At 65.6% G+C, this 224,132-nt stretch carries 219 protein-coding genes, 8 tRNA genes and 3 pseudogenes (2 of these 230 only partly in view); 137 read left to right on the top strand and 93 right to left on the bottom strand.

Annotated elements, in window-relative coordinates; translation table 11 throughout:
• The 4 genes in view from QZL87_RS10485 to QZL87_RS10470 are tightly spaced (at most 2 nt apart) and all read right to left on the bottom strand, a layout consistent with a single transcriptional unit that may run on beyond the window.
• Positions 1-1,236: the 5' portion of a tetratricopeptide repeat protein gene (locus tag QZL87_RS10485; RefSeq protein WP_295319032.1), read on the bottom strand. 612 nt of this gene lie to the left of the window's left edge; the window shows 1,236 of its 1,848 coding nt (coding positions 1-1,236); it begins with the start codon at positions 1,234-1,236; the stop codon falls past the left edge of the window.
• Complete coding sequence (prsR, locus tag QZL87_RS10480; RefSeq protein WP_295319029.1) at positions 1,237-2,613, bottom strand: PEP-CTERM-box response regulator transcription factor; 1,377 nt, start codon at positions 2,611-2,613, stop codon at positions 1,237-1,239.
• On the bottom strand, positions 2,610-4,712 hold the full coding sequence (gene prsK, locus QZL87_RS10475; protein ID WP_295319026.1) for an XrtA/PEP-CTERM system histidine kinase PrsK: 2,103 nt from the start codon (positions 4,710-4,712) through the stop codon (positions 2,610-2,612). The genes prsR and prsK overlap by 4 nt, the downstream gene beginning before the upstream one ends.
• 2 nt (positions 4,713-4,714) lie before the next feature.
• Positions 4,715-6,103 (bottom strand): TIGR03013 family XrtA/PEP-CTERM system glycosyltransferase, encoded by a 1,389-nt coding sequence (locus QZL87_RS10470; RefSeq protein ID WP_295319024.1) that lies wholly within the window; start codon positions 6,101-6,103, stop codon positions 4,715-4,717.
• A gap of 135 nt (positions 6,104-6,238) precedes the next feature.
• Between QZL87_RS10470 and QZL87_RS10465 the strand changes: the two genes are divergently transcribed.
• The gene (locus tag QZL87_RS10465) at positions 6,239-7,264 is read left to right on the top strand and encodes a sugar phosphate nucleotidyltransferase (RefSeq protein WP_295319021.1); all 1,026 of its coding nucleotides are present in this window, start codon (positions 6,239-6,241) and stop codon (positions 7,262-7,264) included.
• A gap of 18 nt (positions 7,265-7,282) precedes the next feature.
• On the opposite strand, the gene QZL87_RS10460 is transcribed toward QZL87_RS10465, so the two are convergent.
• Positions 7,283-8,278 carry an aldo/keto reductase gene (locus QZL87_RS10460; protein ID WP_295319020.1) on the bottom strand — a complete coding sequence of 332 codons (996 nt, stop codon included), beginning with the start codon at positions 8,276-8,278 and terminating at the stop codon, positions 7,283-7,285.
• Positions 8,275-9,522, bottom strand: a complete 1,248-nt coding sequence (locus tag QZL87_RS10455; RefSeq protein ID WP_295319017.1) for a dicarboxylate/amino acid:cation symporter — start codon at positions 9,520-9,522, stop codon at positions 8,275-8,277. Before QZL87_RS10455 ends, QZL87_RS10460 begins: the two co-directional genes overlap by 4 nt.
• Positions 9,523-9,694: 172 nt before the next feature.
• On the opposite strand from QZL87_RS10455, the gene glmM reads away from it, so the two are divergent.
• From glmM to folP, 7 genes are all read left to right on the top strand, one after another.
• On the top strand, positions 9,695-11,032 hold the full coding sequence (gene glmM, locus QZL87_RS10450; RefSeq protein WP_295319015.1) for a phosphoglucosamine mutase: 1,338 nt from the start codon (positions 9,695-9,697) through the stop codon (positions 11,030-11,032).
• A 118-nt stretch (positions 11,033-11,150) separates the two neighbouring features.
• A complete protein-coding gene (locus QZL87_RS10445; RefSeq protein ID WP_295319013.1) occupies positions 11,151-11,384 on the top strand; it encodes a DUF1272 domain-containing protein in 234 nt (77 codons plus the stop codon).
• Between the two features lie 113 nt (positions 11,385-11,497).
• Complete coding sequence (gene thiD, locus QZL87_RS10440; protein WP_295319011.1) at positions 11,498-12,640, top strand: bifunctional hydroxymethylpyrimidine kinase/phosphomethylpyrimidine kinase; 1,143 nt, start codon at positions 11,498-11,500, stop codon at positions 12,638-12,640.
• Between the two features lie 103 nt (positions 12,641-12,743).
• On the top strand, positions 12,744-13,298 hold the full coding sequence (locus QZL87_RS10435; protein WP_295319009.1) for a ribonuclease HII: 555 nt from the start codon (positions 12,744-12,746) through the stop codon (positions 13,296-13,298).
• A 16-nt stretch (positions 13,299-13,314) separates the two neighbouring features.
• On the top strand, positions 13,315-14,211 hold the full coding sequence (locus QZL87_RS10430) for an oxidoreductase (protein WP_295319006.1): 897 nt from the start codon (positions 13,315-13,317) through the stop codon (positions 14,209-14,211).
• 360 nt (positions 14,212-14,571) lie between these two features.
• Positions 14,572-15,711, top strand: a complete 1,140-nt coding sequence (locus QZL87_RS10425) for a site-specific DNA-methyltransferase (protein WP_295319003.1) — start codon at positions 14,572-14,574, stop codon at positions 15,709-15,711.
• Between the two features lie 153 nt (positions 15,712-15,864).
• The gene (gene folP, locus QZL87_RS10420) at positions 15,865-16,995 is read left to right on the top strand and encodes a dihydropteroate synthase (protein WP_295319002.1); all 1,131 of its coding nucleotides are present in this window, start codon (positions 15,865-15,867) and stop codon (positions 16,993-16,995) included.
• Positions 16,996-17,128: 133 nt separating this feature from the next.
• Here the strand turns inward: folP and QZL87_RS10415 are convergent, their stop codons facing one another.
• Entirely contained in the window at positions 17,129-18,556 is a 1,428-nt protein-coding gene (locus QZL87_RS10415; RefSeq protein WP_295318999.1) for a sigma-54 dependent transcriptional regulator, read from the bottom strand.
• 224 nt (positions 18,557-18,780) lie between these two features.
• Here QZL87_RS10415 and QZL87_RS10410 point away from each other — a divergent pair, with 224 nt between their 5' ends.
• The 7 genes from QZL87_RS10410 (at position 18,781) to QZL87_RS10380 (ending at position 24,050) form a co-directional block, all read left to right on the top strand.
• Positions 18,781-18,903 (top strand): aa3-type cytochrome c oxidase subunit IV, encoded by a 123-nt coding sequence (locus QZL87_RS10410; RefSeq protein WP_295318997.1) that lies wholly within the window; start codon positions 18,781-18,783, stop codon positions 18,901-18,903.
• Between the two features lie 10 nt (positions 18,904-18,913).
• On the top strand, positions 18,914-20,035 hold the full coding sequence (locus tag QZL87_RS10405; protein WP_295318995.1) for an NAD(P) transhydrogenase subunit alpha: 1,122 nt from the start codon (positions 18,914-18,916) through the stop codon (positions 20,033-20,035).
• A 7-nt stretch (positions 20,036-20,042) separates the two neighbouring features.
• Positions 20,043-20,408, top strand: coding sequence for a PH domain-containing protein (locus tag QZL87_RS10400; RefSeq protein ID WP_295318993.1), 366 nt, complete (start codon positions 20,043-20,045; stop codon positions 20,406-20,408).
• A 114-nt stretch (positions 20,409-20,522) separates the two neighbouring features.
• Complete coding sequence (locus QZL87_RS10395; RefSeq protein WP_295318991.1) at positions 20,523-21,113, top strand: fasciclin domain-containing protein; 591 nt, start codon at positions 20,523-20,525, stop codon at positions 21,111-21,113.
• Positions 21,114-21,461: 348 nt separating this feature from the next.
• The gene (locus QZL87_RS10390) at positions 21,462-21,743 is read left to right on the top strand and encodes a proton-translocating transhydrogenase family protein (protein ID WP_037556765.1); all 282 of its coding nucleotides are present in this window, start codon (positions 21,462-21,464) and stop codon (positions 21,741-21,743) included.
• 1 nt (position 21,744) lies between these two features.
• The gene (locus QZL87_RS10385; protein WP_295318989.1) at positions 21,745-23,247 is read left to right on the top strand and encodes an NAD(P)(+) transhydrogenase (Re/Si-specific) subunit beta; all 1,503 of its coding nucleotides are present in this window, start codon (positions 21,745-21,747) and stop codon (positions 23,245-23,247) included.
• 107 nt (positions 23,248-23,354) lie between these two features.
• A complete protein-coding gene (locus QZL87_RS10380) occupies positions 23,355-24,050 on the top strand; it encodes an amino acid racemase (protein WP_295318986.1) in 696 nt (231 codons plus the stop codon).
• A gap of 108 nt (positions 24,051-24,158) precedes the next feature.
• Here the strand turns inward: QZL87_RS10380 and QZL87_RS10375 are convergent, their stop codons facing one another.
• A complete protein-coding gene (locus QZL87_RS10375; RefSeq protein ID WP_295318984.1) occupies positions 24,159-24,572 on the bottom strand; it encodes a DUF2147 domain-containing protein in 414 nt (137 codons plus the stop codon).
• Between the two features lie 96 nt (positions 24,573-24,668).
• Here QZL87_RS10375 and QZL87_RS10370 point away from each other — a divergent pair, with 96 nt between their 5' ends.
• From QZL87_RS10370 to QZL87_RS10335, 8 genes are all read left to right on the top strand, one after another.
• Entirely contained in the window at positions 24,669-25,886 is a 1,218-nt protein-coding gene (locus tag QZL87_RS10370) for a parallel beta-helix domain-containing protein (RefSeq protein ID WP_295318981.1), read from the top strand.
• Positions 25,883-26,908, top strand: coding sequence for an SO2930 family diheme c-type cytochrome (locus tag QZL87_RS10365; RefSeq protein WP_295318979.1), 1,026 nt, complete (start codon positions 25,883-25,885; stop codon positions 26,906-26,908). The genes QZL87_RS10370 and QZL87_RS10365 overlap by 4 nt, the downstream gene beginning before the upstream one ends.
• Before the next feature lie 145 nt (positions 26,909-27,053).
• Positions 27,054-27,686, top strand: a complete 633-nt coding sequence (maiA, locus tag QZL87_RS10360; RefSeq protein ID WP_295318976.1) for a maleylacetoacetate isomerase — start codon at positions 27,054-27,056, stop codon at positions 27,684-27,686.
• Positions 27,683-29,746, top strand: a complete 2,064-nt coding sequence (locus QZL87_RS10355) for a TonB-dependent receptor (protein WP_295318974.1) — start codon at positions 27,683-27,685, stop codon at positions 29,744-29,746. Before maiA ends, QZL87_RS10355 begins: the two co-directional genes overlap by 4 nt.
• A 349-nt stretch (positions 29,747-30,095) precedes the next feature.
• Positions 30,096-30,542: a MarR family winged helix-turn-helix transcriptional regulator gene (locus QZL87_RS10350; protein WP_295318972.1), complete on the top strand. Its 447-nt coding sequence runs from the start codon at positions 30,096-30,098 to the stop codon at positions 30,540-30,542.
• The gene (locus QZL87_RS10345) at positions 30,535-30,816 is read left to right on the top strand and encodes an HPr-rel-A system PqqD family peptide chaperone (RefSeq protein WP_295318970.1); all 282 of its coding nucleotides are present in this window, start codon (positions 30,535-30,537) and stop codon (positions 30,814-30,816) included. Before QZL87_RS10350 ends, QZL87_RS10345 begins: the two co-directional genes overlap by 8 nt.
• Positions 30,813-31,679 (top strand): HprK-related kinase A, encoded by an 867-nt coding sequence (locus QZL87_RS10340; RefSeq protein ID WP_295318968.1) that lies wholly within the window; start codon positions 30,813-30,815, stop codon positions 31,677-31,679. Before QZL87_RS10345 ends, QZL87_RS10340 begins: the two co-directional genes overlap by 4 nt.
• Entirely contained in the window at positions 31,676-32,707 is a 1,032-nt protein-coding gene (locus QZL87_RS10335; protein WP_295318966.1) for a nucleotidyltransferase family protein, read from the top strand. The genes QZL87_RS10340 and QZL87_RS10335 overlap by 4 nt, the downstream gene beginning before the upstream one ends.
• Positions 32,708-32,758: 51 nt before the next feature.
• Here the strand turns inward: QZL87_RS10335 and QZL87_RS10330 are convergent, their stop codons facing one another.
• Positions 32,759-33,421 carry an HAD family hydrolase gene (locus QZL87_RS10330; RefSeq protein WP_295318964.1) on the bottom strand — a complete coding sequence of 221 codons (663 nt, stop codon included), beginning with the start codon at positions 33,419-33,421 and terminating at the stop codon, positions 32,759-32,761.
• 47 nt (positions 33,422-33,468) lie between these two features.
• On the opposite strand from QZL87_RS10330, the gene glmU reads away from it, so the two are divergent.
• The 7 genes from glmU to QZL87_RS10295 all read left to right on the top strand — a co-directional run bounded on the left by glmU (position 33,469) and on the right by QZL87_RS10295 (position 39,493).
• Entirely contained in the window at positions 33,469-34,833 is a 1,365-nt protein-coding gene (glmU, locus tag QZL87_RS10325) for a bifunctional UDP-N-acetylglucosamine diphosphorylase/glucosamine-1-phosphate N-acetyltransferase GlmU (protein ID WP_295318962.1), read from the top strand.
• Positions 34,830-35,144: a hypothetical protein gene (locus tag QZL87_RS10320; protein ID WP_295318960.1), complete on the top strand. Its 315-nt coding sequence runs from the start codon at positions 34,830-34,832 to the stop codon at positions 35,142-35,144. Before glmU ends, QZL87_RS10320 begins: the two co-directional genes overlap by 4 nt.
• A 31-nt stretch (positions 35,145-35,175) precedes the next feature.
• Positions 35,176-35,421 (top strand): ribbon-helix-helix domain-containing protein, encoded by a 246-nt coding sequence (locus tag QZL87_RS10315; RefSeq protein WP_295318958.1) that lies wholly within the window; start codon positions 35,176-35,178, stop codon positions 35,419-35,421.
• Positions 35,422-35,424: 3 nt separating this feature from the next.
• Positions 35,425-35,790 carry a type II toxin-antitoxin system VapC family toxin gene (locus tag QZL87_RS10310; RefSeq protein ID WP_295318956.1) on the top strand — a complete coding sequence of 122 codons (366 nt, stop codon included), beginning with the start codon at positions 35,425-35,427 and terminating at the stop codon, positions 35,788-35,790.
• Between the two features lie 18 nt (positions 35,791-35,808).
• Positions 35,809-37,632 (top strand): glutamine--fructose-6-phosphate transaminase (isomerizing), encoded by a 1,824-nt coding sequence (gene glmS, locus QZL87_RS10305; protein WP_295318954.1) that lies wholly within the window; start codon positions 35,809-35,811, stop codon positions 37,630-37,632.
• A 97-nt stretch (positions 37,633-37,729) separates the two neighbouring features.
• Entirely contained in the window at positions 37,730-38,392 is a 663-nt protein-coding gene (locus tag QZL87_RS10300) for an HAD family phosphatase (RefSeq protein ID WP_295318950.1), read from the top strand.
• Positions 38,393-38,623: 231 nt separating this feature from the next.
• Complete coding sequence (locus tag QZL87_RS10295) at positions 38,624-39,493, top strand: dienelactone hydrolase family protein (RefSeq protein ID WP_295318948.1); 870 nt, start codon at positions 38,624-38,626, stop codon at positions 39,491-39,493.
• A 118-nt stretch (positions 39,494-39,611) separates the two neighbouring features.
• On the opposite strand, the gene QZL87_RS10290 is transcribed toward QZL87_RS10295, so the two are convergent.
• Positions 39,612-40,079: a DUF411 domain-containing protein gene (locus QZL87_RS10290; protein WP_295318947.1), complete on the bottom strand. Its 468-nt coding sequence runs from the start codon at positions 40,077-40,079 to the stop codon at positions 39,612-39,614.
• A 47-nt stretch (positions 40,080-40,126) separates the two neighbouring features.
• On the opposite strand from QZL87_RS10290, the gene QZL87_RS10285 reads away from it, so the two are divergent.
• A complete protein-coding gene (locus QZL87_RS10285; protein ID WP_295318944.1) occupies positions 40,127-40,693 on the top strand; it encodes a hypothetical protein in 567 nt (188 codons plus the stop codon).
• 95 nt (positions 40,694-40,788) lie between these two features.
• Here the strand turns inward: QZL87_RS10285 and QZL87_RS10280 are convergent, their stop codons facing one another.
• Together QZL87_RS10280 and QZL87_RS10275 are read right to left on the bottom strand one after the other, a co-directional pair.
• Positions 40,789-41,805, bottom strand: a complete 1,017-nt coding sequence (locus QZL87_RS10280) for an aldo/keto reductase (protein ID WP_295318942.1) — start codon at positions 41,803-41,805, stop codon at positions 40,789-40,791.
• Between the two features lie 63 nt (positions 41,806-41,868).
• Positions 41,869-42,459, bottom strand: coding sequence for a LysE family translocator (locus tag QZL87_RS10275; protein ID WP_295318939.1), 591 nt, complete (start codon positions 42,457-42,459; stop codon positions 41,869-41,871).
• A gap of 64 nt (positions 42,460-42,523) precedes the next feature.
• Between QZL87_RS10275 and QZL87_RS10270 the strand changes: the two genes are divergently transcribed.
• From QZL87_RS10270 to queE, 8 genes are all read left to right on the top strand, one after another.
• On the top strand, positions 42,524-42,985 hold the full coding sequence (locus QZL87_RS10270) for an Lrp/AsnC family transcriptional regulator (RefSeq protein WP_295318937.1): 462 nt from the start codon (positions 42,524-42,526) through the stop codon (positions 42,983-42,985).
• A gap of 142 nt (positions 42,986-43,127) precedes the next feature.
• Positions 43,128-44,114, top strand: a complete 987-nt coding sequence (locus QZL87_RS10265; RefSeq protein ID WP_295318934.1) for an LLM class flavin-dependent oxidoreductase — start codon at positions 43,128-43,130, stop codon at positions 44,112-44,114.
• Between the two features lie 103 nt (positions 44,115-44,217).
• Entirely contained in the window at positions 44,218-45,405 is a 1,188-nt protein-coding gene (locus tag QZL87_RS10260; RefSeq protein WP_295318932.1) for an aspartate aminotransferase family protein, read from the top strand.
• A gap of 28 nt (positions 45,406-45,433) precedes the next feature.
• Positions 45,434-46,360 (top strand): ornithine carbamoyltransferase, encoded by a 927-nt coding sequence (gene argF / locus QZL87_RS10255; protein ID WP_295318931.1) that lies wholly within the window; start codon positions 45,434-45,436, stop codon positions 46,358-46,360.
• A gap of 10 nt (positions 46,361-46,370) precedes the next feature.
• Complete coding sequence (locus QZL87_RS10250; RefSeq protein WP_295318927.1) at positions 46,371-47,294, top strand: Hsp33 family molecular chaperone HslO; 924 nt, start codon at positions 46,371-46,373, stop codon at positions 47,292-47,294.
• Between the two features lie 159 nt (positions 47,295-47,453).
• The gene (locus tag QZL87_RS10245; RefSeq protein ID WP_362987087.1) at positions 47,454-47,840 is read left to right on the top strand and encodes a hypothetical protein; all 387 of its coding nucleotides are present in this window, start codon (positions 47,454-47,456) and stop codon (positions 47,838-47,840) included.
• Positions 47,841-48,243: 403 nt separating this feature from the next.
• Positions 48,244-48,942: a 7-cyano-7-deazaguanine synthase QueC gene (gene queC, locus QZL87_RS10240; protein WP_295318922.1), complete on the top strand. Its 699-nt coding sequence runs from the start codon at positions 48,244-48,246 to the stop codon at positions 48,940-48,942.
• A gap of 4 nt (positions 48,943-48,946) precedes the next feature.
• Positions 48,947-49,579 (top strand): 7-carboxy-7-deazaguanine synthase, encoded by a 633-nt coding sequence (gene queE / locus QZL87_RS10235; protein ID WP_295318920.1) that lies wholly within the window; start codon positions 48,947-48,949, stop codon positions 49,577-49,579.
• 150 nt (positions 49,580-49,729) lie between these two features.
• Here the strand turns inward: queE and QZL87_RS10230 are convergent, their stop codons facing one another.
• Together QZL87_RS10230 and lipB are read right to left on the bottom strand one after the other, a co-directional pair.
• Positions 49,730-50,068, bottom strand: coding sequence for a hypothetical protein (locus QZL87_RS10230; RefSeq protein ID WP_295318918.1), 339 nt, complete (start codon positions 50,066-50,068; stop codon positions 49,730-49,732).
• Between the two features lie 9 nt (positions 50,069-50,077).
• On the bottom strand, positions 50,078-50,731 hold the full coding sequence (gene lipB, locus QZL87_RS10225) for a lipoyl(octanoyl) transferase LipB (RefSeq protein ID WP_295318916.1): 654 nt from the start codon (positions 50,729-50,731) through the stop codon (positions 50,078-50,080).
• Between lipB and QZL87_RS10220 the strand changes: the two genes are divergently transcribed.
• Both QZL87_RS10220 and QZL87_RS10215 read left to right on the top strand, forming a co-directional pair.
• Positions 50,730-51,605: a hypothetical protein gene (locus QZL87_RS10220; protein ID WP_295318912.1), complete on the top strand. Its 876-nt coding sequence runs from the start codon at positions 50,730-50,732 to the stop codon at positions 51,603-51,605. The genes lipB and QZL87_RS10220 overlap by 2 nt on opposite strands.
• Positions 51,606-51,665: 60 nt before the next feature.
• On the top strand, positions 51,666-52,547 hold the full coding sequence (locus tag QZL87_RS10215) for a hypothetical protein (RefSeq protein ID WP_295318910.1): 882 nt from the start codon (positions 51,666-51,668) through the stop codon (positions 52,545-52,547).
• A gap of 55 nt (positions 52,548-52,602) precedes the next feature.
• On the opposite strand, the gene hemF is transcribed toward QZL87_RS10215, so the two are convergent.
• Both hemF and QZL87_RS10205 read right to left on the bottom strand, forming a co-directional pair.
• Positions 52,603-53,463: an oxygen-dependent coproporphyrinogen oxidase gene (gene hemF, locus QZL87_RS10210; protein ID WP_295318908.1), complete on the bottom strand. Its 861-nt coding sequence runs from the start codon at positions 53,461-53,463 to the stop codon at positions 52,603-52,605.
• Complete coding sequence (locus QZL87_RS10205; protein WP_295318906.1) at positions 53,460-53,918, bottom strand: tRNA (cytidine(34)-2'-O)-methyltransferase; 459 nt, start codon at positions 53,916-53,918, stop codon at positions 53,460-53,462. The genes hemF and QZL87_RS10205 overlap by 4 nt, the downstream gene beginning before the upstream one ends.
• Positions 53,919-54,140: 222 nt before the next feature.
• Here QZL87_RS10205 and petA point away from each other — a divergent pair, with 222 nt between their 5' ends.
• From petA to QZL87_RS10185, 4 genes are read left to right on the top strand one after another with little or no spacing between them, the layout of a single operon-like run.
• Complete coding sequence (petA, locus tag QZL87_RS10200; protein ID WP_295318904.1) at positions 54,141-54,698, top strand: ubiquinol-cytochrome c reductase iron-sulfur subunit; 558 nt, start codon at positions 54,141-54,143, stop codon at positions 54,696-54,698.
• Positions 54,699-54,711: 13 nt separating this feature from the next.
• Complete coding sequence (locus QZL87_RS10195; RefSeq protein ID WP_295318901.1) at positions 54,712-55,992, top strand: cytochrome b/b6; 1,281 nt, start codon at positions 54,712-54,714, stop codon at positions 55,990-55,992.
• Between the two features lie 31 nt (positions 55,993-56,023).
• The gene (locus QZL87_RS10190; protein WP_295318899.1) at positions 56,024-56,833 is read left to right on the top strand and encodes a cytochrome c1; all 810 of its coding nucleotides are present in this window, start codon (positions 56,024-56,026) and stop codon (positions 56,831-56,833) included.
• A gap of 22 nt (positions 56,834-56,855) precedes the next feature.
• Positions 56,856-57,410: an adenine phosphoribosyltransferase gene (locus tag QZL87_RS10185; protein WP_295318897.1), complete on the top strand. Its 555-nt coding sequence runs from the start codon at positions 56,856-56,858 to the stop codon at positions 57,408-57,410.
• Between the two features lie 241 nt (positions 57,411-57,651).
• Here QZL87_RS10185 and QZL87_RS10180 read toward each other — a convergent pair whose 3' ends face one another.
• Positions 57,652-58,434, bottom strand: coding sequence for a DUF1134 domain-containing protein (locus QZL87_RS10180; RefSeq protein WP_295318894.1), 783 nt, complete (start codon positions 58,432-58,434; stop codon positions 57,652-57,654).
• A gap of 243 nt (positions 58,435-58,677) precedes the next feature.
• Here QZL87_RS10180 and QZL87_RS10175 point away from each other — a divergent pair.
• The 10 genes from QZL87_RS10175 to QZL87_RS10130 all read left to right on the top strand — a co-directional run bounded on the left by QZL87_RS10175 (position 58,678) and on the right by QZL87_RS10130 (position 70,513).
• A tRNA-Ser gene (locus QZL87_RS10175) sits at positions 58,678-58,770 on the top strand.
• Positions 58,771-58,840: 70 nt separating this feature from the next.
• Positions 58,841-60,553, top strand: a complete 1,713-nt coding sequence (locus tag QZL87_RS10170) for a site-specific integrase (protein ID WP_295318891.1) — start codon at positions 58,841-58,843, stop codon at positions 60,551-60,553.
• A 131-nt stretch (positions 60,554-60,684) separates the two neighbouring features.
• Complete coding sequence (locus QZL87_RS10165) at positions 60,685-61,521, top strand: GIY-YIG nuclease family protein (RefSeq protein WP_295318889.1); 837 nt, start codon at positions 60,685-60,687, stop codon at positions 61,519-61,521.
• A gap of 11 nt (positions 61,522-61,532) precedes the next feature.
• The gene (locus QZL87_RS10160; RefSeq protein WP_295318887.1) at positions 61,533-61,895 is read left to right on the top strand and encodes a winged helix-turn-helix domain-containing protein; all 363 of its coding nucleotides are present in this window, start codon (positions 61,533-61,535) and stop codon (positions 61,893-61,895) included.
• A gap of 49 nt (positions 61,896-61,944) precedes the next feature.
• On the top strand, positions 61,945-63,444 hold the full coding sequence (locus QZL87_RS10155; RefSeq protein WP_295318884.1) for a class I SAM-dependent DNA methyltransferase: 1,500 nt from the start codon (positions 61,945-61,947) through the stop codon (positions 63,442-63,444).
• Between the two features lies 1 nt (position 63,445).
• Positions 63,446-64,672, top strand: coding sequence for a restriction endonuclease subunit S (locus QZL87_RS10150; protein ID WP_295318881.1), 1,227 nt, complete (start codon positions 63,446-63,448; stop codon positions 64,670-64,672).
• A complete protein-coding gene (locus tag QZL87_RS10145) occupies positions 64,669-67,713 on the top strand; it encodes an HsdR family type I site-specific deoxyribonuclease (RefSeq protein ID WP_295318880.1) in 3,045 nt (1,014 codons plus the stop codon). Before QZL87_RS10150 ends, QZL87_RS10145 begins: the two co-directional genes overlap by 4 nt.
• The gene (locus QZL87_RS10140) at positions 67,713-68,450 is read left to right on the top strand and encodes a SprT family zinc-dependent metalloprotease (RefSeq protein ID WP_295318878.1); all 738 of its coding nucleotides are present in this window, start codon (positions 67,713-67,715) and stop codon (positions 68,448-68,450) included. Before QZL87_RS10145 ends, QZL87_RS10140 begins: the two co-directional genes overlap by 1 nt.
• Positions 68,450-69,721 carry a hypothetical protein gene (locus QZL87_RS10135; RefSeq protein WP_295318875.1) on the top strand — a complete coding sequence of 424 codons (1,272 nt, stop codon included), beginning with the start codon at positions 68,450-68,452 and terminating at the stop codon, positions 69,719-69,721. Before QZL87_RS10140 ends, QZL87_RS10135 begins: the two co-directional genes overlap by 1 nt.
• 213 nt (positions 69,722-69,934) lie before the next feature.
• Positions 69,935-70,513 carry a recombinase family protein gene (locus QZL87_RS10130; protein ID WP_295318873.1) on the top strand — a complete coding sequence of 193 codons (579 nt, stop codon included), beginning with the start codon at positions 69,935-69,937 and terminating at the stop codon, positions 70,511-70,513.
• On the opposite strand, the gene QZL87_RS10125 is transcribed toward QZL87_RS10130, so the two are convergent.
• The 6 genes from QZL87_RS10125 to QZL87_RS10100 form a co-directional block, all read right to left on the bottom strand.
• Positions 70,475-70,975: a hypothetical protein gene (locus QZL87_RS10125; protein WP_295318870.1), complete on the bottom strand. Its 501-nt coding sequence runs from the start codon at positions 70,973-70,975 to the stop codon at positions 70,475-70,477. The two genes, QZL87_RS10130 and QZL87_RS10125, sit on opposite strands and share 39 nt — an antisense overlap.
• 37 nt (positions 70,976-71,012) lie before the next feature.
• A protein-coding gene (locus tag QZL87_RS10120) for an IS3 family transposase (RefSeq protein ID WP_295318867.1) occupies positions 71,013-72,184 on the bottom strand; the annotation gives its coding sequence in 2 pieces (ribosomal slippage) (positions 71,013-71,920 and positions 71,920-72,184; 1,173 coding nt in all).
• Complete coding sequence (locus tag QZL87_RS10115) at positions 72,135-73,202, bottom strand: reverse transcriptase domain-containing protein (protein ID WP_295318864.1); 1,068 nt, start codon at positions 73,200-73,202, stop codon at positions 72,135-72,137. The genes QZL87_RS10120 and QZL87_RS10115 overlap by 50 nt, the downstream gene beginning before the upstream one ends.
• Positions 73,203-73,821: 619 nt before the next feature.
• The gene (locus QZL87_RS10110) at positions 73,822-74,478 is read right to left on the bottom strand and encodes an SOS response-associated peptidase family protein (protein WP_295318861.1); all 657 of its coding nucleotides are present in this window, start codon (positions 74,476-74,478) and stop codon (positions 73,822-73,824) included.
• Between the two features lie 12 nt (positions 74,479-74,490).
• On the bottom strand, positions 74,491-75,000 hold the full coding sequence (locus QZL87_RS10105) for a hypothetical protein (RefSeq protein ID WP_295318859.1): 510 nt from the start codon (positions 74,998-75,000) through the stop codon (positions 74,491-74,493).
• A gap of 342 nt (positions 75,001-75,342) precedes the next feature.
• The gene (locus QZL87_RS10100; RefSeq protein WP_295318857.1) at positions 75,343-75,534 is read right to left on the bottom strand and encodes a DUF6771 family protein; all 192 of its coding nucleotides are present in this window, start codon (positions 75,532-75,534) and stop codon (positions 75,343-75,345) included.
• A 338-nt stretch (positions 75,535-75,872) separates the two neighbouring features.
• Here QZL87_RS10100 and QZL87_RS10095 point away from each other — a divergent pair, with 338 nt between their 5' ends.
• From QZL87_RS10095 to QZL87_RS10080, 4 genes are all read left to right on the top strand, one after another.
• Positions 75,873-76,517: a PepSY-associated TM helix domain-containing protein gene (locus QZL87_RS10095; RefSeq protein ID WP_295318854.1), complete on the top strand. Its 645-nt coding sequence runs from the start codon at positions 75,873-75,875 to the stop codon at positions 76,515-76,517.
• A 64-nt stretch (positions 76,518-76,581) separates the two neighbouring features.
• On the top strand, positions 76,582-77,058 hold the full coding sequence (locus tag QZL87_RS10090) for a DUF2271 domain-containing protein (protein WP_295326840.1): 477 nt from the start codon (positions 76,582-76,584) through the stop codon (positions 77,056-77,058).
• An 18-nt stretch (positions 77,059-77,076) separates the two neighbouring features.
• Entirely contained in the window at positions 77,077-77,910 is an 834-nt protein-coding gene (locus QZL87_RS10085; RefSeq protein WP_295318851.1) for a DUF4198 domain-containing protein, read from the top strand.
• Positions 77,911-77,936: 26 nt separating this feature from the next.
• The gene (locus QZL87_RS10080; RefSeq protein WP_295318848.1) at positions 77,937-78,869 is read left to right on the top strand and encodes an FAD:protein FMN transferase; all 933 of its coding nucleotides are present in this window, start codon (positions 77,937-77,939) and stop codon (positions 78,867-78,869) included.
• A 96-nt stretch (positions 78,870-78,965) separates the two neighbouring features.
• Here the strand turns inward: QZL87_RS10080 and QZL87_RS10075 are convergent, their stop codons facing one another.
• The 4 genes from QZL87_RS10075 to QZL87_RS10060 all read right to left on the bottom strand — a co-directional run bounded on the left by QZL87_RS10075 (position 78,966) and on the right by QZL87_RS10060 (position 84,003).
• Positions 78,966-79,649, bottom strand: coding sequence for a Fe2+-dependent dioxygenase (locus QZL87_RS10075; protein ID WP_295318845.1), 684 nt, complete (start codon positions 79,647-79,649; stop codon positions 78,966-78,968).
• Positions 79,650-79,746: 97 nt separating this feature from the next.
• A complete protein-coding gene (locus QZL87_RS10070) occupies positions 79,747-82,125 on the bottom strand; it encodes a TonB-dependent receptor (protein ID WP_362987064.1) in 2,379 nt (792 codons plus the stop codon).
• 125 nt (positions 82,126-82,250) lie between these two features.
• Positions 82,251-82,973, bottom strand: coding sequence for an energy transducer TonB (locus QZL87_RS10065; RefSeq protein ID WP_295318842.1), 723 nt, complete (start codon positions 82,971-82,973; stop codon positions 82,251-82,253).
• Between the two features lie 160 nt (positions 82,974-83,133).
• The gene (locus tag QZL87_RS10060; RefSeq protein WP_295318838.1) at positions 83,134-84,003 is read right to left on the bottom strand and encodes an alpha/beta hydrolase; all 870 of its coding nucleotides are present in this window, start codon (positions 84,001-84,003) and stop codon (positions 83,134-83,136) included.
• A gap of 106 nt (positions 84,004-84,109) precedes the next feature.
• Here QZL87_RS10060 and QZL87_RS10055 point away from each other — a divergent pair, with 106 nt between their 5' ends.
• Positions 84,110-84,901 (top strand): SDR family oxidoreductase, encoded by a 792-nt coding sequence (locus QZL87_RS10055; protein ID WP_295318836.1) that lies wholly within the window; start codon positions 84,110-84,112, stop codon positions 84,899-84,901.
• 114 nt (positions 84,902-85,015) lie between these two features.
• Here the strand turns inward: QZL87_RS10055 and QZL87_RS10050 are convergent.
• From QZL87_RS10050 to QZL87_RS10040, 3 genes are all read right to left on the bottom strand, one after another.
• Positions 85,016-85,090, bottom strand: a tRNA-Val gene (locus QZL87_RS10050).
• 125 nt (positions 85,091-85,215) lie between these two features.
• A complete protein-coding gene (cpdR, locus tag QZL87_RS10045; protein WP_295318833.1) occupies positions 85,216-85,593 on the bottom strand; it encodes a cell cycle two-component system response regulator CpdR in 378 nt (125 codons plus the stop codon).
• Positions 85,590-85,751, bottom strand: coding sequence for a hypothetical protein (locus QZL87_RS10040; RefSeq protein WP_295318831.1), 162 nt, complete (start codon positions 85,749-85,751; stop codon positions 85,590-85,592). The genes cpdR and QZL87_RS10040 overlap by 4 nt, the downstream gene beginning before the upstream one ends.
• On the opposite strand from QZL87_RS10040, the gene QZL87_RS10035 reads away from it, so the two are divergent.
• On the top strand, positions 85,735-86,610 hold the full coding sequence (locus QZL87_RS10035) for an N-formylglutamate amidohydrolase (RefSeq protein ID WP_295318829.1): 876 nt from the start codon (positions 85,735-85,737) through the stop codon (positions 86,608-86,610). The two genes, QZL87_RS10040 and QZL87_RS10035, sit on opposite strands and share 17 nt — an antisense overlap.
• Positions 86,611-87,264: 654 nt before the next feature.
• Here QZL87_RS10035 and QZL87_RS10030 read toward each other — a convergent pair.
• Together QZL87_RS10030 and QZL87_RS10025 are read right to left on the bottom strand one after the other, a co-directional pair.
• A tRNA-Pro gene (locus QZL87_RS10030) sits at positions 87,265-87,341 on the bottom strand.
• 107 nt (positions 87,342-87,448) lie between these two features.
• Positions 87,449-87,796 carry a JAB domain-containing protein gene (locus QZL87_RS10025; protein WP_295318827.1) on the bottom strand — a complete coding sequence of 116 codons (348 nt, stop codon included), beginning with the start codon at positions 87,794-87,796 and terminating at the stop codon, positions 87,449-87,451.
• A gap of 196 nt (positions 87,797-87,992) precedes the next feature.
• Between QZL87_RS10025 and thyA the strand changes: the two genes are divergently transcribed.
• From thyA to QZL87_RS09995, 5 genes and pseudogenes are all read left to right on the top strand, one after another.
• Positions 87,993-88,955, top strand: coding sequence for a thymidylate synthase (gene thyA / locus QZL87_RS10020; protein ID WP_295318824.1), 963 nt, complete (start codon positions 87,993-87,995; stop codon positions 88,953-88,955).
• Positions 88,956-89,048: 93 nt separating this feature from the next.
• Positions 89,049-90,359 carry a 3-methyl-2-oxobutanoate dehydrogenase (2-methylpropanoyl-transferring) subunit alpha gene (locus QZL87_RS10015; protein WP_295318822.1) on the top strand — a complete coding sequence of 437 codons (1,311 nt, stop codon included), beginning with the start codon at positions 89,049-89,051 and terminating at the stop codon, positions 90,357-90,359.
• Positions 90,356-91,384: an alpha-ketoacid dehydrogenase subunit beta gene (locus QZL87_RS10010; protein ID WP_295318819.1), complete on the top strand. Its 1,029-nt coding sequence runs from the start codon at positions 90,356-90,358 to the stop codon at positions 91,382-91,384. Before QZL87_RS10015 ends, QZL87_RS10010 begins: the two co-directional genes overlap by 4 nt.
• Before the next feature lie 4 nt (positions 91,385-91,388).
• Positions 91,389-91,882: pseudogene (locus QZL87_RS10005) on the top strand (biotin/lipoyl-containing protein); the annotation flags it as partial.
• Positions 91,883-91,966: 84 nt separating this feature from the next.
• Positions 91,967-92,830 (top strand): annotated as a pseudogene (locus QZL87_RS09995) (dihydrolipoamide acetyltransferase family protein); the annotation flags it as partial.
• A 122-nt stretch (positions 92,831-92,952) separates the two neighbouring features.
• On the opposite strand, the gene QZL87_RS09990 reads toward QZL87_RS09995, so the two are convergent.
• From QZL87_RS09990 to QZL87_RS09975, 4 genes are all read right to left on the bottom strand, one after another.
• Positions 92,953-98,040, bottom strand: a complete 5,088-nt coding sequence (locus QZL87_RS09990) for a hypothetical protein (RefSeq protein ID WP_295318817.1) — start codon at positions 98,038-98,040, stop codon at positions 92,953-92,955.
• A 67-nt stretch (positions 98,041-98,107) separates the two neighbouring features.
• On the bottom strand, positions 98,108-99,175 hold the full coding sequence (locus tag QZL87_RS09985; protein WP_295318815.1) for a hypothetical protein: 1,068 nt from the start codon (positions 99,173-99,175) through the stop codon (positions 98,108-98,110).
• Between the two features lie 74 nt (positions 99,176-99,249).
• Positions 99,250-99,714, bottom strand: a complete 465-nt coding sequence (locus QZL87_RS09980) for a hypothetical protein (protein ID WP_295318812.1) — start codon at positions 99,712-99,714, stop codon at positions 99,250-99,252.
• Positions 99,715-99,725: 11 nt separating this feature from the next.
• Complete coding sequence (locus tag QZL87_RS09975) at positions 99,726-100,727, bottom strand: hypothetical protein (RefSeq protein ID WP_295318810.1); 1,002 nt, start codon at positions 100,725-100,727, stop codon at positions 99,726-99,728.
• Between the two features lie 168 nt (positions 100,728-100,895).
• Between QZL87_RS09975 and QZL87_RS09970 the strand changes: the two genes are divergently transcribed.
• Both QZL87_RS09970 and QZL87_RS09965 read left to right on the top strand, forming a co-directional pair.
• Positions 100,896-102,122 (top strand): AI-2E family transporter, encoded by a 1,227-nt coding sequence (locus tag QZL87_RS09970; protein WP_295318807.1) that lies wholly within the window; start codon positions 100,896-100,898, stop codon positions 102,120-102,122.
• Positions 102,123-102,165: 43 nt separating this feature from the next.
• A tRNA-Asp gene (locus QZL87_RS09965) sits at positions 102,166-102,242 on the top strand.
• A 78-nt stretch (positions 102,243-102,320) separates the two neighbouring features.
• Here the strand turns inward: QZL87_RS09965 and QZL87_RS09960 are convergent.
• From QZL87_RS09960 to QZL87_RS09945, 4 genes are all read right to left on the bottom strand, one after another.
• Entirely contained in the window at positions 102,321-102,566 is a 246-nt protein-coding gene (locus QZL87_RS09960) for a DUF2842 domain-containing protein (protein ID WP_295318805.1), read from the bottom strand.
• Complete coding sequence (locus QZL87_RS09955) at positions 102,563-103,156, bottom strand: 5-formyltetrahydrofolate cyclo-ligase (protein WP_295318802.1); 594 nt, start codon at positions 103,154-103,156, stop codon at positions 102,563-102,565. The genes QZL87_RS09960 and QZL87_RS09955 overlap by 4 nt, the downstream gene beginning before the upstream one ends.
• 218 nt (positions 103,157-103,374) lie before the next feature.
• The gene (locus QZL87_RS09950; protein ID WP_295318800.1) at positions 103,375-103,821 is read right to left on the bottom strand and encodes a cell division protein ZapA; all 447 of its coding nucleotides are present in this window, start codon (positions 103,819-103,821) and stop codon (positions 103,375-103,377) included.
• Positions 103,814-104,020, bottom strand: coding sequence for a hypothetical protein (locus QZL87_RS09945; protein ID WP_295318799.1), 207 nt, complete (start codon positions 104,018-104,020; stop codon positions 103,814-103,816). Before QZL87_RS09945 ends, QZL87_RS09950 begins: the two co-directional genes overlap by 8 nt.
• A 157-nt stretch (positions 104,021-104,177) precedes the next feature.
• Here QZL87_RS09945 and tkt point away from each other — a divergent pair, with 157 nt between their 5' ends.
• From tkt to QZL87_RS09920, 5 genes are all read left to right on the top strand, one after another.
• A complete protein-coding gene (tkt, locus tag QZL87_RS09940) occupies positions 104,178-106,202 on the top strand; it encodes a transketolase (RefSeq protein ID WP_295318797.1) in 2,025 nt (674 codons plus the stop codon).
• 36 nt (positions 106,203-106,238) lie between these two features.
• Positions 106,239-107,246, top strand: coding sequence for a type I glyceraldehyde-3-phosphate dehydrogenase (gene gap, locus QZL87_RS09935; RefSeq protein WP_295318794.1), 1,008 nt, complete (start codon positions 106,239-106,241; stop codon positions 107,244-107,246).
• A 141-nt stretch (positions 107,247-107,387) separates the two neighbouring features.
• Complete coding sequence (locus tag QZL87_RS09930; protein ID WP_295318791.1) at positions 107,388-108,584, top strand: phosphoglycerate kinase; 1,197 nt, start codon at positions 107,388-107,390, stop codon at positions 108,582-108,584.
• Between the two features lie 100 nt (positions 108,585-108,684).
• The gene (locus tag QZL87_RS09925; protein WP_295326836.1) at positions 108,685-109,554 is read left to right on the top strand and encodes a fructose bisphosphate aldolase; all 870 of its coding nucleotides are present in this window, start codon (positions 108,685-108,687) and stop codon (positions 109,552-109,554) included.
• A gap of 3 nt (positions 109,555-109,557) precedes the next feature.
• Complete coding sequence (locus QZL87_RS09920) at positions 109,558-110,214, top strand: O-methyltransferase (RefSeq protein WP_295318789.1); 657 nt, start codon at positions 109,558-109,560, stop codon at positions 110,212-110,214.
• A gap of 53 nt (positions 110,215-110,267) precedes the next feature.
• Here the strand turns inward: QZL87_RS09920 and QZL87_RS09915 are convergent, their stop codons facing one another.
• On the bottom strand, positions 110,268-110,666 hold the full coding sequence (locus QZL87_RS09915; RefSeq protein ID WP_295318787.1) for a hypothetical protein: 399 nt from the start codon (positions 110,664-110,666) through the stop codon (positions 110,268-110,270).
• Positions 110,667-110,701: 35 nt separating this feature from the next.
• Between QZL87_RS09915 and thiE the strand changes: the two genes are divergently transcribed.
• From thiE to QZL87_RS09895, 4 genes are all read left to right on the top strand, one after another.
• Positions 110,702-111,352 (top strand): thiamine phosphate synthase, encoded by a 651-nt coding sequence (gene thiE / locus QZL87_RS09910; protein ID WP_295318784.1) that lies wholly within the window; start codon positions 110,702-110,704, stop codon positions 111,350-111,352.
• Between the two features lie 320 nt (positions 111,353-111,672).
• Positions 111,673-113,718 (top strand): oligopeptide transporter, OPT family, encoded by a 2,046-nt coding sequence (locus tag QZL87_RS09905; protein ID WP_295318782.1) that lies wholly within the window; start codon positions 111,673-111,675, stop codon positions 113,716-113,718.
• 113 nt (positions 113,719-113,831) lie between these two features.
• Positions 113,832-114,395 (top strand): elongation factor P, encoded by a 564-nt coding sequence (efp, locus tag QZL87_RS09900; RefSeq protein ID WP_295318780.1) that lies wholly within the window; start codon positions 113,832-113,834, stop codon positions 114,393-114,395.
• A 121-nt stretch (positions 114,396-114,516) separates the two neighbouring features.
• Complete coding sequence (locus tag QZL87_RS09895) at positions 114,517-115,335, top strand: inositol monophosphatase family protein (RefSeq protein ID WP_295318777.1); 819 nt, start codon at positions 114,517-114,519, stop codon at positions 115,333-115,335.
• 40 nt (positions 115,336-115,375) lie between these two features.
• On the opposite strand, the gene QZL87_RS09890 is transcribed toward QZL87_RS09895, so the two are convergent.
• Positions 115,376-115,858: a YbjN domain-containing protein gene (locus tag QZL87_RS09890; RefSeq protein ID WP_295318775.1), complete on the bottom strand. Its 483-nt coding sequence runs from the start codon at positions 115,856-115,858 to the stop codon at positions 115,376-115,378.
• Positions 115,859-116,092: 234 nt separating this feature from the next.
• On the opposite strand from QZL87_RS09890, the gene QZL87_RS09885 reads away from it, so the two are divergent.
• The 19 genes from QZL87_RS09885 (at position 116,093) to QZL87_RS09795 (ending at position 134,535) form a co-directional block, all read left to right on the top strand.
• Positions 116,093-116,467, top strand: coding sequence for an NADH-quinone oxidoreductase subunit A (locus QZL87_RS09885; protein WP_167921043.1), 375 nt, complete (start codon positions 116,093-116,095; stop codon positions 116,465-116,467).
• A gap of 17 nt (positions 116,468-116,484) precedes the next feature.
• Positions 116,485-117,018 carry an NADH-quinone oxidoreductase subunit B gene (locus QZL87_RS09880; RefSeq protein ID WP_295326834.1) on the top strand — a complete coding sequence of 178 codons (534 nt, stop codon included), beginning with the start codon at positions 116,485-116,487 and terminating at the stop codon, positions 117,016-117,018.
• Positions 117,018-117,929 (top strand): NADH-quinone oxidoreductase subunit C, encoded by a 912-nt coding sequence (locus QZL87_RS09875; RefSeq protein ID WP_295318773.1) that lies wholly within the window; start codon positions 117,018-117,020, stop codon positions 117,927-117,929. Before QZL87_RS09880 ends, QZL87_RS09875 begins: the two co-directional genes overlap by 1 nt.
• A 154-nt stretch (positions 117,930-118,083) precedes the next feature.
• Positions 118,084-119,301: an NADH-quinone oxidoreductase subunit D gene (locus QZL87_RS09870; RefSeq protein WP_295326832.1), complete on the top strand. Its 1,218-nt coding sequence runs from the start codon at positions 118,084-118,086 to the stop codon at positions 119,299-119,301.
• Positions 119,298-119,543, top strand: a complete 246-nt coding sequence (locus QZL87_RS09865) for a hypothetical protein (RefSeq protein ID WP_295318770.1) — start codon at positions 119,298-119,300, stop codon at positions 119,541-119,543. The genes QZL87_RS09870 and QZL87_RS09865 overlap by 4 nt, the downstream gene beginning before the upstream one ends.
• Positions 119,536-120,204 carry an NAD(P)H-dependent oxidoreductase subunit E gene (locus QZL87_RS09860; protein ID WP_295318766.1) on the top strand — a complete coding sequence of 223 codons (669 nt, stop codon included), beginning with the start codon at positions 119,536-119,538 and terminating at the stop codon, positions 120,202-120,204. Before QZL87_RS09865 ends, QZL87_RS09860 begins: the two co-directional genes overlap by 8 nt.
• Positions 120,205-120,207: 3 nt before the next feature.
• Complete coding sequence (nuoF, locus tag QZL87_RS09855) at positions 120,208-121,497, top strand: NADH-quinone oxidoreductase subunit NuoF (RefSeq protein ID WP_295318762.1); 1,290 nt, start codon at positions 120,208-120,210, stop codon at positions 121,495-121,497.
• Positions 121,497-123,509: an NADH-quinone oxidoreductase subunit NuoG gene (gene nuoG, locus QZL87_RS09850; RefSeq protein WP_295318759.1), complete on the top strand. Its 2,013-nt coding sequence runs from the start codon at positions 121,497-121,499 to the stop codon at positions 123,507-123,509. The genes nuoF and nuoG overlap by 1 nt, the downstream gene beginning before the upstream one ends.
• Positions 123,510-123,642: 133 nt before the next feature.
• Positions 123,643-124,686 (top strand): NADH-quinone oxidoreductase subunit NuoH, encoded by a 1,044-nt coding sequence (nuoH, locus tag QZL87_RS09845; protein ID WP_295318757.1) that lies wholly within the window; start codon positions 123,643-123,645, stop codon positions 124,684-124,686.
• Positions 124,683-125,171, top strand: a complete 489-nt coding sequence (gene nuoI / locus QZL87_RS09840; protein WP_295318755.1) for an NADH-quinone oxidoreductase subunit NuoI — start codon at positions 124,683-124,685, stop codon at positions 125,169-125,171. Before nuoH ends, nuoI begins: the two co-directional genes overlap by 4 nt.
• A 12-nt stretch (positions 125,172-125,183) precedes the next feature.
• The gene (locus QZL87_RS09835) at positions 125,184-125,795 is read left to right on the top strand and encodes an NADH-quinone oxidoreductase subunit J (protein WP_295318753.1); all 612 of its coding nucleotides are present in this window, start codon (positions 125,184-125,186) and stop codon (positions 125,793-125,795) included.
• Complete coding sequence (gene nuoK, locus QZL87_RS09830) at positions 125,792-126,097, top strand: NADH-quinone oxidoreductase subunit NuoK (protein ID WP_003051614.1); 306 nt, start codon at positions 125,792-125,794, stop codon at positions 126,095-126,097. The genes QZL87_RS09835 and nuoK overlap by 4 nt, the downstream gene beginning before the upstream one ends.
• 4 nt (positions 126,098-126,101) lie before the next feature.
• Entirely contained in the window at positions 126,102-128,135 is a 2,034-nt protein-coding gene (nuoL, locus tag QZL87_RS09825; protein WP_295318749.1) for an NADH-quinone oxidoreductase subunit L, read from the top strand.
• On the top strand, positions 128,132-129,685 hold the full coding sequence (locus QZL87_RS09820; protein WP_295318747.1) for an NADH-quinone oxidoreductase subunit M: 1,554 nt from the start codon (positions 128,132-128,134) through the stop codon (positions 129,683-129,685). The genes nuoL and QZL87_RS09820 overlap by 4 nt, the downstream gene beginning before the upstream one ends.
• Positions 129,682-131,115: an NADH-quinone oxidoreductase subunit NuoN gene (gene nuoN / locus QZL87_RS09815; protein WP_295318745.1), complete on the top strand. Its 1,434-nt coding sequence runs from the start codon at positions 129,682-129,684 to the stop codon at positions 131,113-131,115. Before QZL87_RS09820 ends, nuoN begins: the two co-directional genes overlap by 4 nt.
• Positions 131,037-131,840 (top strand): biotin--[acetyl-CoA-carboxylase] ligase, encoded by an 804-nt coding sequence (locus QZL87_RS09810; protein ID WP_295326829.1) that lies wholly within the window; start codon positions 131,037-131,039, stop codon positions 131,838-131,840. The genes nuoN and QZL87_RS09810 overlap by 79 nt, the downstream gene beginning before the upstream one ends.
• A 2-nt stretch (positions 131,841-131,842) precedes the next feature.
• A complete protein-coding gene (locus QZL87_RS09805) occupies positions 131,843-132,628 on the top strand; it encodes a type III pantothenate kinase (RefSeq protein WP_295318744.1) in 786 nt (261 codons plus the stop codon).
• Positions 132,625-134,259, top strand: coding sequence for a ribonuclease J (locus tag QZL87_RS09800; RefSeq protein WP_295318741.1), 1,635 nt, complete (start codon positions 132,625-132,627; stop codon positions 134,257-134,259). Before QZL87_RS09805 ends, QZL87_RS09800 begins: the two co-directional genes overlap by 4 nt.
• A 15-nt stretch (positions 134,260-134,274) precedes the next feature.
• Complete coding sequence (locus tag QZL87_RS09795) at positions 134,275-134,535, top strand: DUF1467 family protein (protein WP_295318738.1); 261 nt, start codon at positions 134,275-134,277, stop codon at positions 134,533-134,535.
• Positions 134,536-134,848: 313 nt separating this feature from the next.
• Here QZL87_RS09795 and QZL87_RS09790 read toward each other — a convergent pair whose 3' ends face one another.
• Positions 134,849-137,203, bottom strand: coding sequence for a hypothetical protein (locus tag QZL87_RS09790; RefSeq protein ID WP_295318736.1), 2,355 nt, complete (start codon positions 137,201-137,203; stop codon positions 134,849-134,851).
• A 68-nt stretch (positions 137,204-137,271) separates the two neighbouring features.
• Between QZL87_RS09790 and QZL87_RS09785 the strand changes: the two genes are divergently transcribed.
• Both QZL87_RS09785 and QZL87_RS09780 read left to right on the top strand, forming a co-directional pair.
• Positions 137,272-137,568, top strand: a complete 297-nt coding sequence (locus QZL87_RS09785; protein WP_295318734.1) for an Hpt domain-containing protein — start codon at positions 137,272-137,274, stop codon at positions 137,566-137,568.
• 61 nt (positions 137,569-137,629) lie between these two features.
• Positions 137,630-139,054 carry a tetratricopeptide repeat protein gene (locus tag QZL87_RS09780; RefSeq protein WP_295318732.1) on the top strand — a complete coding sequence of 475 codons (1,425 nt, stop codon included), beginning with the start codon at positions 137,630-137,632 and terminating at the stop codon, positions 139,052-139,054.
• Positions 139,055-139,120: 66 nt separating this feature from the next.
• Here the strand turns inward: QZL87_RS09780 and QZL87_RS09775 are convergent, their stop codons facing one another.
• Positions 139,121-139,594: an Lrp/AsnC family transcriptional regulator gene (locus QZL87_RS09775; protein ID WP_295318730.1), complete on the bottom strand. Its 474-nt coding sequence runs from the start codon at positions 139,592-139,594 to the stop codon at positions 139,121-139,123.
• Between the two features lie 184 nt (positions 139,595-139,778).
• Here QZL87_RS09775 and QZL87_RS09770 point away from each other — a divergent pair, with 184 nt between their 5' ends.
• The 5 genes from QZL87_RS09770 to QZL87_RS09750 all read left to right on the top strand — a co-directional run bounded on the left by QZL87_RS09770 (position 139,779) and on the right by QZL87_RS09750 (position 144,264).
• A complete protein-coding gene (locus QZL87_RS09770) occupies positions 139,779-141,404 on the top strand; it encodes a histidine kinase dimerization/phospho-acceptor domain-containing protein (RefSeq protein ID WP_295318726.1) in 1,626 nt (541 codons plus the stop codon).
• A gap of 34 nt (positions 141,405-141,438) precedes the next feature.
• Positions 141,439-142,464, top strand: a complete 1,026-nt coding sequence (locus tag QZL87_RS09765; RefSeq protein ID WP_295318724.1) for a polysaccharide deacetylase family protein — start codon at positions 141,439-141,441, stop codon at positions 142,462-142,464.
• A gap of 65 nt (positions 142,465-142,529) precedes the next feature.
• Positions 142,530-142,605, top strand: a tRNA-Ile gene (locus QZL87_RS09760).
• Positions 142,606-142,674: 69 nt separating this feature from the next.
• Positions 142,675-144,150 carry a M20 family peptidase gene (locus QZL87_RS09755; protein WP_295318721.1) on the top strand — a complete coding sequence of 492 codons (1,476 nt, stop codon included), beginning with the start codon at positions 142,675-142,677 and terminating at the stop codon, positions 144,148-144,150.
• A 37-nt stretch (positions 144,151-144,187) separates the two neighbouring features.
• A tRNA-Pro gene (locus QZL87_RS09750) sits at positions 144,188-144,264 on the top strand.
• Here the strand turns inward: QZL87_RS09750 and QZL87_RS09745 are convergent.
• The 3 genes from QZL87_RS09745 to QZL87_RS09735 all read right to left on the bottom strand — a co-directional run bounded on the left by QZL87_RS09745 (position 144,265) and on the right by QZL87_RS09735 (position 147,469).
• Positions 144,265-145,473 carry an erythromycin esterase family protein gene (locus tag QZL87_RS09745; protein WP_295318719.1) on the bottom strand — a complete coding sequence of 403 codons (1,209 nt, stop codon included), beginning with the start codon at positions 145,471-145,473 and terminating at the stop codon, positions 144,265-144,267.
• A 175-nt stretch (positions 145,474-145,648) separates the two neighbouring features.
• On the bottom strand, positions 145,649-145,924 hold the full coding sequence (locus tag QZL87_RS09740; protein WP_295318715.1) for a hypothetical protein: 276 nt from the start codon (positions 145,922-145,924) through the stop codon (positions 145,649-145,651).
• Between the two features lie 147 nt (positions 145,925-146,071).
• A complete protein-coding gene (locus QZL87_RS09735; RefSeq protein ID WP_295318714.1) occupies positions 146,072-147,469 on the bottom strand; it encodes a M28 family peptidase in 1,398 nt (465 codons plus the stop codon).
• Between the two features lie 132 nt (positions 147,470-147,601).
• On the opposite strand from QZL87_RS09735, the gene ettA reads away from it, so the two are divergent.
• Positions 147,602-149,281: an energy-dependent translational throttle protein EttA gene (ettA, locus tag QZL87_RS09730; protein WP_295318711.1), complete on the top strand. Its 1,680-nt coding sequence runs from the start codon at positions 147,602-147,604 to the stop codon at positions 149,279-149,281.
• Between the two features lie 58 nt (positions 149,282-149,339).
• The gene (locus QZL87_RS09725) at positions 149,340-149,732 is read left to right on the top strand and encodes a PaaI family thioesterase (protein WP_295318709.1); all 393 of its coding nucleotides are present in this window, start codon (positions 149,340-149,342) and stop codon (positions 149,730-149,732) included.
• 346 nt (positions 149,733-150,078) lie between these two features.
• On the opposite strand, the gene QZL87_RS09720 is transcribed toward QZL87_RS09725, so the two are convergent.
• From QZL87_RS09720 to QZL87_RS09705, 4 genes are all read right to left on the bottom strand, one after another.
• Positions 150,079-151,227 (bottom strand): cell wall hydrolase, encoded by a 1,149-nt coding sequence (locus QZL87_RS09720; RefSeq protein WP_295318706.1) that lies wholly within the window; start codon positions 151,225-151,227, stop codon positions 150,079-150,081.
• A 9-nt stretch (positions 151,228-151,236) separates the two neighbouring features.
• Complete coding sequence (cysK, locus tag QZL87_RS09715) at positions 151,237-152,157, bottom strand: cysteine synthase A (RefSeq protein ID WP_295318704.1); 921 nt, start codon at positions 152,155-152,157, stop codon at positions 151,237-151,239.
• Positions 152,154-152,822, bottom strand: a complete 669-nt coding sequence (locus QZL87_RS09710; protein ID WP_295318702.1) for an alpha/beta hydrolase — start codon at positions 152,820-152,822, stop codon at positions 152,154-152,156. Before QZL87_RS09710 ends, cysK begins: the two co-directional genes overlap by 4 nt.
• 125 nt (positions 152,823-152,947) lie before the next feature.
• Positions 152,948-154,261, bottom strand: a complete 1,314-nt coding sequence (locus tag QZL87_RS09705) for an MFS transporter (RefSeq protein ID WP_295318699.1) — start codon at positions 154,259-154,261, stop codon at positions 152,948-152,950.
• 276 nt (positions 154,262-154,537) lie between these two features.
• Between QZL87_RS09705 and QZL87_RS09700 the strand changes: the two genes are divergently transcribed.
• Entirely contained in the window at positions 154,538-156,259 is a 1,722-nt protein-coding gene (locus QZL87_RS09700; RefSeq protein ID WP_295318697.1) for a DUF885 domain-containing protein, read from the top strand.
• Positions 156,260-156,417: 158 nt separating this feature from the next.
• Here QZL87_RS09700 and QZL87_RS09695 read toward each other — a convergent pair whose 3' ends face one another.
• Positions 156,418-157,719 (bottom strand): transcription antitermination factor NusB, encoded by a 1,302-nt coding sequence (locus QZL87_RS09695; protein ID WP_295318695.1) that lies wholly within the window; start codon positions 157,717-157,719, stop codon positions 156,418-156,420.
• Between QZL87_RS09695 and QZL87_RS09690 the strand changes: the two genes are divergently transcribed.
• Complete coding sequence (locus QZL87_RS09690; protein WP_325030285.1) at positions 157,718-157,984, top strand: DUF1674 domain-containing protein; 267 nt, start codon at positions 157,718-157,720, stop codon at positions 157,982-157,984. The two genes, QZL87_RS09695 and QZL87_RS09690, sit on opposite strands and share 2 nt — an antisense overlap.
• A 90-nt stretch (positions 157,985-158,074) precedes the next feature.
• Here the strand turns inward: QZL87_RS09690 and QZL87_RS09685 are convergent, their stop codons facing one another.
• Together QZL87_RS09685 and QZL87_RS09680 are read right to left on the bottom strand one after the other, a co-directional pair.
• The gene (locus tag QZL87_RS09685) at positions 158,075-158,854 is read right to left on the bottom strand and encodes a SapC family protein (RefSeq protein ID WP_295318694.1); all 780 of its coding nucleotides are present in this window, start codon (positions 158,852-158,854) and stop codon (positions 158,075-158,077) included.
• Positions 158,855-158,942: 88 nt separating this feature from the next.
• Positions 158,943-160,367, bottom strand: coding sequence for an FAD-binding oxidoreductase (locus tag QZL87_RS09680; protein WP_295326824.1), 1,425 nt, complete (start codon positions 160,365-160,367; stop codon positions 158,943-158,945).
• A gap of 189 nt (positions 160,368-160,556) precedes the next feature.
• Here QZL87_RS09680 and QZL87_RS09675 point away from each other — a divergent pair, with 189 nt between their 5' ends.
• Together QZL87_RS09675 and QZL87_RS09670 are read left to right on the top strand one after the other, a co-directional pair.
• Positions 160,557-161,081 carry a hypothetical protein gene (locus QZL87_RS09675; RefSeq protein WP_295318692.1) on the top strand — a complete coding sequence of 175 codons (525 nt, stop codon included), beginning with the start codon at positions 160,557-160,559 and terminating at the stop codon, positions 161,079-161,081.
• Between the two features lie 129 nt (positions 161,082-161,210).
• Positions 161,211-162,566 carry a DEAD/DEAH box helicase gene (locus tag QZL87_RS09670; protein WP_295318690.1) on the top strand — a complete coding sequence of 452 codons (1,356 nt, stop codon included), beginning with the start codon at positions 161,211-161,213 and terminating at the stop codon, positions 162,564-162,566.
• Positions 162,567-162,692: 126 nt separating this feature from the next.
• Here the strand turns inward: QZL87_RS09670 and QZL87_RS09665 are convergent, their stop codons facing one another.
• Positions 162,693-163,709 (bottom strand): NADP-dependent oxidoreductase, encoded by a 1,017-nt coding sequence (locus tag QZL87_RS09665; RefSeq protein WP_295318686.1) that lies wholly within the window; start codon positions 163,707-163,709, stop codon positions 162,693-162,695.
• 99 nt (positions 163,710-163,808) lie between these two features.
• Between QZL87_RS09665 and QZL87_RS09660 the strand changes: the two genes are divergently transcribed.
• Positions 163,809-163,884: transfer RNA gene (locus QZL87_RS09660), tRNA-Ala, on the top strand.
• Between the two features lie 137 nt (positions 163,885-164,021).
• On the opposite strand, the gene QZL87_RS09655 is transcribed toward QZL87_RS09660, so the two are convergent.
• The 5 genes from QZL87_RS09655 to QZL87_RS09635 all read right to left on the bottom strand — a co-directional run bounded on the left by QZL87_RS09655 (position 164,022) and on the right by QZL87_RS09635 (position 170,477).
• Positions 164,022-165,185 carry an acyl-CoA dehydrogenase family protein gene (locus QZL87_RS09655; RefSeq protein WP_295318682.1) on the bottom strand — a complete coding sequence of 388 codons (1,164 nt, stop codon included), beginning with the start codon at positions 165,183-165,185 and terminating at the stop codon, positions 164,022-164,024.
• Positions 165,186-165,203: 18 nt separating this feature from the next.
• Positions 165,204-166,253, bottom strand: a complete 1,050-nt coding sequence (locus QZL87_RS09650; RefSeq protein WP_295318680.1) for an aspartyl/asparaginyl beta-hydroxylase domain-containing protein — start codon at positions 166,251-166,253, stop codon at positions 165,204-165,206.
• A gap of 51 nt (positions 166,254-166,304) precedes the next feature.
• Positions 166,305-167,198 carry a DUF4349 domain-containing protein gene (locus QZL87_RS09645; RefSeq protein ID WP_295318677.1) on the bottom strand — a complete coding sequence of 298 codons (894 nt, stop codon included), beginning with the start codon at positions 167,196-167,198 and terminating at the stop codon, positions 166,305-166,307.
• A gap of 74 nt (positions 167,199-167,272) precedes the next feature.
• Complete coding sequence (locus QZL87_RS09640) at positions 167,273-169,579, bottom strand: UvrD-helicase domain-containing protein (RefSeq protein ID WP_295326821.1); 2,307 nt, start codon at positions 169,577-169,579, stop codon at positions 167,273-167,275.
• A gap of 16 nt (positions 169,580-169,595) precedes the next feature.
• Positions 169,596-170,477: a DUF2520 domain-containing protein gene (locus tag QZL87_RS09635; protein ID WP_295318674.1), complete on the bottom strand. Its 882-nt coding sequence runs from the start codon at positions 170,475-170,477 to the stop codon at positions 169,596-169,598.
• A gap of 358 nt (positions 170,478-170,835) precedes the next feature.
• Between QZL87_RS09635 and QZL87_RS09630 the strand changes: the two genes are divergently transcribed.
• Together QZL87_RS09630 and QZL87_RS09625 are read left to right on the top strand one after the other, a co-directional pair.
• Positions 170,836-171,402: a septal ring lytic transglycosylase RlpA family protein gene (locus QZL87_RS09630; protein WP_295318672.1), complete on the top strand. Its 567-nt coding sequence runs from the start codon at positions 170,836-170,838 to the stop codon at positions 171,400-171,402.
• 83 nt (positions 171,403-171,485) lie between these two features.
• Complete coding sequence (locus tag QZL87_RS09625; RefSeq protein WP_295326818.1) at positions 171,486-172,745, top strand: MFS transporter; 1,260 nt, start codon at positions 171,486-171,488, stop codon at positions 172,743-172,745.
• 85 nt (positions 172,746-172,830) lie between these two features.
• On the opposite strand, the gene rsmD is transcribed toward QZL87_RS09625, so the two are convergent.
• Positions 172,831-173,373: a 16S rRNA (guanine(966)-N(2))-methyltransferase RsmD gene (gene rsmD / locus QZL87_RS09620; RefSeq protein WP_295318669.1), complete on the bottom strand. Its 543-nt coding sequence runs from the start codon at positions 173,371-173,373 to the stop codon at positions 172,831-172,833.
• Entirely contained in the window at positions 173,373-174,218 is an 846-nt protein-coding gene (locus QZL87_RS09615) for a pseudouridine synthase (RefSeq protein WP_295318666.1), read from the bottom strand. Before QZL87_RS09615 ends, rsmD begins: the two co-directional genes overlap by 1 nt.
• A 155-nt stretch (positions 174,219-174,373) precedes the next feature.
• Here QZL87_RS09615 and QZL87_RS09610 point away from each other — a divergent pair, with 155 nt between their 5' ends.
• Positions 174,374-174,811, top strand: a complete 438-nt coding sequence (locus QZL87_RS09610; RefSeq protein WP_295318663.1) for a response regulator — start codon at positions 174,374-174,376, stop codon at positions 174,809-174,811.
• A 7-nt stretch (positions 174,812-174,818) separates the two neighbouring features.
• Here the strand turns inward: QZL87_RS09610 and QZL87_RS09605 are convergent, their stop codons facing one another.
• A complete protein-coding gene (locus tag QZL87_RS09605; protein ID WP_295318661.1) occupies positions 174,819-175,601 on the bottom strand; it encodes a hypothetical protein in 783 nt (260 codons plus the stop codon).
• A 223-nt stretch (positions 175,602-175,824) separates the two neighbouring features.
• Between QZL87_RS09605 and QZL87_RS09600 the strand changes: the two genes are divergently transcribed.
• The gene (locus QZL87_RS09600) at positions 175,825-177,255 is read left to right on the top strand and encodes an MFS transporter (RefSeq protein WP_295318659.1); all 1,431 of its coding nucleotides are present in this window, start codon (positions 175,825-175,827) and stop codon (positions 177,253-177,255) included.
• On the opposite strand, the gene QZL87_RS09595 is transcribed toward QZL87_RS09600, so the two are convergent.
• From QZL87_RS09595 to purB, 9 genes are all read right to left on the bottom strand, one after another.
• Positions 177,227-178,543, bottom strand: a complete 1,317-nt coding sequence (locus QZL87_RS09595) for a bifunctional folylpolyglutamate synthase/dihydrofolate synthase (RefSeq protein ID WP_295318657.1) — start codon at positions 178,541-178,543, stop codon at positions 177,227-177,229. The two genes, QZL87_RS09600 and QZL87_RS09595, sit on opposite strands and share 29 nt — an antisense overlap.
• 124 nt (positions 178,544-178,667) lie before the next feature.
• Positions 178,668-179,519, bottom strand: a complete 852-nt coding sequence (gene accD, locus QZL87_RS09590; RefSeq protein WP_295318655.1) for an acetyl-CoA carboxylase, carboxyltransferase subunit beta — start codon at positions 179,517-179,519, stop codon at positions 178,668-178,670.
• Positions 179,516-180,307 (bottom strand): tryptophan synthase subunit alpha, encoded by a 792-nt coding sequence (trpA, locus tag QZL87_RS09585; RefSeq protein WP_295318653.1) that lies wholly within the window; start codon positions 180,305-180,307, stop codon positions 179,516-179,518. Before trpA ends, accD begins: the two co-directional genes overlap by 4 nt.
• Complete coding sequence (locus QZL87_RS09580) at positions 180,304-180,510, bottom strand: hypothetical protein (protein ID WP_295318650.1); 207 nt, start codon at positions 180,508-180,510, stop codon at positions 180,304-180,306. The genes trpA and QZL87_RS09580 overlap by 4 nt, the downstream gene beginning before the upstream one ends.
• Positions 180,507-181,718 (bottom strand): tryptophan synthase subunit beta, encoded by a 1,212-nt coding sequence (gene trpB / locus QZL87_RS09575; protein ID WP_295318648.1) that lies wholly within the window; start codon positions 181,716-181,718, stop codon positions 180,507-180,509. The genes QZL87_RS09580 and trpB overlap by 4 nt, the downstream gene beginning before the upstream one ends.
• Positions 181,715-182,344 carry a phosphoribosylanthranilate isomerase gene (locus tag QZL87_RS09570; protein ID WP_295318646.1) on the bottom strand — a complete coding sequence of 210 codons (630 nt, stop codon included), beginning with the start codon at positions 182,342-182,344 and terminating at the stop codon, positions 181,715-181,717. Before QZL87_RS09570 ends, trpB begins: the two co-directional genes overlap by 4 nt.
• 135 nt (positions 182,345-182,479) lie before the next feature.
• Positions 182,480-183,154, bottom strand: a complete 675-nt coding sequence (gene pyrF / locus QZL87_RS09565) for an orotidine-5'-phosphate decarboxylase (RefSeq protein WP_295318644.1) — start codon at positions 183,152-183,154, stop codon at positions 182,480-182,482.
• A complete protein-coding gene (locus QZL87_RS09560; RefSeq protein ID WP_295326816.1) occupies positions 183,151-183,489 on the bottom strand; it encodes a LapA family protein in 339 nt (112 codons plus the stop codon). Before QZL87_RS09560 ends, pyrF begins: the two co-directional genes overlap by 4 nt.
• 74 nt (positions 183,490-183,563) lie before the next feature.
• Complete coding sequence (purB, locus tag QZL87_RS09555; RefSeq protein WP_295318641.1) at positions 183,564-184,880, bottom strand: adenylosuccinate lyase; 1,317 nt, start codon at positions 184,878-184,880, stop codon at positions 183,564-183,566.
• A gap of 191 nt (positions 184,881-185,071) precedes the next feature.
• On the opposite strand from purB, the gene QZL87_RS09550 reads away from it, so the two are divergent.
• Positions 185,072-185,359, top strand: a complete 288-nt coding sequence (locus tag QZL87_RS09550) for a hypothetical protein (protein ID WP_295318640.1) — start codon at positions 185,072-185,074, stop codon at positions 185,357-185,359.
• Positions 185,360-185,381: 22 nt separating this feature from the next.
• A complete protein-coding gene (locus tag QZL87_RS09545) occupies positions 185,382-185,858 on the top strand; it encodes a calcium-binding protein (protein WP_295318637.1) in 477 nt (158 codons plus the stop codon).
• Positions 185,859-185,930: 72 nt separating this feature from the next.
• Here the strand turns inward: QZL87_RS09545 and rnk are convergent, their stop codons facing one another.
• Both rnk and radC read right to left on the bottom strand, forming a co-directional pair.
• Complete coding sequence (gene rnk / locus QZL87_RS09540) at positions 185,931-186,347, bottom strand: nucleoside diphosphate kinase regulator (protein ID WP_295318635.1); 417 nt, start codon at positions 186,345-186,347, stop codon at positions 185,931-185,933.
• Positions 186,348-186,630: 283 nt separating this feature from the next.
• Positions 186,631-187,314, bottom strand: a complete 684-nt coding sequence (gene radC / locus QZL87_RS09535; protein ID WP_295318633.1) for a DNA repair protein RadC — start codon at positions 187,312-187,314, stop codon at positions 186,631-186,633.
• Between the two features lie 171 nt (positions 187,315-187,485).
• Here radC and QZL87_RS09530 point away from each other — a divergent pair, with 171 nt between their 5' ends.
• From QZL87_RS09530 to QZL87_RS09495, 8 genes are all read left to right on the top strand, one after another.
• Positions 187,486-190,650, top strand: coding sequence for a YdbH domain-containing protein (locus tag QZL87_RS09530; RefSeq protein WP_295318629.1), 3,165 nt, complete (start codon positions 187,486-187,488; stop codon positions 190,648-190,650).
• Positions 190,647-190,862, top strand: coding sequence for a YnbE family lipoprotein (locus QZL87_RS09525; protein WP_362987021.1), 216 nt, complete (start codon positions 190,647-190,649; stop codon positions 190,860-190,862). Before QZL87_RS09530 ends, QZL87_RS09525 begins: the two co-directional genes overlap by 4 nt.
• Before the next feature lie 11 nt (positions 190,863-190,873).
• Positions 190,874-191,278, top strand: a complete 405-nt coding sequence (locus tag QZL87_RS09520; RefSeq protein ID WP_295318625.1) for a YdbL family protein — start codon at positions 190,874-190,876, stop codon at positions 191,276-191,278.
• Positions 191,279-191,485: 207 nt separating this feature from the next.
• Positions 191,486-191,815 carry an AtpZ/AtpI family protein gene (locus tag QZL87_RS09515; RefSeq protein ID WP_295318623.1) on the top strand — a complete coding sequence of 110 codons (330 nt, stop codon included), beginning with the start codon at positions 191,486-191,488 and terminating at the stop codon, positions 191,813-191,815.
• Between the two features lie 49 nt (positions 191,816-191,864).
• Positions 191,865-192,617: a F0F1 ATP synthase subunit A gene (locus QZL87_RS09510; RefSeq protein WP_295326813.1), complete on the top strand. Its 753-nt coding sequence runs from the start codon at positions 191,865-191,867 to the stop codon at positions 192,615-192,617.
• A gap of 42 nt (positions 192,618-192,659) precedes the next feature.
• Entirely contained in the window at positions 192,660-192,890 is a 231-nt protein-coding gene (locus QZL87_RS09505) for a F0F1 ATP synthase subunit C (protein ID WP_037515205.1), read from the top strand.
• Positions 192,891-192,961: 71 nt separating this feature from the next.
• The gene (locus tag QZL87_RS09500) at positions 192,962-193,459 is read left to right on the top strand and encodes an ATPase (protein WP_295318621.1); all 498 of its coding nucleotides are present in this window, start codon (positions 192,962-192,964) and stop codon (positions 193,457-193,459) included.
• A complete protein-coding gene (locus QZL87_RS09495) occupies positions 193,452-193,997 on the top strand; it encodes a F0F1 ATP synthase subunit B (protein WP_295318618.1) in 546 nt (181 codons plus the stop codon). The genes QZL87_RS09500 and QZL87_RS09495 overlap by 8 nt, the downstream gene beginning before the upstream one ends.
• 329 nt (positions 193,998-194,326) lie before the next feature.
• Here the strand turns inward: QZL87_RS09495 and QZL87_RS09490 are convergent, their stop codons facing one another.
• Both QZL87_RS09490 and QZL87_RS09485 read right to left on the bottom strand, forming a co-directional pair.
• On the bottom strand, positions 194,327-194,905 hold the full coding sequence (locus QZL87_RS09490) for a hypothetical protein (protein WP_295318617.1): 579 nt from the start codon (positions 194,903-194,905) through the stop codon (positions 194,327-194,329).
• A 13-nt stretch (positions 194,906-194,918) separates the two neighbouring features.
• A pseudogene (locus tag QZL87_RS09485) lies at positions 194,919-195,625 on the bottom strand (carbonic anhydrase).
• A gap of 62 nt (positions 195,626-195,687) precedes the next feature.
• Here QZL87_RS09485 and lipA point away from each other — a divergent pair.
• On the top strand, positions 195,688-196,635 hold the full coding sequence (gene lipA / locus QZL87_RS09480) for a lipoyl synthase (protein WP_295318615.1): 948 nt from the start codon (positions 195,688-195,690) through the stop codon (positions 196,633-196,635).
• A complete protein-coding gene (locus tag QZL87_RS09475; RefSeq protein ID WP_295318614.1) occupies positions 196,636-197,115 on the top strand; it encodes a type II toxin-antitoxin system RatA family toxin in 480 nt (159 codons plus the stop codon).
• Here the strand turns inward: QZL87_RS09475 and QZL87_RS09470 are convergent.
• Positions 197,058-197,615, bottom strand: coding sequence for a CinA family protein (locus tag QZL87_RS09470; protein WP_295318612.1), 558 nt, complete (start codon positions 197,613-197,615; stop codon positions 197,058-197,060). The two genes, QZL87_RS09475 and QZL87_RS09470, sit on opposite strands and share 58 nt — an antisense overlap.
• Positions 197,616-197,617: 2 nt before the next feature.
• Complete coding sequence (locus tag QZL87_RS09465) at positions 197,618-198,796, bottom strand: bifunctional 2-C-methyl-D-erythritol 4-phosphate cytidylyltransferase/2-C-methyl-D-erythritol 2,4-cyclodiphosphate synthase (protein WP_295318611.1); 1,179 nt, start codon at positions 198,794-198,796, stop codon at positions 197,618-197,620.
• 97 nt (positions 198,797-198,893) lie between these two features.
• Between QZL87_RS09465 and dusB the strand changes: the two genes are divergently transcribed.
• From dusB to hflX, 7 genes are all read left to right on the top strand, one after another.
• Entirely contained in the window at positions 198,894-199,892 is a 999-nt protein-coding gene (gene dusB / locus QZL87_RS09460; protein WP_295326811.1) for a tRNA dihydrouridine synthase DusB, read from the top strand.
• The gene (locus tag QZL87_RS09455; protein WP_295318609.1) at positions 199,889-200,980 is read left to right on the top strand and encodes an ATP-binding protein; all 1,092 of its coding nucleotides are present in this window, start codon (positions 199,889-199,891) and stop codon (positions 200,978-200,980) included. The genes dusB and QZL87_RS09455 overlap by 4 nt, the downstream gene beginning before the upstream one ends.
• Before the next feature lie 8 nt (positions 200,981-200,988).
• A complete protein-coding gene (locus tag QZL87_RS09450; RefSeq protein ID WP_295326809.1) occupies positions 200,989-202,407 on the top strand; it encodes a sigma-54 dependent transcriptional regulator in 1,419 nt (472 codons plus the stop codon).
• A gap of 122 nt (positions 202,408-202,529) precedes the next feature.
• Positions 202,530-204,791 carry an ATP-binding protein gene (locus QZL87_RS09445; RefSeq protein WP_295318606.1) on the top strand — a complete coding sequence of 754 codons (2,262 nt, stop codon included), beginning with the start codon at positions 202,530-202,532 and terminating at the stop codon, positions 204,789-204,791.
• The gene (locus tag QZL87_RS09440) at positions 204,781-206,160 is read left to right on the top strand and encodes a sigma-54 dependent transcriptional regulator (RefSeq protein WP_295326738.1); all 1,380 of its coding nucleotides are present in this window, start codon (positions 204,781-204,783) and stop codon (positions 206,158-206,160) included. Before QZL87_RS09445 ends, QZL87_RS09440 begins: the two co-directional genes overlap by 11 nt.
• 33 nt (positions 206,161-206,193) lie before the next feature.
• Entirely contained in the window at positions 206,194-206,784 is a 591-nt protein-coding gene (gene hfq, locus QZL87_RS09435) for an RNA chaperone Hfq (RefSeq protein WP_295326807.1), read from the top strand.
• A gap of 20 nt (positions 206,785-206,804) precedes the next feature.
• Positions 206,805-208,157, top strand: coding sequence for a GTPase HflX (gene hflX, locus QZL87_RS09430; protein WP_295326736.1), 1,353 nt, complete (start codon positions 206,805-206,807; stop codon positions 208,155-208,157).
• Here hflX and mazG read toward each other — a convergent pair.
• The 3 genes from mazG to QZL87_RS09415 all read right to left on the bottom strand — a co-directional run bounded on the left by mazG (position 208,135) and on the right by QZL87_RS09415 (position 210,277).
• Complete coding sequence (gene mazG, locus QZL87_RS09425) at positions 208,135-208,908, bottom strand: nucleoside triphosphate pyrophosphohydrolase (protein WP_295326734.1); 774 nt, start codon at positions 208,906-208,908, stop codon at positions 208,135-208,137. The two genes, hflX and mazG, sit on opposite strands and share 23 nt — an antisense overlap.
• Before the next feature lie 179 nt (positions 208,909-209,087).
• The gene (locus QZL87_RS09420; protein ID WP_295326732.1) at positions 209,088-209,792 is read right to left on the bottom strand and encodes an anti-sigma factor; all 705 of its coding nucleotides are present in this window, start codon (positions 209,790-209,792) and stop codon (positions 209,088-209,090) included.
• Positions 209,789-210,277 carry an RNA polymerase sigma factor gene (locus QZL87_RS09415; protein WP_295326730.1) on the bottom strand — a complete coding sequence of 163 codons (489 nt, stop codon included), beginning with the start codon at positions 210,275-210,277 and terminating at the stop codon, positions 209,789-209,791. Before QZL87_RS09415 ends, QZL87_RS09420 begins: the two co-directional genes overlap by 4 nt.
• A 125-nt stretch (positions 210,278-210,402) precedes the next feature.
• Here QZL87_RS09415 and QZL87_RS09410 point away from each other — a divergent pair, with 125 nt between their 5' ends.
• Positions 210,403-211,671, top strand: coding sequence for a S8 family serine peptidase (locus tag QZL87_RS09410; protein WP_295326728.1), 1,269 nt, complete (start codon positions 210,403-210,405; stop codon positions 211,669-211,671).
• A gap of 93 nt (positions 211,672-211,764) precedes the next feature.
• On the top strand, positions 211,765-212,613 hold the full coding sequence (locus QZL87_RS09405) for a hypothetical protein (protein WP_295326726.1): 849 nt from the start codon (positions 211,765-211,767) through the stop codon (positions 212,611-212,613).
• 98 nt (positions 212,614-212,711) lie between these two features.
• Here QZL87_RS09405 and QZL87_RS09400 read toward each other — a convergent pair whose 3' ends face one another.
• From QZL87_RS09400 to QZL87_RS09355, 10 genes are all read right to left on the bottom strand, one after another.
• Positions 212,712-213,050: a transcription initiation protein gene (locus QZL87_RS09400; protein ID WP_295326724.1), complete on the bottom strand. Its 339-nt coding sequence runs from the start codon at positions 213,048-213,050 to the stop codon at positions 212,712-212,714.
• Positions 213,047-213,223, bottom strand: coding sequence for a hypothetical protein (locus QZL87_RS09395; RefSeq protein WP_295326722.1), 177 nt, complete (start codon positions 213,221-213,223; stop codon positions 213,047-213,049). Before QZL87_RS09395 ends, QZL87_RS09400 begins: the two co-directional genes overlap by 4 nt.
• Positions 213,220-213,984, bottom strand: a complete 765-nt coding sequence (locus QZL87_RS09390; protein WP_295326720.1) for an MBL fold metallo-hydrolase — start codon at positions 213,982-213,984, stop codon at positions 213,220-213,222. The genes QZL87_RS09395 and QZL87_RS09390 overlap by 4 nt, the downstream gene beginning before the upstream one ends.
• 13 nt (positions 213,985-213,997) lie before the next feature.
• Entirely contained in the window at positions 213,998-214,774 is a 777-nt protein-coding gene (locus QZL87_RS09385) for a TatD family hydrolase (RefSeq protein WP_295326718.1), read from the bottom strand.
• The gene (metG, locus tag QZL87_RS09380; RefSeq protein WP_295326715.1) at positions 214,774-216,357 is read right to left on the bottom strand and encodes a methionine--tRNA ligase; all 1,584 of its coding nucleotides are present in this window, start codon (positions 216,355-216,357) and stop codon (positions 214,774-214,776) included. Before metG ends, QZL87_RS09385 begins: the two co-directional genes overlap by 1 nt.
• A 118-nt stretch (positions 216,358-216,475) precedes the next feature.
• Entirely contained in the window at positions 216,476-217,453 is a 978-nt protein-coding gene (locus QZL87_RS09375) for a DNA polymerase III subunit delta' (protein ID WP_295326712.1), read from the bottom strand.
• On the bottom strand, positions 217,441-218,064 hold the full coding sequence (gene tmk / locus QZL87_RS09370; protein ID WP_295326709.1) for a dTMP kinase: 624 nt from the start codon (positions 218,062-218,064) through the stop codon (positions 217,441-217,443). Before tmk ends, QZL87_RS09375 begins: the two co-directional genes overlap by 13 nt.
• Positions 218,065-218,139: 75 nt before the next feature.
• Positions 218,140-219,090, bottom strand: a complete 951-nt coding sequence (locus QZL87_RS09365) for a D-alanyl-D-alanine carboxypeptidase family protein (RefSeq protein ID WP_295326706.1) — start codon at positions 219,088-219,090, stop codon at positions 218,140-218,142.
• 9 nt (positions 219,091-219,099) lie between these two features.
• Positions 219,100-220,083: a septal ring lytic transglycosylase RlpA family protein gene (locus tag QZL87_RS09360; RefSeq protein ID WP_295326704.1), complete on the bottom strand. Its 984-nt coding sequence runs from the start codon at positions 220,081-220,083 to the stop codon at positions 219,100-219,102.
• The gene (locus QZL87_RS09355; RefSeq protein ID WP_295326805.1) at positions 220,067-221,062 is read right to left on the bottom strand and encodes a lytic murein transglycosylase; all 996 of its coding nucleotides are present in this window, start codon (positions 221,060-221,062) and stop codon (positions 220,067-220,069) included. Before QZL87_RS09355 ends, QZL87_RS09360 begins: the two co-directional genes overlap by 17 nt.
• Before the next feature lie 212 nt (positions 221,063-221,274).
• On the opposite strand from QZL87_RS09355, the gene QZL87_RS09350 reads away from it, so the two are divergent.
• Positions 221,275-221,364, top strand: a tRNA-Ser gene (locus QZL87_RS09350).
• Here QZL87_RS09350 and QZL87_RS09345 read toward each other — a convergent pair.
• Both QZL87_RS09345 and QZL87_RS09340 read right to left on the bottom strand, forming a co-directional pair.
• Entirely contained in the window at positions 221,365-222,447 is a 1,083-nt protein-coding gene (locus QZL87_RS09345) for a flavin reductase (RefSeq protein ID WP_295326701.1), read from the bottom strand.
• Between the two features lie 121 nt (positions 222,448-222,568).
• The gene (locus QZL87_RS09340) at positions 222,569-223,549 is read right to left on the bottom strand and encodes a nitronate monooxygenase family protein (protein WP_295326699.1); all 981 of its coding nucleotides are present in this window, start codon (positions 223,547-223,549) and stop codon (positions 222,569-222,571) included.
• 121 nt (positions 223,550-223,670) lie between these two features.
• On the opposite strand from QZL87_RS09340, the gene QZL87_RS09335 reads away from it, so the two are divergent.
• A protein-coding gene (locus QZL87_RS09335) for an acyl-CoA dehydrogenase family protein (protein ID WP_295326696.1) crosses the window boundary here: on the top strand, positions 223,671-224,132 show its 5' end (the start). 720 nt of this gene lie beyond the right edge of the window; 462 of the gene's 1,182 nt are visible here — the first part of the coding sequence; the start codon lies at positions 223,671-223,673; the stop codon falls past the right edge of the window.

Raw genomic sequence — 224,132 nt, 5'->3', positions numbered from 1 at the left:
GAGCGGCGCGGCGTCGGCCGCCATCGCCACCAGCGCATAATCGTCATCGACCGCGAAGGGCACGGCTTCGCCGGGACTCAGCGCGGCCGCGCGTCCCAGATAATCGGCCGATTCCATGCCCCGCCCCAGTTCGGCGGCCGCGCGCGATGCGAGGATCAGCGACCAGCTGTCGGCGTCGGGGCGGCGGACGAGCGGCTGCAGCGCCTCGCGCGCGGCGCCCGCATCGCCATCGGCCCATTCGGCGGCGGCGAGGATGCGGCGCGCGGTGAAATTATGCGGCTGATCGGCGAGCAGCCGGTCCGCCCACGTCGCCGCGACCGCCTCGCCGCCCAGTTCCAGCTCGACGATGGCGCTCAACAGCATGAAGGACGGCTGTTCGTCGAGTTCGCCGCGCGTGCGCTGGAGCAGGCTGCGCGCGAGCGCATAATTGTCCGCGCGCGCCGCGAGCACCGCCTGGAGATAGAAAAGCCGCGGATCGCGCGGCACGATCGTCGCCGCATGGCGCAGCGCCGCCAGCATGTCGCGATAGCGGCCGAGATCGCCGAGCGTCGCGGCCTGATCGATCAGCGCGTTCGCATTGTCGGGATCGGCGGCGAGCGCATCGGCATACCAGCCGAGCGAGGCCTCCAGTCCCTCCTGGCCGCGCACGAGATTCGCCTTGAACGCCAGCGCGGCGCTGTTCGACCTGTCGAGCTCGATCGCATAATCGACCGCGTCGCGCGCGCCGAGCGTGTCGGCATTGGCCTCGCGAAAGCGCGCGACATCGACCCACAGGGCCGCGCTGCGCGGCAGTTCATGCACCGCCCGGTCATAGGCCTCGCGCGCCGCGCCGAGGTCGCCGTTCGCAAGGTGGACGTCGCCCGCGACCCACGCTGCCTCGCCCATCATCTCGGGGATGACCGGCCCCGCGTCGAGCGCCGCGAGCGCGCGTGCGCTCTCGCCCTGCATCGCATAGGCGCGGGCGAGCAGCGGGCGCAGCGCCTCGTCGTTCGCGCCGGCGCCGAGCGCGTCCTTCACCGCCGCCTCGGCCCCGACCCCGTCGCCGAGCCGGATCGCGACGCGCGCCAGCATGACGCGACTTGCGATGTCGCCCGGATCGTCGGCGATCGCCGCCTGCAACGCCGCGCGGCGCTGTTCATCGGCCTGGCGCGGCGTGTCCGGTCCGCCGCCGCCGCACGCCGCGAGCAGCAGCGCCGCCACGAGCGGCGCGCCGGTCCAGACGCGGCGCAAGGTCATTCAGCCCTGCATCCGATATTGTTTGAGCAGGTCGTAGAGCGTCGGCCGGCTGATCCCGAGCAATTTCGCCGCGAGCGAAATATTGCCCTCGCTTTGCGTCATCGCGCGGCGGATCGCGACGCGGTCGGCGGCCTCGCGCGCGCTGCGCAGGTTGAGCCATGCCTCTTCGCCCGCTTCACCGCCGCCCGCCATGTCGAGGTCCTCGCGCATCACCAGCTTGCCGTCGGCCATGATAACGGCGCGCTTGATGCGGTTTTCAAGCTCGCGGACATTGCCCGGCCAGCGCGCCTCGTCGATCGCCTGCAAAGCGTCGGGCGCGAAACCGCGTACGCCGGGGTTCATCTCGGGCGCATATTGGTGGAGGAAATGGCGCGCGAGCAGCACCGCGTCGCCCGGCCGCTCGGCGAGCGAAGGGATTTTCACCACCATCTCGGCGAGCCGGTAATAAAGATCGTCGCGAAAGCTCTGCCCGGCGATCATCGCATCGAGATCGCGGTGCGTCGCGCAGACGATGCGGGTATCGACCGGGATCGCCTTGCGGCCGCCGATCCGTTCGATCGTGCGTTCCTGAAGGAAGCGCAGCAGCTTGACCTGCAAGGGCAGCGGAATGTCGCCGACCTCATCGAGGAAGAGCGTGCCGCCGTGCGCGAGCTCGATCTTGCCCTCGGTCGTCTTCACCGCGCCGGTGAAGGCGCCTTTTTCATGCCCGAACAGCTCGCTTTCGAGCAGATTCTCGGGGATCGCGGCGCAGTTGATCGCGACGAAGGCGCCGTCGCGGCGTCCGCTCGCCTCGTGCAGCCCGCGCGCGAGCAATTCCTTGCCGGTGCCGCTCGCGCCGAGCAGCATCACCGACACGTCGAGGTTCGCGACGCGCTCGATCGTGCGCGCGACCTTCTGCATTTCGGGCGCGCCGGTGATCATCCCGCCGAGCACGCGATTGTCGCCCGCGCCCTGGCTCGCCAGCCGCGCATTTTCGACTTCGAGTTCGCGGACGTGAAAGGCGCGCGCGACGATTAGCCCCAGTTCGTCGATGTCGATCGGCTTCTGATAGAAATCCCACGCCCCGCTCGCGATCGCGGTCAGCGCGCTCGCGCGCTCGCCATGCCCCGACACGACGATGACCTTGGTGTCGGGCTTGGCCTCGAGGATCGCCTTGAGCGTCCGGAACCCCTCGCGCGTCCCGTCGGGATCGGGCGGCAGGCCGAGGTCGAGCGTCACCACCTCGGGCTCCTCGGCGCGCAGCAGTTCGATCGCGGCATCATGGTCGCCGGCGACGAGCACGCGATAATCCTCATAGGCCCATTTGAGCTGCGCCTGCAGCCCGGCGTCGTCCTCGACCACCAGCAATGTGCGCAAACCGGTCCCGCCCTCGCTCATTTCGTTCCTGCTTTCATCACTCGCGCATCGCTCCCGGCCGCGGCGCGCGCATCGGCGAGCGGCAGCCACAGCGTGAAATTGCTGCCCTTGCCCGGCTCGCTCGCCACTTCGATCGCGCCGCCCATCGCCTGCGCGAGTCGGAGCGCCTCGAACGCGCCGAGCCCGAAGCCGCCGTCCTTCGTCGACACGAAGGGCTTGAACAGCTCGTCGCGGATGAAGTCGCGCGTCATGCCGCAGCCCTGATCGATCACGTCGATGCGCACGCGCTCCTGTTCGGCGACCGCGACGACCTGCACCGGTGTGTCGGGCGCCGACGCGTCGATCGCGTTCGCCACCAGATGCTGGACGATCTGGCGGACCGCGCCGGCCTCGGCCCACGCCGACAGGCCGGCCTGGCATCCGACGAACAGAGCGCGGCGCGGCCGCATTTCCGCCGCGACCTCGTTCAGCACCGGCTCGACCAGCGTGCGCCCGGGCTCGGCCGCGGGCCCGCGCTCGCGCGGCGACAGCCGGACGAGCAGGTCGCTGAGCCGCCCCGCCGAAATCTTCAGCGTCTGCGTCATGTCGGCGCGAAACGCGGGCTTGTCGGCGTGGCGCTCGGCATTGCGCGCGAGCAGCGACAATTGGCTCGCCAGATTCTTGATGTCGTGCATGATGAAGGCGAAGCGGCGGTTGAACTCGTCGAAACGCCGCGCCTCCGACAAGGCCTGCTGGCTCTGCGATTCGGCGAGATAGCTCGCCGCCTGCTGCCCCGCAATGCGCAGCACGTCGAGGTCTTCCCAGTCGAGCGCGCGCGACACCGGGGGGCGGTGCAGCACCGCGATCGCGATCATCCGCTGGAAATGCAGCACAGGAACGACTACCCACGCACGCGCGTCGGCGATAAGCCAGTCGGGAAGCGCCAGATCCGCGCTTCCCCGTCCGCGGCGCTCGGCGTCGAGATCGACGATATGCCGCGTCTCCTGCAACATGAAGGCCGATCGCAGCGGCAGGACGGCCTCTTCGCCCATGCCGCCCGGCCAATGCCATTGCTCGGCGACGCGAAAGCCGCCCGCCGCGCCGGGCAGCATCAGCAAGGCGCCCGGACTGCCCGTCAATTGCGCGAGCGCCTTGGCGACGCGGCGGTAAAGGTTGCGGTCGTCCTCGCCGTCCCCCTGCGCCAGCGTCGCGGTGAAGCGCATCCATTCGGCGCGATAATCGTAGCGATGCTCGAAGAAATGCTTGGAGATCATCACCGCGAGCCACGCGCGCGATCGCGAGGAGGCGAGCATCAGCCCCCCTGCGCCGAGCGCGAAGGCCAGCGAGATCGCCTGCGCCAGCTCGGCATAATCGCTCCCGACCGCGCGCGCGAACGCCCCAGTCAGCGCGATCAGGATCAGATAGGCGGCGGCGGCGAGCAGGATCAGCGACCGCGTCGCCGCCGTGCGCGACAGCCGCATCCGCTCGCGGCCGATGTCCATCGCCGCGACGACATGGATCGGCGCGGTGAGCAGCGCGACCGCGGGCAGCAGCGCGATCAGCGTCGAGGCCTTCGCTCCGGTCAGCGCGCCGATCAACTGGACGTTGAGTTCATAGGCCCAGAGCATCGCGAAGCCGCCCGCGACCGCGAGCACGGGCATCCGTAGCCCGCCGCTCGCGCGGCGCACCGCGCCGTCGATGATCAGCAGCCCGCCGATCGCGACGGTCATCGCGCTAAAGGTCAGCGTCGGCTTCATCCACGGCGCGGCGGCGGGCCCCGCGCGCCAATGCGCCGCGGCGCCGAGCAGGAAGGCAAGCAGGCAGATCGTCGCGAGCATCCGCAGGATCAGGCGCAGCGGCCGCGGCATCGGCGCGCGCGGCGACCAGAAGGTCGCGCCGAGCCAGCCGAGCATCGCGCCGTCGCGGATCATCTGCACGACCAGCGCCTCCGACGTTCCGGGCGAAAAGATCGTCAGCGCCGCGCACCAAAGCGCGGTCGCCGCCGCCGCCAGCAGCTGCCAGCGCGGCGCGGGCATCAGCGCCGCCATGCGTGCGCGCGGCCGCATCAGCAGCCACAAGGTGACGCCGGCAAAGCCCGCCAGTGCGAGGATCGAGAGGATGTGCGACAGGGCCGCGAGCACGGCTAGCGCGCTCCCTCCGGCCACAGCACGACGCGCACCGTCTGGAGCAGGATCAGGAGGTCGAGGAAGGGCGAATAATTCTTGGCGTAATAAAGATCATATTCCAGCTTCACGCGCGCATCCTCGACCGACGCGCCATAGGGATAGTTGATCTGGGCCCAGCCGGTCAGGCCGGGCTTCACCATGTGTCGTTCGGCGTAATAGGGCAGCTTCTTTTCGAGCTCCGCGACGAAACTCGGCCGTTCGGGACGCGGCCCGACGAAGCTCATGTCGCCCTTGAGCACGCACCAGGTCTGCGGCAGTTCGTCGATGCGCAGCTTGCGGATCACGCGGCCGACGCGGGTCACGCGCGGGTCGTTCTCGCTCGCCCACACGGCCTTGCCCGCCGCCTCGGCGTCGGTGCGCATCGACCGGATCTTGAAGATGTCATAGGGTTCGCCGAACAGGCCGACGCGCGGCTGGCGGTAAAAGACCGGCCCGCGGCTGTCGAGCACCACCGCGATCCCCGCGACGACGATCAGCGGGAGCCCGACGATGAGCACGATCAGGCTGGCAAGGATATCGAATATCCGCTTGCCGACCTTGGAAATCCGCTGCCCCGCCGAAAAGCCGTCGGAGAAGATGAGGCCGCTCGGGTTCGTCGTCGCCAGGTCGACGCGTCCCGTCTCGCGCTCGATGAAGCTCGCGATGTCGTTGACATGCACCCCCGTCGTCTTGACGCGCAAGAGGTCGTTCAGCGGCAGCGCGTTGCGCCGTTCCTCGAGCGCGAGCACGACTTCGCCGGCGCGCAGCATCACGACATGCTCCGACAGATTGGCGATCGCCTCGCGCGGGATCGCCCCCGCCACCGACTTTTCATTGGCGCTCATCGCGACGAAGCCGACCATCTCGAGCCCGCTGCCGGGCGCGTCGGCCAGCGCCGCGAGCCGCGCCGCGCGCGGTCCGGCGCCGAGCACGAGGATGCGGCGGCGGAAGGCTTCGGCGCCCGCCGACTGCGTCAGGATCAGGCGGATCACGAACAGCACGCCGATCGCGAAGATCATCGCATAGAGGCTGTTCGCGCGCCACAAAGTCGCGGTCGGCAACAGGAAACCGAGCACCGAGAGGAAGATCACCCCGAGCGAGATTGCGGCGAGCAGGCGCGCGGTCGCGAAGCGCATCGAGCGCAGTCCCTCGTTCCCGTACATCCCCGTCGCCATCATCGCGAGCGAATTGGACACGCCGAAGGTCAGGAGCGGCAGCCAGCGGCTCGCCAGCGGCCCCGCGTCGAACCCCGCCTGATGCGCATAAAGGTGCCACGCCCCCTCGGCCGAGCCGAGCAGCGCGAGAAATTCGATCAGCGCCAGCCAGACGACGGCGTGCGGGACATAATGTTTGAACAGCCGGAACATGAAAAATCGCAAACCTTTCGCCGGCGCGATACTATATCCGAGGCGTCAACTGTCGGTTAATTTTACACTCACATATTGCGGCATGTTGTGTCTTGTTCCCCCCATATCGTGCGATAGGCTGATCCCATGACCAGCATGATCCAGCCTCTCATCCTCTGCGGCGGCGCGGGCACCCGCCTGTGGCCCGAATCGCGCGGCACCCGCGCCAAGCAGTTCCTGCTGCTCCACGGCCAGCGCAGCCTGTTCCGCCAGACCGTCGAGCGCACCCCCGCGGGTCCCGATTTCCTGCCGCCCATTGTCCTCTGCGGCGACGGCCATGTCGCGATGGTGCGCGAGCAGATGGGCGACCGCGAGGAGACGCTGCTCGTCGAGCCGATGCCGCGCAACACCGCCGCGGCGATCGCGCTCGCCGTCGCGCAGGCCGACGCCGACACGCTGCTGCTCGTGATGCCGAGCGATCATGTCATCACCGACGTCCCCGCCTTTCACGCCGCGATCGCCAAGGGGGTCCGCCTCGCGCAGAAGGACTGGATCGTCACCTTCGGCATCACCCCCGACCGCCCCGAAACGGGCTTCGGCTATATCGCCGCCGGTGCGCCCCTGGGCGAAGACGGCTTCGCGGTCGACCGCTTCGTCGAAAAACCTCCGCTGGAGGAGGCCGAAGCGATGCTCGCGGCGGGCGGCTACAGCTGGAACGCCGGCATCTTCCTGTTCCGCGCCGCGCGGATGCGCGACGCGATGCTCACCCATTGCCGCCCCATATTCGAGGCCGCCGACAAGGCGATGGCCGCGGGAATGCGCGACGGCGACGCGCTCTACGCCGACGCCATCGAGTTCGCGAAGGCGCCCGCCGACTCGATCGATTATGCCGTGATGGAAAAGGACGATCGCGTCGCGGTCGTCCCCGTCGCGATGGGTTGGTCCGATCTCGGCTGCTGGCATACGATCCATGCGCTCGCCGAAAAGGATGCGGCCGACAATGCGGTCACCGGCGACGCCTTTCTCCACGACAGTCGCGGCAACCTCGTCCGCGCCGGCGACAAGCGCGTGTCGATCCTCGGCATGGACAATATCGCCGTCATCGTCGACGGCGACGACATTTTGGTCATCCCGCTCGAACGCTCGCAGGAGGTCCGCGCCGCCGCGAAAGCGCGCGAATAAACGGACCGGCAGCGACGATTACAGCCGCACCATCCGCATCCCCTGTTCGCCATAGCGCGGGCCGCTCGTCCCGCCTTTCGGCGCGGCGGCGTCGATTGCGGCGAGGTCGTCGGCGGTGAGCGTGACGTCGGCGGCGGCGACGCTGTCGTCCATCGTCGCGCGGCGCTTGGTGCCGGGGATGGGGACGATGTCGGGTCCTTGCGCGAGTAGCCAGGCGAGCGCGACCTGCGCTTTCGACACGCCATGCCTGTCCGCCACCGCGCCGATCGCATCGACGATCGCGAGATTGGCGGGAAGATTCTCGTCCGAATAGCGCGGATCGTTCCGCCGCCAGTCATGTTCGGGCAGTTCGTCGCGGCTGCGCACCGCGCCCGCGAGGAAGCCGCGGCCGAGCGGCGAATAGGGGACGAAGCCGATGCCATGCTCGCGGCAGACGGGCAGGATCTCGTCCTCGATCTCGCGTTCCCAGATCGAATATTCGCTCTGCAGCGCGGCGATCGGCGCGGCCTTCGCGGCGCGGCGGAGCGTTTCGGGGCCGGCTTCGGAGAGCGCGATGTGGCGGACCTTGCCTTCCTTCACCAGCTCCATCATCCCGCCGACGACCTCCTCGATCGGCACCGACGGATCGACGCGGTGCTGGTAGAAGAGGTCGATCGTGTCGATGCCGAGGCGCTGGAGCGAGCCTTCGCAGGCTTTGCGGGCGTTGGCGGGCGAGCCGTTGACGCCGGTGATCTGCTTGCCTTCGAAGCGGAAGCCGAATTTAGTGGCGATGACGAGCCCGTCGCGCTTGCCCTTGATCGCCTGCCCAAGCAGTTCCTCGTTGCTGAACGGGCCATAGATTTGCGCGGTGTCGAAGAAGGTGACGCCAAGGTCGATCGCGCGGTGGATCGTGCGCGTCGATTCATCGAGGTCGGCGGCCTCCCCATAGAGGATGTTGCCGCCCTTGATCATCGGCATGCAGCCGATGCCGATCGCGGAGACTTCGAGGCCTTGGCCGAGCGTGCGATATTTCATGGCGTTTCTCCTGCGGGTTCGTTCCGGACGCCGTCGGCGGCGTATTTGGTCGCGGTGACGTCGCCGATAACATTGCCGATCGTCCGGAAGATGTCGGGGAACGTCTCGACCGCGACGAGCAGCCCCAAAGGCGCGACGGGAACCCCCATCGACACCGCGATGGGGGCGATCGAGGTGACGAAGCTGATCGATCCGGGCAGGCTGACCGAGGACAGCGCGGCGGCGATCGCGACCGCGAGGCCCACCGCCATCTCCCACGGCGTGAGTTCGACCCCGAACAGCCAGGCGACATAGATCACGACCGCGAGGTTCATCGCGGGACTGGTGAATCGGAACAGCGCGACCGCGAGCGGCAGCACGACGTCGGCCTTCTTCGGATCGACGCCGAGGTCTTCGGACGCCCTGAGCATCGCGGGCAGGCTGGCGAGCGAGCTCTGCGTGCTGATCGCCACCGCGAGCGTCGGGACCATCGCGCGCAGGAAGCGCGGCGGCGCGATCCCGGCGACGAACCACGCGAGCAACAGCCCGAGGATGATGCAGCTCACGCCGATACCCGAAAGGATCAGCACATAATGGACGAGCCCGCCGAACGCCGCGACTCCCGCCTTGACCGCGAGCGCATAGCCCAGCGCGAAGACGCCGATGGGCGCGAGCGCGAGGACCCAGCCGATGACGATCAGCATCGCGTCGCCGAGCGCCTTGAACAGCCCCGACAGCGTCGCGCGCTGCGGCGGTTCGAGGCGGGTGATCGCGAAGGCGAAGATGGTGGTGAAGACGATCAGCGGCAGGATCGCGGTTTCGGCTGCCGCGGCGACCGGATTGGTCGGGATCAGCGACAGCAGGAAATCGCCGAAGGTCGGCGAGGGGCCCGCCTCCGCCGTGCCGCCGAGCCCGTGGCGCAAGGCTTCGGCGGCGCCGGCCGACAGCGGAAAGAGCCGCAGCAGCAGCGGCGTCATCACGAGCGACATGAGGCCCGAGAGGAAGATCGCGACGATGAAGGTCATCACCGCGCGAAAGGCGAGCGTTCCCGCGCGCGCGGCGTCGGCGGTCGCGGTGATGCCGGTGATCAGCAGCGCGACGACGAGCGGGACGATCGTCATCTTGAGCGCGTTGAGCCAGAGCAGGCCGACCGGCTCGACGAAGGGCAGCGACGCGGTTCCGGCGGCGGGCGACACGAGCTCGACGCCGATCCCGAGGAGCATGCCGGCGATCAGCGCCGAAAGGATGAACCAGGCGGATTTCAAGGCGGATTCTCCCCGGCGTTTCTTCTGGCCTGCTTGCCAAGCAAAATTGGGTGACTTAGAGCACCTCGCGTCAGAAACGGGAACCGGTTTTTGGGCCGCGAAATGCTCTTAGGGGGCCATCCCGTGGACGCCGGGGCAGGCTCTGGCCCACGGCTTAGGTAGCAGAGGGACTATGCGCAAGTTTTTCGGAACCGACGGGATTCGCGGCCTGACCAACCAGGTCCCGATGACGGCGGAGGTCGCGATGCGCGTCGGCATGGCGGCGGGCGCGCATTTCCTGCGCGGCACCCACAAGCATCGCGTCGTGATCGGCAAGGACACGCGCTTGTCGGGCTATATGCTCGAAAACGCGCTCGTCGCGGGTTTCACCAGCGTCGGCATGGACGTGGTGCAGGTCGGCCCGCTGCCGACCCCCGCGATCGCGATGCTGACGCGCTCGATGCGCGCCGATCTGGGCGTGATGATCTCCGCGAGCCACAATCCCTATCAGGACAACGGGATCAAGCTGTTCGGCCCCGACGGCTATAAATTGTCCGATCGCGACGAGGCGCAGATCGAGCGCCTGCTGACCGAACAGCCGAAACTCGCCGATGCCGCGCATATCGGACGCGCCAAGCGCATCGAGGACGCGCGCGGCCGCTATATCCATGCGGTCAAGCAGAGCCTGCCCGAATCGGTCCGCCTCGACGGGCTGCGCATCGTGCTCGATTGCGCGAACGGCGCCGCCTATAACAGCGCGCCGACGGTGTTCTGGGAGCTGGGCGCCGACGTCGTCGCGATCGGGGTCGAGCCCAACGGCACCAACATCAACGACCGGTGCGGATCGACCGCGCCCGCGCTGTTGCAGGAAAGCGTCGTTGCGAGCGGCGCCGACATCGGCATCGCGCTCGACGGCGACGCCGACCGGCTGATCGTCGTCGACGAAAAGGGGACGATCATCGACGGCGACCAGATCATGGGGCTGATCGGCGCGAGCTGGGCGCGGCAGGGGCGGCTGAAGGGCGGCGGCGTCGTCGCGACGGTGATGTCGAACCTTGGCCTCGAACGCTTTCTGGAGGGGGAGGGGCTGCGGCTCGAGCGCACGAAGGTCGGCGACCGCTATGTGCTCGAACGCATGAAGGAAGCCGGCTTCAACGTCGGCGGCGAACAGTCGGGGCATATGATCCTGTCGGACCATGCGACGACGGGCGACGGCACGCTGGCGGCGTTGCAGGTGCTGGCCGAGCTTGTAGCGGCCGGGAAGCCGGCGAGCGAGTTGCTCCACCAGTTCGATCCGGTGCCGCAGCTTTTGAAGAATGTTCGCTTTGCGGGCGGCAAGCCGCTCGACGACCGGCATGTCATCGCCGCGATCGCCGAGGGCGAGGCGACGCTGAACGGGCGCGGCCGGCTGGTGATCCGCCCGTCGGGCACCGAACCGCTGATCCGCGTGATGGCCGAAGGCGACGACGCCGGGCAGGTCGAACAGGTCGTCGACATGATCTGCGACGCGGTGCGCGCGGCGGCGGCGTGATATTGTGTTTCACCGTTCGCCCTGAGCTTGTCGAAGGGCCGTTCTTTCTTCCAGAGGGGAAGAGAAGGGCGGTGCTTCGACAAGCTCAGCACGAACGGATTTGTAGGAAGTTTTGAAAATGCTTGAAATGCGACCCGATTGCGAACGCTGCGGACGCGATTTGCCCGCCGACATCCACGGCGCCTTCATTTGCTCGTTCGAATGCACCTTCTGCGCGAACTGCGCCGACAAGCTCGACGAGATTTGCCCCAATTGCGGCGGCGACCTGCTCGACCGGCCGCTGCGCGAGGGCGCGGCGCTGGCGAAATTCCCGGCCTCGACGGAGCGGCGGCATCCGGGGGCGAGAGGCTAGGCCGTGCGGCTGACCTTTATCGTCGCCCCCGCGAAGGCGGGGGCCGCGGTCATGCAGGCGCAGCATATGACTGCCAGCGGCCCCCGCCTGCGCGGGGGCGACGGAATGTGCCGATGACCGCGCGCGTATTGATTATCGCCGGATCGGATAGCGGCGGCGGCGCGGGGATCCAGGCCGACATCAAGGCGGTCACCATGCTCGGCGGTCATGCGATGACCGCGATCACCGCGATCACCGCGCAGAATACGCTGGGGGTGCAGGCGGTGCATCCGGTGCCGACCGAGATGGTGCTGGCGCAGATCGACAGCGTCGCGTCGGACATCGGCATCGATGCGATCAAGATCGGAATGATCGGCAGCGCCGAAACGGCCTCGGCCGTGGCGGAGCGGCTGTCGCGGCCCGATCTCGCACAAGCGGCGCTGGTATTCGATCCGGTGATGATCGCATCGAGCGGCTCGGTGCTCGCCGATGATGCGACGATCGCGGCGTTCAAGGCCCTGCTCGATCGCGCGATGGTCGCGACGCCCAACCTGCCCGAACTCGAGGCGCTGGGTGGCGAGGAAGCGGTGCTCGCGCACGGCTGTTCGCTGCTCGTCAAGGGCGGCCATGCCGGAGGCGAGACGGTGACCGACCGGCTGCTCGAAACCGGCGAAGGCGAGGTCGCGCGCTGGGAGGCGCCGCGGATCGACACGCCGCACAGCCACGGCACCGGCTGCACGCTGGCGAGCGCGATCGCGTGCGGTCTGGCGCAGGGCATGCCGCTCGAACCCGCGATCGCGCGCGCGCGCGATTTCGTGCGGCTGTCGCTGCATGGCGCGCCGGGGCTGGGGCAGGGGCATGGCCCGATGGGGCAGCAGTTCGTGCGCAACGACGGGCTGTTCACCGGGCCGGCGCTGAACCAGATCAGCTTGCCCGCGAACGACTATGCGGCGTCGGTGGCGTTTTACAAACAGATGGGCCTGACGCAGATCGTCGATAGCCCGGATAATGGCTATGCGCGGTTCGAGGCCGCGAACGGGGTCACTTTGTCGATTCATGCCGGCGACGGCGCGGCGGGCGGCGCGACCGCCTATCTGGAAAGCGGCGCGCTCGATGCGTGGGTGGCCTATCTCGCGCGGCGCGGAGTACGGTTCGACCAGATGCCGAAGGACGAGGAATGGGGCTGGCGCGAGGCGCGGCTTACCGATCCGGCGGGCAACCGGCTGTGCCTCTATCAGGCCGCCGAATATCGGAGGTATCCGCCGTGGCGGATCTGACTCCCCTCCCATTTATGGGAGGGGTTGGGGGAGGGCCTGTTTCGGCAGTGCCCGCCTTCGACAGACCCTCCCCTAGCCCCTCCCGCAAGCGGGAGGGGAACCAATGATCGTCGGGGTCGACGAGGCCGGGCGCGGGCCGCTCGCGGGGCCGGTGGTCGCGGCGGCGGTATTGCTTTGCGAGGGCGGGATTGCCGGGCTCGACGACAGCAAGAAACTTACCGCCAGACGCCGCGGTGAGCTCGAGATCGAGATCAAGGCGCGCTGCCGCTGGGGCGTCGGCGAGGCGAGCGTCGCGGAGATCGACCGGATCAATATCCTGCAGGCGACCTTCCTCGCGATGACGCGCGCGGTCGAGGCGCTGGGGTTCGATCCGCATGAGGTGCTGGTCGACGGCAATCGCCTGCCCAAATGGCGCTATAGCGCGCGCGCGATCGTCGGCGGCGATGCGCTGCACCCGTGCATTTCGGCGGCGAGCATCCTTGCGAAGGAGCATCGCGACCGCTTCATGGCCGGCGTCGCGCGCGACTATCCCGGCTTTGGCTGGGAGAGGAATATGGGCTATGGAACGCCCGAGCATCTCGCGGCGCTGCGGCAGCATGGCCCGACGCCGCACCATCGGACCAGCTTTGCCCCGGTCGCACAAATGCAGCTGGTCTGAAATCGAGGGGAAGACGATGCGCAGCGGATTTACGGCCGACGATGTCGGCACGCAAACAGGGCGGCGTTTCCTTGTTACCGGTGCCAATGCCGGAATCGGGTTCGAAACCGCGAAAGTCCTGGCCGCACGCGGCGCGCATGTCGTCCTCGCCTGCCGCGACGAGGATAAGGCCAAGTCGGCGATGGACCGCATCCGCGCCGAGGCGCCCGAAGCCGAACTGTCGTTCCAGCCGCTCGATCTCGCCGATCTCGATCAGGTCCGCGATGCCGCCGAGGCGGTGCTCGCGGGGCCGCGTATCGATGTCCTGGTGAACAATGCCGGGGTGATGATTCCGCCCAAAACGCTGACGAAACAGGGTTTCGAACTGCAATTCGGGGTCAATCACCTCGGCACCTTCGCCTTCACCGGGCTGGTGCATCCGCATGTCGACGACCGCATCGTGATCACGGGCAGCATCGCCCACAAGAGCGGGGAGATGGATTACAGCGACCTGTCGGCGGCGCGCGGCTATCATAACTGGGCGCGCTACCAGATGAGCAAGCTTGCGAATCTGCTCTTCATGTTCGAACTCGACCGGCGGCTGAGCGCGGCGGCGCGCACGACGCAGGCGATCGGATGCCATCCGGGGGTCGCGCTCACCGAATTGCAGCGTCATCTGCCGTGGCCGCTGCGCACGATGACCCCGCTCGCGTCGCCCTTTTTCAACAGCGCGGCGAAGGGGGCGTGGCCGACCTTGCAGGCGGCGACGGGAGCGCATGTGCAGGGCGGCGACTATCTGGGGCCGCAGGGGCTGGGCGAAGTGACGGGCCGATCGGGTCCGGCGCGCGCGACGCGCATGGCGCGCGATCCGAAGCTGGCGCGCGAGCTGTGGCAGCGTTCGATCGAGCTGACCGGGGTCGATCCGGGGCTCTAACTCCTTCTCCCCTTGGGGGAGAAGGATAGGCAGCCTTATCGCGAAGCGATTAGGCGGACTTGGATGAGGGCATTTGCGCCATCAGACCCTCACCCAGCTTCGACTAGCCGGCAAGCCGGCAAGTCTTCGCATCCCTCTCCCCCAAGGGGAGAGGAAAAAAATTTCGGCAGTGAGTCCTCATCGCCACACCACCAGTGGTTGAGTCTCCGAGTCGCGGGCGACTCCATATGGTGTGTCAGACTCGTTTCGTTCTCATCATATTAACTATTTAGACACGCGGAATCCTTAGAGTCCGGCGCTTGACGGCGGACTCCGCCTGACTCATCAGGGCCTTCTTTCAGTCGAAGACAGGGGCGAAACATGGGTGTGATGGAACGGGTCAAGGCGCCGGCGACGAAGCAGCGGGCGCTCAAAACGGCCCCGGCGGACCTGCCGCTCGACAGCATCCTGCAAGGCGATTGCGTCGCGATGATGCAGAGCCTGCCCGCGGCGTCGGTCGACATGATCTTCGCCGATCCGCCCTATAACCTCCAGCTCGGCGGCGACCTTTTGCGCCCCGACGGCAGCCAGGTCGACGCGGTCGACGATGATTGGGACAAGTTCGACAGCCTCGCGACCTACGATCGTTTCACCCATGCCTGGCTCAAGGAAGCGAAGCGCATCCTGAAACCCGGCGGCAGCATCTGGGTGATCGGCAGCTATCACAATATCTTCCGCGTCGGCACCGCGCTGCAGGACAATGGCTATTGGATCCTCAACGACATCGTGTGGCGCAAGGCGAACCCGATGCCCAATTTCAAGGGCACGCGCTTCACCAACGCGCATGAGACGCTGATCTGGGCTTCGATGGGCGAGAAGGCGCGCTATACGTTCAATTATCGCGCGATGAAGACGCTGAACGACGAGCTTCAGATGCGCAGCGACTGGCTGATCCCGATCTGCGGCGGGCAGGAACGGCTCAAGAAGGGCGGGCACAAGGTCCACCCGACGCAGAAGCCCGAGGCCTTGCTCTATCGCATCCTGCTCGCCTGCTCGAACCCCGGCGACGTGATCCTCGACCCCTTCTTCGGCACCGGCACCACCGGCGCGGTCGCGAAGCGGCTCGGGCGCCATTATATCGGGATCGAGCGCGAGGATGATTATATCGCCGCGGCGAAGGAACGCATCCAGATGGCGCTGCCGCTCGACGAGAGCGCGGTGAAGACGATGATGGCGCCGAAGGCGGCGACGCGCGTTGCGTTCGGCACGCTCGTCGAATGCGGGATGATCGCGCCGGGGTCGGTGCTCACCGATGCGAAGCGTCGCTGGAAGGCGGTGGTGCGTGTCGACGGCAGCCTCGATTGCGAAGGACAGGCGCCGGGGTCGATCCACAAGGTCGGCGCGGGGGTGCAGGGCGCGCCGAGCTGCAACGGCTGGACCTTCTGGCATATCGACACCGGCAAGGAATTGCGCGTGATCGACGCGGTGCGGCAGGACTGGCTGCTGGCGAACGAGGCGTAAGGATATTCGACAGACGTTGAATAAAAGAGTCCCGTGTCCTCGCGAAGACGGGGACCCATCTCCCGCCGGTTTGAGATGGCACCAGCCGGAGATAGGCTCCCGCCTTCGCGGGAGCACAGGGCCTTTATTCGGCTAAAGGCGTAAGGAAAATCGATGTTCCAGCCGCTGACCAAGCCCGACTTCGACAAGACGTGGGAGGACGCGCGCGTCTATCTCCGCCCGGCCTGCTTCGTCGACCGGCCGCACGAACTCGACGAGCATTGCCTGCGGATCGCCGACACGATGGTCTGGTTCGCGGCGTGGCATGTCAGCCTGCGCGACGATGATGCGGTCAAATCGGCGGTCGTGCCGGTCGCCGAACTCGAAAGCTGGATCGCGGCGATGCCCGACCGGCTCGCCGAGGCGGCTGAAGCGCAGCGCGCGGGCGTGACGCGGCCGCGCGGTAATCTGCAACTCGGCGAGCGGACGATCCGGCTGAACGAGCCGCAACTGATGGGTATTTTGAATGTCACGCCCGACAGCTTTTCGGACGGAGGCAAGCATGTCGATGCCGCCGCCGCGGCGGACGCGGCATTCGCGATGGGCGCCGCGGGAGCGGCGATCATCGACGTCGGCGGCGAATCGACGCGGCCGGGCGCGCCGCTGATCTGGGAAGGCGACGAGATCGCGCGGATCGAAGGCGTCGTCGCGGCGCTGGCGAAGGGCGGCGTCGCGGTGTCGATCGACACGCGCAGGGCCGCGGTGATGGAGGCGGCGCTCGCGGCGGGCGCGGGCGTCGTCAACGATATTTCGGCGCTGCGCTACGATGATCGCGCGATGGATGTGGTCGTCCAGGCGGGCTGTCCGGTGGTGTTGATGCACGCGCCTTCGGCGAAGAGCGATCCGCACGCGGGCGGGACTTATGCGCATGCCCTGTTCGACGTCTACGACATGCTCGCCGAGCGCGTCGCGGCGTGCGTCGCGGCGGGGGTCGACCGCGCGAAGATCATCGTCGATCCGGGGCTCGGCTTCGGCAAGGGGGTCGGCGACAATCTCGCGCTGGTGAACGGCCTCGCGCTGTTTCACGGTTTGGGTTGTCCGATCCTGTTCGGCGCGAGCCGCAAGCGGATGATCGGCGCGCTCGACAATGAAGCACCCGCCGACCAGCGGCTCGGCGGCACGGTCGCGCTGCATTATCAGGCGGCAACGCAGGGCGCGCAATTGCTGCGGGTGCATGACATCGCCGAGAACCGGCAGGCGCTGCGCGTGTGGCGCGGGCTGAGGGATGCGGCGTTGACGGGTTAATCCCCCTCCCTGAAAGGGAGGGGTTAGGGGTGGGTAGCGAGGCGCAGCCTCGCATCCACCCTCGCAATTTAGAAAGAACGCCTGCGGCGACCCACCCCCGGCCCCTCCCTTTCAGGGAGGGGAGAAGGCCGGTTCACGCCGCTGTGTCGATACCGAGATCGCTCAGCTTGCGGTACAGCGTCGAGCGGCCGATGCCGAGGCGGCGGGCGACTTCGCTCATGCGGCCGCGGTAGTGGCCGATCGCGAGGCGGATGACGTCGGCCTCGATGTCCTCGAGCGGCCGCAGATTGCCGTCGGGAAGGTAAAGGGTGACGCCGATCGCCTCGCCGTTGATCGCGACGTCGCCGTCGCTCACGCCGCCGCCGAGCGCGGCTTCGATCGCGCGGAAATCGGCGCTGGTGAGGACGTCGGTCTTGCTCTCGACCGCGGCGCGGAACAGCACGTCCTGCAATTGGCGGACGTTGCCCGGCCAGGCATAGGCGGCGAGCAGGCGCAGCGCGTCGTCGGTGACGCCGATCGGGCCCATGCCGGGGAGGCCGCCGATGCGCGCGAGCAGATGGCGCGCGAGCGGGCCGACGTCGCCGCGGCGTTCCGACAAAGAGGGCAGGGTGAGCTGCGCGCTCGACAGCGCGTAGAAGAGATCCTCGCGGAAATGGCCCGCCTCGATAAGCTTGTCGAGCGGGCTCGCGCTGGTCGCAATGATGCGGACATCGACGCTCTGGCGGATCGAGCCGCCGATCATCTGGACCTCACCCGAGTTCAGAAATTCGACGAGCTTCGCCTGCGTTTCGAGCGGGATGCACTCGACATGGTCGATGATGATGCTGCCGCCGTCGGCCTGGACGAGCCGACCGACCTGGCGGTCGAAGGCGCCCGGAAAGGCACCGCGCTCGTGCCCGAACAGCCCCGATCCGATGAGGCCGGGCGAGACCGCCGAACAATCGACCATCACGAGCTGGCCGCGCGCGCGCGGGCTCGCGCCGTGGATGGCGCGGGCGAAGACTTCCTTGCCGGTGCCGGGCTTGCCGTTGATCATCACCGGCACGCGCGCGCGCGCGGCCTTTGCGGCGATCGCGAGCGCGCTGCGGAAATTGGGGCTCGACCCGATGATTTCCTCGAAAGCCAAGGGCGCGCGCAGCTTTTCGGTGAGCGGGCGCAGTTCGCCCTGCGGCCCGCCGGTCGCCACGACGCGGTCGAGCGCCTCGAGCAGCCGGTCGGGCGCAATCGGTTTCTGGACGAAGTCGCTCGCCCCGGCGCGCATCGCGGCGACCGCGACCTCGACCCCGTTGCGCATCGTGATGACGACGAGCGGCAGCGCGGGGCGCCAGCGGCGCAGCTCGGCGACGAATTCGGCGATGTCGATGCCTGGTGCGCCCTGATCGACGAGCACCGCGTCGAGCGCCATGCCCTCCTGCGTGCCGAGCCTGGCGAGGGCGGTGTCGGTATCGGGGGCGACGATGCTGCGCCAGCCGCCGCGCGACGCCAGCGCCGAAAGAAAGCGCTGCTGGGCAGGCTCGCTGTCGACGATCATCACCATTCGCGTGTCGCGCATGTTCGTCATCGTATCGGATCTGCCCCCTGAATCGGCGCTGCTACGGCTATGTTCTACTGTGGGACGCATATCTATCCGATAGGGGTAAAAGGGCGATTAAGGCCAATCCTCTTTTGCCACGGCGAAGTCCAGCCGCCAAACCGCACTTGAGCATCGGGGGGGGCATGGCTAAGACCGGCGCGATATCCGATTCTGGCGCGCGCGCAGGAACAGGCGTGAAAAGGGGAAAAGCGATGGCACAGCAGGAAATGAAGGCGGCGAACGAAACCTATTCGGGTTTCCTCAGCCTGCTGAAAGTCGGGTCGATCATCACCGCGGTGGCCGTGCTCGTCGTCGTCCTCCTCATCGCCTCCTGATCCGGCCGGCATGCGCATCGCCGTATTGAAGGAGCTCGCCGCCGGCGAGACCCGCGTCGCCGCGACCCCCGAAACCGTGAAGAAATTCATTGGTCTGGGCGCCGAAGTTGCCATCCAATCGGGCGCGGGCGAACAGGCCTCGATCGCCGATGCCGATTATAGCGCGGCGGGCGCATCGGTCGGCAGCCGCGCCGATGCGCTGAAGGGCGCGAACATCATCCTCGGCGTGCAGGGGCCCGATCCCAAGACGCTGTCGGGCTTCGCCGATGGCGCGTGGCTCGCCGCGGGGCTCAACCCGTTCGGCGAGCGCGCGCGCGTCGATGATTATGCCAAGCTGGGGCTCGAGGCGCTGGCAATGGAATTCATGCCGCGCATCACGCGCGCGCAGTCGATGGATATATTGTCGAGCCAGGCCAATCTCGCGGGGTACAAGGCCGTGCTGATGGCGGCGAACGCCTATGGCCGCGCCTTTCCGATGATGATGACCGCCGCGGGCACGGTGAGCGCCGCCAAGGCGTTCGTGATGGGCGTCGGCGTCGCCGGGCTGCAGGCGATCGCAACCGCGCGGCGTCTGGGCGCGCAGGTCAGCGCGACCGACGTCCGTGCCGCGACCAAGGAGCAGATTCTTTCGCTCGGCGCCAAGCCGATCTTCGTCGAGAGCGTCGCGGGGATCGAGGGCGAGGGCGCGGGCGGCTATGCCACCGAAATGTCCGACGAATATAAGGCGGCGCAGGCTGAACTCGTGTCGTCGCACATCGCCAAGCAGGACATCGTCATCACCACCGCGCTGATCCCGGGGCGCCCCGCGCCGCGGCTGATCAGCGACGCGCAGCTCGCGACGATGCGCAGCGGCAGCGTGATCGTCGACATGGCCGCCGAAAGCGGCGGCAATGTCGAAGGCTCGGTCTCGGGCGAAGCGAGGAAGATTCACGGCGTCACCGTGATCGGCGCGAAGAATATCGCCGCGCTGATGCCCGCCGACACCAGCGCGCTGTTCAGCCGCAACCTGTTCAACTTCCTCTCGGCCTTCTGGGACAAGGAAGCGGGCAAGCCCGTGCTCGACGAGGAAATCGGCAATGCCGTGCGCCTGACGCAGGGCGGCAAGGTCGTGAACGAGCGGCTGCTGGGGTAAGCGAACGATGGGCCTGTTCAGCGCCGGGGATATCGATGTCGCTGGCGCGCAGGCCGAGTTTCAGGCCTGGCTGATCGACGGCGAGCGCGTTTTGGCGGCGTTCCGCACGGTGCGCGACACCGCGCTGCTCACCAATCTGCGCTTCATCTTCGTCGACGTGCAGGGGCTGACGGGGTCGAAGAAGGAATTTCTCAGCATTCCGTGGCGTTCGGTCACGCGCTTTTCGTTCGAGACGGCGGGAACCTTCGACCTCGACGCCGATATGAAGATGTGGGTTTCGGGCGCGGCGACGCCGCTCGAGGTCAAGATTTCGCGCAAAAGCGACCCGCAGCGCATCCACAAGCTGATGACGCAGCTGATCGTCGGCCGCTGAGGCGGCGCGTCACGAAAGACAGCCGGACGGTAACGGGAACGTCATCAAGCGCGTGTTGATGCCGGCGGGCGGCGGCGATTCGGCCGGCCGGCCATGTTTTTCGAAGGACGCTCCATGAAAATTCACCTGATCTGGGCCGCGGTGGCGGCGTTCGCCCTGACGGGCTGCGGCAAGGGCGATGCGCCGGCCGAACCGGTCGCGGGCGAAGGCGCGATGGCGGCCGCGATCGGCGGCGACGCCCCGGCGATGCAGGCGACGAGCAGCATCGCCGCGAACCTCGCGGCCTCGCCGATCCACCGGTCGTTGGCGGCGGCGCTGGCGCAGGCGGGGCTCGCCGCGAAGCTGTCGGGTGCGGGTCCGTTCACGGTCTTCGCGCCGACCGACGCCGGTTTCACGCAGGTCCCGCCGGTGACGCGCGACGGCTGGATGCGCCCGGCGCAGCAGGCGGTGCTCGCCAGCGTGCTCGACCATCATATCGTCCCGGGCAGGCTGACCGCCGCCGATCTGGCCGCGAAGATCGCCAAGGGCGGCGGCAGGGCGGTGCTCAGGACCGCCGGCGGGCAGGATCTGATCGCGACGAAAAGCGGAAATAGGATCCTGCTGACGAGCGGCAGCGGCAACAAGGCGGCGGTGACCGGGGCCGATCTCGCGCAGTCGAACGGTGTGGTTCATGTGATCGATGCGGTGCTGGTGCCGGCAATGTAGGCGGTTTGCCGCCGCCACGACGCCGACCGGCGGGTTTCGGCCGAAACTAACCGTCGCCCCCGCGAAGGCGGGGGCCGCTGTCGGTTTACGCAACACCGCTGATTAAGGCCGCTGGCGGCCCCCGCCTTCGCGGGGGCGACGGTTATAGGCAACGGCAGCTCCCCACCCCCGTTGCAGACGTTCGATTACCCAAGTCCAAGGGTTCGGCAACGATATTTTATGTCGGAAATTGCCTGCATTTCCTGCTTCGCGAAACGCCGGCGCGTCTTTTTCCCCGCTTTGGAGTCGACAGGCCGGACCGCGCGCGGCAAGAGGTGCGCGAAACGGAATCAGCAGGGGAGCGAGCCCGTGGATTTTATCGCCATTTTTTCGATTTTCGTGCTGGCGTGCTTCGTCGGCTATTTCGTCGTCTGGTCGGTGACCCCGGCGCTGCACACGCCGCTGATGAGCGTCACCAACGCCATTTCGTCGGTCATCATCGTCGGCGCCCTGATCGCCAGCGCCGCGGCGGGTTCGGCCTCGTCGAAATGGCTCGGCCTCGCCGCGGTGGTGATGGCGAGCATCAATATCTTCGGCGGCTTCGCGGTCACCGAACGCATGCTGGCGATGTACAAGAAGAAGGAACGCTGAGATGGACATCCAGCAGATCCTTGCCGCCGCAGCCGACGGCCACGGCGCCGTGAACCCGTGGGCGGCGATCGCCTATCTCGTTTCGGGCGTGCTTTTCATTCTCGCGCTGCGCGGCCTGTCGTCGCCCGCCTCGTCGCGCCGCGGCAACCGCTATGGCATGGCGGGCATGACGATCGCGGTCGTCACGACGCTCTTCACGCACGCGCCCTGGAAAACCGGCGACGCGACGAACAGCTATGCCGGGATCGATCCGGTCGCGATGGCCGAAATCCTCGCCGCCATCGGCATCGGCGCCGTGATCGGCATCGTGATGGCGCGCAAGATCGCGATGACCGCGATGCCGCAGCTCGTCGCGGCGTTTCACAGCCTCGTCGGCCTTGCCGCCGTTGCCGTCGCGGCGGCCGCCTATCTCAATCCGCAGGCGTTCGGGATCGCCGATGCCGCGGGGCAGATTTTCACGGTCAGCCGCATCGAAATGGGCCTCGGCATCGCGATCGGCGCGATCACCTTCTCGGGGAGCGTGATCGCCTTCCTCAAGCTCAACGGAAACATGTCGGGCGCGCCGATCATGCTGCCGGGGCGGCATGTCATCAATCTCGGCACGCTTGCCGCGATCATCGGGCTCGTCGCCTATTTCACCTTCGACCAGTCGCCGTGGGTGTTCTGGACGGTAACCGGGCTTAGCTTCCTCATTGGTTTCCTGCTGATCATCCCGATCGGCGGTGCCGACATGCCGGTCGTCGTGTCGATGCTCAACAGCTATTCGGGCTGGGCCGCGGCGGCGATGGGCTTCACGCTCGGCAACACCGCGATGATCATCACCGGCGCGCTCGTCGGCTCGTCGGGTGCGATCCTGTCCTACATCATGTGCCGCGCGATGAACCGCAGCTTCATCAGCGTGATCGCGGGCGGCTTCGGCGGCGACGATGCCGCGGCGGGCGCGGGCGGCGCGAAGGAACAGCGCCCGTGGAAGCCGGGCAGCGCCGACGACGCGGCTTTCCTGATGAGCCAGGCCGAAAATGTCATCATCGTCCCCGGTTACGGCATGGCGGTCGCGCAGGCGCAGCATGCGCTGCGCGAAATGGCCGATCAGCTCAAGAAGGAAGGCGTCAACGTCAAATATGCGATCCACCCCGTCGCGGGGCGCATGCCGGGCCATATGAACGTGCTGCTCGCCGAGGCGAACGTGCCCTATGACGAGGTGTTCGAGCTCGAGGACATCAATGGCGAATTCGCGCAGGCCGACGTCGCTTTCGTCATCGGCGCGAACGACGTGACCAACCCGGCGGCGAAGACCGACAAATCGTCGCCGATCTATGGCATGCCGATCCTCGATGTCGCCAATGCGAAGACCGTGCTGTTCGTGAAGCGTTCGATGGGCGGGGTCGGCTATGCCGGCGTCGACAACGATGTGTTCTACATGGACCAGACGATGATGCTGCTCGGCGATGCGAAGAAGATGGCCGACGACATCGTCAAGGCGCTGAGCGGCAGCGGGCATTGACATAAAGCGTCGCCCCCGCGAAGGCGGGGGCCGCTGGCAGCCTTGCGCTACCTCGACAGCGGCCCCCGCCTTCGCGGGGGCGACGTGTTTTTGAGACAGGGAACCTTATGCGCAAAATCGGCCTGATCGGGGGAATGAGCTGGGCGTCGACCGAGCTATACTACCGCCACCTCAACAAGGGCGTGCAAAAGCGCCTTGGGACAGCCTGTTCGGCGCCGATCCTGATGGAGAGCCTCAACTATTGCGAGCTGTCGCGGATCACGACGGCCGAGCAATGGGCGCATGCGAAGGACGTGCTCATCGCTTCGGCGAAGCGGCTCGAGGATGCAGGCGCGACCGCGCTGATGATCGCGGCCAATTCGATGCACAAGGTCGCCGAGGATGTCGCGGCGGCGATCTCCATCCCCTTGCTCCACATCGTCGACGAGACGGGCGAGAAGATGAAGGCCGACGGGATCAAGGCGGCCGCGGTGATCGGCACGCGCAATGTGATGACCGAACCCTGGTTCCGCCAGCGGCTCGTCCGCCACGGGCTGACGCTCGCGCCCTATGACGCGAGCCGCGCCGACGAGATCGACCGGATCATCTACGAAGAGCTGATGCTCGGCAAGGCGAACGAAAGCTCGCGCCGGACGATGAAGACTTTTATCACCGACATCGCGAAGCAGGATGTGCAGGCGGTGGTGCTCGCCTGCACCGAACTGGTGATGCTCGTCGACACCGACGCCAATGTCCTGCCGATTTACGACACGACGCGGATACATGTCGCGGCGGGGGTCGACTGGATTTTGGGCGAGGGGTGACCTTCTCCCCTCCCGCTTGCGGGAGGGGTTGGGGGAGGGCATGTTGCCCGTCGCCCGTTCCTGAGCTGGAACAGCCCCTCCCCTAACCCCTCCCGCAAGCGGGGACTCTTACCCCACGCGCGTCCACGTCACGGTGCGGCAGAACACCGCCACGCAGCCCTTCATCGTCAGCTTGTCGCCCTTCACGCGCAGGTGCGCGTTGTAATAGCGGCCGTCTTCGGGGCTATAGCCTTCGCCTTTCCAGCCGCCCTCGTGCGGGACGAGGTCCCAATAGATTTGCAGCCCCTCGACCATGCGGCCGCGCTTGGCCTTGTCGGGGTTGCGCTCGTCGCGCTGGCCGCCCGCCGGTTCCTTGATCAAAAGCTCGGCGATGCGGCCGCACATCTTCGTGCCGCACGGCGCCATCGCGACGATGCCCTTGCCGTCGTCGGTTTTCCAGCGGCCCGACAGCGAGGCGGGCGCCCCGGCAATCGATGGCGCGGCGATCAAGGCGACAAGCGCCAGTCCTATTCTGTGTATCAAGCGACCTCTCCCCGGTTAGCTACACATATGTCAGCAACCCGCTTGGCATCCGTCAAGTCTTGGACCATGCTCCCGTGAAAATCAGGGGAGAGACATATGCGATTCCATGGCCTCAACCGCCACGTGGCGACGCTCTGCATCGCGGCGGCGCTTGCCGCCCAGCCGGCAGCGGCGAAAGTCATCAGCGTCAGTGCGGAAACGCCCGACGCCAATGAAAAGCTGCAGGAGGCGCTGATCCTCGCCGAACCGGGCGATACGGTGCAGTTGGGCGCGGGCATCTGGAAGCTGACCGACGGGCTGTCGCTCGACGTTGCCGGCGTTACGGTGCGCGGCGCCGGGGCGGGCGAGGGCGGGTCGATCCTCGACTTTTCGGGGCAGCAGGGCGCGGGCGAGGGTCTGCTCGTCACCTCCGATGATGTGCTGCTCACCGAATTCGCCGTGCTCGATACGAAGGGCGACGGGATCAAGTCGAAGGGCGCCGACCGCATCGTCTATCACAAGCTGCGCGTCGAATGGACCGCGGGGCCGAAGGAAACCAACGGTGCATACGGCATCTATCCGGTCGAGAGCAGCGACGTGCTGATCGACAGCGTCTATGTGCGCGGCGCGTCGGATGCGGGCATCTACGTCGGCCAGTCGAAGAATATCGTCGTCCGCGATTCGATCGCGACCGAGAATGTCGCGGGGATCGAGATCGAGAACAGCTATGACGCCGACGTTCACGACAATGTCGCGACGAAGAATACCGGCGGCATCCTGGTGTTCGATCTGCCGAGCCTGCCGATGCAGGGCGGGCACAATGTCCGCGTGTTTGAAAATATCGTGAGCGACAACAGCACGCCCAACTTCGCGCCGAAGGGCAATATCGTCGCGAGCGTGCCGACGGGCACGGGCGTGCTGATCATGGCGAACCGCAATGTCGAGATTTTCGACAATATCTTCGATAATAACGGCACCGCCAATGTGATGATCGTCGGCTATCGCTACGAGCATAAGGACCCGAAATATCAGCCGCTGCCCAAGGCGATCGTTGTGCGCGGCAACCAGCATGGCAAGGCGGGCTATGCGCCCCAATTCCCCGGCGGCGACCAAATCGCGGCGGCGATGGGCGGGAGCATTCCGCCGATATTGTGGGACGGCGCGGGCGATGCGGTCGTGCTCGACGAGGTCGGGGTGCTGTCGCTGAACCTGCCCGACGTGAAAACGCCGCAGAGCGAAGCGAAGCCCGCTCCCGCCGACCTGTCGAAGGGCACGCCGCCCGCGGCGCTGCCGGCGATCAAGCTGCCCGAAAGCATGGAGGCGAAGGTCAAGTGAAACGCGTTTTCGCCGCGCTCGGTGCGGCGCTGCTATGTGCGAGCGGGGGAGCGGCAGGATCACTCCCCGGCGTCGATCAGGCGCTCGTCGAGAGCGACGCGATGCCGCCGAAGCTGTCGGCCTTCGGACTGTTTCGCGGCAACGACCCCAAGCAGCCCGCGACGGGCATCGGCTATACGCTGCGCGCGCCGCTGTTCAGCGACTATACCGACAAGCATCGCTTCGTCTCCATTCCGGCAGGGAAGAAGGCGACGGTCGCCGCCGACGGGACGATCGCATTTCCGGTGGGCACGGTGCTCGTCAAAAGCTTCGGCTGGCCGGACGTCAACGAAGGGCGCCCGGTCGAAACGCGCTTGCTGATCCATCGTGCCGCGGGCTGGGTCGCCTTGCCCTATATATGGGACGCCGACGGCAAGGACGCGACGCTGGCGCTCGGCGGGCGGCGCGTGCCGGTGACGTTCAAGAGTCCCGATGGTGCGACGCACAGCATCCGCTATGCGGTGCCGAACAAGAACCAGTGCAAGGAATGCCACAGCCTGAACGGCGAAATCGTGCCGATCGGGCCAAAGGCACGGAACTTCATCCTCGACCCCGCGGCTTCGGACGAGCTGCGCGCCCTCTATTTCGCGAATCCGGCGGAGCTGAAACCGGTGATGCCGCAGTGGGACGATCCGAAAGCTGGCAGCGTTGCGACCCGCGCCCGCGCCTATCTCGACGTCAATTGCGCGCATTGCCACAACCCGGCGGGCAGCGCGTCGAACAGCGGGCTGTTCCTGCGCTGGACCGACGATCCCAAGAGCGTCAACTATGGCATCGGCAAGCGCCCGACCGCAGCGGGACGCGGCAGCGGGGGCATGGAGTTCGCGATTGCGCCCGGCGATCCCGACCATAGTTTCCTGATCTATCGCCTCGAAAGCACCGATCCCGGCATCGCGATGCCCGAGGTCGGGCGATCTACGGTTCACAAGGAAGGCGCGGCGCTGCTCCGGCAATGGATTGCGGAGATGCCGAAGGGTGAGTGATCGCTGGCGATCGGCCTTGAATGAAGCGCGCGCCCCTCATATTCGTCATCCCCGCGAAGGCCGGGATCTCACCGGTCCGGCCTGACGCAAGGGCGAGATCCCGGCCTTCGCCGGGATGACGATGAAAGAATGGCGCGCACGATTTATGACCACCCTCGTCCTCCATGATTATTTCCGCTCCTCGGCCAGCTTTCGCGTCCGTATCGCGCTCAACCTGAAAGGGCTCGACTATAGCCGTGTCGAAGTCAGCCTGATCGCGGGCGAGCAGCGCAGCGACGCCTATCTGGAGCAGAATGCGCAGGGCTTCGTGCCGATGCTTGTCGTCGACGGCGAGCCGATCATCCAGAGCATGGCGATCATCGACTGGCTCGACCGCGCCTATCCCGAACCGCGGCTGATCCCCGAGGAGGCGATGCCGCGCGCGGTCGCGCTTGCGCGCGCGCAGGTGATCGCGAGCGACATCCACCCGCTCAACAACCTTCGCGTGCTCAAATATCTGAAGCGCGACCTCGGGCTCAACGAACAGACCAAGGACCGCTGGTATCGCCACTGGATCGTGCAAGGCTTCGACGCGCTCGAAGCGATGGCAGGCGATGGGCGCTTCCTTGGCGGCGACACGCCGGGGATCGCCGACTGCTGCCTCGTCCCGCAAATGTATAATGCGCGGCGGTTCGAGACCCCGCTCGACGATTATCCGCGGCTCGTCGCGATCGACGCGGCGTGCATGGAGCATGACGCGTTCAAGAAGGCGCATCCCGACGCGGTCAAGCCCGCGTGATCCGGCTGCTTGCGGGAACCGCGGTGCTGGCGCTGCCGGCGGCGGCCGTAGCGCAGGAGGCGAGCGAACTCGAACCCGATTTCGACGGGGGCTGCTGCGTGTGGCTCGGCCAGCGAATTGCGCGCGACGTCATCATCGTGAACGGGAGCGGCCAGTTGCGCCGGACGAACAGCGACAGAGTTCAGGGTTCGGTTGTCATTTCCGACGTGCAGCCCGGCCTCGGCGTGCGTGTCGAGAATCGCCTGCGCGACGAGGCGGGCATCGTCCAGTTCCGCCGATCCGACGGCCGCTCGGCGCATCCGACAAGTCAGGGCGTGACGCTGCGCGGGCTCGGCGGCAATGCGTCGAGCCGCGCGCTGGTGACGCTCGATGGCGTGCCGCAGTCCGATCCGTTCGGCGGCTGGGTCGCGTGGAGCGCATATGATGCGGTGGGTCTCGGCGGCATCGTCGTGACGCGCGGCGGGGGCAGCGGCGCCGACGGGCCGGGCGCGCTGGCGGGGACGATCGGCCTCCATTCGACGATGACCGACGGCGTCGAAGCGAGTCTTGCCTATGGCAGCCGCGACGGATGGGACGCTTCCGCGTCGGTGGGCGGTCAGGTCGGCGGCGGGCAGGTCGCCGTTGACGGCCGCTATAGCCGGGGCGACGGGTTCATCCCCGTCGCACAAGGACAGCGCGGCGCGGCGGACCGCGCGGCCCCCTATGAGCAGGGCGGGTTGGGGCTGCGCCTGCGTTTCGATGCCGGCGACAGCAGCCGGATCGAAGCGAGCGTTCGTGGCTTCTCCGACCAGCGTGATCGCGGCGTCGATTTCACGACGAGCAAGACCGGCGGCGTCGATGCCAGCGTGCGTTTCGTCCACGACCCCGCGGGAGCGACCCAATGGCTCGCGCTCGGCTATATCCAGCTCCGCGATTTCGAGAGCGGCTTCGCGAGCGTCGCGGCGGGGCGCGGCAGCGCGAACCCCGCCTTGTTCCAGCGCATCCCCGCCACCGGCCTCGGCGGCCGCTTCGAACTGCGTCCCGCGATCGGCGACGCCAATCCGCTCCGCATCGGTGCCGACTGGCGGCGCACGGTGGGCCGGACCGAGGAGGACTTCTTCTTTACGGACGGCGTTCCCGGCCGCCATCGCTCGGCCGGGGGCAGCAGCGACACCGTCGGCGCCTTTGCCGAATGGACATCGGGCAACCAATATGACGGCTTCCTCTGGACGCTGAGCGGGCGCGTCGATCGCTGGTGGCTTGGCACCGGCTATCGGCTCGAGCGCAATCGCGGCGGCGGGCCGGTGATCACCGATCTCGGCTTTGCCGCGCGGCAGGGATGGGAAGCCAGCGGGCGCGCGGGCGTGCGCTGGACGTCGGATTCGGTTTCGCTGCGCGCCGCCGCCTATCGCGGCTGGCGGCTGCCGACGCTCAACGAGCTTTACCGCCCGTTCCGCGTCGGCGCCGAAACCACCCTCGCCAACGAAATGCTGAAACCCGAACGGCTGTGGGGCGGCGAGGTCGGCGCCGGCTGGGAAAGCGGCGGGACGATCCTGTCGGTCACGCTCTTCGCCAACCGGCTGACGAACGCCATCGCCAATGTGACGCTCGCGCCGAACCTCAACCAGCGGCAGAATCTCGACGCGATCGACAGCAAGGGCGTCGAGGTGATGGCCGAGCAGCGGATCGGACCCGCGACGCTGCGCGCGACCTATGCCTTTACCGACGCCGAGGTCGACGCTTCGGGCGGAGCGGCGATGCTCGACGGCCGCCGCCCGGCGCAGATCGCGAAACATGGCGGTAGCGTATCGCTGCGCAGCAATGCGCAAGGACCGTTGGGTGGCTTCGCGACGCTGCGCTATATCGGCGAGCAGAATGAGGATGATCTCGGGCTGCTGGCGCTCGACGACGCGCTGACGCTGGACGCCGGGCTGTCGTGGCGGTTCAGCGAGGCGGTCAGCATCGAGGCGCGCGGCGAGAATCTGTTCGACGCGCTGGTGCCGGCGGCGATTTTCTCCTCGGGCATCGTCGAGCGCGCGACGCCGCGGACCTTGTGGATCGGTGCGCGCCTGTCTTTCTGATTTTCGGAATTTCACGCAAAGGCGCAAAGGCGCGAAGAAAGAATATCTCACACAAAGACACAAAGATGGCGCGCGCTCGTGCGGGGGTGGCTTGTCGCCGCAGGCGACCGTGAAAAGGGGCTTCGCGCGATCCAGGAACTGCGACGCCGGTTCAGGCCACCCTCTTTGTGTCTTTGTGTGAGTCCATTTTTCCTTTCTTCGCGCCTTTGCGCGTTTGCGTGAGATGCTTTCCTCCGGCCACGGCGCCGCGCGTAGGGCAGCGTGCGTTTGACATTCCGGCCTTCACAGGTCCGAAACAGGCGATAGGATAGTAGCCGCCGGGAATGACGCGTGTGGGGATTGGGTAAGCATGGCCGCGAAGAAGCTGAATCTGGACAATTTCCTGCCCTATCGCCTGTCCATCGCCTCGAACGCCCTGTCGAGCCGGATCGCCGCCGAATATGAGAATCGCTTCGGACTCAAGATTCCCGAATGGCGGCTGATGGCGGTGCTCGGCGAAGGCCAGCCCAAGACGCAGCGCGAACTCGTCGCCGCGACGCGCATGGACAAGGTCACGGTAAGCCGCGCTGCGAAGGCGCTCGCGGATCGACAACTGATCGCGCGCCAGGCGCATGAGGCCGACGGGCGCTCGCACCATCTCGATCTCACCGAGACCGGGCGCTCGCTCTATGACGCGATCGTCCCGGCGGCGCTCGCGAGCGAGACGCAGCTCGAATCGAAACTCAGCGCGCGCGAACGCGCGACATTGATGGCGATCCTCGCCAAGCTGATCGTCGCCGCCGAAGATTATGGCTGATCGCGCCTATCGCGCCGCGCCGGCCGATGCGCTGCATATCGAGCCGCTCGGCGAACTGACCGCGATCTTCGACCGGCGATCGATACAGACGCACCTCGTCGTGTCGCCGGTGCCCGAGATATTGGACGCACTGGGCGCCGACGCCTGCACCCCTGCGCGCCTCGCCGAGCGGCTCGCTGCGACGTTCGACCTCGGCAGCGCGGAGGAGGCGCAGCCGATCCTCGCCGAGCGGCTTTCCGAGCTTGCGGCGATGGGGCTGGTGGAGCGCGCGTGAGGCATAGCGCACGCATCGCGGTCGGCCCGGTGCAATTCCGCATCGGCAGCGACTGGGCGGCACCGGTCGCGGCGCTCGAACGTCTCTATGCGAGCTATCCGCAGGACGAAACGCGCCCCGCCGACGCGACGGTGCGGCTGTTCGCGGGGCGGCCGTGGCGGCGCTGGCTGCGCCCCTCGGTGCATATCGGCGGCGATTTCGTCGTGCCCGGCGCGCTGCCGCTGCCGCTGTCGATGGGGCTGCTCGCCGCCGAGATGGGGATGAATTTGCAGGTCGCGCTGGGATGGCGACGGCACCTGCTGCTCCACGCGAGCGCGGTCGCGAAGGACGGCCGCGCGCTGATCATGTCGGGCGAATCGGGGTCGGGCAAATCGACGCTCGCCGCGCTGCTCGGCGAGGGCGACTGGCGGCTGATGGGCGACGAGTTCACGCTGATCGACCCGTCGGGCGGCGACGCCTTCGCTTTCCCGCGCGCGGTGAGTCTGAAAAATGAAGCGATCGCCGAAGTCGCGGCGCGCGTCGATCCGGCGCGGCTCGGCCCCTTGATGACGGGGACGCCGAAGGGCGACGTCCGCCACCTGATCCCGCGTGCCGATGCGATCGCCGCGATGCACGCGCCCGCGCGCCCCGCGCTGCTGCTCTTCCCGCGCTTTGGGGGAGAGGCCGCCGTCGAGCCGATGGGCGAGGGCGAGGCGTTCGTCAGGCTGACCGAGGCGTCGACCAACTATGTCGCGCTCGGCGAGGCGGGCTTCGCCGCGCTGACGCGGCTGGTGCGCGAAACGCCGGCGTTCGGCATCACCTATCCCGACAGCGCGGCGGGGATCGCGCTGGTCGAGCAATTATGGGCGGAGGCGGCACGGTGAGCGCGGTCGCCGCCTTCGTCGATCTGCTCGCCGGGCGGCGCGCCCCGGCGGCGCTCGCGCCGCGCGACTGGGACGGGGTGATCGGCGTCGCGCGCAGCGAGGCGATGCTCGCGACGCTCGCGCACCGGCTCGAAGGCGCGGCGCTGCCGTCCAGCGTCGCGGCGCTGTTCGCCGACCAGCGCGCGGCGGCGGCGGTCGCGCAGGCGCAGGCCCTTTGGGAGGCCGAAATGGCGCGCCGCGCGCTCGCGCCCGCGGGGATCGAATTCGTGCTGCTCAAGGGCGCGGCCTATGCCGCCGCGGGCATGGCGTGCGCGGCGGGGCGGCAGATCGGCGACCTCGACATCCTCGTGCTCGCCGCCGACATCCGCCGCGCCGAAAATGCGCTGCTCAAGGCGGGGTGGGAATGGGTCAAGTCGGACCCCTATGACGATCATTATTACCGCGCGCACATGCACGAGCTGCCGCCGATGATCCACTCGGGCCGCGACCGGATGATCGACGTCCACCACACGATCCTGCCAAAGACGCATCGCATCACGCCCGACGCGCTCGTCCTGATCGCCGATGCCGTCGAACTTCCCTCAGGCTTTCGAATACTCAACCCCGCTGCGATGGCCTGCCATTGCGCCGCCCACCTGCTGGCCGACGGCGACTTGCAGGGGGGGCTGAGAAATCTCTGGGATTTTCACTGCCTCGTCCTCGATTTCGTCAAGGCCGATCCGGACTTTTATCTCGACGCGATCGAGGAGGCCGCCCGGCACGGCCTTGTCGATGTCGTCAAACGGGCCTTTCGACTTTCCCACCGGCTCTACGGCACACCGCTCAAGGCCTATTCCGGGCCTTCGGCGATCGAGTTCGACCGCCGGTGGAGCGACGATCTGTTCGCCCGCCGACTGCTCGCGCGCGACGACTGGGGGCGGGTGACGAACCCGCTGCTCGAACAGGCCTTCTACATCCGCTCGCACTGGCTGCGCATGCCGCCCGCGATGCTCGCGAAGCATCTCTGGACGAAGTGGCGGAAACGATAGGGCTTCTGATATCCGTCATCCCGGCGCAGGCCGGGCTGACGGGGGAGGAGACTAGAGCCGCGCGAGCAGCGGGACCAGTTCGTCATAATGATCGATCACATGGTCGGCGCCCAGCTCGCCCGCGGGCCGGTCGAGGAAGCCGAAGCTGACCGCGACGCTCGGCACGTCCGCATTCTTCGCCGCCATGACGTCATAGATGCTGTCGCCGACGAAGGCCGCGGGCCCTCCGCCGCACCGCTCGATCATCGCGCGGATCGGCTCGGGCGAGGGTTTGCGTGCTCCCACCGTGTCGCCGCCGATGATCGTCGCCATCCGGTCGGCGAGGCCCAGTTCGCCGAGCAACTGGCGCGCGAGTCCCTCGAGCTTGTTGGTCACGACCGCGGTGCGCACGCCGAGCGCGTCGAGCCGGTCGAGCGCGGCGACGACGCCCGGAAAGGGGCGGCTGTGGACCGCGATATGCGCTTCGTAAAAGCGCAGCAGTTCCGGATAGAGGCGTTCGACCGCGCCATCGGGAACGCCGCCCGAGGCGCGCAAGCCCTCTTCGAGCATATGCTTCGCGCCGCGCCCGATCATCGGCCGCACCGCCGCCTCGGCAAGCGGCGCGCGATCCATTTGCGCGAGCGTATGATTGACCGCCGCGGCAAGGTCGCCGAGCGTGTCGATGAGCGTGCCGTCGAGGTCGAAGCCGATGGTCGCGAAAGGAAATCCGTTCATCCGCCGCGCATGGCGCGATGCTCTGGAAACCGCAATGATTTGCTGGCATGGCAGCGGCCATGAGCAATCCCATCGCCGCCATCATCCTTGCCGCGGGCAAGGGCACCCGCATGAAGTCCGACCTGCACAAGGTGCTGCACCCGATCGCGGGGCGGCCGATGCTGCTGCATCTGATGGCGAGTTTTTCCGCGCTGCCGCCCGCGAAGACGGTCGTGGTCGTGGGCGACAAGCGCGATCAGGTCGAGGCCGCCGTCGCCGGGACGGGCGCGCTGGTCGCGGTGCAGGATCCGCAACTCGGAACGGCGCATGCCGCACTTCAGGCGAAGGATGCTCTCGCGGGGTTCGACGGCACTGTGCTCGTCTGTTTCGGCGATTGTCCGATGCTCACCGCCGGGACCATCCGCCGCCTCTGCGCTCCGCTGGAAACGGGCGCGCTGGTCGCGGTGCTGGGTTTCCGCCCGCGTGATACCGCCGCCTATGGGCGGATCATCGCCGATGCCGATGGCAATGTGTCGAAGATGGTCGAGCATAAGGACGCGAGCCCCGAAGAACGCGCGGTCGATTTGTGCAACTCGGGCGTTATCGTGGCGGCCGCCCACGACATGTGGCGGCTGCTCGAAGCGGTCGGCAACGACAATGCCGCGGGTGAATATTATCTGCCCGATGTCGCGACCGGCGCGATCGCCGAGGGGCAGCGGGTCGCCGTTGTCGAAGCCGACGCGGCCGAGGTTGCCGGGATCAACAGCCGCGCCGAACTCGCGGCCGCCGAAGCGCAATGGCAGGCGTTCAAGCGCGAGGAGGCGATGGCGGGCGGCGCGTCGCTGCGCGCGCCCGATACCGTCTGGTTCTCGTGGGATACCGAGCTCGGCCGCGACGTGACGATCGAGCCGAACGTCTTTTTCGGCCCGGGGGTGAAGGTGGCCGACGGCGTCAACATCCGCGCCAACAGCCATATCGAAGGCGCGACGATCGGCGCGGGTTGCGAGGTCGGCCCCTTCGCGCGTCTGCGCCCGGGCACGGTGCTCGGCGAAAAGGCGAAGATCGGCAATTTCGTCGAGACGAAAAAGGCGGTGCTCGGCGAGGGTGCGAAAGCGAACCACCTCACATACCTCGGCGACGCGACGGTCGGGGCGGGCGCGAATATCGGCGCGGGGACGATCACCTGCAATTACGATGGCTATTTCAAATATAAGACCGAGATCGGCGAGCGCGCCTTCATCGGATCGAACAGCGCGCTCGTCGCGCCGGTGAAGATCGGCGCCGACGCGATCGTCGCGGCGGGCAGCGCGGTGACGCGCGACGTCGCCGATGGCGAACTCCGCCTCGTCCGCGGCGAGCAGTTGATGAAGCCCGGCTGGGCCGACCGCTTCCACGACGCGATGCGCAAGAAGAAGGCGGCGGACACGAAATGAGCGACCGCTATACCGACAAGCCGTTCCTGCGCTTCGTCGACGCGTGGGTGCTGAAGGCGATCGACCAACTCGACCCCGAGACGGAGGCCTATTGCCAGGCGATGGCGCCGCAGCTCGAGCAGAGCTTTGGCGTCAAGGGAAACTGGGAACAGATTGTCGCGCGGCAGATGAAATTCGGCCCCGAATTGCCCGCCCAGATCCGGAAGATATGGACCGACGGCAAGGCGCGCTATGCCGAGGGTCACGGCGAGGCCGCAGATCCGCGGCAGTTCGCGATGATCTTCGTCGATCGCAATTTCGGGCGCGCTTGACATGATATCATGATATGATATCAGTATATCAATGCGAATCCTGACGGACATTCCCGACGAGGACATCGAAAAGCTCGACGCGCTGGCGGCGAAGTCGAAGCGTTCGCGCGCGGCGGCGATCCGCGAGGCGGTGAAACTGTATCTGACGCAGAACGACAACAGCAAGGACTGGATCGAGCGTTGGGCCGGATTGTGGGCCGATCGGGACGACATCCCGGACGGCGTCGAATATCAACGGGCGATACGCGAAGATCGCAGACCCTACGAAGATATCTGATCCGTGTCCGCTCCCTTCTTCGACACGAATATCGTGATCGACTGGTTGAAGCGCCGTCCTCAGGCGGCCGCGGAACTGGCTCGATATAGCGGCCATCGCATCAGCCGCATCGTCTGGACCGAGGTGCTGGCGGGCGAGGCGCTCGATGCGCGGGACGATGTCCGGCAGGCGCTTGCCAATTTCGACGTCGTCGAGCTTGACGCGCGTATCGCCACGGCCGCCGCCGATATCCGTTTCCGGTCGCGAATGAAGCTGATGGACGCCTATATTCTCGCCACCGCACAGGTGAACGGGGGGATTCTCATTACCCGCAATATCAAGGATTTCCCGGCCAATGTGCCGGGAATCCGTGTTCCCTATATTTTATAAGAAGAAGGCGCCCCAACTATGTGCGGAATCATCGGAATCATCGGCAAGGCGCAGGTTGCGGACCGCCTCGTCGACGGGCTGCGGCGCATGGAATATCGCGGCTATGATTCGGCGGGCGTATGTACCGTCGAGGGCGGCCAGCTGATCCGCCGCCGTGCCGAGGGCAAGCTCGGCAATCTGGTCAAGGAACTCGCGGGCAATCCGGCGCCCGGCACCGTCGGCATCGCGCACACGCGCTGGGCGACGCACGGCGCGCCAACGACGAGCAACGCGCACCCGCACGCGACGGGCGAGGTCGCGCTCGTCCACAACGGCATCATCGAGAATTTCAAGCCGCTGCGCGAGGCGCTCACCGCGCGCGGGCGCACGTTCGAAAGCGAGACCGACACCGAGGTCGTCGCGCATCTCGTTTCGGAACAGATCGAGGCGGGCCTGTCGCCGCAGGATGCGGTGAAGGCGGTGCTGCCGCAGCTGCGCGGTGCCTTCGCGCTCGCCATCGCCTTTCGCCAGCATCCCGGCCTGCTCATCGGCGCGCGGCTCGGCTCGCCGCTCGTCGTCGGCTATGGGGACGGGGAGACCTATCTGGGCTCCGACGCGCTCGCGCTCGCGCCGCTGACGCAGAAGATCGCCTATCTCGACGAGGGCGACTGGGTCGTGATCACGCAGGATGGCGCGCAAATCCACGACGCCGGCAATAATCCGGTCGAGCGCGAGATCACCACCTCGGGCGTCACCGCCGCTGCGGTCGAAAAGGGCAATTACCGCCACTTCATGCAGAAGGAGATTTTCGAGCAGCCGACAGTGGTCGCGCAGACGCTCTCCTCCTATATCCGCCCGCTCGAACAGACGGTCGCGCTGCCGCAGATGGATTTCGACCTGAGCTCGATCGACCGCATCACCATCGTCGCGTGCGGGACCAGCTTCTATGCCGGCATGGTCGCCAAATATTGGTTCGAAACCTTTGCTCGCGTGCCCGTCGACATCGATGTCGCGTCGGAGTTCCGCTACCGCGATCCGGTGCTGCAAAAAGGGGGACTGTCCCTGTTTATCTCGCAGTCGGGCGAGACCGCCGACACGCTCGCGGCGCTCCGCCACTGCAAGGCGAACGGCCAGACGATCGCGGTCGTGGTCAATGTGCCGACGAGCAGCATGGCGCGCGAGGCCGACCTGCTGCTCCCGACGCACGCGGGGCCGGAGATCGGGGTCGCGTCGACCAAGGCCTTCACCTGCCAGCTCGCGGTGCTCGCCGCGCTCGCCGCACATCTCGCGCGCAAGAAGGGCAAACTCAGCGAGGCCGACGAGCGCGAGATCGTCAAACATCTGATCGAGGCGCCCGCCGCGCTCAACGCCGCGCTCGCGCATGATGAGGACATATCGAAGATGGCGCATCTCGTCGCTCCCGCGCGCGACGTGCTCTATCTCGGCCGCGGCCCCGACTACCCGCTCGCGCTCGAAGGCGCGCTGAAACTGAAGGAAATCAGCTACATCCACGCCGAAGGCTATGCGTCGGGCGAAATGAAGCACGGGCCCATCGCGCTGATCGACGAAGCGGTGCCGGTGATCGTGCTCGCGCCGTCGGGGCCGCTGTTCGAAAAGACCGTCAGCAATATGCAGGAGGTGATGGCGCGCGGCGGCAAGGTCGTGCTGATCAGTGATGCCGAGGGGCTCGCCGAAGCCGGCGAAGGCTGCATGGCGACGATCGAGATGCCCAAGGTTCACCCGCTGATCGCGCCGCTCGTCTATGCGGTGCCGGTGCAACTGCTCGCCTATCATGTCGCGGTCGCCAAGGGGACCGACGTCGATCAGCCACGGAACCTGGCGAAATCGGTGACGGTGGAATAATTAACCCCTTCGTCATTCCCGCGAAAGCGGGAACCCAGCAGCAACGCTGGCTCGCTGGGTTCCCGCTTTCGCGGGAATGACGAGATTGGATCTGCAAATGATGTTCAGCGCAATCATCTTCGACTTCGACGGCGTCGTCGCCGACAGCGAGGTGCGCGCGAACCTGTCGCTCGCCGAGAGCCTGACCGCGGCGGGGATGCCCGCGACCTATGACGAGTGCCTCGCCGACTATTACGGGCATAATTGGCAGGAGACGCAGCGGCGGATCGAGGCGCGATACGGCCGCCCGCTGCCCGCCGATTTTCGCGAGACTCACCGCGAGCGGGCGCGGGCGCGCTATATGGAGGGCTTCGATGCCGTTCCGGGCGTTGCCGATTTCCTCGGCGGGCTCGGCGCCACGCCGCGCGCGATCGCTTCGTCGAGCCGCGCCGAATATATCGGCTGGGCGCTCGGCCTGTTCGGGCTCGCGCATCATTTCGGCGAGCATGTCTACAGCGCCGACGGCTGGGACCGCGGCAAGCCGCATCCCGACATCTATCTCGCCGCCGCCAAGGGGCTAGGCGTCGATCCGGCGGATTGCCTGGCGATCGAGGATTCGCCGACCGGCGCGCGGGCCGCGATCGCGGCGGGGATGACCGTCGTCGGCTTCTGCGGCGCGGGGCATATTGCCGACCGGGCGGCGCATGGCGAGATGCTGCGCGAGGTCGGGGTGCATCATGTGGTGCTGAGCTTTGATGAGCTAGCCACTCTGACCCTCTAACTCGTCATTCCCGACGAAAGCGGGAACCCAGCGGACCTTGCAACTGGGTTCCCGCTTTCGCGGGAATGACGAAGGAAGGGAACGGCGACATGGTGAAAACACTGTCCTACAATGCGATGCTGGACTAGCCTTACCTCCTGATCGATCCCGATAACGGGACGAAATATGCAATCGCGAGTGAAGTCGCCCAGTTTTCCGCGACTTTTCTCAACGCCCCAAGGAGAGAGCCCCATGTGTACCGAGAAGATGGAAGCCGATCGCGACCGTGCCGGAATGCCCGTCGCGCGCCGCAGCTTCGCCGCGCTCGCGAGCGCTGGCGCGTTGATTGCGGCACTGCCGGCGCGCGCGATGGCGGGCAAGCCGGTGAAGGGGCGCGACGTCACGATCACGACCGACGACGGTATTTGCGACACCTATTTCGTCGCGCCGGCGGAGGGCAAGCACCCCGGTGTGCTGGTGTGGCCCGACATTCGCGGGCTGCGCCCCGCCTTTCGCCAGATGGCCGACCGGCTGGCGGGCGAGGGCTATGCGGTGCTGACGGTGAATCCCTTCTATCGCTGGCAGAAGTCGCCGGTGGTCGATGCGGCGAACGATTGGGGCAATCCGGCGGTGCGCGAGAAACTGTTCGGCTATCTCAAGCAACTCACCAGGCCGATCGTCGAGACCGACGCCAAGGCGCATCTCGCCTTTCTCGACGCGCAGGCTGAAGTCGATACAGCGCGGGGGCTCGGCACCACGGGGTATTGCATGGGCGGGCCGATGGTCATCTATACCGCGGCGCTCAAGCCCGACCGTGTCGGCGCGGCGGCGAGTTTTCACGGCGGCGGCGTGGGGACCGGCAAGCCCGACAGCCCGCACCTGCTGATCCCGGGCACCAAAGCCGGCTATCTCTTCGCGATCGCCGAAGATGACGACAAGGAAACGCCGAACGAGAAAGTCCTGCTGAAATCGGTGCTCGAACCGCGTTCGCAGTGGCACGAGGTCGAGGTCTATCCGGCCCAGCACGGCTGGTGCCCGCCCGACGGCCGCGTCTATAATGAAGCGGCGGCGGAGAAGGCGTGGGCGCGGATGCTCGAACTGTTCAAGGCCGAGCTGGCCTGATCAGGTCTGTTGCATCGGCCATACACTTCCGTCATCCCGGCGAAGGCCGGGATCTCTACGTCGGTGTCCTGATCCACGGGTGAGATCCCGGCCTTCGCCGGGATGACGGAGAGTGGGGTCAATGCGCGTGCGCGCCGCCGCTCGCGATGTAGCTCGCATAGACGCGCTGGCCGCCGGGGCCGAAGGTCATGACCTTATAGGCTTCGCGGTGGTCGCCATGCTCCATGCCCGGCGATCCGACTGGCATGCCGGCGACGGCGAGGCCCTTCACGCCCCTCGGCTTTTCGCGGAGCAGGCGCGCGATCTCCTTCGCGGGCACATGGCCCTCGATCACATAGCCGCCGACGAGCACGGTGTGGCAGCTTCTGAGCGCCTGCGGCACGCCCTGCTTGTCCTTGACCGCCGCCATGTTAGGCGAATTGACGATCACCGCCTTCGCCCCGAATGAGGCCTTCACCTGCTCGAGCCATTTAAGGCAGCAGCCGCAGCCCGCGTCGCGGAACATCGTCGGGCTAGCGGCGTGCGCGGTGCCGATGATGGCGGAGAAGGCGGCGAGGGTGAAAAGCGCGCGGCGGGCAGAGGTCATCGCAAATCCTTTTGGTCGAAACGCGAGCGAACCTATAAGCAGCCCCCATGAAAGTCCATTTCATCCGCTCGGGCGAGCGCCGTTACGGCATGCGGATCGAGCGCGAAGGCGCGCCGGTGCTGGTGATGGATCCGGCGCCGGGCTTCGACCCCGACCTGCCGCACGACATGGTGCATTTCGTCGTCGAGGCGGTGCTGGGGTTGAAGGCTGGTGTGTTCGGCCAGATCGCGGCGGGGGGCGATGCGGGGTCGTTCCATGTCGAGGCGGGCGGTGCGCTGTCGGCGAAGGAGCGTCAGCGCGCAGCGCGCAAGCAGGTCGCGAAGGGCGCGAAGCTGATCAAAAGCCAAGGCCGCGAGGGCGAGCTGTCCGAACTCGCCGCCTTCCTTTTCGATGTCGGCTGGCGGAGCAGCACGCGCCCCGACAGCGCGGCGCAGCGCGTGGCGCTCGGTGAGGCGGAACGGACGCGCGCCGCCCTCAGCCCCGACGAGCGCGCGCGGATCGATTCCGCGCAGTCGCGCGTGTTTGGGGATTTCGAGCGACTTTCGGCGACATGGCGCGCGCTGCGGGTCGGCGAGGCGCTGGTGCTGGAATGGCCGTCCACTAAAGTTATTTGAATCGTCATCCCGGACTTGATCCGGGATCCATTATTCCACCGTCGCGTGAATGGATCCCGGATCAAGTCCGGGATGACGAAATGAAAGGACCGGCTTCACCCCATCGGGTAGAGGATGTCCTTGCTCACCTTGTGCAGAGCCTTCATCACCTCGTCCGAAAGCACCAGTTCCATCGCATCGAGGATCGGCTGGACCTGATTATAGGCGCTGACCCCGACAATCGTCGAAGCGACGAAGTCATGTTGCTTCGACCAGGCGGTCGCCATCGTCACCGGATGCAGCCCGGCCTCTTCGGCGATCTGGAGATAGCGTTCGGTCGCGGCGAGCGTCTTGTCGTTGACGAAGCGGCGCCCCATCGCGGCCTGCCGGCCTTCCATCTTCAGATAGCGCGAGAAGCGCGCACCCTCGGGCGTCGCGCCGCCCTGATATTTGCCTGACAGCACGCCGCCGGCGAGCGGCGAATAGGGAATCAGGCTGACGCCCTCCTGCCGGCAGACCTGCGCCAGTTCGTCCTCGAAACGGCGATTGTTGAGGCTGAAATTATTCTGGATCGTGTGGTAGCGCGCGCCGCCGAGCTTCTCCGACGCGGCGAGCGATTTCATCAGCCCCCAGCTCGTCTCGTTCGAGCAGCCGAGGATGCGGACCTTGCCGGTGCGGACGAGCTCGTCCAGCGCGTCCATCATCTCGTCATAGGGCGCGTCATGGTCGGGCCAGTGCGTCTGGTAGAGATCGATATAGTCGGTCTGGAGCCGCGTCAGGCTGTCGTCGATCGCCTGCACGATATTCTTGCGGTCGAGCGCGGTCATGCCGTTCCGGCATGGCGACTTGAACCAGACGTGGCTCGGGCCCGAGACTTTGGTCGCGAGGATGATCGCGTCGCGCGGTTTGGTCTTCATCCAGCGCCCGACGATTTCCTCGGTGCGGCCGACCCATTTGACGTCGGGCGGCACCGGATAGCCCTCGGCGGTGTCGTAGAAATTGATTCCCGCGTCGAAGCAGCGGTCGAGCACGCGGAACGCCGTCGCCTCGTCGGCCTGGCTGCCGAAGGTCATCGTCCCCATGCAGATGTCGGAGACGTGGATGGCGCTTTGTCCGAGGCGGCGGCTTTGCATGGCTCTGTTCTCCGGTCAGAAGAGGGGAGCGCCGTCTTTAGGTTGCGGGATGCAACCGTGCAATCAGATCAGCAGCGCGAGCGAGCCGACGAGCAACGCCGCCATCGTCCAGTTGAACACCTTGAGGCGCGCGGGACTCGACAGCCAGCCGCGCAGCGACACGCCCATCACCGCCCACAGGCTGGTCGAGGGGAGGTTGATGATGCCGAAGATCAGCGCGACGAATAGCACCGCGGCGAAATTGCGGTCGGGCGCGTAGAGCGCGATCGCGGTGAGCGCCATCGACCAGGCCTTGGGATTGACCCACTGGAACAGCACCGCCTGAAAGAAGCTCATCGGTCTGCCGCGCGCGCTGCCCGCCGTATCGGGCGCGGCAGCGTTGGCGATCTTCCACGCGAGCCAGAGCAGATAGGCGACGCTCACCACCTTGAGCACGGTGTTCAGCACCGGGAACAGGTCGAAAAGCCCCATCAGCCCGACACCGACGAGGACGATCATCAGCGTGAAGCCGATGCCGACGCCGAGCGCATGCGGCACCGTGCGGCGCAGGCCGAAATTGGCGCCCGAGGCCATCAGCATCATATTGTTCGGTCCCGGCGTGATCGACGAGACGAGCGCGAAGGCGGAGAGCGCGGCGAGGGTGGTTTGTTCCATGCGCGCAACATAATGCGTTTCGATGCGCGATGGATTGCAAAGATAGGCCGCGTTCGGCTATATTATGCAATATATGACCAAGATCGACGCCATCGGCCGCAAGATATTGCAAGAACTATCGCGCGACGGGCGAATCTCGAACATCGAGCTCGCCGAGCGCGTCGGGCTGTCGCCCTCGGCCTGTCTGCGCCGGGTGCAGGAATTCGAACGCTGCGGGGTGATCAAGGGGTATCGCGCGGTGATCGACCCCGCGAAGCTCGGGCTGACCTTCCTCGCCTATGTGACCGTCGGCCTGTCGTCGCACACCAAGGCATCGCAGATCGGTTTCGAGGCGGCGATGGCCGAGGCGCCCGAAGTGCGCGAATGCCACAATATCACCGGCACGATCGAATATCTGCTGCGCGTCGAAACCGCGGATCTCGCGTCCTACAAGCATTTCCATACCGAAGTGCTCGGCGTGCTGCCGCAGGTGCATTCGATCACCACCTATGTGCTGATGGATTCGCCCAAGGACGAGCGGGGGTAGGCGAGGGGGAGTAGGGAAAAAGCGTCGCCCCCGCGAAGGCGGGGGCCGCAATCGGCCTTGCGCAGGTTGCCGGCGGCCCCCGCCTGCGCGGGGGCGACGATGGGTGGTTGAACCTCTCGCTTCCCAATCGCATATCGGTTTCATGACGAAACTCTCTTTCCTCGACCTCGTGCCCGTCACCGATAGCGGCACGATCGCCGAGTCGCTCGCCAATGCCGCCGATCTCGCAAGACACGCCGAGGCGCTCGGTTACGAACGTTACTGGGTCGCCGAGCATCACGGCATGGCGGGGATCGCGAGCGCCGCGACCTCGGTCGTGCTCGCGCATATCGGGCATGCGACCTCGAAAATCCGCATCGGCGCGGGCGGGATCATGCTGCCGAACCACGCGCCGATGGTGATCGCCGAACAGTTTGGCACGTTGGAAGCCCTCTTCCCCGGCCGCGTCGATCTCGGCCTCGGCCGCGCGCCGGGCTCCGACGGCGTCGTCGCGCGCGCGCTCCGCCGCAATCTCGCGAGCGACGAGCGGCAATTTCCGCAGGATGTCGTCGAATTGCAGGCTTTTCTCGCCGGCGACGATCGGCTCGGCATCCGCGCGGTGCCGGGCGAGGGGACGAACGTCCCGCTGTGGATATTGGGATCGAGCCTGTTCGGCGCGCAACTCGCGGCGATGCTCGGGCTGCCCTACGCCTTCGCCAGCCATTTCGCGCCCGACGCGCTCGATGAGGCGCTCGACATCTACCGCCGCCAGTTCAAGCCGTCGGAGCAGCTTGCCGAGCCCTATGCCGCGGCGGCGTTCAACGCCTTCGCCGCCGACACGCGCGAGGAGGCCGAGCTGCTCGCCTCGTCGCAGCAGCAGGCCTTCGTCGCGCTCCGCACCGGCAATCCGGGCAAGATGAAGCCGCCGCTCGCGGGCTATAAGGACAGCCTGCCGCCCAATGCGCGCGCGATCCTCGACCATGTGTTGCAATGCTCGGCGGTCGGCACCGCCGACGACATCGCGGCGGGGCTGAAGGCGTTCGTGGCGCGCACCGGAGTGGACGAGGTCATCATCGCTTCGTCGATGTACGATCACGATGCGCGCAAACGCTCGCTCGCGCTGACGATGGCGGCAGGCAAGGCGCTCTAGCCCCGTGTTGACGCGGCTCCGGCCGCGGCAGTATAGGGACGACCCGACCGAGGGCGGCCCGCACATGGGTCGCCTTTTTACTTTTGACTGAAAGGTGCCTGCCATGACGATCACGCCGCTGATGCCCGTATACCCCCGGTGCGGTGTGCGTCCGGTGCGCGGCGAGGGCGCCTGGCTGATCGGCGAGCGCGGCGAACGTTATCTGGACTTCGCGAGCGGCATCGCGGTCAACCTGCTCGGTCACGGCCATCCGCACCTGACCAAGGCGATTCAGGATCAGGCAGCGACGCTGATGCACGTGTCGAACCTCTATGGCAGCCCGCAGGGCGAGGCCTATGCCGCCCGGCTGGTCGAAAACACTTTTGCCGACACGGTCTTCCTTACCAATTCGGGCGCCGAGGCGGTCGAATGCGCGATCAAGACCGCGCGCGCCTATCATTCGAGCGCGGGCAATCCCGAGAAGCATAATCTGATCACCTTCAACAACGCCTTTCACGGCCGCACGCTCGGCACCATCTCCGCGACCAATCAGGAAAAGCTGCGCAAGGGTTTCGACCCGCTGCTGCCCGGCTTCGCCTATGCGCCGTTCGACGACATCAACGCCGCGCTCGACCTCGTCGACGACAACACAGCGGGTTTCCTCGTCGAGCCGATTCAGGGCGAGGGCGGTATCCGCCCGGCGTCGCAGCCCTTCCTGCAGGCGCTGCGCGACATCTGCGACAAGCGAGACCTGATGCTCGTGTTCGACGAGGTCCAGTGCGGCGTCGCGCGCACCGGCCATCTTTATGCCTATGAACATTATGGCGTGACCCCCGACATCATGGCGAGCGCCAAGGGTATCGGCGGCGGCTTCCCGATGGGCGCCTGCCTTGCGACCGAAAAGGCGGCGCGCGGCATGGTCATCGGTACCCATGGTTCGACCTATGGCGGCAACCCGCTCGCCTGCGCGGCGGGGCAGGCGGTGCTCGACGTGGTCCTCGAAGACGGCTTTCTCGACCAGGTCAAGGCGACCGGCGAGCGGCTGCGCGGCGCGCTCGAACAGCTCATCCCGAACCACGACCATCTGTTCGACAGCGTGCGCGGCGTCGGCCTGATGCTGGGGCTCAAGCTCCATTCGGACAGCCGTGCGTTCGTCGCGCACCTGCGCGACAACCATGGGCTGCTGACCGTCGCGGCGGGCGAGAATGTCGTTCGCGTGCTGCCGCCGCTCAACATCGACGACAGCCATATCGCCGAATTCATCGAGAAACTGTCGGCAGGCGCGGCGAGCTATACGCCGCCCGAGTCCTGATGTTTTCCGTTCCTGCAGAACGGAGGGCATGATGCGGCGCTTTCTGAACCTGTCCGACGCCGGCGGCGACGCGGTCGCGGCGATGCTCTCCGACGCGATCGACCGCAAGGCGGCGCGCGCGGGCTGGCCGAAGGCAAAGCCCGACGCCGATGCGCCGCTCGCCGACCATGTGCTGGCGATGGTGTTCGAGAAGAATTCGACGCGCACCCGCGCCTCGTTCGACATCGCGATCCGCCAGCTCGGCGGGGTGCCGATGATCATGGACGCGGGCACGACGCAGCTCGGGCGCGGCGAGACGATCGCCGATACGGCGCGCGTGCTGTCGCGCTATGCCGACGCGATCATGATCCGTACCGACGATCATGCGAAGGTCGAGGAGCTCGCCGAATATGCGAGCGTCCCGGTGATCAACGGTCTCACCGACCTGTCGCATCCGTGCCAGATCGTCGCCGACCTCTTGACGGTGGTCGAGAGCGGCAAGGCGCTGCCCGGGCTCGAACTCGCCTGGCTCGGCGACGGCAACAATGTCCTCGCCTCGCTGATCGAGGCCGCGGGGCTGTTCGGCTTCCACGTCCGCGCGGGCGTGCCGCAGGGCTATGAGCCCGACGCAAGCTTCGTCGAGGCGGCGCGCGCAAAGGGATCGCGCGTCGACATCGTGCGCGATGCGCACGAAGCCGTCGCGGGCGCCGACCTTGTCGTCACCGATACCTGGGTGTCGATGGGGCAGGATCATGCGCATAACAAGATCGCGGCGATGGCGCCCTACCGGGTCGACGAGCGGCTGATGGCGGGGGCCAAGGGCGACGCGATCTTCCTTCATTGCCTGCCCGCGCACCGCGGCGACGAGGTGGTCGATGCGGTGATCGACGGCGCGCAGTCGCGCGTGTGGGACGAGGCCGAAAACCGCGTCCATGCGCAGAAGTCGATCCTGCTCTGGGCGCTCGGGAAATTATGAGTTCAAGGACGTGAGCGAGACCATCGAAACCTGGTTCGACCAGCCGTTGCTGTTCACCATCGCCGAGCGCCATGTGCGCGGGCGGCTGGTGCGGCTCGGGCCCGCGCTCCAGACGATCATCGGCGCGCACAATTATCCGCCGGTCGCCGAAAAGCTGCTCGCCGAGGCGCTGGTGCTCACCGTACTGCTCGGCTCGACACTCAAGGATGAGAATGGTCAGCTGACGCTGCAGGCGCAGACCGGCGGCGGGCCGGTCGAACTGCTCGTCTGCGATTATCGCGGCGGCGAGCTGCGCGGCTATCTCAAGTTCGACGCTGAGCGGCTGGCCGAGGCCGGGTCCGACCCGACGCTGTTCGCGCTGTTCGGCGAGGGCTTTCTTGCGATCACCTTCGACCAGGCGACCACCGGCGAACGCTATCAGGGGATCGTCCCGCTCGAAGGCACGTCGATCGGCGAAGCGGCCGAGCATTATTTCGAGCAGTCGGAGCAGATTCCGAGCCTGATCAAGCTCGCCGCGCGCCACGATCCCGAGGCGGGCTGTCTTGCCGGCGGGCTGCTGCTCCAGCATCTGCCCGAGGGCGAGGTCGGGCGCGACCGGCTCCATGTTCGCCACGACAACCCCGAATGGGAACATGCCAAGACGATCGCGGCGACGCTCAAGGACGAGGAACTCACCGATCCCGCGACCTCGCTCGAGACGCTCGCGTGGCGGCTGTTTCACGAAGACGAAGTGCGCGTCGAGCCGGGTGTCACCGTGTCGCGCGGGTGCCGGTGCAGCACCGGCTATTTCGCCGGCGTGCTTGCGCAATTTCCCGAGGCCGAGCGCGCCGAGATGGCCGACGACAACGGCCGGATCGTCGTCGACTGTGCCTTCTGCTCGCGTTTCTTCCCGATTCCGCTCGACGAGATCGCGACGCACGATCGCGCCGAATAGCCGAAGAGAACCGGCCAAGCCCGACGACGAAACGGGCGAATCGAGCGCCAAGCGGTTGAAAAGGGGGCGCCGCATTGTTAGCTATGGGCAACGGGGTCGCATCCAGCCCGCGTGCGGGTGGTCAATGGACAGGTGAAAATGGCGATCTTCTCTCCCTTCGTGCGATATTCTTTGGTGGTGCTCGGTCTTGCGGGCGCGGCAACGGCGGTGCCGGCGCAGGCGCCTTCGCTGGCGATGCTCGACCGGCTCGAAAAGGGCAGCTGGCAACTGCGCGAACGCGGCAAGGACGCGGTCGTCCAGACGATGTGCCTTGGCGACGCGCGGCGGATGATCCAGGTCTATCACCCGGGCGCGACCTGTTCGCGCTATGTGATCGAGGATACGCCGAGTTCGGTGACCGTCCACTATACCTGCCCGGGCGCGGGGCACGGCCGCACGACGATCCGCAGCGAAACGAACCGGCTCGTCCAGATCGACACGCAGGGCATTGCCGAGGGCAGGCCCTTCTCGCAGGCGATCGAGGCGCGGCGCACGGGCGGCTGCTGAGCACAGGGCGAGCCCGGCCTTATTCCATCGTCACCCCGGCGAAGGCCGGGATCTCACCCTCGCATTCCGACGCACCGGCGAGATCCCGGCCTTCGCCGGGATGACGACCCAGGTGGTTTCCAATGATATATTAACCATTCCACTTTAGGACGGTGGGCATGGCATATGTGTGCCATTCTCCCTAACGGCTGTCATGCCGAACTGGGCCGTGCGGCGACCGCCTCGCGGCCCGTTTCTTTTTAAGTTCCCCTCCCGCTTGCGGGAGGGGTTAGGGGTGGGCCTGCGGCCCACCCGGCTGCGACTAGGGTCTGAGACCCTAGCGAGCAAGCTCGCAAGTCTCGCTGCCCCTCCCGCAAGCGGTAGGGGAGTTGCGCGATGATTGTCGGAGGCCTATCTGGCGCCGATGCAGCAAGTTTCCGGAAAAAGCGTGATCGTCCTCCTGTCGGGCGGGCTCGACTCGATGGTCTGCGCGGGGCTCGCGCGCGAGGCGGGCGCGCGGATTGTCGCGCTGACGATCGACTATAACCAGCGCCACCGCGTCGAACTCGAATCCGCGGCGCGCATCGCCGGCCATGTCGGCGCCGCCGAACATATCGTGCTGCCGCTCGACCTCCGCCGCTTCGGCGGCTCGGCGCTGACCGCCGACATCGACGTGCCCAAGGACGGCGTTCCCGCAGTGGAGGGGGGCGACGATGTGCCGATCACCTATGTCCCCGCGCGCAACCTCATCTTCCTGTCGCTGACGCTCGGGCTCGCCGAGGCACGGCAAGCGCAGGACATTGTCATCGGGGTCAATGCGCTCGACTATTCGGGCTATCCCGACTGCCGCCCCGAATTCATCCAGGGCTTCGAAAAGCTCGCGGCGCTGGCGACGCGCGACGGCGACAAGGGCGTCGAATTTCGCATCCACGCGCCGCTCCAGCATATGACCAAGGCGGACATTGCCGCTGAAGCGGCGCGGCTCGGCATGGACGCGGGAATGAGCTGGTCGTGCTACGATCCGACGCCCGAAGGGCTGCACTGCGGCTTGTGCGACAGCTGCCGCCTGCGATCGAAGGGCTTCGCCGACGCGGGTCTCGCCGACCCGACGCGCTACGCCTGAACCGATGGTCTACGCCGTCAAAGAGATTTTCCTCACCCTGCAAGGGGAGGGCGCGCAGGCGGGCCGCCGCGCGGTCTTCTGCCGCTTTGCCGGGTGCAATCTCTGGACCGGCCGCGAGAAGGACCGCGCCAAGGCCGTCTGCCAATTCTGCGATACCGATTTCGTCGGCACCGACGGCACGCTGGGCGGCAAGTATAGGTCCGCCGCGGCGCTCGCCGACGTCATCGCCGAAAGCTGGGGCGAGGGCGGCGAAGACCGCTATGTCGTGCTCACCGGCGGCGAGCCGATGCTGCAGGTCGACGACGCGCTGGTGGGCGCGCTGCACGATCGCGGTTTCACCGTCGCGATCGAAAGCAATGGCACGCTGCCGATCCCGCGCAGCATCGACTGGATCTGCGTCAGCCCGAAGGCGGGGAGCGAGCTGGTGCAGACGAGCGGTGACGAGTTGAAGCTCGTCTGGCCGCAGCCGGGCAGCGACGTCGCGCGGCTCGCAGCGCTCGACTTCAAACATCTGCTCGTCCAGCCGCTCGACGATCCGCACGCCGCCGCAAATGTGCAGGCTTGCATCGATCTGGTGATGGCCGATCCGCGCTGGCGCCTGTCGCTCCAGACGCACAAGCATCTGGGGCTGCGTTAGGGGCTCGATCATCTTTGATTGAATTCCCCGTGTCCCCGCGAAGGCGGGGACCCATCTCCTGCCGGTTCTGAATGGCACCAACCGGAGATGGGCTCCCGCCTGCGCGGGAGCACACGGCTTTATCAATAAAGGTCGATCACGCTTCCGGCGTTACTCGCCCTTCTTGGCGGCGCTGTCGCCTGTGATCGCCTTTTTCGCGACCGGCATGTCGACCGCGTCGGGATCGTCGCCGTCATCGCTCGCGGCTTCGTCGCTTTCGCTCGCCTCTTCGGCCTTGGGCGCGTCCTTCTTCGTTTCGTCCTCGGGAATGCTGTTGTCGACCGCGGTGCCGTCGCTCGCCACATTGTCGAGGATGATCATCGCATCGCTCACCGATCCCGGCTGGACCTCGACCGCGTCGAGCGTCGTCGTCGATTTGGCCGTGCTGTCGCCGCCGCCGCAGGCGGCGAGGACGAGCAGGGGGAGCGAGGCGAGAAGGTTGCGGGTCATGGCAGGCTCCTAGTCTTTCGGCCCGAGCTTGTCGAGAAAGGCGGGCAAGGTCCGGGCCAGCGCCGCGTCGACGTCGGCGAAGGTCGCAGCCTTGCCGAGCGCGGCGAGGCTGGTCACCGGAAATTCAGCGATGCCGCACGGCACGATCCCGCCGAAATGCGACAGGTCGGGCGCGACGTTCAGCGAAAAGCCGTGCATCGTCACCCAGCGTTTCACGCGCACGCCGATCGCGCCGATCTTCGCCTCGCGGCCCTCCGCGTCGTCGGTCCAGATGCCGATCCGTCCCTCGGCGCGCCGCGCCTCGACGCCGAGCAGCGCGAGCGCGTCGATCACCCAGCCTTCGAGCGCCGAAACATAGGCGCGCACGTCGCGCCCGCGCCGCGTCAGGTCGAGCTGGACATAGCCGACGCGCTGCCCGGGCCCGTGATAGGTGTAGCGTCCGCCGCGTCCCGCATCGTAAACCGGGAATTGCGGGTCGAGCAGCTCGGCGGGGTCGGCGCTCGTCCCCGCGGTATAGAGCGGCGGATGTTCGAGCAGCCAGATGCGTTCGCCGGCGCCTCCGGTGTGGATCGCCGCGGCGCGCGTCTCCATGTCGGCGAGCGCCGCGTCATAGGCGGTGAGGCCGGGGCTGATCGTCCATTCGGGCGGGGAAAGGGGAGGCATGATGCCGGCTATCTGGCCCGCCGCGGCCCCGGGCGCAAGGCCCCCCGGCGCGCCGGAGCGACAGGGCTGGACAGATGCGCCGAAGATCGTCACCTTCGCCCGCAACGGGGAACCAGAAAATGACGGGGTATCAATGGTAAAATTCGATATGGGCGCGGCGTGGGACGATGCGATGACGCTGGTGCGTGCGCATCTGCCTCTGACCAGCGTTCTCGCGGGTCTCTTCTTTTTCTTGCCCGGAATAGCCGCCGCGCTTTTGGGGCCAGCACCGCTGGCGCCGCCCGGCAACGCCACCCCCGAGCAAATTAGCGCATTGTTCTGGGAACAGTTGCGCCAGCAATTGCCTTGGCTCGCGATGGTCATGGTCGCCTCGACGCTCGGATCGATCGCGATCCTGCGTTTGTGGCTCGCCCGGGCGGGAACGAGCGTCGGCGAAGCCCTCGGCTTCACATTCGCCATGATCCCCACCATGATTCTGTTGTTCCTTGTGCAAAGCGTTCTGTTCGGGATCGCCGCGCTGTTGATCATCCCGGCGATTTACCTGATCGGGCGCTTTGCCGCGGTCTATCCCCTGCTGACCGATCGCAATCTGAAGAATCCGTTCGCTGCCCTGGCGGGCAGTTGGCAACTCACGCGGGGGAATGGGTGGCGCATAGCCTTGTTCGTGGTGCTGTTTGTTATCGCGATGCTTGTCATTACGATAATCATCGGCGCGGTGACCGGCATTCTCGGTCCGCATGGCTCATTCGGCTATGTCATTGGAAGCGCGATCAACTCGGCGGTCTCCGCGGCATTCGGATTGCTCAACACCGCGGTCATCGCTTCGATTTATCGCCAACTCGCCGTGCGCACCGCGGGCGAAGTGTTCCAGTAAAATAAAACCAGCATTGGGGTCGACTGCAATGAAGTGAGAGTTGGAAGCAGGGGAAGTGACATGACGAAAATGAGTATCGGAGCGGCTTTTTCCGAAACCTTCGCGTTTCTTAAGGCCAATTGGATGCAGATGCTGATGTGGGTCGGCGGGGCGCTGATCCTCGTCGGATTGCTCGGCTATCTGGTCCTCGGATCGACCTTTTCGGCGATGGCGATGGCGCCGAACGACCCGTCGCTGATCATGGGCGCTTTCGGCAAGATCATGCTGTTCGCGCTGGTCGCCGCGGTGATCTTCTATGGCATATCGATGCTGATCTGGCGGGGCGGCATGCACCCCGGCGAGGCGCCCAATTTCGCCTGGGCGTTCCAGGCCGGCCCGGCGCTCGCCTTTGGCATGATGGTGATCATCATCGCCGCCTATATCGTCGTTTTCATCGTGATGTTCATCCTGACGCTGATCTTCGGAGCGGCGCTCGGCGGCATGGGGGGCTTGTCCCCCGCGGCGCTCGAATCGGGCGGTGCCGGAGCGATCGGCGGCGGGGCGATCCTTCTGATGATCATCCTCTATGTGGCGGTGATCGTCTTCATGCTGTGGGTGCAGGGGCGCTTCATGGTCGCCGGTCCGGTGATGGCCGAGCGGCTGACGCGCAATCCGGTCACGGGGTTGGGCGAATCGTGGCGGCTGACCGGTCCGTCGCAATGGGTGATCGTCGGCTTCTATCTGCTCTTCACGATCGGCCTGCTGGTCTATGTGATCGTCGCCGGGATGATCGTCGGCGGCATTCTCGGCGCGGTCGCGGGCGGATCGGCCGTCGGGGCGATGCTGTCGATGATCGTGATGGCGGCGCTCGTCTATCTGCCGATCATCATGATCTCCTTCTCGATGCCGGTCGGCATCTATCGCGCCATCGCGCCGCGCGCGTCGGGCGACGTCTTCGCCTGATCGTCCATAAGGACTCAGCGAAAGGGCGCTCCGGAAACGGGGCGCCCTTTTCGCGTCAGGCCCATTTCGCGAGCGGGGGCAGGCTCATCAGGATCGCGTCGATATTGCCGCCGGTTTTGAGCCCGAACAGGGTGCCGCGATCATAGACGAGGTTGAATTCGGCGTAGCGGCCGCGCCAAATGAGCTGCGCGTCGCGCTCCGCCTCGGTGAAGGGCAGGCCCATGCGGCGGCGCACGATCTGCGGAAAGATGTCGAGGAAGGCCTCGCCGACCGCCTGCGTCAGCTGGAAATTGCGGTCATATTCGGCGTCGTCGCCGCATTCGAGATGGTCGTAGAAGATGCCGCCGACGCCGCGGTGGACGCCGCGGTGGGGGATATAGAAATAATCCTCGGCCCATTTGGCATAGCGTTCGTAGACGTCGGGGCCGAAGGGCGCGCAGGCGGCGCGCAGCCGCGCGTGAAAGGCGTCGGTGTCCTCCTGGTACGGAATCGGCGGGTTGAGGTCTGCGCCGCCGCCGAACCAGCGCTTGGTCGTCGCGAGGAAGCGCGTGTTCATATGCACCGCGGGGACATGCGGGTTCGCCATATGGGCGACGAGGCTGATCCCGGTGGCGAAGAAGCTCGGGTCCTCGGCCGCGCCGTGGATCGAGGCGGCGAAATCGGGCGCGAACTGCCCGCCGACGGTCGAGACGTTGACGCCGACCTTTTCGAAGACCTGGCCCGTCATCACCCCGCGCACGCCGCCGCCGCCTTGGCCGGGGGCCAGCCCCTCGGCCTCGCGATCCCACGGCGTATAGGAAAAGCGCGCGTCGCTTCCCGCCTCGGCCTCGATCGCCTCGAATTCGGCGCAGATCCGGTCGCGGAGCGATTCGAACCAGTCGCGCGCATTCTGTTGCTGCGGGTCGAGCGTGATCATGCGGGAAAGCCTTTCGTCTGCCGGAGCGCCTCGGCGAGCGCGATGCCAGCCGCGACCGCGACATTCAAGGACCGAAAGCCGGGCTGCATCGGAATCGCGACCCGCGCGGCGGCCGCGTCGTGGACATGGCGCGGAACGCCCGCGCTCTCCGAGCCGAACAGCAGGACGTCGCCCGCGCCGAACGCGAAATCGGGCAGCGGCGTCGCGCCCGCGGTGGTCAGCAGCACGATGCGCTGTCCGCCGATTTGCGCCCATTGGCGAAAGGCGTCCCAGCCCGGATGCCGCCGGACATTGGCGCGCACGGCATAATCCATTCCCGCGCGCTTGAGCGCAGCGTCGCCGAACGGAAAACCGCAGGGCTCGATGATGTGCGCCGGCGCGCCGAAACAGGCGGCGGTGCGCAGGATCGTGCCGACATTCCCGGCGATGTCGGGTTGAAACAGGGCGATTTCCATCGCGCCGCCATAATGCCGAAGGTGCCGCGAATCGAGAGGCTTGGCCGCGACGGGGCGGCCGGGTGACGCAAGCGGAAATTGCCTGTTGGCAAGCCCGGACTGTGCGGCTATCAGGCCCGCAATTCCCGGAGGGGCCGCCGGGTTGTGCGCTTTCGTGCGCGTGCAACAGGGGCGGCCATAACTTCGAGAACTATTGTAGTTCACCCATGCAAGGGCAGTCGAATGGCCAGTGAAACTGAACTCAACGCCGGTATCGAAGATGGCGTACGCCGCCGGGATTTCATCAATATTGCGGCGGTGAGTTTCGCTGGTGTCGGTGCGGTCGCGGTGGTGCTGCCGCTCGTGAACCAGATGAATCCGTCGGGGGACGTGCTCGCGCTGTCGTCGACCGAAATCGACATTTCGGCGATCCAAGCCGGGCAGGCGATCAAGACGAGCTGGCGCAAGCAGCCGGTGTTCGTCCGCAACCTGACCCCCGCCGAAATCGCCGAGGCGAAGAAGGTGCCGCTTTCGGACCTGCGCGATCCGCAGACGATCGACGAGCGCACCAAGCCCGGCAAGGAAAACTGGCTGATCACGCTCGGCGTCTGCACCCACCTCGGCTGCGTGCCGCTCGGCGCCGCGGAGGGCGAGAATCGCGGCGACTTCGGCGGTTATTTCTGCCCGTGCCACGGGTCGCATTACGACACCGCAGCGCGCATCCGTAAAGGTCCGGCGCCGACCAATCTGGTCGTGCCGCCCTATGAATTCACCAGCGACACCGTCGTGACGATCGGCTGAGGAGCGAGATAAGATGAGCTTTCCCTGGGCCAAACCCTATGAGCCGCAGCATCCGCTGATGAAGTGGATGGACGAGAAGCTGCCGATCCCGCGCCTCGTCTACAATGCGACCGGACCCGGCTATCCGGTCCCGCGCAACCTCAATTATTTCTGGAACTTCGGCGTCCTCGCGGGCGCTGCGCTGGTGATCCAGATCGTCACCGGCATCGTGCTCGCGATGCACTATGCCGCGAACGCCGGCGTCGCCTTCAACTCGGTCGAGCATATCATGCGCGACGTGAACGCCGGCTGGTTCATCCGCTACGCGCATATGAACGGCGCGAGCATGTTCTTCATCGTCGTCTATCTGCACATCTTCCGCGGCCTTTATTACGGCTCGTACAAGGCGCCGCGCGAAATGGTGTGGCTGCTCGGCGTCGTGATCTTCCTCCTGATGATGGCGACCGCCTTCATGGGCTATGTGCTGCCGTGGGGCCAGATGAGCTTCTGGGGCGCGCAGGTGATCACCGGCTTCTTCTCGGCGATCCCGGTCGTCGGCGAGCCGATCCGCGTGTGGCTGCTCGGCGGTTTCGCGCCCGACAACGCCGCGCTCAACCGCTTCTTCTCGCTGCACTATCTGCTGCCGTTCGTGATCGCGGGTGTCATCATCCTGCACATCTGGGCGCTGCACATTCCGGGTTCGTCGAACCCGACGGGCATCGAGGTGAAGGACGAACAGGATACCGTCCCGTTCCATCCCTATTACACCGCGAAGGACGGTTTCGGCGTCGGCGTCTTCCTGCTCGTGTTCGCCGCGTTGACCTTCTTCACGCCGAACCTGCTCGGCCACGCCGACAATTATATCGCGGCGAACCCGCTCTCGACGCCTGCGCATATCGTGCCCGAATGGTATTTCTGGCCCTTCTACGCGATCCTGCGCGCCTTCACCTTCAACTTCCTGTGGATCGACGCGAAGCTGTGGGGCGTCATCGCGATGTTCGCTTCGATCGCGCTGCTGTTCTTCCTGCCCTGGCTCGACAGCTCGCCGGTGAAGTCGTCGAACTATCGTCCGCTCTATCGCATCTTCTTCTGGGTGCTCGTGGCCGACGTGCTGCTGCTCGGCGTCTGCGGCAAGATGCCCGCCGAACAGCCGTGGGTTATCCTCAGCCAGATCGGTGCGGCTTATTATTTCGCGCACTTCCTGATCATTCTGCCGATCGTCTCGCGGATCGAGCGTCCGCTGCCGATGCCGAATTCGATCACCGAGGCGGTTCTCGCCAAGCACGCCGACAAATCGTCGGAAGCCACGGCCTGAGCGCCGGACTTTAATAGGAGCTGATACAGCCATGGTTCGTCCGCTCGGTTTTCTCGTCGGTCTCGGTTTCATTGCCGCGCTGGTGTTCGCGATCTTCACGACACCGCTCAACAATGAACCCAATGCCGCGCACGAGTTCCACAAGCATCCCAAGCATCTGAAGCTCGCGAGCGACGGGCTGATGCCGCATTGGGACATCGCGCAGCTGCAACGCGGCATGCAGGTGTATAAGGAGGTCTGTTCGGCCTGCCACAGCCTGAACCTCGTCGCTTTCCGCAACATTCAGGATCTCGGCTATACCGAAGGCCAGGTGAAGACCTTCGCCAAGGGCTTCCAGGTGCCGTCGATCAACCCCGACACCGGCGAGCCGGCGACGCGCGACGGCCTGCCGTCGGATCATTTCCCGGCGCCCTATGCGAATGAAGTCGCGGCGCGCGCGGCGAACAACAACGCGCTGCCGCCCGACCTGTCGCTGATCACCAAGGCGCGCGAAGGCGGGAAGGACTATGTCTATTCGCTGCTGACCGGCTACCAGAATCCGCCGGCGAACCTGCCGAAGGAACTCCAGCCGGGCACGGGGCTGCACTACAACCCCTATTTCGCGAACCTGAACCTCGCGATGGTGAAGCCGCTGTCGGACGGACAGGTGACCTATGCCGACGGCACCAAGGCCACCGTCGACCAGATGGCGAAGGACGTCAGCGCCTTCCTCGTCTGGACCGCCGAGCCCAAGCTGGTGAAGCGTGTGCAGGTCGGCTGGGCCGTGATCGGTTTCCTGCTGATCTTCACGGTGCTGACCTATCTGTCGTACCGGAACATCTGGGCCGACAAGAAGCATTGATGAGCGGGGGAGGGCGACCTTTATGATCGCCCTTCCGCCGCAACCCGACCTCGACCTCGCGTCGCTGGTCCGCACGATCCCGGACTTTCCGAAGCCGGGGATCCAGTTTCGCGATATTACGACGTTGATCGGCGACGCAGCCGGTTTCAGCGAGAGCGTGCGCCGGCTGAGCGCGCGCGCCGCAACATATCGTCCCGACCTGATCGTCGCGGTCGAGGCGCGCGGCTTTCTGTTCGGCGCCGCGATGGCGACGGCGATGGGGCTCGGCGTCGTTCCGGTGCGCAAGGCGGGCAAGCTGCCCGGCGTTACGATCGGCGTCGATTACGAACTCGAATATGGCGCCGACCGCCTCGAGCTTCACGAAGGCGCCGTGCTGCCGGGGCACCGCGTCATCCTGATCGACGATCTGCTCGCGACCGGCGGCACCATCCTCGCCACCGCGGCCCTGATGCGGAGCGCCGGCGCCGAAGTGGCGGCGGCGCTGTTCGTGATCGACCTGCCCGATCTCGGCGGATCGCGGCGGCTGGAGGATGCGGGCCTCGCCTGCGAAACGCTGATCGCCTTCGACGGCGATTAATCGCCTGTCATTGCCGCCAAGGCCCGCTTTGGGGTGGTGAGCGGACGTTGCCTATAACCGTCGCCCCCGCGAAGGCGGGGGCCGCCAGCGGCCTTAATCAGCGGTGCCCGCGTAAACCGACAGCGGCCCCCGCCTTCGCGGGGGCGACGGCTAGTTTCGGCCGCTTCCCGCCGTTCTCCCACGCAAAGAAAAAGCCCGCGCCGAAGCGCGGGCTATCGCCCCCGTGGCAAACGGGTTGTCGTCAGAAGGGCAGCCAATTCTGTTTCTTGCGGAACTTCATATAGCCGACGTTGGCGCCGAGCCGCGCGCCGACGCCGACGCGGATCGGAATCAGCACGACATCGCCGCGGCGCAGGTAGCTCGCGTTGAAGCCGCCGACCAGATAGGCGGCGCCTTCGCCCGCCGGATAGCGCTTGTAGAGATCCTCGCTGTCGAAGAGATTATAGACGAGGATGAAGGTGTTGCCCGCATTGGCGCCCGCGTCGAAACCGATCGACGGTCCCGTCCAGTAAGCGGGAAGTTCGCCCTCGACCTTGTGATGGAGCGTGCCCGATCCATAGCGCAGGCCGAACACCAGCGCCCCGCCGGCTTCGCGCCCGACGATATAGGCGTTGGGCTCGCCCTGTTCCTTGAGAATGTCCTCGATCAGTCCCGCCAGGCCCTGTGCGCCCTTGCCGAAGATGCCCTCGGCGGCGCCGATCAAATCGTCCTTCTTGTAGGTCGAGCTGTCGTCGGCGGCGACGTCGGTGGCGGTCATCTCGGCGGGCGCGCCGGGGGCCGCCGTGCTATTGTCGACCGGCACTTCGCTCGTCTGCTGATCGCCGGTCGCGAGGTCGCTGTCGTAGGATGATCCGTCGGTCGTGGTGGTCGTCACCGGCGGGGGTGCGGGATTGTCGAGATCGGAATCGATCTGGGTGTTGCTCGGGTCGATCTCGCGCATCTGCGCCGCCGCGGGCAGCGGCGTCAGCGCGAGGCCGAGCGATGCCAGGGCCGCAAAAGCCAGGCTGGTGAACGTCTTCCGCATATTGGACCCCCAAAAATCGAACCGCGCCGCTCGCGCGAAACCTGCGTTAATCATGACTCGCTTTGGCGCGCGGGCAATGAACGGGCGATGACCCGAGTCGAATTTGCGCCGGGTCGAATCATTCGCACGGTGAAATCGCCGCGGCGGCACGAAAAAAGCACAATCTTTGGCGTTGCGGGGCGCGAAGCGCATGGCTATAGCGACCCGCCTAGGCCAGACTGCCGTTAGCGCGGCAGACCATGCGGAGACGTGGGTGAGTGGCTGAAACCAACGGTTTGCTAAACCGTCGTACTGGTAAATCCGGTACCGAGGGTTCGAATCCCTCCGTCTCCGCCACCCTTTCTCTAGGGCATTGAAATCAAAAAATTGTTGGAAAACCAAAGGCTACGATAGTAGCTGCGCTACAATGTCTGCTACAAAATCGAAGTATGGGCAAGCGATGCAGCGGGTTGCAACACATCTTTATCGCCGTCACGGCCGCTACACATTCCGGCGCGCCATACCCAAGGATGTCCAGGCTGCTTGCGGCATGACGGAATATGTTCGGAGCCTTGGTGACGTGACTGACACACGTGCTCGTGCTCTCGCGACCGTTCATGCGGAGTTTTGCGATCGAATGATTCGTCAGGCGCGTGCAAGCACGGGGCGCGACACGGCTTCTCATGATGACATTTTCAGGACCGCGCACATTCCCGATCAGGAGGAGATCGAAAGGGCTGTCCGTGCCTGGATTGTGGAGTTTGAGGATAGGTCCTCCGCTGACCCACTAGTCGGCGGCATTGCGGTGAGAAACCGATCGCGCGAACTGGACGTTGCTGAGGGCGAGATCGTCCGTGTCATGTCTAGCGGGTCGGGCGAACCGCCTATCAGCACTCAATGGATTGCCGACGCGATCATACAGCGCAATGCATGGGCTATGCCTCGTAATGGACGGCTAGAGGCCTTCCTGATGGATCGTGTGGCACGCGGCCAACGCGAGCTGGTGTCACGAGAGCGGGCGGAGATCACGTGGTCATCAACCGTCGGGCCGACCCATCGCATTTTTGCTCCCGAGGAGTTCGCAAAGGACCGCGCGCGCCCGCAGCCGTCGAAGAACCCCCAGGCAAAGTTATCGCTTTCCGAGATAGTGGACAGGTGGGCTGCCGCGCGGAAACCGCGCTCAAAGACAGAGCGGAAGGCGAGGGTCGTAATTGCAGAATTTGATGCTCTGACTGGTGGTGCTCGAATTGGCGCGATTACGTCGGATCATGTCCAAGCATATAAAGAGAAGCTCGTTGCGTCGGGTCGCGCGGGGACGACGGGAAACAACCTTCTCAACCTACTACGCGCCGTTATCCGCTTCGCGAAAGAATGTAAGTTCATCAATGTCGATCCCTGTGAAGGGATTGCTATCAAGGCCGACAAGAAGAAGGCAAAGGCCCGGATCACATACGATCGAGACTGCCTGACAGCTCTATTTGGCACGTCGGTTTGGTCGTCAGGAAATCGGCCCGTTGGTGGACGCGGCGAGGCAGCTTATTGGCTGCCCCTATTGGCTCTCTACACAGGTGCGCGGCTTGAAGAGCTAGGCCAGCTACGTCTAATCGACATTACGTCAGAAGCCTATGTCGATGCCGACGACGCAGACGCCACGGCGACCGTGATTCGCATTGTCGAAGATGAAGCCGATGGCCTAAAACTTAAGAACGCCGGAAGTGTTCGGCGGGTGCCTGTGCATCCAGAGCTGGTCAGATTGGGGTTCCTGAACTACGTTGACCAGCTTCGGGCGACGGGAGCAAAACGAGTGTTCCCGCACCTGCGGCCCGACCGCGATGGCGTCCTAACAGCATCATGGTCGAAATGGTTTGGTCGGTGGCTGCGGAAGGAAGCTGAGATCACGGATCGTCGGATCACCTTCCATTCGTTTCGCCACAGCTTCAAACACTATGCCCGCCAACTGGGTCTAGCGCCGGACGTGCAGAACGAGATCACCGGCCATGAGACCGGCGATATCGCCGATACTTACGGCGGGCTATCATATCCACTTCTACCATTGGTTCAGGCGATCGAGCGTTATCGCGTTCCTGGCTTTGTTCTTCCGCCGCCTCCGCAGGCAATGCCAAACAGGCCCTACACATAGGCGTGCCGGTTTTCGGGAAAAGTGCAGCGGCGTTGCAACGGGTTGCATCAAGGGAAGCGGCGAGCAGGCGCGCGGTAAACTGGAAATTTAGGGCCTATCATGCAACCCGTTGCAATTCGACGGGGGATAAGATGCCGCTGACATTCAACATGCTACTTCGCGATGAGGGGATTGATCCGACGAACGTGCGGCTCCTGCGACATCAACAAGTCAGCAAGACCGGCCTTACGCCCTACGCGATATGGCGCGACGATCCGGCCGAGTTGGAGCGATACCAAAGCGCCCAGCCGTCCGATCGAAGGCATTATTTTAGGGGGAAATACTGGGCAGGCTTTGTGGTGCCTCCTGACGGTAGCACACTTTTCGTGGGGCTGTATGAGCTGTTTGGCTATGCCGATGTAGCGCCGGACTGGATCGACCCGCTTCACCGGCATACGTCCGCCCAGATTGGGCGCGAACTCGACATATACGAGTATTCGCGGTTGCCCAATTTTGACCGATACAGCGGCTGCCTAAAGATCGCATGGGGCGACGGGAAGCGGAGCTGGAACCAACGTGCCCACCAACAGGAAAAGTCTATCGTCGAACTGACCCAAGCCTTCAAAGAGCCGGAATTTCCGGGGTTCACGAGCTTCATCTGCAATCTTGGGGCTTTGCCGAATATACCCGCGTCGTGGATTGCTGCCCTTTCGGCCGTGCGCGGCGTATATTTGCTGACCTGCCCGCGAACTCGGGAGCAATATGTTGGGTCAGCCTATGGCGCGTCGGGTTTTTGGGCGCGCTGGCAGTCGTATCTTGCCACGGGTCACGGCGGCAACGAGGGACTTCGCAGCCGCGATCCATCGGACTATCAGATCAGCGTTCTCGAGGTCGCGGGTTCTGGCGCATCTGCGAACGATGTGATCGCGATGGAGAACATGTGGAAGGCCAAGCTCCAGAGCCGTGAGATGGGCCTCAATCGCAACTAGGGGGACTGCTTGTGAACAAATCCACTGCACACCGCCAGGAACATGTCGAAGACCCGATTTTGGAGGTTCTCGAACACGGTCGAACGATGACGACAATTGAGGTGACGAACGCTACCAAAGCAAAACTCGACCTTGATCCGGCCGACCTCGCGCGGGCGAACAAACGCCCGAATGAAGCGGTGATCGATCAGATTATTGCCAATGCGCTCCAGGAACGCCGAAACCTTTGCAAGAATGGATTGATACAACGCGTCGGGATCGGCGAGTTCCGGATTACGCAGAAGGGAAGGGCGCATTTAGCCGATCGCCGGGAAAAGCTCGCTCTTTTGGACAAGCTCTGGGATCAGATGGGAATTGGTGACGACTTGGACTAGAACGCCGCCCGCGCTTGTGTAGATAAGGCCCTCGCAATGAGAGGGAAAAATGCCAAAACTTACCCAGCAGGAACTCGAACGCCATCTTTGGGGGGCGGCGGACATCCTTCGCGGCACCGTCGATGCCGCAGATTACAAGCAATATATCTTCGGCCTGCTCTTTTATAAGCGCCTCTGTGACGTGTGGGACGAGGAGTTTGAAGCTCTGCTGGCCGAGACGGGTGACCGCAATGAAGCCGCTGATCCGGACGAGCATCGCTTCCACATCCCACAAGAGCATCGCTGGGAAGCGGTGCGGCAGCACGCGACGCAGATCGGTCAGCGGCTGAACAATGCACTGGCGGCCATCGAAGACGCCAACCTGCGCCTGCGAGGGGTGTTCGGCGATGTGGACTTCGCCAATCAGGATCGCTTTTCCGATGCTTTGCTGGAAAAGCTGCTCGCCCATTTCGAGAAGCACCGGCTGCGCAACGCCGATGTGCCCGCCGACATGCTCGGCGATGCCTACCTCTACCTAATCAAGATGTTCGCGGAGGGCGCGGGCAAGAAGGGCGGGGAGTTTTATACCCCGCGCCAGATCGTCCGTCTGATGGTCGAAATACTGGAACCGCGTCCCGGCATGTCGATCTATGACCCTACCTGCGGCTCTGGCGGTATGTTGCTGGAGGCGGTGCAATATTTGAAGGACCGGGGTGAGGATGCCCGCACCCTGTCGCTCTATGGGCAGGAAAAGAACTTCGCAACCTGGGGCATCGCCGAGATCAACCTGTTCCTGCATAATGTGGACGATGCCTTCATAGCCAAGGGCGACACGATCCTGTCGCCCAAGCGATATGATTCAAAGGCGCGCGAGTTCGTCGAGGGCATCGGAGCCTATGACCGGGTGCTGGCGAACCCACCATTCTCGGAAAAGGTATGGGGCTACGATGTCTGGCAGAACGGAGATCCGTTCGGTCGCGATACCTATGGCTGCCCGCCCAAGGGCTATGGCGATCTTGCCTTCGTCCAGCACATGCTCGCCAGCCTGAAAGATGACGGGATGCTGGCGGTGGTGGTGCCGCACGGCGTCCTGTTCCGTGGCGGGGCCGAGGGGCGGATCAGGGAGGCCATGCTGGCCGCAGACGTCATCGAGGCGGTCGTGGGCCTTGCCCCTAATCTGTTCTACGGAGCGGGCATCCCTGCCGCCCTGCTGGTCTGCCGCAAGAAGAAGCCTGCCGAGCGGCGCGGCAAGGTGCTGATCGTCAACGGCGATGCTACCTTCCAGCCGGGCAAGGCGCAGAACTTCTTGACCGACGATCACGTCCGCACGCTGGCCGAACCCGTCCACACCTTCGCCGATGTCGAAAAGCTGGCCCGCGTGGTGCCGGTGGACGAGATCGCCGCCAACGGCCACAACCTCAACATCAGCCGTTATGTGCAGACCGGCGCGGATGCCGAGGCCGTCGATGTCGCGGCGGAAGTCGCCAAGCTGCAAGAGCTGATCACCAAGCGCAATGAGGCAGAAGCCGTGATGTTCGGCCACCTCAAGAGGCTTGGCTATGTCGTGTGATGTGGCGGAAGTGGACCGGGATGTTGACGGGTTCCCCGATGCCTGGCGCTCGCTGCGTCTCGGTGACGTAGCGCGTTTGGGCGGTGGCACCACGCCAGCACGGGGCGAAGCCGAGTATTGGGATGGAGCATCGGTTCCGTGGGTGACGCCTTCGGACATCACGTCGCTACCAACCGGCGTCAGCACCATCGCCAGCACTGAAAGGATGGTGTCAGACAGGGCGTTGGCAGAGTGCTCATTGCCGTTGAACCCGCCCGGCACCGTGCTGATGACTTCGCGGGCGACGATTGGTTTCGCGGCCATCAACTCCGTCCCCATGACGACAAATCAGGGTTTCATCACCTTCACAACGGGTCGTGACCTTGACGCTGCGTTTCTGTTGCAGTGGCTGATCGCACAGCGACCCAACCTTGTCGCGGCGGCGGGTGGCAGCACGTTCAAAGAACTTAGTCGCGGCACGGCGAAGTTGCTGCCTATCGACCTCCCACCCCTCGACGAGCAGCGGCGGATCGCCGAGGTGTTGCAGTCGGTAGATGAGGCGATTACGACAGCGCAAGCCGCGCTTACGGCAAACGAATCCGTTCACAGGTTGCTGCTGGATGCTCTGTTCGGCATCTGCTTTTCAGCCAAGGACAGCGGTAAGGCGGCAACCATTGGGCAGGTTTGTGAGCGGGTGACCTACGGGTTCACCAATCCGATGCCGACGACTGATGAAGGGCCGTGGATGCTGACCGCCGCCAATGTGCGACACGGTTGGATTGACTACAACTCGGCCCGACACACTTCACCGGCAGCCTACTCCAACGACATATCTGACAAGAGCAGGCCACCTGTTGGCGCGGTGTTGGTGACAAAGGACGGCACACTGGGGCGGGTCGCTCGGGTGGACCGGGGCGACGTGTGCATCAACCAATCCGTCGCCGTTCTCATTCCGAGCGCAAAAGAGATCGACGGCAGCTTCCTGTCATACCTGCTTCAATGCCCGACTGGCCAAGAACGGATGCTTGCGGACAGTGGCGGCAGTTCGGTGAAGCACATCTACATCTCGAAGCTCGCGGAGTTGCCATTCGCGCTGCCACCAATGGATGTTCAGCAAGAACGGACAGTTCTCGCAAAGGAAAGCGAACATGCGGTTCGGGAGCAAGCCAGCGCAGTTGAGGCGCTATCAGTTCTCAAATCCGAACTCATGTCCGATCTTCTCTCCGGTCGCGTGCGGGTGCCTGCGTGAGCGAATACCGCCTCGCCGAGAAGCCCGCGCTCGATGCGCTGGTCGCGATGGGCTGGCAGGTGCTGTCCACGGCACAGGCGCTGGTGATGCGCGAGGAGGAGAACCGGGTCATTCTGAAGCCTGTGCTGATTGAGGCCCTGCGCACTCTCAACAGCATCGGCGCGGAAGATGCTGAGGCGATCTATAGCGACCTGTCCACCCTGTCCGACAACGAGGAGTGGCAGCGCAAGCTGCGCGGAGGCTATTCTCGCCGACTGTCCGGTGAGAACCGTGACCGCCCCATTACACTGATCGACTTCAAAAACCCCAGCCGTAACGTCTTCCATGTGACCAACCAGTTTCGCGTCGCCGCGCAGCGCCCGCGTATCCCGGACGTGGTGCTGTTCGTGAATGGCATCCCGCTGGTGGTGATCGAGGCCAAATCCCCCTTGAAGGCTACGGCAAAGGCCGAGGAAGCCTTTGAGCAGATCAAGCAGTATGAGCGGGACATCCCCCGGCTGTTCTACCCGAACGCCTTCAACCTCGTCACTGATGGCATGGCGACGCTCTACGGCGCGACGGGCGCGCCCTCACAGTTCTATGCCCCTTGGCCCGATGCTTGGCCGCGCCATCGTGATGACTTCCCCGACGATCTCGCCAAAGACCTTTGGTGCCTATGTGAGCCGTCGCGCCTGCTCGACCTGCTGGCCCACTTCATCGTGTTCGAGATCGACCCGGAAACGGGGCGAAAGATCAAGAAGGTCTGCCGCTATCAGCAATTCCGCGCGGTCAACAAGGCCGTGCAACGGGTTGCAACGGGCGCGCACCGCAAGGGCCTGATCTGGCACACGCAGGGTTCGGGCAAGAGCCTGACCATGGTGTTCCTCGCCCTGAAGTTGAAAACGCACCTGACGCTCGACGCGCCGACGCTTGCTAACCCCAACATCCTTGTCCTCACCGACCGGATCGACCTCGACGACCAGATCAGCAAAACCTTCGTCGCCTGCGGCCTGCCCAACCCCACTCAATGCGGATCGGTCGCGGCGCTGCGCGAAGCGGTAAACCGGGGCGGCAACGGGCAAATACTGCTGTCCACCATCTTCAAGTTCGCCGGATCGAAAGACCCGATCCCGAATAGCACCAACTGGATCGTGTTGGTGGATGAGTGCCACCGCACCCAGGAAAAGGACTTGGGCGCGTTCCTGCAAGCGACCTTGCCGGATGCCCATTTCTATGGCTTTACCGGCACCCCGATCAAATCGACGGACAAGGACACCTATGCCCGGTTCAGCATCGCCGGGGAAGGATACCTCGACAAATACGGCATCGACGACGCCGTGCGCGATGGTGCGACCGTGCCGATCCTCTATGAAGGCCGTAAAGCCGACTGGGCGATCAATGAGGCCGAGATCGACATCCTTTTCGACCGCTGGTTCGTGGACCTGCCTGACGACAAGCGCGAGGAACTGAAGCGCAAGGGCCTGACCCTCGCCACCATCGCCAAGCACCCGGAACGCATCCGCCTGATCGCCATGGACATCTGGGAGCATTTCAAGGCCGTCTGCCAGCCGGATGGCTTCAAGGCGCAGATTGTCGCGGTGGATCGGGAAGCCGTGATCCTCTACCGCGCTGTGCTCTCTACCGTCATCGCCGCCGATCTGGTGCGCGGCGGCATGGATGCCCAGGAGGCACAGGCCAAGGCTGACGCCATGATCGCGTGCGTCTATTCCAAGAGCCAAGAAGACAACAAGCCAAGCGAGAACCCGGACGTCTCCGCATTGCGCGCGGGGCTGGAGGCACATTACCTCGACGATGTCGCTGAGAAGGACATCAAGAAGCGGTTCAAGGCGTTCGGGCAAGACCCGCAGTTCTTGATCGTCTGCGACAAGCTGCTGACCGGCTTCGACGCTCCGCTGGAGCATGTCATGTATCTCGACAAGCCGTTGAAGGAGCACAACCTGCTCCAAGCCATCGCCCGGACCAATCGCACCTGCACGATCAAGCTGCCTAACGGCGGAGAGATCGAGAAGCCCAACGGGCGGATTGTCGATTATATCGGGGTGACCAATCATCTCGACGAGGCGCTGCAATCCTATCGCGCCGAGGATGTCGAAAACGCGATGCGTGACATCGCCATCCTGCGTAACGACCTCAAGGAAGCCCATGCCCGCTACCGCACCCATAAACGCGCCATGGGACTTGACGGGCTGGACGAGAAAGCCGCCGCCTATGCGGCCGCCAAGCTGGCAGCCGGGGGGCAGGAGGATGACTGGTTCGACCTCCAGCGGTTCGCCCGGATTTTCATCAAGGTCTATGCTGACCTCTCGCCTGATCCCGCAATCCTGGACTTCACCGCTGAGGTGAAATGGGCATCCGCCTTCCTGCGGTTGGCGACACAGGCCATCGCCAAGGACGAGAGCCTCGACCATCGGAGCTATTCCGCCAAGATCAGGGAGATGCTTGAAACGCATGTCCATGTGACGGGCCTCTCCACGACCATCCGCTTGCGCAACATCACCGATCCAGTGTTCGCCGACGACTTTGCCATTGAGGGCAAGGACGAACTGGAACTGCAAGAAGCGTTCGTTCGCAAATCAGCCGAGCTTCGCCGCGTCACCCGCGAGTTGGTGGACAAGAACCCGGCGCAATATGGCCGCTTCTCCGAGCGGGTGCTGGAGATCATCCGCCGCTTCGAGGAAAGGCAGGTCGCCGCAGCCGATGGCTTGCGTGAGTTTGAGGGGCTGACCGGAGATATCGAAGCCGAACAGGGTGCGCACGCCGAACTTGGGATGGACGAGAACGCCTTTTCGATCCTGCGTATCATTGAGGCGATCGTGCCCGATGCCGATCATGGCACCTTGCAGGAGGCAGCCATCGCCATCGGTGCGATCTATTCCGATGCCGCTACTACACAGCCCGCCTTCGCTCACATGGAAGCCTATCTCCGGTCGCTGCGGCAGCAGGTGCGGCGCATCCTGACCGATCACGGTATCGGCGAGACAAAGACTATACGCGAGAAGGTCGAGGAGTTTGCCGTCCATGCCTATGGGAGCGGAGCCTGATGCCGACGCTCCAGATTGGCCGGAAAGAAATAGCCTATGAGCTTCGCCGGTCGGCGACAGCGTCGGAGCGCCGCATCACAGTGACGCCGGGCCATGTCGAGGTGTTGGCGCTCACAAGCGACAACGAGGACGATGTAGCGGGCTTCCTTGACCGTAAACGAGAATGGCTCTTTAACACCGTGCGCGACATGGAACGCATCGTGGGGAACCGTCATTCGGTGCCGCGTTTCATCACCGGATCGAAGATACCTTTTCGCGGCCGCAATTTGTCGCTGACCGTCCGACGAACCGATGCGGAGCGAGTCATTATTACCTATCGCAACGGTTTTACCGTCGACTTGCCTTTCTGGGTTGATGGAAATGCGGATCGCCTCGTCGCAACAGAGCTGAAACTTTGGCTGAAGCAACGGGCCCGCATCGACGTGGCGGGGATCCTGTCTGATTATAAGCAACGCATTGGCTTCATTCCCCGCTCCATTCGCGTCGCGAGCCTAAGCGGGGGATGGGGCGCAATCGGGCCTGAAGGCAATATTCTGATTAATTGGGAGCTGATCCTCGCTCCGAAGCGCGTGCTTGAATATGTAGTAATCCATGAGCTTGCGCATTTGAGATACCGATCTCACGGACGAGCTTTTTGGGCGCTCGTAGGCAAAATAATGCCCGATTACGCTGAAGCGAAGCGATGGCTTGAGGTGAATCAGAGTAAGATAAGTGCTAGTTTTCTTGAGGTGAACTGATGAAGATTGAAGATGCGAAAGATCGCCTTCGTGAGATTTACATCGGCTACGGATTTGAAGAGCGACCGATGGCCAAGGGAGAGCTTTGCTTCTTTGATAAGCGGCGAGACTATCCGGTCCTAGCAATAAGTGCCGATGAGATTAAGGAATTTGCCGAGGTCGCTGACGATCTTGCCGCCATCGAAATCGGCCCGGTCGAGACTTGCGTCTTAGGTCCCAGTTTACGCGAGCAATGGTTAGAACCTTTGGACGCTTACCGAGGACCGATTTTCGGCTTCGCAGAGCGCGAACGGACCATCCGCTTTGGGGATGGCCAAGCCGGAAACCCGTTTATCGAAATCGGTGCGCCGAGCGCCCTGTTTCGGAATTTTTATCGCGACAAAGGTCAGCAGTTTCCGTTCTTCCAAGAACGCCTAATGCGCCGCATCGGCATTGCGAGGAGTGGCTCGACTGACATGTTTCGAGGGATGCTCACTGTTCGGGTGTGCAATCTCACAGAAAACTGGGATGCGGCATCTCTCGAAAGAAGCCAAGAGATGATCGAAAGTTGCCTTTTTGATCTAACATACCTCAAGAATATGGCTTTAAGTTTGAGATCTAGCTGGCCGATGACGATGGCCGAGCGTCGTCGGGAACGTCAGTTGCGCTTCGATCGATTAGTATCAGGAGACGAGTTTCCATTAAAAAATGTCGTCTATGATGGAGCTGTAACGAAGTTTTACCAGAGAGCTGTATCATCTGATGACGCATACACGTCGTTCATTTCATTTTATCACATATTAGAATACTATTTCGTTTCTGTATCCGACAACAGGTTGTATAATCGACTGGAACGGATCGTAAATGACCCGGCTTTTTCAGCACGTCAAAAACAGCTCGACAGAATTATTGCATCGGTGGATGAGCATGGTCGTGAAAGTGACGAGACCGAAATGCTAAAGGGCGTTTTGCTGGAGTTTGTAGACGAGGGTGATCTTTTGCGGTTTATTGAGAAGTATGAGGATCGGCCTGCGTCCAAAATATATACGGAAAAAACTACCTGTTTTGGATATGAGATCGATAAAATGAACCTCAAAGCGGGCCATATTTTTGGCCCGATCGCCAAGCGAATAAAGACCATCCGCAACGCACTCGTCCATTCTTCTGATCGCTATGAACGCAAGGAGCGATATGTGCCGGGCGAAGAGGCGTCCCGCGTGTTGATGCGGGAACTCCCACTTCTTCGGTTTCTTGCAGAGAAGGTAATCATTGCAACGGCAAGGATCGGTTGAACCAAGGCGTAATTGAGCGGCGGGCTTAAGTCGGAAATGGGAATTTATCGCCGGCATTATTGCACTAGCGGTGCGCGTGTTTGTCCGCGCCCCACATCTTGTAACTTATGGGGCATGGCAAATTTCCAAGTTCACCTGCCCCAAAAGATAAAGATTGCACTTTTGGGTAATGCCCATAAAGGCAGGGTATCTTTTGGGTGGGCGAGGAAATGAATGAGCCGCATCGCATATTTTCGGGTGTCTACAGGCGGGCAGAGCATTGAAGCGCAGCGCCGGGCGTTGGCCGGTCCATTTGACCGTGAGTTTTCTGACGAAGGCGTCAGTGGTTCGACCTTGGCAGCTTCGAGGCCGGGCTTCTCCAAGCTTCTCTCATACGTGCGCGATGGCGACACGATCTGCGTCTACGCGCTTGACAGGCTGGGCCGTGATGCACTCGATGTCCAATCCACGGTGCGCCACCTAATCGAACAGGGAGTTGTGCTCGATGTCGTTGGGCTTGGTCCGATCGGCAAGGGGGTTGGTGAACTGATCGTGGCGGTCCTCGCGCAAATCGCCGACATGGAGCGGCAACGGATCAAGGAGCGATGCGATGCGGGCCGATCAGCGGCTCGCGACGCTCTCGCAAAGACGGGAAAGACCCATAGAGGGAAGGCCAGCTTGGGTCGCCCTCGCGCCGTAGACCCGGAACGCGTCCGTGCATGGCGGACGGCGAATAATGCAAGTATCAAGGAAACGATGATGCACTTTAATATTTCAAAGAACACCGTTTCGCGCTGCTGCGCTACGACCTGAATTTTCTCCAATTGTTGGATGATGCGGCTGCGATCGCGCGCTCGCAATCATCCAGTGCAAATTCTGTTGGACCTGATCCCAGCCCGACCACCAGCCCCAGGCATTGCCCTTTTCTCGAATGTGAGTGGCAACCTCGTCCAGCTCGCAGAGGCTCGCGTGCATGATGTTCGTGCCGATTTTGATGCACCAATTATCCACCTTTGCCCTCGCGATGTAAGCGCGCGGGGCAACACCATCGACGAGCCGGTAATTTACACCAAGGAACTCGAACTCATCGGTAACGTCGCGGCAGATTGTGTCGCGAAGATTGAAGGGGCCAGCGCCGTGGGCCGCGAAGGCTCCACGGACAAGGTCGGCGATCTCTTCTGCGCGATGTCGAGGCACAAGCATCCCGACATTGTCCGACCAGACGAATACCGGACATTCCTCGAAGACAGCGGCGCTGCGAAGGATGTCCGCCATCACTGACCGGCCCCCACCGAGTGGTCCGGGTGGATTGTTAGTGCATTGACGCCTCCCTCGCCGGTGTTGGCCGTAGGTGGAGCGAAGCGGAACCGGAGGGCAACACTGGCGAGGGAACGGCCTCCGGGGCCGGTGGCCGATATCCCAGCGAGCTGTGCGGCCGGACGGTGTTGTAATGTCGCCGCCAGGCCTCGATCAGGATCCGGGCCTCGGCGAGCGAGTAGAAGATTTCGCCGTTGAGCAGTTCATCGCGCAGCGATCCGTTGAAGCTTTCGCAATAGCCATTCTCCCAGGGCGATCCGGGCGTGATGTAGAGCGTCTTCACACCGACCTTCGCCAGCCATTCCTGCACTGCCGTGGCAATAAACTCCGGCCCATTGTCAGACCTGATATGCGCTGGTGGCCCGCGCGTGACGAACAGTTCGGCCAGCGCCGCCAGCACGTCGTCGCTCTTGAGTTTACGCGCCACGGGCAACGCCATGCACTCCCGGCTCGCCTCGTCGATGATCGACAGGATACGATATTTGCGACCATCGTGGGTGCGGCCCTCGACGAAGTCGTAGGACCAGACATGGCCGGGATACTCGGGCCGAAGCCGGATGCACGATCCGTCATTCAGCCAGAGCCGCCCGCGTTTCGGTTGTCTTTGCGGCACCTTCAGCCCCTCGCGTCGCCAGATGCGCTCGACTCGCTTGCGGTTCACATGCCACCCCGCATCGCGCAGCAACGCCGTCACCCGGCGATAACCATAACGACCATATTGCCGCGCCAGCGCAATGATATCCTCGGTAAGAGCCGCTTCGTCATCTGCCCCGCGGGGCGCCTTGCGCTGTGTCGATCGGTGCTGCCCGAGTACGCGGCAGAGCCGCCGCTCGGACACCGGAATCATCGTTCTGATGTGGTCGATACAGCGCCTTCGGCGCGCGGGGCTCAGAAGTTTCCCCGGGCAGCTTCCTGCAATATCAGCTTGTCCAAAGTGAGGTCGGATATCGCACGCCGAAGCCGAAGATTCTCCTTCTCCAGGTCCTTCATCCGACGCGCCTGGTCGGTTTTCAGGCCGCCATATTCCTTGCGCCACCGATAATAGGTCTGCTCGCTGACCGCGATCCGGCGACACGCTTCAGCCGTCGTGGCGCCCTGCGCCAGCACAACCTCCGCTTCACGCAGCTTCCCGATAATCTCTTCCGGGCGATGCTTCTTGCTCGGCATTCATAATCTCCTTCGTAATCCAAAATATCATCAATTTTGGACCACTCAGAAGGGGACAGATCAGAGGCACAAGCATCCCGACATTGTCCGACCAGACGAATACCGGACATTCCTCGAAGACAGCGGCGCTGCGAAGGATGTCCGCCATCACCTGCTCGGCGATAAGGCAGGAGAGCGCCGAGCCTTGTGGGATGCCCCACTGGCCCCCCTCTCTGATTGCTTCATGCGTGGCATGAACGGTGGCCATTTCTCCGGTAGGAACAATTGTCATTCGGCCCAAATGAACCTGACGCATTGTCACCGCTGGATCGAGGCCCAGGCATCTCTCCAGCCAGCCATGCGAGATCGACCCGAAGAAGTTTTCGACGTCGAAGTGCAGGAACTGGCAAGCCGCGCCTCGTTTGGCGAGTGCCGCGAGGAGAGCTTCGCGAACCGCCGCTGGTCCACGTCGGCTTCGGTCACGCGCGAGCATGAACTGGCCTTGATGGAGGTTCGCAAAGGGAGTGAGAGCAGAACGGAGCACGAGTTGTCGTGCTCGATCCACCCAATGAAAGGATGTGACCGGCCGCTTTCCTCGGCCGTTGTCCTTGTCGATCAGAAATTGTTGTGCTTGCGCGGACCGCGTCAGTTTCCCGACCTGCGGCAGCTTCTCGAATACGGATTGCACCCGCTTGCGGCGCACCATTTCGCGCTTACGATCCGACATATGCTGCTGCGTCGGCCAGCGCCTTCGCGCCGCCGTGAATAAGGCGTCAAGGTGGACGGTCGTCTTCGCGAGGTGGCTGTTGCGTGCGCGCCGAGCGTGCTTGAAATGGCCAGCATCGTGGAGGCGTTGGATTGTTGCCGCCGATGCCCTAGCTGACTGACGGCACCACTGACGTAGGGCGCGCTCTGCCGGTCCACAGAGGTAGGTCGGCGCGGCGCGCGAATGGGAAATCGATTGAAGGAGACCTTCCGCATCGAATTCACCATCAACAGCGACAACTTCTCGGCAATGGGGGCAGGCAGGCGAAATCAAGATTGGCTCCTCGAAATGGATAGGAGCCAGTCCCAATAGACAGAAAATCTCGGCCGTCACCAGCTTTCGGTTGCAACGGGTTGCAAAATGGCTCGTCGAGCTGCCACCTACACATGTAACCCGCTGTATTGACGTTACTATTTTGGCTCCCTATGCCTGTCCTCGCCGGGAAAATTTTCCGTAATGGGATCGGTGTAGGGCATATGACGGAACAGGATAGGTTTCTTCGCTCGCTTCGGCAGCTGCGAATTATGACAACGTGCTTGACGGTGCTTGTTGCAATTCACTTCGTCCAGACTTTCGCCGGGAGCGGATCGTGTCCTTGACGCCGGGGGCGGGCGGTGGCGACATTGGGATCGGCGATCGACTATGCTTCCTGCGGTATAGCTGTCCTGTGCCTTCCGAATTGTTGCACCCCGGACAGATGGTTGTGGTGTTGGCGGTCTTTCCAGATGGCGTGTATGCTGTGGTAAGGATCGACGACTGGGGGCGACCGTTGTCTAGCCTTGGCGAGACCGTTTTCGGCGAGGAGGTGGTTAAGGTTCCATTGCCTCCTATCCCGTTAAACCGCCTTCCGCCGCCCTTCGGGTCTTGTCGGTGAGCCGAGACGGTGGGCGACCTAGATGCCCAGATTGGCCTGCTCTGACGGTGCGGTTGCGCGTCGAGCAAGCCATGGTTCGTCTGTTCGTCGAACTGACAGACGGTTTGCGGGATACTTGGCGACGAGTGCCATCGCCTCTTCCGCCGGGGCATGCAGCCAAGTGTCATGATCCTCGGGTTGAAGTATCACCGGCATCCTGTCGTGAATGTCCCAAAGCTCCTCGGTCGCATCGACCATGACGCCCGTGTAGCAGTCGCCCCATTCGTCGGTCGGGCGCCATAGGCCCGCCCAAGCTGCGAGAGGCTGGTCAGCCACGCCGATCCATGTCCGCGTCATCTTTCCTTTCTCGCCCTCCGCCTCGGCGAAAGACGTGAACGGGATGAGGCACCGATGGGTCGGATTGGTGAACCAAGGGCGCCAGAAGGTCAGGAGCTTGTCGTCGCGGGCGTTGTTGACCGGCTTCGGCTTGCTCGTCGGCTTCATGTGCTTGAGCCGGACAGGAAAGCCCCACGTCATCGACTGAACGACGCGCGTGCCCTCGTGACTGCGGACCACGAACCCTTGTCCGCCCGGATAGACATCGCCGGGGCTGGCGTTCGTCGCGGTAGGGCGGCGAGCTTTGAAATAGGATGCAACCTCATCGACCGTGGAGTTTAACGTCACCAAGTTGCACATAGGCGGTTCCCGTCAGGCCGCGCCGAGCAGCTCGTCAAAGTTTTGCTGGATCGGCGGCGTGATCTTGAAGCTACCTTTGGGGAACGGCCGGAGAATGTCCAGCGGCGGACGCGTTCCCATAAGCCAGTTGAAAAGGTCGTCCGGCGGCACCACAGCGACATGCCGGTCCTTATGGGCCGCAAGGTCGTCGTAAGCGGGGACCGTCAGGGCCGCGAAGCTGTCGGGCCAATCCTTGCCGCCGGGGCGCCACGTCGCCGCAATGCACATGAACGGCTCTTCCATGAGGCTCGCGGAATAAACCGTGTGGCCCCGCTTCACCAATCCGAACTTATTCGCGAGGACGAGACACGGCCGGTCGATAATGGCAGTCTCCGATTTTAGGAGCGGGATTTGGAAGATGTCAGGATCGCGCGAGGGGAGGCCCCAATGGAGTTCCTTCTCGCGCTCCTGCTGCCCGTCCCAAATCATCACGCGATGGGTTTTGCCAATGCCGATAAGAGCGTCGTCGTTCTCAATGTCCATCGGGCACTCTCCTATGCGCGGAAGCGACTTAGCGCCCGCTTCCATTCTCGCTCGTCCGGCATGGGGAGCCGGATGTCATCGGGACCGGGTTTGACCAAATCGAGCCGGATCGGCCGCACCCGCCTTCCTGTCCGCGCTTTGCACCGCGAACACCAAAACTTCTCGCGCGCTTTCCAGAGACTATCGTCCCACATCTTGCACTGGAAGCGCCACCAAATCCCATAGGGGTCGAATGTCGCGCTATGGCCGCATTGGCACACCGGTTTGACCGCCTGATACCACGCTGCGGCTTCAAAGAGATGCGTTGCGCGCCGCTCTCCACCTTTCGTCCACCCACCCACGTCACAGCGACAACCCTAGCTGGTCTCCGGTAGAATGTTTCGACGTCTGCTCGGCGTCTTCAAGGATCGCGCGAGCGAGTTCATGAGCTGCGGCAACCCGAAGGTGATTAACGGGAGCGGTAATGCCGACACGCGCCCATCCGGGCGCGGCAAGGATCGTTTCAGCGACTCGGGAGAGGTCTTTGTGTTTCATGTGGGAATGAGAACATAACGGGAACATATCCGCAAGAGGCTGGGAGGTCGCGCCCCATTTTTGCTACAAAATGTGATCCAAAATCTCTTAGGGCTATGCTACTTATGTTACTGATAATAGGCTATTTGTTTGCATATGGAGAGTTTCCCTCCGTCTCCGCCACCTAATTTCCATCGACCGAAAACGAACCTGCCTGGCCCTGCCTCGATCGCGCGTCCGGCCGCCCTTCGCGTTCGGACTGCGCGCGGTTGCTCGTCTGAATTTTATTGTAATTGAGAATCGTTCGCGATAATGCCGCTCGCATCGATCCCGTCCGAAGCCTTTCCCTGACCCCTGCGATGCACGCACCCACATCCTCGCGCCCGGCGACCAAGAAGAGCCGGAAAGCCTTTTGGCTGAAGCAGCTGCACATGTGGCACTGGATGAGCTCGGCGGTCAGCCTGATCGGCCTGCTGCTGTTCGCGGTCACCGGCTTCACGCTCAACCACGCCGCCGACATCGAAGGATCGCCGGTCGTCACCGAAGGCGCGGCGACGATGCCGCCCGCGATGCTCGCGCGTCTTAAAGCCGCCGTCCCGGCCGCCGAAAAGGCGCCGCTGCCGCCCGCCGTCGCCGCCTGGGTCGAGGACAGTTTTCCCATCAAAGCATCGGAAGAGGCCGAATGGTCGGCCGACGAAGTCTATTTGCCCGCGCCGCGGCCGGGCGGCGACGCATGGGTCGCGATCGACCTTGCGACGGGCGAGGCGACCAGCGAGATCACCAGCCGCGGCTGGATCTCCTACCTCAACGATCTCCACAAGGGCCGCAATTCGGGTGGCGAGTGGAGCCTGTTCATCGACGTTTTCGCTTTCGCCTGCCTCGTCTTCGCGATCACCGGCCTCTTTCTGCTCCAGCTGCATTCGGCGAAGCGCCGGAGCACCTGGCCGCTCGTCGGGCTCGGCCTCGCGATCCCCGCCGCGATCGCGATCATCTTCATCCATTAGGGAGACAGCCATGCAACGTTCGACTTCAACAGCCCTTCTCGGCGGCACGATCGGCCTTGGTGCCATGCTGACGGCGCCCGCATTCGCCGCCGCGCCGGGCACGATGGACGTCACGGTCAATATCCCGCGGCTGAAGGTCGCCGAATATCACAAGCCCTATGTCGCGATCTGGGTCGAGAAGGAGGGCGCGAAGGCGAATACCGTCGCGGTCTGGTACGACCATGACATGAAAGCGAACGAGGGCACCAAGTGGCTTCGCGACGTACGCCAGTGGTGGCGCGCCGCGGGCCGCGCGATGACCTTCCCCGCGAACGGCATCACCGGTGCGACGCGCGCGCCCGGCGCGCACAGGATTTCCTTCACGCGCGCGCAATTGGGCGCGACCGCGCCCGGTCAATATACGCTGGTGATCGAGGCGGCGCGCGAGGTCGGCGGCCGCGAACTGCTGCGCATTCCCTTCACCTGGCCGGCGAAGGCCGGGGCGGGCGGGCGCGCCGCAGGGACGACTGAATTGGGGGCCGTTTCGGTTTCCTTCCGCTAAGCAGGAAAGGACAGCGATATGAAGAAGCATATTTGGGGTTTCGCGGCGACCGCCGCACTGGCGGCCGCGGTGGCCGTTCCGGCGTCGGCGCACCGCCAGTGGATGCTGCCGTCGGCGACCGTGCTGTCGGGCGACGATGTGTGGGTCACCGTCGACGCCGCGATCTCGAACGACCTTTTCTATTTCGAGCATCATCCGATGCGCCTCGACGCGATGAAGGCTTGGGCGCCCGACGGCAGCGAAGCGGCGGTCGAGAACAAAGCGACGGGACGCTATCGCAGCACCTTCGACGTCCATCTGACGCAGAAGGGGACGTGGCGCATCGCGTCGCTGTCCGACGGCGTGATGGGCAGCTATGAGCTCAATGGCAAGACCGAGCGCCTGCCACGCGGCACGACGACGGCGAATCTCGCCGAGCGCATTCCCGCGGGCGCGACGAATGTGCGAACCGCCGAATCGAACAACCGCAACGAGATTTTCGTCACCGTTGGCGAACCGACGACGACCCTGTTCCAGCCGACGGGCAAGGGGATCGAGCTGGTTCCGGTCACCCATCCGAACGATCTGATCGCGGGCGAGGCCGCGACCTTCCAGTTCCTGTTCGACGGCAAACCCGCTGCCGGCCTGCCGGTCACGGTGATCCCCGGCGGCATTCGTTATCGCGACCAGCTCGGCCAGATGGACCTCACGACCGGCGCCGACGGCAAGGTCGAAGTCAACTGGACGGGCCCCGGCCTCTATTGGTTGAACGTCACGACGCCGCGCGCGGCGCGTGAGGCGGGCGCCGCGACGCCGGCGGCGCCGCAGCGCCGCGCGAGCTATGTCACGACGCTCGAGGTGCTCGCGCCCTGACCGACCGCATATTGATCCCCCGCGCGTTGACGCCCGCCGCCTTCGCGGGCCGCGACGCGCGGGCGCCGATCGAAGATTTCTCCGGCGAGACGATGGGGACGAGCTGGTCGCTGCACGCAGTGGCGCCGCCCGCCACCACGATGCGTGGCGTCGAGGCGGCGTTCGACCTGGTCGTCGCGCAGATGAGCCAGTGGAAGGCGGACTCCGACCTCTCGCGCTTCAACCGCGCGCCGTCGGGACGATGGCATCGGGTGCCGGACGAACTCGCCCATATCGTCGAGGCGGCGCTTCGGATCGCGCGAGCGAGCGGTGGCGCTTTCGACGTGGGGATGGGCCGCCTGACCGAAGCTTGGGGGTTCGGCAGCGCGGGTCCCGTCGAGCGTCCGCCCGAAGGGCGCGCTGGTCCCGAAAATCGCACGATCGATTTCGATCCCGTGATCCGGCACATCCGGCGCGCCGAGGGCGCGGCATTAGACCTGTCGGGGATTGCGAAGGGCTATGCCGTCGATCTCGCCGCCGAATGGCTGCTCGACATGGGCGTGCGGCACTTCCTGCTCGAAGTTGGCGGCGAACTGCGCGGCGAGGGGGTGCGTCCCGACGGCCAGCCCTGGTGGGTCGATGTCGAAATGCCGCCGACCGCATCGGTCGCGCCATGGCGCATCGCGCTGCACGATCTGTCGGTCGCGACCTCGGGCAATTATCGCCGCGGTTTCCGCGCGGATGGGCAGCATTATTCGCACAGCTTCGATCCCCGAACCGGCCGTCCGATCGTCAATGGCGTCGCATCGGTGACGGTGCTGCATCGCAGCTGCACGCTGGCCGACGGCTGGGCGACCGCGCTGACCGTGCTCGGGCCCGAAGCGGCGATGGGGCTGGCCGACGAGCAGGGCCTGGCCGCGTGCGTCATCACGGGCGACCGCGAATATGTTTCGCGCGCGTGGAGAGCGATGCTGGATTGAAGTCTAATCGTCATCCCGGCGAAGGCCGGGATCTCGCCGGTGCAGAATGACGCTCTGGCGAGATCCCGGCCTTCGCCGGGATGACGATATGAGGGCTCAGCTATCGGCCCAAAGCCGCAGCAGATTGTGATACACCCCCGTCAGCTCGATCACCGAGCGGTCCTTGCCGCCGAGCTCGCCGGTCAGCCGCTGCACCGCGCGGTCGAGGTCGAACAGCGTGCGCCGTTCCTCGGCGCTGCGCACCATCGATTGCAGCCAGAAGAAAGAGGCGACGCGCCGCCCGCGCGTGATCGGCGTGACGCGGTGCAGGCTCGACGAGGGGTAGACCACGGCATGGCCGGCGGGCAGCTTGACCCGCTGGACGCCATAATGATCCTCGACCAGCAATTCGCCGCCGTCGTAATTTTCGGGCGCTTCGAGAAAGACCGTGATCGACAGGTCGCTGCGGATGCGGAAATCGCTGCCGCGCTTGAGGCGGATCGCATTGTCGACATGCGTGTCGAACTCGTGCCCCTCGCCATAACGATTGAATAGCGGCGGATAGATTTTGAGCGGGAGCGCCGAGGCGAAGAAGATCGGCGAGCGGCCGAGCGCCTCGAGGATCAGACGGCCCGCCTGTTTCGCCGCCTCGCCATCCTCGGGCAATTGCTCATTCTGCTTGGCGAGCGCCGACTGGTGGCCCGACGTCGCATTGCCGTCGATCCATTCGGCGGCGTCGATGATCGCGCGGATGTCCGCCACTTCGGCGGGCGAAAGCAGATCGGGAACGGCAATGAGCATCGGCGGTCTGTCCCTTTGCGCTACCCCGCCGCGCTGCCACAGGTCGCGGGTGCGATCAATGGCGGGAACGGCGCACTGCCGCCCCCGCCATCCTTCGTCAGAAGCCGGCCGACACGGTCAGCACCGCCGACCGCGCGTCGCCGGGGGTCGCCCAGCCATTGTTGCGGATGCGGGTGAAATAAAGCTTGTCGGTGAAATTCTTGACGTTGAGTTGCGCCGAAATTCGGTCGGTGAAATCATAAGCCAGATAGGCGTTGTGGACCCAATAATCGTCCGACTGGAACAGTTCGGGATCGGCGGTCGCGGTGGGCAGGTTGAAGGTGAACTTGCCCTGATAGGTCGCGCCATATCCGATCTTCAGCCCGAACGGCAGTTCATAGGTGGTGAACAGGCTGCCCGAATGTTTGGGCGTGTTCTGAAGCCGCGCGCCCGCGACCGGATCGGGGAAGGCGGGCGAATTGGTGCAGGTGCCTTCGCCGGGATTGGCGAGGCAGAAGTCGGACACCGACTGCAATATCTCGCTGTCGAGATAGGTGTAGTTGGCGGTGATCGACCAGCCGGGCAGAATCTGGCCGACCGCGCTCAGCGCGATGCCGTCGACGCGCGAATGGCCGTCGAGCACCTGATCGGGCAGCGTCGGGTCGCCCGAATTGACGCGATAGCTGTCGCGCTCGTTGCGGAACGCCGCGGCGCTCAGCAGCAGGCGTCCGCCCGCGACCTCGGCCTTTACCCCGATCTCGTAATTCTTCGCGCCCTCGGGCTTGACGTTGCAATTGCCGTTGAGGCCGTCGTCGTTGGGCAGCGAGCAGGCGCCGTTGACCGACGACTGCGACGGGGTCTTGGAATTGCCATAGGCGGCATAGAGGGTGACCGCTTCGACGGGCTTGTAGACGAGCCCGATGCGATAGGAGAAGAGATTGTCGCTATATTCGGCGGGGACCGTCACGCCCAGGCCGGTGCGCCGCGACCCGCTGCTCTTTTCATAGCGGACGCCGCCGTTGAGCTCGAACTTGCCGAGCTTCATCGCGTCGAACAGATAGGCGGCATAATTGTCGACCTCGCCGCGTTGACGCCCGGTGAAGGTGAAGTTGACCGGTCCGTCATAGACGTTGCTGCCATAGGAGAAACCATCGGGCAGGTCGGGGCCGACGACCACCTCGTTCGGGTTGGCGATGTTGACCAGCGGGTAGCGCGTGTAGAAGGGCGTTCCATCGGCATTGCGCAGCGCATTGCCGTTGTTGAGCGTGTATTTTTCCCACAAGGCCGATGCGCCGATGACGAGCGTATGTTCGATCGCGCCGGTGCTGAAGGTGCCGCGCAGATCGACCTGATCGTACATCAGCTCGTTCGTCGAATCGCGGAGCGTTCCGCGCGGACCGCCGATGTAATAATAGCCGTCGGACACGGTGAATTCGCCGAAACCATTGACGCTGATCGTGCAGCTGTCGCCCCGCGGCGTCACGCCGGTCGACAAGCAATAGGTGCCCTGCGGCGGGCCGACGATGGTCAGCTGGCTGACCTTTTGCCAGCGCGCGAGGTTGCGGATCGACCAGCTGTCGCTGAAATCATGCTCGAAGATCGCGGTCGCCTGATCGACGGTGATCTCCTGCCGGTCGACGTTGCGATAGCCGAAATAGTCGCTGCGGTGAACGCCCGGGATCAGGCCGTCGTAATAGGGGACGCCATATTGCGGGATATTGTCGTCTTCCTGGTGCAGATATTGCAGCGTCAGCTTGGTCGAACCCGCCATGCCGATGCTGATCGACGGCGCGACGCCCCAGCGCTTGTAGTTATCGACGTCGCGCCCGGGCACGTCATTCTTGTGCGCCATCGCGTTGAGGCGCACCGCGATCAACTCGTTCAACCGGACATTCGCATCGACCGTGCCGCGATAATAATTGTCGGTGCCGATGCCGGCGGTGCCGATGACGCGCGTTTCGTCGAGCGGGCGCTTGGTGACGATGTTGATCGACCCGCCGACCGACCCGGCGCCGCTCTGCACCGAATTGGCGCCGTTGACGATTTCGAGCTGTTCGAGGTTGAACGAGTCCGACCGGCTGTAGGCGGCGCTGTCGCGCACCCCGTCCTGCGTGATGTCGCTGCCCGCCGAATAACCGCGGAAGTTGATCGAGTCGGCCGGGGGCGATCCGCCTTCGGCGGCGCCGAAGGTGATGCCGGGGACGGTCGACAGCATGTCGCGCAGCGTCAGCAGATTCTGCTGTTCGATCGTCTCGCCGGTGATGACCGTGACCGTCTGCGGCGTGTCGCGGACGGGGCGGGTCGATTTGGGCGATTCCTGCTGCGTCTGATAATGCTGCCCGGTGACGATGATCTGCTCGCGCTCTTCGCGGCGTTCGCGCTCGGACTGCTGTTCGGAAGACGCATCGGCACCCACGTCGGCCGCCATGGCCGGAGTGCTGATCAGGCTGCCGACGCAGGAGAGCGCCAGGAAAGTGGCGGACGTCGTTGGCTTCACGGCTGTTACCCCTGTTGTGATGGACGGGTCGCCGCTATTGCGAGTTACTCGCAGAGTCAATAATAATGAGAATTATTCGCAACAATGTCGCAAGCGCATTGGACCATGCGCGAAGATGAGCAAAATCACCGTCGCTCGAGCCACCATGTCTGTCGCCAGCCATATCGGCTCGCGACGGGGTCCCCCGCCGCGTTGGTCGCGGGCTTGAAGCGGAACCGTTCCTCGATCAGCCGGCATGTCGTCGCGTCGAGCGATGCGTCGCCGCTCGACCGGCTGACGCGGCACCCGCTGACCCGGCCGCTCGCCTCGATGGTGAAGCGCACCTCGACCTCGCCGCCGATCCTGGCCCGGCGCGCTTCGCGGGGATAGTCGCGGTCGCGGATCGTCCCGCTCCGCCAAACGGCCTTGGTGCCGCCGCCGGTGCCGCTGCCCGATCCGCCCGCGCCGGTCCCGTCGCCGCGCCCGCCTGCACCCGATCCCGGCCCCGGATTGGGCGTGGCGCCGGCCGAGGGCGCATTTCCTTCACCCGGATGCGGCGCCGCGGTCACGGGCGGCGCGGCGGGCGGCAGTTTCGGCGGGGGCGCGGCGACGGCTGCAGCCTTGGCGTGTTTGTTGGCTGCCGACGCCTTGCCGCTGGCCTTTTCGCTCGGCGTCCTTGACGGCGCCGTTTCCTCGCGCGGGGGCGGCGGGGCGGGGATCGCGATCGCGGTGATCGCTTCGCCGGCCTTGCGAACGACGTCGAGATCGAGGCCGCTCGCGAGGCCGAGACCGACCCCGGCGGCGGCGATCAGCGCCGCGGCGCCTGCCGCCGCGCGCTGCCGCCCCGATACCTGTCCCGTATAGGCCATGCCGTCACCCTGTGGCGCGCCGATGCGCGCGCGGCCCGCTTAAGGCTTGTGGGGATTCACCGCGAATCCTTTCCCTATATTATGTAAAAAAGCTGTGTGCTCCCGCCTGCGCGGGGACACGCGGCTTTTTTCGAGCGAAGAGGGAAAACTCGCTAAAACCCTAAAGGAAATCGTCTAGCGTGGACATGAACCGGTCGAACTGGTCGTGGTGCAGCCAGTGGCCGGCATTTTCGAACTCGATGACCTTCGCCGTGCTGAAATGCCGGAGGCGTCCGTCCTTCTCCGGGTTCGAGGCCCAGCTGTTCGCGCCGTAGAGGAGCAGGGTGGGGCAGGTGATCGCGCCCCACAGCGACGCGATGTCGTCCTGCGGCATGTCGAAGGCGGGCCAGACGTTGAGGTAATTGTCGAACTTCCAGCTCCACGTCCCGTCCTCGTTGCGGCTGATGCCATGGATGGTCAGGTGGCGCGCCTGCGCCTCGGTCAGATAGGCATTCTCGCCCATCATGCGCGCGAGCGCGTCGTCGAGCGTCGCATAGCGGCGCGGGGTGCGCCCCGCGGCCTGCCTTTTGTCGTCGATCCATTTGCGGAAGCGTTCCGCATAGGGAATCTTCGCGCGTTCGGCGATGACCTTGGGCGAGGGGCCGAGCCCTTCGATCGCGACGAGCTTGCGGACATTTTCGGGGTAAAGGCCGGTATAGCGCAGCGCGATATTCCCGCCCATCGAATGCGCGACGATCGACAGCGGGCCGAGGTCGAGCTGGTGGATCAACTGCGCGAGATCATAGACGAAGCCGTCCATGTCGTAGTTGCCGTCGGGCGACCAGGCGCTGTCGCCATGCCCGCGCAGGTCGGGGGCGATGATGTGATAGCGGTCCTTCAGCTTTTCGGCGACCCAGTCCCAGTTGCGGCAATGGTCGCGGCCGCCGTGAACGAGCAGCAACGGCGGCGCGTCCGGATTGCCCCAGTCGACATAGTGCAGCTTCAGCCGCTGCGAAATGAAGCTGTTCGAGGTCGGGCCGGCACTTGCCATCGGATCATCCTTGCTGTCTGTTCCAGTTTCAAAAGGCGACCGGTTTCGATCCGTCAACCCCGCATCGTTCGGGTCGCCGTCAACCGTAAAGGAGAGGATGAGCGCGATGTCGACATTTCGGGATAATCTGTTGGCAGGAACGACCGCTTTTGTTGCGGGCGGCACAAGCGGCATCAACCTCGGCATCGCGAAACGCTTTGCCGAGCTGGGCGCGAAGGTCGCCGTCGCCGGGCGCGATCCCGACAAGGCGGCGCGCGCGGCCGAAGATATCGGCGCGGGGGCGCTCGGCCTGTCGGGCGACGTGCGCGATTATGCGGCGATCCGCGCGGTGATGGAGCGGGCCGCGGGCGAACTCGGCCCGATGGACATCGTGATTTCGGGTGCGGCGGGCAATTTCCTCGCGCCGGTGCTCGGCATGTCGGCGAACGCCTTTCGCACCGTCGTCGACATCGACCTCAACGGCACCTTCAACGTGTTTCGCGGCTGTCACGACCTGCTCAATCGGCCGGGCGCGTCGCTGATCGCGATTTCGGCGGGGCAGGCGGTCAACGCCTCCGCGCTGCAGGCGCATGCCTGCGCGGCAAAGGCGGGGATCAACCAGCTGATTCGCGTGCTCGCGCTCGAATGGGGTCCCGAGGTGCGCGTGAACGGCATTTCGCCGGGGCCGATCGCCGATACCGAAGGGATGAAGCGCCTCGCGCCCGACGCCGCGACGCGGCAGGCGCATTACGACCGGATCGCGATGAAACGGTGGGGCCGGATCGAAGAGGTCGCCGAATCGGCGGTGTTCCTCTGCTCGCCCGCCGCAGGCTATATCACCGGCACGATTCTCGACTGCGACGGCGGCAGCCAGATCGGCGACGCATCGCGTGGTGACTTGGCGCGCGGAATGGCGTAACGCGCTTTCGATCGATCTCGTCATCCCGGCGAAGGCCGGGATGATGGTAATAGAACCTGTTCACGGTTCGGAATCAAAAACGCCGCCAACCCGTCGGGCTGGCGGCGTTTTTAATGGTGGGCGTGGCAAGGATTGAACTTGCGACCCCTGCGATGTCAACACAGTGCTCTACCACTGAGCTACACGCCCATCCCTTGGGGTGACGCGCCCCCTAAAGGCCTCGGCGCGGCTTGGCAAGCCCTTCCTTCGAGTCCGTTCCGGTTGCACCGGAACAGAGCGGGCCGGTGCCGCCTCCGCGTGAGCGGAAAAGAGGGCTATTGTTGGTTCGACCGGTCGGCGCGCCCGAACAGATTGTCGACTTCGCGCACCAGATCCTTGAGGTGGAAGGGTTTCGACAGTAGCTTCGCCTGCGGCACATTTTCCTCGGCGCGCAGCGACACCGCGGCGAAGCCGGTGATGAACATCACCTGCGTCTGCGGCGCCGCCTTCGCGGTGTGCTGCGCGAGTTCGATCCCGTCCATTTCGGGCATGACGATGTCCGAGAGGAGCAGGTCGAAGGTTCCCGAATCGATATAGGGAACGGCGGCGGTGCCGCGATCGACCGCGGTGACGTGATAGCCGGCACTCGTCAGCGCGCGCGCGAGATACTCGCGCATCACATCATCGTCTTCGGCCAGCAGGATGCGTATCATTCGAAATCTGTTCCCTGGTCCTCGGGCGTCGCCGGTTCCGCGCGGCGGTGCCCCTTATCCATATCCGGCGATAGCGTCAGAGATTTAACAAATTGACGCGCGACGCTGGATTCGTCGCGCTTTTTTTGCCACGTCCAGGCGATGCCGACACGCAGCATCCCGCCTGCCGCCATCGCTGTCAACCGGCCCCGGACGAGCGGGCCGGTCGTGGTGTCGGTGCCGCACGCCGGGCGCATCTATCCGCCCGAGATACTCGCGGCGGCGCGAGTCGAGCGATCGCAACTCGAACGGCTCGAGGATGGCTGGTGCGATCTGCTCGCCGCCGGAGCGACCGGGGCGGGGGCGACCGTCGTGCAGGCGCTGTGGGCGCGCGCGGTCGCCGACCTTAATCGCGGCGAGGGGCAGATGGCGCCCGGCGAGGTGGCGTTGCCGCTGCGCGCGCAATTTTCCGCGCCGGGACGCAAGGAGCGGGCCGGGCTAGGGGTCGTCCCGACACGGCTGTTCGATTGCGGCCCCTTGTGGACGCGGCCGATCGACGGCGCGGCGCTGCACTGGCGACTCGAATCCTTCCACCGACCCTACCACGCCGCGCTCGCCGAAGCGTTGATGGAGGCGCGGGGCCGGTTCGGCCATGCGATCCTGATCGATCTTCATTCGATGCCCCCGATTCCGGCCGGGCAACCGGGACACGGCGCGCGAATCGTCATCGGCGACCGCTTCGGCAGCAGCGCGGGCGAATGGCTGATCGATCGGGTGGCGGCATCGGCGGCGCATCTGGGCGAAGGGGTGGTACGCAACCGACCCTATCCGGGCGGGCATATCGTCCGCACGCATGGCCGGCCCGGCGATGCGATTCACGCGGTGCAGATCGAGATCGACCGCAGCCTCTACTTGTCGGACGAACGCCTGCCCGACAGGACGCGGGTCGAACGCCTCGCGGGCTGGTTCGCGAACCTTGTCGCCGAGCTCGGAGAAGCGCGGCCCGACGCCGAAATATTTCCGCAAGCCGCCGAATAGAAGGCGATCATATCGATTGCAAACGCGCCGGAGGGTGCCGGCTTTGGGGTGGGGAGCGGGCGTTCCCTACCTTCGTCATTCCCGCGAAAGCGGGAACCCAGTGCGTGCGTCGGCTGATCCCGCGCTGGGTTCCCGCTTTCGCGGGAATGACGAAGTTATGGGATACTGAGCGTCGCTTTTCGGTCGTTTCCAGTCTTTCGTCATCCCGGACTTGATCCGGGATCCATTCTTCCCGACGTCGCGCGAATGGACCCCCGGATCAAGTCCGGGGTGACGATGAAAGAAACATCCTCCCTGTGCCGTAGGCATGGGGAAGTGGCAGCGCGAAGCACTGACGGAGGGGCTGGTAGCGCAAGGTCGCAGCCCCTCCACCGCCTTCGGCGGTCCCCCTCCCCACGACTCTGCCGCAGGGAGGATTTAATGGCAGCTTTCGGCCGAAAACGGTCATACCGCCACCCGTTTGTAAAGGATATGATTGCCAATAAAAAACCACCTCGTACCGAAGTACGAGGTGGCCAGGGTCCAGGGAGGACGCGTCCGCGCCAAAGCTGACGGGACACTCGCCGCGATGGAAAGGGGGAAAACCATGGCGGCGTACCGACAATCTAGGGATTGTCGGCCGATCTTACAAGAGCTGTTGATTGCAAAAGAAACTGGTCGGGGAGAGAGGATTCGAACCTCCGGCCCCTGCCTCCCGAAGACAGTGCTCTACCAGGCTGAGCTACTCCCCGACCGATCTGCGCGCCGACCGGGGTCGCCGCGAAGGCAGGGCGGTCCTCTAGACGCGCAATCTGCGAACTTCAAGCGCCAATCGGCACATTCAATGCGATTGCAGCGATTAGATCATTTCGGCAGTTCGAAAGCTGAAATGACCGTCCGCGACGAAAATCAGATGATCGGCCAGATCGATGCCCAGGGTGCGCAGGAAGAGCGCGGCATTGTGAGTCGCGCTGATGTCGGCGTCGCTCGGCAAGGCGATGCCCGAGGGGTGGTTGTGCGCCATCACCACCGCCGTTATCCCGCCGCCGAGCAAGGCCCGCCAGCTTCGCGGCGGGATGGTGCAGCGGCCGCTCGCATCGCCCTCGACGCATTCGAGGCGGAGGAGGCGGTCGAATGCGTCGAATCCGGCGAGCAGCAGCGTTTCGCGGCGATCGTCGAACAGCGGGCGCAGCAAATGGCGCGCCACGTCATCCTCGGAACGGGACGGCACGAATCCGGCCGGTGCGGAGGGCTCCGGCCTTCTGCCGACGGGCTCGAACAGGCTCATCCGGGGACCCATGCGCCCGGCGCGCGCGATTCCCAACGCGCGACTGCCCCGCATCGGAGGCTTTATAGGCGCATTCCCGCTGGTCCCTTGTCCGCGTGGGGCGCGGGGCCTAGCAATGAGACGGCAAAAGCGGGAGCGCGTCGTGTCTGATTCCATCCATTATGAACTGCAATATCTCGACCTGATGCGCCGCATCTGGGTCGAGGGCGACGAGCGCGTCGATCGCACCGGCGTCGGCACGCGCTCGCTGTTCGGCGAGACGATGCGATTCTCGCTGAAGGACGATGCGATTCCGCTGCTGACCACCAAGCGCGTCTATTGGAAGACCGCGCTGCGCGAGATGCTGTGGTTCCTGACCGGCGACACCAATATCCGGCCGCTGGTGGCGCAGGGTGTCAGGATATGGACCGACTGGCCGCTCGACACATATCGCCGCGAAACGGGCGAGGCGATCAGCGCCGAGGATTTCGAGGCGCGGATCGTCGCCGACGCGGACTTCGCCGCGAAGTGGGGCGATCTCGGGCCGGTTTACGGGCATCAATGGGTGAACTGGCCGCGCTACGAACCGGCAGGCGAGGGGCTCTTCCGCCGCGCCGAGCAAGGGCATAACCAGATTGCGGCGCTGGTCGATTCGCTTCGCAACAATCCGGGGTCGCGCCGGCATATCTTCACCGGCTGGAACGTCGCCGATCTCGATCGCATGGCGCTGCCGCCCTGCCATATGACCTATCAGTTCCACGTCCGCAGCGATGGCGGGCTGTCGTGCCTGCTCTTTCAGCGGTCGTGCGACCTCGGTCTCGGCTTCGCGTTCAACATTTTCGAGGCGGCGCTGCTGACGCGGATGATCGCCGCGGTGTGCGATCTCACCGCGCATGAAGTCGTCTGGACCGGCGGCGACGTGCATCTCTATCTCAATCACGCCGATCTGGTCGAGCAGCAGTTGCGGCGCGTTCCCGAGGGCGCGCCGAAGCTGCGTATCCTTCGCCGGCCCGCAAGCATATTCGATTACAGGTTCGAGGATTTCACGGTCGAGGATTATGCGCCGCAAGCGCATATTTCCGCGCCCGTGGCGGTCTGACCGCCGGCATTGCATTCGTATGGCGACAGTAATAATATGTCGCCACGTTGAAATATAACTAGGCGCACGATTCGCGCGCGAAGGGAAGAAGATATGCCTGAGACGACCCCCCAAAGGGAGGCGGGGCGCCCGGCGAGCAATTTGCCGCCGCTGTCGCTTCATATCCCCGAACCGCGCTATCGTCCCGGCGACACGCCCGACTTCGGCGATATTGCGGTTCCCGCCGTCGAGGCGACGCCGCGCCCCGGCGAAGCGACCAAGCCCGACGCGATGCGCGAGCTTTGCTACGGCCTCGTCCGCGTGCTCGATTTCGACGGCGAAGCCAAGGGGCCGTGGGATCCGAAGCTGGCGCCCGAGCGGCTGCGCGCGATGCTGCGCAACATGATGCTGGTGCGCGCGTTCGACGACCGCATGTTCCGCGCGCAGCGGCAGGGCAAGACCAGCTTCTATATGAAGAGCACCGGCGAGGAAGCGACCTCGGTCGCCTCGACGATGGCGATCGACCGGACCGACATGGTTTTCCCCAGCTATCGCCAGCAGGGCATATTGATCACGCGCGATTATCCGCTGATCCAGATGATGAACCAGATCTATTCGAACCGCGGCGACCATTTGCTCGGGCGCCAGCTTCCGATCATGTATTCGGCGCCCGAGCATGGCTTTTTCAGCGTGTCGGGCAACCTCGCGACCCAATATCCGCAGGCGGTCGGCTGGGCGATGGCGTCGGCATCGAAGGGCGACAGCCGGATCGCCACCGTGTGGTGCGGCGAAGGCTCGTCGGCGGAGGGCGACTTCCATTCGGCGCTGACCTTCGCGACCGTCTATAATGCGCCGGTCATCTTCAACGTCGTCAACAACCAGTGGGCGATTTCGAGCTTCTCGGGCTTTGCCGGCGGCGAGCGCACGACTTTCGCGGCGCGCGCCGTGGGTTACGGCATTGCGGGACTGCGCGTCGATGGCAACGATCCGCTCGCGGTCTATGCCGCGACGCAATGGGCGGCGGACCGCGCGCGGACGAACAATGGGCCGACGCTGATCGAGCATTTCACCTATCGCAGCGAAGGCCACAGCACCTCGGACGACCCCAGCGCCTATCGCGCCGCCGACGAGGCGACCGCCTGGCCGTTCGGCGATCCGATCGCGCGGCTTCGCCAGCATCTCGAGGCGCTCGGCGAATGGGATGGCGAGCGTCACGAGGCGCAGGCGAAGGAACTCGACGAGCTGGTCAAGACGACCCAGAAGCAGTCGGAAAAGCTTGGTATTCTCGGCCACGGCATGCACCAGCCGTTCGAGACGATGTTCGAGGACGTGTTCGAGGAGATGCCCTGGCACCTCAGGGAGCAGTGCGCGCAGATGCTCGCCGAGCAAGAGGCCAAGTTCGGCCCCAACTGGAAACCCGAATGATGAGCGGCGACATCAAAACGATGAACATGATCGAGGCGATCAACAGCGCCATGGACGTCATGCTCGAGCGCGATCCCGCGACCGTCGTGATGGGCGAGGACGTCGGCTATTTCGGCGGCGTCTTTCGCGCGACCGCGGGCTTGCAGAAAAAGCATGGCAAGACGCGGGTGTTCGACACGCCGATCAACGAATGCGGCATCATCGGCGTCGCGGTGGGGATGGGCGCCTATGGCCTGCGCCCGGTGCCCGAAATCCAGTTCGCCGACTATATCTACCCAGGGCTCGACCAGCTCGTCAGCGAGGCGGCGCGGCTGCGCTATCGTTCGGCGAACGATTATATCTGTCCGATGACGGTGCGTACTCCGTTTGGGGGAGGCATCTTCGGCGGCCAGACGCACAGCCAGTCGCCCGAAAGCATCATGACGCATATCTGCGGCGTGAAGACGGTGATCCCGTCGAACCCCTATGACGCCAAGGGGCTGCTGATCGCGGCGATCGAGGACAATGACCCCGTCGTCTTCCTCGAACCCAAGCGCATCTACAACGGCCCGTTCAGCGGCTATTACGACCGTCCGGTCGAACCCTGGTCGAAGCATGAGGCGAGCGCGGTTCCGCAGGGCTATTACCGTATCGATCTCGGCAAGGCGGCGACCGTGCGCGCGGGCGAGGCGCTGACGATCCTCGCCTATGGCACGATGGTTCATGTGACCAAAACGATCGTCGAGGAAATGGGCATCGATGCCGAAATCCTCGACCTGCGCACGCTGCTGCCGCTCGACATCGAGGCGATCGAAGCGTCGGTGAAGAAGACCGGGCGCTGCCTGATCATTCACGAAGCGACGCGCACCTCGGGTTTCGGCGCCGAACTCGCGGCGCTGGTGCAGGAACGCTGCTTTTATCATCTCGAGGCGCCGGTCGAGCGCGTGACCGGTTTCGACACGCCTTATCCGCATAGCCTCGAATGGGCCTATTTCCCCGGCCCGGTGCGCATCGCGACCGCGCTGACCAAGATATTGAAGGACTGACGCCATGGCCCGCTATTCATTCCGTCTGCCCGACATCGGCGAAGGCATCGCCGAGGCCGAGATCGTCGCCTGGCACGTGCGTGTAGGCGAACGCGTCGAGGAAGACGCGCAGCTCGCCGACATGATGACCGACAAGGCGACGGTCGAAATGGAATCGCCGGTTTCGGGCGTCGTCGTCGAACTGGCGGGCGAGGTCGGCGACATGGTGGCGATCGGCTCGACGCTCGCGGTGATCGAGACCGATGGGGAAGCTGCGGAAGCGCCGGCTGAAGAGGCGGTCGAGGAGGCAGTTGTCGCGGAAACGCCGGGGCCCGAAGAGGTTTCGGTGGCCGAAGAAGCTCCCCTCCCGCTTGCGGGAGGGGCTGGGGGAGGGCCTGTCGAACCCGCCCCGACGCCGGTTATAAACGAAACAAGCCCTCCCCCCGCCCCGGCGCTAAGGCCGTGCTCGCTTCCCCCGCCGTCCGTGCGCGCGCCAAGGATCTCGGCGTCGATCTGTCGCAGGTCCATGCCGACGGCGACCGCGTCCGCCCGGTTATAAACGAAACAAGCCCTCCCCCGGCCCCTCCCGCAAGCGGGAGGGGGGCTAAGGCCGTGCTCGCTTCCCCCGCCGTCCGTGCGCGCGCCAAGGATCTCGGCGTCGATCTGTCGCAGGTCCATGCCGACGGCGACCGCGTCCGTCACGCCGACCTCGACGCCTTCCTCCGCTACAGCGGCGGGCAGGGTTATCACGCGCCCGGCGCGTCGCGTGCCCGTGCCGACGAGCCGGTCAAGGTCATCGGCATGCGCCGGAAGATCGCAGAGAATATGGCGGCGTCGAAGCGCGCGATCCCGCACTTCACCTATGTCGAGGAAATGGACGTCACCGCGCTCGAGGAAATGCGCGCCGGCCTCAACGAAAATCGCGGCAATCGCCCGAAGCTGACGATGCTGCCCTTCCTGATCGTCGCGATCTGCCGGACGATCCCTGAGTTCCCGATGATCAACGCGCGCTACGACGACGAGGCCGGCGTGGTGACGCGCCACGGCGCGGTGCATCTCGGCATGGCGACGCAGACCGACGCGGGGCTGATGGTCCCGGTGATCCGCGACGCGCAGGACAAGAATGTCTGGCAGCTCGCGAGCGAGATCAGCCGCCTGGCGGACGCTGCTCGCACGGGCAAGGCGAAGGTCGAGGAACTCACTGGCGGCACACTGACCGTTACCTCGCTCGGCCCGCTCGGCGGCATCGCGACGACGCCGGTGATCAACCGGCCCGAGGTCGCGATCATCGGTCCGAACAAGATCGTTGAGCGGCCGGTCTTTGACGGTGACGACATCCGCCGCGCGAAGCTGATGAACCTGTCGATCAGCTGCGACCATCGCGTCGTCGATGGCTGGGATGCGGCGAGCTATGTGCAGGCATTGAAGAAGCTGATCGAAACGCCCGTGCTGTTGTTCGCGGATTGAGAAAACCGTCGCCCCCGCGAAGGCGGGGGCCGCTGGAAGTTTATTGCCTTCGCCGCTGAGCAAGGCCGATTGCGGCCCCCGCCTGCGCGGGGGCGACGGCTATTTATGGCTCCCGTCTCTGACTATAATCCCAGCCCCGCAAAGCTCGTCTGGTCGAACTTCAGCTTGAAGGTCACATAGGCGCCCGAGCGCGCGAAGCGCGCGTCTTCGAAATCGCGGTCGTGGAAGCCCGCGAAATTATAGCCCAACGTGACGTTGGCGTTCTTCATCGGCGCAAACGTCAGCGTCGGGCCGCCCGCCCAGCTCACCGTGTCGGCATCGGTGCCGACGCGCACCGTGCCCGACGCGCCGACATCGACATGCTCGCCGAGAAAGCGGAGGTCGGCGCCGATCAGGTTCGACCAACCTTTGACATCGTCCTCGCCGAAGCGGTCGAAATTGTAGCGCGTGCCCCAAAAGATGCCGATTTCGGCGCGCTCGTACCACATGCCGCGCGCGCCGCGGCTGCCTAGCGGCGTCCAGTTCACCGACAGGCTACCCAGCAGACGGCGGCTCGTCGCGTCGCCGTCGATCGTCAGCGCCGCCCCGCCGATCGGCCCGGCCTGTCCCGCGACTGCATCGCGGACCTTGTCCGAGCGGAACTCGCCCTTGCCCAGCCACGACACGCGCGATGCGGCGGGGCGGTGCGCCCAGCTCGTCTCGAACTGGATGACTTCGGTCGTCGGCGCGGGGCCGCGGCCGCTCGCCCTGGCATAGGTGAAAAGCGCGCCCAGGGCGCGGCCCTCGCCGAGTTGACGCAGCCCGCCGAGCGTCAGGCCAGTGCGGTCGGCGATCTCGCCATTGCGATATTCGGCGCGGCCCGTCAGCGTCCAGCGGTCGGCGCGATAGGTGGCGCCGGTGCTGATCGCGACGAAATCCTCGGTCAGCACATTGTTGCCGCCGAGGAATCCGCCCGATGCGACAGGCTGTTCGGGGTTGAGGACGTCGCGCGCGCGGATGCCGCCGATCGTGCGGTTGCCGTCGACCGAGACATCGACCGACCAGCGCGTCCCGAGCTTCAACGACTGCGACAGGCCATAGGCGGCGAAGCTGCGCGGGCCATATTCGCCGATCTCCTGCCGGTTCGCGGTCGCGAGCAATCGCGCGCCCGACCAGGGCGCCAGGTCGAAACCGAGCCGCGCGGTCCGCGCCTCGATCGTATCGCCGCCGGCGATCTCGTAGCTGCCGACGAGATTGACGTCGCGGCTGACCGCGAAGCGCGCGCCGAGGCGGTGGCGCGACGGAAAATCGATGCTCGCATCCTTCCCGCCGAGCGCGAATTCGGTCTGCGCGTCGAGTTCGAGGCGATTGGCGAACAGGCGTTGCGTCGCGCCGAGCTGGACGATGTTCGAGCGGTTGCGCGTGCCGTCGGTCAGCCGGTCGTCGGCATGAGTCAGCCCGGCGCGCGCCGCGCTCGTGCCATTGTCATATTCGATCAGCGCGCGGGCGGCGCGGCGGCGGGCGCCGGTTTCCAGATAATCCTCCTGCCACGCGCTGCCGGTCACCGACAGGGTGCGGCTGGCTTTCAGGCGGGCGTCGAAGCCGAATTTGCGCGTGCCATTCTCGCTGCTGTTGAGCTGGCCGGTGCCGAAGCCCGCCTCGCGCGTCCGGACATAGGCGAGGAGGTCGGCGTTGCCGCTATGATGTTCGGCCTCGACCAGCCATGCCTTCGCGGTGCCGCTGGCGGCGGCATTGCCGTTCGTGGCCTTGGCGTCGCTGACCGCGAGTTCGGCGCGCAGCTCGGTTTCGATCGCCGGGCGATAGCGCGCGTCGATCCCGCCGAGATTGGTCCGGGCGTTGCCGTCTTCGTCGTGGATGAAGGTCGCGCCGACGCGCAATGTCTCGTCATCGGATTGGTAGCTGACGCGCCCGCCCGCATTGAGCACGCGCTGCCCGACGCCATCGACCTCATATTCGGCGACGATGAACTGCGGATCGAGCGCCGACGAGCGGCTGAGCACGGGTTCGCGAAAACGGATCGTGCCCGCCAGATAGTCGATGTCGTAATCGACGTGGCGCGACAGGCTGACGCTGGCGACGATGCGCTCGCTGTGCAGCCGGTCGCGCGTCTCGATGATGATCCGCTCGCTGTTCGGCAATATGTCGCGTGCGCCAAGCTGATAGGGGCCGGTGAGGCCGTTGCCCTGAATCTCGTCGCGGCGGAAGCGATAGGGCGTGTCGGCGGCGAAAGCGGTCGCGGCGAGGTTGCGTCCGCGATACTCGGCCTTGCCGCCGTTGAGCGCGCGCTGATAGCGGGCGAGCTCGGGTTCGGAAATCCCTGTCTCGATGTCGCCGAACATCGCGTAGAATTGCGGGCGTTCGAGGCGCAGATAGAGCTTGCGCACCGAGGCGGCGTCGTGGCGCGTCTCGTTGCGGTCGGCATAGATGGTATAATAGGCGCGCGGGTCGATCACGCCGCCGAAGCGCGCGTCGTCCTGGTCCTTGTCGCTGTCGTAGGCGAGCGTCATCAGCCATTTGCCGAGCACGCGGCCCTTGGCATAGAGCGCGAGGCGCGCGTCGGCGTTGAGCTCGCCCGTCGTCTCCGCCACCGGCTCCATCCGGTCGTCGAGCGTGTTGTAGCCGAGCGTTCCGGCAGCGAAACCGACGACGGTCCACGGGCGGTTGCCAGGATCGAGCCAGGTCTCGATCACCTGCTTGCGCGTCACCTTGTCGTCGCGGAAAGTGAAGTCGATCGCGAGCGTGCCCGACGCGGTCGTCGGTTCGAGTTCGATCGTCGCGATGCCGTCGTCGCCGTCGACCTTCCAAACCGGTTGCGCACGCTCCAGCCCTGCGAGTTGGCGTGCCTGCTGCGCATCGGCCTCGACCGCCGGATAATAGGGGGCGGGAACGCTGAAATCGCCGGTGAGTCCCGCCCGGACCGGCTGGCCGTCGCGGTCGGTCAGCCGCACCGCGATCACCGGGCGCGTGATACCGTCGGCGATCAGCACCGACCGTTCGCGGATCAGCGTCGCGCGCATCGGAGTGATCGAATAGTGAACCGTGCGTTCGAGCGTCTCGATCAGGGCGCCGCCCGCGCCCTTCACCTCGGCGAGAAGGCGGTTTTCGCCCTCGCGAATCTCGAGCCCGCGCCACAGGCTGACCGCGACGGCGCCGTTGGCCGATTTGCCGACGCCCTCGAAGGTCAGCGGGTCGACGGGCTTGCCGTTGACGCGGAGCGACACCGTTTGTCCCGGTGCGTGCTTGATCGCGGCGCGGATCGTCTTCGCGCGCGGATTATGGTCGGTTTCAGGAAAGAGCCAGCCGATGCCCGGCGCCTGCCCCGCAAGCCAGTCGCGGCCCGCGCCGGCGGCCTCCGGGTCGCTCAGAACCTTCGCCGCCTCGACCGCAGCCGTTTTCGGCGCCGCGCGCGGCGCACTCGGCGCGGCGCGAAAATCGGCGCGTTTCAGAGCGCCGCCGCGGCCTTCGACGAAGCGAGAGATCGCGCTGCCGGCGCTTTGCGCCGAACGCGCGCAGTCGATGGCTTCGCGGTCGAGCGGCAGGGTCGACGGGTCGATCTGCACGACGTGCAGGCCCGGCCGTACGCCTTCGAAATGATAGCGGCCGTCCTCGTCGGTGACGGTGTAGCTGCCCTCCTGCAGCATCACGCGGACACCCATGATGCCATCGGCCTTGCCGGGATCGACGCGGCAGCCGCCGTCGGTGATGCGACCGATGATCGTCATGCGGTCGCCGAGCTGGTCGCGTTTGATCGCGATCGTCGCCTCGGCGATATTGCTCGGCGTTCCGCGGTTGTCGGTCGCGCTCGCGCGGTTGAGCGCGTTGCCGGGCCGCGCCGACACGACGACTTCGGCGAGATAGGTGAGCAGATGTGCGCCCGAAGGGGCGATACCGGGCAGGGAGATCGCGAACTCGCGGCCGTTCGCCTGGACGACGGCGTCGGCGCGGACGCCGTCGATGCGCACGCTTTCGGCGCGCAGCCGCATCCCGGCGGGCAGTACGTCGCGCACCGTCACGGTGCCGGTGCCGCGGCGGGTGTCGCTGTTCGCCACCTCGATCCGATACTGAACGATGTCGCCGGGCACTGCGACCTGCGTCGATGTCGTCTTGCGCAGGACCAGCGGCACGCCGGGCCGATCGACCGGGATGTCGACGCGCACCGGGGCTGGGCTGCTCAATGTGAAGATGCCGCCGTAGCTCGCGCCGGTGATCTCGAACGGCTGGCTGTCGTCGGGGCGGCGCAAACCGGCCAGATCGGCGGCGCTCGATTGTGAAGGCGCGGCGAAGGGCGCAGGCGGCTCGACGACCAGGCGGTAGCTGCCCGGCGCAACGAAGGGAAAGCGGTAGTCGCCCGGCGGAAAGTCATAGACGGTGCCGCCGGCATCGGTGACGCGCTGGCCGGTGACGACGCTGGAGGGATAGGCCGAGACGCCGTCATCGCCGAACACTGGAGCGGGCTGGCCGGTCGCGGCATCGACGATGGTGACCCGGCTGCCCGGAACGGCGGCGCCGTCGCCGCTGTCGAACACGATTCCGAAGGGATCGACGAGGAAATTGATCATCGCGAGCGCGACGAGGTTGGCGTTCGCCTGATCGGTGACGCGTAATGCCAGCGGCGCACCGGGCTCGACCGACAGGCGGCAGTCGCCTTGCGTCACCGCCGGCGGGACGCCGATCGTGTTGATGAGGCCGACGAATTCGCCGCTGTCGGCGGCGCTCTCGGTCAGGGTGATCTGTTCGCGGTCGCCGTTTTCGAGTTCGAGAGCGACCGAGAGGGTGTCGCGCGCCGCCGGGTCGATATTGGCCGACGCGAGCGTGACCCCGACCACCAGCACTTCGCCGGCGCGGAAGCTATCAGTGCTTTGCAGCGATGCCGGGGCGGTCGAAATGCCTGAATAGACACCGCCGAGATCGATGGTGCTGGTCGCGGCGCGCGCGGCGGCGCGGTTGCACTGCGTCGGCGCGACTGGCACCGATCTGGTGCCGTCGCCGTTGGTCAGGCGATAGGTGGCGATCGCCGGGCGTTGGGGCGGCCGCGGGCTCACGGTCACGTCGACGCGATTCGACAGCATCTGGCCGGGACGCCCCTCATGCGTCCACTGCGCCGAAGCGGTGTTCGTGATCACCCGCGCCTGCGCCATGCCCGGCGCGGGCAGCAGTGCTGCCGCGACCAGGGCGGTCACGAAGCCGGAAAAGGTCGTGCGGAGTGCCATGCAAGCCCCGAAGGGGGCCGCGGACGCCGGCTTTGCCGGATCGCCCGCAGCCCCGTTCGTTACCCGATCAGTTGACGGTCGCGCGGAAAACGAGCGTGCTGGCGGTGCCCGCGGCGATCGAGGCGATCGTGCCCGACACGTTCGGCGCCGCATAACTGCCACCGGTCGCGCCGTTGAAATCGCATGTCCCGCTGGTGACCGTGCCGCCGAGCAGGATCGACCCCGCATTGAACGTCAGCTGGCCCGGAACCGGGTCGGTGATCACTACCGAGGTCGCAGCGGCGCTGCCGGTGTTGGCGACCGCGATGCAATATTCGATAACCGCGCCGGGGATCAGCTTCGGATTGCTCGTCGCGTTGACGGGGTCCGAGATGATGCGGCTGGACTTCGTGACCGTCAATGTCGCGGTCTGCACCGTATAATCGTCATTGTCGCTGTGCGATCCGTCGCGTGCCGCGTCGCCCGCGACGCCGGCCGTGACGTCGGCGAAGACCGTGTCCTTGCCGGCGGTATTGGCGCCGGTGGTTTCGGTGATCGCCGCGCCCTGCGCGCCGATGGTTCCGCCTTCGCGCGCCGTGGCGCGTAGCGTCACGCCGGCGACCGCATTGTTGGCAAGGCCGGCCGGAATGTCGGCGACGACGAACAGGCGAATGGCCGTATCGACGACGAGCTCGTCGATATAATTGGTGATCAGCGTGTCGCCCGCGTCCCAGCTGCCGATCGTCCCCGACGCGGTGTTGTCGCGATAGATGCGGACATTATCGGCGTCGAAGCTGTCGGTGCCGCCGTGGGAAGCCGTGCCGCCGGCGATTTGCGTCGCCGTGAGCGCGAAATCGAGCGTCTCGTTCGACAGGTTCGTCAGCTCGAATGTCGTGACGGCATTCGCCTGTCCGGGTACGACGGTCGTGGTGAGATCGGCGACTTCCTCGACGAGCAGGTTGATCTTGCGGTCGACGGTGAAATTGTTCGACGCCGACTGCTGGCCCTGCGCGACGCCACCGACCTGATAGTCGACGGTGGCGGTATTGGTGATCGTGGTGCCCGCGGTCGTGCCGGCGGCAAAGGCCGGCGCGGCGGCGACGCTCGAAAGCGCCGTCAGACCGATGGCACCCATATAAGTCAGCTTGCTGGTCATAGCTGAGCTCCTGGGCTTTATATGGTCGCCGTTTCCCCACCGCTGGCGACCGTCAAGCGGCTTGTTTCACTTCGCTATTTGACAACTCCCCGAAACATGAGCTTGCCCGTGCCGCCGACCGGTATCGGGTTCTGAAAGGCCCAGCGGATATGCGTCACGTCGGCGGGTTGCGCGGCGCGGCGCGCGCCGTCCGCCATCGGAACGCTGAGGTCGGAAAGCAGTCCCCACTGCTTGCCGCCATCGACCGAGACGAAGGGCTGCGCGTCGCCGGCATCCGCGAAGCGAACCGCCGCGGGCATCGGGTTGGTGACGACGAACTTGTCGGCCGGCTGCGCGCCGGCGTTGCGATAGTTGAGCACGAAGACGAGCCGGTCGCCGGGAACGACGACCTTCGGTTCTTCGAGCAATATGCGTTGCCTGCCCTCGGCGTCGGTCGAAACGCGCTCGACGAAGACATGATTGTCGAGCGCGACCTGATTCGCGGCGAGCGCGGGGCCGGGCATCAGCGTGGCGAGCAGAAAGAAGAGGCGGGTGCGCATGGGCATCTCCATCAATCGATCGTGGTCTGGAAGGTGACGGTGCGGGTCTGGCCGCCGGCGACGGTGCCGAGCGCGACGCTGATCCGCGTGCCGTTATAATCGCCCGCGTCGGCATCGGCCGCGTCGGTGAGAGCGCCGCCGCCAAGCGTGATCGAGCCGGGGACATAGGCGGTGTCCGCCGGAATATCGTCGGTGATCGCGAGGCCGCTCACCGAACCGCTGCCCGCGACGGTGGCGACGATCGTATAGGTAATCGTCGCGCCCGGGATCGGATCGGCGGTGCTCAGCGAGTTGGTCACGACCGCCGATTTGACGAGCGTGACCGTCGCGGCCGAGACGAGGAAGGCGCCGGCGTCCTCGCCATCGGCGCCGGTCGTGCCGACGACGGCATCGCCGCCGCCTTCGCCCTGTCCCGCAAAGCTGTCGCCGGGATCGCCGGTGCCGGTCTTCGCGGCGGCGGCGAGGCTGACGATGCCGCGATGGCCGTCGGCGGTCGAGCCCGGCGTCGTCGCGAGGACGAAGACGGTGACGCTCTGATCGGGGTCGAGCGACGGATCGTTCGCGCCCGCCGTATAGAGCGTGTCGGTGCCCGAATCGAAGAGGCCGTCGCCATTGTCGAGATAGATTTGGGTGACGACGGGATCATAATCGTCGCCGCCGGCGTTGACGATCGCGCTGAGCCCGAAGGCTTCGGCGCCGTTGCCGCTGTTCGTGACCGAGAAGGTGAGCACCTGCCCCGTCGCGCCGGGCGTTGTCGGCACGTCGCCCGGATTGCCCGAAGCGACGGTGACGTCGAGCAGTTCGTCGACGAGCAGGTCGATACGGTTCGAAGCGACCGTGGTCGTGCCGCCGCCGGTATCGAAGCTCGCGCTCGCGGTGTTGCTGATGGTCGAGCCGGCGCGTGTGCCGGCGGCCTCCGCCTGCATCGGCAGCGCAAGCGCGGCGAGCAGGGCAAGGGTTGAACAAGAGGGAAGAAGCCGATGCTTCGCGCCCCCCACAGGCGCTATCATCATCATTTTGACTCCGAACAGGTTGGTCCTTGGAGCCGTCAGTCGCCGATAAAGGGTAATTTCTGGTTAAAAGGCAGGTAGGAAGCGGTGTTTTGTTCCAAATAGGGACATGCGCCGCATTCGCGCGGACACCAACACGGCGGCTGGCGCGGGACATAAAGCGCGCGTAAGATGAAGCGGTTGACGAGGAGAAAAGGGGTGGCGGAGGACCGGGGCAGCAAGGATGTGCATCCGCCGCGCGTCCATCCGCTGCACCAGATCGAGATCGACGATTTCCGCCGCGACCGGCTTCTCGCCGCGCTGGCGCTGATCCTCGGCGCCGCCTTTTGCCTCGGTCTGCCCTTCGCCTTGCAGGCCGGCGCCGAATTCTTCCTGCCGCTCACCGCGGCCATCGTTATCGCGATCGCGCTCGTGCCGCTGCTCGAATGGCTCGAGCGTCGCGGGCTGCCATCGGCGCTCGCGGCGTTTTTCGCGCTCGCGACCTTTCTTGCGATCATCAACGCGGCGCTCGCGATCATCGTCGTGCCGGCGACGGGCTGGTTCGCGCGCATTCCCGAATCGATTCCGCGCATCCAGAGCAACCTCGCGCCGCTCATCGACTTTTATTCGACGCTGCAACGCTTCGTCGATCGCACGCTGGCCTCGGTCGCCAGCGGCACCGAGGCGACCGCGCAGGCGGTCGCCGCGACCGCGCCGACATCGGTCGTCGACTATTTCATCTCGTCGGCGCCCTCGGCGGCGATCCAGCTGTTTTTCGCGGTGCTCGTCATCTTCTTCTTCCTCGCGGGCTGGACCCGGCTGCGCCAAGGCACGATTCGCCGGCGCGGCAGCTTCGACGGCGCGATGCAGACCGCGCGCGTGATCCAGAATGTCGTCGATGCGACCGCTGACTATCTGGCGACGATCACGATGATCAACGCCATTCTCGGCCTCACCGTCGCGTTGCTGCTCTGGGCGCTGGGGATGCCGTCGCCTTTCATGTGGGGCGGGATCGTCAGCATCTGCAATTTCGTGCCCTATCTGGGGCCGATCGTCGCCGCGGTGCTGCTGGGGCTCGGCGGACTGATGACCTTCGACGCGGTCGGGCTCGCGCTGCTGCCCGCGCTGATCTTCATCGGCGTGCATCTGGTCGAGGCGAATCTGATCACGCCGCTCGTGCTCGGCAAGCGGCTGACGATCAATCCGCTGCTCATTCTTGTGTCATTGAGCTTCTGGGGATGGGTGTGGGGGACGCCGGGCGCGCTGCTCGCGGTTCCCTTGCTGCTGATTTTGCAGACGGTGCTTGCGTCGACGGGGACGCCAGATCTCGCGGGTTTCCTGTTCGAACATGGCACGCTGACCACCACCGACGAGGTGCGCGATCGATTAAATCGCACGCATGATGAAAGCGACGGTTGACAGGTCGGAGCAGGGGCCATATTGGCGCGGCTCCCAAGCACACGCGGGTGTAGCTCAGTTGGTTAGAGTGCCGGCCTGTCACGCCGGAGGTCGCGGGTTCGAGCCCCGTCACTCGCGCCATTCCTCGTCTTTCTGGACGGAATGGTCACCGCAGTTTGGGATTTTCCATCACCGGAAATTTTAGACTGGCGCCGCGCCTCAGCGGCGCCAAGTCCCCAGTTCCATCCAGCGCAGCAGCGGCTTCAGCGGCGCGATCCATAGGATCCCCGCCACGAGATAGAAGACCGCCTGCACCAGCACCGGCCAGGTGCCGACCCAGGGCGAAAGGCTGACGACGATCGCGGTCCAGCCCGCGATCAGCGCGAGGATCAGGAACATGCCCGCGGGCTTGCGCCAGCTGGGCTGTGGATTGCCGTTGAACCGATCCTGGCTGTCCTGATTCACAAACGATCTCCGCAAAGGATAAATTCCTGCTCGGTCCATATCGCGTCGAGCGCGACATCGGTCGATTCGCGCGGCGTAGCGTCGATTTCCTGCACCGACCAGCCGATACCGATGCGCAGCGCGTCTGGGTGCGCGGCGAAATAGCGGTCGTAATGGCCGCCGCCCTGACCAATCCGGCCGCCGCGGCGGTCGAAACCGACGAGCGGGCAGAAGATGAGGCCGGGCGTCGCCAGCGGCGCATCGTCGCCGGGCTGCTGCGTGCCCCATGGGCCCTTTTCGAGCGACTCGCCCGGACGCCAGCGGCGGAACGACATTTCAGCGATCCGCCCGGCATGGTGGGGCAGGGCAAGCGCGCCGGCTTCGCCGAGGTCCGCGAACATCGGCAGGATGTCGGGCTCGTCGCCCAATGCGACATAGGCGCCGATGACGCCATGATCGGCGAGAAGCGCGGAAAGCGGCTCGGGGAGCACGCGGAAAGCGGCCAATCGCGCCATGCCGTCGAGATTGGCGGCGAAATGCCGCCGCCGGAAGCGCAGCCGCTCGCGCAATTTCCGCTTCTGCTGGATGAGGTCGGCGGACAGGTCGGTCATCGCCTCCTCGGGAGCTTGATGGCTGGTTGGCGGGACCACCATAGTCGTTTGCCGGAAAATCCTCTGACGCCAGTAACGTCAGGTGGGAACCATATACGTCGGACCAGGGTCCGGGCAGGGACAGCTCCCTTGGATGATGTATCGCCTCAGGGATATTCGCAGCGGCTCGTGCAGGGCAGTGCCCGCCGTCCCCTATGTAGGGGCGTGGCCTTGTTTGCTCAAGGGAGTTGCTCGACTTTCGCGGCGAGGCTTTCGATCCGGTCTGCAATCTGCAGCAGCGCCCGGTCGTGCGACGGATTGGCGGCAGGCGCCGCGGTCGCGGCATTTTGCCGCGCGGCCTCCAATGCGTTGATCGCGTCCTGCTCGCGCGCGACGGCGGCTTTCAGTTCGTCGCGCGCCTGCGCTTCGCGGCTCTCGGCGAGCGCGACCGCCGCGCGCAGCGAATCGGACTGCGGTTCGGTCTTTTCGACCTTGCCGCGGGCTTCCTGCATCTCGTCGGCGAGCATGAGCGCCGCGAACAGCAATTGGCGAACCTCGGTTCCGCCCGGCATCGCGCGGACCTTTTCATCGACGACCGCGGCGAGCTGGGCCAGCTGCGCTTCCTGCCCGTCGGCGCAGTGGACGTCATAGGGACGGCCCGCGATGGTCAGCTTGACGTCAGCCACGGTCGGCCTCCGCGATCAGCCGGTCGAGCTCGCCGATGACGGCGGCGACTTCGGCTTTCAGCGCCGACTGATCGGCGGGGGGGGCGGCAATCGCCGGGGCGGGGCGGTTCGCCCGGTCGGCCAGGGCCTTTTCGATGCGGCTGAGCGCGCGTTCGATACGGCCGATAGCCAGGCTGGATTCGTCGAGATCGAGTTCCATGCCCAAGGGTTAGCAGCGCGCGTGGAGGCGTGCAATCGCCTCTCCGCGCCGAAACGCGCCAGAATTTGTGCCGCAAGCGGTTGACTCCCGGCCCCGCCCCCGCAAAGGGCTGTCCCCACCGAATCCGGTCATCTTCACATCCTTTCCCGGGGGACTCATGACATATCCCGAAGGTCATTTGGCCGAACGTCAACTCGCCAACGCGATCCGCGCGCTTGCGATGGACGCCGTACAGGCCGCGAACAGCGGCCATCCCGGGATGCCGATGGGCATGGCCGACGTCGCCACCGTGCTCTATTCGGACTATCTGAAGTTCGATCCGAGCGATCCGAAATGGGCCGATCGCGACCGATTCGTGCTGTCGGCGGGGCATGGCTCGATGCTCGCCTATGCGACGCTGCATCTGGCTGGCTATGCGCGGCCGACGATCGACGACATCCGCAATTTCCGCCAGCTGAGCAGCCCGTGCGCGGGGCATCCCGAGAATTTCGAGCTCGAAGGCGTCGAGACGACGACCGGGCCGCTGGGGCAGGGGCTCGCGACCGCGGTCGGCATGGCGATCGCCGAGCGGCATCTGAATGCCATCTATGGCGACGATCTCGTCGATCATCGCACCTGGGTGATCGCCGGCGACGGCTGCCTAATGGAAGGCATCAACCACGAAGCGATCGGTCTCGCCGGCCACCTCGGCCTTGGGCGCCTGACCGTGCTGTGGGACGACAACAAGATCACCATCGACGGCTCGACCGACCTGTCGACGAGCGAGGATGTGAAGGCGCGCTATGCCGCGACGGGCTGGCATGTCGAAAGCTGCGACGGCCATGATTCCGCCGACATTCGCCGCGCGATCGACGCCGCGCTCGCCGATCCGCGCCCATCGCTGATCGCGTGCCGCACGATCATCGGCTTCGGCGCGCCGAACAAGCAGGGGACGTCGGCAACCCACGGCGCCCCGCTCGGCGCCGACGAGATCGCGGCGGCACGCGGGGAACTCGGCTGGACCGCCGAGCCGTTCGTCATCCCGGGCGACATCGCATCGGCCTGGGCAGCATTTGGCGAGAAGGGCAAGAAACTTCACGCTGAATGGAATGATCGGCTCGCAAATAGCGATAAGAAAACCGATTTCGAAGCGCGTCTTAGCGGCAAGGTCATTCCGGGCGACGCCTTCAAGGCCTATCTCGACGGGCTCGTCGCCGAGCCGCCGAAGGTCGCGACGCGCAAGGCGTCGGAAAACGCGCTGAGCGCGCTCACCGCCGACATCGCGTCGCTGGTGGGCGGCAGCGCCGACCTCACTGGTTCGAACAACACCAAAACATCGTCGACCAAGCCGCTGACGAAGGACGATTATTCGGGCCGCTATATCTATTATGGCATCCGCGAGTTCGGCATGGCGGCGGCGATGAACGGCATGGCGCTGCATGGCGGCGTCGTGCCCTATGGCGGCACCTTCCTGGTGTTCGCCGATTATTGCCGCGCCGCGATTCGCCTGTCGGCGCTCCAGCGCCAGCGCACCGTCTATGTGATGACGCACGACAGCATCGGGCTCGGCGAGGACGGTCCGACGCACCAGCCGATCGAGCATCTCCAGTCGCTGCGCGCGATGCCCAACCTGCTCGTTATGCGCCCCGCCGACGCAGTCGAGACCGCCGAATGCTGGGCGCTCGCGCTGGCGCAGGAGGACCGGCCGTCGCTGCTCGCGCTGACCCGCCAGAACCTCCCGCCGCTGCGTCATGACGTCACCGAAAATCTTTGCGCCAAGGGCGGTTATCGCCTGCGCGGTGCGTCGGCGGGTCGCAAGGTCGTGCTCGTCGCAACGGGTTCCGAAGTGTCGCTCGCACTCGAAGTCGCCGAGAAGATCGAGGCCGCGGGCCATGGCGCCGACGTCATTTCGATGGTCTCGACCGAATTGTTCGACGAGCAGGATGCGGCGTATCAGGCCGATATTCTGCCCGACGATGCGCTGATCGTGTCGATCGAGGCGGGCACGACCTTCGGCTGGACCACGATAATGTCCGCCGAATCGGGCACGACCTTCGGCTGGGAACGCTATACCGGCCGTCACGGCCTGCGCTTCGGCATCGACAGCTTCGGCGCCTCGGCGCCGATTGAAGACCTATTCAGGCATTTCGGCCTTACCGCCGATGCTATCGCACCCCAGATCCTGGCACGGCTGAACGATTAAGGACCGGCCGCCCATTCGCAGAAAGGACTCCCTGACATGGCAGTGAAAGTCGCAATCAACGGTTTCGGACGCATCGGCCGCCTCGTGGCGCGCGCCATCCTCGAACGCCCCGACTGCGGGCTCGAACTCATCGCGATCAACGACCTGGGCGATGCCAAGTCGAACGCGCTGCTGTTCAAGCGCGACAGCGTCCATGGACCGTTCCCGGGCGATGTCAGCGCCGACGGCGATTTTCTGGTCGTCGACGGGAAGCGCATTCGCGTCAGCGCCGAGCGTGATCCGGCGAACCTGCCGCACGCCGAACTGGGCGTCGACATCGCGCTTGAATGCACCGGTTTTTTCGCCGATCGCGACAGCGCGTCGAAGCATCTGACCGCGGGCGCCAAGCGCGTGCTGATCTCCGCCCCTGCCAAGGGAGCCGACCTGACCGTCGTGTACGGCGTCAATCACGACAAGCTGACCGCTGAGCATGTCGTCGTCTCGAACGCCAGTTGCACGACCAACTGCCTCGCGCCGGTCGCCAAGGTGCTCAACGACACGCTGGGCATCGAGCGCGGGCTGATGACGACGATCCACGCTTACACCAACGACCAGAAGATACTGGACCAGATCCACCCCGACAAGCGCCGCGCGCGTGCGGCGGCGATGTCGATCATCCCGACGACGACCGGCGCCGCGCGTGCGGTCGGCGAGGTGCTGCCCGAACTCAAGGGCAAGCTCGACGGCTCGTCGGTCCGCGTGCCTACGCCGAACGTCAGCCTCGTCGACCTGACCTTCAACCCGAAGCGCGACACGAGCGTCGAGGAAGTGAACAAGATTCTGAAGGACGCATCGGAAGGCGCATTGAAGGGCGTTCTCGCCTATTCGGACGAACCGCTCGTTTCGATCGATTATAACCACTGCCCGGCGAGCTCGACGATCGATAGCCTCGAAACTTCGGTGCTCGAAGGCAAGCTCGTCCGCGTCGTCAGCTGGTATGACAATGAATGGGGTTTCTCGAACCGCATGGTCGATACCGCGGGCGCGATCGCCAAGCTGCTGTAGGACTATCCGTGTGCCCCCGCGAAGGCGGGGGCCCATCACCGACCCTATCCAGATAGCAGGACGGTGGCGGAGGACGAAAGCGCAGGAGATGGGCCCCCGCCTTCGCGGGGGCACAGCGTCGGGCAATGGAGTGACAAGCAGATGACCGCGTTCAAAACCCTCGACGACATCGGTGACGTCACCGGCAAGCGCGTGCTCGTGCGCGTCGACCTCAACGTTCCGATGATCGATGGCGCGGTCAGCGACGCGACGCGGATTCACGCGGCGATGCCGACGATCCGCGAGCTGTCGGACAAGGGCGCGATCGTTCTGCTCCTCGCGCATTTCGGGCGGCCGAAGGGTGCGAAGAACCCGACGCAGTCGCTGAGCCTTGTGATGGGCGGCGTCGAGGATGTGCTCGGGCACGGCGTGATGTTCATTCCCGAAGCCATTGGCGAAGGCGCGAAGGCGGGCGTCGCGGTGCTCGCGGCGGGCGACGTCGCGGTGCTCGAAAACACGCGCTTCTATCCCGGCGAGGAAAGGAACGACCCGGCCTTCGCCGACGGGCTCGCCGAGATCGGCGACCTCTATGTCAACGACGCCTTTTCGGCCGCGCACCGCGCGCACGGCTCGACCGAAGGCGTCGCGCACCGGTTGCCGGCCTATGCGGGCCGCGCGATGGAGGCCGAACTGAAGGCGCTCGACGCCGCGCTCGGCAATCCAGCGCATCCGGTGGCTGCGGTCGTCGGCGGCGCCAAGGTGTCGAGCAAGATCGACGTGCTCAAGAACCTAGTCGGCAAGGTCGATCATCTGATCATCGGCGGCGGCATGGCGAATACTTTCCTCGCCGCGCGCGGGGTCGACGTCGGCAAGTCGCTGTGCGAGCATGATCTGGTCGACACCGCCAACGCGATCTTCGACGCTGCCGATGCGGCGGGCTGCACGATCCATCTGCCCTATGACGTCGTGGTGTCCAAGGAGTTTGCGCCGAATCCGCCGACGCGCACCGTCAACGTCCACGAGGTCGCCGCCGACGAGATGATCCTCGACGTCGGCCCCGCTGCGGTCGAAGCCTTGGCGGATGTCCTCAAGAATTGCCGCACGCTCGTGTGGAACGGCCCGCTCGGCGCGTTCGAAACGCCGCCCTTCGACGCGGCGACCGTCGCGCTTGCCAAGACCGCCGCCGCGCTGACGCGCGAAGGCTCGTTGATCTCGGTTGCCGGGGGAGGCGATACCGTCGCGGCGCTCAACCATGCCGGCGTCGCCGGCGACTTCAGCTTCGTTTCGACCGCCGGCGGCGCCTTCCTCGAATGGATGGAAGGCAAGCCGTTGCCGGGCGTCGATGCGCTGAAGGCCTAGAACTTCCGCCCGCATTGCATCCTGTCCATGGGGTCGCTATGCGCACCGCCACATACGTATGCAAACAACCGGAGATCTTATGACCACCGTCCATGCCGCCATGCTCGACCAGATCAAATCGGGGCAGGGCTTTATCGCCGCGCTCGACCAGAGCGGCGGTTCGACGCCCAAGGCATTGAAGGGTTATGGCATCGAAGCCGACGCCTTTTCGAACGACGAGGAGATGTTCGGCCTGATCCACGACATGCGCAGCCGCATCGTCACCGCGCCCTGCTTCAACGGCGAGAAGGTGATCGGCGCGATCCTGTTCGAGCGCACGATGGACGGCGAGGCGGGCGGCAAGGCGGTTCCGGCGCTGCTGTGGGAGCGCGGTGTGGTGCCGTTCCTTAAAGTGGACAAGGGGCTTGAGGACGAAGCCGATGGCGTCCAGCTGATGAAGGCGAACCCGGGCCTCGACGATCTGTGCGAACGCGCGGTTGCGAAGGGCGTGTTCGGCACCAAGATGCGCAGCGTCGTCAATCTTGCCAATCCCGCCGGCATCAAGGCGATCGTCGAGCAGCAGTTCGCCGAAGCGAAGCGCATCGCGGCGCATGGTCTCGTCCCGATCATCGAGCCCGAGGTGAATATCAAGAGCGCCGAGCGTGACGCGGCGGATCGCCTGCTGCTCAAGGAACTGATCGCGGCGCTCGACGCTTGGACCGGCGCGCCGGTCATGCTGAAACTCTCGCTGCCGACCGAGGCGGGGCTGTTCCAGCCGCTCGTCGATCATCCGAAGGTGCTGCGCGTCGTCGCGCTGTCGGGCGGTTTCGCGCGCCCCGAGGCGTGCGTCGAGCTGGCGAAGAACCCGGGCATCATCGCGAGCTTCAGCCGCGCTCTTCTGGAAGACCTTCGTCACCAGATGAATGACGAGGAATTCAACAATTCGCTTGGCAGCGCGATCGACGAAATTCACGCGGCCTCCGTGGCCTAGGTGATGGGAGAGAGGTGGCAAGCCGTCGACGATTATATCGCCGGTAAATTGCTGGGCGCCGATGGCGCGCTTGCCGCCGCTCTCGTGAATAACGGTGCCCAAGGCCTGCCGCCGATCGACGTGTCGCCGGCGCAAGGCAAGATGCTGTTCCTGCTCGCGCAGGTCGCCGGGGCGAAGCGCATCCTCGAAATCGGAACGCTCGGCGGTTATTCGACGATCTGGCTGGCGCGGGCGCTGCCGGACGGCGGCGAGTTGGTGACGCTCGAACTCGAAACGCATCATGCGCTGGTCGCGCGTGAGAATCTCGAAAATGCGGGCGTTTCGGGCAAAGTCGACATCCGCGTCGGCCCTGCGGCCGACAGCCTTGCCGCGATGACCGGTGAAGCGCCGTTCGACTTCGTTTTCATCGACGCCGACGAGCAGAACAATGCGCACTATGTCGAGGAAGCGATCCGGCTCGGCCGCCCCGGCACGACGCTCATCGTCGACAATGTCGTGCGCGAGGGCGGGGTGCTCGATGCGGCGAGCGATGACGAGCGCATCATCGGCACACGCGCGCTGTTCGACATGCTGAGCACCGATGCGCGCCTCGATGCGACCGCGGTGCAGACGGTCGGTGCGAAGAAGTGGGACGGCTTCGTGCTGGCGCGGGTGCGCTAGCCTCTATTTCCGTCATCCCGGCCTCCGCCGGGATGACGAGAAAGGGAGGGTGGCTATAGTCCGCCAGCGAAGCGGAACGAGAAGCGGTAATCACCGGGTTTGATCATCGCATCGGTGCGTTTTTCGGGCCGCACCGATTCGAGCGTGAACTGGCCGTCGGCGAGATGGGTGGGCTCGCCGAGCGTGACCTCGAACGGTTGTTTTTCGCCATTGCCGCGAATCCAGACCATCTTCACCCGCACGCGGCCGGCCCAGACGCAGCGCGCGTTCATCGGGCAGCGGCTGTCCTCGATGACTTCGACCGGCTGGACGATCGGGCCATCGACATAGGCCTTTTGTCCGAGCGCGACGTCGCTGCCGTCGGGGAGCGGCGCAGAGGCCGTGGTGACGCAGGCCGAAAGCGCGACGGCGGCGGGGAGGGCGATAGCGGCAAGGCGAACGATGTTCTGCATTTGCCCGCATGTGAGCGCATCGCTATGAACGCGCCATGACCACCACAGCGACCGCGCCAACCTGCCAGCTTTACCTCATTTCACCGCTCGACGTCGGGGGCGATTTTCCGGCCCGGCTGGAAGAAGCGCTGTCCGCCGGCCCCGTCGCCGCTTTCCAGTTTCGCGTCAAGGGCATCGACCAGCACGAGGCGGCGCGGCTCGCCGAACCGTTGCAGGCGATTTGCGCCGCGCACGAGGTGGCCTTCATCGTCAACGACGATGTCGCGCTCGCGAAGCGGCTGAAGGCCGATGGCGTCCATCTGGGGCAGGGCGACGGCGATCCGACGGAAGCGCGCCGCCTGCTGGGTCCCGACACGCAGATCGGCGTGACGTGCCACGACAGCCGCCACCTCGCGATGGAGGCGGGCGAGGCGGGTGCCGACTATGTCGCGTTCGGGGCCTTCTTCCCCACGACGACCAAGGCGGTCGAGCATCATCCCGAGCCCGAAATACTGACATGGTGGCAGGGCCTGTTCGAACTGCCGTGCGTCGCGATCGGCGGAATTACGGCCGACAATGCGCGGATTCTGGTCGAGGCCGGCGCCGACTTCCTTGCCGTGTCGGGCGGCGTTTGGGCCCATCCCGAAGGCCCGGCCGCGGCGGTGCGCGCCTTTGCGGCGATCCTCGAAAATCAGCCCGCCGGATAATCGCGTCCGGGCGTTTTCGGCGCCTTCTTGGGTGCAGGCGCCGCCGCCGCATCCTTGCGCCAGCCAAAGAGGCCGGCGCAAGGCGCCCCGCGCGACGAAGTTGCTGCGTTGCCGCGAGGGAGCGGCGGGGTAAGCTTCGAACGATCGATATTCATCATGGGCGGGGATATGGCATCGATGCCGGGAGGCATATTGGATCGATGCGTCAAAAGAGCATCGGCCCGCCGCTTTTGGCGTTTCGATCCAATGGACTGCGGTTCGTGGCTTTTTGCTTGCGCTCGGCCATGCGCCCCGCAAGACAGCGGACGGGGAGATTCTTGATGACCGAAACCACCACGATCTCGCGCGGGCGCGAACTTACGATCCGCGCGATCCTGCTGGGCGGGCTGCTGACCTTGGCGTTCACCGCGGCGAACGTCTATCTGGGGCTGAAGGTCGGGCTGACCTTCAGTCCCAGGAACACGTTCGACGCAGTGAACACCACGGTGATCACCGCGTCGAACGTGTTCCTGGGACTGAAGGTCGGGCTGACCTTCGCGACGTCGATCCCCGCGGCGGTGATCTCGATGGCGCTGCTGCGCTATATGGCGGGCTCGACGATCCTCGAGAATAATATCGTCCAGACGATCGCGAGCGCGGCGGGCACGCTGGCGGCGATCATCTTCGTGCTGCCCGGGCTGGTGATGGTCGGGTATTGGCAGGGTTTCCCGATGCTGGAGACGACCGCGATCACGATGCTCGGCGGCATATTGGGCGTGCTCTTTTCGGTGCCGCTGCGCCGCGCGCTCGTCGTCGATTCGGACCTGCCCTATCCCGAAGGGCGGGCGGCGGCCGAGGTGCTGCGCGTCGGCGCCGCGAGCGCCGAGGGCGCGGCCGAGAACAAGGCCGGGCTGTCGGCGCTGCTGTGGAACAGCCTGGTGGCTGCGGGCTTCGCGCTGCTCACGCAGATGAAGCTCGCCGCCGCCGAAGTCTCGCGCTGGTTCAAGGTCGGCGCGGGCGCGACCGGCATCTCGGGCGGCCTCGGCTTCGCCTTGTTCGGCGTCGGCCATCTCGTCGGCCTGTCGGTCGGCCTCGCGCAGCTCGTGGGGCTGGTCGTCGGCTGGTGGATATTGCTGCCGATCCTGACGCAGGGCGTTGCCGGACCCGACGCGGAAACGATCGCGAACACGGTGTTCCGCGACGATGTCCGTTTCTTCGGCGCGGGGGTGATCGCCGTGGCGGCCCTCTGGACCCTGCTCAAGATCGCCGGGCCGGTGATCGGCGGCATCCGCTCGGCGATGGCGGCGAGCAAGGCGCGCCACGCGGGCACGGCGCTCGCGGTCGAGGAACAGGACATCGCCATCGGCTGGGTGTTCGGTGGCTCGCTGCTGATCCTGCTGCCGATCGCCTGGCTGCTGTGGTCGGTGCTCGCGGGCGGGCCGCTGGCGGGGTCGGCGGCGATCCTGATGGCGGGCGCGCTGGTCTTCGTCATCGTTATCGGGCTGATGATCGCCTCGGTCACCGGCTATATGGCGGGTCTGATCGGCGCGTCGAACTCGCCGGTTTCGGGGATCGGCATCCTCGCGATCATCGCTTCGTCGCTGCTGCTCGTCGGGCTGCTCGGGCGCGGCGGCGGCGCGGAGGCGAGCGCGGCGATGGTCGCCTATGCGCTGATCGTCACCGGCATCGTCTTTGGCATCGCGACCATCTCGAACGACAATCTGCAGGACCTCAAGACCGGCCAGCTCGTCGGTGCGACGCCGTGGAAGCAGCAGGTGGCGTTGATCATCGGCGTCGTCTTCGGCTCGCTTGTCGTGCCGCCGGTGCTCAACGTGCTGAACGAGACGGTGGGCTTCGTCGGCGTTCCCGGCGCGGGACCGAACGCGCTCGCCGCGCCGCAGGCGGGGCTCATCTCCTCGCTTGCGAAGGGTGTACTCGGCGGCGATCTCAACTGGGCGATGCTGGGTTATGGCGCGCTCGCGGGCGTGGGCTTCGTCATCGTCGACGAACTGCTCGGCCGCGCAAAGAAGCTGCGCCTGCCGCCGCTCGCGATCGGGATCGGCATCTATCTGCCGATGGCGGTCATTCTGCCCGTGGTGATCGGCGCGGTCGGCGGCTGGTTCTATGATCGCTGGGCTGGTCGCCGCGCGAATCCGGCCTTTGCCCACCGTATGGGCGTGCTGACCGCAACGGGCATGATCGTCGGCGAAAGCCTGTTCGGGGTTCTCTATGCCGGTCTCGTCTATGCGACCGATAGCGATGCGCCGCTCGCGGTCGTTGGCGACGGATTCCATGTGCCGTCGATCCTCGTCGGTGCCGGTCTGTTCGTCGCGCTCATCCTGACGAGCTATGCGCGGACCCGCAAAGCCGTCGAAACGACCGCCTGAGATACGGATCGCTTGCCCTCCGCCGCATCCGTCGTTAAGGGCGCGCTCCTGAACCGGCGTGCGGGTGCGCGCGCCGGCGGCTCTTTCCATCCTTGTTGAAGCGAGTGTGCGCGATGAAAATCACCGGCGTTGAAATCCGTCCCGGCAATATTATCGAATATGAAGGCGGCATCTGGAAGGTCACCAAGATCCAGCACACCCAGCCGGGCAAGGGCGGCGCCTATATGCAGGTCGAAGCCAAGAATCTGATCGACGGGCGCAAGCTCAACAACCGTTTCCGCAGCGCCGACACGGTCGAAAAGGTGCGCCTCGACACCAAGGACTTCCAGTTCCTCTATGCCGAGGGCGACGACCTGGTGTTCATGGACAAGGACAGCTTCGAACAGATCAACATCTCGAAAGAAGTCGTCGGCGAAGCGCATGAGTTCCTGCAGGACGGCATGGACGTCGTGCTCGAGCTTTGGGAAGAACGCCCGATCTCGGTCGAACTGCCCGAAACGATCGAAGCGACGATCGTCGAGGCCGACGCGGTGGTGAAGGGCCAGACGGCGTCGTCGTCGTACAAGCCCGCGATCCTCGACAATGGCGTGCGCGTGATGGTGCCGCCGCACATCACCAGCGGCACCAAGATCGTCGTGCATGTGTACGACCGCGAATATGTGCGGCGTGCCGATTGATTAGTTCCCCTCCCGCTTGCGGGAGGGGCTAGGGGAGGGCCTGTCGAGGGACGGTCCATTCCTGTAAAGTAACATTCCCTCCCCCGACCCCTCCCGCAAGCGGGAGGGGGGAGATCGAACAATGGCCGTATCGGGCATCATCACCGTCATGGAACGCGCCGCGCGCAAGGCCGGCACGAAGCTGCGCCGCGACTTCGGCGAGATCGAGCATCTGCAGGTTTCGCAAAAGGGGCCGGCCGATTTCGTGTCGAAGGCCGATCAGGCCGCCGAACGCACGCTTTATGACGAACTGACCCATGCGCGTCCGGGCTGGGGCTTCAAGATGGAAGAGGCGGGCGAGATCGAGGGCGATCCCGGCAAGCCGCGCTTCATCATCGATCCGCTTGACGGCACCTCGAACTTCCTCCACGCGATCCCGCATTTCGCGATCTCGATCGCGGTGCAGGAACCCAAGCCCGGCGGCGGCTGGGGCGAGGTAACGGCGGCGCTCGTCTATCAGCCGATCACCGACGAAAGCTATTGGGCCGAGCGCGGCCGCGGCGCCTGGCTGCACGACCGGCGGCTGCGCGTCGCATCGCGCCGCCACCTCAACGAATGCCTGATCGCGACGGGTATCCCGTACATGGGCCATGGCAATATGGCGCAGTGGAGCCGCATTTTCGGCGCGGTCGCGCCCGAGGTTGCGGGCATCCGCCGCTTCGGCGCCGCCAGCCTCGACCTCGCATGGGTCGCGGCGGGGCGCTACGACGGTTTCTGGGAAAGCGACCTCCAGATCTGGGACGTCGCGGCGGGCATGCTGCTCGTGCGCGAGGCCGGCGGCTTCGTCAGCGACTTCCGCGGCGGCGATCGTGCGATCGACCGCAGCGAATATATCGCCGGCAGCGCCGCGGTGCATTCGAAGCTGCAAAAGCTGGTCGCGGGCGCGCTGCGCAACGCTTAATTTCATCCTTCATCCCGGCCTTCCCCGAGATGACGGATAGTCACTTCTCGAAAACATAGGCCCGAAAGCTGTCCATCAGCGACGCCCAGGTGTTGAAGGTTTCGCCGACATTTTCGCGCGGGATGCCCTGGAAATCGAGGTCGACGTCCATTTCGAGCACCGGGTCGCCAGCGTCGTCCTTATAGGCGCGCGCGAAGCGTTTTTCCTTGTTCCACTGGTTGAGCCGTTCGAGCGTGACGTCCTTCGCGTCGCTGAATCCCATATAATATTGCAGTGTCTTGCACTGTTCGCCCTCGTCGCAGTTCATGAAGAGGACGAGGAATTTCAGGCCGCTCCGGTTGCTCTCGATATAGGGATCGTCGCCCTCCTTGACCACGATCGTCGCGGGCCAGCCCTGCGACTCGAGGATCGCCTTGATCGTCTCGGGATTCGTCGCGTTGACCAGTTCGGCATGGGCCGGAGTCGCGGAGAAAAGCGCCAGCGGGGCGAAGGCGAGGGCGGCGCGAGCGGTGATTGGTCCCATATAAGCTCCCTTTGTCGATATTGAGAGTCCCTGCCGGCGGAAAAGCGCGGCATAGCAACCCTTTTTCACTTGCGTATCACAGCGATAGGACTGCTCGCCAGCGCGCATTATGCTTTTGGTCACACGCGAAACGAAAATCCTGCCCGCGGTGCTTGCGGCACGCGGCCCGCTGGCCTAAAGCGCCCCCGATAAACGGGTGCGCGACACCCCAAAACAACAGAACTGCGAGCTCCCATGGTCGATCTGACGCAATATTTGCCGATTCTGATCTTTCTGGTCATCGCCGTCGGCCTGTCCTCCGCCTTCGTCTTCCTGCCGATGGGCGTCGCGCGGCTGACCGGGGCGCACAAGCCCGATCCGGCGAAGCTGACCGAATATGAATGCGGTTTTCCCGCTTTTGAAGATGCGCGCAGCCAGTTCGACGTGCGTTTCTACCTCGTCGCCATCCTTTTCATCATCTTCGACCTCGAAGCCGCCTTCCTCTTTCCCTGGGCGGTGAGCCTCGAGGAAATCGGCTGGGCCGGCTGGGCGACGATGATGGTTTTCCTCGCCGAGCTGACCCTCGGCCTTGTGTACGCGTGGAAAAAAGGCGCGTTGGATTGGGAATGAGTACTTCCAGCATCATCATGCCCGGCCAGATGCCGGTCGCCCCTGGGACGAACCCCGATGCGGGTTTCTTCGACGACCTCAACAGCGAGATCGGCGACAAGGGCTTTCTCGTCACCTCGACCGAGGATCTGTTCAACTGGGCGCGCACCGGCTCGCTCTGGTGGATGACCTTCGGGCTCGCCTGCTGCGCGGTCGAGATGATCCACGTCAACATGCCGCGTTACGACATGGAACGCTTCGGCGCCGCGCCGCGCGCGAGCCCGCGCCAGTCGGACGTGATGATTGTCGCGGGAACGCTCTGCAACAAGATGGCCCCCGCGCTGCGCCGGGTTTACGACCAGATGTCGAACCCCAAATATGTCATCTCGATGGGCAGCTGCGCCAATGGCGGCGGCTATTATCACTATAGCTATTCGGTGGTGCGCGGTTGCGACCGGATCGTGCCGGTGGATATTTACGTTCCCGGGTGCCCGCCGACCGCCGAAGCCCTGCTCTATGGCGTGATGCAATTGCAGCGGAAGATCCGCCGCGTCGGAACGATCGAACGCTGATGGCCCATCCCGCTCCCCTCGTCGCGTCGCAGCCTTCGCTCGCGGACGCGCTGAAAAAGCTGCTCGGCGTCGACCTCGTCGCGCATGTATTCACCGTCGATGAAGACAGCATCACCTTGGCGCGCGAAGCTGTCGCCGGCGTGATGGTCGCGCTGCGCGACAGCCTCGAATATCAGCAGCTGATGGAAATTGCCGGGGTCGACTATCCCGACCGCGCCGAGCGGTTCGAGGTCGTCTATCACCTGCTCAGCGTGACGAAGAACCACCGCCTGCGCGTCCGCGTGTCGACCGACGAGGCGACGCCGGTGCCGACGATCGTTCCCGTCTGGCCGAACGCCGGTTGGCTCGAACGCGAAGTGTTCGACATGTATGGCGTGCTGTTCAGCGGCAACCCCGACCTGCGCCGTATCCTGACCGACTATGGGTTCCAGGGGCATCCGCAGCGCAAGGACTTTCCGCTGACCGGCTATACCGAGCTGCGCTATTCCGAAGAGGACAAGCGCGTCGTGTACGAGCCCGTGCGGCTGGCGCAGGATTTCCGCAATTTCGACTTCCTCAGCCCATGGGAAGGCGCCGATTATGTGCTGCCGGGCGACGAAAAGGCCGGCGGGACGGGCGAAGCGCCGGGCAAGGGCGCGCCGACGCCGATGACTGCGCAAGAGGTCAAGAAGGCCGACGAAAAGGCCGAAGCCGAGAAGGAAAAGACCTCGCCGCCGCCGACGCCGAAGACGACCGAAAAGACGACGCAGACCGGCGCGGGCGCGAAAACGAATATCAAGGCCGCGAAGACGAGCCGCGATGGCGCCAAAGCGACCAAGGCCGCCAAGGCAAAGACGCCCGCGACCGAGAAGGCCGAAAAGGCGCCCGCCAAGCCGCGCGCGCCGCGCAAGCCGAAGGGAGAGAGCAAGTGATGTTGTCCTCCTTCGTCATCCCCGCGAAGGCGGGGATCCAGCTTTTTCCTGCCGGCTTTGAAAGCTGGACCCCCGCCTTCGCGGGGGTGACGGGATCTGATTTGGGAGGTCTGTTGTGACCGACACACCCACCGTCAAGCACCACGGCAGTGACATGTTCGAAGGCTATCCGGTCGACACCGCCGATACCGCGGGCGATCAGGTCGTCACCAACTATACGATCAACTTCGGCCCGCAGCACCCCGCGGCGCACGGCGTGCTGCGCATGGTGATGGAGCTCGACGGCGAGATCATCGAGCGCGTCGATCCGCACGTCGGCCTGCTCCATCGCGGCACCGAAAAGCTGATCGAGTATAAGACCTATCTGCAGGCTTTGCCCTATTTCGACCGGCTCGACTATTGCTCGCCGCTCGGGATGGAGCACTCATATGTGCTGGCTATCGAGAAATTGCTCGACCTCGAGGTTCCCGATCGCGCGCAATATCTGCGCGTGCTGTTCGCCGAGCTGACGCGCATCTGCAATCACATGCTCAACATCGGGTCGCACGTCATGGATGTCGGCGCGATGACCCCGAACCTCTGGGTGTTCGAGCTGCGCGAGGATTGCCTCAATTTCTTCGAGCGCGCGTCGGGCGCGCGGATGCACTCGGCCTATTTCCGTCCAGGCGGCGTCCATCAGGACGTTCCCGAAAAGCTGCTCTACGACATCGGCGAATGGTGCGAAAAGCGGCTGCCGAAGCTGTTCGGCGACGCGATGAGCCTCGTCATCGACAACCGCATCTTCAAGCAGCGTAATGTCGACATCGCGACGGTGAGCAAGGAAGACGCGCTGGCATGGGGCTTTTCGGGCCCGATGATCCGCGGCAGCGGCATCGCGTGGGATTTGCGCAAGTCGCAGCCCTATGACGCCTATGCCAAGATGGAATTCGAGATTCCGGTCGGCACGCGCGGCGACTGCTACGACCGCTTCATGGTGCGCGTGCAGGAAGTCTATCAGTCGGCGCGCATCATCCTTCAGTGCATCAACGCGATGCCATCGGGTCCGATCGCGAGCCTCGACCGCAAGGTCGTGCCGCCGAAGCGCGGCGAGATGAAGCAGTCGATGGAATCGCTGATCCACCACTTCAAGCTCTATACCGAGGGCTTCCACGTCCCGGCGGGCGAGGTCTACGTGGCGACCGAAAGCCCCAAGGGCGAATTCGGCGTCTATCTGGTCAGCGACGGCACCAACAAGCCGTACCGCTGCAAGATCCGCCCGACGGCGTTTTCGCACCTGCAGGCGATGGACATGATGTCGAAGGGCCACATGCTCGCCGACACCACCGCGATCATCGGTGCCATCGACGTCGTGTTCGGGGAGTGTGACCGGTGACGTTGCGAGTAATTTCATGGATCGATGAAGGCTATCGCGAGGGCGCCAAGCGTTCCAACTCTGCGATGGGTCTGCTGCTGGCCGCTATTGGCCTTGTCGCGCTTGGCATAGACAACGCTGCGGTACGTGTTTTTGCAATAGCTCTGGCGGTTTTGGTATTTGCTTTGTTCGGATGGCGCATGCTTGTCGTCTTCCGGGAAATGGCGATCGCCCAAGATCTCAGGAAGAAGACAAATGGCTGACGCACCCCAAATCCCCGATGAAGCCGAAACCCGCGCGCGCTGGGGCGCTTTTGCGTGGACGGCGGAAAATGCCGAGAAGGCGAAGGCGGTCATCGCGCGCTATCCCGCAGGTCGCCAGCGTTCGGCAGTGATGCCGTTGCTCGACCTCGCGCAGCGCCAGGTCGGGGCCGAGACACAGACGCAGGGCTGGCTGCCCGTGCCGGTGATCGAATATGTCGCGGCGCAGCTCGATATGCCGTTCATTCGCGCCTATGAGGTCGCGACCTTCTACACGATGTACAATCTCGTTCCCGTCGGCCGCTATCATGTGCAGGTCTGCGGCACGACGCCGTGCCTGCTGCGCGGGTCGGACGATGTCATGGCGGCGTGCAAGAACCGCGGCATGACCAAGGGCAAGACGACGCCCGACGGCCTGTTCACGCTGACCGAGGTCGAGTGCATGGGCACCTGCACCAACGCGCCGATGGTCCAGATCAACGACGATAATTACGAAGACCTCGATTACGACAGCATGGTCCGCATCCTCGACGATCTCGCCGCGGGCAAGGCGCCCAAGGCGGGCACGCAGAACCCGCGGCGTCACACGAGCGAGCCCGAAGGCGGCCCGACGACGCTGGTCGAGATGGTCAAGGCCAACCACGACTATCGGAAGGAGTGGTAAGCCATGCTCGCCGATAAGGATCGTATCTTCACCAATCTCTACGGCTTCCAGCCGTGGAACCTCAAATCCGCGCAGGCGCGCGGCGATTGGGACAACACCAGGGATTTGATGAGCCGCGGCCAGGACGCGATCATCGAGGAGATCAAGGCGTCGGGGCTGCGCGGCCGCGGCGGTGCGGGTTTCCCGACGGGGCTCAAATGGTCGTTCATGCCGAAGGAGCCGCGCGCCGACCGCCCGAGTTTCCTCGTCATCAACGCCGACGAATCTGAACCGGGGTCGTGCAAGGACCGCGAAATCATCCGCCACGATCCGCACAAGCTGATCGAAGGCGCGCTGATCGCGGGCTTCGCGATGCGCGCGCGTGCGGCCTATATCTATATCCGCGGCGAGTTCATCCGCGAGGCCGAGACGCTCTTCGCGGCGGTGCAGGAGGCGTATGACGCCGGCCTGCTCGGCAAGAATGCGGCCAAGTCAGGCTATGATTTCGACGTCTTCGTCCACCGCGGCGCGGGCGCCTATATCTGCGGCGAAGAAACCGCGATGATCGAAAGCCTCGAGGGCAAGAAGGGGCAGCCGCGCCTGAAACCGCCGTTCCCGGCAGGTGCGGGCCTCTATGGCTGCCCGACGACGGTGAACAATGTCGAGAGCATCGCGGTCGTTCCGACGATCCTGCGCCGCGGCGCGTCGTGGTTTGCCTCTTTCGGGCGCGAGAACAACAAGGGCACCAAGCTCTTCCAGATTTCGGGCCATGTCGAGCGCCCGTGCGTCGTCGAGGAAGAGATGGGCATCACCTTCCGCGAACTGATCGACCGGCATTGCGGCGGCATCCGCGGCGGCTGGGACAATCTGCTCGCGGTGATCCCCGGCGGTTCGTCGGTGCCGCTCGTCCCGGCGGCCGAGATCATGGACGCGCCGATGGATTTCGACGGACTGAAGGCGCTCGGCTCGGGCCTCGGCACCGCCGCCGCGATCGTCATGGACAAATCGACCGACGTCGTCCAGGCGATCAGCCGCATCAGCTATTTCTACAAGCATGAAAGCTGCGGCCAGTGCACGCCGTGCCGCGAGGGCACCGGCTGGATGTGGCGCGTGATGGAGCGGCTGCGCACCGGCGACGCCGATATCAGCGAGATCGACACGCTGTTCGACGTGACCAAGCAGGTCGAAGGCCACACGATCTGCGCGCTCGGCGATGCCGCGGCATGGCCGATCCAGGGCCTGATCCGCCACTTCCGCCCCGAACTTGAACGCCGCATACGTGAAAATGGCGGCGCGCTGGAGGCAGCCGAATAATGCCTAAAGTTACCGTAGATGGCGTAGAACTCGACGTCCCGCAGGGCGCGACCGTCCTGCAGGCGTGCGAGATGGCGGGGAAGGAAATTCCGCGCTTCTGCTACCATGAGCGCCTGTCGATCGCCGGCAATTGCCGCATGTGCCTCGTCGAGGTCGCGCCGGGGCCGCCGAAGCCGCAGGCGTCGTGCGCGCTGCCCGCGGCCGAGGGGCAGGTGATCAAGACCGACAGCCCGATGGTGAAGAAGGCGCGCGAGGGGGTGATGGAGTTCCTGCTCATCAACCACCCGCTCGACTGCCCGATCTGCGACCAGGGCGGCGAATGCGACCTGCAGGACCAGTCGGTCGCCTATGGCCGCGGCGCGACGCGCTATGACGAGAACAAGCGCGCGGTGACCGAGAAATATATGGGTCCGATCGTCAAGACGGTGATGACCCGCTGCATCCAGTGCACGCGCTGCGTCCGCTTTGCGGAGGAAGTCGCGGGCGTGGAAGACATCGGCGCGATCTATCGCGGCGAAAATATGCAGATCACGTCGTATTTGGAACGCGCGGTCGCGAGCGAGCTGTCGGGCAATGTCGTCGACCTCTGCCCGGTCGGCGCGCTGACCAGCAAGCCCTATGCGTTCGAGGCGCGGCCGTGGGAGCTGACCAAGACGCTCGGCATCGACATGATGGACGCGGTCGGCACCAATGTCCGCATCGACAGCCGCGGGCGGCAGGTGCTGCGCGTGCTGCCGCGCGTCAACGACGATGTGAACGAGGAATGGGCGAGCGACAAGACGCGCCACCATGTCGACGGCCTCGTCCGTCGCCGCCTCGATCAGCCTTATGTGCGCGTGAACGGCGCGCTTCAGCCCGCAAGCTGGGCCGAAGCCTTTGCCGCGATCAAGGCCGTCAACGCCGGTTCGTCGGTCGCGGCGATCGCGGGCGACATGGCCGATTGCGAGACGATGTTCGCGGCGAAGGCGCTGGTGAACGCGCTCGGCGGCCATCTGCTCGAAGGACGCCAGACCGGACTCGACTATGACGTCACCAGCCTGTCGGCGGTCAATTTCAACACCACCATCGCCGAGGCCGAAAATGCCGACGTGATCCTGCTCGTCGGCACGAACCTGCGCTGGGAAGCGCCGCTGATCAACACGCGCGTCCGCAAGGCGGTGTGGAAGAAGGGCGCGAAGGTCTTCGCGATCGGCCCCGAAACCGACCTCACGTACAAGACGGAATGGCTCGGCGACGACGCATCGTTGGTGGCGAAGCTGCCCGCGCATGTGCTCGACGCGCTGAAGGGCGCCGAGCGGCCGATGCTGGTCTTCGGCGGTGGCGCATTGTCGGTTCCCGGCGTCCATGGCGCGGGCCTCGCGCTCGCCAAGTCGGTGAACGCGGTCAAGGATGGCTGGAACGGCTTCAACGTCGTCCATTTCTCGGCCGCGCGCATGGGATCGTTGATGCTCGGCTACGGCCTGCCCGGCGGCATCAAGGATGTCATCGCGGCGAAGCCGAAGCTCGCCTTCTTCCTCGGCGCCGACGAGGTCGATTTCGCGGCGCTGCCCGATACGTTCAAGGTCTATGTCGGCCACCATGGCGACAAGGGCGCGCATGCCGCCGACGTCATCCTGCCGGCGGCGGCGTGGACCGAGAAGGATTTCACCACGGTCAACACCGAGGGGCGCGTCCAGCGCAGCGAGAAAGCGGTGTTCGCCCCCGGCGACGCGCGCGAGGACTGGAGCATTTTCCGCGCCCTTGCCGACGCGCTCGGCGTGTCGCTCGGCTTCGACAGCTTTGCCGAATGCCGCGCCGCGATGATCGCGGCGGTGCCGGCGCTGGGTGTCGAGGGTCTCGCCGATTACGGCTGGACGGTGCCGAAACTGCCCGCGAAGCCCGAGGCGCGGGCGATCCCGTCGCCGATCAAGGATTTCTACCTCACCAACGCCATCTGCCGCGCGTCGCCGACGATGCAGCGCTGCTCGGAAGAGCTGATCCATGGCGTCGATTTTGCGGAGGCCGCGGAATGACCCCGGTACATGCAATCGCTGGCGTGCTGTTCGTCGGCATGGGCTATTCGGTTTGGCGCGGATTCAACCCCAAGGGCAAATCGGAAAAGCCCGGGCCGCATAATGGTTGGAAAAACCAGGACGGAGGCCGGAAGTGACCGAGACCTTCATTTCCTGGGGCATGGACCCGAATTGGGCGTGGGGTGTCGCGACCGTCGCGGGCATCCTGCTCATCGCGCTGCCGCTGATGCTCGCGGTCGCGATGATCATCTATGCCGACCGCAAGATCTGGGCGGCGATGGCGCTGCGTCGTGGTCCGAACGTCGTCGGTCCTTTCGGTCTGCTACAAAGTTTCGCCGACGGCCTGAAGGTGTTCCTGCAGGAAACGATCATCCCGAGCTCGGCCAACCGCGGCCTGTTCCTGATCGCGCCGATCATCACCTTCACCGTCGCGCTGCTCGCCTGGGCGGTGATCCCGTTCAATTCGGGCGCGGTGCTCGCCGACATCAACGTCGGATTGCTCTACATCCTCGCGATCTCGTCGCTCGGCGTCTATGGCGTGATCCTGTCGGGCTGGTCGTCGAACTCGAAATATCCCTTCTTCTCGGCGATGCGCGCCTCGGCGCAGATGATCAGCTATGAAGTCTCGATCGGGTTCATCCTGATCGGCGTCGTGCTCTTTGCCGACAGCTTCAACATGAACGAGATCGTCAAGGCGCAGCAGGGTCACGGGCTTGGCATCGTCAACGCCTTCGGCTTCAACCTTTTGCTTTTCCCGCTCGCGGTGATGTTCCTGATCTCGGCGCTCGCCGAAACCGCGCGCGCGCCGTTCGACCTGACCGAAGCCGAGAGCGAGCTCGTCGCGGGTTACCAGACCGAATATTCGTCGATGAGCTTCGCGCTCTTCTGGCTCGGCGAATATGCCAACGTCCTCCTGATGTGTACGCTCAACGCGGTGCTCTTCTGGGGCGGCTGGCTGCCGCCGATCGACTGGGCGCCGCTCTATGCTGTTCCGGGCATCATCTGGCTGTTCGCGAAGATATTGTTCTTCTTCTTCGTCTTCAGCTGGGTCAAGGCGACCGTCCCGCGCTACCGCTATGACCAGCTGATGCGGCTGGGCTGGAAGGTCTTCCTGCCGATTTCGCTTCTCTGGATCTTCCTGATCTCCGGCTATCTGATGCTGACGAGGTATTCATGAGTACCATTGCCCACCTCATCAAAAGCTTCACGCTGTGGGAGTTTGTGAAGGCGCACGCCCTCACGCTGAAATATTTCTTCAAGCCGAAGGCGACGATCAACTATCCGTTCGAGAAGAACCCGCTCAGCCCGCGTTTCCGCGGCGAGCATGCGCTGCGCCGTTATCCGAACGGCGAGGAACGCTGTATCGCGTGCAAGCTGTGCGAAGCGGTGTGCCCGGCGCAGGCGATCACGATCGAGGCCGAGCCGCGCGCCGACGGCTCGCGCCGCACGACGCGCTACGACATCGACATGACCAAGTGCATCTATTGCGGCTTTTGCCAGGAAGCCTGCCCGGTCGATGCGATCGTCGAGGGGCCGAACTTCGAATTCGCGACCGAAACGCGCGAGGAGCTGCTCTATGACAAGGCCAAGCTGCTCGCCAACGGCGACAAATGGGAACGCGCGATCGCGGCGAATCTTGCCGCCGACGCGCCCTATCGATAAGGGCGCGCGCACATGATCCAGCTTATCGCCTTTTACCTCTTCGCGACTATCGTCATCGCCTCGGCGGCGATGGTGATCTTCGCGCGCAACCCGGTCCACAGCGTGATGTGGCTGATCCTCGCCTTCTTCAATGCGGCGGGCCTGATGCTGCTCGCGGGGGCCGAGTTCATCGCGATGCTGCTCGTCATCGTCTATGTCGGCGCAGTCGCGGTGCTGTTCCTGTTTGTCGTGATGATGCTCGACATTGATTTCGCCGAACTGCGCGCCGGTTTCGTGCGCTATCTGCCGCTCGGCGCGCTCGTCGCGATCATCCTGGCGGCCGAGCTGGTGTTTGCGGTCGGTGCGTGGAGCGCGGGCGGGGTCGATCTCGCCGCGCGCGCGGCGCCGGTCGTCAGCGACAAGAGCAATATCCAGCAGATCGGCGAACTGCTCTACACGCGCTACATCTTCCTGTTCGAGGCGGCGGGTATCGTCCTTCTCGTCGCGATGATCGGCGCGATCGTGCTGACGCATCGCACGCGCGGCGGCGTTCGCATCCAGAATATTTCGGCGCAGAACCGGCGCCGTCCCGAGGATGCGACGCGCCTCGTCGATCCGGGCGTCGGGCAGGGGATGGAATTGTGATTTCGGTCGGCCATTATCTCGCCGTTTCGGCGGTGCTCTTCACGCTCGGCGTGCTCGGCATCTTCATCAACCGCAAGAATATCATCGTCATCCTGATGGCGATCGAGCTGATCCTGCTGGCGGTGAACATCAACCTCGTTGCGTTCAGCGCGGCGCTCGGCGATCTCGTTGGTCAGGTCTTCTCGATGTTCGTGCTGACCGTCGCCGCGGGTGAAGCCGCGATCGGTCTCGCCATTCTCGTTATCTATTTCCGCGGCCGCGGCACCATTGCCGTCGACGATGCCAACCGGATGAAGGGGTAAGCCGGTGATCCAGGCGATCGTATTCCTGCCGCTGCTCGCGGCGCTTGTCGCAGGCCTCGGTCAGCGCGTGATCGGCAATGTGCCGTCGAAAATCATCACAACGGGCGCGCTGTTCGTCAGCTGCGCCTTGAGCTGGCCGATCTTCCTGTCGTTCGTGGGCGGAAGCGGCGAAGCGACGGTGACCCCGGTTCTGCACTGGGTCAGCTCGGGCGCGCTCCAGTTCAACTGGGAATTGCGCGTCGATACGCTGACCGCGGTGATGCTCGTCGTGATCACGACGGTGTCGGCGCTCGTCCACCTCTATAGCTGGGGCTATATGGAGGAGGATCCGGACCAGCCGCGCTTCTTCGCCTATCTCTCGCTCTTCACCTTCGCGATGCTGATGCTCGTGACCGCGAACAATCTGGTGCAGATGTTCTTCGGCTGGGAAGGCGTCGGTCTCGCATCCTATCTGCTCATCGGTTTCTGGCACAAGAAGCCGAGCGCCAACGCCGCCGCGATCAAGGCGTTCGTCGTCAACCGCGTCGGCGACCTTGGCTTCATGCTCGGCATCTTCGGCACTTTCCTGGTGTTCGGCACCGTCTCGATCCCCGAAATCCTCGCCGCCGCGCCGGGGATGGCGGGTTCGACGATTACCTTCATGGGGATGCGTCTCGACACGATGACGATCCTCTGCCTGCTGCTGTTCATCGGCGCGATGGGCAAGTCGGCGCAGCTTGGCCTCCACACCTGGCTTCCCGACGCGATGGAAGGCCCGACCCCGGTGTCGGCGCTGATCCACGCCGCGACGATGGTCACCGCAGGCGTCTTCATGGTGTGCCGCCTGTCGCCGATGTTCGAAACGTCGGACGTCGCGCAGGGCGTCGTGATGTTCGTCGGCGCCGCGACCTGCTTCTTCGCCGCGACCGTCGCGACGACGCAGTGGGACATCAAGCGCGTCATCGCCTATTCGACCTGTTCGCAGCTCGGTTACATGTTCTTCGCCGCGGGCGCGGGCGCCTATGGCGCCGCGATGTTCCACCTGTTCACGCACGCCTTCTTCAAGGCCTTGCTGTTCCTCGGCGCCGGTTCGGTCATCCATGCGATGCACCATGAACAGGACATGCGCTATTACGGCAATCTCAGGAAATCGATCCCGATCACCTATTGGGCAATGATGCTCGGCACGCTGGCGATCACCGGCGTCGGGATCGCCGGGGTTGCGGGCTTTGCCGGCTTCTATTCGAAGGACGGCATCCTCGAGGCGGCCTATGCGAGCGGCGGCGGTGGGGTCATCGCTTTCTGGATCGGCGTTTTCGTCGCTTTCCTCACCAGCTTCTATTCGTGGCGCCTCGTCTTCCTGACCTTCCATGGCAAGGCGCGCTGGGAACAGAGCGAGCATATCCAGCACGCGGTTCACGACGATCACGACCACGGCCATGACGATCATGCGCACGCGCATCATCATGACGCGCACGGCGACGGCACCGCGGGCTATCACCCGCACGAAAGCCCGCTTTCGATGCTCATCCCGCTCGTCGTGCTGTCGATCGGTGCGGTGTTCGCGGGCATCGCATTCCACCACCAGTTCATCTACCCCGAAGAGGGCATGGCGTTCTGGAAGGGCAGCCTCGCGTTCGACGAGCATCTGATGCACGCCGCGCATGAAGTGCCTCTGTGGGTGAAATGGACGCCATTCACGGCGATGGCGATCGGGCTTTTCCTCGCGTGGAACAGCTATATTCGCAACACCAGCCTGCCGGGACGTTTCGTGGCGCAGTTCAAGCTGCTCCACCAGTTCCTGTACAATAAATGGTATTTCGACGAGCTCTACAACATCCTCTTCGTGAAGCCCGCTTTCGCGATCGGCCGCTTCTTCTGGAAGCGCGGGGATGAAGGCACCATCGACCGCTTCGGTCCCGATGGCGCCGCGGCGCTCGTCGCTGGGGGGACCCGTCTCGCGGTCCGGCTGCAATCGGGTTATGTTTATGGATATGCGTTTGTGATGCTGCTCGGGCTTGTCGGCCTCGCCAGCTGGGCCATGGTGAATTTCCTGTGAGCGGGCTTCCTATCCTGTCGCTGATGCTGGCGGTCCCGACGGTCGCCGCCATCCTCTGCCTGTTCGCCGGCGACCGCAATGCGCGGTTCATCGCGTTCGCCGCGACGCTGATCGACTTCGCGCTGGGCTGCGTGCTCTGGGCGAATTTCGACATCGGCGGCGCGCAGTGGCAGTTCACCGAGCGCGCCGACCTGTTCGGCCGCTTCCAGTGGGCGCTCGGCATCGACGGCATGGCGCTGATGCTGATCATGCTCAGCGTCTTCCTGATGCCGCTCTGCATCCTTGCGAGCTGGGACGCGATCAAGAGCCGTGTCGGCCTCTACATGGCGATGTTCCTGATCATGGAAGTCGTGATGATCGGTGTCTTCATGGCGCAGGATCTGCTACTCTTTTACATCTTCTTCGAAGCCGGCCTGATCCCGATGTATTTCATCATCGGCATCTGGGGCGGCGCGAACCGCAAATATGCGGCGTTCAAATTCTTTCTCTACACGCTGCTCGGGTCGGTGCTGATGCTGATCGCGATGATCGTGATGATCATGGAAGCGGGCACGACCGACATTCCGACGCTGCTGAACTACGACTTCCCGGTCGGGATGCAGACGTGGCTGTGGCTCGCCTTCTTCGCCAGCCTCGCGGTCAAGATGCCGATGTGGCCCGTCCACACCTGGCTTCCCGACGCGCATGTGCAGGCGCCGACCGCGGGGTCGATGATCCTCGCGGGCGTGCTCTTGAAGCTCGGCGCCTATGGATTCATCCGCTTCATGATGCCGATGTTCCCCGATGCGTCGGCGCAGCTGATGTGGATCGTCTTTGCGCTGTCGATGATCGCGGTGGTCTACACCAGCCTCGTCGCGCTGGTGCAGAGCGACATGAAGAAGCTGATCGCCTATTCGTCGGTCGCGCATATGGCGATCGTCACCGCCGGCCTCTTCGCGTTCAACCAGCAGGGGATTGAGGGCGCGCTGATCATCATGCTCAGCCACGGCGTCGTTTCGGCCGCGCTCTTCTTCTGCGTCGGCGTGATCTATGACCGGCTCCACACGCGCGAGATCGACCGTTACGGCGGGCTCGCGGTGAACATGCCGGCCTATGCGCTGTTTTTCATGCTGTTCACCATGGCGTCGATCGGCCTGCCGGGCACCAGCGGCTTCGTGGGCGAATTCCTGAGCCTCGCCGGCATCTACGAAGCGTCGAGCGTCGTCGCCTTCGTCTGCACCACCGGCATCATCCTCGGCGCCGCGTACATGCTCTATCTCTATCGCCGCGTCGTGTTCGGCGAACTCACCAAGGACGATGTGAAGGCGATGCCCGATCTCAATCCCCGCGAATGGGCGATCATGGCCCCGCTCGCCGCCGTGGCGCTGTGGATGGGCGTCTATCCCGAAAGCTTCCTCGCGCCGATGCGCGGCGACGTGACGACGGTCGTCGCACGCCTCGCTCCCGCGAAGCCCGCCGGCGATGCGCACCTCGCCGCCGGCAAGCCCAAGCCTGCCGCGGCGCATGGTGAAACCGCCCACGGATCCAGCCACGCAGGAGGCGTCCAATGACCGCCGACCTGATGCTCATCTGGCCCGAACTGATCCTGACGATCGGCGGGCTGATCACGCTGATGCTCGGCACCTTCCTAGGCGACCGACAGGTCGGCCTCTATCAGCTCAGCGCGCTGCTCACGCTCGCCGCCGCTTCGGCCGCGGTCGTCGCGCTGTTCGGCGTCGAGGCGACCGTCTTTTCGGGCACGCTCTCGGTCGACGGCTTCGGCGGCTTCGCGAAGCTGCTGATCTATGCGGCGAGCTTTGTCTGCATCGTCATCGCACCGCGCTTTTTCAACAGCGGGATGCGCGCCGAATATCCGACTTTGATCCTGTTCGCCGCGCTCGGCATGGGCATCATGGCCTCGGCGCGCGACCTGATGACGCTCTATGTCGGGCTCGAGCTCAACAGCCTTGCCGCCTATGTGCTTGCGAGCTTCATGCGCACCGACGAGCGGTCGAGCGAAGCAGGCCTCAAATATTTCGTCCTCGGCGCGCTCGCATCGGGCATGCTGCTCTATGGCATCTCGCTGCTCTATGGCTTTTCGGGCACCACCGATTTCGCAGGCATCGCGAAGGTCATGGGCGGCGAACTCAATATCGGGCTCATCTTCGGCATCGTCTTCGTGCTCGCGGGCCTCGGCTTCAAGATCAGCGCGGTGCCGTTCCACATGTGGACGCCCGACGTCTATGAGGGCGCACCGACCCCGGTGACGACCTTCTTCGCCACCGCCCCCAAGGTCGCGGCGATGGCGCTGATGACGCGCGTGGTGATCGACGCGATGGGGCCTGCGGTCGGCGCATGGCAGCAGATCATGATCTTCCTGTCGCTCGCCTCGATCATCCTCGGCGCGGTCGGTGCGATCGGGCAGAAGAATATCAAGCGCCTGCTTGCCTATTCGTCGATCAACAATGTCGGCTATATGCTGATCGGCCTGGCGGCGGGGACGCAGCAGGGGGTCGAGGGCGTGCTGACCTATCTGCTCGTCTATCTCGTGACGACGATTGGCAGCTTCCTGGTCGTGCTGCAACTACGCGACGACAAGGGCAATCAGATCGAGAGCATCCCGGCGCTCGCGGGCTATTCGCAGCGTCGCCCCGGCCTGGCCGCGGCGATGGCGGTGTTCCTGTTCAGCCTCGCGGGCATCCCCCCGCTCTTCGGCTTCTGGCCGAAATATCTGGTGTTCGAGGCCGCAGTGAACGCGAACCTCGTACCGCTGGCGGTCGCGGGCATCGTCGCATCGGTGATGGGCGCCTTCTATTATATCGCGATCATCAAGACGATGTATTTCGACGACAAGTCGGACACCGAATTTCCCAAGGGCGGCGGCGCGATCGTCGAGGATGCGGTGATCACCGCGAGCGCGCTCTGGCTCTCGGTCATCGGCTATCTCTTCATCCCGGCGCTGGCGGTGCTTTCGGCCAGCGCGGCGGCGGTGCTCTTCTGATCCCGCCGATCGAGCGTATCGCGCAGACAGGCTCGACCAACGCCGACCTGCTGGCGCGGCTGGCAGGCGGCGAGCATGTCGGCGAAGGGCATTGGCTGGTCGCCGACCGCCAGACCGCCGGACGCGGACGGCTCGGCCGCGCGTGGGGCGACGGACAGGGCAATTTCATGGGCTCGACCGTCGTCAGGCTGACCGCCGCGGATCCGTCGCCCGCGACGCTGGCGCTCGTCGTCGCGGTCGCGCTGGCGAAGGTCGTGACGATCTTCGCGCCCGCGGTTCCGCTGCAGCTCAAATGGCCGAACGACCTGCTCGTCGATGGCGCCAAATGTTCGGGCATCCTGCTCGAACGCAGCGGCGATGCGGTGGTGGTCGGGGTCGGGGTCAATCTGGCTTCGGCGCCCGAACTGCCCGACCGCGCGACCTTTTCCTTCGCCGGCGCCGGCATCGCGGTCGACCGGGACCGCTTTGCTGAGGCGCTGGCGGTCGCGATGGCCGATGCGCTGTGGACCTGGCGGCAGGAAGGCGTCGAAAGCATCGTGCGCGCCTGGCTGCCGCTCGGCCATCCGGTCGGGACGCCGCTTCGCGTGTCCGAACAGGGCATCGACGGCACCTTCGACGGGCTCGCCCCTGACGGCGCGCTGCGCTTGCGCCGTGCGGACGGGGAAGTCATGCTGATCCACGCGGGCGACATCGAACTCCGCCGCCCGGTCAAAAAGGGGGAATAGCCGTGCTGCTTGCGATCGACGTCGGCAACACCAACGCCAAATTCGCGCTCTTCCGCGGCACCGCATTGCTCGCGCGCTGGCGTATCGCGACCGACGACCGGCGCACCGCCGACGAATATATGGTGTGGCTCGACCAGCTGATGCGGATCGAGGGGCACGATCGCGCCGAGGTCGACGCTGTCATCATCTCGACCGTCGTGCCGCGCGCGCTCCACAATCTCCAGCTGCTGGCGCACAAATATTTCGACGTCGATGCGCTGGTCGCGGGTCGCGAGCCGGTGAGCTGGGGCATCGCGCTCAAGGTCGATGAGCCGCAGTCGGTCGGCGCCGACCGCGCGGTCAACGCGATTTCGGCGCAGGCGGTCGAGCCCGGCAAGGACAAGCTGGTCATCAGCTTCGGCACCGCGACGACGCTCGACCATATCGGTCCCGACGGCGCCTATATGGGCGGAATCATCGCGCCCGGCGTCAACCTGTCGCTCGAAGCCTTGGTCGCCGCCGCCGCCAAGCTGCCGCGTATCGCGATCGAGGCGCCCGCGACGGACAGCGTGATCGGGCGGACGACCGAAAGCCAGATGCTGATCGGCGTTTATTGGGGCTATGTCGCGATGATGGAAGGGCTCATCACGCGCATGAAGGCGGAGATCGGCAAGCCGCTCACCGTCGTCGCGACCGGCGGCCTCGCGACGCTTTTTCAGGAACAGGCGCACCTGTTCGATCGTATCGAACCCGATCTGACGCTGAACGGGCTGATGCACCTTTATAATCAACGGAAGCCAATGACATGACGACTCCGGACAAGGAGCTGCTTTTCCTCGCTTTGGGCGGTTCGGGCGAGATCGGCATGAACGCCAATCTCTATGGTTGCGACGGCAAGTGGATCATGCTCGACCTCGGCGTGACCTTTGGCAGCCATGATTATCCCGGCATCGACATCGTCATGCCCGATCTCGAGTTCATCGAGGATCGCAAGCAGGACCTGCTCGGCATCGTGCTCACCCACGGGCACGAGGATCATATCGGCGCGATCCCCTATCTCGCCGCCGACCTTGGCGTGCCGCTCTATGCCAACCGCTTCACCGCGGGGCTGATCGCGCACAAACTCGCGGAAGAAGGGCTGGAGAAGGAGGTCGAGATCAAGGTCGTCGACATCGACGCCAGCCTGCAGATCGGCCCCTTCGGCATCCGGCTGGTCCCGCTCGCGCATTCGATCCTCGAGATGAGCGCGGTGGTGATCGACACGCCTTACGGCCGCGTTTTCCATACCGGCGACTGGAAGCTCGACGAGGAGCCCATCCTTGGGCAGCCTGCAACGGCGGCGGCGCTGACCGCGATCGGCGACGAAGGCGTCGACGTGCTCGTTTGCGATTCGACCAACGCTTTCAACGCCGAAGCCTCGGGCAGCGAGGGCGCATTGCGCGAAGGATTGGAGCAGGCGGTGGGCGCGGCGAAGGGCCGGGTGGTCGTCACCACTTTCGCCTCGAACGCCGCGCGGCTCGCAACGCTGGGCGAGGTTGCGAAGGCGACCGGGCGCACGCTGTGCGTCGCCGGGCGCTCGCTCGACCGCATCCTCGGCGTCGCGCGCTCGGTGGGTTATCTCAAGGATTTTCCGCCGACGGTCGATTTCGACGAAGCGATGCGCCTGCCGCGCGACAAGGTGATGGTGATCGCCACGGGCGGGCAGGGCGAACCGCGCGCGGCGCTCGCGCGCATGGCGGCCGACATCCATCAGATCAAGCTCGAGGCGGGCGACACCGTCGTCTTCTCGTCGAAGCAGATTCCGGGCAACGAGGTCGCGATCGGGCGGATCATGAACCAGCTCGCGGCGAAGGACGTGCTGACGGTGACCGAGAAGCAGGCGCATATCCATGTCAGCGGCCATCCGGGGCAGCCCGAGCTTGCGGCGCTTTACGGCTGGCTGCGGCCGAAGCTCGTCGTGCCGGTGCATGGCGAGATCCGCCATATGCACGAACAGGCGCGCTTCGCGCTCGAGCGCGGCGTCCCCGACGCGCTGGTGCAGGAAAATGGCGATCTGGTGCGGCTGGCGCCGGGAACAGCCAAGATCGTCGAGCGCGTGCGTGCGGGGCGGCTGATCCTCGACGGCGACGTTATCCTGCCCGCCGACGGCGAGACGATCAACGAGCGGCGCAAGCTGTCGCTCAACGGTCATATCACCGTTGCGGCGATCTTCTCGGGCAAGAATTTCGTCGAAAGCGCGATCAGCTATCGCGGCGTGCCGGTCGAGGACGAGCGCGAAGCCTTTATCGACGAAATGCGCGAAGCGGCCGAGCAGGCGGCGACGGGCCCCGCGCGCGACGAGGACAAGCTACGCGAGGCGATCCGCCTCGGCGTGCGCCGCATCGCGACCGACTGGACGGGCAAGAAGCCTGTCGTCGATGTCATGCTCGTCGATATCTGATCAGGGGCAATAGCGATGAAATGGACCTCGGCGCTCGCCATCTATCTGCTGTTCTGGGCGTTCAGCGCCTTTTTCGTGCTGCCCTTTCATGGACGGCGCGCGAGCGACGACGCGACCCCGCTGGTGCGCGGGCAGGAGCCGGGCGCGCCCGCGACCTTCCGTCCCGGGCGGATATTGCTGCAGATGACGATCGTCGCGACGGTCGCCTTCGGGTTATATTATGTCGCCTATGTCAACGGCTGGGCCGACCCCGACGTGCTGACCGGGCGGGCCTGAGTTCTTCCCCCGACAGGCTCGATTGTCGCTCTGACATCGTCGGCTTTGGGGTGGATTATTGCCATCCCCAACATTCGTCATTCCCGCGAAAGCGGGAACCCAGTCTGGGATCAGCCCACGCACGCTCTGGGTCCCCGCTTTCGCGGGGATGACGATGCAAGAGGTCACAATCGGCCGATCTCAGACATTCGTCATCCCGGACTTGATCCGGGATCCATTCTTTCCACGCCGCATGAATGGACCCCGGATCAAGTCCGGGGTGACGATGAAAGATAGGTCCGCAACCAGTCGCATGCGACCGTTCGCGGCAGGTTCAATTCCGCAGGCGGTCGATCGCCTGCGCCAGCGCGACATAGAGCTTGCCGATGTCGGATGACAGCAAGGTCACGCTGATCGCCGATCCGTCGCGCGCGCCGATCAGCAGGCGCAGCATCGCCTCGAAATCGTGGATGAACTGGTTCACCGCCGCGTGGAAATCATCGTCGGCCTGATAGATGCGCAGGATTTCCTTGGCCTCGCTATTGTCGACCAGCTTGACCGCGCGCCGCGCGAAGACGCCGCGGTCGCCCTTGAGATAGGCGTCCCAGGCGGTGTCGCTGACCTCGCTTGACAGGATCTTGGTGACGTCGATCGCGGTCGATTTGAGCGCCTCGGTCAAGAGGCCGACCTGCTTGGCGAGCGAATCGCGGTCGGATGCGGCGATCGCCTGTTCTGCCTCGCTCACGCGCTGCTCGACGCTCGCGCTCGTGTCCATGATCGTGATCAGCTGGCGCATCAGCCGGTCGGCGGCGCCATTGGCCGCGGCGACGGCGCGGGCGGAAGCCTCTTCGATCGCGTTCAATTGCGCCAGCACTTCATTCTTGAACGCCGCGTCGATCGCGCCGGTCGCGGTCGCCTGCATCGCGTCGCGCGCGCCCGACACCAGCTTTTCGAGCGTCAGCCGCGCTTCGTCGGCCGCCGAATCGGCCGCGGCGCGGACTTCGCCGAGCGTCGCGATCATCCGCGCGCCGCCCTGTTCGGCGAAGTTGTTGGCGCCCTCGCGCAGCCTTGCGAGCGCGGTTTCGGCGTCCGCCAGCGCGCCGTTGATGCGGTCGGCCAGTTCCTGCTGGCTGGCCGCATGGCCCGCCATCTGCTCTTCGTTCGCCTTGAGCGTCGTCTGCACGGCGTTGACGTGCGACACCGTCGACTGCGCCACAAGCTCCGATGCGTCGAGCAGCGGGCGCAATTGCGACAAGGCCGTTTGCGTCGTCTGGCCGTGCGCGGCGATGCGGCCCAGCGCGTGCGGCAGCGTCTCGTCGAGCTCGCGCGTCACCGCGTCGAGCGCGAGCAAAAGCGATTCGGCATGGCCGATGAGTTGGTGCGCGGAGGCGTTGCCGCTCTGCACTTCTTCCATGAAAGCGCCGAGCTGCGTCTTGGTGTCGCCGATCGCGCGGCTGATGACGCCGGTGCTGGCCGTGACGCTGACATCGAGGACCTCGAGCTGTTGGCCGACGTCGGCGACATGCGCGGTGATGCGCGCGGCGAGCGCATCGCTGGCGTCGGCGTGCGCGACAAGCTGGGCGCCCATCGCATCGCCCGCTTCACGCGCCGCCGCGAGCCTCGCATCCATCTGCGCGGCGGCGGTGTCGACGCCGTCGCGGAACCGCTGCCAGCCCTTTTCGATCTCGGCGGTCATCGCCGCGACGGTCGAGCTCATCTCATCGCGGGCTGAACCGGCGACGTTCGTCATATGGGCGAGCGCGGCGTCGTGCGCGTCGGTGACCTGTGCCGAAGCGGCGAGCAGGTCGGACTCGGTCTCCTTGGCCTGCCCCTGTAGCGCGACGATCGCCTCGAGAATGCTTGCGGTCGAAGTCTCGCTCGTCTGCGCGGCCTTGGCGGCTTCCTCGCCCAGCGCGGCGAGCCGCGCCTCGAGGTTGGCGCCCTGCTGGTGCGCGACGAGCCCGGCTTCGCGGAAATTGACCGCCAGCCGCTGGGCGACGTCGTCGATTCGCGGCAAGCCGGCGAGCAGCCCGTCCATCCGCTGCAGCGCGACATCGCCCGACCGCGCGAGCTGGTCGTGGGCGTTGGCGATCACCGAGGCGTTGCTCGCCAGTTTGTCGCTGCTTTCGGTGAGGCGCGAGACGGTATCGAGACCGAGCTGCTGAACGAGCTTCGCCTGTTCGCCGAGCTGTTTCCGCGCATCGGCGAGGTGCAGGCCGAGCGCGTGCATCGATTGGTTGAGCGCCATATTCTCTTCGCGCAACGCCGCGGCGACGCGGGCGAAGCGCGCCTGTTCGGACCGGCCCGAGCGCAGCAGGAGCAACCACAACACCGCGAGCAAGGTCAGCGGCATCGCGATCGTCGCGATCAGCAGCGGCCAGTCGGCGAGCGCCGGGCCGCGCGCGAAGCCCCCGGTCGCCGCCGCGAGCGCGAAACCCGTCCAGCCGATCGCGAGAAGGGCGAACAGGGCAGGGAAAGTGCGGTCGCGCCATGCCGGCGGCGGCGCATCCTCGGCGGCTTCGGCGTCGTTCAGCGAGGACATATCGAGCCAATCCCGTTCGACGGGCACCGCCGCCTCGGGCGCGGCCAAGGCTTCGGGCGCCGCCGGCGCCGCCGGCGCCGCGCTGTCCGCGTCCTGGTTCGCCGCGGAATCCCGCCACAAACCAACGATTTTCTTTTCCCCTGTCATCCCGCAATCCTAGCATCAAATGGCCGCCATGAAACGGAAACTTAACCACAAGATGTCAAAGCTGTGGAATGTCGTTCGACAGTGGCCCCCTCGATCGCTATCTGAGCGCCGCCTTCGGCGACGATCCGGCGATGGCGATGGACCTGCGCGGCGCCTTTACCGGCAGCGCGCGGGACCTCGCCGACCTGATGCGCCGCGCGCGCTGCGACGCGAACTGGGACGTGGCGGCGCTCCGGTTGAAAGGGCTCGCGGCGACGTTCGGCATCATCCCGCTGATCGAACTCGCCGAAGCGGCAATGGCGGGCGCGCCGGGCGATCCCGCCATATTGCGCCGGATCAACCAGACGATCGACGAGATCGCCTGACCCGCGGACCGATGAAGCGGGTTCAATTCCCGTTCAGCCGCCCTCCGCCAGTGAAATATCGATGTCCGCTGTCTTGCCATGGCAACGCGTCGGGGTTAGCCGCGTTATCGACGCGCGGCCGAACCTGCGCGCGCCCGATTTGCGCGCGGAGGCGACGGTGGCCGAGTTCAAAGGAGAGATTTCGATGTTCACCCGTTTCCGCTCGATGTCCGCGACGGCGATGGCTGCCGTGCTGGGCTGCGCGCTGATGACGACCGCCCTTCCGGCCGCTGCCAAGGAAAAGCCGAAGAAGGGAGAGGAGGAAAAAGGCCAGGGCCTCTCGGCCAGCAAGGGATTCGCGCCCGCGCTCAAGAAGATGACCGAGGCCACGACGGCAAAGGATGCCGCGGCGCTTCAGGCCGCACTGACCGAAGGGCAGGGCGCCGCCACGACGCCGGACGATAAATATCTCGCCGCTTTCTATCAGCTCCAGCTCGGCATCCTGAACAAGGACCAGGCGATTCAGGCGCAGGCGCTCGACGCGATGCTCGATTCGGGCCGCACGCCGCCCGAAAATCTGGCCGTCTACAACTTCTTCTCGGGCAATTTCGCCTATGGCGCCAAGGATTATCCGAAGGCGATCAAGCGCCTTGAAGCCGCCAAGGCCGCGGGTTCGACCGAACCCAATGTGCCCGTGCTGCTGATGGACAGCTATTTGAACGCCGGACAGGTCGACCAGGGTCTCGCGACCGCCAAGGCCGCGATCGAAGCGAGCCGCGCCGCCGGGCAGCGTCCGTCGGACGAGCTGTATGTGCGCCCGGTCAAGGCGTTGCAGGCTGCGAAGCGCACCAATGAAGTGCTCGACCTGATGACGATGCGCCTGCGCGACTATAACCAGCCGACGGTCTGGCGTCAGACGCTCTTCATCGCGCTGCAGGCGAACCAGGACAAGGAAGTCGGGCTCGACATATTTCGCCTGATGCGCGCGACCGGCGCGATGCAGGAGCGTCCCGAATATGCGGAATATGCCGCGCTCGCGACCGAAGCCGCGCTGCCGGGCGAGGTCGTCTCGCTGATCAAGGCCGGCAAGCAGGGCGGTGTGATCCCGGCCAGCGACGCGAAGTTTAACGAGCTTCTGACCAGCCAGACCGAGCGTATGGGCGACGAGGAATCGACGCTCACCGCCTATGCGCAAAAGCCGTCGACGCTGTCGAACCCCAAGGTCGCCGGCGCGACGGGCGACGCGATGGTCGGGTACGGCCGCTATGCCGATGCCATCCCGCTGTACAAGGCCGCACTGGCGGCCGGCGGCGACAAGGATCTTTGGACCTATCGCCTGGGCGTGGCGCAGGCGCAATCGGGCGATGTCGCGGGTGCGAAGGCCAGCTTCGCGCAGGTGACCGGGTCCCGCAAGCGGCTTGCCGATCTGTGGACGGTGAAGATCGACACGCCGGCAGCCGCGCCTGCCGCTGCGACGCCCGCGGCCGCCCCCGCCACGAGCGGCTGAACCGGCGGTCGATGAAAAGGGCACCGTTCCGGACCGGAGCGGCGCCCTTTTTCATGTCGCGAAGAATCAGGTCTCGACGGGAATGCCGGCGAGCTGTTTGGCGGTGCGAATCGTCAGCGAGGTCTTCACGCTCGTGACGTTGGGCGCCGAAGTCAGGTGCGCGGTCAGGAAAGCCTGGAAGCTCTGCAGGTCGCGGGCCACGACCTTGAGCAGGAAGTCGATTTCGCCGTTCAGCATATAGCATTCGCGCACTTCGGCGAGGCCGCCGACATAATCCTCGAACGCCTTCAGATCGGATTCGGCCTGGCTGCGCAGGCTGACCATCGCAAAGACGGTGATGCCATAGCCGAGCTTCGCGGCGTCGAGGTCGGCGTGATAGGAACGGATCACGCCCGACTCCTCGAGCGCCCGCACGCGGCGGAGGCAGGGCGGCGCCGTCAGCCCCACCATCTGTGCCAGTTCGACATTCGTCATCCGCCCGTTTTTCTGCAGCTCGCCCAATATCTGCAAATCAATCTGATCGAATTTCTGACTCGCCATCGTTGAAACTTCCGCTTTCCAAAATTGCGATGACCATAATATTATTTCAGGCGATTGCAATTGTCCCACAATGCGACGCGGAAGGTTAAGGCACTTTCATGACCGTATGATTCACGCTAGCCGGTAAGCATATGCTAACCAACGACCGACGGTGTGGGGCTGATTTCGCGTGACCGCTGACTCGATGATTGCGACCATCTTGCGCCAGGCGCCGGCGGATCGCCGTGCGAGCATCACCGCGTGGCGGCAACTCTCCGATATTCTGGCTCAGCGCGGCAATCAACTGGGCGATGACGATATTCGCCGCAGCCTGCACGCGCTCGCCGTATTGCGACCACGGGTCCCCGAATCCGTCCGCCGCGATTGCGCGCGCGCGCTCGCGCGCCACGGCCGTTTCGCGCCGCTCGTCGCGCTTTATGCCAACGATGTTCCGGCGGTATCGGCGATCATGCTGCGCGAGGTACGGCTCTCCGAAGCCGACTGGCTCGCGCTGCTGCCCGCGACGGGCGCGATGGCGCGGTCGGTGCTTGCGGGGCGCCGCGACCTGCCGGACAGTGTTGGCCGCGCGCTCGCCAGCCTCGGCAGTGCTTCGGTCGCCTTGCCGCAGCCCGAGAGCGTGGCCGCCGATGAACCGGTGCAGGTCGCGCCAGCGGAGCCCGAATCCGTTGCCGACAGCGGTCCGAGCCAGATCAGCGAGCTTGTTCGCCGGATCGACAAATTTCAGTCGACCCGCGGCCAGCCCGCCGTGCCGCGCCCGCCGCGCGCGGCCTTCCTGTTCGAAACCGGGCCCGACGGCGTGATCCACTGGGTCGACGGCGTGACGCGCGGCGCGGTGATCGGGCTGTCGATCGCCGAGGCAGCCTTCGGCGGCGAGCCCGGCACCGATGGCGTCGCCGCCGGCGCCTTCCGCCAGCGGGCGGAGATCATCAATGCGCGCATGCTGCTGGAAGGGACTCCCGCCGAAGCCGGCGAATGGCGCTTTTCGGCGCTTCCCTGGTTCGACCCCGCGACCGGGCAGTTCCGCGGCTATCGCGCGAGCGCACGGCGCCCGCACCGCAATGAAACGCCCTATGGCCGGACGGCGGCCGAAGATTCGGGCGATTCGATCCGCCAGCTGATCCACGAGCTGCGCAGCCCGCTCAACGCGATTTCGGGCTTCGCGCAGATCATCTCGGGACAGATGTTCGGGCCGGTGAGCCAAAGCTATCGCGCGATGGCCGACGCGATCGTCGCCGATGCCGCATCGGTTCAGGCGATCATCGACGATCTCGAAACCGCGGCGCGCAGCGACGCCGCGCCTCCCGTGCAGCCCGCCGAAGAGGTGGCGGACATCGGCGCCATCGTGACGCAGATCGAAAGCGATCTTGCCGGGCTGCTCGCCGACCAGCGCGTCGAGCTCAGCATCTCGCGCGTCGGCGGTCCCTTCCTTGGGCGCGCCGTCGATGCCAACGTGCGGCGCATGGTCGGGCGGCTGCTCACCGCGCTCGTCGATGTGTCCGAACCGGGTGCGATTCTGGTGGGGCAGCTGGTCACCGAATCGCGGCACGACGACATGCTCCAGCTGCGGATCGTCCGCCCCGCGGCGATCCGTTTCGCGACGGCGGCGGACCTGCTCGATCCGGGGTTCAGTCCCGAAGGCGAAGCGCCGGGCGCCGCGGTGCTCAGCCTCGGCTTCTCGCTCCGCCTCGTCGACAGCCTCGCCCGCGCGATCGGCGGACGGCTCGATATCGGGCATAACGCCTTGACCTTGCACCTGCCCTCCGCCAACTCGAAGGCCGAGGCCGGGCTGGAGGCGCAGCAGGGCGAATAGGCCGGAGGGGCCGGAGCCTGACAACAAGGGGGGCGTGGTGCAGCCTGCGGGCAGTTTCTTTGCATATCCGGCCGCATCGGAGCTGATCGCGCTCGATGCGGGCGAGGCGCCGCGTTTCTGGATCACGATCGACACCGAGGAGGATTTCGACTGGGACGCGCCCTTCGCGCGCACCGGCTATCGCCTCGCCTCGGTGCCCGCGCTCGCCGAATGCCAGGGCTATTTCGAGCGCGCGGGCGTGACGCCCATCTATCTCGTCGACTGGCCGATCGTCACCCACGACCGCGCCGCCGAGATATTGGGCGCCGCGCAGCAGGCCGGCCGCTGCGAGATCGGGGCGCAGCTGCACCCGTGGGTCACCCCGCCATACGAGGAGGAGGTCAGCGAACGGAACAGCTATACCGGCAACCTGCCCGTCAGCCTGCAGCGCGCCAAGATGACCGCGCTGCGCGATGCGATCCGCGACCGGTTCGGCGTCCAACCCACCGCCTATCGCGCCGGACGCTATGGCCTGGGGCCCGAAACGGCGGCGATGCTTGCCGAACTCGGCTTTCGCTGCGACACGTCGGTTCGCAGCGGCTTCGATTATCGCGCCGGCCATGGTCCCGACTATCGCGAGGCGCCGCTCCATCCCTGGTGGGTCAAGGCGGGGCAGGGTGCGGTGCTCGAGATTCCGGTGACCACGGTGTTCGGCGGCCTTTTCGGTAGAGCCGGCCGCGGCGTGTACCACCGGATCGCGCGCGAAGGGACGCACGCCGGCGCCGCGCTCGCGCGTCTCGGGCTCGTCGAGCGGATCGCGCTGACCCCCGAAGGCATCCCGGCCGAGCGCGCGTGCCGCGCGATCGACATCGCCATCGACCTGCGCCTCCCGGTGCTGAACTTCTCCTTCCATTCGCCATCGCTCCAGCCGGGCAACACGCCCTATGTCCGCAGCCAGGCCGACCTCGACCTTTTCTATCGCTGGTGGGACGTGGTGCTGGGCCATCTCGCGCGGCGCGGGGTCGAACCGACGACCGCCGCGGAAATATTGGCGATGGCCGAGCGAAAGGCGGCGCGCTGAGGTTGGCGCTTGCCAATGCGCCGCGCCGTCCGCTATCGCCCGCACATCCCCCGACCGGGTTTAGGGGGCCTGTAGCTCAATGGTTAGAGCTGGCCGCTCATAACGGCTAGGTTGCGGGTTCGAGTCCTGCCGGGCCCACCACTCCTTTCACCATTTCCCTTGCAAATCGAAACCGATCGCGGTCCATTGCGCTCGCAGAAGGAGAGGGACATGGGGAAGAGGCGGGCGATCCTGATCGGGGGGCTTGCGATCATCGCGATTGGGGCCGGAACGGTGGCGGTGCGCACCGCGACCTTTGCGCCAAAGAATATCGCCGACGGCAGCGATGTGCGGCTTGCCGCGGTGCCGGCCTATGATTTGGACGCCGCGGTCGCCCATTTGAGCGCCGCGGCGCAGCTCCGGACGATCTCGCATCAGGACGCGGCCGACAACGACATCGCCGAATGGGACAAGCTGCACGCATGGCTCGCGGCGACCTATCCCGCCACACATCAAACGATGGCGCGCACGATCCTGCCGAACCGCACGCTCATCTATCACTGGCCGGGCAGCGACACGTCGCTCGCGCCGATCATCGTCATGGCGCATCAGGATGTGGTGCCGGTGACCGAGGGGACCGAGGGTGACTGGAAATATCCGCCCTTCGCCGGGACGATCGCCGAAAAGGCCGTCTGGGGACGCGGCACCGTCGATGACAAGGGATCGCTGATCGGCCTGTTCGAGGCGATCGAGGCGTTGGCGAAGCAGGGCTTCCAGCCGAAGCGCGGCATCTATCTCGTTTCGGGCCATGACGAAGAGGCCGGCGGATCGGGCGCCGCTGCGGCCGCCGTCAGGCTGAAGGCCGAAGGCGTTCGCGCGCTCTATACGCTCGACGAGGGTAGCGTCGTGCTGCGCGATACGCCGGTGATCGACGGCCCCGCCATCCTGATCGGCGTCGCCGAAAAGGGCTATGCGACGCTGAAAGTCACCGCCAACGCGCCGGGCGGGCACAGCTCGATGCCGCCCGCCCAAACCGGGGTGACGACGCTCGCGCGCGCGGTGCTCGACATTACCGAAATGCCGTTCCCGATCGAGATGCGCGGGCCCGGTGCGGCGATGGTCGAGGCGCTCGCCGCGCATAAGGGTGGCACGACGAAGATGGCGGTCGCGAACAAATGGCTGCTCGGCTATCTGGTCGAGAACCAGTTATCGACGTCACCCTCGTCGGCGGCAGCCTTTCACACCACGATCGCGCCGACGATGCTGCAGGGCAGCCCCAAGGAGAATGTTCTGCCGCAATCGGCCACCGCGCTGATCAACTATCGCATTGCCCCGTGGAACAGCTCGGCCGACGTCATGGCGCGCGCGAAGGCCGCGGTGGGCGACGCGCCGGTCGAGCTCAGCTGGGTCAAGCCGCCGAACGAGCCGTCGCGCATATCGTCGACCAGCTCGCAGGGCTGGAAATATGTCGTCGCCGCCGCGCGCGCTGACGCGCCGGGCGCGGTGGTCGCGCCCTATCTCGTCGTCGCCGCGACCGACAGCCGCAGCATGGAGCCGATTTCGGAGGATGTGTACCGCTTCATGCCGATGCACTTCACGCTGAAGCAAACCGCGATGATCCACGGCACCAACGAACATATGACGATCGACAGCTTCAAACGCATGATCGATTTCTATGCGCGGCTGATTGCGACGTCTGCGGGATAGACTTGGGGGCCAAGCCTGTCTAAGGCGCCCGCAGCGTCGGGGAGTGGCGCAGCCCGGTAGCGCGCTTGCTTTGGGAGCAAGATGTCGCAGGTTCGAATCCTGTCTCCCCGACCATTAACTGCCGTTCGGCCTCGACGGAACGAGCAGGAAGCCGTCCGCAGCGTCGATATCGACGATCTGTTCGTCGATACCGTTTATGCCGATGCGGAACGCCGGCCCCTCTTCCTTCCACCGCTCAGGAACGAGGACGACGCATGGCCCGGCGCACTTGATTGCCAGCGCGTCGACCAGATCCGGAGCCGCCGCGCCGCTCGCCGGCGCTCGCTCGATCTGCGCTATGACCGTGTATCTGCCGCGAAGGCGCTCTTGCAAAACCTCGCCCATGCTCCGTGGCGGGCGGGCCTGGGTGCTCCATTGCCCGCCGCGTCGGGGCGATTTCAACACATGGCTTGTATGCGCAAACAACAGCACGCTTTTGTCGGTCGACCGCCGGAAAGCGGCTAACGCGTTCGCTGCCATAGCCTCGTCCCGGCGCGAAACGGATATCCATGCGTCAGACGGGATCGATCCGGGCGTGACCACCTTGGGTAGCGCATCAAGAACAGCAGCACTCTGCGCAACAATCCGGGCGCATGCACGCGCCTCGAACGAGGCGGTCGGTGCCAACGAAGCCTGAAGCCGATCATTGACCTTGCGAAAAGCGGCTTTCTGTTCATCTGTTACGGAGGGGCCAGCCAAGCCTGGTTTCACAGCGTCGGCGAATTTCCTCGTCAGTGCTTCTCGGCGCATGGGATTTTCTACCCCTTCCAAGGCGCACATCGCCGGCGCCATCGTCGGCGCGCTGGCGAGCGGGCCGCCGAGGCTCAGATCAATCCCGATGATTCCGACCCGCTGCTGCTCCGATCGCGTCAGATTGGCCGCCCGCAACTCCCGTAGGAGGGAAACATTGCCGGCCAGCTTGCCAAAACCTGATGTGAACCCGCGCGTGGCGACCTCTTCCGGCTCGCCGGCATCGCCTCTGACAAAGCGGTCGAGCAATCGCGCCTCGGCATATCCCGTCTCGAGCGCGACCCATGATATTGCCTCCCGATCGACAAGTTGCATGATGAGCCGATTGCGGGCTTGAAGCATATCCTCGTTACCGTGCGAGGATTCACCGATGGCGATAATTCGCGGCCCGATCGAGCGCGGTAGCGATGCCGCGTCAAACGGCGCGGCCGCGGACTCGCCGCCCAAGCCGGAAGCGGGCGATGCTGCCGGCGCGGTGAATGACAGAGCCGCTGCGGCAATTTGAACGAAACGCGTAAGCAAGATGCGTGTCACCGGTGACTCCGAGGCGTCAAACAGGCGGATAAGGCGCCTGCGGTGAAGGAGGCGGTCTCTAACTCACTCTTCTCTCATCTCCATAACTCCGAAACCCTACAGCGCAAAAAAAGACGGCCTTCCCGAAGGAAGACCGTCCTTTTTCGTTTCGGTCGATGCCCCGAAGGGCTGCGACTTACTTGGCTTCTTCGGCCGGAGCAGCAGCGGCGTCGGCAGCCGGAGCTTCAGCGGTCGCAGCGGCGTCGGCCGGAGCAGCGGCTTCGGCGCCAGCGGCAGCAGCGTCGGCACCAGCGGCAGCGGCTTCGGCGCCGGCAGCAGCGGCGTCGGCGCCTTCTTCAGCAACCGCTTCAGCGGCCGGAGCTTCGGTGGTGGCTTCTTCAGCAGCCTTTTCACCGCAAGCGGCGAGGGCGAACATGCTGGCAGCAACGGCGATAGCAGCAAACTTCTTCATGATGTGTGGGCTCCCTAAAATGCCTTTCCGCGTCCGGGAAAACTTCCCGTACCGCGAGCGGCGGGATTTAGCCTTTCCGCGTGAATCGTCAACAAAAATAATTGAGATGGCCGGCGCGCGCGGGAATCTGTCATTTATCCGTAACCGTCACGGAAGTTCGCTATCCTCGCTGTTCGCGAGAATCGCCAGAACCGCGCTCCAGACCACCACATTCTGCCGCAATTGGACAGGGTCGATCTTGTCGAGCGTGTCGTCAGGCGTGTGGTGCAGGTCGAAATAACGCGTCCCATCCTGGGCCAGATCGACCGCCGGAACGCCCGCCCGAACGAGCGCGCCGATGTCGGCGCCGCCGTTCGCCGGCTGCCGGCCGCGCACGACGCCGAAAGGCATCACCGCGGCCGCGAGCCGATCCGAAAGAGCCTTGGCGCTGTCGGGCAGCTTGAAATCGATGCGCCACACGCGATCGGCGCCGAAGTCGGATTCGAGCGCGACCGCATGCTTCTCTTTGCCGTGCGCGTCGAAATAGGCCTTGCCGCCGAACACGCCGACCTCTTCGGCGCCCGCCCACAATATGCGGATCGTGCGGCGCGGCTGGCCCGCCGTCATCACATGCTTGGCGGCGGCGGTGATGATGCCGCAGCCCGCCGCGTCGTCGATCGCGCCGGTGCCGAGGTCCCAGCTGTCGAGATGGCAGGCGATGATGACCGGGCTCGCGGCGGGGTCGCTGCCCGGGACTTCGGCGATGACGTTGCCTGAACGCTGCTGACCGAGATTCTTCGGGGTCAGGAGCAACTTCATCCGCAGCGGTCCGGCGCCACCCGTGCGCACGCGTTTCCATTGGCGGACGAGCTGGTCGGCGTCGGGATTGGAGAGCGCGCCCGCCGGGATCGGCTTTACCCCGGTCTCGAAATTGGTGCCGCCGGTGTGCGGCGCGCGATGGCTGTCGGTCCCGATCGAGCGGATCACCGTTGCAATCGCGCCCTTCTTGGCCGCGACATTGGCGCCGATAAAGCGCGCGCGGCCGTATTGGCCGTAGCCGCTTCCGTCCTGTGCGGCCTTCATCTGATGATCGATGAAGACGATCTTGCCCTTAACCTGATGGTCGGGCGCCGCGACGAGCGCGTCATAGCTTTCGAAATAGACGATTTCGCCTTCCAGGCCCCCGGGGCCGGTCGAGGCGCTGGTGCCGAGCGCCGTGATGTGCAGCTTTTGCGGCTGGAACGGGCCGATCAGCGAGGCTTCTTCGGCGCCGCGCACCCAGGTCGGCATCATGAACGGCTCTTCACGGACATTCTGGAACCCCATGGCCGTAAGCCGTGCGACCGCCCAGCGCCGCGCTGCGGCTTCAGCCTCGGTGGCCGCCTGCCGCGGCCCGATTTCGGTGGTCAGCGCCTCGGTGATCGCCCAAGCGGGGTCGTCGCCCTGCTGCGCGAGGTCGACCGCGCTTGGCGACGGCTGGGTCGAGGCGGACGCACCGACGGTGAGGCTGGTGGAGAGGAGGAGGGCGGCGATGCCGGCGAGGCAGGCAGGGCGGATGATGTGCATGGGCGCTTTCCTAGCGGTGCGCTCCGGTTCCGGGCAAGCGCCGATTGCCAATCGCGCCCCCATTCGCTAACCGGCGCGCAATATCTCTCCCGGCCGCACCGCGCGGCCCAGCCAGCATTCGGAGCATAGCCCATGGCCGCCCAATATAGTTTCGTGATGAAGGGTCTGACCAAGACCTATCCCGGCGCGCAGAAGCCGACGCTCAACAATCTCAGCCTGCAATTCTATCCCGACGCCAAGATCGGCATCGTCGGCCCGAACGGCACCGGCAAGTCGACGCTGATGAAGATCATGGCGGGCATCGACAAGGATTTCGCGGGCGAAGCCTGGCCGGGCGAGGGCATCACCGTCGGCTATCTGGCGCAGGAGCCGCAGCTCGATCCCAATAAGACGGTCAAGGAGAATGTCATGGACGGCGTCCGCCCCGTCGCCGACATGCTCGACCGCTTCAACGAGATCAGCGCACTGATGGCCGATCCGCCCGAGGACGCCGATTTCGACGCGCTGATGACCGAAATGGGCGAGCTGCAGGAAAAGATCGACGCGGTCGACGGCTGGACGCTCGACAACCAGCTCGAAATCGCGATGGAGGCGCTGCGCTGCCCGCCCGGCGATTGGAGCGTCGAGAATCTGTCGGGCGGCGAAAAGCGCCGCATCGCGCTGACCCGTCTGCTGCTCGAAAAGCCCTCGATCCTGCTGCTCGACGAACCGACCAACCACCTCGACGCCGAGAGCGTCGCGTGGCTCGAAAAGCATCTCGTCGATTATCCGGGCAACGTCATCCTCGTCACCCACGATCGCTATTTCCTCGACAATGTCGTGAACTGGATCCTCGAACTCGATCGCGGCCGCTACTTCGTCTATGAAGGCAATTATTCGACCTATCTCGAAAAGAAGGGCAAGCGCCTCGAACAGGAAGCGCGCGAGGACCAGGGGCGCCAGAAGGCGATCAAGGACGAGCTCGAATGGATCCGGCAGTCGCCGAAGGCCCGCCAGGCCAAGTCGAAGGCGCGTATCAAGAGCTTCGACCAGCTCGTCGAGGCGCAGGAAAACCGCGCCCCCGGCAAGGCGCAGATCGTCATCCAGGTGCCCGAGCGCCTCGGCGGCAAGGTGATCGAGGTCAATAATATCTCGAAGGCCTATGGCGACAAGCTGCTGTTCGAGGATCTGTCCTTCACGCTGCCGCCGGGCGGTATCGTCGGCGTCATCGGGCCGAATGGCGCGGGCAAGTCGACCCTGTTCAAGCTGATCACCGGGCAGGAACAGCCCGACAATGGCAGCGTGTCGATCGGCGACACCGTCCGCCTCGGCTATGTCGACCAGAGCCGCGACGCGCTCGATCCGAACAAGAATGTCTGGGAGGAAATCTCGGGCGGCCACGACATGATGTCGATCGGCAAGCACGAGATGCAGACGCGCGCCTATGTCGGCGCCTTCAACTTCAAGGGCACCGACCAGCAGAAGAAGGTCGGCCAGCTGTCGGGCGGCGAACGCAACCGCGTTCATATGGCGAAGATGCTGAAGCAGGGCGGCAACGTGCTGCTACTCGACGAACCGACCAACGACCTCGACACCGAAACGCTCGCGGCGCTCGAGGAAGCGCTCGAGAATTTCGCGGGCTGCGCGGTGGTCATCAGCCACGACCGCTTCTTCCTCGACCGTCTTGCGACGCACATCCTCGCGTTCGAAGGCGACAGCCATGTCGAATGGTTCGAAGGCAATTTCGAATCCTATGAAGAGGACAAGATCCGCCGTCTGGGCGAAGGCGCGACGCGCCCGCACGCGACGACCTACAAGAAGCTGTCGCGCTAAGCCGATGGGGGGAGAGGTCGCACCCATATCGTCGAGCGCGATCCGTTTGGACGCGGACGTGCTCAACGAGTTCATGAAGCAGGCGTTTCCGCATTCCGAGCCGGGTTCGCGCGGCTATGTGATATCGGCGGCTCCGGGGCACATTCAGGCGCGGATGGACCCGAATGACAAGGCGCTGCGCCCCGGCGGGCTGATCTCGGGCCCGACGCAGATGGGCTTTGCCGACATGGCGGCCTATGCGCTCGTCCTCGCGCATATCGGCCCGGTCGCGATGGCGGTGACGAGCGCGCTCAATTACCAGTTCCTGCGCCCGTGCCGTCCGGGGCCGCTCTTCGCCGACGCATCTATGCTGCGGCTCGGCAAGCGGCTTGCGGTGATGGACGTGCGGATATGGACCGACGATGCCGACCGGCCCGTCGGGCAGGCGAATGTGACCTACGCGATTCCGTGAGAAAGAGGGCGGTTTTCGACCGGAGGCTGGCCCATCTTACATCGTCACCCCGGGCTTGACCCGGGGGCCATTCACGCGGGCGTCGGGAAGAATGGATCCCGGATCAGGTCCGGGATGACGAGAGGCTGAAACCGGCTGGTTACGGACATAGCTGAAAAACAAGCCCCTCCCCTTCAGGGGAGGGGTTGGGGTGGGGGCTGTCGGCCTTGTGCGAGGCCGATGGCCCCCACCCGCTGCGACTAAGCCAGCAAGCTGGCAAGTCTCGCCGCCCTCCCCTGAAGGGGAGGGCCTGATTTGGATCAACGGCAGCTCTCCACCCAAAGCAGCCGCTATCGGAACGCCGCCGCTACCGCTTCATGCACTGGCGCGTGTCGTCGCGCTTATATTCGCTGCAGTTCCACAGCGCCTTTTCGAACCCCGCCTTGTCGTCGCGGAGGTAGGAAAAACTCATCGCGGCGCGCTGCGTGTCGGTCATCGCGTCGCTGTCGGGCTTCAGGGTCGGGTTGGTCCAGCCCATGAATTTGCAATAGGGCTTGTCGCCGCAAAGGCGCAGCGCGGTGGTCACGAAGCTTTCGGGCGCGGCCTTGCGGTCGAGCTGGGTATAGATGGTGTCGCGGCCCGCCGCCGCGCCGGCGCCGATGACGACGCGGGCTTCGCCCACCGCCGCATTGGCATCGGCGGGCGCGACGTCGGTCGGCAGGCCGAGCGCGATGGCGTGGAGCGGCGAAATCGCCGCGAGCTTCGCCACCGGCCCGTCGCTGCCCGATACGGCGCCGCGAAAGGCGCCGGGCGTTCCCCAATAGCCCGGCCAGCGGAAGAAGAGATGCGTATCGACGATCGCGATCTTCTCGAGGCTGTCGCTCCAATAGGGGCGCACCCAGTCGGTGTGATAATGGGTGGCGAGCCCGACGGCCGGATAAGTCCCGCCCGCCAGCATCAGATCGGCGTTATTGCGCGCGCGTTGCCACGCCGCGTCCGAGTAGCGGCGGCTCAGGGCGCCGTCGCAGGTGAAGGTGAACTGACAGCCGGTCGCGCGCTCCGATCCCTGGAACACGACGCCGCAGATCGATTTGGGGAAGGCGGGGTGGCGGGCGCGGTTGATCACGACCTGTCCGACCGCTTGCTGTCCCCTGGCATCGTCGCCCGCCTCATAGAGCATCGCGGCGGCCAGGCAGTCGCGCGCGCGCGCCTTGGCGTCGCCCCCGCCGGTATAGACGAAGGGCCGCGCGGCGACGAAGCCTTTGGTGATCAGCGCAATCTTCGCATTCTGCGCGCGCGCGTCGGCCTCGGTCACTGGCGCGAGCTCCATCGGCGGCGCGTCGGGGACGACGTCGGCGGGCGGCGCCACCGGATGCGGCCGCGCGATATAGCGCGCGCCGTCCCTTTCGCCATTGGCGTACAGCACGCCGGTGACCGCCGCGACGGCGAGCAGGACGAACAGCCAGCCCGTCCAGTCGCGCCGCAGCGGCACGGGTTGATCGCCGTCAAGGCGCATCGCGAGGGCTCAGATCTCCGGCAGGAAATCGGGAACCGACAGGTAACGCTCCCCGGTGTCGTAATTGAAACCGAGCACGCGGCTGCCCGGCGGAAGCTCCGCGAGCTTCTGATCGATCGCGGCGAGCGTCGCGCCCGACGAGATACCGATGAGCATGCCTTCCTCGGTCGCGGCGCGAAGCGCCCATTGCTTGGCGTCGGCCGCCTCGACCTTGATCACGCCGTCGAGAAGGTCGGTGTGGAGGTTGCGCGGGATGAAGCCGGCGCCAAGGCCCTGAATCGGGTGCGGCCCGGGTTGCCCCCCCGAAATGACGGGAGACAGGGTCGGCTCGACCGCGAAGACCTTGAGGTTCGGCCAATATTCTTTCAGGAACTGCGCGACGCCGGTGATATGGCCGCCGGTGCCGACGCCGGTGATCAGCACGTCAATCGGCGTATCCTTGAAATCGGCGAGGATTTCGGGGCCCGTCGTGCGGACATGGACGTCGATGTTCGCTTCATTCTCGAACTGCTGGGGCATCCAGGCGCCCGGCGTCGTCTCGACGAGCTCGATCGCGCGCTCGATCGCGCCCTTCATGCCCTTTTCGCGCGGCGTGAGGTCGAAGGTCGCGCCATAGGCGAGCATCAGGCGGCGGCGTTCGATCGACATGCTTTCAGGCATGACGAGGATCAGCTTGTAGCCCTTGACCGCGGCCGCCATCGCGAGGCCGATGCCGGTATTCCCCGACGTCGGCTCGACGATGGTGCCGCCGGTGTTCAGGCTGCCGTCGCGCTCGGCCGCCTCGATCATCGCGAGGCCGATCCGGTCCTTGATCGACCCGCCGGGATTGCTGCGTTCCGACTTCACCCAGACTTCGGCGTCGGGGAACAGCTTTGCCATGCGGATGTGCGGCGTGTTCCCGATGGTATCTAGGATCGAATTGGCTTTCATGATCGGTGCGCTCTTTCCTTGAATTCGAACCGCGGGTCGCGGCGGACGCGATTCGGCCAGTCCCCGGCGCGCAGCCAGAGGGCCTCGTCCGCCAGCGCCGGCGTCGGCGCGGGTTGTAACGATGCGAGGAGATACTGTCCATAAGGCCAGTCGCCGATCCCCGAGTCGGCATTGATATGACCGAATGGCCCGGCGTTGACGAAGCGCGCATCCCAGTGGCGGGCGAGGCGCCAGACATGCGCGGTCTTGGCATAATGATCATTGTCGCTGGCGACGACGATCATCGGTATGCGCGACGTGAACGCGGGCGAGTCGGCGAAATTCAGCGCGCCATGCTGGTGCCGCAGCCGGCCGAGGTCGGGCGGCGCGACGAGCAGCGCGCCGGCGATGCGCGTTCGCGTGACCGCGCTCGCGTCGGCGAACCAGTGGGCGAAGGCGTGGCAGCCAAGGCTGTGCGCCGCGACGAGCACCGGCTCGCTCTCGGCCGCGATCGCGGTGTCGATTTGCCGGACCCATTCATCCTTGTCGGGATTGTCCCAGCGGCCGAGTTCGATTCGCTCGCTGCCCGGAAACTTATGCTCCCACAGGCTCTGCCAGTGGGTCGGGCCGCTGTTGTGAAGGCCCGGAATCGTCAGGATTTTGTGGCGGATCGTCGCGCTGTGCATGACGGTTTCTCCTTTGAGGGGACAAGGGGAACCGCGGTGACGGGTGAGATATAGATAACTCAACAAATTAAATTGACAATAGGCTTCGGACAGATTGAGCGCCAGATACGGCGAACGGTTTGACCCTATTCTTTGCTTTGTCTGAATTGCGGCTCGAAGGTCCGCGCGCGCCGAAGCTCGGGGAAAAGCCAGGCCCAGAGCGCGGTCACACCGATCGCCCCGGCGCCGCCGACGACGACGGCGCCGACCGGCCCGAGCGCCGCGGCCATCGCCCCGGCGCGCATCTCGCCCAGTTCGTTCGAGGCCGAAATGGCGAGCCCCGACGCGGCGCTGACGCGGCCGCGCATATGGTCGGGCGTGTTGAGCTGGATCAGCGTGCCGCGCACGAAGACCGAGAACATGTCGGCCGCGCCCATGATCACGAGCACGCCGAGCGACAGCAAGAGATTGGTCGAGAACCCGAAAATCACCGTTCCGGCGCCGAACACCGCGACCGCCCACAGCATCTTCACGCCGACGTTGCGTTCGATCGGGCGGATGGCGAGGCCGACGGCGACGCCGACCGATCCGAAGGCGACGGCGGCGCGCATCAATCCAGCGCCTTCGGGCCCCGCGTGCAATATGTCGCGGGCGAAAACGGGGAACATCGCGGTCGCGCCCGCGAGCAGCACGGCGAACAGGTCGAGCGTGATCGTGCCGAGCAGGAACCGCTCGATCCACACGAAGCGCAGCCCGTCGACCATCTCGCGCAGCGGATGGCGGCGGACCTCGGCGGGCGGCGGCAGCACCGGGCGCACGCGGCTCAAGGTGAAGGCCGAGACCGCGAGCAGCGCGGCGGCGAAGCCATAGACCGACGCCGGGTGCGCGGCATAGATGAGGCCGCCCGCCGCGGGGCCGATCACCGACGCCGATTGCCAGGCGATGCTGCTCATCGCGATCGCGCGCGGCAGCACGGCGGGGGGCACGATATTGGGCGCGATCGCGCTCATCGCCGGGCCGGAGAAGACGCGCGCGACGCCGTGCAGCGCGGCGAGGCCGAAGAGCAGCGGCAAGGTCAGCCCGTCCGTCCAGGTGAACCTGCCGAGCGTCGCGGCGATGAGCAGGTCGATGAGGTTCGAGAAGATCGCGACGCTCCGCCGCTCGAAGCGGTCGGCGGCCCAGCCGGCGACGGGCGTCAGGATCGCGAGCGGGACGAACTGAAAGAGGCCGAGCAGCCCGAGCTGGAACGAGGCCTCCTTGATCGACATGCCATAGTCGGAGCGTGCCGTGTCATAGAGCTGGTAGCCGATCACCACGACCATCGCGATCGTCGCGGTCACCGCGGTGAAGCGTGCGAGCCAGAAATAGCGGAAGTCGGGAAAGCTGAGCGGGGAGGGGGCTTTGGGCGTCGCCTCCGGCATCACCGGTTCTTCGCCTTCGGGTGGGGGGATCGTCGCCATCGATGATCGCCGTAATGGGGTTTGCGAAGCTGTCTAGGGCAATTGTGCCATAGCCGCTTCTGGCTGAACCCAGCCGTCGCCCCCGCGAAGGCGGGGGCCGCTGCCGGTTTAGGCAAAGCCGCTGAGTAAGGCCGCTAGCGGCCTCCGCCTTCGCGGGGGCGACGGTTATGGGGGACGCCCGCTCCCCACCCCAAAAACTGCCGTTCGTCGATTAGTGGGTGTCACTTGTCGGTCATGGTGGCAGAAACCCCCATCACTATCGGGGAGATACCGGACATGACTAGCAAATTCACTCGTTTCGGCGGCGCCGCCATGGCTGCAACGCTGCTCGCGCTCACCGCGTGCAACGCGTCCGACAACAAGTCCGCAACAGCTTCGAGCGCCAAGTCATGGACCGAGTTTCGCGATAATTTCCTCGCCGGCTATTTTCCGCTCAATCCGAATTTCGCGGTTTATCAAGGCAAGCATGAGTATGACGGCCAGCTGCCCGACTGGTCGCCCGAGGGCCTCGAAAAGCAGGCCGCCTATCTCGAAAAGACGATCGCCGACGCCAAGGCGTTCGACGGCGAGATGACCGATGCCGAGAAGTTCGAGCGCGATTATCTGATCCATGTCGCGCAGGGCCAGCTCTTCTTCCTTCGCGACACCGATTTCGCGCAGAAGAACCCGGCTTTCTACACCGGCGCGCTCGACCCCAATGTCTATATCGCGCGGCCCTATGCCGATGCGACGACGCGGATGAAGGCGTTCATCGCCTATGCCGAAAAGGTCCCGGCGGCGGCGGCGCAGATCAAGGCGAACCTGAAACTTCCGCTGCCCGCGACCTTCGTCAAATATGGCACCGCCGGATTCGGCGGCTTTGCCGACTATTACAAGGGCGACGCCAAGGCGGCCTTCGCCTCGGTCAAGGATGAGGCGCTGCAGAAGCGGTTCGACGAGGCGGTGGCAAAGGCGGGCGCGGCGATGACCGATCTTGCCGAATATGTCGGGTCGCAGCCGGGGACGCCGGACGGCTATGCGCTGGGCGCCGAGAAGTTCGCGAAGATGATCCTGACCAACGAAGGCGTCGATACGCCGCTCGCCGAACTCGAGCGCATCGGCCGCGCCGACCTCAAGCGCAACCAGGACGCGCTGAAGGCCGCCTGCGCGACCTATGCCGCGGGGATGACGATCGCCGACTGCATGAAGAAGATGAACGCGGATAAGCCCGAAGGCGGCCCCGTCGCCGAGGCGCGGCGCCAGCTTCCGGTCCTGCGGGCGTTTCTGGTCGAGAAGGATATCGTGAGCATTCCCGGCACCGAACAGGCGCAGGTCGAGGAATCGCCGCCCTATAACCGGCAGAACAGCGCCTATATCGACATTCCCGGACCATATGAGAAAGGCCTGCCGTCGGTCTATTATATCTCGCCGCCCGATCCGGCGTGGGACAAGGCGACGCAGGACGCGTTCATTCCCGGCAAGAAGGATCTGCTTTTCACCTCGGTCCACGAGGTGTGGCCGGGGCACTTCCTCAACTTCCTCCATTCGAACCGCGCGACAAGCATCTTCGGCAAGCTGTTCGTCGGCTATGCGTTCGCCGAGGGCTGGGCGCATTATACCGAGGAGATGATGTGGGATGCCGGGCTGGGCGACGGCGACCTCGAAACGCATATCGGCCAGCTGTCGAACGCGCTGCTGCGCGATTGCCGCTATCTGTCGGCGATCGGCCTCCACACGCAGGGCATGACGGTCGCGGAATCGGAAAAGCTGTTCAAGGAGCAATGCTATCAGGACGAAGGCAATGCCCGGCAACAGGCGGCGCGCGGCACCTATGATCCCGCCTATCTCAACTATACGATGGGCAAGCTGATGATCCGCAAGCTGCGCGACGACTGGACGAAGGGCGACCGGACGAAGTGGAAGGCCTTCCACGACGAATTCCTGTCCTATGGCGGCCCGCCGATCCCGATGGTCCGCGCCGCGATGATGAAGGAGGACACGCCGAAGGCGGTGTTCTGACGAGGTTTCCTCCTCCCGTCATCCCGGCGAAGGCCGGGATCTCGCCGGTGCGTCATTCCGAGAGGGCGAGATCCTGGCCTTCGCCGGGATGACGGAATGGGGAAGACGGTGTTTCGGGCTACCGATCGCGCTCCAGTCGAGCGGGGTCGCCGCGCCGCTCAGCCCGACGGCGCGCGCAACCGTGCGACGAAGAAGCCGTCGAGTCCGCCTGCATCGGCGAGCAGGCCGGGCAGCGTGCGGATGAACCCGCCGCCGTCGGGCGCGATGGCGGCGGGCAGTTCCTCGGGGCGGACGGGGTCGACGGTCCAATCCTCGTGGCGATCGAGGAACGCCGCCATTTGCTCCTCTCCCTCGGCGCGTTCGAGCGAGCAGGTGGCATAGACCAGCGTGCCGCCCGGTTTGATCCAGTGTGCCGCGCGCGCGAGCAGATCGGCCTGCAGGGCGGCCATTTCGGCAATCTGCCGCGGCTCGATGCGATGGAGCACATCGGGATGGCGGCGGAAGATGCCGGTCGCCGAGCAGGGCGCGTCGAGCAGGACCGCATCGACCGGCGCGGCGGGTTCCCACGAGCGGATATCGCCCTGCACGATCGCGGCCGAAAGGCCGGTGCGCTCGATATTGGCGCGCAGCCGTTCGAGCCGCTTGGCGCTGGCATCGACCGCAATGACGTCCCAGCCCGCGGCGGCAAGCTGCATCGTCTTGCCGCCGGGCGCGGCGCAAAGATCGAGCACCGTCCGGCCTTCGCCGGCGCCGAGCAACCGTGCGGGCAGGCTGGCGGCCAGATCCTGCACCCACCAGCCGCCTTCGTTGAAGCCCGGCATCGCCTCCACCGCCTGACCGCGCGGCAACCGGCGATGGCGCGGCGCGAGCGATAGCGCGCCCTCCCATTCCTCCGCGCCGGGTTCGGCGGCGAAGCTGAGGTCGATCGGGGGCGGCGCGCTCCAGCCCGCCTCGGCGGCTTCGACCATCGCCAAGCCCCATTGCTCGGCCCAGCGTTCGGCGGCGGACAGGGGGAGCGTTGCGCGGTCGGGAAGCGTCCATTCCTCCTGCTGCGCGCGCGACAGGATCGCGTGGACGAGCCGGCGGGGCCCGCCGTCGACGAGCGGCAGGGCGGTCGATACGACCGCGTGGCCGGGGCTCTTCAGCACCAGCAACTGCGCGAGCGCGATCCGCAGCACCGCGCGCGACTTGACGTCGTCCGGAAGGATCTGCGCCGTCGCCCCGTCGATCAGCGCGTCGATGTCGACCATCCAGCGCATCGTTTCGGACGCGATTGCGACGGCGAAAGCGCGATCGGCGCCGGTGAGGCCCTGCGCGGCGGCGTGCATCGCGACGTCGAGCGGGTCGCCGCGCCGCAGGATCGCATCGACCAGGCGGAGCGCGGCGCGGCGCGGCGCCATGCCCGGCGGATCGGCCTCGCCCGGCGAGCGGCGGCGGCGCGGCGGGCGACGATCAGCCATGACCGGGAACGGCGTGGTTGGCGTGGCGCATGAAAAATCCTATATTGCGGGCATGACGAACGACAGCAGCCCGAACGCGACCATCGGCGGAACGCCGCGCGCTGTAAAGCGCCCCGCGCATGTGAAGGCGCCCGAAGGCTGGACGAACAGCGCGGTCCCGGCGCCCCGGCCGATTCATGAGGACAAGGCCGAGGACCAGCCCGGCGGGCGCAACCCGGTGCGCTATGGCGACTGGGAGCTCAAAGGCGTCGCAGTCGACTTCTGAACTGCGATGAGATGCGGCCAGGCGACACCGCCGAAATGCAAAAGGCCGCCCACGGCACCGAGCCGGGAGCGGCCTTGAGTTTATCTGCCTTTATACGGCGGGCAGTTCGGTGTTCAGCGGCATCTTGCCGCTCTTGACCTGTTCGGCGAACACTTCGCGCATCAGCTGCAACGAGAAGAGGTGCGCGAAGATCAGGCCGAGGATGCCGTTCTGCATCAGCTTGCGCAGCACGTCGCCGCGCAGTTCGCGCAGCTTGTTCTCGTCGACCATCTGGAAACCGCGATAGACATAGGGCTTGTCATTGCCTTCCTGCTGGATCGAGACTTCGCCGTCCATCAGCAGGTCGGCCTTTTTCAGCTCTTCCATGAACATGCCGGTGCGCTGGCCGGCTTCCTCGAAATTCTTGCAGAATTCGAGCACGGCCTTGGTCTGGTCCGACGGCTGACCGTCGACGAACAGCACGTCGCCTTCGTCGAACTTGCCGAGCGCGCCCGAGGTCGGGTCGAAGCACAGCGACAGTTCGTCCGAATTGGGCTGAAGCTTGGCAAGCAGGAAGGGGTAACGGCGGATATAGGCGGGGACGTAGACGGGGTTGATCAGCTTGCCTTCGTCATCGACGAAGGTGTTGATGCCTTCATTGAGGCCCATCAGCGCGAGCGGAACCGGGTTGTCGCCCGCCGAAAAGACGATCGGGAAGAAGCGGCAGGCCGAGACGAATTCGTCCGACGTCAGCGGGATCGCATGCTGACCAACCAGGAATTCGGCGCTGTCGAGCGGGCGGGCGCGGAAATCGGCGTGGTCGACGCTCGAAAGCGGGGCGAGGTCCTTGTAGAACAGCGGCAGGTTGGCAGGGGCGGGCGCAGAGGCCATGTTTCAACTCCGGTAATGTCCCGCGGGCGGGTGCGAAAAGGATAAAGCGCCTTATTGACCTGCGCCGCGCGGCGCAAGGGGGCGATGGTCAGGCGATGAGCTTGCCGGGATTGAAGATGCCTGCGGGATCGAGGCCCGTCTTGACGCCGCGGAGCGCCGACAGCCGCGCCGGACTGTCCAGCTCGGCCAGGATGTCGCGCTTCATCTGGCCGATCCCATGCTCGGCCGAAATCGACCCGCCGAGTTCGACGACATGCGAATAGACGATTCGGCTGACCGCGGCGCCATGGTCGGCGAGCCATGCGGCGCCGTCGACCCCGGCGGGCGGTTGGACATGGTGATGGACGTTACCGTCGCCCAGATGACCGAAGGACAGGGCGCCTATTCCCGGAAAGGCGCGATCCAGCCGGCGCGGGTTTTCAGCGATGAAGGCGGGCATCAGGTCGACGGGCACGCTGATGTCATGTTGCAGCGCGGGGCCTTCGGCGCGTTCGGCTTCGGAAATGGAATCGCGCAGCCGCCAGAAATCGTCGCTTTCGCGTTCATTTTTGGCGATCACGACATCGCGGATCAGCCCGGCGCCGATCGCCGCCGCGAGCTGCGGGTCGAGCGCCTCGCCCAGCGCCTGATCGCTGTCGCCGGCGAGCTCGAGCAGTACATGCCAGGGGTGCGCGTCGGAAAGCGGCGCGCGCGTCTGGGGGATATGGCGGAGCACGGCATCGAGGCAGCTTTGCGGGATCAGCTCGAAGCCCTCGAGCTCATCGCCGATCGCCGCGTCGAGGCGGCGGAGCAGCAGGAGCGCGGTTTCGGGCGAATCGACGCCGATCCACGCGGTGCGCCGCGCCGTCGCCGCGGGGACGAGATGCAGGCATGCGGCGGTGACGACGCCCAATGTCCCCTCGGCGCCGCACAGCAGGTGCCGCAGGTCATAGCCGCGATTATCCTTCTTGAGCGGCGCCAGCCCGTCGAAGATGCTGCCGTCGGGCAGCACGGCCTCGATCCCCGCGACCAGCGCGCGCATCGTGCCGTGGCGCAGCACCTGCGTCCCCCCGGCGTTGGTCGAGACGAGCCCGCCGATCGTCGCCGACCCCTTGCCGCCGAGGGTGAGGGGAAAGCGCAGGCCGTGGTTCAGGACGGCGTGATGAAAATTTTCGAGGATTACGCCTGCTTCGGCAACGGCAAGGCGCGCCGCCGCATCGACATGACGTATCCCGTTCATACGCCGCAGGCTCAGCAGCAATTGGTCGCCGCTGGCGTCGGGCGTGGCGCCGCCGACCATACTGCTGTTACCGCCCTGCGGAACCAGTGCGACCTTTGCATCCACGCACAGCCGGACGACCGCCGCCACCTCTTCGGTTGACGCCGGCGACAGCATCGCGGCGGCGCGGCCGTGAAATTTGCCGCGCCAGTCGGTCAGCCAGGGTGCGATCGCGGCGGCGTCGGCGCTATAGCCCTTCGGCCCGAGCAAGGATGCGAGTTCGCCCAGCAGCGATGTCGATGGCGCGTGCGTCATGCCCTTCCACTCCGGAAACTTCGCGCGCTCCATGGAATATGGAGCGACATCAGTTCATTTGATGTTCAATCATCCTCGTTAAAGGGGGCGATGGACGAATCATATCCATTCGTCCAGCGGGGCATGGACGCGGGAGCGAAGGGTGATCAGCATCTTCTGTCAGGGCGCCGGGGGAGCGGCAGCGCGGCTGTGTTGACGGCGGCTTTCCTGTGGTTCGCCGCGGCCGCGCCGGTCGCCGACGCGGTGCCGCCCCCGGCGGCGCCGGATCCGCTGGTGGCGATTTCCGTTCCGACGGTCGATCAGGCCGCGTCCTTCTGGCAGATGGTGATCGAGCAGCAATTGATCATCCGCGTTCCCGCCCGGCGGTCGCCGATCAACAATTTCGCCGCCGAACGCTCGACGCCCAGGCGGGACATTGAATTGCCGGTCGTCTGGAAGGAAAAAAAGGCGCCCAAATGCGTCGCGATGCGCAACATCATGGGGATGCAGGCGGTTCAGCGCGACAGCATCGATCTGATCACGCGGCAAAAGCAAAGGTTGCGCGCCCAGCTCAATCGCGGCTGCCGCGCGCTCGACTTCTATGCCGGTTTCTACATGCAGGGCAGCAAGGACGGCAAACTCTGCGAGGATCGCGACCAAATCCATGCGCGCACCGGCGCGAAGTGTGAGATCGACAAGTTCCGGCTGATGGTCCCGGTTCACGAGGACGATTAGCCGATACGCGCCCCGCCGCGTTTTTCGCGACCTTTCCTTGACTTTTCTCCGCTATTTCCCCAAGGGCCGCGGCAACGTCCGCCTGCGTGGGAGGCGGCACGCTCCTTTTATTTCCGGACATATTGCCTCATGAATTTTGCCGACCTCGGCCTTTCCGATGAACTTTTGCGCGCGATCGACGAGTCGGGCTATACCGAGCCGACCGCCATTCAGGCGGGCGCGATCCCCTCGGTGCTGATGATGCGCGACATGATCGGCATCGCCCAGACGGGTACGGGCAAGACGGCGTCCTTCGTGCTGCCGATGATCGACATCCTCGCGCACGGCCGCGCCCGCGCGCTGATGCCGCGTTCGCTGATCCTCGAGCCTACGCGTGAACTCGCTGCACAAGTCGCGGAAAATTTTGAAAAATACGGCAAGTATCACAAGCTTTCGATGGCGCTGCTCATCGGCGGCGTGCAGATGGGCGACCAGGTGAAGGCGCTCGAAAAGGGCGTCGACGTGCTGATCGCGACGCCCGGCCGCCTGATGGACCTGTTCGAGCGCGGCAAGATATTGCTCACCGGCTGCAACCTGCTGGTGATCGACGAAGCCGACCGGATGCTCGACATGGGCTTCATTCCCGACATCGAGAATATCTGCACCAAGCTGCCCGCGAATCGGCAGACGCTGCTGTTCTCGGCGACGATGCCGCCGCCGATCAAGAAGCTCGCCGACAAATTCCTCTCGAACCCGAAGACGGTCGAGGTCGCGCGCCCCGCGAGCCGCAACGAGAATATCGAGCAGTTCCTCGTCAAGACGTCCGAACGCGGCAAGCGCGATACATTGCGCGACCTGCTCGAGGCCGAAGACGTCGGCACCGCTATCATCTTCTGCAACCGCAAGACGACGGTGCGCGACCTCGCGAAATCGCTTCAGCGCTATCGGTACAAGGCCGGCGAGATCCATGGCGACATGGACCAGTCGAGCCGCATCGCCGAACTCGACCGCTTCAAGGCGGGGACGATCAACATCCTCGTGGCGTCGGACGTCGCGGCGCGCGGGCTCGACGTCAAGGGCGTCAGCCATGTCTTCAATTTCGATGCGCCGTGGCACCCCGACGATTATGTTCACCGGATCGGCCGCACCGGCCGCGCGGGCGCCAAGGGACGCGCCTTCACGCTGGTGACGCCCTCGGATGACGAGGCGGTCGACAATATCCAGAAGCTGACGGGCTATCAGATTCCGGTCCATGGCGGGGAGGGTGGTGCGCCGCAGCGGGCCACCGACGGCGACGCCGACGAGCGCGAACCGCGACGCGGGCGACGGGCGGGTGCCAAAGCCGCGAAGGAACCGAAGCGCGCGGTTGAAAAGCCGGCCAAGGCCCCGAAGAAGGACGCCGGCCGGAAACCGGCTCCGCGGTCGCGGCACGACGATGACGACGGTCCCGACGACGGGTGGAACGGGCCGATGCCCGGTTTCCTGTCGGTGGGATTCGGTAGCTGAACATTACCGGTAGCTGAGCAAATCGTCGCCCCCGCGAAGGCGGGGGCCGCTATCGGTTTGCGCGGCGGCGCTGAATAGAGCTGCCAGCGGCCCCCGCCTTCGCGGGGGCGACGTCCATTGTCGCGCTCAAACGCGGACCAGCATCTTTCCGATATTCGCGCCTGCGAACAGCCCCAGAAACGCATCGGGCGCCGCCTCCAGCCCCTCATGCACGGTTTCGCGCATCGTCACCGCTCCGCTGGCGATCAGGCCGCCCATGTCGGCGTAGAATTCCTCCATGCACTCGATGAACTGGTCGGTGTAGATGAAGCCTTCCATGCGGATCCGCGACGGAATCGCGCGGATGAGATATTTCATCTCCTGAGGCTTTCCATCGTTATAGACGTCGATCATGCCGCAGATCGCGAAGCGCGCGAAATCGTTCGCGGTCGCAAAGGCGGCGTCGAGATGCTCGCCGCCGACATTGTCGAAATAAACGTCGATCCCGGGCTTGCCGAGGCGTTCGAGCGCGGCCGCGAGCTGCGGCAGCACCGGCCCCGCCTTATAGTCGACCACCGCATCGGCGCCGAGGTCGAGAACCCATTCGCATTTTTCGGCGCCGCCGGCCGAGCCGATCACCGTCATCTCGCGCGCCTTGGCGATCTGGACCACCGCCGAGCCCACCGCGCCCGCCGCGGCCGATACGAACACCGTGTCGCCGGGCTTCGCGCTCGCGATACGCAGCAGGCCGATCCAGGCGGTGCCGCCGGTCAGGCCCATATTGTGCAGGAAAGTCTGCGGCGTCATGCCCGCCGCCAGCGCCTCGGCGGGCAGTTTGTTCGGCATCATGTCGAGCCCGATCACGCCGCCGTCGCGCCAGCCGCCCATGTGAAGGATCAGGTCGCCGGGCGCGAAGCCCTCCATCCGGCTTTCGACGACTTCGCCGATCGCGCCGCCGGTCATCGGCTGATCGATCTGAAAGCTCGCCGCATAGCTCTTCGCGTCGTTCATGCGCCCGCGCATATAGGGGTCGACCGACAGCCAGAGGTTGCGGACCCGAAGCTGGTCGTTTTCGAGCGGCGCGTCGGGCAGGTCGCGGAGCGCGAAATTCGCGTGCGTCGGCAGCCCCTGCGGACGACTGGTCAAATGCCATGCCTTGGTCATCGGAATCCCCCCATTCCTCAAATTTTCCCCGCAGCAACGACCATGGTCAGAAAAGCCGTTGCCACCGCCAGTCAGTGCCGTTAAGACCCCGCCCGTCGCGGGGCCGTAGCTCAGATGGGAGAGCGCTGCAATCGCACTGCAGAGGTCAGGGGTTCGATTCCCCTCGGCTCCACCAGCGACATTTCCCTATATTGCTTGGCGGCACCGGCCCGCTCCCCCACCCGGCCTCCTTAACGATAGTAGCCTATGGGAGGCCCTTCGACGCCACGCGTCGTCTTCGGGCGGTGGGGGAGCGGGCCGGTGCCGCCGGCTTTAGCCGGCAAAATCCCGAATCATATTCTTCGCGATCACTAGCTGCTGGATCTGCGTCGTCCCTTCATAAATGCGGTAAATGCGGCAGTCGCGATAGAAGCGTTCGGCCAGATATTCCTTGAGATAGCCAGCCCCGCCGTGAATCTGGACCACACGGTCGGCGACACGCCCGCACATTTCGCTGGCGAACATCTTGGTCGCCGCGGCTTCGACCAATATCTTCTCGCCGCGATCGGCGCGCGCGCAGGCGTCGTTCAGCATGCAGTCGGCGGCATAGATTTCGGCCTTGCTGTCGGCGAGCATCGCCTGGATCAGCTGAAAATTGGCGATCGGTTCGCCGAACGCCTTGCGCTCCATCGCATATTGCAGGCCCGCATCGAGCATGCGCTTCGCATAGCCGACGCTCGCCGCGGCGACCGACAGGCGGCCGTTGTCGAGGCTCTGCATCGCGGCGCGGAAACCGATCCCTTCCTCGCCGCCGAGCAGCGCGTCGCCGTCGACATGCACATCCTCCAGAATCACGTCGGCGATCTGCGATCCCGCCTGACCCATCTTGCCGTCGGGCTTGCCGATCGACACGCCGGGCGCGTCGCGCGGGACGAGGAAGGCGCTGACATGCGCATTCTTGGGCAATGCCTCGACATTGGTGCGCGCCATGACGAGGATGACGTCGGCGAAGGGCGCATTGGTGATGTAACGCTTGGTGCCGTTCAGCACATAGCCGTTGCCGTCGCGCACCGCGCGTGTCTTCATCGCCGCGCTGTCCGAGCCGCTGTCGGGTTCGGTCAAACCGAAGGCCGCGATCGATCCGGCGGCGAGCTTGGGCAGCCAATGCGCCTTCTGTTGCTCGGTGCCGAAGCCGATGAGCGACTTGCACACCATGCCGATATTGATCGACACGATCGAGCGATAGGCGGGCGAGGCGTAGGCCAGTTCGCGGATGAAGCCGACATATTGGCTGATGTTCATGCCCGCGCCGCCATATTCCTCCGGCATCGTCACCCCGAACAGCCCCATGTCGCGCATTTCGGCGAGAATATCGTCGGGAACGCGGCCGAGCTCTTCGAGCCGGTCTTCGGCGGGGATCAGCCGCTCGCGGACATAGCGTTGCAGCTGCTCGATAAAGGCGTCGTAAATGTCGGCATCCATTCCCGGATTGATCATCGTCTTCCTGTCCCTGGTCTATTGTTCGCCATAAGTGTCGATCGCCGCGAAGATGCGCGTCAATTGTTCGCGTTCGTCGGCATCGATGTCGGGGCGCCAGATTTCGAACAGCAGGATGGTGCGGTCGCTGGTCCCGCGATTCCACGCCTCATGCTCGAAGCTGTCGTCGAAAATCAGCAGCTCGCCCTCGCGCCAGCCGCGCGTTTCGGCTCCGACGCGGAGGCCGCAACCATCGGGCACGATGAGCGGCAGGTGGCAGATCAGCCGCGTGTTGAGCATGCCGTGGTGCGGCTGGATATGCGTGCCGGGGGTGAGGCGCGAGAAGAGCGCGATCGGCGCGCGCCCGGGGATGACGGGCTGCGGTGCGAGCTCCAGCGCGGCGAGCGCCGCGGGACATAGCGCCGCCATCCCGTCGGCGACCGCGCCATCCTTCCAGAGCCAGGCCGCTCCCCAGTCGGGCTTGTCGAGCAGCGGGTTGTTCGGCGGCGGCCGGCCGGGGGCGGCGGTGACATAGGGACCGAAAGCGTCGGCCGCGCTATCGATCATGGCGAGCAGTTCGGCGCGGATCGCGCCGGTCGCGGCCTCGACCGCTTCCGCCCAGTCGAAATCGGACCGCTCGAAAAAGGGGCGCTGGGCGAGGCCCGGGAAGTAGAACATGTTCGGCTGTTGCACATAGAGCGGCTGCTCGCCGGCAAGCATCCGCAGCGCCTCTGCGACGCGCGGCGTGGCGTTCTTTGTGTCGATCCCCGCCCCGCGCAGCTGGCCGAGCAGGTGATCGGCAAAGGCGCGCTCGGTCTCGGCGAGGAACTGCTCGGCGCGCTGAAGGCCGGGATGAAGCGCCGGCGGAACGCTGCGCGCCTGCGCGGCGGTGCCGAGCGCGAGGCGGTAAAAGCTGCCCGCCGCGCGATCGTCGGCGAGCCGGCGCTTGAGTTCCGCCATCGCCAGCAAGGCCGGGAGATTGCCGCGATCGGCGCGGATCGCGGCGTCGAGCGCCGCAGTCTCCGCCGCCACATCGCCGCGGCGGTGCGCGTCGCGCGCTTGGTCCAGCCATGTCGTCTGCCCCGTCATGGTCCTTGGCATAACGGGGCGCTGGGCCTTTGCAAGCGCGCGGCTGCGCGCTCAGCCCGATGGCGCCGCCGGTGCCGCGGCAGATTTCGCCGCGCCGCGAAGCCATTTGCGGATCGCAAACACCGGAGCAGTCCGCCAAGCCGCGAGCAACACCAGAAAGAGCGCGGCCCAGGGCAGGATCGCCGCACCGACGACGAGGATGAAGGACAGCATCACGCTGCCGCTACGGATCAGCATGTTCAACGCGTCGCTGAACGGATTGCCATAGCCGATGCCGGGCAGGCCGCCGGTGCCGACATAGTCGAACTGCATCGGCGTCGTTGCCAGCATCGCTTCGCCTGCGCGGCGGTTATCGCGCTCGCCGTCGAGCTGTCGCCGCATCGCCGAAATTTGTTGCTGCAATTCGGTGCGCTCGCGGTCGCCGAGGCCGCCTTGCTTCAGCCGCGCCTCCAGCCGGGCAATTTCGGCCCCTATATCGGCGCTGCGGCGCTGCGAGTCGCTGATCTGCGTTCCGACGTCCTCGCCGCCGATCCGCGCCTCGGCCAGCACGCCTTCGGCCTTTTCGACGCTGGAAAGCGCGTCGCGCCCGAACTTGCGCGCGATGGCGGGGTCGAGCTTGAACAGCAATTGCGCCTCGACCTCATTCTCGCGGACGAGCCGATAGGTCATGCCGGTGATCCGGCAACGCGCGATCCCGAGCGCCTCACACGCCGCGGCATGTTCTTCCTGCACCCTGGCGATACGATTGTCATCGAGACGGAAAGCATAGGCATAGTGGAAGGCGACGCCGGGAGCTGCGGTGACCGCGACATCGGGGCCGCCCGCTGCATCGCTGGCGGCTTCGGCCATCGCCGGCGCTTCGCTCGACACCGCCTCGTCGGCCCGCTGCTGCGAGCAGCCGATCAGGACGAGCGCCATCGCGCCCGCCAAGAGCTTGGTTTTCATGAAGACTCTCCCAACATGCGACTCGTGGGCCGCAGGTGAGGACATATCATAACTTATCTGGTAGACAATATGTTTCAGGCGAGCGTGACGAAGCTGTCGAGCACCCGCTTGCTGCCGGCCTGGTCGAACTCGACCTCCAGCTTGTTGCCGTCGATATCGATGATTTCGCCGTAACCGAACTTCTCGTGGAAAACGCGCACGCCGATCGCGAGGTCGGATCGCGCCTTGGCGCCGACCGAGGCGGCGGGGCCGCGTTCGGACGGGGCGGGGGCGCGAGTGACCGTCGTGGAGGTCGCCATCGCGCGCTGCCATGCGGGGCCGCGGGTCATCGTCCGCGCGGGGCTCCGTTCGGCGACATGCGCGAAAGGGTCGCCCTGCGCCGACCAGTTGGCGCGCCACAGGCTTTGCCCGCCGCCGAAGCTGTTCTCGCTGTCGATATGTTCGGGCGGGATTTCGCCGATGAAGCGGCTGGGGATGCTGCTCATCCACTGGCCGTAGATGCGCCGGTTCGCGGCGTGATAGATGCTCGCGCGTCGGCGCGCGCGAGTGATCGCGACATAGGCGAGGCGGCGCTCCTCTTCGAGGCTCGCGGTGCCGCCTTCGTCCATCGACCGCTGCGACGGGAAGACGCCATCCTCCCAGCCCGCGAGGAAGACATGGTCGAATTCGAGGCCCTTGGCGGCGTGGATCGTCATGATCGTCACCGTCTCGCTCTGGTCGTCATTGTCGCGGTCCATGACGAGGCTGACATGCTCGAGAAAGGCTTCGAGCGACTCATATTCCTCCATTGCGCGGACGAGTTCGGAGAGATTCTCGAGCCGTCCGGCGGCTTCGACGCTGCGGTCAGCCTGCAGCATTGCGGTATAGCCCGATTCGTCGAGGATGAGCTGGGTGAGTTCCGGGTGCGACAGTTCGTTCGCCTTCGCCTGCCAGTTCCGCATCTGCGCGACGAAGTTCGCGAGTTGGCGGCGCGCCTGCGGCGTCAGCTCGTCGGTCTCGGTGATCCGCGAGGCCGCGTGGAAGAGCGGCGCGCTCTCGTGCCGCGCGAATTGGTGGATGCGCGCGAGCGCCTTGTCGCCGAGCCCGCGCTTGGGGACATTGACGATGCGTTCGAAGGCGAGGTCGTCGGCCGGCGACTGGACGAGGCGCAGATAGGCGAGCGCGTCGCGAATCTCGGCGCGTTCGTAAAAGCGGAAGCCGCCGACGATGCGATAGGGCATGCCGATCGCGATGAAGCGGTCCTCGAACTCGCGCGTCTGGAACTGCGCGCGGACGAGGATCGCGGCGCGGTCGAGCGAGATGCGCTGGCGCTGGAGGCTTTCGAGCTCCTCGCCGATCCGCCGCGCTTCTTCCGGCCCGTCCCACACGCCGACGACGCGCAGCTTGTCGCCGGGTTCGAGCTCGGTCCACAGCGTCTTGCCGAGCCGGCCCGAATTCTGCGCGATCAGCGCCGATGCGGCGGCAAGAATCTGCGGAGTCGAGCGGTAATTCTGTTCGAGGCGGATCACCGTCGCGCCGGGAAAATCCTTTTCGAAGCGCAGGATGTTCGCGACCTCGGCGCCGCGCCACGAATAGATCGACTGATCGTCGTCGCCGACGCAGCAGATATTCTTGCGCGCCTGCGCGAGCAGCCGGAGCCAGAGATACTGGCTGGCGTTGGTGTCCTGATATTCGTCGACGAGGATATATTTGAAACGTGTCTGATATTGTTCGAGCACGTCGCGGTGCGTCTTCAATATCACCAGCATGTGGAGCAGCAGGTCGCCGAAATCGCAGGCGTTGAGCGTCTTCAGCCGCGCTTGATAGAGCGCATAGAAATGCTGGCCCTTGCCGTCGGCATAGGCTTCCTTGTCGGTGGCATCGAGGTCGGCGGGGGTGAGCCCGCGGTTCTTCCACTTGTCGATCAGCCCCGCGAGCTGGCGCGCCGGCCAGCGTTTCTCGTCGAGCCCCTCGGCCTGGATCAGCTGCTTCAGGACCCGAAGCTGATCGTCGGTGTCGAGTATGGTGAAATTGCTCTGCAGCCCGACGAGCTCGGCGTGGCGGCGCAGCATCTTGGCGCAGATGCTGTGGAAGGTGCCGAGCCACGGCATGCCCTCGACCGCGTCGCCGATCATCCGCCCGATCCGCTCGCGCATCTCGCGCGCTGCCTTGTTGGTGAAGGTCACCGCGAGAATCTCGGACGGCCAGGCGCGCCGCGTCGCGATGATATGCGCGAGACGCGCGGTGAGCGCCGCGGTCTTGCCCGTGCCCGCGCCCGCGAGCATCAGCACGGGGCCTTCGGTGGTCAGCACGGCCTGCCGCTGCGGACCGTTGAGGCCGGCAAGATAGGGCGGGTCCGACGGGTCGGGGCGGGTCAGGTCGGGCGTCGAGATGGGGGGCATATTCACGCGCGAACGATTAGGGAACAGCGAGCAGGCTGTCCAGTGCGGTGAGCCGGTCCGAGGGAGTGGTTTCGCGGCGTTCGAGCTCGTCGAGCGTCGCGCGCGCCATCGCGACATAGGCGGGGAGCAGGGCGGGGCTGTCGTCGGCCAGCGCGGCGAGATGATCGCCGATCGTCCGCGCATCGCCGCGTAAGAGGGGGCCTGACAATCCCGCGAAACCGTGCGCGAGGCCGTTTTCGAGCGCGGCGCGGACGAGGGGAGCAAGAAGCGCGGCCGGATCGTCGACGCCGGCGTCCTTCAGCCCGCCCGCCGCGCCGCTGATCAGCGTGACGAGATGATTCGAGGCGTGGCAGAGTGCGGCATGATAGAGCGCGCGCCGATCCTCGGCAATTTCGACCGCGACCCCGCCCAGCGACGCGACGATCTGCCGCGCCCGTTCGATGGCTTCGCCTGCCGCCGCGGTGATCGCGAACCGCGCCCCGGCCATGCGGGCGACCTCATTTTCGGGATCGCCGGTAAAGGTCATCGCGGGATGGATTGCGGCGATCATGGCGCCCGCTTTGCCGAGCGGTTCGAGCGCCGCCGCGCCGCTGCGTCCGCTGACGTGAAAGACGAAGGGGGTGCGGCCAGCTGGCAACGCGGCTGCCATGCGCGACACGACCTCGACCAGAGCATCGTCGGCGACGGCGATGACGATGAGGTCGCATTCCGCGACCAGACGATCGAGGTCAGGTCCCGCGACGGCACCGACCGCGGCGGCTGCATCGCGCGCGCTTTCGGGTGAGCGGCCCCATAGCATCGGCGGTGCGATCGAATGCGGTTTCAGGCCAAGCGCGAGGGCCTGTGCGACGCGGCCCGCGCCGACGATGCCGGGCTGTTGGGAACGGAAATCGGTCATGGGTTTGGGATGTAGTGCGCGAGCGGATGTTCGCCAATGGAACGTCTGTTCGGTCGGGAGCGAACGCAATGCCCACCTAACCCGTTCGCTTCGAGCGAAGTCGAGATGCCCCTCGGGCTAAGCATTCTATCGATGGGTGTCTCGACTTCGCGAGACACGAGCGGGAAAGTGCCGGAGCGACTGATATGGCCGTCGCCCCCGCGAAGGCGGGGGCCGCTAGCGTCCCTACTCGGGCGGCGTTGCGTAAACCGCCAGCGGCTCCCGCCTTCGCGGGGGCGACGGTTTAGGGAACGTCCGCTTCCCACCAAACCCGCCATAGAGACTTTATCTCCCCATATCCGGCATCTACGGTCGCGCGATGCAGCGACACTCCATCATGCGCGCGGCGGGCGCCGCAACCGCCGTCCTGACCCTCTCCGCCTGCGCCGGCGGCAATTATCGCCCGGTAACCGACACGCCCGTGCGCATCGGCCCCGCCTACACGATCCGCGGCACCACCTATGTGCCTGCCGCCGCGCCCGCCTATGACGCGCTTGGCTATGCGAGCTGGTACGGCAGCGAATCGGGGAACCGCACCGCGAATGGCGAGAAGTTCCGGCCCGGCTGGATCACCGCCGCGCATACGACGCTGCCGCTGCCGACCTATGTTGAGGTCACCGCGCTCGACACCGGGCGGCGGATCATCGTCCGGGTCAACGATCGCGGCCCGTTCGCGCGCGGGCGGCTCATCGACCTGTCGCGCGGCGCGGCCGAACAGCTCGGCATGAAGGCGCAGGGCCATGCGCCGGTGCGCGTGCGCCGCGTCGAACCATCGGAGAAGGATCGCGAGCGGCTGCGCAAGGGCAAGCCCGCGGCGTCGCTGTCGCCGGTGCCCGAGCGCGAGTTGCAGCGTCTGCGCGCGCAGCTTGCCGCCGGGAGCCGCTGACGCTTCGCATTCATGCTTGCGCCCGACGGAACGCGCGCGCAAAGCGTCGCCGACATTGGAGGGGAGGGGCATCGCCCGTGGAACTGGCACCCTATCGACAGCATCGGCGTATCCTGACCGCGAGCCTCGTCGGCACCGCGGTCGAATTTTATGATTTCTATATCTATGGCACCGCCGCGGCGCTGGTGTTCGGGCCGCTCTTCTTTCCCGAAAGTTCGGCGTCGGCGCAGCTGATGTACAGCTTCATGACCTTCGGGCTCGCCTTCTTCGCGCGGCCCGTCGGGGCGATCGTGTTCGGCCATTATGGCGACCGGATCGGGCGCAAGTCGACACTGGTGGCGTCGCTGATGCTCATGGGCGCCTCGACCTTGCTGATCGCCTTCCTGCCGACCTATGCGATGGTCGGCTGGGTCGCACCGCTGCTGCTCTGCATCCTGCGTTTCGGGCAGGGCTTCGGGCTCGGCGGCGAATGGGGCGGGGCGGCGCTGCTTGCGGTCGAGAATGCGCCGCCCGGGTGGAAATCGCGCTTCGGCATGTTCCCGCAGCTGGGCGCGCCGGTCGGCTTCATCGCCGCGAACGGCCTGTTCCTGCTTCTGGGGCTGGGGCTGAACGATGCCGATTTCGCCGCGTGGGGCTGGCGCATTCCGTTCCTGCTGTCGGCGGTGCTCGTCGGACTGGGGCTGTGGGTGCGGCTCAAGATCGGCGAGACGCCCGATTTCGCCGAAGCGTTGGAGAAAGACGCGCCGGTCGCGGTGCCGCTCGGCGAGTTGTTCCGGCACCATCTGGTCGCGACGCTCGCGGGGACCTTCGCTGTCGTCGCCTGTTTCGCGATCTTCTATCTCGCGACCAGTTTCGCGCTCGCGCACGGGACGACGGCGCTCGGCTATCCCAAGGAGCAGTTTCTGCTGATCCAGCTGGGCGCGATCCTGTTCATGGCGCTGGGCATCGTCTTCGCCGGATATTGGAGCGACGCGTCGAGCGCACAGCGGGTGCTGACCTGGGGCTGCGGCGCGACGATCCTGATCGGTTTCCTGTTCGGGCCGTCGCTGGCGTCGGAAAGCTGGCCGCTGATCTTCCTCGGACTAGCCGCGGCGCTGTTCGTGATGGGGCTGGTCTATGGCCCGCTCGGAAGCTGGCTCACCGGGCTGTTTCCGGTGCGCGTGCGCTACACGGGGGCATCGGTGGCGTTCAATGCCGGCGGCATCCTCGGCGGAGCGATGGCGCCGATCGTCGCGCAGGCGCTCGCCGAGCGGGGCGGGACCGCAACCGTGGGCTATTATCTCGCGCTAGCGGGGGTTGTGAGTTGGCTGGGCCTGTTGATGGTCCGGCGCCACGCTCCTTAAAATTCCTTCGTCATTCCCGCGAAAGCGGGAACCCAGCAGCAGCGTCAGACTGGGTTCCCGCTTTCGCGGGAATGACGAAAACGAGTTAGGCTAGACGCAGCAGCGTCAACTTCGCCTTGCCGACCTTGCGCGTCGCGTCGATCGCAAAGCCCGCGACATCGACCGCTTCCCTGTCGGCGGTCTCGACCGAGACCCAGCTGTCGGCTCCGATCCAGCCGAGGCGATTGAGCTTGTCGAGCGCGACGCTGCCCGCGCCGGTCGCATAGGGTGCGTCGAACATCAGCAGGTCGTAGCTGCGCCGAGCGGGGCCGAGGCCGAGCACGGACCCCGCGCGCACGTCTGCACGCGCCGTCGCGCCGAGCGCGGCGAGATTCTTGCACAGCGCATCGAGCGCATCGCGGTCCTGCTCCGCGAACAGGCATTGTTCGGCGCCGCGCGACAGCGCCTCGATCCCGAGCGCGCCAGACCCTGCGAACAGGTCGGCGACATAGAGCCCCTCGAAACTGCCGAGACGGCTCGCGAGCATCGAGAAGAGCGTTTCGCGCGTGCGATCGGCGGTGGGGCGCGTCGCATCATTCTTCGGCGCGAGCAGTTTCCGCCCGCGCCATTCACCCGAGATCACGCGCATCAGCCGAGACGCCGCCGGAATTTGAACAATTCGTCGCGCGGCACGACCTCAACCGCGCCCATGTCGAGCCCGGCGAGGGTGAACTCGCCATAGCGCGTGCGGATCAGGCGGCTGACCTGCAGCCCGAAATGTTCGAGCACGCGGCGGACTTCGCGGTTCTTGCCTTCGGTCAGCGTCATCTCGACCCACTGGTTGCGGCCGGTGCGGCGCTCCAGATTGGCGTCGATCCGCCCGTAGCGGACGCCGTCGATCTCGATCCCCATCGCGAGTTCCTCGAGCTGCGCCTGGCTGATGTCGCCAAAGGCGCGCGCGCGATAGGTGCGCTCGACCCCGCTCGCGGGCAGTTCGAGCTGGCGCTTGAATTCGCCGTCGTTGGTGAGCAGCAGCAGCCCCTCGGTATTATAATCGAGGCGGCCGATGGGCATCAGGCGCGGTAGCCCCTTGGGCAAAAGATCGTAGATCGTCTTGCGGCCCTTGGGATCGCGCGCGGCGGTAAGGCAGCCCGCGGGCTTGTGAAAGCGATAGAGGCGCGTCGAAACGGGTTTCGCGACCGGGTTGCCGTCGACCGTCAGCCCGTCGAGCGAGGCGAGCAGCGGGGCGGGCTGCGCGATCACCTCGCCATTCAGCGCGATGCGCCCCTCCTCGATCATCCGTTCGACGTCGCGGCGCGAGCCGACGCCGGCGCGCGCGAGCAGCTTGGCGATGCGCTGCGGCCCGTCCTCGCGCTCTTCGGCGGGCCTGGTCTTGAGTGCGGATGCAGCGCCGCGCGCGGCGCGGCGGCCTTTCGGGACATCGTGGGCTGCGGCGGGGCGGGTGCTGGCGCGGGGCGGACGGCGGGTCGTCATCGGAACGGATGCGGCTTTCTTGTCGTTTTCAAGGGGAATAGTGTTGCGTCGTGATCACGCTCATAGCCGGAAAAGACCCGCTTCGTCGATGGCAAGCAGAAGCGATCTTGCGGGACGGCGCGGAGCGAGTCATGGCAACGTCAAAGGGAGTAAATATGCTCTTCGCGTCCCGCCCGTCCTGCATCAAGCGGCTGCTGATCATCGAGGATGATCCGCTGACCGCGTTCGACAACGAACACACGCTGAAACACGGCGGCTATCAGATCGTCGCGACGGTCGATTCGGGCGAGGCGGCGGTGGCGGTCATGGCGGCCGAGCCGGTCGACGCACTCGTGCTCGACCTGGGGCTTGCCGGGCATATGACCGGGCGCGAAGTCGCGCGGCTGGCGCGCGACCGCGGCATTGCGGTGCTGCTGGTGACGGGACAATGCCCCGCCGATGCCGAAGAGATCGCGCTCGCGTGTCTCGGCAAGCCGCACAGCGCCTCGGCGCTCGTCGCGGCGCTGAAGGCGGTCGAGACGATGATCTGCAAGAATGAGGCCCCGCGTAAGGTGAGCGGTCTCACCACGTTCTGGCGACCGCAGGCTGCGTAAAAAAGACCTATCGCCGCCGGATCCCGTAGTCGATCCGGATCCTGACCCAACTGCCGACAAGCAGACGTCCGCCGCGGCGGGGAGGCCGCACCTGGAATTGCCACGCCGCGGCGAGCACCGCGCGATTGATCTGCGATCCGTTCGGATATTCGTCGAGCCCGACGCAATCCTCGACACGATAATCCGGCGCCGTGCGACAGGCGATCAGCCCCCATCCGGGTCCGCTGGCGGTCGACAGATAGCCGCGCAACTCGCCGTCGCTGGGCTCGCGATACCAGGTTGCCGCATAGAGCGGCTCGCCATTGGGGGCCGTTCCCACCACTTCCGAATCGCCTGACGAGGAGGAGGAGCGCCGGGTGTCGGGGGGGCCATAAACCGGTCCGCCAGGCGGACGGGCGACGTTCGGCGGGGTCGCGGGCGGTCGCGGCCGCTCGTTCGGCGTCGCTATCGGCGGTGTGGCTTGCGTTTCGGCGGGCAGGGGCGGCGGCGGTTTGGCCGGCTTTGGCGGCGGTGCCTGCTCGGGCTCGGGCTGCGGCGACGTGGCCTTCTCCTCGACGGGTTCGGGCTCCGCCGAATTCGCGTCCTCCGCGGCCCCGGCAGGCTCGAGGCTCACGACGATGACGCGCTCTTCCTTGCTTTCGGGCCGCCCTCCCAGGCCGAAGGACAGCAGCATGAAGAGCAGCAACGCCGTGATCAGTACGGCCAGGCTTATAGCAAGCGTGCGGCGCCCCGCCCCGATGCTGAGCTGTTCGACATAGGGAGTGGCGGGGGCTGGGCTCAGCTGAAGCAATCTTTGGTGTCGGCGTCCGCTGGTCAAGGTGCCCGGGGCTCGGATGGGTGCGGGATAGTGGGGGGGCGGGCTTTTGACAAGCCCGGAAGCCACCCCGAAGCGGCCCTTCTCCGCGAACATCGGTCCATCTGCCGCAGCCGCGCAATTAGCCGCTTCCAATTTGGGGCCAAGGCTTTAGGCCTTTGCCTTTGACGGTCCGCGTACGAAAAGGGGGAGTTTCGCGATGCAGCTTGGGCTCGACTCATTGGTGTTGGTGATCGTGCTCGCGCTGGTCGTAGGGCTGGCTTTCGTCGTTCCGAGCTTTGCACCCTATCGTAAGCCGATGCCGATCGTCGCCTTCCTGCTTGGCATTTCGAGCGGCTTTCCGCTGACCTTGCTGCTGGGCACGATGACTTTCTGGCTATCGAAGGTCGGGATCGAGAAATCGACGATCGGTTTCGCGATCGGGCTAACCACGCCCTATACGCTCAAATTCCTGTGGGCGCCGCTCGTCGACCGCCTGCCGCTGCCCTTCCTGACAAGGCGGTTCGGACAGCGGCGCGGTTGGCTGTTCTTCATTCAGGTGCTGCTGGTCATCGCGATCTGGCAATTGGGCACCAGCAATCCTACCAATGATAATCTCGCGCCCTTTGCTTTATGGGCGATCGTCGTCGCGTTCCTGTCGGCTACGCAAGACATCGTTATCGACGCCTATCGCATCGAGATATTGAGCGAGGCCGAATTGCCGCACGGCACCGCGATGAACCAGTTCGGATATCGCACCGGCAATTTGATTGCCGGCGTGGGGACGATCGCACTGGCATCGCCCGAAGGTTTCAATCTCGGCTGGGCGGCCGCCTATGGCTTTACAGGACTGGCAATCCTCCCGGCGTTGCTCGGCGCGCTTTATGCCGGGCCGGGGCGCTTCGATCCCAGCCGCGCGCGCGCAGCGGGCCAAAGTTTCGGCGCATGGCTGCAGGACACGGTGATCAACCCGTTCCGTGAATTTTTCACGCGCCACGGCGCGGTGCTGGTCCTGCTCTTCGTCCTCGTCTACAAGGTCGGCGACGCGATGGGGCAGGGTATGCTGAACCCGATGATCGTCGAACTGGGGTTCACCGACACCGAATTCGTCGCGATTAACAAGGGCGTCGGCTTCGTCGCGCTGATCGTCGGTTCGGCCTGCGGCGCGCCTTTCATTGCATGGCTCGGTATGGGACGCGCGCTACTCGTGTCGGGTCTGCTAATGATGTTCAGCAACCTGCTGTTCGCAGTGCTCGCGTCGGTTGGTCATTCACCGCTGATGCTGGCGATTGCGGTGGGAACCGAGAATTTCACCAGCGGCATCGGGCTGACGGTGTTCGTTACCTATTTGTCCGGCCTGTCGAGCCTTGCCTATACCGCGACGCAGTTCGCGCTCCTGTCGTCCTTTGCGGCGGTCGGCCGCACATGGCTTGCCGCGCCGGGCGGATATGTTGCCGAGGGGCTCGGTTGGGTCGGTTTCTGGCTGTTCACCGTGGCGATCGCGGTGCCCGGAATGCTGCTGCTCTGGATTCTCTGGAAGAAGGGTTTTGTCGTCCAGACCGTGCGCCAGCCCAGCACGGAGGATGATGGGCACGAACTGGCGCACCCCGAAGAGGGCAAGCCTATTCCGGCAGTTCCCGGTTCGCGCTGAGCACTTCGCCGGCAAGATAGAGCGAGCCCGCGATCAGTACGATTTCGCGCGCTGGATCGACCTTCAGCCCGCGCAGCGCCGCCGTGATGGACACTGCGGTTTTCGCATCGGAACCGAATGCAGCGGCTGCGTGATGCTCGTGCCCCGGGACGGGGACGACCGTCAGGCTCGCGAGGCGATCTGCGAGCGGCGCAACAATCGCGGCGGGATTCTTGTTCGCCAGCATGCCGGTGACGAGGTGGACGCGTCGAGTCTCGCCTTCGAATTGACGGGCGAGCGCGAAGCCCGCGTCGGCGTTATGCGCGCCATCGAGCCAGATTTCGGTGCCATCGGGGAGCAGACCGGTCAGCGGCCCCGCCCCCAGCCGCTGCATCCGCCCCGGCCAGAAAGCCTCGGCGACGCCTTGCGCGATCTCCGCATCGCTCGGTCGCGGCTCGGGGGCGAGGCGCAGCATGGCGATGGCAAGCCCCGCGTTGCGCATCTGGTGTGCGCCGGCCATGCGCGAGCGCAACAGGGGCGCGGCGGAGCCCAGTTTCGAAGTCCAACGGAAGGCGTCGCCGCCCTGTTCGACCGCCCAGCCGTCGCCTTCCGGGAAGAGGGTTGCGCCGACATCGGCTACCTTGGCGGCGATGACATTCCGCACATGCGGCGGATAGGCGAGGGTCGCGACGGGCGTGTCGGGCTTGACGATCCCCGCCTTCTCCCACGCGATGCGCGTCGCCGGATCGTCGGGCGTTCCCGCTTCGGGGGCGAGCAGGAAGGCTTCGTGGTCGATCCCGAGCGAGGCGATCCCGGCGACCGCGGGCGGCGGGATGATATTGGTGGCGTCGAGGCGCCCGCCGAGTCCGACCTCGATGATGCAATCGTCGGCGGGGATGCGCGCGAAGGCGAGGAAGGCGGCGGCGGTGGTGACTTCGAAGAAGCTCGCCCGCAGGTCGGCGGCTTCGTCGAGCACCTCTTCGAGCAGCGCGGCGAGCAGCATATCGTCGATCAGCGTGCCGGCAAGGCGGATGCGCTCGTTGAAGCGGACGAGGTGCGGGCTCGTGTAGGCGTGGACGCGCCGCCCCTGCGCTTCGAGGATCGCGCGGAGATAGGCGCAGGTCGAACCCTTGCCGTTGGTGCCCGCGACGTGGAAGGTACGCGGAAGCTGGAGCTGCGGGTTGCCGAGCCGCGCGCAGAGTTCGGCGATGCGTTCGAGCCCCAGAACGTCGCGCCCCGGCGAGAGCGCGGCGAGGCGGTCGAGCTGGGTCTGCACGGCAGGGTTTGAGGAGGAGGCGTGGTCGGGCATGGGAACTCCCTCTCCCCTTCAGGGGAGAGGGCCGGGGAGAGGGGGCGTCTCCAAGAACCGGCCTATCAGATAACCGGAGAGAGTCCCCCTCTCCCTAACCCTCTCCCCTGAAGGGGAGAGGGGACTAAGCCGCTTTCTCCGGCGCCAGATAGCCGATCAGGCGGCCCAGCGTTTCGGGCAGCTGCTTGCGATGCACGACCATGTCGATCATCCCGTGATCGAGCAGATATTCGGCGCGCTGGAAGCCTTCGGGCAGTTTCTCGCGGATCGTGTTCTCGATCACGCGCTGGCCCGCGAAGCCGATCAGCGCCTTGGGCTCGCTGATCTGCACGTCGCCGAGCATCGCGTAGCTGGCGGTGACGCCGCCTGTCGTCGGATCGGTGAGCAGCACCACATAGGGAAGTCCCGCACGGCGCAAGCGCGCGAGCGCAACCGTCGCGCGCGGCATCTGCATCAGCGACAGCGTGCCTTCCTGCATCCGCGCGCCGCCCGCGGCGGTGATCGCGATATAGGGGACGCCGCGGCGGATCGCATCCTCGACCCCCGCGACGAAGGCTTCGCCGACCGCGACGCCCATCGACCCGCCCATGAAGGCGAAATCCTGCACGCCGATCACCGCGCCCTGGCCCGAGATGCGGCCGAAGGCGTTCTGATAGGCGTCGCGGTCGCCGGTCTGCGCGCGCGCCGCCTTGATGCGATCGGTGTATTTCTTGGTGTCGCGGAACTTCAGCGGATCCTCGGGCGCGGCGGGGGCGGCGATCGGTTCGTGGAGGCCGCCGTCGAAGAGCTGCGCGAAGCGTTCCTTCGCGCCGATGCGGTCGTGATGGTCGCAGCGCGGGCAGACGCTCAGATTGTCCTCCCACTCCTTGACGAACACCATCTGCTGGCACTGGCGGCATTTGTGCCAGAGATTGTCGGCGGTGTCGCGTTTCGCCCCGAAGGGCAGGGCGTTGCGGACGCGGTCGAGCCAGCTCATGCGGCGATCTCCTTTGCGCCGTGGATAGCATCGGCGAGGGTGCGGGTGAAAGCCTCGACATAGGGCGCGGCGGCGTCGCCATGCTGCGCGACGATGTCGATGAAGGCCGATCCGACGACGACGCCGTCGGCGACGCGCGCGATGGCCGCGGCCTGTTCGGGCGTGCGGACGCCGAAGCCGACCGCGACGGGCAGGTCGGTCGCGGCCTTGAGCCGTGCGACGGCATCCTCGATGCTCGCCTGCGCGGCTTGCTGGAGCCCGGTGATGCCCGCGACCGAGACATAATAGAGGAAGCCGCCCGCGCCATCGAGCACCGCGGGCAGGCGCGCGGGGTCGGTGGTGGGGGTGGCAAGGCGGATGAGGTCGACGCCGGCTGCACGAAGTGCGGGACCGAGTTCGGCGTCCTCCTCCGAGGGAATATCGACGCAGATCACGCCATCGACGCCGGCCTTGGCGCATTCGGCGGCGAACCAGTCGGGGCCGCGGATCGTCATCGGGTTGGCATAGCCCATCAGGACGAGCGGGGTGCCGGGGTGGCGGCTGCGGAAAGCGGCGGCGATGGCGAAGATATCGGCGGTTGTCGTGCCTTTCGCCAAGCTGCGCAGATTCGCCGCCTGAATCGCCGGACCATCGGCCATCGGATCGGTAAAAGGCATGCCGAGCTCGATCACGTCGGCGCCGCCCGCGACGAGCGCGTCGAGGTTGGCGGCAGTGTCGCCGTCGCCCGCCGTGATGAAGGCGACGAGCGCGGGGCGCGGCTGGGCGAAGGTGGCGGCGAAGTGGGTCATTCGGTCCAGCCCTTTGTCGGCTCCGCAAACTTCCGTCTGAAAAAGGGGCGCGTGACGAACATCATGAAGAGATAGCCGGGAACGAATGAGGCCAAGAATTTCCAGTTTTCGGGCACAAGATCGCCGAGAATAAAGCGTAGGCAAAATACGGCGACGACCAAGATTCCAAGATCAAGCGAGAATAGCAGGAATTTGCGCTTCACAGTTCCACCCCCAACGCATCCGCCACGGTGAAGATGTCCTTGTCGCCACGCCCCGAGCAGTTGACGATGATGACCTTGTCCTTGCCGAGCGTCGGCGCAATGCGTTCGGCGGCGGCGATGGCGTGCGCGCTTTCGAGCGCGGGGATGATGCCTTCGAGCCTGGTCAGCTTCTGGAAGCTGGCGAGCGCCTCGGCGTCGGTGACGGGTTCGTAGCGGACGCGGCCGATTTCGTGGAGCCAGCTATGTTCGGGCCCGATACCCGGATAGTCGAGGCCCGCCGAGATGCTGTGCGCCTCGGTGATCTGGCCGTCCTCGTCCTGCAAGAGATAGGTCTTGTTGCCGTGGAGGATGCCCGGGCGGCCGCCCGCGAGGCTCGCGGCATGTTTCTTGTCGAGCCCTTCGCCCGCCGCCTCGACGCCGACGATCTCGACGCCCTCATCGTCGAGGAAGGGGTGGAAGAGGCCGATCGCGTTCGAGCCGCCGCCGACGGGGGCGATGAGCATGTCGGGGAGGCGGCCTTCGGCCTCCAATATCTGCGCCTTCGCCTCGTCGCCGATCACCGACTGGAAGTCGCGGACGAGTTCGGGATAGGGGTGCGGGCCCGCGACGGTGCCGATGATGTAGAAAGTGTCGTCGACGTTCGCGACCCAGTGGCGCAGCGCCTCGTTCATCGCATCCTTCAGCGTCTTCGCGCCGCTCTCGACCGCGACCACCTCGGCGCCGAGCAATTTCATGCGGAACACGTTCGGCTGCTGCCGCGCGACATCGACCGCGCCCATGAAGATGGTGCAGGGCAGGCCGAACAGCGCCGCGACGGTCGCGGTCGCGACGCCGTGCTGGCCCGCGCCGGTCTCGGCAATGATCTTCGTCTTGCCCATCCGTTTCGCGAGCAGGATCTGGCCGATGCAATTGTTGATCTTGTGCGCGCCGGTGTGGTTGAGATCCTCGCGCTTGAGGTAAATCTTCGCCCCGCCGAGGTGCTCGGTCAGCCGCTCGGCGAACCAGAGCGGGCTCGGGCGGCCGACATAGTTTTTGAGCAGATCGTCGAACTCGGCCTTGAACGCTGGGTCGGCCTGCGCGGCGCGATAATGGCGTTCGAGGTCGAGGATCAGCGGCATCAGCGTTTCGGCGACATAACGGCCGCCGAACTGGCCGAAATGGCCCCGTTCGTCGGGCCCGGAGCGAAGACTGTTAGGAAGCTGGGTCATCGTCCCGCCGCTTTAAGGAAAGCCGCGATCTTGTCCACATCCTTGACGCCCGGCGCGCTCTCGACACCCGACGAGACATCGACGAGCGGCGCCCCCGTTTCGGCGATCGCCTGCGCGACATTGGCGGGGGTCAGCCCGCCCGCGATGCCCCAATCCATCGTGTGACGATGGTTTTTGAGCAGCGACCAGTCGAAGCGCGTGCCGGTGCCGCCGGGCAAGGCGGCCGCGGGCGCGTCGAACAGGATGCGGTCGGCAATGCCGTGATATTTCTGCATCCGAACAAGCGTTTCGGAATCCTTCAGGCCAATCGCCTTCCAGATTTCGGCGGGCGCGAGGCGCTTGACGACCGCCAGCCATTCGGGGGTCTCGCTGCCGTGGAACTGGATGATGTCGGGCCGCACCATGCCGAGGGCGTCGCCGGTCAGCCGCTGCGAGGCGTTGACGAGCAGCAGCGCGACCTTGACATGCGGCCCGGCGCGTTTGCGCAGTTCGGCGGCTGTCTTGAGGTCGACGTGGCGTGAGCTCGGCTCATAATGGACGAGGCCGATATGGGTCGCGCCGTGCCGGATGGCGGCATCGACCGTTTCGGGCGTCTTGAGCCCGCAGATTTTGACGAGAGGGGGCATGAATCCTCGAAGCATGAAAAATCCCGTGCCCCTGCGAAGGCAGGGGCCCATCTCCGGACGGTGCAAGGCCGAACCGGCAGAAGATGGGTCCCCGCCTTCGCGGGGACACGCCATTCTGTCAACGCGCGGATGGACCTAAAGCGTCGCCTCGATCTCGCGCGCGGCGAGGTCGGGGTCTTGGGACTGGCTGATCGGGCGGCCGACGACGAGGATCGAGGCGCCGTCGGCCATCGCCTGCGCCGGCGTCACGATGCGCTTCTGGTCGCCGATCTTGCCGTTCGCGGGGCGGACGCCGGGGACGACGAAATAGCCGCCGGGCCACGCCTTGCGCGCGGCCTTCACTTCCTGGCCCGAGCAGACGATGCCGTCGAGCCCGGTTTCGCGCGCGAGCGCGGCGAGGCGGACGACCTGATCGTGCGGGGTGCCGCCCACCCCGATGTCCTCCAGATCGGGCGCGTCGAGGCTGGTGAGGACGGTGACCGCGACGACCTTCGTATGGGCGCCGGCCACCGCCTTCGCCTCTTCGAGCATCGCGCGCCCGCCGGCGGCGTGAACGGTCAGCACCGCGGGTTCGAGTGGGCGCAGCGCCTGGATCGCCTTGGCGACCGTATTCGGAATGTCATGAAGCTTGAGATCGAGGAAGATCGGCAGCCCGAGCTTCGCCATTTCATGCACGCCGTGATGGCCGTTGGCGCAGAAGAATTCGAGGCCAAGCTTCAACCCGCCGACATGGCGCCGCACCTTTTGCGCCAGCGTCAGCGCGGCATCGAGGTGCGTCGTGTCGATGGCAAGGTAAAGCGGGGAGGTCATGGTTTATCCGTCGAAAAGAGGTCGGTGGGGGCGGGCGGTATATCGTTCACCGGCGCCGCCGCGGGGGCGGGCGTCACCGGCCGGTTGGCGAGCGCGCGAAGGTCTGCCGCCTGCCGCTCGCTGGCGTCGAGGCGGCGCTTCAGCGACCAGCGCGTGGTGCGCAGCGCGATCCACATCGGCACGCTGCCGATCAGGAAGGACGCGAAGATGACCACGGGAAGCTTGGTCTCGGCTTCCCAGCCCGGCCAGATGGTGACGGTCACGACCTGCCAGTTCGCCATCGCAAAGATAACGAGAACGGCGGTCAACGCGACCCAGATGATCGTGCGCAGCATTCCCACTTCGTCTTGCTCCTCCGTCGATCCGGCCCGGACAGTATGACAGATCGCCCGGCGATTCCAGCCTGCGGCTATGCGGCAGCGAACACCCGGTCGAAGATCGTATCGACATGCTTCATATGATAGCCGAGGTCGAAGAGCGCGGTGAGTTCGTCCGCCGACAGCTTTGCGGTCACGTCGGCGTCGCCCTTGAGCAGTTCGAGCAGCGAGAGCTGGCCGTCGGATTCCCACACTTTCATCGCGTTGCGCTGGACGAGGGCATAGCTGTCCTCGCGGCTCGCGCCCGCCTGCGTCAGCGCCAGCAGCACGCGTTGCGAGTGGACGAGCCCGCCCATCCGGTCGAGATTCTTCTGCATCCGCGCGGGGTAGACGAGCAATTTGTCGACGACGCCGGTGAGGCGCGCGAGCGCGAAGTCGAGCGTGATCGTCGCGTCGGGGCCGATGAAGCGTTCGACCGACGAATGGCTGATGTCGCGCTCATGCCACAGCGCGACATTCTCCATCGCGGGGAGGGCGGCGCTGCGCACCATGCGCGCGAGGCCGGTGAGATTCTCGGTGAGCACGGGGTTGCGCTTGTGCGGCATCGCCGACGAACCCTTCTGTCCGGGCGAGAAATATTCCTCGGCCTCGAGCACTTCGGTTCGCTGGAGGTGGCGAACCTCGACCGCAAGGCGCTCGATCGACGAGGCGATGACGCCGAGCACCGCGAAGAACATCGCATGGCGGTCGCGCGGGATGACCTGCGTCGAAACGGGCTCGATCGAAAGGCCGAGCTTGGCGGCAACATGCGCTTCGACGCGCGGATCGATATTGGCGAAAGTGCCGACCGCGCCCGAAATCGCGCAAGTGGCGATTTCGGCGCGCGCGGCGAGGAGGCGCGTCTTGCAGCGCGAAAATTCGGCATAGGCCTCGGCCAGCTTCAGCCCGAAGGTGACGGGCTCGGCGTGGATGCCGTGGCTGCGGCCGATCGTCGGGGTGAGCTTGTGCTCATAGGCGCGGCGCTTGATCGCTTCCAAAAGCGCGTCGAGGTCGGCGAGCAATATGTCGGCGGCCTGCGAAAGCTGAACCGCGAGACAGGTGTCGAGCACGTCGCTCGACGTCATGCCCTGGTGCATGAAGCGCGCCTCGTCGCCGACATTTTCGGCGACCCAGGTCAGAAATGCGATGACGTCATGCTTGGTCACCGCCTCGATCGCGTCGATCGCGGCGACGTCGATCGTGGGGTTCGTCGCCCACCAGTCCCACAGCGCCTTCGCGGCGGATTTGGGGACGGTGCCGAGTTCGGCGAGCGCGTCGGTCGCGTGCGCTTCGATCTCGAACCAGATGCGAAAGCGATTCTCGGCCGACCAGATCGCGGTCATTTCCGGCCGTGCGTAACGCGGAACCATTGAATTTCCTTCCTTTTCGGGCGGCTTGTCGCGGAATCCCCGCGAAACCGGGTCGGGGCGCCCCGTAGCAGGGACGGAACGTTTCGCCAAATGCCCGGCAATCGCAACTTTGCCGAAATCCGGCGGGTTGCTCTTTTGCCCCATCAGAAAGGCGACCGATCCATCAAGGTCGCCGATACAGGAGAATGAATGTGTTGAAACAAGTGCTTTTGATCGGCGCAGCGGCCATCAGCTTCCCCGTCCTGGCCCAGACCACGGCCCCGACCGGCGAAGAACCTGCGACCCAGGCGCCGCCGGCGCCCACCGACACCACTGCCCCCGCGCCGGACAGCACCCCCACCGACGAAACGGCGCCCACCGATCAGGCGCCGACCGAGGACGCGGCTCCGACGGACACGCCCCCTGCGGCCGAGCCTGCCCCGCCGGCTGACCAGCCTGCTCCCGATGAAGAGGAAAAGCCCGAATCGGAGCCGGAATAATCCGCACCCCTGGAGATAGATCATGTTGAAACAGATGCTTTTGATCGGCGCCGCCGCCGTCAGCTTTCCGGCGCTGGCGCAGACCACCCCGCCGGCTTCGGACCCGACGAACCCGCCGACGACGACCGAGCCGGTGACCCCGGCGCCGGACCCGGCCCCGACGCCGGACACGACCAGCCCGGCTCCGACGCCCGATCCTTCGACACCGCCGGCGGCGACCGAGCCCGCCCCGTCGTCGTCAGCGGCAACGCCGGGCCAGATCGCCCAGATCGTCGATCAGGAATTCCCGACCTATGACGGGGACAAGAACGGCGATCTCAACGAGGCCGAATTCGGCGCGTGGATGAAGAAGCTGCGCGCCGCGACCGACCCCAGCGCCGATGTCGAATCGGCCGAGGTGACGAGTTGGATCGGCCAGGCCTTCGCATCGGCCGACAGCGACAAGTCGGGCGGCGTGAACAAGACCGAACTCGTCGGTTTCCTGTCGCGCGGCGCCTAGGCTCAAAACCCTGAGCGCCCCGCGGGGTGGTGCGGCCGCCGGAGCGATCCGGCGGCCGCATCGCCGTTCCTTTCATGCGGCGCGTACCGGCTGCTCGACCGCGACGATCGTCAGCCGATGCTCGACGCCGCCACGATCGGGCCAGTTGATCGACTGGCCGACGCTCAGCCCGATCAATCCCGCACCGACCGGCGTCAGGATCGACATCCGTCCGGCGGCGATGTCGGCTTCGGCCGGATAGACGAGGCGCACCGTGCGCTCGGCACCGCTCTTTTCATCGATGAAGGTCACGCTGGAGCCCATGGTGACGACATCGGGGGGTATCGCGGTGCGGTCGCAGATGGTGGCGCGGTCGATTTCGTCGAGCAGCAGTTCGTAAAAGGAGATCGAATCGCGTTGCTGTTGCAGCGTGAGTTCGGTCAACGCGTCGGCTTCGCTGTCGATCATGCGGATCAGGGGCATCTTGGCCCCGCTCTTTTTCTTGGTCATGGCGCGGACTTTCCGGCTGGCACGTGGCACTTCGCCACGCGTGGCAATATGGGACGGAAGGTGCCCCGGGCTCGGGGCGATCGCGCCGGAACCCGGGGCTAAATGCCCGCGAGAAGCTGTCCCCCATGATGGCGGAAACGGAGAAGGCTGCGACGAATCTGCATGACGACAAGATGTGTCCGCGAGCGGCCGAAGTCAAATGGCGAACAATGGTGCGACCTCGGATCAGGATTGGCCTTGAACGAAACGCCGCCCTCCTTACCCCCGTCAAATGATCATGCGCCTAGATCAGCCCCATCGCGCGGAAACTGCGATAATCGGACCCGCCGATGACGATATGGTCGTGGAGCGTGATCCCCAGCCTCGCCGCCGCCTCGGCGATGTCGCGGGTTATGGCGATGTCCTGCCGGCTCGGTTCGGGGCTGCCGCTCGGATGGTTGTGGACAAGGATGATCGCCGATGCGCCGAGTTCCAGCGCGCGCTTGATCACCTCGCGGACATAGATCGCCGACTGGTCGATCGATCCCTCGCTCGCCAGTTCGTCGCGGATCAGCATGTTGCGCGAATTGAGATAGAGGACGCGGACTCGCTCGACATCGACCGGCCCCATGTCGGCGCGCAGCCAGTCGAGCAGCGCATCCCAGCTCGAGAGGAGCGGCTTGTCGCGAAATCCGCCTTTCAGCAGGCGCAGGCTGGCGGCCTGGACGATCTTGAGCGCCGCGATGCCGGTGTCGCCCAGCCCCTCGATGCGGCGCAGCGATTCGGGGTCGGCGCTGACGAGCTGCGCCAGCGACCCGAATTCGCGCAGCAGCGCCTTGGCGAGCGGCTTGGTGTCGCGGCGCGGAATCGCGAGCGCGAGCAGATATTCGACCAGTTCATAATCGGCGAGGCCGTCGGCATCGTCGAGCAGGCGCGTCCGCAGCCGCGCGCGATGTCCCAGATGATCCGGCGTTTCCCTGTCCCCCATGGAGTGCGGGAATAACCGCCTTGTGGGGCGCACTCAACGGTCATAGGAAAAGGAAGATGGCGAACCGGATCAATTTCTTGCAGCGAAATTTGAGTTCCGGCGTTTCTTCGCTGAACAGGGTTCGGGCCGGAGGACGAAAATCTACCGCCATGACGTCATCGGCTCTACCCCATGACTGACGCGGACGTCGGTGCGAGGCCGAGGTGGAAATACCGGAAGTTGCTGTTCAAGAAGCGATGGCTGACCGCTGGCGCGGTGATCCTTCTTGTCGCCGGAGTATGGATCGCGCGCGAGCCGATCGCCGACGAGTTCATCCAGGGTCAGCTCGACAGCCGCGCCGTTCCCGCACGCTATACGATCGAGCGGATCGGCTTTCGCAGCGAGATATTGTCGAACATCGTCATCGGCGACCCGAAGCGGCCGGACTTGACGGCAAGGCGCGTCGAAGTGCTGCTCGGCTACGGCTGGTCGGGGCCCTATGTGTCGGGAATCAAGGCCGAGGGCGTTCGGCTTTATGGCCGCTTCATCGATGGGCGCCTGTCCTTCGGTTCGCTCGACAAGTTTCGCGATCCCGACAGCAAGGATCCCTTCGCGCTGCCCGACCTGTCGGTCACCCTCCGCGATGCACGGGCGAGGGTCGAAACGCCGTGGGGTGACATCGGCGCGGCGCTGGGTGGCGGCGGCAATTTGCGCCGCGATTTCACCGGCAAGCTCGCGCTCGTCGCGCCGCGCGTCGCGGCCGCCGGATGCACCGGCGACGATGTCAGCTTCTATGGAACCGTCCTCGTCCGCGACGTCCGGCCTCAGCTTGTGGGTCCGCTGCGCGGCGGTTCGCTCCGCTGCGCCGACGGCAGCGTCAGCGCGGCGTCGCCGCAAGTCGCGCTCGACCTTTCGCTGTCGGAGGATCTGCAAAGCTGGAAAGGCAAAGCCGACGCCAGCATCGTGCGGCTGATCGCAGGACCGCTCGCCGCCGACCGGATGGGGCTGCTCGCCAGCTTCGAAGGGACCGCGGTGCTGACCAGGCTTGGCATCGAGGCCGACATGGCGCGCCTGCGCGGCGCCGATTTCGCGGCCGAGAGCGTGAACCTTCAGGCCAGGGGCAGCGTCGGCAGCGCCGCGCCGAAGTTCGACGGCCGCATCGGCTTCGCCCGCGCAAGCGGCAGCGCCGATCTGCGCCGCTCGCTCGCCGAAAGCGCGCGCGGTCTGGCTGGAACGCCGGTCGGGCCGCTTGCGGCGAAGGCGATGGCCGCGCTCGGCCAGCTGCTCGCCGACGCCAGCGGCAGCGCGGGTTTCGCGATCGCGGGCGAGGGGACGACGGCGCGCGTCGACCTGATCGCGCCCGAACTGACGAGCGCGAGCGGCGCGCACTTCACCGGCAGCGCGGAGAGCCGGATCGGCTATCTCTATGGCGCGGACGAGCCCGCGGTGATCGCGACGGGGCGCTGGAGCATCGGCGGCGGCGATCTGCCCTCGGGCACGCTGAGCATCGCTCGCAACGAGGATGGCCGGGTAACGGGTCTTGCCAGCCTCGAACCCTATAGCGCCGAAGGAGCGCGGCTCGCGCTCGCACCCGTGCGCTTTTCGGGCGGTGCCGGCGGCTTGCTCCGCTTCGCGACGACGGCGGCGCTGTCGGGGCCGCTCGCGGGTGGACGGATCGAGCGGCTGACGGTGCCGCTGAACGGCTTTCTCGCTTCGACAGGCGCGCTCGCCTTCGATGGCGGGTGCAGCCGGGTCGCCGCCGACCGGATCGAGGTCGGCGGATTCCGGCTCGACCGCAGCGCCATCGACCTGTGCAGCCGTCCGGGCGCGCCGCTACTCAGCGCCGGGCCCGACGGGCTGCGCGGCGATATTCGCATCCCGCGCATCGCCTTGCGCGGCGCGAGCGGCAGTTCGCCGTTCAGCGTGACCAGCGGCCCGGCGGCCATCGACCTCGCGGCGATGCGCTGGTCGCTCGCCCGCGCCGACGTGCGGCTGGGCGAGGGCGACAGCGTGACGCGCTTCGCTGCCGAGCGCCTGAGCGGTCGCGCCACGCCGCAGGGCATGGCGGGTGACCTCGACGGCGCGAGCGGCAAGATCGGCACGGTGCCGCTCAACATGAGCGAGATTGCCGGGCAATGGCGATTCGCGGACGGCGCGCTGACGCTCGATGGCGGGCTTCTGCTCACCGACGCGGCGCCCGATCCGCGCTTCTTCCCGCTTGTCAGCGATGATGCGAGCCTGCGTTTCGCCGACGGGATCATCGAGGCGAAAGCCGGCTTCGACGAGCAGAAGACCGGAACGAAGATCCTCGACACGCTGATCCGCCACCGCTTCGCCGACAGCAGCGGCTCGGCGGACCTTAGCGTCAGCGAACTGCGCTTCGGCGAGGTGTTCCAGCCCGACCAGCTCGCCAGCCTCGCGCTCGGCGTCGTCGCGAACGTCCAGGGCTCGGTCGTCGGCGACGGGCGGATCGAGTGGACGGCGGACGGCGTCACGAGCCGCGGCACGTTCGCGACCGCCGACACCAGCCTCGCCGCGGCCTTCGGTCCGGTAACCGGACTGACGACGACGCTCAGCTTCGACGATCTGATCGGGCTCAAATCGGCGCCGGGACAGGTCGCGAAGATCGAGGAGATCAACCCCGGCATTCCGGTGATCGACGGCGAGATCGAATATCGGCTGCTCGGCGACAATCGCGTCCGCATCGAGGGCGGCAGCTGGCCCTTCGGCGGCGGCAAACTGCTGCTCCACCCGACGACGCTCGATTTCAATGCCGACAGCGCGCGGCGGCTGTCGTTCGACATCGTCGGGGTCGACGCCGCGGTATTCCTGCAGAATTTCGGTTTCGACAATATCAACGCGACCGGCGTGTTCGACGGGACGCTGCCGGTCGAATTCGGCGGGCTTGGCGGGCGTATCGTCGGGGGGCGCATCGATTCGCGCGCCGGCGGCGGCACGCTCGCCTATGTCGGCGAATTGTCGAACCGCAATCTCGGCGCGATCGCCAATTTTGCCTTTGGCGCGTTGCGTAGCCTCAAATATGACGATCTGACGATCATATTGAACGGGGATCTCGACGGCGAGATGGTGACCGACATCCGCTTTGGCGGTGTGGGGCAGGGCGAAGGCGCGACGCGCAATTTTCTCACCAATCAGGTTGCGAAACTGCCTTTGGTCTTCAATGTGAAGATCAAGGCGCCGTTCCGCCAGCTCCTGACGTCGGCGAAGGGATTCTACGATCCCTCGCTGCTGATCGAACAGAATCTGCCGGCCCTGATGCGGGCCCAGGAAGAAGCCGAAGCCGCCGGGGGAGCAACCGCCCCCGTTCAGCCACCAGAAAGCGAGCCTGTGCGATGAAGACGACCAAGACTGGAACAAGGAGGCCGGCCATTGACGTCAGGCATGTTGCGGTGATGATAGGTGCATCAGCCCTTGCGGGCTGCGTGCAGATCGAAACGCCCGACAAGCCGATCGAGATCAACCTGAACATCAACATCCGGCAGGAAGTGGTGTACAGGCTGGACGGCGATGCCAAGAAGCTCATCGAGCAGAATAGCGAGATATTCTGATGGGGAAGACTATGATGCGTATGACGAAGTGGAAACCGGCCGGATGGGCGCTCGCGGGCGTCGCCGCGACTGCGGCCGTGGCGCTGGCCGTGCCTTCGGCGATGGCGCAGCGCGACCCGGCCTATGCCGCCGCGCGCGCCGCGGGGCAGATCGGCGAGCAGCCCGATGGCTATCTGGGCTTTGTGACGACGCCGACCCCGGCGATCCGCGCGCTGGTCCAGGACCTCAATATCAAGCGCAAGGCGGCCTATACCGCGAGCGCGCAATCGACCGGCAGCACAGTCGAACAATTCGCCTTCACCAGCGGTTGCAACCTGATCGCGAAGACCAAGCCGGGCGAGAAATACCGGACCCCAGGCGGCGCGTGGAAAACCCGCGACGCGAGCCCCCCCGAACGCGACGCGCGCTGCCCGTAACCGGGAACCGAACAATGGAGCCTGCGGGCTCTCATATGCCGCCGCGCCCCTAAACGCGGCGGCATTTTTGTGCATGCCAGCAGAAGCATTGACTTAATGGGGCGGCGTTCCTAAACGGACCGCGCCTTAGGGGTCCCCCGAATTTTCGGGCCTTTTTTTGTAGGCGGAATCGGGAGTTTCCGGTTCCGTTTCAGGAGGATGGCGCAAATGACGGGGAATGGCAGCGATCCGGAACTTGGCTCTGAGGATTCGCGCCTGGTCTCGCTCGAAGAGCGATTGGACCGGGCCGAAGCCGCAGAAGCAAGAAGGACCGCAGCGACCGCCGGACCGGAGACCGATGCGAATTACAAGCTCGGCAATCGCGTTCTGGCCGAGCTGCTGGGCGGGATCGGTGGCGGCGCGCTGGTCGGTTGGACGATCGACCATTTCGCCGGCACGGCGCCCTGGGGCCTGTTGGCGGTACTGTTCCTTGGAATAGTCGTCGCTTTCAGGAACATATTTCGAATTGCGAATGTCCGGCCCAAGAAGCCGGACTGACAGGATTTAGGCGAGGTATCGCGTGGCGGATCAAGGCAAAGTGGACCCGATGCACCAGTTCGAGGTGCAGAAGATGTTCGACATGTTCCATGTCGGCAATCACGAGGTCGCCTTTACCACCAGCGCGATGTGGATGGTCGTCGCCGGCCTCTTGCTGTGGGTCTTCATGATCGGCGGGATGAAGCGCCAGCTCGTTCCCGGCCGCTGGCAGGTCGCCGTCGAGGGCTTCACCGGCTTCATCTCGGGCATGATGAACGCGAATATCGGCCCCGAAGGCCGCAAATATACGCCCTATGTCTTCTCGCTTTTCATGTTCATCCTGATGCTGAACGTGCTGGGTCTGATGCCCTTCGGCCTGTTCGGCCTGCATCCCTTCACCGTGACGAGCCATTTCGCGATCACCGGTTTTCTCGCGATCCTGAGCTTCTCGATCGTGCTGATCGTCGGTTTCTGGCGCCACGGCCTGCATTTCTTCTCGCTTTTCGTTCCGCATGGTACGCCTTGGTGGCTGCTGTGGCTGATCCCCGCGATTGAGCTGGTATCCTTCCTCGTCCGCCCGTTCAGCCTCGCGCTGCGACTGTTCGTCGCGATGACCGCCGGGCACGTGCTGATGAAGGTGTTCGCTTCGTTCATCATCGACGGCATCGCCGCCGGTCCGGCGGTCGGCCTCGGCGTCGGCCTTCCCAGCATGGCGCTGATGGTCGGGATCAGCGGTCTCGAACTGCTGGTCGCGGGCATCCAGGCTTATGTTTTCGCGCTGCTCACGTCGCTCTATCTGAACGACGCGATCAATCTGCACTGATATTTCAACCGCATAATTAACGTTTTTCCCAAGGAGTATAAAATGGACGTTCAAGCTGCTTCGCTCATCGGCGCCGGTCTGGCCGCTATCGGTGCCGGTATGGCCGCCATCGGTGTGGGCAACGTCTTCGGTAGCTTCCTCGAAAGCGCGCTGCGCAACCCCGCGGCGGCCGACGGCCAGCAGGGCCGCCTGTTCATCGGCTTCGCGGCCGCCGAACTTCTCGGCCTGCTGTCGTTCCTGATCGCGATCCTGCTGTACCTCAAGGCAGCCTGATTTCGCTCGCGGGACCGGTGCGCTGAGCGCCGGTCCCGCGACGGCTTTTCTTTTGTCGGTCGAGTATATCCATGCCTCAAATCAGCCAATTCGCTGAAAGCTGGTACGCCGCATCGCAGATTTTCTGGGTGCTGCTGACCTTTGGCTTCGTTTTTTTCGTCATCGGCCGCGGCATGCTGCCGAAGATCGAGGCGACGGTGGACGCGCGCGACCGCAAGGTGGCCGACGATCTAGCGGCGGCGAAAGCCGCGCACGCCGCGGCGGACAGCCTTGAAGAAAGCTACCGCCAGCAGAGCGACGCGAGCCGCGCCGCCGCGCAGAAGGCGGTGACCGACGCCAAGGACAAGGCCGCGAAGGACGCCGAAAAGCGCCTTGCCAAGGTCGATGCCGAACTCGCCGGCAAGCTGGCGGCGGCGGAAGCCGAAATCGGCGCCGCGCGCACATCGGCGATGGCGGAAATCGAGGCGGTCGCGGCCGAAGCGGCGGGCGACCTCGTCGCCAAGCTGTCGGGTGTGAAGATCGCCGCGGCGGATGCCAAGGCGGCGGTGAAGGCGGTGCTCCATGGCTGATTATCTGATGATCCTGTCCGAAGCAGCCGGCGAGGTGCATGTCGAACCGGCGTCGTTCGGTTTCATCGACGCGACCGTATGGGTGTCGATCGCGATGGCGATCTTCATCGCGATCCTGCTGTGGAAGAAGGTGCCGGCGATGATCGCGGGCATGCTCGACAACAAGATTGCCGAGATTTCGAAACAGCTCAAGGAAGCCGAGCAGTTGCGCCTCGACGCCGAATCGCTGAAGGCCGAATATGAGGCGAAGCTGGCCGACGCCGCGAAGGAAGCCGACGAGATGCGCGCCCGCGCCGATGCCGAGGCCGAGGCGCTCGTGACCAAGGCGAAGGCCGATGCGACCGCGCTGATCGCGCGCCGCAAGCAGATGGCCGAAGACCGCATCGCCGCGGCCGAAGCCGGCGCCCTCGCCGATGTCCGCACCGCGGCCGCGAAGGCGGCGACCGATGCGGCGGCGAAGCTGATCGCCGACAAGCACGACGCTGCGGCCGACAAGGCGCTGGTCGATCAGGCTATCGCGGGCGTCGCCAGGGGCTGAGCCCTTCGGCATGACCGGATAACGAAGCGCCCGCGGTTTTCCGCGGGCGTTTTGTTTTTAAGCATTGGTTTTGGTTGGAGATGGGCACGACCGTTGGTCGGTCTCTCCATCGACGGGAAACGACCGATTGCGGCCATTTATCCTCCCTGCGGCGAAGCCGTGGGGAGGGGGACCGCCGCGAAGCGGTGGTGGAGGGGCCGCGACGGTGCGCCATAGCCCCTCCGTCAGCCCTTCGGGCTGCCACCTCCCCATCGCTGCGCGACAGGGAGGAACTTAGGGCAGCTCACCACCCCAAAGCCGCGTCTCACCGCCCTTATCCGCGACCAGTATTAAACCGGCGCGATCTCCCAAAGGATCAGCTTCGTCGCGTGGACATTTTCGCGCGCCTGGGCGCCTTCGAGCCGGGTCAGTTTCGTATCGCCCTTGAGCGCGCTCATTTCGAACATCGCATCGACGACGACCACATCACCGGCGCCGACCTCGATTTCCATCATGCCCGCGTTCGCCATCAGACCCTTCGCCATCGCGGCGTGCAACCGGTGCGGGCCGGGTGCGACGTCGGCCATCAGCATCTGCCCGGACTTGATCTGTCCCTTCGCGCTGTCGTCGAGCGTGACGTTCATTCCCTGCAGCGCGGCGACGAAGCCGCGGCGGGTGACATAGATGCGCGCCTTGCCTTCGGGCGCGCGCATCGTCCGGGCGTCGGCGAGCGCTGCTGTGTCGGCTTTCTTCCCCGATTTGTTGCTCGACAGCGACCAGACGACCAGCCCTACGATCAAGACCAGGGTCACAACCGAAAAGATCGTCATCGCGCCGGGCGAGAGCGATCGCGCAAGCGCGGGCCCCGAAAGCGCCCCGACGATCGCCGCGGCAATGATGACGGCGACCCAGAATGCGTTCTTGCTCATATTGCCCTCCTGTTCAGACGGGGGAGAAATCTCCCGTCGTCTCGTCCATCAGGTACAGCACCCCGTCGTTGATCGCGAAAAACGCGCCGCGCAGCTTCAGCGTCCCGCGCCGTTCTTTTTCCTGGATGCAGGGAAAGGTCCGAAGATTATCGATGCTTACGCGTACTGCCGCCATTTCCATCGCGCGGCCCGCATCGCGGTTGTCGATATCGGCATATTCGGCGCGCACGCCCTGCGCGTGGTCACCATCGACGGCGCGCGCGCCAGGCCGAAGCCGTCGGCATATTCGGCGCGCACCTTTTCGCTCGCCTCGTCGAGCACCGCGATCCAGTCGGCGATGAAGCCGCCGCGCCCGGGCTCGGCGCCTTCCATCGACTTATGAAGCGCCGCATGGCAGCCGCCGCACATTCCGTGCCCCATCACGACGATTTCCTCGATCTTCAGGAACTGCACCGCGAATTCGAGCGCCGCCGAGACCCCGTGGCGTCCGGGCGTCGTCTCGAACGGCGGCACCAGCGCGGCGACGTTGCGCACGACGAAGATTTCGCCTGGGTTGGTGTCGAAAATCTGCGAGGGTTCGGAGCGGCTGTCCGAACAGGCGATCACCATCACCTTCGGCGATTGCCCTTCGGCAAGTTGTTCCCAGCGTTCGCGTTGCTCCGCCCAGCCGCCGTTACGGAAACGCCGGTATCCCTCGATCATGTCAGCAAAGTGAGTCATGGACGCCCCTTAGCATAGGTAGAGAGGTTGAGAAGAGGCGCGCGCGCGACTATGTGGGCGCGATGAACGCTCCCGCCCAGCCTCAACCGGCCACCGCCACGCCCCCCAGCCAACGCGCGCGCAAGCCCGACTGGATTCGCGTCAAGGCGCCGACCAGCCCCGGCTACGCCGAAACACGCAAGCTGATGCGCGAGCTCAACCTGCATACGGTGTGCGAGGAAGCCGCGTGCCCGAACATCGGCGAATGCTGGACCAAGAAGCACGCGACGGTGATGATCCTCGGCGACACCTGCACCCGCGCCTGCGCCTTCTGCAACGTCAAGACGGGGATGCCGCGCCCCGTCGACCTGCTCGAACCCGAACATACCGCGATCGCGGCGGCGAAGATGGGGCTGACACACATCGTCATCACCTCGGTCGATCGCGACGACCTGCCCGACGGCGGCGCGAGCCAGTTCGTGAAGGTCATCAATGCGCTGCGCCGTGAGACGCCGCAGACGACGATCGAAATCCTGACCCCCGATTTCCGCAACAAGCCCGAAAGCGCGGTCGCGGCGATCGTCGATGCGCGCCCCGACGTCTACAACCATAATCTTGAGACGGTGCCGCGGCTCTATCCGACGATCCGTCCCGGCGCGCGTTACTATGCGTCGCTGCGCCTGCTCGAAAGCGTCAAGCGCCGCGATCCGTCGATCTTCACCAAGTCGGGCATCATGCTCGGGCTCGGCGAGGAGCGGATGGAGGTTCATCAGGTGATGGACGACATGCGCAGCGCCGACATCGATTTCATGACGATGGGCCAGTATCTCCAGCCGACGCCGAAACATGCGAAGGTCGCCGAATTCGTGACCCCCAAGGCATTCGACGCCTATGCGCAGATCGCGCGCGCCAAGGGCTTCCTGCAGGTTGCATCCTCGCCGCTGACGCGCTCGAGCTATCACGCCGGCGACGATTTCGAACGGATGCGCGCCGCGCGCGAGGCGCAACTGGCGCGCGCCAGGGCGGACTGATTGCCCCGTCACCACGAAACGCGCGAGTTGCCGTACAGCGACGAGCAGATGTTCGCGCTCGTCACCGATATTGCGCGCTATCCCGAATTTTTGCCGTGGGTCGTCGCGCTCCGCGTCCGCGACGACAGCGAGCATGAAACCGTCGCCGACATGATCGTCGGCTTCAAGGGGCTGCGCGAAAGCTTCTCGTGCCGCGTCCACAAGCAAAGGCCGCACGAAGTGGTCGTGAGCTATATCGACGGCCCGATGAAGCACCTCGGAAACGAATGGCATTTCCACGCGCTCGAAGGCGGCGGCTGCCGCGTCGATTTCATGGTCGATTTCGCGTTCCGCAGCCGCATGTTCGAGGCGCTCGCCGGACAGATGTTCGACAAGGCGCTGCGCAAGATGATCGCGGCGTTCGAGGCGCGCGCCGATGAACTTTACGGGGCGGGGAGGGTGACGTCCTCCGACGGCCGCAGCGAATCCTTGCCCGGCTGAAGCAGTTCGAGCGCGAACAGCGTCGCATGGTGGCGGATCGCCGCACGGTCGGTCGATTCGAACTGGACGCGCTGCGTGAAATAATCGTCGGGATCCTGCCCGCGCAGCGCGCGCGCGAAGACGACCTGCCCGACGGGCTTCTTCTCCGACCCGCCGCCCGGCCCGGCGATGCCGGTGATCGCGACCGCGACGTCGGCGTCGCTGTTCGCGAGCACGCCCGCCGCCATCGCCCAGGCGGTCGCGAGCGACACTTCGCCGAAGGTTTCGAGGATTTCGCTGCTGACGCCGAGCTGGGTCTGCTTGGCGTGCCCCGAATAGGTGACGAACCCCGCGGAGAACACGTCCGAGCTGCCGGCGATGTCGGTCAGCGCGGCGCTGACCATGCCGCCGGTGCAGCTTTCGGCGACGGCGATCCGGCGGCCTGCGGTGCGATTGGCCGCGAGCACGGCGGTGGCAAGATCGTCGCGCGCGGCAAGGCGCGTTTCTTCGACAGACAGCAAGATCAATTCTCCGGAAGTTGCAGGGTCGCGGCGGCCTGCGCAGCGATCCCCTCGCGGCGGCCGGTAAAACCCAGCTGCTCGGTCGTTGTCGCCTTCACACTAACCCGTTCGACCGGAATCGCAAGGATTTCGGCAATGCGCGCGCGGATGGCGGGGCGATGCGGGCCGATCTTCGGCGCCTCGGCGATGATCGTCAGGTCGATATGGCCGATGCGGCCGCCGCGCGCCGCGACGCGGTCGCCGGCAAAGGCGAGGAAGCGGTGCGAAGCGGCGCCGCGCCATTGCGGATCGCCCGGCGGGAAATGATCGCCGATGTCGCCGTCGGCGAGGGCGCCGAGAAGCGCGTCGGTGATCGCGTGAAGCGCGACGTCGGCGTCGCTATGGCCTTCAAGTCCATGACTATGCGCGATTTCTATCCCGCCGATCCACAGCGGCTTGCCGGCGACGAGGCGGTGGACGTCATAGCCCATGCCGACCGCGGTTCGCATCATGGCGTTCGTTCCCAAAAGCCCCGAGAGGATCGCCATATCCTCCGCATATGTCAGTTTGTGGAGCCGGGCGTCGCCCGGCACGGTCATAACCTGCACGCCCAGCCGGCGAATGAGCTGCGCGTCGTCGGTCGCGGTCGCCTCGACCGCTTCGGCATGCGCGCGGCGCAGTGTGCCGAGACGAAAGGCCTGCGGCGTCTGCACGCGCGCGAGGGCGCTGCGGTCGACGACGTCGCCCGCCGCCTCGCCCGCCTGTTCGACGAGCGTGTCGGGCACCGGAAGCGTCGGGATCGCGGCGTCGGCCTCGGCGAGCGCGGCAAGCAGGCGATCTATCACACCGCTGTCGAGGCCGGGCCGCGCGGCGTCATGGACGAGCACCAACGCCCCGTCGTCCCAATCCGCCAGCGCCGCCAGCGCATGGGCGACCGATTGCTGCCGTTCCGCCCCCGGAGCGGCGGAAATCCAGCCTTCGGGAAGGGGCCCTGCGGCCACCATGACGTCATCGCTCGCTACCAGCACGCCGCCGCCGATCGCGGGATGCGCGGCAAAAGCGTCGAGGCTCCAGCGCAGCACCGGCTTGCCGTCAAGCCGCTCGAGCTGCTTCGGCCGGTCGAAACCGGCGCGCGTTCCCATGCCGCCGGCGAGCAGGATCACCGCGACAGGCGGGGCAGGGGGAAGGGGGGACTCGGTCATCAGCCGCGCCGGTTAGCGCAGCCGCGGCTTGCGGGAAAGCCGCTTAGCGTGTAGGGCGTGCCCAAATTTTAGGCAATTCATGCGAAAGCTCCCCGCCATGGCGCCGCTGCGGCCCATCCAGATCGGCAATATCACCATCGCGGATCCCGTGATCCTCGCGCCGATGACGGGCGTCACCGACCTGCCGTTCCGCAAGCTCGTGCGCTATTATGGCTCGGGCCTCAATGTCACCGAGATGATCGCGAGCCAGGCCGCGATCCGCGAAACGCGCCAGTCGATCCAGAAAGCGGCGTGGGACCCAGTCGAGGAGCCGGTGTCGATGCAGCTCGTCGGCTGCACCCCTTATGAAATGGGCGAGGCGGCGAAGCTCAACGAGGATCGCGGCGCATCGATCATCGACATCAACATGGGCTGCCCGGTGCGCAAGGTCACCAACGGCGACGCCGGATCGGCGCTGATGCGCGACCTGAAGCTCGCCGCCGCGCTGATCGAATCCTGCGTCAAGGCGGTCAGCGTGCCCGTCACGGTCAAGATGCGCATGGGTTGGTGCCACGACAGCCTCAACGCCCCCGAACTCGCACATATCGCCGAGGATCTGGGCGCAAAGCTCGTCACCGTCCACGGCCGTACGCGCAACCAGATGTATCGCGGCGAGGCCGACTGGGGCTTCGTGCGCCAGGTGAAGGATGCGGTGTCGATCCCGGTGATCGTCAACGGCGACATCTGCTCGGCCGACGATGCGCGCACCGCGCTCGCGCAGAGCGGAGCCGACGGGGTGATGATCGGCCGCGGCGCCTATGGCCGCCCGTGGCTGCTGGGTCAGGTCATGGCGGCGCTGCGCGGCGAGGCCGAGCGGCCCGACCCCGGCCTCGACGAACAATATGACGTCATTACATCGCATTACCGCGCGATGATCGACCATTATGGCGAAATCACCGGGGTCAATATGGCGCGCAAGCATCTCGGCTGGTACGTCAAGGGGCTGCACGGCTCGGCCGAGTTCCGCAACAAGGTCAACCAGATTCCCGACAGCAAGGGCGTGCTCGACGCGCTCGAGGCCTTTTATGGCCCGCATCTGACCAGGGTCGCTGCGTGACCGCGCTCACCTCGCGCATTCCAAACTTCGACCATGACGAGCTGATCCAGTCGCACCCCGTTCCCACGCTGCTGATCGACGGCGGCGGGGTCGTGCTGTTCGTCAACGCCGCGGCCGAACAGCTCTGCAACGTCAGCCGCTCGGCGATGGTCGGGCGTGTCATCTATGACGTCATCGCGATGGACCGCGGCTATCGCCAGCGGATGAGCGACGCCGCGACGTCGGCGCTGTTCGCGCATCGGGCCGAAATCTCGGTCGGCGGGCGCAAAACCATCTTCGTCGACATGCAGATGGTCCCCTATGGCAACAGCGGCCACCGCATCCTCGCGCTCGTCCCCGCGCCGAACGAGGCCGAACTGATGGGCGGCGCGATCGGCCGTTCGGGACGCGCGGCCGGCGCGGCAGCGTCGATGCTGGCGCACGAGATCAAGAATCCGCTCGCCGGCATCAAGGGTGCGGCGCAGTTGCTCGCCCGCAAGACCGATACGGCGGGCGAACGCTTCACGACGCTGATCTGCGCCGAGGTCGACCGCATCGCGACGCTGATCGACCAGATGGAGCATTTCTCGCGCGGCCAGCCGATCGTTTGCGGCCCGATCAACCTCTATCAGCCGATCCACCAGGCGCTGGAAACCGTGCGCGCGCGCCAGTTTCCGGGCGTCCGCTTCGTCGAGGATTTCGATCCGTCGCTGCCGCTCGTCCACGGCAACCATGACGCCATGGTGCAGATATTGCTCAACCTGCTGACCAATGGCTGCGAGGCGCTCGGCGGGCGCGACGACGGCGTCGTGCGACTGACGACCGCCTATCGGCACGGTCTGTCGATCGACAATGGCGACGGGCGCGGGCGCATCGCGCTGCCGATCGAGGTCAGCATCAGCGACAACGGGCCCGGCGTTCCCGCGGACATTCGCGGCGACCTGTTCGATCCGTTCGTGACGACCAAGCGCGAGGGACGCGGGCTCGGCCTCGCGCTCGTCGCCAAGCTCGCGCGCGACATGGGCGGCACCGTCCAGCATATCCGCGACGGCGACTGGACGCGCTTTCGCGTGCATCTGCCCGTTGCGCGCGAAGGACGCGGGGCATGACGCAGGCCATGGTTGGGGGCAAGACGATCCTGCTCGTCGAGGACGATCCCGCGATCGCGATGATCATCCGCGAAACGCTCGCCGGCGAATGCGGTCATTTCGCCTCGGTCGGCAGCCTTGCCGAGCGCAACGCCTGGCTGGCCGACCATCGCCCCGACCTCGTCATCACCGACGTCGTGCTGCCCGACGGCGACGGCATCGATTCGCTGTCGCATGCCGCCATCGATCCCGCGACGCCGGTGATCGTCCTGTCGGCGCAGAATACGCTCGACACCGCCGTGCGCGCGACGGGGGTCGGCAGCTACGACTATCTGCCCAAGCCCTTCGATCTCGACGAACTGACCGCCAGCGTCCGCGCCGCGCTTCAAAAGCGCAGCGAGCCGGCGGCGCGCGACATCGCGGCGCCCGCCGACAGCCATGGGCTGGTCGGGCGCGCGCCGGCGATGCAGGCGGTCTACCGCACCATCGCCCGCCTCGCGACGAACGACCTCGCGGTGCTGATCCTCGGCGAATCGGGCACGGGCAAGGAGGTCGTCGCGCGCGCGATCCACGCGACCGGGCTGCGGCGGAACGGGCCCTTCGTGGCGATCAACATGGCCGCGATCCCACGCGAACTGATCGAGGCCGAACTGTTCGGGCACGAAAAAGGCGCCTTTACCGGCGCGCACAGCCGCAATGCGGGGCGTTTCGAGCAGGCTGCGGGCGGCACGCTCTTCCTCGACGAAATCGGCGACATGCCGCTCGAGGCGCAAACGCGGCTGCTCCGCGTGCTCCAGAGCAACGAATATTCGACCGTGGGCGGTAGCCAAGCATTGCGCGCAGACGTCCGCGTCATCGCCGCGACGCACCGCGACATGCGCACCCTCGTCGCCGATGGCCGGTTCCGCGAGGATCTTTTCTACCGCCTCAACGTCATTCCGGTCACGCTGCCGCCGCTGCGTGACCGCCGGAGCGACATCGCCGCGCTCGTCGGCCATTTCGTCGAGGCGGGGCGCGGTTCGGGGCTTCCCCACCGCCAGTTCGCGCCCGCGGCGATGCAGTGGCTCGAACGCTATGACTGGCCCGGCAATGTCCGCGAGCTGGGCAATGTCGTCCAGCGGCTCGCCGTGCTCTCGCGCGACACGGTGGTGACGGCGCGCGATGTCGAGACGGTGCTTCGCGAAAATGGCGAGGGCGGCGGCGTGGCCGAGCCCGCCGCGCTGATCGCGCGCGCCGTCGACGATTGGGCGCGCGAACGAATGGCGGGCACAGAGAGCGAAGGGGGCATTCACGAACAGCTCGAAGCCATCGTCGAGACGGCGCTTTTCCGCCGCGTCCTCCGCGAGGTGCGCGGCAATCAGCTGGAGGCGGCGCGGCGACTCGGAATCAACCGCAACACGCTGCGCAAGCGGTTGGGGCAGCTTGACATCGACCCTGCGCATCCCTGAAACGCGAAATAATCCCGGAATCGGCGCGATTGGACGACGCGCAGGCCGATTGTGTGTTCTCTATGCAACAGGATTGTCGTAACGCAGCAACAATGGCGCAATCGGCTTCCCTGGCATTCGACATGGACTCGGACGAAGCGGAAGGGCGCTCGGGCTTCTGGCGCTTTGGGGCGCCCGAATATTACACGCTCGGCGTTATCGTCAGCGTGGCGATCGCGACCTATATCTTCGTTACCGGCGACGCGCAGAGCGAGCGGTTGCTGACGCCGGCGCTGGTCGCCGCGATCATGGTCGTCAATCTCGTGCCCGCGATGACGCTGATCGTGCTGATCGGCAGTCGCGTCGCGCGGGCGCGCGCCATGCGGTCGATGGCGGGGGGCAATGGGCGGCTCCACGTCCGGCTCGTCGCGCTCTTCTCGCTGATCGCGGCGGCGCCGACCCTGCTCGTGGTGATTTTCGCGTCGCTGCTGTTCCAGTTCGGCGTTGATTTCTGGTTCTCCGACCGCTCGCGCGGCATGTTCGAAAACGCCGCCAACCTCGCCGAGGGCTATTATCAGGAAAACCAGCGCCAAGTCGGGGCCAACACCTTCGCCATGGCGACCGACCTCGGCACGCGATTGAAGCAATATCCGATCGATGCGCCCGGCTTTAACGATTATTATTTCCAGCAGGTCGTCGTTCGCAGCCTCAATGAATCGGCAATTATCGAGATCGGGCGCGATGGCGTCGCGCGGACGGCGACAGCGATCGATCCCGACGAACGCCCCGCCGCAAGCCGGCTGAGTAAAGCGATGATCGCACGCCTCGACGCGGGCGAGGATGTCGTCGTCGTGCGCCGGTCCGATCGCATCGAAGCCGCGGCGCGCTTGCCGGGAACCGATCGCGCCTTTGTCTATGCTTCGCGCGACACCAATGTTCCGGGGTTTCAGCAATCGGCGCGCGCGGGCGCGGTGCTCGCTGACTATAATCAGCTCTTCGACCGGTCGCAGATGCTCCAGCTCCAGTTCAACGGCGCGCTCTATCTGGGTTCGCTTTTATTGCTCGCGCTCGCGGTGATCGCCGCGATCGTCGTCGCCGACCGCATCGTGCGGCCGCTCGGCACGCTGATCGGCGCGACGCGCACGGCGGCGGGGGGCGACCTGTCGGTGCGCGTGACGCCGCCGGTGCGCGACGACGAGATTTCGGTGCTGACGCGCGCGTTCAACCGGATGACCGAGCAGCTGGAAGGACAGACCGGCGCGCTCGTCAATGTGAACGAGCAGCTCGAGGCGCGGCGCAGCTTCATTGAAGCGGTGTTGAGGGGCGTTTCATCGGCCGTGGTCTCGGTCGATGCCGATCGCCGCATTCTGCTCGCCAACGCCGCCGCGGAGCGGCTGATCGGTCAATCGGCCGACGAGCTTATCGGCCTTTTTCTGGACGATGTTGCACCCGAACTGGCGCGCCTGCTGACGAGTGACGAGCGCGAAGCGATCGTGCAACTGTCGCGCAAGGATGCCGAACCCGCGACGCTCGCCGCAAAGGCCGTGGCGCAGGGCGACGGCTTCGTCCTCAGTTTCGAGGACATCACGCAGCAGTTGCTCGACCAGCGGCGCGCGGCCTGGTCCGATGTCGCGCGGCGTATCGCGCACGAGATCAAGAATCCGCTCACCCCGATCCAGCTCGCCGCCGAGCGGCTCCAGCGCCGTTTCGGCGACAAGGTCGAAGGCGACGAGGCGACCTTCCGCAAGCTCACCGATACGGTGATCCGGCAGGTTCACGACATGCGGCGGATGGTCGATGAATTTTCGAGCTTCGCGCGGATGCCCAAGCCGACCTTCGGCGTCGAGGACCTGCGCGACATATTGCGCCAGGCCGTCTTCCTGTTCGAGGTCGCAAAGCCCGACATCGCCTTTTCGGTCAGGACGCCCGCCGAGATCGAGCCGCTCGTCTGCGACCGCCGCCTCTTGTCGCAGGCGGTAACGAATATCGTCAAGAACGCGGTCGAAGCGATTGAAGAAAAATATAAAAATTCCGATGCCGCGGCGGCCGGCCATGTCGGCGCGGCGCTCGAAGTCGGCGCGGAGGGCGAGGTCGTCATTCGCGTCACCGACGACGGCATCGGACTGCCCGAAGCGCGCGACGCGATCGCCGAACCCTATATGACGACGCGCCAGGGCGGGACGGGACTCGGCCTCGCAATCGTCAAGAAGATCGTCGAACAACATTATGGCGAGCTTGAATTTTCAGACAATCCGGCGGGGCAGGGGACGTGCGTGACCCTGACGCTCCATCCCGACCGGCTCCGGCCCCTCGCCGGGAAGGGCGGGGAGCAGAATATAGGGCAGAATGAAACGGTTCCGGGGCGCATCCGGAACCGGCAGGACAGAGAAGACCATGGCGCTTGATATATTGATCGTCGACGACGAACGCGACATTTGCGACCTCGTCGCCGGGGTCATGGAAGACGAAGGTTATGAAGCGCGCACCGCGTCGGACAGCGATTCGGCGCTCGAAGCGATCCGTCAGCGGCGGCCGTCGCTCGCGCTGATCGACGTCTGGCTCCAGGGTTCGCGCCTCGATGGCCTCGGCCTCGTCGAAGCGATCAAGGCGTTCGATCCGACGCTGCCGATCATCGTCATTTCGGGCCATGGCGGGCTCGACACCGCGGTCGCGGCGATCCGGCGCGGCGCGTTCGACTTCATCGAAAAGCCATTCGAGGCGTCGCGCCTGCTCCACCTTGTCGCGCGCGCGACCGAAAACGAGCGGCTGAAGTTCGAATATGAACAACTGCGCGAAAAAGCCGGGCCGTCCGACGAACTCACGGGAACGAGCGCCGCGATCAACAATGTCCGCGCGACGCTGAAGCGCGTCGCCGGAACGGGAAGCCGAGTTCTGATCACCGGCGCGCCCGGGGTCGGCAAGGAAGTCGCCGCGCGCGTGCTGCACGGGTGGAGCGGCCGCCACAACGCGCCGTTCCGCGTCATTTCATCGGCGCGCATGGATCCGGAGACGGTCGAGCTCGAACTCTTCGGCTCCGAAGCCGAGGACGGCTCGATCCGCGTCGGCTTGCTCGAACAGGCGCACGGCGGGACGCTGTTCCTCGACGAGGTCGCCGACATGCCGCTGACGACGCAGGGCAAGATATTGCGCGTGCTGACCGACCAGAGCTTCGCGCGCGTCGGCGGCCGCACGATGATCCGCGTCGACGTCCGCATCATTTCGGGGTCGGCGCGCGACCTGATGACCGAAATCGCCGAGAGCCGCTTTCGCGAGGACCTCTATTACCGGCTCAATGTCGTGCCCGTGCATATCCCGCCGCTGCGCGAACGGCGCGACGATATCGCCAGCCTCTGCGACCATTATATCCGGCGCTACGCCGCCGACCGCCGCGTCCCGCCGCCCGAGATCAGCGCCGAGGCGATGGCGGCGCTGCAGGCGCATGAATGGCCGGGCAATGTGCGCGAATTGCGCAACGTCATCGAACGCGTGATGATCCTCGCGCCGAGCGACCGGCTGGCGCGGATCGATGCCGACATGCTGCCCGCCGAGCTGGTGCGCGGCGGGACCGACATCCTGCCCAATTCGGAATCGATCACCGCGATTCCGCTCAAGGAGGCGCGCGAAAATTTCGAGCGCGAATATCTGCGAATCCAGATCAATCGCTTTTCGGGCAATATTTCGCGCACGGCCGCCTTCATCGGGATGGAGCGGTCCGCGCTGCACCGCAAACTGAAACTTTTGGGCCTTACCGAGAGTTCGGAAGGCGAAGCATAGGCTTTGCCCTAGACGTCCCATGTGCTTTGCCGCATATTGCGTTTTTTGAAGAAGGTCTTGAAAGCCGGAGGAAACCGGCACCGTACCCCGCGGTTTCACCGCCAAGAACAGGAGGCAAATGTGTCCGATAAAAATCAGAATCTCCAGGATATTTTTCTCAACGCGCTTCGCAAGAGCAAGACCCCGGTGACCATGTTCCTGGTCAAGGGCGTCAAGCTGCAGGGCATCATCACCTGGTTCGACAATTTCTCGCTGCTGCTCCGCCGCGACGGACAGTCGCAGCTGGTCTACAAGCATGCGATTTCGACCGTGATGCCGTCGCATGATTTCGACCTGTCGCTGCTCGGCGACAATCTGCGCGACGCGCCGGCGAGCAAGGGCAAGGCGCTGCAGGACGTCTTCCTGAACGCGGTGCGCCGTTCGGACGAGTCGGTCACGATGTTCCTTGTCAACGGCGTGATGCTGCAGGGCGATATCGTCGCATTCGACCTTTTCTGCATGCTCCTCGAACGCGAGCGGCAGGTGCAACTGGTCTACAAGCACGCGATTTCGACGGTTCAGCCGAACGGGCCGATCAACCTGACCGACAATGGCGAGGGTGACGGCGAAGCGGACGACGCCTGATCGACCCGCCAAAAACCTTGATGGCCGACAATGAAGACGAGGTAACGCGCGGCGCCCCGGCGCTCGTCATCGTGCCCGAATGGCATAGCCAGCGGCTCGCGCGCGACCTCGACGCGCGGGCCGAGGAGGCGAGGGGACTTGCGCTGGCGATCGGGCTCGACGTCGCCGCCGTCCACACGCTCCGCCTGCGCCAGACGCGCGCCGCGACGCTGCTCGGCGTCGGTCAGATCGACGCGATCACGCCCGACATTGCGGCGAAGGGCATCCAACTGGTGGTCGTCGACGCGGCGCTCACCCCGATCCAACAGCGCAATCTTGAAACGGCGTTCGGCACGAAGGTGATCGATCGCACCGGTCTGATCCTCGAGATCTTCGGCGAGCGCGCCGCGACGGCCGAAGGCCGCTTGCAGGTCGAGCTCGCGCATCTCGATTATCAGGCGGGCCGGCTGGTGCGCAGTTGGACCCACCTCGAACGCCAGCGCGGCGGTTTCGGTTTTCTCGGCGGGCCGGGCGAAACGCAGATCGAGGCCGACCGGCGCATGATCCGCAACCGGATGGCACGGATTCGGCGCAGCCTCGAGGACGCGCGCCGCACGCGCCAGCTCCAGCGGTCGAAGCGCCAGCGCGCACCATGGCCCGTCATCGCGCTGGTCGGCTATACCAATGCCGGAAAATCGACTTTCTTCAACAGGTTGACGGGCAGCGATGTCATGGCGGAGGATATGTTGTTCGCCACGCTCGACCCGACGATGCGCGAAATCCGGCTACCCGGCATCGACAAGGCGATCCTGTCCGATACGGTCGGTTTTGTGTCCGACCTGCCGACCGAACTCGTCGCTGCGTTCCGCGCGACGCTCGAAGAGGTGACGACCGCCGATCTGATCGTCCATGTGCGCGACATTGTCCATCCCGACAGCGAAGCGCAATATGACGATGTGCGCGCGATTCTGGACTCGCTCGGCGCGAACGGTCCGCAGGACGGCGGGGAGGGCGATGCGCCCGACGCCATTCCGCAGATCGAGATATGGAACAAGATCGACACCGCCGATGCCGATCGCCGCGCGATCATCGAGGATATGGCGGCGCGACGCCCCGACGTCGCGGTCATTTCGGCGGTGACGGGGGAAGGCGTCGAGGCCGCGCGCATCCTGATGGCGTCACAATTGACCGCGCGGCATCAGGTGCAGCGCATCCATCTCGGCTATGAGCAGGGCGAGGCGATGGCATGGCTCCATGCGCGCGGCGAGGTGCTTGCCGATGAGCCGGAGGGCGAGGGTCATGTGTTGACCGTAAGGCTCGATCCCGCCGATCGCGCGCGGTTCGAGCGGCTGTGGCCCGCGCGGAAGGGCTCTAACGACGCTCCGATGCCTTGACCGCCAGCCAGTGATCCTCCTGTGCATCGAGCGAAAGGCCCGCGATGCTGCCGCCCGCGCGATCTTCCATCGCCGCAAAGCGCCGGGCGAATTTCAGATTGGCGTCGCGTAGCGCGCTTTCGGCATCGACGCCGAGCTTGCGCGCATAGTTGACGACCGCGAACAGGAGGTCGCCGACCTCCTCGTGGCGCTCGGCGTCATCGGCCGCATTCGCCACTTCGGCCAGTTCCTCGGCGATCTTGTCGCGCGGGCCGCTGGTATCGGGCCAGTCGAAACCGACGCGCGCGGCGCGGCCTTGCAGCTTCTGGGCGCGGAGCAAGGCCGGTAGCGACAGCGCGACGCCCGCCAGCGCGCCGCTGGGCCCATCGGCCGCGCGTTCGTCGGCTTTGATCGCTTCCCACTGCCGGCGAATATCGCCGGTCTGGCCGTTGCCGAAGATATGCGGATGGCGGCGCTCCATCTTGTCGCTGATCGCATCGGCGACATCGTCGAAACCGAAAAGGCCGTCGTCGGTCGCGATCTGGCTATGAAACACCACCTGGAGCAGAAGGTCGCCGAGTTCGTCGCGGATCGCGGCGGGATCGCCGCCGGCGATCGCGTCGGAAACCTCATAGGCTTCCTCGATCGTGTAAGGCGCGATCGTCGAGAAATTCTGCGCCAGATCCCATTCGCAACCGCCGTCGGGATTGCGCAATTGGCGCATGATGGCGAGCAGGCGATCGATGGGGGACTGGTTGGCCGGATCGGGCATATGATTATCCGATAATATATATTATGTTAAATAAAATTCGCTCACGATCGGAGGAGAGCAGCGATCTCCACCGCATGGCGCTTTATAAGCGCGTCTAAAATCGCTTGATGCCGCCGTAAAGTCCCACGCCCCTGTTTCGGTGGGTTTCTGTTTCGGGACCGGAGCTCGGCCGACAATCTTTATCGACGCCCGATCCATCCGGCATCGCGCGCTGCGCGTTCACCTCGGGCGTCGAGCGCGTCATGCTTCATCATTGCCGCCGCTGCCGCGGCAAGCTCGCCCGATGCGGCCTGACGGTAATCGCCGCGGGCTTCGCCCGGCAGCGTCCTCTCGATCCGCCAGCGACCATCCACGCGGCAACCGATGCCGTCGATCGCGCGGCTTTCGAAGCTGCGGCAATAGCGCCCCGCCTTGTCCTCGAAGCTGAGGACGATCCGTACCGGGGCTTCGTCCGGTTGGTTCGAAGCGAGCTGCGTATCGAGCGCCTCGGCGAGCGGGCCCGCCGCGACCAGCGCGCCGCCATCGATCGTCACATCGGCGGCAGGAACCCATGGGCGCAGCCCGATCGCCACGCCGAGGACGAGCGAAGCCGCGATGGCGCCCCAATGAATGCCGCTGAAGCGCGCGCGCGCGGCGCTGCGGCGATCGGCCAGGCTGGTATCGATCTTGTCGCCGACGACGAGCAGCGACCGGAGCCGTTCGGGAACCGCTTCCTGCGCTATCGGAGCATAATGCGCCGCCAGCCGCGCCTTGAGCGCGCGGTGGCGCGCGATCTCGGCCGCGAGCGCCGGATCGATCGCGGCTTCGCGCTCGATCCGGCGCATGGTCAGGTCGTCGAGTTCGCCGTCGACGAAAGCCGCGACGGTGGCGGGATCGAAGCTCATGCGGCTTCTCCAAGATGGAACATCAGGGCCTCGCGGCCGCGCGCGAGGCGCGAGGTCACGGTGCCGACCGGCACGTCGAGGATTTCCGCCGCTTCGCGATAGGCATAGCCTTCGACGAGCACAAGCATCACCACTTCGCGCTGCTCGTCGGGAAGTCGCACCATCGCGTCGTCGACATCGCCGCGCAGTGCTCCCGCCTCGACCTCGGCGGCGCCGTCGCCCGCGACCTGCGTGACCGCGTCGTCGATCGGGGCGTGAACGCCGCGCCGGCCCGCGGCGCGCCGCTCGTCGATCCAGAGATTGCGGGTGATGCGGTACATCCAGCTGTCCAGTCTCGTTCCCTGTTGCCATTGGTCGCGCGATTTCAGCGCGCGCTCGATCGCGGCCTGGCACAAATCGTCGGCATCGCTCGGATGACGCGTCAAACCACGCGCGAACCGGCGCAAGCGCGGCAATAATTCGACCAGTTCCTCTTCGAAGCGCATAATCGCCTTTTCGCTGTGTCCGAGGAAGAAACGACGCCACCCTATCGTTTATTCCGCGACATGCTAAATTTTTCGGGCGCGACGGGCTCGCTGTCTTTTCCGCCCGGCCGATATGAGGAGTTTCGATGCGCGCTCTGGTCGCCCTGCCCATGATGCTCTCGCTTCTGTGCGCTGGAACGGCGGCGCGCGTCGATGCTCAGATCGCCCTGCCGCCGGTCCAGCTTCCCGATCCCGCGCGCACCCTCCCCTCGCTGCCGGATATCGGCGCCGAGCCGCTCGTCGCCGTGCGCGACACGCTCGCGCGGGTGCGGCTCGACCGGATCGCCTCGTTGTTGCGCGACAATCGCGACCGCATCGAGCCCGACCGTGACGGCCAGCCCGCGGTGCGCGGTATCATCATCGCGACGGGTGTCGACGAGACGATGATCGCACGCGCGGCAGAAAAGGGGTTCCGGCTGGTCGATCGCGATCGGATCGAAGGCATCGACCTCGACATCGTCCGCTTCGCGGTCCCCGACGGGCAGAGCCTCGCGCGCGCGCAAAAGCGGCTCGCCAAGCTGCTTCCCGATGCCGAAGTCGACGCCGACCATATCTATTTCACGAGCGGCCCGGGCGGGGCGCTGCCGGCCGCCGCCCTGGCGACGACGGCGTCGCCGGGCCGCGCCCGGCTCGGGCTGATCGACGGCGGCGTGGCCGCGCATCCCTCGGTCGCGGGCCGCGTCGAGCAGCGCGGCTTCGCTGCCGGCGCGCCGCGCGCAAGCCGCCACGGCACGGCGGTGGCCTCGCTGCTGATCGGCAACGGCGCAGTGCGAGGGGCGGCTTCGGGGCAGAAGCTGCTGGCGGCCGACGTTTATGGAACCGATCCGGCGGGCGGCAGTGCAAGCGCCATCGCGCGTGCCCTCGGCTGGCTGGTTCAGCGCGGCGTCGCGGTGACCACGATCAGCCTCGTCGGGCCCGATAACAAGCTGCTGGCGGCGGCCATATCGCGCGCGCAGGGGCGCGGCATGCTGATCGTCGCGGCGGTCGGCAACGATGGCCCGGCCGCCCCGCCAGCCTATCCCGCCTCCTACAGGGGTGTCTTTGCCGTCACCGGCGTCGATGCCAGGAATCGCGCCTTGCCAGAGGCCGGCCGCGCGCTTCACATCGACTTCGCCGCGCCCGGCGACGCCGTGCTGGCCGCGACCGGCGTCGATGCGACCGACCGTCTGCGCGGCACGTCTTTCGCCGCTCCGCTCGTCGGTGGGCGCCTCGCCGCTCACTATCCCGCTCCCGCGATCGACCGGATCGGGTCGGCGGTTTCCGCGCTGGTCTTCGAAGCGCGCGACCTTGGCAAAAAGGGGCGCGACAAGATCTACGGACACGGCCTGATCTGCGGGGATTGCGGCGGCCGCTGACCGGCTCGCACAATTTTCCGGAAGAAATTCGAGCGCGCCGTCGTTCTTCCTTCAGGCCCTCCCCTCCGGGCCGCAAGACGAAGGAGAAGGATAATGGCACGTCGTATTTTTATCCCGGCCCTCGCGCTCGCCGCGTCGGCCATGGCATTTTCGTCCCCCGCTTCGGCGCAGCTGCTCGGCGGCAGCGGCGGGCTCGGCGGCGGCTTGGGTGGAACGCTGGGCGGCACGCTCGGCAATCCGACCGGACCGATCGGTGGCACCCTCGGCACCGCCGGCGACATCACCGGATCGGGGCGCGGCGACGCCCGTGTCGATCGCCGGTCGGGCCGGGTCCAGGGCAAGGGCAGTGCCGATGCCAGCGGTAAGGGGTCGGCCAATGGCGACACGAATCTGCTCGGGCGAACGGTCGGCGGCAATGCCAGCGGTTCGGGTTCGGCTTCGGGTAGCGGCAGTCTCGATGCGCAGGCCGTCGGCACCGATTTCGTGGGTCGAACCGCGCGCGACGCCGTGGGCACGGCACGCAGCACCACTTCGACCGCCGCCGGCACGGCGCGCGGCGCGGTCGGGACTGTCCGCGACCGGACCGGTGGCGCGCTGTCGAACGTCTCAGGCAGTGCCGGCGCCGCGGGCTCGGGCGCGGGCGGCTTCCAGGGCGGCCTCGGCCAGCTTGCCGCCGCGGGCAGCGGCGCGGCGAGCGGCAACGGCATGTTCGCGGTTGCGCCGGGCATGCCCGTCACCGATCCGCGCGGCAAGGTGATCGGCCATGTGCAGGAATTGCGCCAGACCGGTCGTGGCGTCGTGCAGGCGGTGACGGTCGAAGTCGGCGACCGCGTCGCGACGCTGCCCGCAGCGAGCTTTGCGGGCTCGGGCGACGTGCTGGTGACCGGGATGACGAAAGGCCAGCTCAAGGAAGCGGCCGAGCAGCAGGACGCCAGCGAGTAATCGATCGAATGGGGCGATCGGCGATGACCCCAATGGCGCCGATCGACAACTGGGCGGGCCGCGGTGCGGTCCGCCCATTTTCGCGCGGCGAACGGGAGTCAGCTCGCCGGATCGTACATGAACTCGCGAAGCTCCTGCGCGCATCGACAGGCGACCGCGATCTTTCGCGCCCACTCGACGGCTTCCTCGCGGGTCGGCAGCTCGAGCACGGTGAACCCGCCCTTGATCCGGCTGCCTGGATAAATCTGCGCCGATACAGCTCCGTCGCCCGCGATCAGCACCGGCTCGACCTGCTCGTTGATGCCGCCGCCGAACACATAGACGCCCGCGGCCTTGGCTTCCTCGATCACCGCGTGCGCATCGGCCGAAACCTGAGGCATTTCCTCGTCGGTGACGGTCATCGCCTCGCTCGGAAAGGAGATGAGATATTTCGTCATGTCGCGACCTGCCACGTGCGGATCGCAAGAAACACGAGCCCGAAGATCGCGACCCATGCGAGCGCCATCTTGAGCCAGTCGGCCATGGGCAATCGGCGCGCGAGCAGCGAACTCAGCACCAGGGTGAATGCGCCCGCGAACCACAGCATCTGGACGACGCTATCGCCATTCATAACTGCACCTCCAGCCCATCATAGCCCGGTTCGACCCCCGCGGGCAATTCCGCCGCAAGGTCGTCATAGTCCATCGTATTGTCCATATGTGTGATGATCGCGCGCGGATTGCCGACTTTGGCGAGCCCCTCGAGGGTCATTGCCAGGTGCGGGTGCGTTGGATGGGGATAACGGCGCAGCGCATCGATGACGAACAGGTCGACGCCCTGGAAGAAATCGACCATCTCATCCGTAAACTTCGAAAAATCAGTCGCATATGCGATTCTGTGGGCACCGTCGCTGAAGATCAGCCCGGTCGCCTTGATCGGTCCGTGCGGCATTTCGATCGCCGACACTTCGATCGGGCCGATCGACTGATGATCGTGAAGATTGATCGGATCGACCGACGCCGGATAGCCGGCATTGCCGGCAAAGGCGTAGGTGAAGCGCCACTTCAATATGTCGAGCACATGGTCGCGGGCATAGACCGGCACCGCGGAGCGGCGCAGGTGCATGACCTGGCGCAGATCGTCGAGGCCGTGGGTATGGTCGGCATGCTCGTGCGTCCAGATGACGGCATCGATCTCGCCAACCCCCGCGTCGAGGAGCTGCAGCCGCATGTCGGGGCTGGTGTCGACGAGGATGCGGAAACCGCCGAGCGAGACCATGATCGACGCGCGGCTGCGCAGATTGCGCACATTGTCGGGGTCGCACTGCCCCCAGTCGTTGCCGATCCGCGGTACGCCCGAAGACGTGCCGCAACCCAGGATTCTAAGCTTCATGGACGCTGTGACGTCATGGCGCCGCCTTGCTGAAAAGCGTATAGAAATTGGCGCTGGTGGCCTTCGCGAGCCTGTCTTTCTCCTCTCCGCGCAGATCGGCCAGGAACGCCAGCGTGTCGGCGACGAAGGCGGGCTCGCCGGTCTTGCCGCGATGCGGGACAGGGGCGAGGAAGGGCGAGTCGGTTTCGATCAGCAGCCGATCCTGCGGCAACCATTTTGCGGTCGCCTGAAGGTCCGCGGCATTCTTGAAGGTCACGATCCCCGAGATCGAGATGTAAAGGCCGAGATCGAGCGCCTTGCGCGCGAAATCGTCGCTCGCGGTGAAGCAATGGATAACGCCTGGGAAAGTCTCACGCGCCATCTCCTCGCCGAGCAGCGCCAGCGTGTCCGCCTCGGCATCGCGCGTGTGGACGATGATCGGAAGCCCCGTTTGCTGCGAGGCATGGATATGGCGGCGGAAACTGTCCCGCTGGCGCGTCCGGTCGCTCTTGTCGTAATAATAGTCGAGTCCGGTCTCGCCGATCCCGATCACGCGCGGGTGCGCGGCGCGTTCGACCAGCTTCGCGGTATCGACATCGGGATGATGGTCAGCGTCGTGCGGATGGATGCCGACGCTGGCCCATACGTCGTCATTCTTTTCGGCGGCAGCGAGCACATCGTCCCATTCGCTTTCGCGCGTCGCGATGTTGAGCATCGCAGTCACGCCTCTTGCCCGCGCGCGCGCCAGCACCTCGTTCTGCTGTTCGGCAAGGCCTTTATAATTGAGGTGACAATGCGAATCGACGAGCATTACGCCTCCCTTTCCCCTTCTTCCTCAGGCAATTCGAGACGCGGGAAGATCGGGACGGGCTGACCGACCGTAAATCCGCTGGCGGTCAGCTTGTTGAACCAGCCGGTATCGGCGAGCGCCGCGAAATCGCGCGCATCCGCGGCGATCCCCATCTGATCGAGCAGTTTGTCGGCGGCCGCCGGCACGACCGGGCGGATCGCGATCGCGAGCGTGCGGACCGCCTGAAACAGCGTCATCAGTACCGCACGCATGCGCTCCGGGTCGGTTTTGCGCAACGCCCACGGCGCCTGCGTGTCGACATATTGGTTGCAGGCGAAGACGGCGCGGATCCAGTCCTCGATACCCACCGAAAAGGCGAGCTGCTCGAATTCGCCGGGGAGGCGCTCGGTCCCCATCGCATTAAGGTCGGCGAGCAGATCGACGTCATCCTGGCCCGGTGCATAATCATTCGAAAGCTTGCCATCCAAATTCTTGAAAATCATCGACAAGCTGCGCTGGGCCAGATTGCCGAAGCTGTTCGCGAGGTCGGCGTTGGCCGTGCGCACGATCGCTTCGGCCGAATAGCTGCCGTCCTGCCCGAAGCTGACTTCGCGAAGCAGATAGTAGCGCAGCGCATCGACGCCGAACCGGTCGGCGAGCGCCATCGGATCGACGACATTGCCGAGCGATTTCGACATTTTTTCCCCGCGGTTGAGCAGGAAGCCATGGCCGAACACCTGCTTGGGCAGCGGGAGACCTGCACTCATCAGGAAGGCCGGCCAGTAAACCGTATGAAAACGAACGATATCCTTGCCGATCATATGGATATTTGCCGGCCAGAATGTCCCGAAATCGCTGTCGGGATCGGGATAGCCGAGGCCCGAAAGATAGGTGGTGAGCGCGTCGACCCAGACATACATCACATGCCCCGGCGATCCGGGCACCGGCACGCCCCAGTCGAAGCTGGTGCGCGAGACGCTGAGGTCCTTGAGCCCGCCCTCGACGAAGCGCAGCACTTCGTTGCGGCGGCTTTCGGGCCGGATGAAGTCGGGCTGCTCCTTGTAGAGCGCGAGGAGCCTGTCCTGATAGTTCGACAGACGAAAGAACCAGCTTTCCTCCACGGTCCATTCGACCGGCGTCCCCTGCGGTGAGAGGCGCACGCCCCCTTCCCCGTCGCTCAACTCGCTTTCGTCATAGAAAGCCTCGTCGCGAACCGAATACCAGCCTTCATAGCGGTCGAGATAAAGGTCGCCATTCGCCTCCATCGCCTGCCAGATCGCCTGCGAGGCGGCATGGTGCGCGGCGTCCGACGTGCGCATGAAATGGTCATAGCTGATATTCAGCTTGGCATACATCTCACGGAAATATCCCGACATTTCGTCGGCGAGATCGATCGTCGCCCGGCCTTGGTCGCGCGCCGTCTGGAACATCTTCAGCCCATGTTCGTCGGTGCCGGTCACGAGCCGCACGTCGCGGCCCCGCGCGCGCTGGAACCGCGCCATGACATCGGTGGCGATCGCCTCATAGGCGTGGCCGATATGCGGACGGCCATTGGGGTAGCTGATCGCGGTGGTGATGTAGAAAGGTTTGTTATCTTCGGACATGCGCGCGCCTTAGCCGCTGGCGCGGGCGAGGGGAAGTATCCGTCGTCCCCGCGAAGGCGGGACCGTTGGCAACTTCGGACCACACCGACAGCGGCCCCCGCCTTCGCGGGGGCGACGATTATCTGGGCCGCGGCGCCAGTTCGGCCAGGCAGTTGCCGATTTCAAAGCCGACCATCGCGCCGTCATAGGATCCGCGGATCGCATCGCGGACGGTGCGCTGGACGCGGTCCCACTGCGCGAGGACCGGCGCGATCTCTGCCACGGGGCGTTCGCGCGCGATACGCGAGAGCAGGCCCGGCACGATGTCGATCACCAGTTCGAGGCGGGCGCGATTGCTGGTGCCGCCGACCTCGCGGGCGAGCGCTTCGCGCAGCCTGTTCTCCGAATCGCCGCTCGCCGCGATCGCCAGCAATTTTTTCTCCATGGCCGCCACGTCGCTATCGATGAGCGCGAGCGCCTTGCCGGGAACCCCGCCCGACGCGGCCACGATCGCGCGCACCTCCTCCATCCCGGTCATCGGGCGCAGATCGTGCAACCATGTCGTCATGACGTCACGCGCAACGGGCTGAAAACGCAGGGTTCTGCACCGCGAGCGGATCGTCGGAAGCAGACGTCCGGGCGAGTGGCTGACGAGCAGGAACAGGGTTTTGGCCGGCGGTTCCTCGAGCGTCTTGAGCAGCGCGTTCGCCCCGTCGGTTTCAAGGTCGTCGACCGCATCGACGATGATCACGCGCCACTCGCCGAGCGACAAGGATAGATGCAGGCGGCGGATCATCTGCCGCACCTGTTCGATCGTGATGTTACGCGCGAGTTCTTTCGATTTGTCCTTGGGCTGACGCGCGAGGCGCAGGATTTCCGGGTGATTGCCCGCATCGACCAGCCGCGCGGCGGCATCGTCGCCGCGGTCGTCGAGCGGGATCGCCTGGCCCTCACCACCGCGCCCGTGGGTGACGAGAAAGCGCGCGACCCGCTCGGCAAAAGCCCCCTTCCCCATCCCCTGCGGCCCCGCCAGAAGCCAGGCGTGATGAACACGGCTGCCTTGCCACGCTTCGAGAAACGCCTTTTCGGCCTCCTGATGCCCGATCATGACAGCCATTCCGCAAGGTCCGCGAGGATCGCTTCCGTCACCTCTTCGGCGCGCCTGTCGGCGTCGATGATCCGCCAGCGTCCCGCCTCGGCCGCGGCCATTTCGCCGAAGCGCGCGGCGAGGCGCGCCTGATAGTCGAGGGGCTTGTTCCCCATGCGGTCGCTGCCGCCACGCTCGGCGAGGCGGCGCGCCGCCTCGTCCGGGCTGACCGTGAGCAGGAAGGTGCGGTCGGGCAGCAGCCCTTCCGAACCGAAGCGGTGCAGCGCAAGCAGATCGGCGTCGGTGATCCCGCCCCCGCCGCCCTGATAGGCGCGGCTCGAATCGACGAAGCGGTCGCACAGCACCCACGCCCCGCGCGCCAACGCCGGGCGGATCGTGCGCGCGACATGGTCGGCGCGCGCGGCGGCGAAGAGCAAGGCTTCGCTGCGCGCGTTCCAGCGGTCATCGCTGCCCTCCATCAACAACGCCCGGATCGCCTCGGCACCGGCGCTGCCGCCCGGCTCGCGCGTCGCGACGGCTTCGAGACCGCGTGCTTCGAGCGCCGCGGCCAGCGCGCGGATTTGCGTCGACTTGCCGACGCCCTCGCCGCCCTCCAGCGTGATGAAGCGGCCGGGCGTCACGCCGCTAGCCCGCGGTGGGCCGGGATGGAAAGCACGTTGTGCATGGACCGGCCGTAGCCCGGCAGGTCGCCTTTGTCATCTCGCCGCGATAGCGGCCGTCCGGCCTTTCGTCGCGATCGATGCGCCGCCGGAAGCAAAGCCCCAGTTCATCAGCCGTTCCGCCTCTTCGCGGCGCGCCTTTTCGCTGGACATGCCGGCGACGACCATGATCAGGCGACGCCCGTCGCGCTTCGCGGAGCCGAGAAAACAATAGCCAGCTTCCGACGTATGCCCCGTCTTGAGCCCGTCGGCACCGGCGAATCGGCCGAGAATCGGATTACGGTTCGCCTGGACGATCGGCTTGCCGTCGGGCGACAGTCCATGCTGGAACTTCGGGATCGAGAAATAGCGGGCATAGGCGGCCGGATGATCGCGGATCAGCCGCCCGGCGAGCAAGATCAGATCGCCCGCGCTGACCTTGGTGACGCCGCCGTCGGGCCAGCCGCTCGCGGTACCGAATCGGCTCGATGTCATGCCAATTCTTGCCGCCATGTCATTCATTCGCTTGACGAAAGCCGTCTCGCTTCCGTCGATTCCCACGGCGAGGACCGACGCCGCGTCATTTCCCGAAACGGTGATCAGCCCTTTGAGAAGATCATCGACCGATACTTTTTCGCCCGCGCGCAGGAACATGGTGGACCCGCCGCGGCGCGCGCTCCATTTCTTCCATGTCGCGTCCTCGACCGTGAAGAGCTTGTCGCGCGACAATTCACCCTTCGCGATCAGGTCGAGAACGACATAAGCGGTCATCACCTTCGCCATCGAGGCGGGCGCGAAGCGTTTGTCGGCGCCGCGCGAAAAGAGCACCCGGCCCGAATCGAGATCCTTGAGCATCGCGATCGGCGCCTCGGTCTCATAGGGCGCACCGATGACCGGCGCGCTCTTTGGGCCCGCCTCGCGAGCCGATGCTGCCGGATGAACGAAAAGCAGCGCAAAACCCGATAGGGCGATCGCGGCGGTTCGAAAAAACGGGGTGGGCGTGCTCATATGCGGCCGTCAGCGATTGCGCTGGACCAGGGCGTCGCGGAATCCCCTGGCTTTCGCCGTCGTCAGCGCGCGGCGCGCCTCGGTATCGTTCGTGAACGGCCCCATCCGCACACGCCACAGCCTGCCGGCCTTGGAGACGTGGCCGCCGACCGACTTCGCGGCGGCTTCGGCGCGGCTTTCGGTGCTGAAGGCGCCGACCTGCACAAAATAACTGCCAGCGGCGGCGGGCTTTGTCGCTGTGGTCGCTGGTTTTGTGGCCTGTCCCGCTTCGGGCGCAGCCATCTTCGTTCCGGGGCTCTCGACGATGAAACGGTCTTCGCCGGCTTTGCCCGTCGCCGATGCGGTCGCCGGACTGGCAGGCGCCGACGCCGTCGCGGTTTTCGGCACCGGCAGTTCCTTCACTTTGCCACGGAGAATCGCCAGCAGCGACTGGGGGGTGGCGATCCGTTCGCGAACCGGCTTTCCGGCGCGCAGCAGGGCGCGCTCGGCGGCGGGCGGGTTGGTGCGGCGTACGCGGACGGCGGTGACGCCATCGGCGATGCCAAGCTGCTCCGCCGCGCCGCGCGACAGGTCGATCAGCCGGTCGTTGACCATCGGACCGCGGTCGTTGACGCGGACCAGGATCGTCCGCCCGGTGTCGAGCGCGGTCACTTCGACATAGCTCGGCAGCGGCAGGGTCTTGTGTGCCGCGCTGATCGCGGCTGGATCGAAGGTTTCGCCGTTCGCGGTCGGCTTTCCGGCGGTTTCGTCGCCATACCAGCCCGCGTAGCCGACCTCGTCATAATCGGCGACGTCGGTGGGCGTGTAGCTCACCCCGCCGATCTTGTAGGGTTCGCCGATCGTCACCGGTACATCGGTCACCCCCGATGCCGCCGCCGCAGGCGCCGGGCTCGCGGCAGGCCCGCCCCCGTGCTGTCCATCGAAACTGCCGCAACCGGACAGCAGCAACGCCGCCCCGGCCATCAGGCCCCCGCCCCTAACGATCGATTTCATCCGCCAGCAACCCCACAGACAATGCGTAAAAATTGGAACAATTATAGTCCAATATCGCACGATAGTTACCGGTCAGCAAATAAGCGGTGCGGCCGGGGCCGTCGGGTTCGAGCAAAGTCGCCTGCACATTGCCGTCGGGCCAACGTCCGCTGAGCGGCTGGATGCCCGCCGCGCGCCATTCGGCCATCGAGCGCCAGCGGCTGTGACGGTCGAAAACGCGGGGGCAGCGCGTCGGGGTCAGGCGATTGGCGACCGCGCCGCGATTGAAGCTCGCAGGCACCGTGACCGCGACACCCCACGGCTGGCCCGCGCTCCAGCCGGCGTTGCGGAGGTAGGAGCCGATCGATTCGATCGCATCGGCTTCGCTCGACCAGATGCGCGCGACGCCATCGCCGTCGCCGTCCTCGGCGACGCGCAGATAGACCGACGGCAGGAATTGCGGATAACCGAAAGCGCCGGCCCAGCTGCCTTTCAGCACGCCGCGCGGCACGCCGCGTTCGACCATCACCATCGTCGCGATCAGCTCGGGTTCGAACAGGCTGCGGCGGCGTCCTTCATAAGCCAATGTGGCGAGCGCCTCGGGCAGGTCGAAATTGCCCGTGACCTGACCATAAGCGGTTTCGTGGCCGTAAATGGCGATCATGATGCTCGTCGGAACGCCGGTGCGCTGTTCGATGCGCGACAGGAGCGGCAGCAGCCGGTCGTGGACGCGGCGGCCGCCGCCGATCCGCGCGGCATCGACATGCTTCGCCTTGTACGGCGCGAAAGCCGGGATCGGCGTATTCGGATTTGGCGGGCTGCCGAGATTGTCGCGGTCGAGCGCAACCACGCGGGCATTGTAGCGCAGCCCCGCCGTCACGCGGTCGAAGGTCGCGCGCGACACGCCGCGCGCCTGCGCCTTGGGCCATAACGACTGAACATAGGTGTCGAAACCGGTATCGCCGCTCTGCGCATGGAGCGGCGCCGAGGCGGTAAGCATCCATGCCGATAGAAAGGCGGCGGCGATCCCGAAAAGGCGTCCGGTTCTGAAACCTGTAGCGTGCATCATGTCCCCACCCATAGGATGGGTGTCGCACAGATGCGAGCGGCTTGGCTAGGTTGCGGCGGGACGAGACGAGTCATTCGCGCGATGGATCGAGCGCACAAGGTTTCGCTTGCCGCCGGGCGCTCGCGCGCTATGGCGGCAGCACCGGACAGGTGGCCGAGTGGTTTAAGGCAGCGGTCTTGAAAACCGCCGTGGGTGCAAGCTCACCGTGGGTTCGAATCCCACCCTGTCCGCCATCAGGCGAAATGCAGCCGGCGATATTTTCCGCGGAAATAGAGCAAGGGATCGCGGTGCGGTTCGAACTGCGCGCGGACGACGCGGCCGACGAGGATGAAATGGTCGCCCGCCTCGTGGAGCGATTCGCGCTGGCATTCGAACGATACGAGCGAGCCGCCGAGCAGCGGCACGCCGGTTTGCCCCGGCGCCCACGGCTGGTTGGCGAACCGGTCTTCGCCCTTTGCGGCGAAGCGGTTCGATGCCGGCTGCTGGCCGATTTGCAGCACATTGACCCCGAAATGCGCCGCTTCGCGGAGTATAGGGGCGGTGCCGGCCGTGTTGGCGATGCACACGAGCAGCAGCGGCGGGTCGAGCGACACCGAGGTGAAGCTGTTCGCCGTCAGGCCAACCGGCGTTCCTGCGGCGTCGAGCGCGGTGACGATGGTGATTCCGGTGGCGAAGCAGCCCATGGCGTCGCGCAGCGTGCGCGGGTCCGACCCGGCCTTGAACTCCATCGCTTCGCGCGGTTGACGGCGCTCGAGGAACTCGAGGAGTTGGCCGAGCAAGGCTTCCCTGCGGTCGGAGGCGAGTTCGAGGTCGCATTCGTTGATGTCGGCGCTCTCGCCGAATGGCAACGCCGCGTTGAATGCCTCGCTGGCCGCGCTGCATTGCGCGGGCGAGAAGCCGCCGCGAACGACGAGCGTCGGCAACGCCAGCCGCTCCGCCACTCCGCTTTCGATGGCATCGTCATCGACGGGCATGTCGACGAGGACGAGGCCCGCGGCGAGATGGGCGCCGTCCAGTCCCAACGCGCGCGTCGCGATCCAGCTGCCGCGTCCCGCGGTGACCACCACCGGGCGCGATCCCATCTGGGCAAGCACCGCCCTGAGATCTTCGATATGCAGCGCGAGTTCCCCATCGCCGCGAAGGTCGAGATTCACGACGCGGCGGCCCGAGAGCACCAGCGCCTCGGCGACCTCGCGCCACGCGGTCCTGTCCTGCCCGACTTCGGGCACCAGCAACACGGCGGGGTCGTTCTCGTCGCCGAGCATGTCGGCCGCCAGAGGAACGCCGCCGAAACCCTTATATTCGATGAGGCTCAAACATCCCCCTTGCCGTGCCGGCGGACGAGACGCCGGCGGCTTTCGATATGATCAAGTTGCGCAGAATCGGATCATATCGAAAGCCGTCGCGGCGCGCTAGCGGCTAGGGGCATTGGGCGCGTCAGGCGCGCATCGACGCCAGCCGCTGATCGACGATCGCGTCGGCTTCGGCGATGATCCGGTCGATCAGTTCCTTGCAGGTCGGGATGTCGTGGATGAGGCCCTGCACCATGCCCGCCCAGAACACGCCCTTCGACAGGTCGCCCGTTTCGAGCAATTCGCGGCCCGCCTTGCCGTTCACCAGTTCCGCGACATCGGCGAAGGTCGCATCGGGAACCGCGAGGCGGCGCACCACCTCTTCGCTCACCGCGCTCTTGCCGACGCGCGCGGTATTCTTGAGACTGCGGAAGATCAGGAAGCTGCCGCGCTCGTCATTGTCGATATAGGCCTGCTTCACATTGTCGTGGATCGGCGCCTCGGCCGTGGCGCAGAAGCGCGTGCCCATGTTGATGCCCTCGGCGCCCAGTGACAGCGCCGCGACGAGCCCGCGCCCGTCACCGAAGCCGCCCGAGGCGAGCATCGGAATCTTCACCTTGTCGGCCGCCGCAGGGATCAAAATCAGGCCGGGAATATCATCCTCGCCGGGATGGCCCGCGCATTCGAAACCGTCGATCGAAATGATGTCGCAGCCCGCGCGCTCGGCCGACAGCGCATGGCGCACCGCGGTGCATTTGTGGAGGATGGTGACGCCATGGGGCTTCAGCATCTCCCAGATTTCGCGCACCGCCTGCGTTCCCGCGGTCTCGACGATCTTGACGTCGCCGTCGATGATCGCCTGGGCATAGGCCTTGTAGTCGGGCGCGTTGATCGTCGGGAATACCGTCATGTTCACGCCGAACGGCTTGCCGGTCATCGCGCGGCAGCGTTCGATCTCGGCGCGCAGCGCTTCGGGGCTCGGCTGCGTCAGCGCGGTGATGATGCCAAGGCCGCCGGCGTTCGACACCGCGCTCGCCAGTTCGGCATAGCCGACGCTTTGCATCCCGCCCTGGACGATCGGATGCTTGATCCCCAGCATTTCGGTGATGCGTGTCTTGAAAGCCATCTCGATCCCTCCCTGGTCATCCTGCCCTTACGGCATCGTCACGCCGATCCATGAAATAACTTGACGCTTACGTCAACGTCGGGTTGACTGGAAAGAAAGTTAGATAGCGAAGGGAATCGGAATGGCGTCGCACGAAGGCATATTGGATCGGGCGCGGGCGATCGCCGAAAAGGTCGAAGCCTTCGTTCGCGAAACCGTCATTCCCTATGAAGCCGATCCGCGCCGCGACCATCATGGCGCACCGACCGACGAGTTGGTCATGGAAATGCGCGAACACGCCCGCGCCGCAGGGGTGCTGACGCCGCATATTCTATTCGACGGCAGCCACCTCAACCAGCGCGAGACCGCGGTGGTGCTGATCAAGTCGGGCCTGTCGCCGCTCGGCCCGCTCGCTTGCAACACGATGGCGCCCGACGAGGGCAATATGTATCTGCTTGGCAAGGAAGGCAGCCCCGAACTCAAGGAGCGTTTCCTAAAGCCGATGGTCGAAGGCCGCGTCCGTTCGGCCTTCTTCATGACCGAACCCGCCGACGAGGGCGGCGCGGGATCGGACCCGTCGATGATGAAGACGACCTGCCGTTCC

The sequence above is a fragment of the uncultured Sphingopyxis sp. genome (assembly GCF_900078365.1).
Classification (GTDB): domain Bacteria; phylum Pseudomonadota; class Alphaproteobacteria; order Sphingomonadales; family Sphingomonadaceae; genus Sphingopyxis.
The sequence above is the reverse complement of the archived record's forward strand: the minus strand, read 5'-3'. Positions and strand labels throughout refer to the sequence as shown.

Coding starts and splice junctions, on each gene's coding strand:
- QZL87_RS09615 (WP_295318666.1), bottom strand. CDS start 174,218: ATGACGACCCGCCGTCCGCCCCGCGCCAGCACCCGCCCCGCCGCAGCC.
- QZL87_RS10010 (WP_295318819.1), top strand. CDS start 90,356: ATGATGAGCGGCGACATCAAAACGATGAACATGATCGAGGCGATCAAC.
- QZL87_RS09640 (WP_295326821.1), bottom strand. CDS start 169,579: ATGCCCCCCATCTCGACGCCCGACCTGACCCGCCCCGACCCGTCGGAC.
- QZL87_RS09445 (WP_295318606.1), top strand. CDS start 202,530: ATGGACTCGGACGAAGCGGAAGGGCGCTCGGGCTTCTGGCGCTTTGGG.
- QZL87_RS09875 (WP_295318773.1), top strand. CDS start 117,018: ATGGCCCATCCCGCTCCCCTCGTCGCGTCGCAGCCTTCGCTCGCGGAC.
- folP (WP_295319002.1), top strand. CDS start 15,865: ATGTTCCAGCCGCTGACCAAGCCCGACTTCGACAAGACGTGGGAGGAC.
- QZL87_RS09400 (WP_295326724.1), bottom strand. CDS start 213,050: ATGACGAAATATCTCATCTCCTTTCCGAGCGAGGCGATGACCGTCACC.
- QZL87_RS09360 (WP_295326704.1), bottom strand. CDS start 220,083: ATGAAATCGATCGTTAGGGGCGGGGGCCTGATGGCCGGGGCGGCGTTG.
- QZL87_RS10060 (WP_295318838.1), bottom strand. CDS start 84,003: ATGGCAAGTGCCGGCCCGACCTCGAACAGCTTCATTTCGCAGCGGCTG.
- QZL87_RS09990 (WP_295318817.1), bottom strand. CDS start 98,040: ATGGCACTCCGCACGACCTTTTCCGGCTTCGTGACCGCCCTGGTCGCG.
- QZL87_RS10140 (WP_295318878.1), top strand. CDS start 67,713: ATGCCGACGCTCCAGATTGGCCGGAAAGAAATAGCCTATGAGCTTCGC.
- QZL87_RS10035 (WP_295318829.1), top strand. CDS start 85,735: ATGCCGACACGCAGCATCCCGCCTGCCGCCATCGCTGTCAACCGGCCC.
- QZL87_RS10400 (WP_295318993.1), top strand. CDS start 20,043: ATGGGCCTGTTCAGCGCCGGGGATATCGATGTCGCTGGCGCGCAGGCC.
- QZL87_RS10470 (WP_295319024.1), bottom strand. CDS start 6,103: ATGTTCCGGCTGTTCAAACATTATGTCCCGCACGCCGTCGTCTGGCTG.
- QZL87_RS10125 (WP_295318870.1), bottom strand. CDS start 70,975: ATGGCGGACATCCTTCGCAGCGCCGCTGTCTTCGAGGAATGTCCGGTA.
- glmM (WP_295319015.1), top strand. CDS start 9,695: ATGCGCAAGTTTTTCGGAACCGACGGGATTCGCGGCCTGACCAACCAG.
- QZL87_RS10265 (WP_295318934.1), top strand. CDS start 43,128: ATGACGAAACTCTCTTTCCTCGACCTCGTGCCCGTCACCGATAGCGGC.
- QZL87_RS09375 (WP_295326712.1), bottom strand. CDS start 217,453: ATGGCTGTCATGATCGGGCATCAGGAGGCCGAAAAGGCGTTTCTCGAA.
- QZL87_RS09510 (WP_295326813.1), top strand. CDS start 191,865: ATGCACCAGTTCGAGGTGCAGAAGATGTTCGACATGTTCCATGTCGGC.
- metG (WP_295326715.1), bottom strand. CDS start 216,357: ATGTCCGAAGATAACAAACCTTTCTACATCACCACCGCGATCAGCTAC.
- QZL87_RS09545 (WP_295318637.1), top strand. CDS start 185,382: ATGTTGAAACAGATGCTTTTGATCGGCGCCGCCGCCGTCAGCTTTCCG.
- nuoN (WP_295318745.1), top strand. CDS start 129,682: ATGACCGCCGACCTGATGCTCATCTGGCCCGAACTGATCCTGACGATC.
- lipA (WP_295318615.1), top strand. CDS start 195,688: ATGAACGCTCCCGCCCAGCCTCAACCGGCCACCGCCACGCCCCCCAGC.
- petA (WP_295318904.1), top strand. CDS start 54,141: ATGGCCAGTGAAACTGAACTCAACGCCGGTATCGAAGATGGCGTACGC.
- QZL87_RS10275 (WP_295318939.1), bottom strand. CDS start 42,459: ATGGAACAAACCACCCTCGCCGCGCTCTCCGCCTTCGCGCTCGTCTCG.
- glmS (WP_295318954.1), top strand. CDS start 35,809: ATGTGCGGAATCATCGGAATCATCGGCAAGGCGCAGGTTGCGGACCGC.
- QZL87_RS09415 (WP_295326730.1), bottom strand. CDS start 210,277: ATGCGCTTCGAAGAGGAACTGGTCGAATTATTGCCGCGCTTGCGCCGG.
- QZL87_RS09570 (WP_295318646.1), bottom strand. CDS start 182,344: ATGCCCCCTCTCGTCAAAATCTGCGGGCTCAAGACGCCCGAAACGGTC.
- QZL87_RS09490 (WP_295318617.1), bottom strand. CDS start 194,905: ATGAGCAAGAACGCATTCTGGGTCGCCGTCATCATTGCCGCGGCGATC.
- dusB (WP_295326811.1), top strand. CDS start 198,894: ATGGCGCCGCTGCGGCCCATCCAGATCGGCAATATCACCATCGCGGAT.
- QZL87_RS10085 (WP_295318851.1), top strand. CDS start 77,077: ATGAAGAAGCATATTTGGGGTTTCGCGGCGACCGCCGCACTGGCGGCC.
- QZL87_RS09890 (WP_295318775.1), bottom strand. CDS start 115,858: ATGGGACCAATCACCGCTCGCGCCGCCCTCGCCTTCGCCCCGCTGGCG.
- QZL87_RS10295 (WP_295318948.1), top strand. CDS start 38,624: ATGTGTACCGAGAAGATGGAAGCCGATCGCGACCGTGCCGGAATGCCC.
- radC (WP_295318633.1), bottom strand. CDS start 187,314: ATGGGGGACAGGGAAACGCCGGATCATCTGGGACATCGCGCGCGGCTG.
- QZL87_RS10015 (WP_295318822.1), top strand. CDS start 89,049: ATGCCTGAGACGACCCCCCAAAGGGAGGCGGGGCGCCCGGCGAGCAAT.
- QZL87_RS09465 (WP_295318611.1), bottom strand. CDS start 198,796: ATGACCGAGTCCCCCCTTCCCCCTGCCCCGCCTGTCGCGGTGATCCTG.
- QZL87_RS10385 (WP_295318989.1), top strand. CDS start 21,745: ATGGACATCCAGCAGATCCTTGCCGCCGCAGCCGACGGCCACGGCGCC.
- QZL87_RS10185 (WP_295318897.1), top strand. CDS start 56,856: ATGATCGCCCTTCCGCCGCAACCCGACCTCGACCTCGCGTCGCTGGTC.
- QZL87_RS09420 (WP_295326732.1), bottom strand. CDS start 209,792: ATGAGCTTCGATCCCGCCACCGTCGCGGCTTTCGTCGACGGCGAACTC.
- QZL87_RS09795 (WP_295318738.1), top strand. CDS start 134,275: ATGAAATGGACCTCGGCGCTCGCCATCTATCTGCTGTTCTGGGCGTTC.
- QZL87_RS09920 (WP_295318789.1), top strand. CDS start 109,558: ATGGGAGAGAGGTGGCAAGCCGTCGACGATTATATCGCCGGTAAATTG.
- ettA (WP_295318711.1), top strand. CDS start 147,602: ATGGCCGCCCAATATAGTTTCGTGATGAAGGGTCTGACCAAGACCTAT.
- QZL87_RS10110 (WP_295318861.1), bottom strand. CDS start 74,478: ATGTGCAACTTGGTGACGTTAAACTCCACGGTCGATGAGGTTGCATCC.
- gap (WP_295318794.1), top strand. CDS start 106,239: ATGGCAGTGAAAGTCGCAATCAACGGTTTCGGACGCATCGGCCGCCTC.
- QZL87_RS09835 (WP_295318753.1), top strand. CDS start 125,184: ATGATCCAGCTTATCGCCTTTTACCTCTTCGCGACTATCGTCATCGCC.
- QZL87_RS10380 (WP_295318986.1), top strand. CDS start 23,355: ATGCGCAAAATCGGCCTGATCGGGGGAATGAGCTGGGCGTCGACCGAG.
- QZL87_RS09980 (WP_295318812.1), bottom strand. CDS start 99,714: ATGCGCACCCGCCTCTTCTTTCTGCTCGCCACGCTGATGCCCGGCCCC.
- QZL87_RS10105 (WP_295318859.1), bottom strand. CDS start 75,000: ATGGACATTGAGAACGACGACGCTCTTATCGGCATTGGCAAAACCCAT.
- mazG (WP_295326734.1), bottom strand. CDS start 208,908: ATGCCCGATCCGGCCAACCAGTCCCCCATCGATCGCCTGCTCGCCATC.
- QZL87_RS09975 (WP_295318810.1), bottom strand. CDS start 100,727: ATGATGATAGCGCCTGTGGGGGGCGCGAAGCATCGGCTTCTTCCCTCT.
- efp (WP_295318780.1), top strand. CDS start 113,832: ATGAAAATCACCGGCGTTGAAATCCGTCCCGGCAATATTATCGAATAT.
- QZL87_RS10445 (WP_295319013.1), top strand. CDS start 11,151: ATGCTTGAAATGCGACCCGATTGCGAACGCTGCGGACGCGATTTGCCC.
- QZL87_RS10315 (WP_295318958.1), top strand. CDS start 35,176: ATGCGAATCCTGACGGACATTCCCGACGAGGACATCGAAAAGCTCGAC.
- QZL87_RS09340 (WP_295326699.1), bottom strand. CDS start 223,549: ATGGCTTTCAAGACACGCATCACCGAAATGCTGGGGATCAAGCATCCG.
- trpA (WP_295318653.1), bottom strand. CDS start 180,307: ATGACCCACTTCGCCGCCACCTTCGCCCAGCCGCGCCCCGCGCTCGTC.
- QZL87_RS10100 (WP_295318857.1), bottom strand. CDS start 75,534: ATGAAACACAAAGACCTCTCCCGAGTCGCTGAAACGATCCTTGCCGCG.
- argF (WP_295318931.1), top strand. CDS start 45,434: ATGATGCGGCGCTTTCTGAACCTGTCCGACGCCGGCGGCGACGCGGTC.
- QZL87_RS10135 (WP_295318875.1), top strand. CDS start 68,450: ATGAAGATTGAAGATGCGAAAGATCGCCTTCGTGAGATTTACATCGGC.
- trpB (WP_295318648.1), bottom strand. CDS start 181,718: ATGACCCAGCTTCCTAACAGTCTTCGCTCCGGGCCCGACGAACGGGGC.
- hflX (WP_295326736.1), top strand. CDS start 206,805: ATGGCCGACAATGAAGACGAGGTAACGCGCGGCGCCCCGGCGCTCGTC.
- QZL87_RS09495 (WP_295318618.1), top strand. CDS start 193,452: ATGGCTGATTATCTGATGATCCTGTCCGAAGCAGCCGGCGAGGTGCAT.
- QZL87_RS09770 (WP_295318726.1), top strand. CDS start 139,779: ATGATTGCGACCATCTTGCGCCAGGCGCCGGCGGATCGCCGTGCGAGC.
- QZL87_RS09945 (WP_295318799.1), bottom strand. CDS start 104,020: ATGGAACTCGATCTCGACGAATCCAGCCTGGCTATCGGCCGTATCGAA.
- QZL87_RS09985 (WP_295318815.1), bottom strand. CDS start 99,175: ATGACCAGCAAGCTGACTTATATGGGTGCCATCGGTCTGACGGCGCTT.
- QZL87_RS09880 (WP_295326834.1), top strand. CDS start 116,485: ATGCCCGGCCAGATGCCGGTCGCCCCTGGGACGAACCCCGATGCGGGT.
- QZL87_RS09505 (WP_037515205.1), top strand. CDS start 192,660: ATGGACGTTCAAGCTGCTTCGCTCATCGGCGCCGGTCTGGCCGCTATC.
- QZL87_RS10090 (WP_295326840.1), top strand. CDS start 76,582: ATGCTGACGGCGCCCGCATTCGCCGCCGCGCCGGGCACGATGGACGTC.
- hemF (WP_295318908.1), bottom strand. CDS start 53,463: ATGATCACGCTCGACCCGCAGCAACAGAATGCGCGCGACTGGTTCGAA.
- QZL87_RS10280 (WP_295318942.1), bottom strand. CDS start 41,805: ATGCAAAGCCGCCGCCTCGGACAAAGCGCCATCCACGTCTCCGACATC.
- QZL87_RS10330 (WP_295318964.1), bottom strand. CDS start 33,421: ATGAACGGATTTCCTTTCGCGACCATCGGCTTCGACCTCGACGGCACG.
- QZL87_RS09690 (WP_325030285.1), top strand. CDS start 157,718: ATGACCGGGAACGGCGTGGTTGGCGTGGCGCATGAAAAATCCTATATT.
- QZL87_RS09790 (WP_295318736.1), bottom strand. CDS start 137,203: ATGACAGGGGAAAAGAAAATCGTTGGTTTGTGGCGGGATTCCGCGGCG.
- QZL87_RS09610 (WP_295318663.1), top strand. CDS start 174,374: ATGCTCTTCGCGTCCCGCCCGTCCTGCATCAAGCGGCTGCTGATCATC.
- rnk (WP_295318635.1), bottom strand. CDS start 186,347: ATGACCAAGAAAAAGAGCGGGGCCAAGATGCCCCTGATCCGCATGATC.
- QZL87_RS10415 (WP_295318999.1), bottom strand. CDS start 18,556: ATGACGAACATGCGCGACACGCGAATGGTGATGATCGTCGACAGCGAG.
- QZL87_RS10205 (WP_295318906.1), bottom strand. CDS start 53,918: ATGGAAATCGCCCTGTTTCAACCCGACATCGCCGGGAATGTCGGCACG.
- QZL87_RS09645 (WP_295318677.1), bottom strand. CDS start 167,198: ATGAAAACCAAGCTCTTGGCGGGCGCGATGGCGCTCGTCCTGATCGGC.
- nuoI (WP_295318755.1), top strand. CDS start 124,683: ATGAGTACCATTGCCCACCTCATCAAAAGCTTCACGCTGTGGGAGTTT.
- QZL87_RS10065 (WP_295318842.1), bottom strand. CDS start 82,973: ATGGCCTATACGGGACAGGTATCGGGGCGGCAGCGCGCGGCGGCAGGC.
- QZL87_RS09635 (WP_295318674.1), bottom strand. CDS start 170,477: ATGACCGATTTCCGTTCCCAACAGCCCGGCATCGTCGGCGCGGGCCGC.
- QZL87_RS10395 (WP_295318991.1), top strand. CDS start 20,523: ATGAAAATTCACCTGATCTGGGCCGCGGTGGCGGCGTTCGCCCTGACG.
- QZL87_RS09740 (WP_295318715.1), bottom strand. CDS start 145,924: ATGAAGAAGTTTGCTGCTATCGCCGTTGCTGCCAGCATGTTCGCCCTC.
- QZL87_RS10195 (WP_295318901.1), top strand. CDS start 54,712: ATGAGCTTTCCCTGGGCCAAACCCTATGAGCCGCAGCATCCGCTGATG.
- QZL87_RS09355 (WP_295326805.1), bottom strand. CDS start 221,062: ATGCTTACCGCCTCGGCGCCGCTCCATGCGCAGAGCGGCGATACCGGT.
- QZL87_RS09685 (WP_295318694.1), bottom strand. CDS start 158,854: ATGGCCTCTGCGCCCGCCCCTGCCAACCTGCCGCTGTTCTACAAGGAC.
- QZL87_RS10130 (WP_295318873.1), top strand. CDS start 69,935: ATGAGCCGCATCGCATATTTTCGGGTGTCTACAGGCGGGCAGAGCATT.
- QZL87_RS10435 (WP_295319009.1), top strand. CDS start 12,744: ATGATCGTCGGGGTCGACGAGGCCGGGCGCGGGCCGCTCGCGGGGCCG.
- QZL87_RS09450 (WP_295326809.1), top strand. CDS start 200,989: ATGGTTGGGGGCAAGACGATCCTGCTCGTCGAGGACGATCCCGCGATC.
- QZL87_RS10405 (WP_295318995.1), top strand. CDS start 18,914: ATGCGCATCGCCGTATTGAAGGAGCTCGCCGCCGGCGAGACCCGCGTC.
- QZL87_RS09530 (WP_295318629.1), top strand. CDS start 187,486: ATGACTGACGCGGACGTCGGTGCGAGGCCGAGGTGGAAATACCGGAAG.
- QZL87_RS10220 (WP_295318912.1), top strand. CDS start 50,730: ATGATGCCGGCTATCTGGCCCGCCGCGGCCCCGGGCGCAAGGCCCCCC.
- QZL87_RS09895 (WP_295318777.1), top strand. CDS start 114,517: ATGGCCGTATCGGGCATCATCACCGTCATGGAACGCGCCGCGCGCAAG.
- QZL87_RS10230 (WP_295318918.1), bottom strand. CDS start 50,068: ATGACCCGCAACCTTCTCGCCTCGCTCCCCCTGCTCGTCCTCGCCGCC.
- QZL87_RS10190 (WP_295318899.1), top strand. CDS start 56,024: ATGGTTCGTCCGCTCGGTTTTCTCGTCGGTCTCGGTTTCATTGCCGCG.
- QZL87_RS10425 (WP_295319003.1), top strand. CDS start 14,572: ATGGGTGTGATGGAACGGGTCAAGGCGCCGGCGACGAAGCAGCGGGCG.
- tkt (WP_295318797.1), top strand. CDS start 104,178: ATGACATATCCCGAAGGTCATTTGGCCGAACGTCAACTCGCCAACGCG.
- QZL87_RS09780 (WP_295318732.1), top strand. CDS start 137,630: ATGTCCGCTGTCTTGCCATGGCAACGCGTCGGGGTTAGCCGCGTTATC.
- pyrF (WP_295318644.1), bottom strand. CDS start 183,154: ATGACCTCCCCGCTTTACCTTGCCATCGACACGACGCACCTCGATGCC.
- QZL87_RS10345 (WP_295318970.1), top strand. CDS start 30,535: ATGGCTGATCGCGCCTATCGCGCCGCGCCGGCCGATGCGCTGCATATC.
- QZL87_RS09665 (WP_295318686.1), bottom strand. CDS start 163,709: ATGACCAAGGCATGGCATTTGACCAGTCGTCCGCAGGGGCTGCCGACG.
- QZL87_RS10270 (WP_295318937.1), top strand. CDS start 42,524: ATGCAATATATGACCAAGATCGACGCCATCGGCCGCAAGATATTGCAA.
- QZL87_RS10370 (WP_295318981.1), top strand. CDS start 24,669: ATGCGATTCCATGGCCTCAACCGCCACGTGGCGACGCTCTGCATCGCG.
- QZL87_RS09970 (WP_295318807.1), top strand. CDS start 100,896: ATGAAGCGGTTGACGAGGAGAAAAGGGGTGGCGGAGGACCGGGGCAGC.
- QZL87_RS09680 (WP_295326824.1), bottom strand. CDS start 160,367: ATGACGCACGCGCCATCGACATCGCTGCTGGGCGAACTCGCATCCTTG.
- QZL87_RS09870 (WP_295326832.1), top strand. CDS start 118,084: ATGTTCGAAGGCTATCCGGTCGACACCGCCGATACCGCGGGCGATCAG.
- QZL87_RS09630 (WP_295318672.1), top strand. CDS start 170,836: ATGCAGCGACACTCCATCATGCGCGCGGCGGGCGCCGCAACCGCCGTC.
- QZL87_RS09720 (WP_295318706.1), bottom strand. CDS start 151,227: ATGCGCCTTGACGGCGATCAACCCGTGCCGCTGCGGCGCGACTGGACG.
- QZL87_RS09670 (WP_295318690.1), top strand. CDS start 161,211: ATGAATTTTGCCGACCTCGGCCTTTCCGATGAACTTTTGCGCGCGATC.
- thiE (WP_295318784.1), top strand. CDS start 110,702: ATGACCACCACAGCGACCGCGCCAACCTGCCAGCTTTACCTCATTTCA.
- QZL87_RS10460 (WP_295319020.1), bottom strand. CDS start 8,278: ATGAAATATCGCACGCTCGGCCAAGGCCTCGAAGTCTCCGCGATCGGC.
- QZL87_RS09700 (WP_295318697.1), top strand. CDS start 154,538: ATGACTAGCAAATTCACTCGTTTCGGCGGCGCCGCCATGGCTGCAACG.
- QZL87_RS09955 (WP_295318802.1), bottom strand. CDS start 103,156: ATGACCGACCTGTCCGCCGACCTCATCCAGCAGAAGCGGAAATTGCGC.
- QZL87_RS10165 (WP_295318889.1), top strand. CDS start 60,685: ATGCCGCTGACATTCAACATGCTACTTCGCGATGAGGGGATTGATCCG.
- QZL87_RS10040 (WP_295318831.1), bottom strand. CDS start 85,751: ATGCTGCGTGTCGGCATCGCCTGGACGTGGCAAAAAAAGCGCGACGAA.
- glmU (WP_295318962.1), top strand. CDS start 33,469: ATGGCAGCGGCCATGAGCAATCCCATCGCCGCCATCATCCTTGCCGCG.
- QZL87_RS10285 (WP_295318944.1), top strand. CDS start 40,127: ATGAAAGTCCATTTCATCCGCTCGGGCGAGCGCCGTTACGGCATGCGG.
- QZL87_RS09595 (WP_295318657.1), bottom strand. CDS start 178,543: ATGCCCGACCACGCCTCCTCCTCAAACCCTGCCGTGCAGACCCAGCTC.
- QZL87_RS09365 (WP_295326706.1), bottom strand. CDS start 219,090: ATGAGCACGCCCACCCCGTTTTTTCGAACCGCCGCGATCGCCCTATCG.
- QZL87_RS09655 (WP_295318682.1), bottom strand. CDS start 165,185: ATGATCAATCCGGGAATGGATGCCGACATTTACGACGCCTTTATCGAG.
- QZL87_RS09650 (WP_295318680.1), bottom strand. CDS start 166,253: ATGACGGGGCAGACGACATGGCTGGACCAAGCGCGCGACGCGCACCGC.
- QZL87_RS09500 (WP_295318621.1), top strand. CDS start 192,962: ATGCCTCAAATCAGCCAATTCGCTGAAAGCTGGTACGCCGCATCGCAG.
- cpdR (WP_295318833.1), bottom strand. CDS start 85,593: ATGATACGCATCCTGCTGGCCGAAGACGATGATGTGATGCGCGAGTAT.
- accD (WP_295318655.1), bottom strand. CDS start 179,519: ATGAGCTGGCTCGACCGCGTCCGCAACGCCCTGCCCTTCGGGGCGAAA.
- QZL87_RS09600 (WP_295318659.1), top strand. CDS start 175,825: ATGCAGCTTGGGCTCGACTCATTGGTGTTGGTGATCGTGCTCGCGCTG.
- QZL87_RS09560 (WP_295326816.1), bottom strand. CDS start 183,489: ATGCTGCGCACGATCATCTGGGTCGCGTTGACCGCCGTTCTCGTTATC.
- rsmD (WP_295318669.1), bottom strand. CDS start 173,373: ATGCGCGTGATCTCGGGTGAATGGCGCGGGCGGAAACTGCTCGCGCCG.
- prsR (WP_295319029.1), bottom strand. CDS start 2,613: ATGAGCGAGGGCGGGACCGGTTTGCGCACATTGCTGGTGGTCGAGGAC.
- nuoG (WP_295318759.1), top strand. CDS start 121,497: ATGCCTAAAGTTACCGTAGATGGCGTAGAACTCGACGTCCCGCAGGGC.
- QZL87_RS10260 (WP_295318932.1), top strand. CDS start 44,218: ATGACGATCACGCCGCTGATGCCCGTATACCCCCGGTGCGGTGTGCGT.
- QZL87_RS10095 (WP_295318854.1), top strand. CDS start 75,873: ATGCACGCACCCACATCCTCGCGCCCGGCGACCAAGAAGAGCCGGAAA.
- QZL87_RS10290 (WP_295318947.1), bottom strand. CDS start 40,079: ATGACCTCTGCCCGCCGCGCGCTTTTCACCCTCGCCGCCTTCTCCGCC.
- QZL87_RS10055 (WP_295318836.1), top strand. CDS start 84,110: ATGTCGACATTTCGGGATAATCTGTTGGCAGGAACGACCGCTTTTGTT.
- QZL87_RS10350 (WP_295318972.1), top strand. CDS start 30,096: ATGGCCGCGAAGAAGCTGAATCTGGACAATTTCCTGCCCTATCGCCTG.
- QZL87_RS10300 (WP_295318950.1), top strand. CDS start 37,730: ATGATGTTCAGCGCAATCATCTTCGACTTCGACGGCGTCGTCGCCGAC.
- QZL87_RS09385 (WP_295326718.1), bottom strand. CDS start 214,774: ATGCTCGTCGATTCGCATTGTCACCTCAATTATAAAGGCCTTGCCGAA.
- QZL87_RS09735 (WP_295318714.1), bottom strand. CDS start 147,469: ATGCACATCATCCGCCCTGCCTGCCTCGCCGGCATCGCCGCCCTCCTC.
- QZL87_RS10410 (WP_295318997.1), top strand. CDS start 18,781: ATGGCACAGCAGGAAATGAAGGCGGCGAACGAAACCTATTCGGGTTTC.
- lipB (WP_295318916.1), bottom strand. CDS start 50,731: ATGCCTCCCCTTTCCCCGCCCGAATGGACGATCAGCCCCGGCCTCACC.
- QZL87_RS09930 (WP_295318791.1), top strand. CDS start 107,388: ATGACCGCGTTCAAAACCCTCGACGACATCGGTGACGTCACCGGCAAG.
- QZL87_RS09710 (WP_295318702.1), bottom strand. CDS start 152,822: ATGCACAGCGCGACGATCCGCCACAAAATCCTGACGATTCCGGGCCTT.
- QZL87_RS09860 (WP_295318766.1), top strand. CDS start 119,536: ATGGCTGACGCACCCCAAATCCCCGATGAAGCCGAAACCCGCGCGCGC.
- QZL87_RS09410 (WP_295326728.1), top strand. CDS start 210,403: ATGCGCGCTCTGGTCGCCCTGCCCATGATGCTCTCGCTTCTGTGCGCT.
- QZL87_RS10170 (WP_295318891.1), top strand. CDS start 58,841: ATGTCTGCTACAAAATCGAAGTATGGGCAAGCGATGCAGCGGGTTGCA.
- QZL87_RS10075 (WP_295318845.1), bottom strand. CDS start 79,649: ATGCTCATTGCCGTTCCCGATCTGCTTTCGCCCGCCGAAGTGGCGGAC.
- QZL87_RS09885 (WP_167921043.1), top strand. CDS start 116,093: ATGGTCGATCTGACGCAATATTTGCCGATTCTGATCTTTCTGGTCATC.
- QZL87_RS09515 (WP_295318623.1), top strand. CDS start 191,486: ATGACGGGGAATGGCAGCGATCCGGAACTTGGCTCTGAGGATTCGCGC.
- nuoF (WP_295318762.1), top strand. CDS start 120,208: ATGCTCGCCGATAAGGATCGTATCTTCACCAATCTCTACGGCTTCCAG.
- QZL87_RS09405 (WP_295326726.1), top strand. CDS start 211,765: ATGGCACGTCGTATTTTTATCCCGGCCCTCGCGCTCGCCGCGTCGGCC.
- QZL87_RS10320 (WP_295318960.1), top strand. CDS start 34,830: ATGAGCGACCGCTATACCGACAAGCCGTTCCTGCGCTTCGTCGACGCG.
- QZL87_RS10155 (WP_295318884.1), top strand. CDS start 61,945: ATGCCAAAACTTACCCAGCAGGAACTCGAACGCCATCTTTGGGGGGCG.
- QZL87_RS09905 (WP_295318782.1), top strand. CDS start 111,673: ATGACCGAAACCACCACGATCTCGCGCGGGCGCGAACTTACGATCCGC.
- QZL87_RS09395 (WP_295326722.1), bottom strand. CDS start 213,223: ATGAATGGCGATAGCGTCGTCCAGATGCTGTGGTTCGCGGGCGCATTC.
- maiA (WP_295318976.1), top strand. CDS start 27,054: ATGACCACCCTCGTCCTCCATGATTATTTCCGCTCCTCGGCCAGCTTT.
- QZL87_RS09775 (WP_295318730.1), bottom strand. CDS start 139,594: ATGGCGAGTCAGAAATTCGATCAGATTGATTTGCAGATATTGGGCGAG.
- QZL87_RS09915 (WP_295318787.1), bottom strand. CDS start 110,666: ATGCAGAACATCGTTCGCCTTGCCGCTATCGCCCTCCCCGCCGCCGTC.
- QZL87_RS09785 (WP_295318734.1), top strand. CDS start 137,272: ATGTCGTTCGACAGTGGCCCCCTCGATCGCTATCTGAGCGCCGCCTTC.
- QZL87_RS09390 (WP_295326720.1), bottom strand. CDS start 213,984: ATGAAGCTTAGAATCCTGGGTTGCGGCACGTCTTCGGGCGTACCGCGG.
- QZL87_RS10215 (WP_295318910.1), top strand. CDS start 51,666: ATGACGAAAATGAGTATCGGAGCGGCTTTTTCCGAAACCTTCGCGTTT.
- QZL87_RS09440 (WP_295326738.1), top strand. CDS start 204,781: ATGGCGCTTGATATATTGATCGTCGACGACGAACGCGACATTTGCGAC.
- purB (WP_295318641.1), bottom strand. CDS start 184,880: ATGGTTCCGCGTTACGCACGGCCGGAAATGACCGCGATCTGGTCGGCC.
- thyA (WP_295318824.1), top strand. CDS start 87,993: ATGAGACGGCAAAAGCGGGAGCGCGTCGTGTCTGATTCCATCCATTAT.
- QZL87_RS10430 (WP_295319006.1), top strand. CDS start 13,315: ATGCGCAGCGGATTTACGGCCGACGATGTCGGCACGCAAACAGGGCGG.
- QZL87_RS09525 (WP_362987021.1), top strand. CDS start 190,647: ATGAAGACGACCAAGACTGGAACAAGGAGGCCGGCCATTGACGTCAGG.
- QZL87_RS10180 (WP_295318894.1), bottom strand. CDS start 58,434: ATGCGGAAGACGTTCACCAGCCTGGCTTTTGCGGCCCTGGCATCGCTC.
- QZL87_RS09520 (WP_295318625.1), top strand. CDS start 190,874: ATGATGCGTATGACGAAGTGGAAACCGGCCGGATGGGCGCTCGCGGGC.
- thiD (WP_295319011.1), top strand. CDS start 11,498: ATGACCGCGCGCGTATTGATTATCGCCGGATCGGATAGCGGCGGCGGC.
- QZL87_RS09695 (WP_295318695.1), bottom strand. CDS start 157,719: ATGGCTGATCGTCGCCCGCCGCGCCGCCGCCGCTCGCCGGGCGAGGCC.
- QZL87_RS09755 (WP_295318721.1), top strand. CDS start 142,675: ATGGGGAAGAGGCGGGCGATCCTGATCGGGGGGCTTGCGATCATCGCG.
- queE (WP_295318920.1), top strand. CDS start 48,947: ATGGTCTACGCCGTCAAAGAGATTTTCCTCACCCTGCAAGGGGAGGGC.
- queC (WP_295318922.1), top strand. CDS start 48,244: ATGCAGCAAGTTTCCGGAAAAAGCGTGATCGTCCTCCTGTCGGGCGGG.
- QZL87_RS09800 (WP_295318741.1), top strand. CDS start 132,625: ATGACGACTCCGGACAAGGAGCTGCTTTTCCTCGCTTTGGGCGGTTCG.
- QZL87_RS10465 (WP_295319021.1), top strand. CDS start 6,239: ATGATCCAGCCTCTCATCCTCTGCGGCGGCGCGGGCACCCGCCTGTGG.
- QZL87_RS09925 (WP_295326836.1), top strand. CDS start 108,685: ATGCTCGACCAGATCAAATCGGGGCAGGGCTTTATCGCCGCGCTCGAC.
- QZL87_RS09705 (WP_295318699.1), bottom strand. CDS start 154,261: ATGGCGACGATCCCCCCACCCGAAGGCGAAGAACCGGTGATGCCGGAG.
- cysK (WP_295318704.1), bottom strand. CDS start 152,157: ATGAAAGCCAATTCGATCCTAGATACCATCGGGAACACGCCGCACATC.